This window comes from Corynebacterium sp. HMSC08F01, assembly GCF_001807545.1.
GTDB classification, from domain to species: Bacteria; Actinomycetota; Actinomycetes; order Mycobacteriales; family Mycobacteriaceae; genus Corynebacterium; species Corynebacterium coyleae.
Window position 1 is genome coordinate 25,643 of the sequence record NZ_KV789284.1, and the last position, 190,551, is coordinate 216,193.

Annotated in this window: 188 protein-coding genes and 1 pseudogene; 69 read left to right on the forward strand and 120 right to left on the reverse strand. The window is 62.5% G+C overall.

Annotated elements, in window-relative coordinates; all coding sequences use genetic code 11:
• The coding region (locus HMPREF3171_RS01430) for an AbgT family transporter (RefSeq protein ID WP_246815292.1) at window positions 1–1,504 on the forward strand (1,504 nt) is incomplete at its 5' end.
• A 30-nt stretch (window positions 1,505–1,534) separates the two neighbouring features.
• On the opposite strand, the gene HMPREF3171_RS01435 is transcribed toward HMPREF3171_RS01430, so the two are convergent.
• On the reverse strand, window positions 1,535–2,827 hold the full coding sequence (locus HMPREF3171_RS01435; RefSeq protein WP_070482536.1) for a M20 family metallopeptidase: 1,293 nt from the start codon (window positions 2,825–2,827) through the stop codon (window positions 1,535–1,537).
• A 226-nt stretch (window positions 2,828–3,053) separates the two neighbouring features.
• Between HMPREF3171_RS01435 and HMPREF3171_RS01440 the strand changes: the two genes are divergently transcribed.
• The 3 genes from HMPREF3171_RS01440 (at window position 3,054) to HMPREF3171_RS01450 (ending at window position 5,667) form a co-directional block, all read left to right on the forward strand.
• Window positions 3,054–4,595 carry an AbgT family transporter gene (locus tag HMPREF3171_RS01440; RefSeq protein ID WP_246815302.1) on the forward strand — a complete coding sequence of 514 codons (1,542 nt, stop codon included), beginning with the start codon at window positions 3,054–3,056 and terminating at the stop codon, window positions 4,593–4,595.
• 18 nt (window positions 4,596–4,613) lie between these two features.
• A complete protein-coding gene (locus HMPREF3171_RS01445; protein ID WP_070449546.1) occupies window positions 4,614–5,270 on the forward strand; it encodes a TIGR03089 family protein in 657 nt (218 codons plus the stop codon).
• A 73-nt stretch (window positions 5,271–5,343) separates the two neighbouring features.
• Window positions 5,344–5,667 carry a hypothetical protein gene (locus HMPREF3171_RS01450; RefSeq protein ID WP_070482363.1) on the forward strand — a complete coding sequence of 108 codons (324 nt, stop codon included), beginning with the start codon at window positions 5,344–5,346 and terminating at the stop codon, window positions 5,665–5,667.
• A gap of 67 nt (window positions 5,668–5,734) precedes the next feature.
• Here the strand turns inward: HMPREF3171_RS01450 and HMPREF3171_RS01455 are convergent, their stop codons facing one another.
• The 3 genes from HMPREF3171_RS01455 to HMPREF3171_RS01465 are packed head-to-tail and all read right to left on the reverse strand — an operon-like array spanning window position 5,735 to window position 7,866.
• Window positions 5,735–6,202: a YdcF family protein gene (locus HMPREF3171_RS01455; RefSeq protein ID WP_070482365.1), complete on the reverse strand. Its 468-nt coding sequence runs from the start codon at window positions 6,200–6,202 to the stop codon at window positions 5,735–5,737.
• Window positions 6,195–6,698 carry a 5-(carboxyamino)imidazole ribonucleotide mutase gene (gene purE, locus HMPREF3171_RS01460; protein WP_070482367.1) on the reverse strand — a complete coding sequence of 168 codons (504 nt, stop codon included), beginning with the start codon at window positions 6,696–6,698 and terminating at the stop codon, window positions 6,195–6,197. Before purE ends, HMPREF3171_RS01455 begins: the two co-directional genes overlap by 8 nt.
• A gap of 4 nt (window positions 6,699–6,702) precedes the next feature.
• Window positions 6,703–7,866 (reverse strand): 5-(carboxyamino)imidazole ribonucleotide synthase, encoded by a 1,164-nt coding sequence (locus tag HMPREF3171_RS01465; RefSeq protein ID WP_083291902.1) that lies wholly within the window; start codon window positions 7,864–7,866, stop codon window positions 6,703–6,705.
• Window positions 7,867–7,924: 58 nt separating this feature from the next.
• Between HMPREF3171_RS01465 and budA the strand changes: the two genes are divergently transcribed.
• The gene (gene budA, locus HMPREF3171_RS01470) at window positions 7,925–8,653 is read left to right on the forward strand and encodes an acetolactate decarboxylase (protein WP_070482369.1); all 729 of its coding nucleotides are present in this window, start codon (window positions 7,925–7,927) and stop codon (window positions 8,651–8,653) included.
• Window positions 8,654–8,696: 43 nt separating this feature from the next.
• Here budA and HMPREF3171_RS01475 read toward each other — a convergent pair whose 3' ends face one another.
• Together HMPREF3171_RS01475 and HMPREF3171_RS01480 are read right to left on the reverse strand one after the other, a co-directional pair.
• The gene (locus HMPREF3171_RS01475; RefSeq protein ID WP_070449537.1) at window positions 8,697–9,152 is read right to left on the reverse strand and encodes a hypothetical protein; all 456 of its coding nucleotides are present in this window, start codon (window positions 9,150–9,152) and stop codon (window positions 8,697–8,699) included.
• A gap of 22 nt (window positions 9,153–9,174) precedes the next feature.
• Window positions 9,175–9,906: a biotin--[acetyl-CoA-carboxylase] ligase gene (locus HMPREF3171_RS01480; RefSeq protein WP_070482371.1), complete on the reverse strand. Its 732-nt coding sequence runs from the start codon at window positions 9,904–9,906 to the stop codon at window positions 9,175–9,177.
• 194 nt (window positions 9,907–10,100) lie between these two features.
• Between HMPREF3171_RS01480 and HMPREF3171_RS01485 the strand changes: the two genes are divergently transcribed.
• The 5 genes from HMPREF3171_RS01485 (at window position 10,101) to HMPREF3171_RS01505 (ending at window position 14,254) form a co-directional block, all read left to right on the forward strand.
• Complete coding sequence (locus HMPREF3171_RS01485) at window positions 10,101–11,366, forward strand: ATP-binding protein (RefSeq protein ID WP_246815293.1); 1,266 nt, start codon at window positions 10,101–10,103, stop codon at window positions 11,364–11,366.
• Between the two features lie 150 nt (window positions 11,367–11,516).
• Window positions 11,517–13,040, forward strand: a complete 1,524-nt coding sequence (locus tag HMPREF3171_RS01490; protein WP_070482373.1) for an acyl-CoA carboxylase subunit beta — start codon at window positions 11,517–11,519, stop codon at window positions 13,038–13,040.
• Window positions 13,041–13,050: 10 nt separating this feature from the next.
• Complete coding sequence (locus HMPREF3171_RS01495) at window positions 13,051–13,236, forward strand: acyl-CoA carboxylase subunit epsilon (RefSeq protein ID WP_070482375.1); 186 nt, start codon at window positions 13,051–13,053, stop codon at window positions 13,234–13,236.
• Window positions 13,236–13,829 carry a Maf family protein gene (locus HMPREF3171_RS01500; protein WP_070482377.1) on the forward strand — a complete coding sequence of 198 codons (594 nt, stop codon included), beginning with the start codon at window positions 13,236–13,238 and terminating at the stop codon, window positions 13,827–13,829. The genes HMPREF3171_RS01495 and HMPREF3171_RS01500 overlap by 1 nt, the downstream gene beginning before the upstream one ends.
• Before the next feature lie 26 nt (window positions 13,830–13,855).
• Entirely contained in the window at window positions 13,856–14,254 is a 399-nt protein-coding gene (locus HMPREF3171_RS01505; protein ID WP_070449528.1) for a DUF3151 domain-containing protein, read from the forward strand.
• A gap of 239 nt (window positions 14,255–14,493) precedes the next feature.
• On the opposite strand, the gene HMPREF3171_RS01510 is transcribed toward HMPREF3171_RS01505, so the two are convergent.
• Window positions 14,494–15,555 carry a Cj0069 family protein gene (locus HMPREF3171_RS01510; protein WP_070422883.1) on the reverse strand — a complete coding sequence of 354 codons (1,062 nt, stop codon included), beginning with the start codon at window positions 15,553–15,555 and terminating at the stop codon, window positions 14,494–14,496.
• 302 nt (window positions 15,556–15,857) lie between these two features.
• Between HMPREF3171_RS01510 and HMPREF3171_RS01515 the strand changes: the two genes are divergently transcribed.
• Both HMPREF3171_RS01515 and HMPREF3171_RS01520 read left to right on the forward strand, forming a co-directional pair.
• Window positions 15,858–16,742, forward strand: a complete 885-nt coding sequence (locus HMPREF3171_RS01515; protein ID WP_070422836.1) for a sulfurtransferase — start codon at window positions 15,858–15,860, stop codon at window positions 16,740–16,742.
• A gap of 60 nt (window positions 16,743–16,802) precedes the next feature.
• Entirely contained in the window at window positions 16,803–18,587 is a 1,785-nt protein-coding gene (locus tag HMPREF3171_RS01520; RefSeq protein ID WP_246815294.1) for an acetyl/propionyl/methylcrotonyl-CoA carboxylase subunit alpha, read from the forward strand.
• A 138-nt stretch (window positions 18,588–18,725) separates the two neighbouring features.
• Here the strand turns inward: HMPREF3171_RS01520 and HMPREF3171_RS01525 are convergent, their stop codons facing one another.
• On the reverse strand, window positions 18,726–19,559 hold the full coding sequence (locus HMPREF3171_RS01525; protein ID WP_070482378.1) for a chymotrypsin family serine protease: 834 nt from the start codon (window positions 19,557–19,559) through the stop codon (window positions 18,726–18,728).
• A gap of 23 nt (window positions 19,560–19,582) precedes the next feature.
• Between HMPREF3171_RS01525 and HMPREF3171_RS01530 the strand changes: the two genes are divergently transcribed.
• Window positions 19,583–20,086 carry a GNAT family N-acetyltransferase gene (locus tag HMPREF3171_RS01530; RefSeq protein WP_070482544.1) on the forward strand — a complete coding sequence of 168 codons (504 nt, stop codon included), beginning with the start codon at window positions 19,583–19,585 and terminating at the stop codon, window positions 20,084–20,086.
• A 75-nt stretch (window positions 20,087–20,161) separates the two neighbouring features.
• Here the strand turns inward: HMPREF3171_RS01530 and HMPREF3171_RS11775 are convergent, their stop codons facing one another.
• A complete protein-coding gene (locus tag HMPREF3171_RS11775) occupies window positions 20,162–20,401 on the reverse strand; it encodes a hypothetical protein (protein WP_141743307.1) in 240 nt (79 codons plus the stop codon).
• A gap of 166 nt (window positions 20,402–20,567) precedes the next feature.
• Here HMPREF3171_RS11775 and HMPREF3171_RS01535 point away from each other — a divergent pair, with 166 nt between their 5' ends.
• A complete protein-coding gene (locus tag HMPREF3171_RS01535) occupies window positions 20,568–21,044 on the forward strand; it encodes a GNAT family N-acetyltransferase (protein ID WP_083291903.1) in 477 nt (158 codons plus the stop codon).
• Here the strand turns inward: HMPREF3171_RS01535 and HMPREF3171_RS11780 are convergent.
• The 9 genes from HMPREF3171_RS11780 to prpD form a co-directional block, all read right to left on the reverse strand.
• Window positions 21,041–21,847 (reverse strand): ABC transporter ATP-binding protein, encoded by an 807-nt coding sequence (locus HMPREF3171_RS11780; protein WP_070482382.1) that lies wholly within the window; start codon window positions 21,845–21,847, stop codon window positions 21,041–21,043. The two genes, HMPREF3171_RS01535 and HMPREF3171_RS11780, sit on opposite strands and share 4 nt — an antisense overlap.
• A complete protein-coding gene (locus HMPREF3171_RS11785) occupies window positions 21,848–22,903 on the reverse strand; it encodes a FecCD family ABC transporter permease (protein ID WP_246815295.1) in 1,056 nt (351 codons plus the stop codon).
• Complete coding sequence (locus HMPREF3171_RS01550; RefSeq protein WP_141743308.1) at window positions 22,900–23,961, reverse strand: FecCD family ABC transporter permease; 1,062 nt, start codon at window positions 23,959–23,961, stop codon at window positions 22,900–22,902. Before HMPREF3171_RS01550 ends, HMPREF3171_RS11785 begins: the two co-directional genes overlap by 4 nt.
• Window positions 23,962–23,986: 25 nt before the next feature.
• A complete protein-coding gene (locus tag HMPREF3171_RS01555) occupies window positions 23,987–25,012 on the reverse strand; it encodes an ABC transporter substrate-binding protein (protein WP_083291904.1) in 1,026 nt (341 codons plus the stop codon).
• A 119-nt stretch (window positions 25,013–25,131) separates the two neighbouring features.
• Complete coding sequence (locus HMPREF3171_RS01560) at window positions 25,132–26,004, reverse strand: siderophore-interacting protein (RefSeq protein ID WP_083291905.1); 873 nt, start codon at window positions 26,002–26,004, stop codon at window positions 25,132–25,134.
• Between the two features lie 118 nt (window positions 26,005–26,122).
• Entirely contained in the window at window positions 26,123–29,551 is a 3,429-nt protein-coding gene (locus tag HMPREF3171_RS01565) for a pyruvate carboxylase (RefSeq protein WP_070482383.1), read from the reverse strand.
• Window positions 29,552–29,725: 174 nt separating this feature from the next.
• The gene (locus HMPREF3171_RS01570) at window positions 29,726–30,871 is read right to left on the reverse strand and encodes a bifunctional 2-methylcitrate synthase/citrate synthase (RefSeq protein ID WP_070422833.1); all 1,146 of its coding nucleotides are present in this window, start codon (window positions 30,869–30,871) and stop codon (window positions 29,726–29,728) included.
• A gap of 42 nt (window positions 30,872–30,913) precedes the next feature.
• Window positions 30,914–31,837: a methylisocitrate lyase gene (prpB, locus tag HMPREF3171_RS01575; RefSeq protein WP_070422832.1), complete on the reverse strand. Its 924-nt coding sequence runs from the start codon at window positions 31,835–31,837 to the stop codon at window positions 30,914–30,916.
• On the reverse strand, window positions 31,837–33,348 hold the full coding sequence (prpD, locus tag HMPREF3171_RS01580; RefSeq protein ID WP_070482385.1) for a 2-methylcitrate dehydratase PrpD: 1,512 nt from the start codon (window positions 33,346–33,348) through the stop codon (window positions 31,837–31,839). The genes prpB and prpD overlap by 1 nt, the downstream gene beginning before the upstream one ends.
• Before the next feature lie 166 nt (window positions 33,349–33,514).
• Between prpD and HMPREF3171_RS01585 the strand changes: the two genes are divergently transcribed.
• Entirely contained in the window at window positions 33,515–34,792 is a 1,278-nt protein-coding gene (locus HMPREF3171_RS01585) for a helix-turn-helix domain-containing protein (protein ID WP_070482387.1), read from the forward strand.
• Here the strand turns inward: HMPREF3171_RS01585 and HMPREF3171_RS01590 are convergent.
• From HMPREF3171_RS01590 to upp, 4 genes are all read right to left on the reverse strand, one after another.
• The gene (locus HMPREF3171_RS01590) at window positions 34,770–36,176 is read right to left on the reverse strand and encodes an NAD(P)H-quinone dehydrogenase (protein ID WP_070450406.1); all 1,407 of its coding nucleotides are present in this window, start codon (window positions 36,174–36,176) and stop codon (window positions 34,770–34,772) included. The two genes, HMPREF3171_RS01585 and HMPREF3171_RS01590, sit on opposite strands and share 23 nt — an antisense overlap.
• A 48-nt stretch (window positions 36,177–36,224) precedes the next feature.
• Window positions 36,225–37,427, reverse strand: coding sequence for an amidohydrolase (locus tag HMPREF3171_RS01595; protein ID WP_246815296.1), 1,203 nt, complete (start codon window positions 37,425–37,427; stop codon window positions 36,225–36,227).
• A 62-nt stretch (window positions 37,428–37,489) separates the two neighbouring features.
• Complete coding sequence (locus HMPREF3171_RS01600) at window positions 37,490–37,978, reverse strand: helix-turn-helix domain-containing protein (protein ID WP_070482389.1); 489 nt, start codon at window positions 37,976–37,978, stop codon at window positions 37,490–37,492.
• Window positions 37,979–38,133: 155 nt separating this feature from the next.
• A complete protein-coding gene (upp, locus tag HMPREF3171_RS01605; RefSeq protein WP_070422880.1) occupies window positions 38,134–38,769 on the reverse strand; it encodes a uracil phosphoribosyltransferase in 636 nt (211 codons plus the stop codon).
• Window positions 38,770–38,843: 74 nt separating this feature from the next.
• Here upp and HMPREF3171_RS01610 point away from each other — a divergent pair, with 74 nt between their 5' ends.
• The 5 genes from HMPREF3171_RS01610 to HMPREF3171_RS01630 are packed head-to-tail and all read left to right on the forward strand — an operon-like array spanning window position 38,844 to window position 43,911.
• On the forward strand, window positions 38,844–39,125 hold the full coding sequence (locus tag HMPREF3171_RS01610; RefSeq protein ID WP_070482391.1) for a hypothetical protein: 282 nt from the start codon (window positions 38,844–38,846) through the stop codon (window positions 39,123–39,125).
• Window positions 39,122–40,216 carry a C40 family peptidase gene (locus tag HMPREF3171_RS11530; protein ID WP_246815297.1) on the forward strand — a complete coding sequence of 365 codons (1,095 nt, stop codon included), beginning with the start codon at window positions 39,122–39,124 and terminating at the stop codon, window positions 40,214–40,216. Before HMPREF3171_RS01610 ends, HMPREF3171_RS11530 begins: the two co-directional genes overlap by 4 nt.
• A gap of 34 nt (window positions 40,217–40,250) precedes the next feature.
• Window positions 40,251–41,489 (forward strand): hypothetical protein, encoded by a 1,239-nt coding sequence (locus HMPREF3171_RS01620; protein ID WP_070422825.1) that lies wholly within the window; start codon window positions 40,251–40,253, stop codon window positions 41,487–41,489.
• A gap of 25 nt (window positions 41,490–41,514) precedes the next feature.
• Window positions 41,515–42,639, forward strand: coding sequence for a trimeric intracellular cation channel family protein (locus tag HMPREF3171_RS01625; protein WP_083279474.1), 1,125 nt, complete (start codon window positions 41,515–41,517; stop codon window positions 42,637–42,639).
• Window positions 42,640–43,911: a D-alanyl-D-alanine carboxypeptidase family protein gene (locus tag HMPREF3171_RS01630; protein WP_246815298.1), complete on the forward strand. Its 1,272-nt coding sequence runs from the start codon at window positions 42,640–42,642 to the stop codon at window positions 43,909–43,911.
• Here HMPREF3171_RS01630 and HMPREF3171_RS01635 read toward each other — a convergent pair.
• Entirely contained in the window at window positions 43,871–44,965 is a 1,095-nt protein-coding gene (locus tag HMPREF3171_RS01635) for a YhjD/YihY/BrkB family envelope integrity protein (RefSeq protein WP_070450414.1), read from the reverse strand. The genes HMPREF3171_RS01630 and HMPREF3171_RS01635 overlap by 41 nt on opposite strands.
• A gap of 139 nt (window positions 44,966–45,104) precedes the next feature.
• On the opposite strand from HMPREF3171_RS01635, the gene cmtR reads away from it, so the two are divergent.
• Both cmtR and HMPREF3171_RS01645 read left to right on the forward strand, forming a co-directional pair.
• The gene (gene cmtR / locus HMPREF3171_RS01640; RefSeq protein ID WP_070482393.1) at window positions 45,105–45,464 is read left to right on the forward strand and encodes a Cd(II)/Pb(II)-sensing metalloregulatory transcriptional regulator CmtR; all 360 of its coding nucleotides are present in this window, start codon (window positions 45,105–45,107) and stop codon (window positions 45,462–45,464) included.
• Complete coding sequence (locus HMPREF3171_RS01645) at window positions 45,461–47,353, forward strand: heavy metal translocating P-type ATPase (protein WP_070482394.1); 1,893 nt, start codon at window positions 45,461–45,463, stop codon at window positions 47,351–47,353. The genes cmtR and HMPREF3171_RS01645 overlap by 4 nt, the downstream gene beginning before the upstream one ends.
• A gap of 38 nt (window positions 47,354–47,391) precedes the next feature.
• Here the strand turns inward: HMPREF3171_RS01645 and trpS are convergent, their stop codons facing one another.
• The gene (trpS, locus tag HMPREF3171_RS01650) at window positions 47,392–48,402 is read right to left on the reverse strand and encodes a tryptophan--tRNA ligase (RefSeq protein WP_070482396.1); all 1,011 of its coding nucleotides are present in this window, start codon (window positions 48,400–48,402) and stop codon (window positions 47,392–47,394) included.
• 240 nt (window positions 48,403–48,642) lie between these two features.
• On the opposite strand from trpS, the gene HMPREF3171_RS01655 reads away from it, so the two are divergent.
• Window positions 48,643–49,329 (forward strand): type 1 glutamine amidotransferase, encoded by a 687-nt coding sequence (locus HMPREF3171_RS01655; RefSeq protein ID WP_070482398.1) that lies wholly within the window; start codon window positions 48,643–48,645, stop codon window positions 49,327–49,329.
• A gap of 19 nt (window positions 49,330–49,348) precedes the next feature.
• On the opposite strand, the gene acpS is transcribed toward HMPREF3171_RS01655, so the two are convergent.
• Complete coding sequence (acpS, locus tag HMPREF3171_RS01660) at window positions 49,349–49,726, reverse strand: holo-ACP synthase AcpS (protein WP_070422877.1); 378 nt, start codon at window positions 49,724–49,726, stop codon at window positions 49,349–49,351.
• Between the two features lie 121 nt (window positions 49,727–49,847).
• On the opposite strand from acpS, the gene HMPREF3171_RS01665 reads away from it, so the two are divergent.
• From HMPREF3171_RS01665 to HMPREF3171_RS01695, 7 genes are all read left to right on the forward strand, one after another.
• Entirely contained in the window at window positions 49,848–51,500 is a 1,653-nt protein-coding gene (locus tag HMPREF3171_RS01665) for an acyl-CoA carboxylase subunit beta (protein ID WP_083291907.1), read from the forward strand.
• 45 nt (window positions 51,501–51,545) lie between these two features.
• Window positions 51,546–60,584, forward strand: a complete 9,039-nt coding sequence (locus HMPREF3171_RS01670) for a type I polyketide synthase (protein ID WP_070482400.1) — start codon at window positions 51,546–51,548, stop codon at window positions 60,582–60,584.
• Window positions 60,585–60,595: 11 nt separating this feature from the next.
• Window positions 60,596–60,823 (forward strand): hypothetical protein, encoded by a 228-nt coding sequence (locus HMPREF3171_RS01675; protein ID WP_070482402.1) that lies wholly within the window; start codon window positions 60,596–60,598, stop codon window positions 60,821–60,823.
• A gap of 14 nt (window positions 60,824–60,837) precedes the next feature.
• On the forward strand, window positions 60,838–62,637 hold the full coding sequence (locus tag HMPREF3171_RS01680) for an acetyl/propionyl/methylcrotonyl-CoA carboxylase subunit alpha (RefSeq protein WP_070482404.1): 1,800 nt from the start codon (window positions 60,838–60,840) through the stop codon (window positions 62,635–62,637).
• 97 nt (window positions 62,638–62,734) lie between these two features.
• The gene (locus tag HMPREF3171_RS01685) at window positions 62,735–63,088 is read left to right on the forward strand and encodes a GntR family transcriptional regulator (RefSeq protein ID WP_070482406.1); all 354 of its coding nucleotides are present in this window, start codon (window positions 62,735–62,737) and stop codon (window positions 63,086–63,088) included.
• Window positions 63,085–63,768 carry an ATP-binding cassette domain-containing protein gene (locus HMPREF3171_RS01690; protein WP_070482408.1) on the forward strand — a complete coding sequence of 228 codons (684 nt, stop codon included), beginning with the start codon at window positions 63,085–63,087 and terminating at the stop codon, window positions 63,766–63,768. Before HMPREF3171_RS01685 ends, HMPREF3171_RS01690 begins: the two co-directional genes overlap by 4 nt.
• Complete coding sequence (locus HMPREF3171_RS01695; RefSeq protein WP_070422814.1) at window positions 63,765–64,448, forward strand: hypothetical protein; 684 nt, start codon at window positions 63,765–63,767, stop codon at window positions 64,446–64,448. Before HMPREF3171_RS01690 ends, HMPREF3171_RS01695 begins: the two co-directional genes overlap by 4 nt.
• On the opposite strand, the gene bsaP is transcribed toward HMPREF3171_RS01695, so the two are convergent.
• The 3 genes from bsaP to HMPREF3171_RS01710 all read right to left on the reverse strand — a co-directional run bounded on the left by bsaP (window position 64,445) and on the right by HMPREF3171_RS01710 (window position 66,724).
• Window positions 64,445–64,648: a biotin synthase auxiliary protein BsaP gene (bsaP, locus tag HMPREF3171_RS01700; protein WP_070422813.1), complete on the reverse strand. Its 204-nt coding sequence runs from the start codon at window positions 64,646–64,648 to the stop codon at window positions 64,445–64,447. The genes HMPREF3171_RS01695 and bsaP overlap by 4 nt on opposite strands.
• Window positions 64,649–64,662: 14 nt before the next feature.
• Window positions 64,663–65,727 (reverse strand): biotin synthase BioB, encoded by a 1,065-nt coding sequence (gene bioB / locus HMPREF3171_RS01705; protein WP_070422812.1) that lies wholly within the window; start codon window positions 65,725–65,727, stop codon window positions 64,663–64,665.
• Window positions 65,728–65,809: 82 nt separating this feature from the next.
• Window positions 65,810–66,724, reverse strand: a complete 915-nt coding sequence (locus HMPREF3171_RS01710) for an exodeoxyribonuclease III (RefSeq protein ID WP_070482410.1) — start codon at window positions 66,722–66,724, stop codon at window positions 65,810–65,812.
• A gap of 112 nt (window positions 66,725–66,836) precedes the next feature.
• Here HMPREF3171_RS01710 and HMPREF3171_RS01715 point away from each other — a divergent pair, with 112 nt between their 5' ends.
• Window positions 66,837–69,020 (forward strand): NADP-dependent isocitrate dehydrogenase, encoded by a 2,184-nt coding sequence (locus HMPREF3171_RS01715; protein WP_070482411.1) that lies wholly within the window; start codon window positions 66,837–66,839, stop codon window positions 69,018–69,020.
• Between the two features lie 225 nt (window positions 69,021–69,245).
• Here HMPREF3171_RS01715 and HMPREF3171_RS11535 read toward each other — a convergent pair whose 3' ends face one another.
• On the reverse strand, window positions 69,246–70,181 hold the full coding sequence (locus HMPREF3171_RS11535) for a hypothetical protein (RefSeq protein ID WP_083291908.1): 936 nt from the start codon (window positions 70,179–70,181) through the stop codon (window positions 69,246–69,248).
• Window positions 70,182–70,476: 295 nt separating this feature from the next.
• Here HMPREF3171_RS11535 and HMPREF3171_RS01725 point away from each other — a divergent pair, with 295 nt between their 5' ends.
• Window positions 70,477–71,799, forward strand: coding sequence for an O-acetylhomoserine/O-acetylserine sulfhydrylase (locus HMPREF3171_RS01725; RefSeq protein WP_070482413.1), 1,323 nt, complete (start codon window positions 70,477–70,479; stop codon window positions 71,797–71,799).
• The gene (gene metX, locus HMPREF3171_RS01730) at window positions 71,800–72,936 is read left to right on the forward strand and encodes a homoserine O-acetyltransferase MetX (RefSeq protein WP_070482415.1); all 1,137 of its coding nucleotides are present in this window, start codon (window positions 71,800–71,802) and stop codon (window positions 72,934–72,936) included.
• 3 nt (window positions 72,937–72,939) lie between these two features.
• On the opposite strand, the gene HMPREF3171_RS01735 is transcribed toward metX, so the two are convergent.
• On the reverse strand, window positions 72,940–73,302 hold the full coding sequence (locus HMPREF3171_RS01735; protein ID WP_246815299.1) for a DUF3017 domain-containing protein: 363 nt from the start codon (window positions 73,300–73,302) through the stop codon (window positions 72,940–72,942).
• A gap of 4 nt (window positions 73,303–73,306) precedes the next feature.
• Window positions 73,307–74,185, reverse strand: coding sequence for a bifunctional methylenetetrahydrofolate dehydrogenase/methenyltetrahydrofolate cyclohydrolase (locus tag HMPREF3171_RS01740; RefSeq protein WP_141743309.1), 879 nt, complete (start codon window positions 74,183–74,185; stop codon window positions 73,307–73,309).
• An 18-nt stretch (window positions 74,186–74,203) separates the two neighbouring features.
• Here HMPREF3171_RS01740 and HMPREF3171_RS01745 point away from each other — a divergent pair, with 18 nt between their 5' ends.
• Window positions 74,204–74,674 (forward strand): tRNA (cytidine(34)-2'-O)-methyltransferase, encoded by a 471-nt coding sequence (locus HMPREF3171_RS01745; protein WP_070450472.1) that lies wholly within the window; start codon window positions 74,204–74,206, stop codon window positions 74,672–74,674.
• Here the strand turns inward: HMPREF3171_RS01745 and HMPREF3171_RS01750 are convergent.
• The 4 genes from HMPREF3171_RS01750 to HMPREF3171_RS01765 all read right to left on the reverse strand — a co-directional run bounded on the left by HMPREF3171_RS01750 (window position 74,621) and on the right by HMPREF3171_RS01765 (window position 80,405).
• Window positions 74,621–76,015 carry a PH domain-containing protein gene (locus HMPREF3171_RS01750; protein ID WP_141743310.1) on the reverse strand — a complete coding sequence of 465 codons (1,395 nt, stop codon included), beginning with the start codon at window positions 76,013–76,015 and terminating at the stop codon, window positions 74,621–74,623. The two genes, HMPREF3171_RS01745 and HMPREF3171_RS01750, sit on opposite strands and share 54 nt — an antisense overlap.
• Window positions 76,012–76,590, reverse strand: coding sequence for a PH domain-containing protein (locus HMPREF3171_RS01755; protein WP_342027948.1), 579 nt, complete (start codon window positions 76,588–76,590; stop codon window positions 76,012–76,014). The genes HMPREF3171_RS01750 and HMPREF3171_RS01755 overlap by 4 nt, the downstream gene beginning before the upstream one ends.
• A 62-nt stretch (window positions 76,591–76,652) precedes the next feature.
• The gene (locus tag HMPREF3171_RS01760) at window positions 76,653–79,814 is read right to left on the reverse strand and encodes an error-prone DNA polymerase (RefSeq protein ID WP_070482419.1); all 3,162 of its coding nucleotides are present in this window, start codon (window positions 79,812–79,814) and stop codon (window positions 76,653–76,655) included.
• 33 nt (window positions 79,815–79,847) lie between these two features.
• The gene (locus HMPREF3171_RS01765; protein WP_070482422.1) at window positions 79,848–80,405 is read right to left on the reverse strand and encodes a DinB family protein; all 558 of its coding nucleotides are present in this window, start codon (window positions 80,403–80,405) and stop codon (window positions 79,848–79,850) included.
• 90 nt (window positions 80,406–80,495) lie between these two features.
• Here HMPREF3171_RS01765 and HMPREF3171_RS11540 point away from each other — a divergent pair, with 90 nt between their 5' ends.
• The 6 genes from HMPREF3171_RS11540 to HMPREF3171_RS01790 all read left to right on the forward strand — a co-directional run bounded on the left by HMPREF3171_RS11540 (window position 80,496) and on the right by HMPREF3171_RS01790 (window position 85,857).
• Window positions 80,496–81,482 carry a helix-turn-helix transcriptional regulator gene (locus HMPREF3171_RS11540; protein WP_168161864.1) on the forward strand — a complete coding sequence of 329 codons (987 nt, stop codon included), beginning with the start codon at window positions 80,496–80,498 and terminating at the stop codon, window positions 81,480–81,482.
• Between the two features lie 72 nt (window positions 81,483–81,554).
• Window positions 81,555–82,448, forward strand: a complete 894-nt coding sequence (locus tag HMPREF3171_RS01770) for a MetQ/NlpA family ABC transporter substrate-binding protein (RefSeq protein WP_070422801.1) — start codon at window positions 81,555–81,557, stop codon at window positions 82,446–82,448.
• A gap of 30 nt (window positions 82,449–82,478) precedes the next feature.
• Window positions 82,479–83,369 (forward strand): MetQ/NlpA family ABC transporter substrate-binding protein, encoded by an 891-nt coding sequence (locus HMPREF3171_RS01775; protein ID WP_070482423.1) that lies wholly within the window; start codon window positions 82,479–82,481, stop codon window positions 83,367–83,369.
• The gene (locus tag HMPREF3171_RS01780; RefSeq protein ID WP_070450483.1) at window positions 83,370–84,398 is read left to right on the forward strand and encodes a methionine ABC transporter ATP-binding protein; all 1,029 of its coding nucleotides are present in this window, start codon (window positions 83,370–83,372) and stop codon (window positions 84,396–84,398) included.
• On the forward strand, window positions 84,395–85,075 hold the full coding sequence (locus HMPREF3171_RS01785) for a methionine ABC transporter permease (protein WP_070482425.1): 681 nt from the start codon (window positions 84,395–84,397) through the stop codon (window positions 85,073–85,075). Before HMPREF3171_RS01780 ends, HMPREF3171_RS01785 begins: the two co-directional genes overlap by 4 nt.
• A gap of 11 nt (window positions 85,076–85,086) precedes the next feature.
• Window positions 85,087–85,857 carry an HAD family hydrolase gene (locus HMPREF3171_RS01790; protein WP_070482427.1) on the forward strand — a complete coding sequence of 257 codons (771 nt, stop codon included), beginning with the start codon at window positions 85,087–85,089 and terminating at the stop codon, window positions 85,855–85,857.
• Window positions 85,858–85,886: 29 nt separating this feature from the next.
• On the opposite strand, the gene HMPREF3171_RS01795 is transcribed toward HMPREF3171_RS01790, so the two are convergent.
• Entirely contained in the window at window positions 85,887–86,768 is an 882-nt protein-coding gene (locus tag HMPREF3171_RS01795) for a sucrase ferredoxin (RefSeq protein WP_070482429.1), read from the reverse strand.
• 141 nt (window positions 86,769–86,909) lie between these two features.
• On the opposite strand from HMPREF3171_RS01795, the gene HMPREF3171_RS01800 reads away from it, so the two are divergent.
• Entirely contained in the window at window positions 86,910–87,497 is a 588-nt protein-coding gene (locus tag HMPREF3171_RS01800; protein ID WP_070422796.1) for an AMIN-like domain-containing (lipo)protein, read from the forward strand.
• Between the two features lie 20 nt (window positions 87,498–87,517).
• Here HMPREF3171_RS01800 and HMPREF3171_RS01805 read toward each other — a convergent pair whose 3' ends face one another.
• The gene (locus HMPREF3171_RS01805; RefSeq protein WP_070482431.1) at window positions 87,518–89,071 is read right to left on the reverse strand and encodes a Y-family DNA polymerase; all 1,554 of its coding nucleotides are present in this window, start codon (window positions 89,069–89,071) and stop codon (window positions 87,518–87,520) included.
• Window positions 89,068–89,805 carry a hypothetical protein gene (locus HMPREF3171_RS01810; RefSeq protein WP_246815300.1) on the reverse strand — a complete coding sequence of 246 codons (738 nt, stop codon included), beginning with the start codon at window positions 89,803–89,805 and terminating at the stop codon, window positions 89,068–89,070. The genes HMPREF3171_RS01805 and HMPREF3171_RS01810 overlap by 4 nt, the downstream gene beginning before the upstream one ends.
• A gap of 644 nt (window positions 89,806–90,449) precedes the next feature.
• Here HMPREF3171_RS01810 and HMPREF3171_RS01820 point away from each other — a divergent pair.
• Window positions 90,450–91,160, forward strand: coding sequence for a hypothetical protein (locus HMPREF3171_RS01820; RefSeq protein WP_070482437.1), 711 nt, complete (start codon window positions 90,450–90,452; stop codon window positions 91,158–91,160).
• 529 nt (window positions 91,161–91,689) lie between these two features.
• Complete coding sequence (locus HMPREF3171_RS01825; protein ID WP_070482438.1) at window positions 91,690–92,106, forward strand: hypothetical protein; 417 nt, start codon at window positions 91,690–91,692, stop codon at window positions 92,104–92,106.
• A 113-nt stretch (window positions 92,107–92,219) separates the two neighbouring features.
• Here the strand turns inward: HMPREF3171_RS01825 and HMPREF3171_RS01830 are convergent, their stop codons facing one another.
• On the reverse strand, window positions 92,220–93,611 hold the full coding sequence (locus HMPREF3171_RS01830) for an RNA-binding domain-containing protein (protein WP_070482441.1): 1,392 nt from the start codon (window positions 93,609–93,611) through the stop codon (window positions 92,220–92,222).
• 179 nt (window positions 93,612–93,790) lie between these two features.
• Between HMPREF3171_RS01830 and HMPREF3171_RS01835 the strand changes: the two genes are divergently transcribed.
• The gene (locus HMPREF3171_RS01835; protein WP_070482443.1) at window positions 93,791–94,303 is read left to right on the forward strand and encodes a PspC domain-containing protein; all 513 of its coding nucleotides are present in this window, start codon (window positions 93,791–93,793) and stop codon (window positions 94,301–94,303) included.
• Here the strand turns inward: HMPREF3171_RS01835 and HMPREF3171_RS01840 are convergent.
• The 5 genes from HMPREF3171_RS01840 to HMPREF3171_RS01860 are packed head-to-tail and all read right to left on the reverse strand — an operon-like array spanning window position 94,300 to window position 100,646.
• Window positions 94,300–95,520, reverse strand: coding sequence for an alkylhydroperoxidase domain protein (locus tag HMPREF3171_RS01840; RefSeq protein ID WP_070482445.1), 1,221 nt, complete (start codon window positions 95,518–95,520; stop codon window positions 94,300–94,302). The genes HMPREF3171_RS01835 and HMPREF3171_RS01840 overlap by 4 nt on opposite strands.
• The gene (locus HMPREF3171_RS01845) at window positions 95,513–97,126 is read right to left on the reverse strand and encodes a dipeptide ABC transporter ATP-binding protein (RefSeq protein ID WP_070482447.1); all 1,614 of its coding nucleotides are present in this window, start codon (window positions 97,124–97,126) and stop codon (window positions 95,513–95,515) included. The genes HMPREF3171_RS01840 and HMPREF3171_RS01845 overlap by 8 nt, the downstream gene beginning before the upstream one ends.
• Window positions 97,123–98,010: an ABC transporter permease gene (locus HMPREF3171_RS01850; protein ID WP_070482449.1), complete on the reverse strand. Its 888-nt coding sequence runs from the start codon at window positions 98,008–98,010 to the stop codon at window positions 97,123–97,125. Before HMPREF3171_RS01850 ends, HMPREF3171_RS01845 begins: the two co-directional genes overlap by 4 nt.
• On the reverse strand, window positions 98,007–98,999 hold the full coding sequence (locus HMPREF3171_RS01855; RefSeq protein WP_070482450.1) for an ABC transporter permease: 993 nt from the start codon (window positions 98,997–98,999) through the stop codon (window positions 98,007–98,009). Before HMPREF3171_RS01855 ends, HMPREF3171_RS01850 begins: the two co-directional genes overlap by 4 nt.
• Window positions 99,000–100,646, reverse strand: coding sequence for a TIGR04028 family ABC transporter substrate-binding protein (locus HMPREF3171_RS01860; protein ID WP_070482452.1), 1,647 nt, complete (start codon window positions 100,644–100,646; stop codon window positions 99,000–99,002). It lies immediately after the preceding gene.
• Window positions 100,647–100,774: 128 nt separating this feature from the next.
• Between HMPREF3171_RS01860 and HMPREF3171_RS01865 the strand changes: the two genes are divergently transcribed.
• From HMPREF3171_RS01865 to HMPREF3171_RS01870, 3 genes are all read left to right on the forward strand, one after another.
• Window positions 100,775–102,652 carry an FAD/NAD(P)-binding protein gene (locus tag HMPREF3171_RS01865; protein ID WP_371327133.1) on the forward strand — a complete coding sequence of 626 codons (1,878 nt, stop codon included), beginning with the start codon at window positions 100,775–100,777 and terminating at the stop codon, window positions 102,650–102,652.
• Window positions 102,653–102,741: 89 nt separating this feature from the next.
• Window positions 102,742–103,341: a hypothetical protein gene (locus HMPREF3171_RS11550; protein WP_224213059.1), complete on the forward strand. Its 600-nt coding sequence runs from the start codon at window positions 102,742–102,744 to the stop codon at window positions 103,339–103,341.
• Window positions 103,342–103,371: 30 nt separating this feature from the next.
• Complete coding sequence (locus HMPREF3171_RS01870; RefSeq protein ID WP_224213060.1) at window positions 103,372–103,584, forward strand: hypothetical protein; 213 nt, start codon at window positions 103,372–103,374, stop codon at window positions 103,582–103,584.
• A gap of 20 nt (window positions 103,585–103,604) precedes the next feature.
• Here the strand turns inward: HMPREF3171_RS01870 and HMPREF3171_RS01875 are convergent, their stop codons facing one another.
• Window positions 103,605–104,240, reverse strand: coding sequence for a LuxR C-terminal-related transcriptional regulator (locus HMPREF3171_RS01875; RefSeq protein ID WP_070422782.1), 636 nt, complete (start codon window positions 104,238–104,240; stop codon window positions 103,605–103,607).
• On the reverse strand, window positions 104,237–105,364 hold the full coding sequence (locus HMPREF3171_RS01880; RefSeq protein ID WP_070482456.1) for an ATP-binding protein: 1,128 nt from the start codon (window positions 105,362–105,364) through the stop codon (window positions 104,237–104,239). The genes HMPREF3171_RS01875 and HMPREF3171_RS01880 overlap by 4 nt, the downstream gene beginning before the upstream one ends.
• 113 nt (window positions 105,365–105,477) lie before the next feature.
• Here HMPREF3171_RS01880 and HMPREF3171_RS01885 point away from each other — a divergent pair, with 113 nt between their 5' ends.
• A complete protein-coding gene (locus tag HMPREF3171_RS01885) occupies window positions 105,478–106,542 on the forward strand; it encodes a PspC domain-containing protein (RefSeq protein ID WP_070482458.1) in 1,065 nt (354 codons plus the stop codon).
• 1 nt (window position 106,543) lies between these two features.
• Here HMPREF3171_RS01885 and guaA read toward each other — a convergent pair whose 3' ends face one another.
• Entirely contained in the window at window positions 106,544–108,094 is a 1,551-nt protein-coding gene (gene guaA, locus HMPREF3171_RS01890) for a glutamine-hydrolyzing GMP synthase (protein ID WP_441294361.1), read from the reverse strand.
• A 77-nt stretch (window positions 108,095–108,171) separates the two neighbouring features.
• Here guaA and HMPREF3171_RS01895 point away from each other — a divergent pair, with 77 nt between their 5' ends.
• The gene (locus tag HMPREF3171_RS01895) at window positions 108,172–109,059 is read left to right on the forward strand and encodes an EamA family transporter (RefSeq protein ID WP_070482460.1); all 888 of its coding nucleotides are present in this window, start codon (window positions 108,172–108,174) and stop codon (window positions 109,057–109,059) included.
• Here the strand turns inward: HMPREF3171_RS01895 and HMPREF3171_RS01900 are convergent.
• Genes HMPREF3171_RS01900 through guaB form a run of 3 tightly spaced genes read right to left on the reverse strand, consistent with a single transcriptional unit; the run spans window position 109,056 to window position 113,056 of the window.
• Window positions 109,056–110,342: a PAS domain-containing protein gene (locus tag HMPREF3171_RS01900; RefSeq protein ID WP_070422777.1), complete on the reverse strand. Its 1,287-nt coding sequence runs from the start codon at window positions 110,340–110,342 to the stop codon at window positions 109,056–109,058. The two genes, HMPREF3171_RS01895 and HMPREF3171_RS01900, sit on opposite strands and share 4 nt — an antisense overlap.
• Before the next feature lie 20 nt (window positions 110,343–110,362).
• Window positions 110,363–111,517: a GuaB3 family IMP dehydrogenase-related protein gene (locus tag HMPREF3171_RS12175; protein WP_070482462.1), complete on the reverse strand. Its 1,155-nt coding sequence runs from the start codon at window positions 111,515–111,517 to the stop codon at window positions 110,363–110,365.
• Window positions 111,518–111,532: 15 nt separating this feature from the next.
• A complete protein-coding gene (guaB, locus tag HMPREF3171_RS12180) occupies window positions 111,533–113,056 on the reverse strand; it encodes an IMP dehydrogenase (protein ID WP_070422775.1) in 1,524 nt (507 codons plus the stop codon).
• Between the two features lie 124 nt (window positions 113,057–113,180).
• Between guaB and HMPREF3171_RS01915 the strand changes: the two genes are divergently transcribed.
• Window positions 113,181–113,552 (forward strand): DUF5319 domain-containing protein, encoded by a 372-nt coding sequence (locus HMPREF3171_RS01915; protein ID WP_070422774.1) that lies wholly within the window; start codon window positions 113,181–113,183, stop codon window positions 113,550–113,552.
• On the opposite strand, the gene HMPREF3171_RS01920 is transcribed toward HMPREF3171_RS01915, so the two are convergent.
• Both HMPREF3171_RS01920 and HMPREF3171_RS01925 read right to left on the reverse strand, forming a co-directional pair.
• Window positions 113,553–114,449, reverse strand: a complete 897-nt coding sequence (locus HMPREF3171_RS01920) for a hypothetical protein (protein ID WP_070482464.1) — start codon at window positions 114,447–114,449, stop codon at window positions 113,553–113,555.
• Window positions 114,439–115,038, reverse strand: coding sequence for a sigma-70 family RNA polymerase sigma factor (locus tag HMPREF3171_RS01925; RefSeq protein ID WP_224213064.1), 600 nt, complete (start codon window positions 115,036–115,038; stop codon window positions 114,439–114,441). The genes HMPREF3171_RS01920 and HMPREF3171_RS01925 overlap by 11 nt, the downstream gene beginning before the upstream one ends.
• Window positions 115,039–115,272: 234 nt before the next feature.
• On the opposite strand from HMPREF3171_RS01925, the gene HMPREF3171_RS01930 reads away from it, so the two are divergent.
• On the forward strand, window positions 115,273–115,581 hold the full coding sequence (locus HMPREF3171_RS01930) for a WhiB family transcriptional regulator (RefSeq protein ID WP_070422772.1): 309 nt from the start codon (window positions 115,273–115,275) through the stop codon (window positions 115,579–115,581).
• A gap of 80 nt (window positions 115,582–115,661) precedes the next feature.
• Here the strand turns inward: HMPREF3171_RS01930 and groL are convergent, their stop codons facing one another.
• The 10 genes from groL to HMPREF3171_RS01980 all read right to left on the reverse strand — a co-directional run bounded on the left by groL (window position 115,662) and on the right by HMPREF3171_RS01980 (window position 123,149).
• Window positions 115,662–117,272, reverse strand: coding sequence for a chaperonin GroEL (groL, locus tag HMPREF3171_RS01935; RefSeq protein WP_070422771.1), 1,611 nt, complete (start codon window positions 117,270–117,272; stop codon window positions 115,662–115,664).
• Window positions 117,273–117,282: 10 nt separating this feature from the next.
• Entirely contained in the window at window positions 117,283–117,582 is a 300-nt protein-coding gene (gene groES / locus HMPREF3171_RS01940; RefSeq protein ID WP_070450554.1) for a co-chaperone GroES, read from the reverse strand.
• A gap of 143 nt (window positions 117,583–117,725) precedes the next feature.
• On the reverse strand, window positions 117,726–118,178 hold the full coding sequence (locus HMPREF3171_RS01945) for a hypothetical protein (protein ID WP_070422769.1): 453 nt from the start codon (window positions 118,176–118,178) through the stop codon (window positions 117,726–117,728).
• Between the two features lie 75 nt (window positions 118,179–118,253).
• Window positions 118,254–119,297, reverse strand: coding sequence for a tRNA (adenosine(37)-N6)-threonylcarbamoyltransferase complex transferase subunit TsaD (tsaD, locus tag HMPREF3171_RS01950; protein ID WP_070482470.1), 1,044 nt, complete (start codon window positions 119,295–119,297; stop codon window positions 118,254–118,256).
• Between the two features lie 3 nt (window positions 119,298–119,300).
• Window positions 119,301–119,765 carry a ribosomal protein S18-alanine N-acetyltransferase gene (gene rimI, locus HMPREF3171_RS01955; RefSeq protein ID WP_070482471.1) on the reverse strand — a complete coding sequence of 155 codons (465 nt, stop codon included), beginning with the start codon at window positions 119,763–119,765 and terminating at the stop codon, window positions 119,301–119,303.
• Complete coding sequence (gene tsaB, locus HMPREF3171_RS01960; RefSeq protein WP_070482473.1) at window positions 119,765–120,403, reverse strand: tRNA (adenosine(37)-N6)-threonylcarbamoyltransferase complex dimerization subunit type 1 TsaB; 639 nt, start codon at window positions 120,401–120,403, stop codon at window positions 119,765–119,767. The genes rimI and tsaB overlap by 1 nt, the downstream gene beginning before the upstream one ends.
• Window positions 120,403–120,906, reverse strand: coding sequence for a hypothetical protein (locus tag HMPREF3171_RS01965; RefSeq protein WP_070482475.1), 504 nt, complete (start codon window positions 120,904–120,906; stop codon window positions 120,403–120,405). The genes tsaB and HMPREF3171_RS01965 overlap by 1 nt, the downstream gene beginning before the upstream one ends.
• Before the next feature lie 10 nt (window positions 120,907–120,916).
• Window positions 120,917–121,384, reverse strand: a complete 468-nt coding sequence (gene tsaE, locus HMPREF3171_RS01970) for a tRNA (adenosine(37)-N6)-threonylcarbamoyltransferase complex ATPase subunit type 1 TsaE (RefSeq protein ID WP_083291911.1) — start codon at window positions 121,382–121,384, stop codon at window positions 120,917–120,919.
• On the reverse strand, window positions 121,385–122,470 hold the full coding sequence (gene alr / locus HMPREF3171_RS01975) for an alanine racemase (protein ID WP_070482566.1): 1,086 nt from the start codon (window positions 122,468–122,470) through the stop codon (window positions 121,385–121,387).
• Window positions 122,471–122,489: 19 nt separating this feature from the next.
• Window positions 122,490–123,149 carry a GAP family protein gene (locus tag HMPREF3171_RS01980; protein WP_070450563.1) on the reverse strand — a complete coding sequence of 220 codons (660 nt, stop codon included), beginning with the start codon at window positions 123,147–123,149 and terminating at the stop codon, window positions 122,490–122,492.
• A 75-nt stretch (window positions 123,150–123,224) separates the two neighbouring features.
• On the opposite strand from HMPREF3171_RS01980, the gene HMPREF3171_RS01985 reads away from it, so the two are divergent.
• Window positions 123,225–124,079: a dienelactone hydrolase family protein gene (locus HMPREF3171_RS01985; RefSeq protein ID WP_070482476.1), complete on the forward strand. Its 855-nt coding sequence runs from the start codon at window positions 123,225–123,227 to the stop codon at window positions 124,077–124,079.
• Window positions 124,080–124,113: 34 nt separating this feature from the next.
• On the opposite strand, the gene HMPREF3171_RS01990 is transcribed toward HMPREF3171_RS01985, so the two are convergent.
• The 10 genes from HMPREF3171_RS01990 to eccCb form a co-directional block, all read right to left on the reverse strand.
• Window positions 124,114–124,359, reverse strand: a complete 246-nt coding sequence (locus HMPREF3171_RS01990; RefSeq protein WP_141739346.1) for a hypothetical protein — start codon at window positions 124,357–124,359, stop codon at window positions 124,114–124,116.
• A gap of 54 nt (window positions 124,360–124,413) precedes the next feature.
• On the reverse strand, window positions 124,414–125,442 hold the full coding sequence (locus tag HMPREF3171_RS12420; RefSeq protein WP_070482478.1) for a hypothetical protein: 1,029 nt from the start codon (window positions 125,440–125,442) through the stop codon (window positions 124,414–124,416).
• Window positions 125,439–125,756, reverse strand: coding sequence for a hypothetical protein (locus HMPREF3171_RS02000; protein WP_070482479.1), 318 nt, complete (start codon window positions 125,754–125,756; stop codon window positions 125,439–125,441). The genes HMPREF3171_RS12420 and HMPREF3171_RS02000 overlap by 4 nt, the downstream gene beginning before the upstream one ends.
• Before the next feature lie 103 nt (window positions 125,757–125,859).
• Window positions 125,860–127,203, reverse strand: a complete 1,344-nt coding sequence (glmM, locus tag HMPREF3171_RS02005) for a phosphoglucosamine mutase (protein ID WP_070482481.1) — start codon at window positions 127,201–127,203, stop codon at window positions 125,860–125,862.
• Window positions 127,204–127,338: 135 nt separating this feature from the next.
• Window positions 127,339–127,878 carry a 30S ribosomal protein S9 gene (rpsI, locus tag HMPREF3171_RS02010; RefSeq protein ID WP_070422757.1) on the reverse strand — a complete coding sequence of 180 codons (540 nt, stop codon included), beginning with the start codon at window positions 127,876–127,878 and terminating at the stop codon, window positions 127,339–127,341.
• The gene (rplM, locus tag HMPREF3171_RS02015) at window positions 127,878–128,321 is read right to left on the reverse strand and encodes a 50S ribosomal protein L13 (protein ID WP_070422756.1); all 444 of its coding nucleotides are present in this window, start codon (window positions 128,319–128,321) and stop codon (window positions 127,878–127,880) included. The genes rpsI and rplM overlap by 1 nt, the downstream gene beginning before the upstream one ends.
• 291 nt (window positions 128,322–128,612) lie before the next feature.
• Window positions 128,613–128,897: a WXG100 family type VII secretion target gene (locus HMPREF3171_RS02020; RefSeq protein ID WP_070422755.1), complete on the reverse strand. Its 285-nt coding sequence runs from the start codon at window positions 128,895–128,897 to the stop codon at window positions 128,613–128,615.
• A gap of 18 nt (window positions 128,898–128,915) precedes the next feature.
• Window positions 128,916–129,227, reverse strand: coding sequence for a WXG100 family type VII secretion target (locus HMPREF3171_RS02025; protein ID WP_070422754.1), 312 nt, complete (start codon window positions 129,225–129,227; stop codon window positions 128,916–128,918).
• Window positions 129,228–129,330: 103 nt separating this feature from the next.
• Window positions 129,331–130,314: a type VII secretion-associated protein gene (locus HMPREF3171_RS02030; protein ID WP_070482483.1), complete on the reverse strand. Its 984-nt coding sequence runs from the start codon at window positions 130,312–130,314 to the stop codon at window positions 129,331–129,333.
• On the reverse strand, window positions 130,315–133,809 hold the full coding sequence (gene eccCb / locus HMPREF3171_RS02035) for a type VII secretion protein EccCb (RefSeq protein ID WP_070482485.1): 3,495 nt from the start codon (window positions 133,807–133,809) through the stop codon (window positions 130,315–130,317).
• Between the two features lie 222 nt (window positions 133,810–134,031).
• Here eccCb and eccD point away from each other — a divergent pair, with 222 nt between their 5' ends.
• The gene (gene eccD, locus HMPREF3171_RS02040) at window positions 134,032–135,324 is read left to right on the forward strand and encodes a type VII secretion integral membrane protein EccD (protein ID WP_070482488.1); all 1,293 of its coding nucleotides are present in this window, start codon (window positions 134,032–134,034) and stop codon (window positions 135,322–135,324) included.
• Window positions 135,325–135,326: 2 nt separating this feature from the next.
• On the forward strand, window positions 135,327–136,523 hold the full coding sequence (locus tag HMPREF3171_RS02045) for a S8 family serine peptidase (protein WP_083291913.1): 1,197 nt from the start codon (window positions 135,327–135,329) through the stop codon (window positions 136,521–136,523).
• Here HMPREF3171_RS02045 and eccB read toward each other — a convergent pair.
• The 20 genes from eccB to HMPREF3171_RS02145 form a co-directional block, all read right to left on the reverse strand.
• Window positions 136,462–137,739 carry a type VII secretion protein EccB gene (eccB, locus tag HMPREF3171_RS02050; RefSeq protein ID WP_246815301.1) on the reverse strand — a complete coding sequence of 426 codons (1,278 nt, stop codon included), beginning with the start codon at window positions 137,737–137,739 and terminating at the stop codon, window positions 136,462–136,464. The two genes, HMPREF3171_RS02045 and eccB, sit on opposite strands and share 62 nt — an antisense overlap.
• A gap of 71 nt (window positions 137,740–137,810) precedes the next feature.
• Entirely contained in the window at window positions 137,811–139,916 is a 2,106-nt protein-coding gene (locus HMPREF3171_RS02055) for a DUF6541 family protein (protein WP_070482492.1), read from the reverse strand.
• 33 nt (window positions 139,917–139,949) lie between these two features.
• Entirely contained in the window at window positions 139,950–140,780 is an 831-nt protein-coding gene (gene truA, locus HMPREF3171_RS02060; protein WP_070482494.1) for a tRNA pseudouridine(38-40) synthase TruA, read from the reverse strand.
• Between the two features lie 79 nt (window positions 140,781–140,859).
• Window positions 140,860–141,354, reverse strand: a complete 495-nt coding sequence (gene rplQ / locus HMPREF3171_RS02065) for a 50S ribosomal protein L17 (protein WP_070422747.1) — start codon at window positions 141,352–141,354, stop codon at window positions 140,860–140,862.
• Between the two features lie 46 nt (window positions 141,355–141,400).
• Window positions 141,401–142,414, reverse strand: a complete 1,014-nt coding sequence (locus HMPREF3171_RS02070; RefSeq protein WP_070422746.1) for a DNA-directed RNA polymerase subunit alpha — start codon at window positions 142,412–142,414, stop codon at window positions 141,401–141,403.
• A 102-nt stretch (window positions 142,415–142,516) separates the two neighbouring features.
• Window positions 142,517–143,122: a 30S ribosomal protein S4 gene (gene rpsD / locus HMPREF3171_RS02075; RefSeq protein WP_070422745.1), complete on the reverse strand. Its 606-nt coding sequence runs from the start codon at window positions 143,120–143,122 to the stop codon at window positions 142,517–142,519.
• Window positions 143,123–143,149: 27 nt separating this feature from the next.
• Window positions 143,150–143,551, reverse strand: coding sequence for a 30S ribosomal protein S11 (rpsK, locus tag HMPREF3171_RS02080; RefSeq protein ID WP_070422744.1), 402 nt, complete (start codon window positions 143,549–143,551; stop codon window positions 143,150–143,152).
• A 3-nt stretch (window positions 143,552–143,554) separates the two neighbouring features.
• A complete protein-coding gene (gene rpsM / locus HMPREF3171_RS02085; RefSeq protein WP_070422743.1) occupies window positions 143,555–143,923 on the reverse strand; it encodes a 30S ribosomal protein S13 in 369 nt (122 codons plus the stop codon).
• Between the two features lie 173 nt (window positions 143,924–144,096).
• Window positions 144,097–144,315 (reverse strand): translation initiation factor IF-1, encoded by a 219-nt coding sequence (gene infA / locus HMPREF3171_RS02090; protein ID WP_070422742.1) that lies wholly within the window; start codon window positions 144,313–144,315, stop codon window positions 144,097–144,099.
• A 172-nt stretch (window positions 144,316–144,487) separates the two neighbouring features.
• Window positions 144,488–145,285 carry a L,D-transpeptidase gene (locus HMPREF3171_RS02095; protein ID WP_070482496.1) on the reverse strand — a complete coding sequence of 266 codons (798 nt, stop codon included), beginning with the start codon at window positions 145,283–145,285 and terminating at the stop codon, window positions 144,488–144,490.
• Between the two features lie 51 nt (window positions 145,286–145,336).
• Window positions 145,337–146,128: a type I methionyl aminopeptidase gene (gene map / locus HMPREF3171_RS02100; RefSeq protein ID WP_070482499.1), complete on the reverse strand. Its 792-nt coding sequence runs from the start codon at window positions 146,126–146,128 to the stop codon at window positions 145,337–145,339.
• Between the two features lie 80 nt (window positions 146,129–146,208).
• Window positions 146,209–146,754 carry an adenylate kinase gene (locus HMPREF3171_RS02105; RefSeq protein ID WP_070422739.1) on the reverse strand — a complete coding sequence of 182 codons (546 nt, stop codon included), beginning with the start codon at window positions 146,752–146,754 and terminating at the stop codon, window positions 146,209–146,211.
• Window positions 146,754–148,082, reverse strand: coding sequence for a preprotein translocase subunit SecY (gene secY, locus HMPREF3171_RS02110; protein ID WP_070482501.1), 1,329 nt, complete (start codon window positions 148,080–148,082; stop codon window positions 146,754–146,756). The genes HMPREF3171_RS02105 and secY overlap by 1 nt, the downstream gene beginning before the upstream one ends.
• A 246-nt stretch (window positions 148,083–148,328) precedes the next feature.
• On the reverse strand, window positions 148,329–148,805 hold the full coding sequence (gene rplO / locus HMPREF3171_RS02115; RefSeq protein ID WP_070482503.1) for a 50S ribosomal protein L15: 477 nt from the start codon (window positions 148,803–148,805) through the stop codon (window positions 148,329–148,331).
• A 7-nt stretch (window positions 148,806–148,812) separates the two neighbouring features.
• The gene (rpmD, locus tag HMPREF3171_RS02120) at window positions 148,813–148,998 is read right to left on the reverse strand and encodes a 50S ribosomal protein L30 (protein WP_034997282.1); all 186 of its coding nucleotides are present in this window, start codon (window positions 148,996–148,998) and stop codon (window positions 148,813–148,815) included.
• Window positions 148,999–149,003: 5 nt separating this feature from the next.
• Entirely contained in the window at window positions 149,004–149,636 is a 633-nt protein-coding gene (rpsE, locus tag HMPREF3171_RS02125; RefSeq protein ID WP_070422736.1) for a 30S ribosomal protein S5, read from the reverse strand.
• A 40-nt stretch (window positions 149,637–149,676) separates the two neighbouring features.
• Entirely contained in the window at window positions 149,677–150,081 is a 405-nt protein-coding gene (gene rplR, locus HMPREF3171_RS02130) for a 50S ribosomal protein L18 (RefSeq protein WP_070422735.1), read from the reverse strand.
• Window positions 150,082–150,083: 2 nt separating this feature from the next.
• Window positions 150,084–150,620: a 50S ribosomal protein L6 gene (rplF, locus tag HMPREF3171_RS02135; protein ID WP_070482505.1), complete on the reverse strand. Its 537-nt coding sequence runs from the start codon at window positions 150,618–150,620 to the stop codon at window positions 150,084–150,086.
• An 18-nt stretch (window positions 150,621–150,638) separates the two neighbouring features.
• Window positions 150,639–151,037 carry a 30S ribosomal protein S8 gene (gene rpsH, locus HMPREF3171_RS02140; protein ID WP_070482507.1) on the reverse strand — a complete coding sequence of 133 codons (399 nt, stop codon included), beginning with the start codon at window positions 151,035–151,037 and terminating at the stop codon, window positions 150,639–150,641.
• Between the two features lie 324 nt (window positions 151,038–151,361).
• Complete coding sequence (locus tag HMPREF3171_RS02145; protein ID WP_101732443.1) at window positions 151,362–152,078, reverse strand: DUF2786 domain-containing protein; 717 nt, start codon at window positions 152,076–152,078, stop codon at window positions 151,362–151,364.
• Between the two features lie 192 nt (window positions 152,079–152,270).
• Between HMPREF3171_RS02145 and HMPREF3171_RS12385 the strand changes: the two genes are divergently transcribed.
• Together HMPREF3171_RS12385 and HMPREF3171_RS12390 are read left to right on the forward strand one after the other, a co-directional pair.
• Entirely contained in the window at window positions 152,271–152,648 is a 378-nt protein-coding gene (locus HMPREF3171_RS12385) for a formate dehydrogenase accessory sulfurtransferase FdhD (RefSeq protein ID WP_083291914.1), read from the forward strand.
• Window positions 152,633–153,028: a formate dehydrogenase accessory sulfurtransferase FdhD gene (locus HMPREF3171_RS12390; protein ID WP_168161863.1), complete on the forward strand. Its 396-nt coding sequence runs from the start codon at window positions 152,633–152,635 to the stop codon at window positions 153,026–153,028. The genes HMPREF3171_RS12385 and HMPREF3171_RS12390 overlap by 16 nt, the downstream gene beginning before the upstream one ends.
• On the opposite strand, the gene HMPREF3171_RS02155 is transcribed toward HMPREF3171_RS12390, so the two are convergent.
• The 6 genes from HMPREF3171_RS02155 to HMPREF3171_RS02180 form a co-directional block, all read right to left on the reverse strand.
• Entirely contained in the window at window positions 153,025–154,548 is a 1,524-nt protein-coding gene (locus HMPREF3171_RS02155) for an L-lactate MFS transporter (RefSeq protein ID WP_070482511.1), read from the reverse strand. The genes HMPREF3171_RS12390 and HMPREF3171_RS02155 overlap by 4 nt on opposite strands.
• A gap of 168 nt (window positions 154,549–154,716) precedes the next feature.
• On the reverse strand, window positions 154,717–155,304 hold the full coding sequence (rplE, locus tag HMPREF3171_RS02160; RefSeq protein WP_070422729.1) for a 50S ribosomal protein L5: 588 nt from the start codon (window positions 155,302–155,304) through the stop codon (window positions 154,717–154,719).
• The gene (gene rplX / locus HMPREF3171_RS02165; RefSeq protein ID WP_070422728.1) at window positions 155,304–155,618 is read right to left on the reverse strand and encodes a 50S ribosomal protein L24; all 315 of its coding nucleotides are present in this window, start codon (window positions 155,616–155,618) and stop codon (window positions 155,304–155,306) included. Before rplX ends, rplE begins: the two co-directional genes overlap by 1 nt.
• Window positions 155,619–155,620: 2 nt before the next feature.
• Complete coding sequence (rplN, locus tag HMPREF3171_RS02170; RefSeq protein WP_070422727.1) at window positions 155,621–155,989, reverse strand: 50S ribosomal protein L14; 369 nt, start codon at window positions 155,987–155,989, stop codon at window positions 155,621–155,623.
• Between the two features lie 326 nt (window positions 155,990–156,315).
• Window positions 156,316–156,570, reverse strand: a complete 255-nt coding sequence (locus HMPREF3171_RS02175) for a hypothetical protein (RefSeq protein WP_070482513.1) — start codon at window positions 156,568–156,570, stop codon at window positions 156,316–156,318.
• 39 nt (window positions 156,571–156,609) lie between these two features.
• Window positions 156,610–156,837 carry a hypothetical protein gene (locus HMPREF3171_RS02180; RefSeq protein ID WP_070482515.1) on the reverse strand — a complete coding sequence of 76 codons (228 nt, stop codon included), beginning with the start codon at window positions 156,835–156,837 and terminating at the stop codon, window positions 156,610–156,612.
• A gap of 197 nt (window positions 156,838–157,034) precedes the next feature.
• Here HMPREF3171_RS02180 and HMPREF3171_RS02185 point away from each other — a divergent pair, with 197 nt between their 5' ends.
• The 6 genes and pseudogenes from HMPREF3171_RS02185 to HMPREF3171_RS02210 all read left to right on the forward strand — a co-directional run bounded on the left by HMPREF3171_RS02185 (window position 157,035) and on the right by HMPREF3171_RS02210 (window position 163,070).
• Entirely contained in the window at window positions 157,035–157,826 is a 792-nt protein-coding gene (locus HMPREF3171_RS02185) for a formate/nitrite transporter family protein (protein WP_070422867.1), read from the forward strand.
• A gap of 52 nt (window positions 157,827–157,878) precedes the next feature.
• Window positions 157,879–159,717 (forward strand): GTPase, encoded by a 1,839-nt coding sequence (locus HMPREF3171_RS02190; protein ID WP_224213076.1) that lies wholly within the window; start codon window positions 157,879–157,881, stop codon window positions 159,715–159,717.
• On the forward strand, window positions 159,704–161,302 hold the full coding sequence (locus HMPREF3171_RS02195; RefSeq protein ID WP_210385592.1) for a GTPase: 1,599 nt from the start codon (window positions 159,704–159,706) through the stop codon (window positions 161,300–161,302). The genes HMPREF3171_RS02190 and HMPREF3171_RS02195 overlap by 14 nt, the downstream gene beginning before the upstream one ends.
• A 21-nt stretch (window positions 161,303–161,323) precedes the next feature.
• Window positions 161,324–162,148 (forward strand): annotated as a pseudogene (thiD, locus tag HMPREF3171_RS02200) (bifunctional hydroxymethylpyrimidine kinase/phosphomethylpyrimidine kinase); the annotation flags it as partial.
• A 5-nt stretch (window positions 162,149–162,153) separates the two neighbouring features.
• Entirely contained in the window at window positions 162,154–162,375 is a 222-nt protein-coding gene (locus HMPREF3171_RS02205; protein ID WP_070422723.1) for an antitoxin VbhA family protein, read from the forward strand.
• Window positions 162,376–162,437: 62 nt separating this feature from the next.
• Entirely contained in the window at window positions 162,438–163,070 is a 633-nt protein-coding gene (locus tag HMPREF3171_RS02210) for a Fic/DOC family protein (RefSeq protein ID WP_070482518.1), read from the forward strand.
• 3 nt (window positions 163,071–163,073) lie between these two features.
• Here HMPREF3171_RS02210 and glmS read toward each other — a convergent pair whose 3' ends face one another.
• From glmS to rpsJ, 12 genes are all read right to left on the reverse strand, one after another.
• The gene (gene glmS, locus HMPREF3171_RS02215; RefSeq protein ID WP_070450613.1) at window positions 163,074–164,939 is read right to left on the reverse strand and encodes a glutamine--fructose-6-phosphate transaminase (isomerizing); all 1,866 of its coding nucleotides are present in this window, start codon (window positions 164,937–164,939) and stop codon (window positions 163,074–163,076) included.
• 110 nt (window positions 164,940–165,049) lie between these two features.
• A complete protein-coding gene (rpsQ, locus tag HMPREF3171_RS02220; RefSeq protein WP_070422720.1) occupies window positions 165,050–165,334 on the reverse strand; it encodes a 30S ribosomal protein S17 in 285 nt (94 codons plus the stop codon).
• A 2-nt stretch (window positions 165,335–165,336) separates the two neighbouring features.
• Window positions 165,337–165,576, reverse strand: a complete 240-nt coding sequence (gene rpmC, locus HMPREF3171_RS02225) for a 50S ribosomal protein L29 (RefSeq protein ID WP_070422719.1) — start codon at window positions 165,574–165,576, stop codon at window positions 165,337–165,339.
• Entirely contained in the window at window positions 165,576–165,992 is a 417-nt protein-coding gene (gene rplP / locus HMPREF3171_RS02230; protein WP_070422718.1) for a 50S ribosomal protein L16, read from the reverse strand. The genes rpmC and rplP overlap by 1 nt, the downstream gene beginning before the upstream one ends.
• Window positions 165,993–165,995: 3 nt before the next feature.
• Window positions 165,996–166,739, reverse strand: a complete 744-nt coding sequence (gene rpsC, locus HMPREF3171_RS02235) for a 30S ribosomal protein S3 (protein ID WP_070422717.1) — start codon at window positions 166,737–166,739, stop codon at window positions 165,996–165,998.
• Complete coding sequence (gene rplV, locus HMPREF3171_RS02240) at window positions 166,739–167,098, reverse strand: 50S ribosomal protein L22 (RefSeq protein WP_070422716.1); 360 nt, start codon at window positions 167,096–167,098, stop codon at window positions 166,739–166,741. Before rplV ends, rpsC begins: the two co-directional genes overlap by 1 nt.
• Window positions 167,099–167,101: 3 nt before the next feature.
• The gene (gene rpsS / locus HMPREF3171_RS02245; RefSeq protein WP_018017481.1) at window positions 167,102–167,377 is read right to left on the reverse strand and encodes a 30S ribosomal protein S19; all 276 of its coding nucleotides are present in this window, start codon (window positions 167,375–167,377) and stop codon (window positions 167,102–167,104) included.
• Window positions 167,378–167,393: 16 nt separating this feature from the next.
• Window positions 167,394–168,227 carry a 50S ribosomal protein L2 gene (rplB, locus tag HMPREF3171_RS02250; RefSeq protein ID WP_070422715.1) on the reverse strand — a complete coding sequence of 278 codons (834 nt, stop codon included), beginning with the start codon at window positions 168,225–168,227 and terminating at the stop codon, window positions 167,394–167,396.
• A gap of 39 nt (window positions 168,228–168,266) precedes the next feature.
• On the reverse strand, window positions 168,267–168,572 hold the full coding sequence (gene rplW, locus HMPREF3171_RS02255; RefSeq protein ID WP_070422714.1) for a 50S ribosomal protein L23: 306 nt from the start codon (window positions 168,570–168,572) through the stop codon (window positions 168,267–168,269).
• Entirely contained in the window at window positions 168,573–169,235 is a 663-nt protein-coding gene (gene rplD / locus HMPREF3171_RS02260; protein ID WP_070450615.1) for a 50S ribosomal protein L4, read from the reverse strand.
• Entirely contained in the window at window positions 169,232–169,888 is a 657-nt protein-coding gene (rplC, locus tag HMPREF3171_RS02265) for a 50S ribosomal protein L3 (protein WP_070422712.1), read from the reverse strand. The genes rplD and rplC overlap by 4 nt, the downstream gene beginning before the upstream one ends.
• A 35-nt stretch (window positions 169,889–169,923) precedes the next feature.
• A complete protein-coding gene (gene rpsJ / locus HMPREF3171_RS02270; protein WP_034997227.1) occupies window positions 169,924–170,229 on the reverse strand; it encodes a 30S ribosomal protein S10 in 306 nt (101 codons plus the stop codon).
• A 520-nt stretch (window positions 170,230–170,749) separates the two neighbouring features.
• Here rpsJ and HMPREF3171_RS02275 point away from each other — a divergent pair.
• From HMPREF3171_RS02275 to HMPREF3171_RS02300, 6 genes are read left to right on the forward strand one after another with little or no spacing between them, the layout of a single operon-like run.
• The gene (locus HMPREF3171_RS02275; RefSeq protein ID WP_224213080.1) at window positions 170,750–171,313 is read left to right on the forward strand and encodes an Asp23/Gls24 family envelope stress response protein; all 564 of its coding nucleotides are present in this window, start codon (window positions 170,750–170,752) and stop codon (window positions 171,311–171,313) included.
• A gap of 2 nt (window positions 171,314–171,315) precedes the next feature.
• Window positions 171,316–171,618 (forward strand): hypothetical protein, encoded by a 303-nt coding sequence (locus HMPREF3171_RS02280; RefSeq protein WP_070482520.1) that lies wholly within the window; start codon window positions 171,316–171,318, stop codon window positions 171,616–171,618.
• Window positions 171,619–171,675: 57 nt separating this feature from the next.
• Complete coding sequence (locus tag HMPREF3171_RS02285) at window positions 171,676–171,876, forward strand: hypothetical protein (RefSeq protein WP_070422710.1); 201 nt, start codon at window positions 171,676–171,678, stop codon at window positions 171,874–171,876.
• Window positions 171,876–172,763 (forward strand): Asp23/Gls24 family envelope stress response protein, encoded by an 888-nt coding sequence (locus HMPREF3171_RS02290; protein WP_070482522.1) that lies wholly within the window; start codon window positions 171,876–171,878, stop codon window positions 172,761–172,763. The genes HMPREF3171_RS02285 and HMPREF3171_RS02290 overlap by 1 nt, the downstream gene beginning before the upstream one ends.
• Complete coding sequence (locus tag HMPREF3171_RS02295) at window positions 172,747–173,388, forward strand: Asp23/Gls24 family envelope stress response protein (protein WP_070482523.1); 642 nt, start codon at window positions 172,747–172,749, stop codon at window positions 173,386–173,388. Before HMPREF3171_RS02290 ends, HMPREF3171_RS02295 begins: the two co-directional genes overlap by 17 nt.
• Window positions 173,385–173,945, forward strand: a complete 561-nt coding sequence (locus HMPREF3171_RS02300; RefSeq protein ID WP_070422707.1) for a hypothetical protein — start codon at window positions 173,385–173,387, stop codon at window positions 173,943–173,945. The genes HMPREF3171_RS02295 and HMPREF3171_RS02300 overlap by 4 nt, the downstream gene beginning before the upstream one ends.
• 18 nt (window positions 173,946–173,963) lie before the next feature.
• On the opposite strand, the gene HMPREF3171_RS02305 is transcribed toward HMPREF3171_RS02300, so the two are convergent.
• The 5 genes from HMPREF3171_RS02305 to rpsL form a co-directional block, all read right to left on the reverse strand.
• Window positions 173,964–174,659 carry a hypothetical protein gene (locus tag HMPREF3171_RS02305; RefSeq protein ID WP_070482525.1) on the reverse strand — a complete coding sequence of 232 codons (696 nt, stop codon included), beginning with the start codon at window positions 174,657–174,659 and terminating at the stop codon, window positions 173,964–173,966.
• 104 nt (window positions 174,660–174,763) lie between these two features.
• Window positions 174,764–175,954 carry an elongation factor Tu gene (gene tuf, locus HMPREF3171_RS02310; RefSeq protein WP_070422705.1) on the reverse strand — a complete coding sequence of 397 codons (1,191 nt, stop codon included), beginning with the start codon at window positions 175,952–175,954 and terminating at the stop codon, window positions 174,764–174,766.
• Window positions 175,955–176,259: 305 nt separating this feature from the next.
• Window positions 176,260–178,380: an elongation factor G gene (gene fusA, locus HMPREF3171_RS02315; RefSeq protein ID WP_070482527.1), complete on the reverse strand. Its 2,121-nt coding sequence runs from the start codon at window positions 178,378–178,380 to the stop codon at window positions 176,260–176,262.
• A gap of 198 nt (window positions 178,381–178,578) precedes the next feature.
• The gene (gene rpsG / locus HMPREF3171_RS02320; protein WP_070422703.1) at window positions 178,579–179,046 is read right to left on the reverse strand and encodes a 30S ribosomal protein S7; all 468 of its coding nucleotides are present in this window, start codon (window positions 179,044–179,046) and stop codon (window positions 178,579–178,581) included.
• A gap of 3 nt (window positions 179,047–179,049) precedes the next feature.
• Window positions 179,050–179,421 (reverse strand): 30S ribosomal protein S12, encoded by a 372-nt coding sequence (rpsL, locus tag HMPREF3171_RS02325; RefSeq protein WP_070422702.1) that lies wholly within the window; start codon window positions 179,419–179,421, stop codon window positions 179,050–179,052.
• 211 nt (window positions 179,422–179,632) lie between these two features.
• Here rpsL and HMPREF3171_RS02330 point away from each other — a divergent pair, with 211 nt between their 5' ends.
• Window positions 179,633–180,262, forward strand: a complete 630-nt coding sequence (locus tag HMPREF3171_RS02330; protein WP_070450627.1) for a DUF1707 SHOCT-like domain-containing protein — start codon at window positions 179,633–179,635, stop codon at window positions 180,260–180,262.
• A gap of 89 nt (window positions 180,263–180,351) precedes the next feature.
• Here the strand turns inward: HMPREF3171_RS02330 and HMPREF3171_RS02335 are convergent, their stop codons facing one another.
• From HMPREF3171_RS02335 to rplJ, 5 genes are all read right to left on the reverse strand, one after another.
• Window positions 180,352–184,350 carry a DNA-directed RNA polymerase subunit beta' gene (locus HMPREF3171_RS02335; RefSeq protein WP_070450630.1) on the reverse strand — a complete coding sequence of 1,333 codons (3,999 nt, stop codon included), beginning with the start codon at window positions 184,348–184,350 and terminating at the stop codon, window positions 180,352–180,354.
• Window positions 184,351–184,436: 86 nt separating this feature from the next.
• Window positions 184,437–187,934, reverse strand: coding sequence for a DNA-directed RNA polymerase subunit beta (gene rpoB / locus HMPREF3171_RS02340; protein WP_070482529.1), 3,498 nt, complete (start codon window positions 187,932–187,934; stop codon window positions 184,437–184,439).
• Window positions 187,935–188,271: 337 nt separating this feature from the next.
• Window positions 188,272–189,186 carry a cell envelope lipid trafficking protein PgfA gene (locus tag HMPREF3171_RS02345; protein WP_070422698.1) on the reverse strand — a complete coding sequence of 305 codons (915 nt, stop codon included), beginning with the start codon at window positions 189,184–189,186 and terminating at the stop codon, window positions 188,272–188,274.
• Window positions 189,187–189,276: 90 nt separating this feature from the next.
• On the reverse strand, window positions 189,277–189,663 hold the full coding sequence (gene rplL, locus HMPREF3171_RS02350; protein WP_070422697.1) for a 50S ribosomal protein L7/L12: 387 nt from the start codon (window positions 189,661–189,663) through the stop codon (window positions 189,277–189,279).
• 52 nt (window positions 189,664–189,715) lie between these two features.
• Window positions 189,716–190,237, reverse strand: a complete 522-nt coding sequence (rplJ, locus tag HMPREF3171_RS02355; protein WP_070422696.1) for a 50S ribosomal protein L10 — start codon at window positions 190,235–190,237, stop codon at window positions 189,716–189,718.
• Between the last annotated feature and the right edge of the window lie 314 nt (window positions 190,238–190,551).

A 190,551-nucleotide genomic window follows, 5' to 3' on the forward strand; every position in this document is an offset into this window, starting at 1 on the left:
CAAACTTCCGGAGCCGTTCACGCTCTTCCTGTTGCTCTTCCTGGCCACCGCGGTCATTTCCACGGTGATGGCCTGGGCGGGCCTGCAGGTGCAGGTGCCTGGCGACGACGAGATCCGCCCCATCAAGGGCTTCTTCACCAGGGAAGGCCTTGCCTGGTTCACCGTGAACTTGGGCAAGAACTACGTTGGCTTCCCGCCGTTGGTGTACGTGCTGCCGATCATCTTGGCGGTCGGTATCGCGGAGCGCTCGGGCATGTTGTCGGCGCTGATCCGCCGGCTGTTCTCTTCCGCGAATACCTCGGTGCTGCCGTATGCGGTCGGTCTGATTGGTGTGTCCGGTTCGCTGATCGCCGACCCGGCGTTCATCGTCATCCCGCCACTTGCTGCCATGGTGTTCCAGGCTGCTGGCCGTCACCCGGTGGCGGGTCTGCTCGGTGGCTTCGCGTCCGTGGGCGCGGGGTACGCCACGTCGCTGTTGCCGGGCTCGCTCGATGCGCTGTTCGCTGGCATCACGAATTCCGTGATGGAGGCGCTACCAAGCCTCGACGCCCCTGAGGTCACCGTGGTCTCTAACTACTGGTTCAACCTTGTCTCCGCGATCGTGCTGGGACTTCTGGCCGGATTCATCATCGATAAGGTCCTCGAGCCCCGCTTAAACAAGCTCGGTGTACCGAACAAGATGGTTGCTGGCGATGACGGCATGACCCGCGACCGCGACGGCAAGAAAATCTCCGCAGAGCTCACCGACGCCGAATCCCGCGGCCTGCGCGCCACTCTGTGGGCCACCCTGCTGCTGACCGTGGTGTGCACGATCGTCGTCCTCATCCCGAACTCTCCGTGGCGCAACGAGGAAGGCAACTTCCTGCCGGACTCGCCCTTGATGCAGTCCACAGTGTTCATCGTGGTGCTCTACTTCGTAGTCATGGGCCTAGTCTTCGGCATGGTTGCGGGCACGATCAAACGCGTACCCGACGTCGCAGACATGATGGCTGGCGCCATGAAGGACATGGTGAACTTCCTCATCCTCGCGTTCATCCTGGGCCAGTTCATCGCGCTGTTTAATTGGTCTGGCATCGGCACCTTCACCGCCGTCAAGGGAGCCAACGCGCTCGAGTCCGCAGGCATCACCGGTTTCGCCGCCATCTTCGCGTTCGTCGTCCTGGCGTCGTGCCTGAACCTGCTGATCATCTCCGGCTCCGCACTATGGACCCTGATGGCGGCCGTGTTCGTGCCCATGTTCGCCCTGATCGGTTTCGATCCGGCCTTCATCCAGGCAGCGTTCCGTGTCGGCGATTCCGCCACCCAGATCATCACCCCGCTGAACCCGTACATCATCGTGATCCTGACGCAGCTGCGCCGCTACGAACCGAAGGCTGGCGTGGGCACGCTCATGTCGCGCCTGATCATGTTCACGGTTCCGTTCTGGATCTTCTGGATGGCCATGCTGTTCATTTGGTACACCTTCGACCTGCCGCTCGGCCCGGGTGCTGCCATCTTCCTGTAGCGCGCCATTCAGGCGTCAGTTACGCGTCATCTAGGCCTCATCTAGCAGCGCCTCCACGGAGATCGCCCCACCCGCCGCTTCGAACTCCTCGCGAGCGCGCTGCAACAGCACCGGGTCATTGAGTACGTCAGCGATGACTTGGCCGAGCCCCACCGCGGAGTCGATCACACCGTCCATTGCGGCCGGGGTGATCGCCGCATCGGCGAACTTAGTGGTGTGCAGCGCAGTGCCCTCCGGCGCGATCTTGACCAACGGGTGGATGCCGGGCACGAGCTGCGAGACGTTGCCAAAATCTGTCGACGCCGCCTGCGAGTCCGGCAAGATCCCACCCGGCAACACTTCCCTACCCCGCGCCTGCTGGGTCGCTCCCCAGCACGCCGCCAAGGTTTCGTTGTTGCGGACAGGAAGCGACATGGGGTGGTTATCCCACTGCACATCCACGCCGGTGCCGGTCATGAGGGCGGCGCCGGTAAGGATGTCGTCGATACGCTTGCTCAAATCCATGAGTGTTTCGGTGTACAGCGAACGCACGTAGAGGCTCAGCGTGGCCGTCTCCGGAATGATCGATGCCCTCGCACCACCGTCCGAGATGATTGCGTGTAGACGATCCGACGGCGGCATCTGCTGGCGCAACAACCCCATGGCTTGGTACGCAAGCGTCGCAGCATCTAGCGCATTGCGCCCCATGTACGGCTGCATCGACGCGTGCGCGGCAACGCCGGTAAACGTTGCGGTAAGCGAGCGGCGCCCCGTCCACGCGTGCGACACCAGGTCGTAGCAGAACGGGTGGATCATCACCGCACAATCCACGCCGTCGAGCATGCCGCCGCGGATCATGTACTCCTTGCCGGTGTGGCCCTCCTCCGCCGGGGTGCCAAGAAACACGATGCGGCCCGAACCCGAACCGACCGCGCCGAGGAAACCACCCACCCCGGATGCAGCGATCACGTTGTGGCCACACGCATGCCCGATACCCGGCAGCGCGTCGTATTCAGACATCACCGCCACCGTCGGATGTGTGCTCGGGTCAAAGTCGTCGCTTTGCCACTCCGCGCGCAGCGCCGTTTCCACGCCATGCGCCCCTTGCTTGACGACGAACCCCTGCCCCTCAAGCACCTTCGCAATCACAGCCTGCGCGTGGAATTCCTGAAACGCCTCCTCCGGGTTCGCGTGCAGGTCACGCATGATGTGTTCCAGGTCGGCCCGGACGGCTTCGACGTTGCGTTCAACCTTCCCCCACACCGCGTCACGGTCCGGATAGCCCGGCTCAATCGGGAACTGCGGCGACGCAGCGGCGATCTCATCTCGCACCACTGCGTCCATGCGCTGCAGGAAGGCAGGGTTCGGTGGGGTTGGACTGGTCGGGCGGTTTGGATGCGTTTCGCTCACGGTCCGCTCACTCTCCGTCGATCGGATTACGTTTCTACAAAACCCTAGCGCAGAATTAATGTGACTGGTACAACATATACACATGAGTACGCGAAAAGCCACAGAGAGCGCCGAGCTCGAGTGCTCTGCCGACAGCAGCCCACCACAGAAGAAAACCGCAATGGATCGCCTCCTCGGCACCATCGAGTCGGTAGGCAACAAACTTCCGGAGCCGTTCACGCTCTTCCTCATCCTGTTCCTCATCACCGCGGTGATCTCCACCGTGATGGCGTATTTCGGGGCCGAAGTCGCAGTGCCCGGCGAGGACGAAAGTGTGAAGATCAAGGGCTTCTTCACCGGTGAAGGCCTGGCCTGGTTCACCACTACCCTCGGCCAGAACTACCTCGGCTTCCCTCCACTGGTCACGGTCCTGCCAATCATGCTCGCCGTGGGCGTTTCCGAGCGCTCCGGCATGCTCTCCGCGCTCATCCGCAAGCTCTTCGGCTCCGCTAACCGCTCGGTTCTGCCGTACGCGGTTGGCATCATTGGCGTGACCGGCTCGATCATGGCGGACGCCGCGTTCGTGGTCATCCCGCCGCTGGCCGCGATGGTGTTCAAGGCCGCTGGCCGCCACCCGGTCGCAGGCCTGCTCGGTGGCTTCGCCGCCGTCGGCGCTGGCTACTCCACCGCACTGGTGCCGACGTCGCTGGACGCCCTGTTCGCCGGCATCACCAACGCCGTGATGGAAACCCTGCCGAGCATGGACGCCACCGAGGTCAACCCGGTGTCCAACTACTACTTCAACATCGCCGCCTCCATCATCCTGGGCCTAGCGTGTGGCTTCATCATCGACAGGATCCTCGAGCCCCGCATGCACAAACTCGACGTCCCCCAGGAGATGGTCGAGGGCGACGACGGCATGAACCGCGACGCCGACGGCAACGAGATCTCCGTCGAACTGACCAAGCCGGAACGCCGCGGCCTGATGTGGGCGGGCGTCGCCACGCTTATCGTCACGGCAATCATCCTGTTCGCAGTACTCATCCCGGATTCCCCGTGGCGCAACGAAGAAGGTGGCTTCCTGCCGAAGTCCCCGCTGCTGCAGTCGATCGTGTTCATCGTCTTCACCTACTTCATGGTCCTCGGCATCGTCTACGGCAAGGTCGCCGGCACGGTGAAGAACATCAAGGACATCGTGGACATGATGACCAAGGCGATGGGCGACATGCTCGGCTTCCTGGTTCTCGCGTTCATCCTCGGCCAGTTCATTTCCCTGTTTAGCTGGTCCGGCATCGGCACCTTCTCCGCCGTCAAGGGCGCAGAGATGCTCGAGGCGGCTGGCATCACCGGCTTCGCGGCCATCCTCGCGTTCATCATCCTGGCGTCGTGCCTGAACCTGTTGGTTATTTCCGGCTCCGCGATGTGGACCCTGATGGCGGCCGTGTTCGTCCCAATGTTCGCCCTGATCGGCTTCGAGCCAGCCTTCACGCAGGCCGCGTTCCGTGTCGGCGATTCCGCCACCCAGATCATCACCCCGCTGAACCCGTACATCATCGTGATCCTGACGTTGCTTCGTCGATACGAGCCCAATGCTGGCCTGGGCACGCTGATGTCGCGCCTGATCGTGTTCGTGGTTCCGTTCTGGGTGTCCTGGGCTGCCCTGCTGTTCATCTGGTACATCTTCGACCTGCCACTCGGCCCCGGCGCTGCCATCTTCTTGTAGTGCCTACACTGGGCGAGCATGAGCATGCTTGCCCCACTTCTCGCCGCAGATCCCGCATCCCCGCGCTTCACTATTTACGACGATGCGCGGGGATTACGCATGGATTTCTCCGCCCAAACGCTGGACAACTGGGCCAGCAAAGTAGCCAACATGCTCGACGAGGAATTCGACCTCCCCCTCGACGCGAGCATCGTCATCGACCTGCCCGTCTCCTGGCAGGCTGCGGTGATTGCGGTTGGCACGTTCAACTCTTCGCGCGCTCCGCTCATCGACGACCACCCCACCGCCCCCGATATCGTCTTCACCACCCCGGAACGCGCCGAAAACTGGACCGACGCCACCGAGTGCGTCCTTGTCTCCGACGACCCGTTCGGCCGCGGCGTCGAGGAAGCCGGCGGCACCATTCCGCCCGGCACCGTGGACTTCGGCCCCACCGTGCGCTTCTACGGCGACGACTACTTCGGCAACAGCCCAGACCTGTCCACCTTCGCCCAGCCAGGCGTTGAGGCCGAACGCTACCTCGCCCCAGATTGGCGTGGCACCGATGACTTCACGATGTCGGTGATGGTACCGCTGGCCGCTGGTGGATCCGTGGTCGTCGTCACGGGTTCGGTATCCGATGAACGGCTCCAGGAGATCTCCGCCGCTGAGAACGTCACGCGCCGTATCCAGTAGTCATGACTGTTACCCCTGCACTCCTGGGCTAAGCTGTGCCGGACACTACCCGCATTGATGAAGGGAATCCGGCATGTCCCGCACGCTGATCCGCCGCGCTGGTGCGCTGGCTCTCGCCCCCGCACTGACCGTCAGCCTCGCCACCGCAACTGTCGCCCCGGCCCAGGCTGAGACCACGGCTCAGACCGAAACCGAGAACACAAACACCACTCCGAAAGACAAGAAGATGGCCACCGGCCCGGGTAGCTCCGAGTACACCCAGGACGAAGTGGATAACGCAGGGCGCTTCGTCGCGCTGCTGGTCGGTGCGGCTGCGATCATCGCCACCCTCGGCGCAGCAGGCCTGTACTTCGCCGCCCCGCACTTCGGCATCAACCTGCCGGGCCTCCCCCGCTAGTCCCGGCGCCGCCGTGCTGGCCGACGCCGCCGTGCTGGCCGACGCCGCCCGGCACGTGTTGCATGGCTCAGCGGCCGAAGAGGCGGCGGGCGAGTCGTCGCCAAGCAACGCGCGCGATGGAGTGCGGCACGGCAAACACTTCGCGCGCGTAGTTTTTCTTCCGCGAGGTTTCAGGCGTCGTCGCAGCGACCATGCGCACCGGGATGCCCAGGTGCCGCGCCCACACGCGGGTACGGGGGACGTGGAAACCGCTGGTCACTACGGTGAGGTACGACGCGTCGGGGAACAGCGCGCGGGAACGTTCCAGGTTTTCGTTCGTGGACCGCGCATGCGGCTCGAGCACCACCGCCTGAGCAGGCACACCGTGGGCGGTGAGCCAGGCGGCCATGATGTCGGCCTCCCCGTCGCCGGACACCACGATCGGCGCCGGATTCGCACGCCACACCTCGAGCGCCTTGTGCAAGCGGTGCTCGAGCATGCGAGAAGGGCGCCCGTCCACAATCCGGGCGCCTAACACAACGATTGGGTTACTCACACATCAGGCGCTGACGCAACGCCTCGTCCTTGCGTTCCACTTCGGCTGCCATGCGTGCCTGGTAGTCCACCATCTTGCGCTGCACAGCCGGGTCGGCGGCACCCAGGATGCGGGCGGCGAGCAGGCCGGCGTTCTTTGCACCACCGATGGAGACCGTTGCCACCGGGACACCTCCCGGCATCTGCACGATGGACAGCAGCGAATCCATGCCGTCAAGCGTGTCCAGCGCGCGCGGAATACCGATGACCGGCAGCGGGGTGGCCGCGGCGACCATGCCCGGCAGGTGCGCGGCACCGCCAGCGCAGGCGATGATCACCTGAAGGTCACGGGTATGTGCCTCCTTGGCGTAGGCGAGCATCTTGTCCGGGGTGCGGTGCGCGGAGACCACGCCGACCTCGAACGGGATGCCAAACTCGGCGAGTACCTCGGCGGCCGGGGCGACGGTGTCCCAGTCCGAGTCCGAGCCCATGATGATGCCAACTTGCGGCTGTGCCATCTGCTTAGTCCTTCCAGGTTGCGTGGATGATGTAGTGCGCGGCGTCCTCGGCAATCGCGAGTGCCTCCTCGACGGTATCGGCGCACACGTTGACGTGGCCCATCTTGCGGCCCGGACGGTGGTCCTTGCCGTAGAGGTGCACCTTGGCCTGCGGGTACTTGCGCATCACCGCGACGACGCGCTCGGCCATCGGAGTGTCCGGATCCTCGTCGCCGCCAAGTGTGTTCACCATGACGGTCGCCGGCGCAAGCGTGTCCACGGCACCGAGCGGCCAGTCCAACACAGCACGGATGTGCTGCTCAAACTGGGAGGTCAGGCAGCCGTCCTGGGTCCAGTGGCCAGTGTTGTGCGGGCGCATGGCCAACTCGTTGACGGCCACCTCCGGGCCGTTCGGCCCCTCATACTCGAACAGTTCCACCGCCAGCACGCCGGTCACACCCAAGCCTTCGGCGACACGCACGGCGAGGTCTTCGCAATGCTTGGCCTGCTCGTCCGACATGTTCGGTGCGGGCGCGATGGCCACGCGGCAAATGCCGTCGTCCTGGCGCGATTCCACCACCGGCCACGCACGCACATCGCCGGAACGGTTGCGCGCCACCATGGCGGACAACTCACGCGTGAAGGCGACCTTCTTCTCTGCCATCAGCGGCAGGTCGCGGCTCAAAAGCTGCTCCACGAGTTCCGCGCATTCGCTTCTCGACGACGGGAACCACACCCCATGCCCGTCATACCCACCCCGCGTCGCCTTCAGACACACCTGACCGTCGGTCTCGTCCCAGAACGCCTCCGCGTCCGCAGCCGACGTGATCGCTGCGAACGGCGGCACCGGCAGGCCCGCCTCAGCGAGGCGGCGGCGCTGCTCGAGTTTGTCCTGGGCGTAGATGAGGGCTTCGGGGCGCGGTTCGACGGCGACGCCGTCGTCGATAAGCAATTGCGCGTACTCGTTCGGCACATGCTCGTGATCAAACGTGACCGCGTCCGCGCCCTCGACGATCGCGCGCAGATCCTCAAGGTTGGTGTAGTCGCCGATGCGGACATCGCCGAAGACTTGCGCCGCCGACTTGTCCTTACTCGACGCGAGCACGCGAGTGTCCACGCCGAGCTCGATAGCTTCTGTTTGCATCATTCGTGCCAATTGGCCGTCGCCAAGCACGGCGACAACAGGCATCCCATACGCGTTACTCACGCCCCACACTGTAGTCGGCCAACCGACTAGCATCGCAGCCATGTCTGAAACCATCGCCCGCCACACCATTTTCCAAAACTCTCTGATGACCGCACTTCTCGACGGCATCTACGACGGCGAGCTCACCATCAGCGACATCCTGAGCAAAGGCAACTTCGGCCTCGGCACCTTCGACGCCCTCGACGGCGAGATGCTCATCCTCGACGGCGTATGCCACCAACTCACCTCCGACGGCAAAGCCCGCGTCGCTGACCTCGACCAACGCACCCCATTTACCGTGGTGACCAACTTCGTACCCCGCCTACGTTTCGACGCACCCGCCGGCATGGTCCGCGCCGAACTCGCCAAATTTATCGACGACGCCGAACCCAGCCACAACTTCTTCACCGCCGTCAAAATCACCGGCCGATTCAAAGAAGTCCGCGTGCGTACCGTCACCAAACAAGAAAAGCCCTATCCCCCAATGTCCGAGGCGGTCTCCGACGACGCCGAACACATCTTCACCGACGTCGAAGGCGTCATCGGCGGATTCCGCACCCCCATGTACGCCAAAGGCATCGGCGTCCCCGGCTGCCACGTGCACTTCATCGACAACGAGCATTCGCGCGGCGGCCACGTCCTCGACTACACCGTCGACGACGCCGTCATCGAACTGTGCCCCGGCACCGACATGGAACTGCACCTACCCATCACCGCCGAATTCCTCGGCGGGCACCTCTCACCTGAGGACCTCGACGAGCAGCTCCACACCACGGAAGTCAAGGACTAGCTGCGGGGGCTGCGGCGCGGGTGCGCGGGCTCAGTGCGTCCGCCTAGCCGCGCAGCTGCGACTGCAGCACCTTCTCCACCGCGCGCGTCTTGCCCACCCGGTCAAACCGCACCGGCTGGGCGTAGCCGTACAGCGCGATCCACAAGCCCCCGCGCTCCCGCCGCACCGAATGGATCTGGCGCAACGGGATCGAATCCACCGCGCCACGCCGCCCCCGCGCCAGGACGCGCTTGTCGGTGACCACGAAGCGCCTGCGTCGCGACGACACCAACGGCAACACAAACCGCCACAGGGCCAGCATCGCCCAGATCAGCACCACAATGTTGCGCATCCCCGGATCGATGTGCGGGGTCACGTCCATCCAGCCGATCGCCATCCAGGCGATACCCGTGAGCGCCACTAACTCCAGCAACGGGAACGTCAACGAAGAAAGCGGCGCACACACGTCGGCGAGGACCACCTCGTCCTCGCCGACGCGAAACACCGCTTTGTTAGCCATGACCGGCTAGGTTACTGCACGCCTACTGGGTCGGGCGGAGGTGGTGGACATCGCCGACGGAGAACGGGGTGTCGTCGATAAGCACCTCGCCCTCATCATTAATGCCCGTGACCAGGCCGCGCACCGTCTCCTCCCCCTCGCGTAACTCCAGGCGAACCTGCTGGCCGATGGTCGAACAGACCTTGCGGTAATCCTCCAACAACTGCGGGTCGCGCTCCTGCCACTGCTTCAAACGACGACCCATCGCGGCGAGGATGTCGGCGGTGAACTCGTCGAAATCCACATCAATGCCCTCAAGGTTCAAGGCGGTGGCGGTCTCCACAGGCAGATCCTCCGGACGCATAGCGACGTTAATGCCGATGCCCACAATCACCCGCGGCATATCCAACGCCGAGAGGATGCCAGCGATCTTCTTGCCGCCAATCTGCACATCATTGGGCCACTTCAACTGCGCCTGCGGCACCACATCCGTCACCGCCACCCCCGGCGCGATAGACAGCAACCCGAACGGCGGCGGGGTATCGGTCACGTCGATGACCATGCTCATGGCCAACTGCGAGCCCTTCGGCGACACCCAATGGCGGCCCAAGCGGCCCTTGCCAGCGGTTTGCTCGTCTGCGATGAGCACCGTGCCCGGCGCGGAACCGTCCTTGAGCAGGTCCGCGTTCGTCGACCCGGTGGACTCGACCCACCGCACGTCAGTCCAGTATCCGGCCACCTTGTCCTGAATTGCCTGCACGTCCTTGACACTCATGTGCACGAGCGTAGTAGCCGGCGGGGTGATGTGGTGGGCGGCGTGGTGGAGGCCCTCCGCTCCCCTCCCCTATCTTCTCGAAACGTCGGTTAGCGCGCTTCGCCGAAGAGGCACCTCATTTCTGAAAATCGGGTAGTAAGAGTCCTGAAAATCCGGTAGTAGTCCTTCTGAAAAACGGGTAGTAGGAACTATTCATGCTGTACACTACCCGTATGTCATATCTTCGGCGCACGCTTGATGACGAGCTTGATCTCCTTATGCCTCACCTGCCCGCAATCGCAATTGACGGACCAAAAGGTGTGGGCAAGACCGACACTGCAAGGCGCCGAGCCGACGCTGCTTGGTATCTCGACGATCCCGATATGAGGAACGTTGCCGAGGCAGATTTCTCGCTCTCCTCCGCACCAGATGGAACTCTTCTACTAGATGAGTGGCAGCATCTTCCCCAGATCTGGGATTCTGTCCGCCGTCAAGTAGATCAGGGCGCTGGGCCCGGGCGCTTCCTCCTCACCGGCTCTGCTACCCCAGTTGACCCGAAGGGCTCACACTCTGGGGCCGGACGCATCGTCTCATTGAGAATGCGACCAATGGCAGTTCATGAACGCGGCGTCGCCAACCCCACATGCAGCTTCGCCGGGATCTTGGCCGGAAACACCGATGTATCTGGTTCTTCTGACTGTAGGCTCGACGACTACGCACGCCTCATCACCGGAAGCGGATTCCCCGCCATCGCTTCCGCGAATCCGCTCATCCAGGTCACACTGCTGGATTCCTACATTGAGCGAATCATCGATCGTGATATTCCCGATGCAGGATACGAGGTGAGACGGCCGGAATCGCTTCGAAGCTGGTTGCGCGCATACGCTGCTGCAACAGCCACTACCACCGCTTACTCCAGGCTGCTTGATGCGACCACCGGCGGTCAGACTGAACAACCAAATCAGAAGACCACACTCGCATATCGTGAGCACCTTGCAAAGATTTGGCTGCTTGATCCAGTTCCTGGTTGGGTTCCAGAAAACAATGAGTTCAAACGCCTGCAGCAAGGCCCAAAGCATCACTTGGCTGACCCTGCACTCGCTGCCAGGCTTCTTGGAATATCCCCATCTGGCCTCTTGAGTAACCGTGCTGCGCACATGTTCGGGCCGCTTTTCGAGTCTCTGTGTGCGCTCACCCTGCGTGTACTGGCCCAAGCAAACAGGGCCAAGGTCTACCACCTCAGGTCGAACGCGGGAGAGCGAGAAGTCGACTTCATCATTGAGGGCGCTGAGCGGGAGGTGCTCGGGGTGGAAGTCAAGCTGAAGCCTCATATCGATGACGCCGACGTCCGACACCTCCTATGGTTGCGCGACCGCATTCCAGACCGTGTTACCAACCTCATGGTCCTTACCACGGGGAAACAGGCTTATGTACGACCTGACGGTGTGATCGTTATGCCTCTCGCGCTTCTCAGCAATTAGTGTTCCCGTTTCCTCACCCTCGCCCTCGCAAGCCCCCGGAAGCACACCCCAACCCGGCACCCCGGTTACACCTACGCTGCGAAACGTCTGGCGACGCGCCGTCGATAGGCAATGTGGCAGGAACAATCTCGGAATCTAGACTGGGGCGTTATGAGTTCATCTAAACCCGACATGACCACGACGGCTGGCCGCATTCAGGATCTGCGCAATCGCCTGGATGAGGCGCAGGCACCGGTCGGTCAGGACGCGATCGATGCTGTCCACGAGGCTGGCGGCACCACTGCTCGTGAGCGCGTGCTTTCGCTTCTCGACGACGGCACGTTCGTGGAGACCGACGCCCTGGCCAAGCACCGCGTCGAGGCATACAAGATGGACAAGTCCAAGCCTTCCACCGACGGTGTGATTACGGGCTACGGGCTGATCGACGGCCGTCGTGTCTGCGTCTTCTCCCAAGACCCGACGATTTTCGACGGCCAGGTCGGTGAGGTGTACTGCGAGAAGATCCTCAAGATCTACGACTTGGCAACCAAGACCGGCGTGCCGCTGATCGGTATTTATGACTCGACTGGCCCGCGTTGGAAGGAAGGCATTGTCACCGCGCATATGCAGGCACAGATCCTGCGTGCGGCAACCCGTGCGTCGGGTTTGATTCCGCAGATCGCGGTCGTGGCCGGGGATGTCGCCTCGCTCGCTGCCACCACGGTCCCGATGGCGGACATCACCGTCATGGCCGAGGGCGCGTCCCTGCACGTGACCACGGCGGACATCGTGAGCAAGGTCTCCGGCGCCGAAACGACTTCCGATGAGCTTGGCGGCACCGCCGTCCACGCCGCGGAGACTGGCCTGGCGCAGCTCGTCGCCGCGACCGATACGGAAGCGGTGGACCTGGCCCGTACCGTGGTCAGCTACCTGCCGCTGAATAACAAGGCCGCTTCCCCGCTGGGTGCCGACAACGCCGAGGCCCCTGCGACGGAGGCCGACCTCGACACATTCATGCCTGACGACGACAACCAGCCCTACGACGTCACCGACATCCTGGCTTCGGTCACCGACGGCGACGTTCTGGAACTCTCCGCTGGCTTCGCAAGTTCCGTGGTCACCGGTTTTGCGCACGTGGGCGGGCGCGCGGTTGGTGTCGTCGCAACGCAGCCGAGTGTTTTGGCTGGCTGCCTGACCCGCGACGCCGCACGCAAGGCCGCACGCTTCATCCGCACCTGCGACGCGTTTAACCTGCCGATCGTGCAGTTCGTGGACTCCCCCGGCTTCCTCCCGTCGGTCGAGGAGGAGCGCTCCGGGTCCGCCGCAGCCGCCGCCGCACTCGCCTACGCGTTTGCAGAGGCCCAGGTGGGCACGATCACCGTGGTCACCCGCAAGGCGTTCGGTCCGTCGTACGCGCTGCTCGGCTCGAAGGGCCTGGGCGCGGACCTGGTGTTCGCTTGGCCGACCGCACAGATCGCACTGGCAGACGCCACCACCGCCGCCGAGGCGATCGGCACCGACGAGGAGCAGTACGCCGCGGACAACCTCAACCCGTACGTGGCCACTGAGCGCGGAATGGTCGACGCCGTCATCGAACCGTCCACCACCCGCGCCCGCGTCCTCGAGGGTCTGCGCCTGCTCGAGCGCAAGGTGACCTACCCGGCACAGAAGAAGCACGGCAACATCCCGCTGTAAGGAGGCTGACGTGGATATTCAGGTAGTTAAAGGCAACCCCACCGAGGCGGAACTGCAGGCGCTGACCGAGGTGCTGCTGCAGCTCCAGCGCGAACGCAAGCAGTCCGGGGTGCAGCCTGACGCCAGCATATGGGGTGCGTCCCACCCGGCGACTGCGTTTAACCCGCACGCGTTCGATTCGGCGGCGTATTACTAATGCGGTTGGTGTTGGCGTCGCAGTCCCCGTCGCGACGCATGCTACTCGAACAAGGTGGCGTCACCCCCGTGCTGCGTCCCGCGCACATCGATGAGGATGCGGTGATCGCCTCGCTCGGCGACGTCCCACCCGCCACCACCGTGGCCACCCTCGCCCGCGCAAAAGCCGAGACCGCAATTACGGAGTTCCCCGACGACGTTGTTGTTGGCTGCGACAGCATGCTGCTTCTCGACGACACCTTGCTCGGCAAACCCCACACCGTCGACGAAACAATCCGCCGGTGGAAAGCACAGCGCGGCAAGGAAGCACACCTGCTCACCGGGCATGCGGTGTGGTTCGGCGGCGAATGGGTCGTGGATACCGTCACCACCGCCATCCGCTTCGGTGACGTATCCGATGCCGACATCGAGGCCTACGCCCGCTCCGGCCAGCCGCTTCAGTGCGCCGGCGCGTTCACGCTCGAGGCACTCGGCTCCTGGTTTATCGACTCCATCGACGGCGACCCCACCAGCGTCATCGGCCTGTCCATGCCACTTTTGCGCCGCTGCCTGTACCGCTTCGGGCTGGACGCCTCCGACTTCTGGACCGCGTAGCGCACGTTGTGGGTAGCCTGGCCATCATGGAAATCAACGACATGCTTGCACCGAAGCCCATCGAACTTCCCGCCGATCCGGCCACCGGCAAGGACCTCCTTGCCGACGACACCGCGCTCGCCCACCCCGACTCCCCCGCCGTCTGGGCCACCCGCGCCGAGCGTGAACTCGAATCCGGCGACAAACTCATCGCTTACGCCTACGCCCGCACCGGCTACCACCGCTCCCTGGACCGCCTGCGCGCCAACGGATGGAAGGGCTGGGGTCCGGTCCCGGCGTCCCACGAGCCGAACCGCGGTGTGCTCAAAGCCATCGCGATGCTCGCGCTGACCTCCAAGGCGATTGGCGACGACGCCGAGTACGACCGCTGCCGCCAAATGCTTTCCGACGCCGACCCGGCCAGCGTGAAGGAGCTGCTGGGGTAGGCGTCAAAAGCAGATCGTCTAGCTCCCTGAGAGGGGGTACTAGACGATCACGACTCCCCGGATGCATTTCCCCAGGTGATATTGAAAACGGATATCAATAAAATGCGGATCGTCTAGCAGCTCCGAAATGCAACTAGACGATTCGCATTCCCGGTCGGCGAAAACCGGGTCACGACAGACAAGAAGCCCCGGCACGGGATTTTCGGGCCGGGGCGTTGGTGTCGTCGAAAAGTCAGCGCTTACGCGTGCTTCGCCTCCACGCGCTTGATGGCCTCCTCGGCCACCATCTCCTGGATGCCCATGTCGAGCTCCGAGGTGAAGCCGACGCAGGAGCAGTTGATCTCGCCGAGGACGTAGGTGTCCTCCCCGGTCTCGTCGTCATCGGCAAGCATGAAGTCCGCGGTCCAGATCAGCGGAATGTTGTCGCCACCGAGGTTCTCGGCGATGACCGGGCGGGCCTCGGCGAACATGTCGACGAGCTCCTGCCACTCCTCCGGCTTCTGGTAGGTGTACTTCGCGCCGGAGAACAAGGTTGCGGAGAACGCGTCGCCGCCCTCAGCCGGCTTCTTGTGCACAACGAACACCGGGTGCGGGCCGACCAGCAGAATGCGGATCTCACCCTCGACGATGCGCGGCATGAAGCGCATGTCCACGAGCATGCCGTTGTCGCCTTCGATGTACTGGTCACAGAAGTCCATGAACTCGCCGAGCTCGCGCTCCTCAGTGTGGTTGTCCACAGCCTCGGTGCACTTGAGCTTGGTGTCCAGCGGCAGGGCGGTGCCCGGTTCGACGGAGTCGGCCAGGGCTTCGTCGGCAAGGCGCACGCGCCAGATGCCGGAGCCAGTGGAGCCGCGGTTCTGCTTGAGCACGCGCTCGCCGTAGGACAGGGAGGTCGGGAAGGTGTTGTGGAAGTCCTCAACCTCGTAGTACGCGGCGGTATCTTCCGGCACAAGGTCGGTCTTGTTCAGCTTCACCAGGGCATCCTTCGCACCGTAGGAGATCATCTCCTGCGGGGTGGACATGCCGACCAGGCCGGCCTCGGACAGGCGGGTAAGCAGGTCAAAGTAGCCCTTTTCGCCGCCCGGGATGTTGCCCGGGTTCACACGCGAGATGTAGCCGTCGAAGTTCTCGGAGACGTACGTGAACAGGTCGTCGGCCCACTCCGGACGGAAGTAGACAACCTCTGCGTGCCAGCCCTTTTCCTTGATGGCGTTGACAATGGGCATGGTGTCCTTGCGGTGGCCGTCAATGTACTTGTCGGAGCCGCCCTCAACCTCGAAGACAACAATCGCCTTGTGCACGGTGATCCCTTTCATGATGTTGTCCCGCAGCGTGTGAATGCGGTCAGCGCATGCATCGGCGGGGTAGGTAAAAACTCGCGAAACATCTCAGCCGTAGCCGTCGTGTTCCGTCTCTGACTCTATCGGCTTAAAGCGACCCACACAGGGCGGCAGAATTGATAGTGTGCAAGTTCACACCTGTTGTGGCGAGGCGAGGTTTCTCGCCGATTCCGGCCGGGATTTGCTGGTACTACCTGTATCCTTGTCGGTGATTGTTCACTCGCCTATTCCGGCGGGGGCCGCAGAGACGAAAGGCAGCTGACGTGGGTATCGAACTCGACGACAATCCCCAGTTCAAGGACTACGCACATCCTGAGAAGTTTGTCACCGCCGCGTGGCTTTCGGCGCGGCTCGGCGTGGATGGTCTGAAGGTTGTCGAAAGTGATGAGGATGCGTTCCTCTACGACATCGGCCACATTCCGGGCGCGGTGCGCATTGACTGGAAGAGCGATCTTAACGACGAGCTCAACCGCGACTTCATCGACGGCGAAGCCTTTGCCAAACTCATGCGGTCCCGCGGCATCAGCCGCGACGACACGGTGGTGGTCTACGGCGACCACGCCAACTGGTGGGCTGCCTACACCGCCTGGGTGTTCGAGCTGTTCGGCCACCCCGACGTGCGCTTGCTCGATGGCGGACGCGACGCGTGGATGGGTGAGGAGCGCGACACGTCCTTCGTCGTTCCCTCCTACCCCGAGTCTGACTACCCCGTGGTGGAGCGCAAGGACACCGCAGTTCGCACCTTCGCCTCCGAGCTGCTGGATAATCCGCCGGAGCAGCTTATCGACGCCCGCCCAGCCCCCGCTTACCGCGGCGACGGCACCGCCCCTGTGCAACCCCAAGTACCGACGCTGCGCCAGGGCCACATTCCGGGCGCGTTTAGCGTCCCGTGGGGCCGTTCCGTGCACCCGAACGCGCGCTTCCGCCCGTTGGAGGACATCCGCGAGATCTACAAGGATTTCGATCCGAAGAAGCGCACAGTGGTGTACTGCCAGTTGGGCGAAAGCGCGTCGCACACCTGGTACGTCCTGAACAATATTCTCGGTTTCGAGGACGTTGCGCTGTACGACGGTTCCTGGGCCGAGTGGGGCAACATGGTCCGCGTCCCCGTGGCTAAAGGGGATTCCCGTGGTGGGGCTGTAACATAGAACGACATTTGTCCGATTTTCTGACGGTTCGTATTTCCGATTGAAGGACGGGATTGCTTCGTGTCCACCACCGCACCGAATACTGATCTGCCCCGCAGCCTGAGCAAGGTGCTCGTCGCTAATCGCGGCGAGATTGCCGTGCGCGTCATCCGCGCGTGCCAGGACGAAGGTGTTGCGTCGGTCGCGGTGTATGCAGACCCTGATGTCGATGCGCCGTTCGTCGCTCTTGCCGACGAAGCCTTCGCCCTCGGCGGCACCACCGCCGCCGAGTCTTACCTGGACATGGACAAGGTCATCGACGCCGCGCAGAAGTCCGGCGCCGACGCTATCCACCCGGGCTACGGCTTCCTCTCGGAGAACGCCGAGTTCGCGCAGAAGGTCATCGACGCTGGCCTGACCTGGATCGGCCCGTCGCCGGAGGCCATCGCGGCACTCGGTGACAAGGTCACCGCCCGCCACATCGCTGAAGCCGCCGACGCCCCCATGGCGCCCGGCACTAAGGACCCCGTGGCCAACGCTGACGAGGTCGTTGCGTTTGCCGACGAGCACGGCCTGCCCGTTGCCATCAAGGCAGCTTTCGGCGGTGGCGGTCGCGGCATGAAGGTCGCCTACACCCGCGAAGAGATTCCGGAACTGTTTGAGTCCGCCACCCGCGAAGCCACCGCAGCGTTCGGTCGTGGCGAGTGCTTCGTGGAGCGCTACCTGGACAAGGCCCGCCACGTTGAGGCACAGGTGTTGGCTGATCAGCACGGCAACGTTGTGGTCGTCGGTACGCGTGATTGCTCGCTGCAGCGTCGCTTCCAAAAACTTGTCGAAGAAGCCCCAGCGCCCTTCCTCACCGACGAGCAGCGCGAGCGCATCCACTCCTCCGCCAAGGCCATCTGCCGCGAAGCAGGTTACTACGGCGCGGGCACCGTGGAGTACCTCGTTGGCTCTGACGGGCTGATCTCGTTTTTGGAGGTCAACACCCGCCTGCAGGTCGAACACCCCGTCACCGAGGTCACCGCCGGCATCGACCTCGTGCGTGAGCAGTTCCGTATCGCCCGCGGCGAGGAACTGCAGCTGACCGAAGACCCGGCTCCGCGTGGCCACGCTATTGAGTTCCGCATCAACGGCGAAGACGCCGCCGCAAACTTCATGCCGGCACCGGGCACCGTCGTTGCATACGCTGAGCCCACCGGCCCCGGAGTGCGTGTCGATTCCGGCGTGCGCGCAGGCTCCGTCATCGGCGGCCAGTTCGACTCCATGCTGGCGAAACTGATCGTCTACGGCGCCACCCGCCAAGAGGCCATCCAGCGTGCCCGCCGCGCACTCGGCGAATACGTGGTCACCGGCTTCCCCACCGTCATCCCCTTCCACCAGGCCATCCTGGACAACCCGGCATTCGTCGGCACCGAAGACGGCTTCGACGTGTACACCCGCTGGATCGAGGAAGAGTGGGACGGCGAACTGCCCGCGTCCAGCGCCGATGCATCTATCGACGACGCCGATACCGACCTGCCAGCCCGCCACACCTTCGCCGTTGAGGTCGATGGCCGCCGCATCGAAGTTGCCCTGCCCGAGGAGCTCGTCGCCGCAGGCCCAGCCAAGCGCAAGCCGAAGAAGCGCCGCGCAGGCAAGGCTGCTGTCTCCGGTGACGCCGTCGCCTCCCCCATGCAGGGTTCCGTGATCAAGGTCAACGTCTCCGAAGGCGACGAGGTTGCTGAAGGCGATGTCCTGCTGGTCCTCGAGGCCATGAAGATGGAGAACCCAGTCAAGGCACACAAGGCCGGCACCGTCACGGGCCTCGCCGCCGAAGCTGGCGGCCAGGTGACCAAGGGCGCCGTGCTCATGGAGCTGAAGTAGCTGGTTGCTTCGGTGGCGCTTGTCCCACCCATTGCCCTGACAGATTTTGCAGAATCTGTCAGGGCTTTTCTTTGCGACGCTGCGACCAGGCGTTTTATGCACCTTCAAAGGCCGCCTGACACATTCCGCCACAATCCGTCAGCGCAGACCTACGGAAACGGCAAACTGCTCCAACACAGGCCCAAAAAACGGCATGAGCAGGCCCACAACAACGGCGACAGCCACAACAATCGCAGCGATGGCTTCTGGGGAAGTGCTCGAACCTGTAGGAGCCACATCGGTCGCGGGTGCCTCGGGGATGCCGGTGCCGTGGACAACTGGGGCGCTGATCGGCTTGGTGGCGCTGATGAGCTCGATCTCCTGCGCCTCCGATACGCCAGGCCCGTTCACTGGTTTCGAAGCTCTGTTGAGCGAGGACGATTCGCCCTTCCCGTTCGACACCGTGCTCACGCCTGAGTAGACCGCCACCAGTCCCCTGCCGGGTGCCCACACGGGTGCGCCGGAGTCACCTTTCACGCCAAGTTCGCTGTCGAAGTAGACGTTGTTGCCCAGCCGGTCAACGAAGGTGCCGCACCGCTTCTCCCCTGCGCTGAGCAGGCAGACCTCGTCGTTGGGGTGCAGGTCCTCGAGGTCCACCACGGCGTCGGTGGTGATGGTGTTCGCACCCAGTTGGACACCGTCGTCCCAACGGATGATCCCCCAGTCGTTGCCGGTCGCAGACCTACCGAATGCAGTGGAGGGGTAGAACGTTCCGCTTGCCTGGCCCACAGCAGCGCGGCTGCCGTGTTCGCCACAGTGCCCGGCGGTGTAACTGATCCGTTGGTCGGGGTCGTTGAACCCGATGGTGCACATGCCCTTATCGACGACGACCACACGAGCTCCCTGCTCCACCACCGGAACCGCAGCGTTTGCGATTGGGGTGAGGGCAAGGGCGGTTGCGGTGGTCGTCGAGAGGCATATGCGGCGGAGCATGGAAAAAGATTAACGTGGTGGGCATGGATTACACACCTGAGTTCGAACTACGTGAAGCAACTGAATCCGACCGCACGTACCTGCGCCGCCTGAACTTTCTCACCGACGTGTTCGGGGATGAGCACGGCGAGATCGGACCAGATGAACGTGCAGGCTCCGACAATTACGTCGGCCAATGGGACCCAGAAACCGAAGGCGGCATCCTTGCATTCGACCAGTTCCGTGTGCCAGCGGGCGGTGTCTGGCTGCGCTACTGGCCCACGCCCGAACTGGGTTGGGCCAACCTCGGGAAGGATATTCCGGAGATCGCAATTGCGGTGGAGCGACGCTACGCCGGCCACCGACTCGCCGTCCGACTCCTTGCAGCTGCAGTTGAGTTGGCAGCAAAGCAAGGCGCGTCGAAGGTAGCGCTGTGGGTGGACCCGAACAACGACCGCGCACGCCACCGCTACGAGTCTTTCGGATTCAAAAACGTCGACGGCCACGACAATGTCATGGCCGTCGACGTCGATGACTTCACCGCTTAGGCCACGTTTCGCCTAGGCGGCGCGCCTGCTGGGGGACCACCTCCACCGATAGAGCTCAAAATTTGAGCCCCATTCCTAAGCCTCCAGCAGCCTTTCCCCACGATCAAGCCAGTTAAGCGCAAAGGACTTAATGGCGTCGTGCCACTCAACCTCGTACTGCCGCGACGGCAAGAACGTGCCCACCTCGCGGTATCCGCCAACGGTTTTCACCTCCACGCGGCTGCCAGGCCGGCCACAGTGGGCGGCGGTGTAGCCCGCCCAGAATCCCTTACGAGGCGTCCACGTAGCCCAGCGTGCACTCGGAGACCCCGCCAAAGCGCACCACGTCGCCTTGGGTGACCGTAATGGTTGGGCGGCGGCACTCAGGCGGCGCGGCGGCCAGACAGACGGCACCAGCGGCGGCTGTGGCGGCTCTGGCGCTGTGGGCGCATGCGGGAAAGGTTACCGTGCGTGACTTAAGTGCATGAGTACGGTGGCACCCATGGAGTTCACCTTCCACCGCGCCACAGAATCGGACCGCACCTACTTGCGCCGTCTGAACTTCCTCGCGGACATCTACGGTGACGAATCCAAGGAGGTGCGCCCGGAGCAGTTACCGGACGTGGAACGCTACGTCGACGAGTGGGACCCGCAACGCGACGGCGGGGTCATCGCCTTCGACCAATTCCGCATTCCCGCAGGCGGAGTGTGGTTGCGGTATTGGACGTCGCCTGACCAGGGCTATGCGAACCTCTCGCCCGGCACTCCAGAAATCGCCATCGCCATTGAGAACCGATATGCGGGCCACCGCTTGGGCGAAGCCTTGCTCCGTGAGGTCGTAGACCTCGCCCGGGAGCAGGGTGCTACACAAGTGGCGCTCTTTGTCGCAGAAGACAACCCCCGCGCCCGCCACCGCTATGAAGCGTTCGGCTTCAGCGATGTCGCGGTACCCGGGGGTGTGATGGTCTACCAGCTCTAATCTGCCCTCTCTGCGACGCGCCCTTCCCACCGCGGGATCATGAGGGGGCTGCCGGATTCCGGATCTTGGATGATACTGGCCTCGACGCCGAAAACGTCACGAACCAACTCCTCGGTGATCACGTCGGCGGGCGCGCCGGTGGCCACGACTTCCCCGTCTTTCATCGCGATGATGTTATCCGCGTAGCGCGCCGCTTGGTTGAGATCGTGCAGCACCGCCACCAGGGTGAGGTGGTCGCGCTTGTTCAGCTCGCGGCACAGTTCAAGAAGTTCGATCTGGTAGCGCACATCCAGAAACGTGGTCGGCTCGTCGAGGAGCAGGATCGGAGTCTCCTGCGCAAGAGCGACAGCCATCCAAACACGTTGGCGCTGCCCGCCGGAAAGCTCGTCGACGAAGCGACCGCTGAGCTCGCGCACGTTGGTCGCGTCCATTGCCCCTCCCACGGCACGCTCGTCTTCTGGCGACCAAGGTTTGAAAAGACCCTGGTGGGGATACCGTCCGCGTGAGACGAGATCGATGACACGGATGCCCTCCGGTGCGACCGGCCCCTGGGGAAGCAGGCCGACTTGCTTAGCAACGTGTTTGGTGGGCTGTTCGTGCAGAGACTTGCCGTCGAGAAGCGTCGCCCCTGAAACCGGCGTAATGAGCCGCGTAAGGGACTTCAGCAGCGTCGATTTGCCGCACCCGTTCGGCCCCACAATGACTGTGAACATGCGATCCGGAATCTCGACTGTGACATCGTCGCAGATGATCGCTTCGTCGGAGTACGCCAACTTCGCGTGTTCGGTGCGCAGACGTGCCATTTACTTCCGTCCTTCCTGAATCAGCAGCCAGAGGAAATAGATACCGCCGATGGAGACGGTGACAATGCCTACTGGCAGTGGCGAAGTGGGGTGAATGCGCTGTGCGACAGTGTCTGCGAGCACGAGCAGCAACGCGCCGGTCGCGGCAGTAGGCATCAGCGCCAGCCCGTCGGCGCGCACAAGTCGGCGCGCGATCTGCGGGGCGGCGAGCGCGATGAATGAGATCGGTCCAACGGTGGCGGTGGCTAGTGCGGTCAAGCCAATCCCGGTGATGATCGCGGCGACTTGCACTGCACGCACGTTTTGCCCAAGAGCGGTGGCGAACGGGATGCCGATCTGTGTAAGGCGCATCGGGCGAGCCAACAACGCCGTCACCGCAATGAACACCACCGTGCCCGATGCTGCGAACCCGAGGGTTTTCCAGCTGGTGCCAGCAAGGTTGCCCGCACCCCACAAGCTCGCCATGATCGCGTCCTCGACCGTCGCCGTGAGCAGCAGCCATGTGTTCACCGCGGCCAGCATCGCACTGACACCGATCCCGACGATGATGAGCCGCACTCCCCGAGCATGGCCGTCTTTCGACGCTAGGAAAAACACCGTTACAGCCGTGAGCAAGCCGCCCGCGAGCGCACCGAGCAGGGTGGCCGTGGAACCGCCGCGGAGCACCAGCATAGCGATGAGAGCCCCGGTATAGGAGCCGGTTTGAAAACCGATCACATCCGGCGAACCGAGCGGATTATTGGTGAGGTTTTGAAACAACGCGCCCGACAGAGCGAGCGCAGCACCGAGCACCAGCGCCATCAGCACGCGCGGAGCACGCCACTCCACCACGACCATGTGGGTGAAGTCGTCCCCGCGGCCCAGCACAGCATCGAATACTTGGCCCGCGGTCATCGATGCAGAACCGGTGAAAAGCGCGAAGACGCCGCAAGCAGCCGCCAGCGCGACGAGAACGGCGGTGACTACCACTGCACGCACATCGGTGACGAAGATCGGGCGCTCGCGCGGGCCGATCCCTACCATCGGTCGGCCGAAATCCAGGCGTTGCGTCGTCACAGTTCTGTCACCCGGAACTGGCGCACCATGTAGATAAGGAGGGGCGCGCCGATGAAGGGCGTGACCACCCCTACAGGCATCTCGCCCTGCACAATCACGCGGCCGACCACGTCAGCGAAACCCATGATGGCGGGTGCCAAAATGATCGAGTACGCCATGATCCATCCCTGGTGCGGGCCCACGATCATCCGGCTTAGGTGCGGGGCCAACAACCCGAGGAAAGAAATTGGTCCTGCCACCGCAGTGCCGCCGCCAGCGAGGAGCGCAATAGCGATCAGTGCGACGAGACGAACGCGGTTCGGGTTCGCTCCCATCGCCACGGCAGCGGCCTCGCCCAGCGCGAGCACATCAAGCGACTTCGATAGTGCGAGCGCGAGCACGAGCCCGATCAGAATGAAGGGCACGATCGCGAGCGTATTGTCCAGAGCCTGGTTGGCCGTGGTGCCAGCGGACCAGCCGCGCATCTTCTTCAGAACGTCGGAGTTGGTGAGCAGAACCGCTGAAGTGAACCCGCCGAGGACGGCACCGAGTGCGACGCCGGACAGTGTCATCCGGATCGGGTTGCCTCGCATCGGCCCAGCATTTCCGATGAGGAATACAGCGAACGATGTAACGGTCGCACCTGTGAATGCCAACCACATGTATTGGTTGATGTCGGTGAGACCGAAGTAGGCGATGCCTACCACCACCGCCAGAGAAGCGCCGGCATTGACGCCGAGGATTCCGGGGTCTGTCAGGGGGTTTCTGGTCACTGCCTGCATCAAGCCGCCCGCGACACCGAACGCGGCCCCTGCCACCAAAATCAGCACGGTGCGCGGCACCCGCGACTGCCACACCACCTGCGACACCGGGTCGGCCGGATCGGGCGAACGGAGGAAATGCCACAGCTCGCTGAGCGTAATCTCGCGCGCACCGACGGTAAGGCTGAGCACGAGCGAGACCGCGAGCAACGCGATGAGCACCCATGCGCCGACAACTCGGTACGCGAGCGGGTGGGGCTGTGGCGGTGCTAGCTGGGCTTCCGTTTCGGTGGGCGCAGGCGCTGTGGTGATCGTCATGGTTCGCGGTGGGCGGGTCGAGGGCTTAGGAGACCTTGTTGAAGCCCTGGACCTTTGTGGCGAGTCCGTCCAACCAGTCGGCGTAGTGGCGCGAGGTCAGCGCACCCTTTGAGTTCCAGGCGTAGAGCTGACCAGCCTGGACCGACGGCAGCGAGTCCCACATTTCGGCGGTGAAGGGGTCAGCTTCGTCGTAGTCCTCGACGAGCATGACATCGGTGGGGTATTTCGAGGCTTCCTCCCAGGCGATCCACGCCCACGGGCTGCCCTCGTGACCCTCGGTCGGGCCAGCGAGGGTCGCGCCGAGCGACTTCAGCAGATCCGCATGGGGGCCGTTCGCGCTGGTGTAGAGCATCTCCTTGGTGGGGCTCGACAGCATGAAGCTCAAGTCTTCGCCAGCAATGGCATCGGAGAAGTTCTGCTTCGCAGCCGCGTAGTCTTGGTCTGCCTTAGTGATGTGCGAGGCGGTGACATCGGCGCCGAGGAACTCGGCGAGCTCGCGGACGTTGGCGATGCCCTCGTCCACGGTGTCGCCGCCGGGCAGCGGCACGAACTGGGCGACGCGAGTGAGTTGGGAGTTCACATCCTCTTTGAACCATTGCCAACCGTCTGCTGTGCCGAAGCCAATGATCGCGTCCGGTTTGAGCTGTGCGAGTTTCTCCAAGTCAATCTCGCCGTCGGTGCCGATCTGCTCAATCCCGGTGGTGTCCGCCCCACCCATCACGGTCGGGTCGTCGCACTGGTAACCGAAGATGGCGTTCGGCTTGATGCCGTACTCATCGAGGGTGGAGTAGGCGTAGCAGTCCATGACGATGTTCTTGGGCTGCTCGGCGAACTCGATTTTCAGGCCGTCAATGCTCGGGTGGTTAAACACCAGCGCACCGGATGCCTGGGCATTGCTCGAAGCGGACGCGGAGGAGGATGTCGCGGCGTCCGAGGCAGACACGGTGGAAGTTGCAGTGGAAGTTGAGGCGGAGTTGGAAGGAGATGAGCTGCAGCCTGTGAGAGCGAGGCCAACAGCAAAGGTGAGCACTGCACCGAGTTTCGCGCGCATGCGGGATCCCTTTCAGTCGAAATGTGGCCTGAGCAGAAAACCAGGCGAGCACTTAGCAAAGGCAAACCTAACAGATGGTCTGGGTTAGGTAAAGCAGCCCTTACCATCTCGCGAGGAAGTTACCCCCGCGCCTGTCCTCGAATCCAGAACGCGCTGAATGTGACATTTTTGGGATCAATCCCCCACTCTTGCACGGCGAATCGTCGCACCCCCGCTGCGAGGTCTCGTTCGCCGCAACACCAGACACTCTCCGGGCGCTCGTGAGAGCGAAGCTCGGAGACAACTGCCTCCAGCAACCTGTCCTGCTGGGCGGTGACCAGGGCCAGTGACCTCACGCGGGATTGCCAGCGCTCAACCAGCCCAGGCTCGAATTCGTCGTTCGTGGTGGCGGCGAACACGACATCTGCCGCAGCCAGCTCAGCAGGGTGGAATTGCTCGAGGAATTCAAGAATTGCTGCGACTGAAGGCGCTGCAGTGGGGTCGGCGACCAGCAGCTGCGATGTGCCTGGCTTTGGCTCGCGCCGGAACCACAGCCCGTTCGCGGGGTAGATTCCGCAGGTGTCCCCAGGCGCGACGCGCAGCGCCCAACGCAACGCGGGCCCGATGTCGGTGTCCGAGGCATCCGAAACACCGTGTGTGACCAATAGGAAGCTCAGGGTGCCAGCAGCTCGGTCGAGACTTCGAACTGTGTACCACCGAAGGTCGGGTCGCACGGCATCCGGAAGCGCGGCAAGTTGGGCTCGTAGATTGCTTACCCGAGTTGTCGTTAATGGGACATAGTCCTTGCCAGGCCCCGGCATGAGGAGGCCGAAGAACTCGTCTGGGCCTACCAATTGGTGGTCGCGCAATTCAGGCGCAACCACGGAGATCTCAAGGAGGTCGGGGGCAACCCGTTCAACATTGGCGACGGTGACTGTGAGTGCATCGCTTTTCTCGCGCTGAGGCCAGTCCGTGAGCTGAATGTCCGAAAAGTTGTTAGAACCGAAAACCATGAAAGGTAGTTTAGGCTTACCTACATCATTGTGCCGAGACGCCCAGCCGCCAAAACGCCGAAAGCGCCGGCACTCCGGGTGGAGGTCGGCGCTTTGGACGTCGTCAGGCGAAAAGCTCTTAAGCGATAACCACCACGAGGTCGCCGCCTTCCACCTTGGTCGGCTTGGTCAGCGCGATGCGCTCGATCACGCCCGACTTCGGTGCGGAGATCGCGGCCTCCATCTTCATAGCCTCGATGGTTGCGACCGGGTCGCCTTCCTTGACCTCGTCGCCTTCCTTCACCGTGACGGTGACGGCACCAGCGAACGGTGCGGCAACGTGGCCCGGGTTGGACGCGTCGGCCTTCTCCACCTCAGCAACGGTGGACTCGACGTTCTCGTCGCGGACGGCAACCGGCCGGACCTGGCCGTTGACGGTCAGGATGACCTGGCGCATGCCCTTCTCATCCGGCTCGCCGACAGCGTCGAGGCTGACCACCAGCGGCGGACGGTTTTCGTCGATCTCGCCGTAGTAGATCATGGTCTCCACGCCCTCTTCAAGGCCGTAGAAGAAGGTCTTGTCACCCAACTGGTCGGTGATGCCGTAGGTGCGCAGGTGCTCCTGGTACTCGGCGTACTGCTTCGGGAATAGCAGCTGATCCAGCGCCGCACGACGCACACTGTGGTCGTCGGACTGCAGATCCGGCTCGAGCTCTGCCGGCACCTGGACGGTGTGGTCGACCTCGGAGCGGTTCTCCAGTGCCTTGTCGCGCAGCAGCGGCCAGCCACCCGGAGGGGTACCCAGCTCGCCCTGCAGGAAGCCGATGACAGATTCCGGAATGTCGTACTTGCGCGGGTTCTCTGCGAACTCCTGCGGGCTGACACCCTGGCCGACGAGCTGCAGGGCCAGGTCGCCAACCACCTTGGAGGACGGGGTGACCTTCGTCGGGCGACCGAGGATCTCGTTCACGCCTGCGTAGTAGTCCTCGATGAGCTCGAAGCGATCCTCCAGACCAAGGGCCTTCGCCTGGGTGCGCAGGTTGGAGAGCTGACCGCCCGGAATCTCGTGCTTGTACACACGGCCGGTCGGGCCCGGAATGCCGGACTCGAACGGTGCGTACACCTGGCGCACGGCTTCCCAGTACGGCTCCATATCGAAGACGGCCTGCAGGTCGATGCCGGTGTCGCGCTCGGTGTTCTCAAACGCTGCGACGAGGGCGGACATCGACGGCTGGGAGGTGGTGCCTGCCAGCGGAGCGGATGCAACGTCGACGATGTCGGCACCGGCGTTGGCAGCCGCAAGGTAGGTCGAGAGCTGACCGCCCGCAGTGTCGTGGGTGTGGACGTGCACCGGCAGGTCGAAGCGCTCACGCAGCGCCTTCACCAGCTTGGCGGCTGCTGCCGGACGCATCAGGCCAGCCATGTCCTTAATCGCCAGGACGTGGGCGCCAGCCTCGACGATCTCCTCGGCGAGCTTCAGGTAGTAGTCCAGCGTGTACAGATCCTCATTCGGATCCATCAGGTTGCCGGAGTACGCCATCGCAACCTCGGCGACGGTGGTGTTGGTTTCCAGCACTGCGTCGATCGCCGGGCGCATCTGGGAGACGTCATTCAGCGCGTCGAAGATTCGGAAGATGTCAATACCGGACGAGGCTGCTTCCTGGACGAACGCCTTGGTCACGTTGTCCGGGTACGGGGTGTAGCCAACAGTGTTGCGGCCACGCAGCAGCATCTGAATGTTGACGTTCGGCATCGCCTCGCGCAGCTCGTCGAGACGCATCCACGGCGACTCGTGGAGGAAGCGCATGCCCACATCGAAGGTAGCGCCGCCCCATGCCTCAACGGAGGTCAACTCCGGGGTCAGGTGACCCACATGCTTCGCGGCAGCCACAAGGGTGTTGGTGCGAATACGGGTTGCCAAAAGTGACTGGTGAGCGTCACGGAACGTGGTCTCGGTGACACCCAGAGCGGTCTGCTTGCGGATCTTCTCAGCCCACTTTGTCGGGCCGAGCTCAAGCAGGTCGTCGCGGGAACCACGCGGCAGATCGCCGTACTTGGATTCCGGCAGCTTCTTCGACGGCTGAATGTTCGTCGGGCGAGCACCGTTTGGCTGGTTCACCGTAACGGATGCCAGGTAATCGAGGATCTTGCCGGCATCGTCAGCCGCGGCCGGAGCCTCGAGCAGGTGCGGGTGGTCCGCGATGAAGCCGGTGTTGATGCGCTCGTTGCGGAACTCGTCCTCGCTGAGCAGGGCGCGCAGGAAGCCGATGTTCGTGGACAGGCCCGTAATGGAGAACTCGTTCAGGGCGCGCAGGGCACGGTCGACGGCGACCTGGAAGTTGCGGCCACGGCAGGTCATCTTGACCAGCAGGGAGTCGAAGTTCGGGGTGATGGTGGTACCGACGGCCACGGAGCCGTCGAGACGCACACCTGCACCACCCGGGGAGCGGTAGCCGGTGACCACGCCGGAGTCCGGTCGGAAGCCGTTGGCCGGGTCCTCGGTGGTGATGCGACACTGCAGGGCCGCGCCGTTGACCTCGATGAGGTCCTGGGTGAGGTGGATGTCCTCCAGCTTCGCGCCGGCGGCGATGTACATCTGGTTCTTTACGATGTCGATGCCGGTGACTTCCTCAGTCACCGTGTGTTCCACCTGCACGCGCGGGTTCATCTCGATGAAGACGTGGTTGCCGGACTCGTCGACAAGAAACTCGACCGTACCTGCGCCCTCGTAGTTGATTTCCTTACAGAACGCCACAGCGTCGGCACAGATCTTCTGGCGCTGCTCTTCCGTGATGTGCTGCGCCGGAGCGATCTCAACAACCTTCTGGTGGCGGCGCTGCACGGAGCAGTCACGCTCAAACAGGTGCACCACGTTGCCGTAAGAGTCAGCCATGATCTGCACCTCAATGTGCTGCGGGCGGATCACGGCGCGCTCGATGTAGACGTTCGGGTCACCGAAGGCTGCCTCAGCCTCGCGGGATGCCTCAGCTGCGAGACGCTCAACGTCTTCGATCTTCTCAATGAAGCGCATGCCGCGTCCGCCGCCACCGGCGACAGCCTTCACAAACACCGGGAACTCGAAGTCCTTGGCAAATTCTGCCAGCTGTTTCGGGTCGGACGACGGCTCAGAGTCCTTCAGCACCGGCAGGCCGGCACGCTCAGCAGCCTGGACAGCGGCGGACTTGTCGCCCGTCAGGTCCAGCGTCTCCGGGGTCGGGCCGATGAACTTAATGCCGTTGTCGCGGCAGGCACGAGCCAGGTCAGCACGCTCGGAGAGGAAGCCGTAGCCCGGGTAGACGGCATCTGCGCCAGTTTGCTTCGCGGCACGGATGATTTCGTCGATGTTCAGGTACGCCTTGACCGGCTGGCCGGCCTCGCCGATCTGGACTGCCTCGTCCGCGAACGGACGGTGGAACGAGTTACGGTCCTCGCGGGGGTAGACCGCGACGGTCTTCGCGCCAGTTTCAAAGGCTGCACGGAAGGCACGAACGGCGATCTCACCGCGGTTAGCTACCAGGATTTTCTTGAATGCTGGCAGGTCATTAAGCGGGAGGTTATCCGGGTTCATTTGGTTCCTTTCCTCAAGGAAAGATCGAAGTCATACTGCAACGGGTAGTTTAGTACAGGTCACACTTTTCTTGGGTCGTTTTCGCCAACGAATGTGACACGTTTGCACCCTAACGCGGGGGTGCAAAAACGCGGGCGCCGCGTTGCGACGACCCGCGTTTCGGGGGTGATCCGCTTACGCCTTGACGTGGCGCTCCTCCGGGCCGTTGTAGGCCGAGAGCGGACGGATCAGGGAGTTGTTCTCAAACTGCTCGATGATGTGAGCGGTCCAGCCGGTAATGCGGGACATCACAAACAGCGGGGTGAAGAACTCGATGTCGAAGCCCAGGATGTAGTAGGCCGGGCCCGACGGGAAGTCCAGGTTCGGACGGATCTTGATCGAGGTGTTGTCGTGCATGGTCTTGGCCATGATGTCGTACATCTCGACCCACTTCTGAGCGTCCTTCTCCGGATGCTCGGCAGCGAGCTTCTTGAAGGCGGCTTCCATCGTCGGCACGCGCGAGTCGCCCTTCTTGTACACGCGGTGGCCGAAGCCCATGACGAGCTCCTTGTTCTTGAGCTTGTCCAGGCACCACTGCTCTGCCTTGGCCGGGTCGCCGATTTCGGTCATGTGGTGCATGACGAACTCGTTGGCGCCACCGTGCAGCGGGCCCTTCAGGGCACCGATTGCGCCGGTGATTGCGGACCAGCCGTCGGACATGGTCGAGGCAATCGTGCGGGCCGTGAAGGTGGAGGCGTTGAAGGAGTGCTCGGCGTAGAGGATCATCGTCTTCTCAAACGCCTCGATGTCGGACGGGATGTTGGCCGGGGACTTCTCATCGTCACCGAAAACCATCCAGAGGAAGTTTTCGGAGAAGCCCTTCTCCTTGCTCGGGGCGATGTACTCCTTGCCCTGGCGGCGACGGATGTCGGTTGCGACGATCGTCGGCAGCTTGGCCAGCAGCTTGCGGCCGATGCCACGCAGGTGATCGGAATCCGGGGTGAACTTCTCCGGATCCTCTGCACCCAGGTAGGACACTGCGGTGCGCAGCACGTCCATCGGGTGGCAGTCCTTCGGCATGAAGTTGATGATCTGGATCAGTTCTTCATCGATGTCGCGGTTTTCCATGCAGCCACCGCGGAACTCTGCAAACTGCTCCTCGGTCGGCAGTTCACCGTTCCACAGCAGGTATGCCACTTCCTCGAAGGTGCAATGCTCTGCCAGTTCCTGGACCGGGTAGCCGCGGTACAGCAGCGAGTTGGTCTCCGGGTTGACCTTGGACACTGCGGTGTAGTCAGCGACAACGCCGTTGAGGCCCTTACGAATTTCCTGCTCAGTCATGATGATTCACTCCTTCTTGGTGGTGGTGTTGGTGGTGGCGGTCTACTGCTCAAAGGTGGAGCTGTAGGTGTCTTTCGAGTAGGTGAAGACGGATTGGTCGAACTGGTTGTATTCGTCGTAACGCACCAGTTCGTAGAGGCGCGCGCGGTGCTGCATCTTGTCCAGCCACGGCACCTGGGTGCCGGTTTCTGCGATGTCGCGCAGCATTGCTTCGGTCTGGCCCATGGCGATACGGAAGGTGGTCACCGGCCAGATCACGGCGTTGTAGCCGAGGTTTTCCAGCTGCTGGGCGCTGAGCAGGTCGGTCTTGCCAAACTCGGTCATGTTGGCCAGAAGCGGCGTGTCCACGGCGGCGCGGAACTTGGCAAAGTCTTCCTCCGAGTACAGCGCTTCGGTGAAGATGAGGTCCGCACCTGCGTCGGCGTATGCCTTCGCACGCTCGATGGCCTCGTCGATGCCTTCGATGCCGGCGGCGTCGGTGCGGGCACAGATGACAAAGTCGTCGTCCTGGCGCTCGCGCACCGCTGCGGTGATGCGGCGGATCATCAGGTCACGCGGCACAACTTCCTTGCCGTCGAGGTGGCCGCAGCGCTTCGGGTTGACCTGGTCTTCCAGGTGGAGGCCAGCCAGGCCTGCCGCTTCAAACTCGGCGACGGTGCGGGCTGCGGACATCGGCTCGCCGAAGCCGGTGTCGGCGTCGATGAGCACCGGCAGGTTGGTGGCGCGGGCGATCTGGCCGCCGCGGTTTGCAACCTCGGAAAGCGTGGTCAGGCCGATGTCCGGCAGGCCCAGGTCGTTGGCTACCACGGCGCCGGAGACGTACACGCCGGAGAAGGATCCGATGTCCTCGATCAGGCGCGCGGTCAGCGGGTTGAAGGCGCCGGGCAGGGTGGTGATTTTTTCGTCGACAAGCGATGCTCGCAGTGCTTTGCGACGCTCGTTCGGGGTTGTGTCAGGCTTGAACATTAGAAGATGCCTCCCGGGATCTCCTCTGCAGCGGCGCGGGTTGCGTCGTTGACGCGGATGTTAAGTTCGGTCAGGTCAGTGAGGTTTTCCAGATCCTGCACGGCGGCGAGGAAGCGGTCCTGCTCGTCCTTATCGACGATGCCCTCAGCCAGGGTGCGGAACTTCTGGATGTAGTTCTCACGCTCGAACGGACGAGCACCGTACGGGTGGGCGTCGGCGACAGCCATCTCATCCTCGATGACAGTGCCGTCGTTGAAGGTGATGACAGCCTTGGCGCCGAATGCCTTCTCGTCCGGATCCTGCGAGTGGTAGCGACGGGTCCACTCCGGGTCCTCCACCGTGGACACCTTGTGCCACAGCTCGACGGTCTCCGGACGGTTTGCGCGCTCCGGGGTGTAGGAGTCGACGTGGTGCCAGCCGCCGTCCTCAAGGGCGACAGCGAACATGTACATGATCGAGTGGTCCAGAGTCTCGCGGGATGCCTTCGGATCCATCTTCTGCGGGTCGTTCGCGCCGGTGCCGATGACGTAGTGGGTGTGGTGCGAGGTGTGCAGCACGATGGACTCGATCTCGGCGGTGGTCTTGCCTGCGTCTGCGATGGTCTGCTTCATGCGACGAGCCAGGTCAATCGGAGCCTGTGCCTGGTACTCGGCGGAGTGTTCCTTGGTGTAGGTGTCCAGGATCGCGCGCTTCGGCTCGCCGTCTGCCGGCAGCGGGACGGTGTAGGTGCGCTCCGGGGAGTGCAGCATCCATGCAATGAAGCCGTCTTCGCCTTCCCAGATCGGGGCCGGTGCGCCCTCGCCGCGCATGGCGCGGTCCACCGCTTCGATGGCCATCTTGCCGGCGAACGCCGGGGCGGATGCCTTCCAGGAGGAGATCAGGCCCTTGCGGGACTGGCGGGGTGCGGTGGTGGTGTGCAGCGCCTGGCCGATTGCCTGGTAGATGGTGTCCACGTCCAGGTTGAGCATGGTGCCGATGCCAGCTGCGGCCGAGGGGCCAAGGTGTGCAACGTGGTCGATCTTCCACTCGTGCAGGCAGATGCCCTTGACCAGGTTGACCTGGATTTCGTAGCCGGTGGCGATGCCGCGGATCAGCGCCTTACCGTCGAGGCCCTTGTGCTGTGCAACAGCAAGGATCGGCGGGATGTTGTCGCCCGGGTGGGAGTATTCGGCTGCCAGGAAGGTGTCGTGGAAGTCGAGCTCGCGCACGGCGGTGCCGTTTGCGAAAGCGACCCATTCTGCGGAGTAGGTGCCGTCTTCGCCGAAGACGAGTGCACCCTTGTTGTCTGCCGGGTGTGCCTTGGCCATTGCGCGGGCGACGGCGACCGGGCGGCGGTTATAGGAGGCAACAGCGACAGAAGCGTTGTCGATGATGCGGTTGATGATCATTTCGCGGGTATCTTCCGGCACCTCAACCGGGTCGGCCGCGACCTTGGCAATCTTGTAGGCCAGATGCTCTTCAATCGGGAAGTCTTCTGCGGACTTATGGGTGCGTACCTCGTGTTGGATCATTCTTCGGCTCCTTCTGGCAATCGAGATGATGACGAACCTCATATTAGGAGCGAAAGTGTGTTGCGCATCATAGTGGAAGGTGCGTATTCTTGCGTCCTGAAACTGACAGACTTGCAAAGTGTTGCAAATCCCCAGGCCAAGCGGCTGAGAAGGAGCAAAATCAACGATGGCAAAACTGTACGCGGGGGGTCAGATCCGCACACTGCGCACCGCTCGCAACCTCACTCAAGCCGATGCGGCGATCCTCGTCGGCATCTCGCCGAGCTATCTCAACCAGTTGGAAAACGATCAGCGCCCACTCACCGCAAGCGTGTTGTTGCAGTTAACGTCCGCCTTCGGGGTGGATGCTTCCTTCTTCTCCGGCGACGCCGAACGCGAAACCGCAGCCGCCCTTTCGGAACTGCTCCCCGGCATCGCGCAGCACGAGCTGGAGGAATTCGCCCGCCACTTCCCTACCCTTGCGGAGCGTGTCCGAACCATCCCCGAGCGCCTCAACGAGCAAGCCCCCAACCCCTACGAGTACGCACGCAGCTTTTTCCAGGAACACAGCAACTACTTCCACTCCCTGGATTCAGCGGCCGAAACGCTTGCGGAGCATCTTGGTGGCCGCCAGTTGCGCCTGACCCGTCTTGCGTCGGTCCTCGACCGCGACTTCGGCTACACCGTGCGCTTCAACCAGCCTGTGGAGTCGGGTCGCTCCGACATCGACACCACCACCCGCGAGATCCGCCTGCGCTCCGGCTTGAGCGAAGCGCAACAGTGCTTCGAGCTGTCCTACCGCTACAGCAATCTCGCCCACGGCGACGTGATGTCAGAGCTCATTGCGCGTATCGACGACACCCCGGCCCGCAACGTCACCACCCACGGCTTAGCCCAGTACTTCGCGGCTGCCGTCACCATGCCGTACACGGAGATCCTGCAGGCTGCCCACGAGACGCGCTACGACATCGATGTCATCTCGGCCCGCTTCGGCACCGGATTCGAATCCACCTGCCAACGCCTCGGCACACTGCAGCGCCCCGGCGCGCAGGCTGTGCCGTTTGTATTTATGCGCACCGACCGCGCAGGAAATGTGTCCAAGCGCCAGGCCACCACGTCGTTCCGCTTCGCCGTCTCCGGCGATACCTGCCCGCTATGGGTGGTGCACCGTGCGTTTGAAACCCCAAACCGTGTGACCAGGCAGGTCTCCACCACCCCGGACGGGCGCACACAGATGTGGGTTGCGCGCATGGTGCAGGGTCCCGCCGTGGGCTTTGGTCAGCCCCGGCGCGAGCACGCCGTAGCGCTTGGCTGCGACGCCGCATACGCACCCCAACTGGTGTACGCCGACGGCCTTGATCTGGCCCCGGCGTCAGCTACCCCGATTGGTCCGGGGTGCGCGACGTGTCCGCGCACCCGCTGCCCCCAACGTGCGTTTCCGGCTAGTCCAGATCCGACTTTGTAATCAGGCGGCGCGCCGCCTCGGTAATCGAACCTGACAGCGACGGGTACACCGCCATCGAGTTAGCCAGCTGGGTGACGGTGAGGCTGTTGGTTACCGCGATGGTCAGCGACAAGATCAGCTCGGATGCAGTCGGCGCGACGATCACACCGCCGATGACCTGGCCGGAGCCCTTGCGGGCGAAAATCTTCACAAACCCGTACTGCAGGGAACGCATCTTGGCGCGCGGGTTCGTCGACAAGGGCAGCTTGTAGATGTCTGCCTCAACCTTGCCGTCGCGGATCTCCTGCTCGGTGACACCCACGGCAGCGATCTCCGGACGGGTGAACACGGCGTTGCCAACCGTCTTCAGGCGGATCGGGCTGACACCGTCGCCCATCGCGTGGTCAACGGCAGTGCGGCCCTGCTGCGCCGCAACCGACGCCAGCGGCATGAGGTCCGTGCAGTCGCCCGCAGCGTAAATGCCGGCGACGTTAGTGCGCGAGACGCGGTCCACATGAATGTGGCCGGACGGGGTGGTCTCCACCTTTGCGGCCTCAAGGTTCAAATCTGCCGTATTCGGAACAGAACCGATGGACATCATCACGTGCGAACCCTCAATGGCGCGGCCATCAGTGGTGTGCACGACCACAGCGTCACCCGTGTTTTCCACACGCTCCACACGCGCGTCCTTCTCCAACTGCACGCCGCGATCCGCCAGGACCTTCTCCAAGACATCGGCGGCGTCGGCGTCGTCGTGAGGCAAAATGCGATCGCGGGAAGCAACCATGGTCACCTTCACGCCCAGCTCCGCAAACGCAGAGACAAACTCCGCACCAGTCACGCCAGAACCAACCACAATGAGGTGGGTCGGCAGCTCCTGCAGGTCATACATCTGACGCCAGTTCAGGATGCGCTCGCCGTCCGGCTCCGCCCCCTTGAGCACACGCGGGCTCGCACCCGTGCACACAAGCACCATGTCGCAGCTGACGTGCTCAGTCTCACCAGACTCGGTGACAATCTCAATGTCATGCGTAGTGTGACCGACCTGCTTATCAGAGAAGCGCGCACGCCCCTTGACCAGGCGCACACCCTTGCGCTCAAGCTGCTCGCGGATGTCACTGGACTGCTCCGCCGCCAACTGCTTCACACGCTCATTCAGCGCCAGCAGCGACAGCTTCGCGTCACCCAACGTGTGGTTGAGCCCCATATCGTCCGCGCGGCGCAAGTCCGTCTTAATGTTCGCGCCCGCAATGAAGCTTTTCGACGGCACAACGTCCTTACGGATCGCCGAGCCGCCAGCCCCAGAATCTTCCACCAACGTGATGTCTGCGCCGCGTTTCGACGCGAGCAGCGCGGCCTCGTATCCGCCGGGGCCTCCACCCATGATGACAATCTTCTTGGACAAAACGGCTCTCCTCAAAGTTTCAGACTTGACGTGACAGGTTAAACAACGTCACAGTCTACCCGGAGCCGGAGAAACCTCACCCACCCGGAAGTACTGCTCCACAATCGCACCGAACAAACGAACCCCAACCCCAATCGCCCGCTCATCAACATTCAGGTTCCCCTGGTGCAGATCCTGTGGCTCACCCTCACCGTTCCACGCACCCAAGCGCATCATCGCGCCGGGTACGTGCTCGAGGTACCACGAAAAGTCCTCCCCACCGCTGGATTGCGGGGCGGAGACAACACTGTGCGGGTCCACGGACCGGGCGGCTTGGACGGCCAGGGCGGTGGCGGCGTCGTCGTTAAGCACGGGCGGCACACCGCGGATGTAATCCAGGTGGTACGTGCAACCGGTCGGCGCAACGACAAGGTCGATCAGGTCCGTAATCAAGTCCTCGATCTCACGCCACGTCGTAATATCCGCCGTGCGCAACGTGCCTTCCAAAACACCCACTTTCGGAATCGCATTCGCCGCATCACCCGCATTGACGTGGCCAAACACCAACACAGTGCCTGTGCGCGGATCCACCCGGCGCGACAATAACGCCGGCAACTGAGTAATCAGCGCACCGATTGCGTACACCACATCGGCGGTCAACTGCGGGCGCGACGTATGTCCGCCGGGGCCCTGGACCTCGATACGAATCACGTCAGACGCCGAGGTGATCGCACCGGTGCGCACGCCGATCTCCCCAACACGGATATGCGGCTCGGCATGCACCGCATAAATCGCGGAAACATTTTCCAACCCGCCCCACTTGACCACGTCCAGCGCGCCGCCACCCATAACTTCTTCCGCAGGCTGGAAGATCACGCGAACACCCTGCTCAAGCTCGATCGTGGACAACGCACACGCAAGGCCCAGAGCAACCGTCGTATGCACATCATGGCCACACGAGTGCGACACGCCCGGGTTCACCGACGCGAACGGCAAACCGGTTTGCTCCGGCACACGCAGCGCATCGATGTCTGCGCGAAATGCCAAGCGCTTGCCTTCGGTAGGACCAAGGTCCACATACAACCCGGTGCCCGGGAAGCGCACCGGCTTCAGACCATGTTCCTCCAGTACGTTGACCAAAAACTCGGTAGTTTCCACTTCCTCGTTGGATAGCTCCGGGTGTGAGTGAATGTGCCGACGCCACCCCACGACCTTGTCCTGGTTTTGATCAAACCAAGCCGCCACGGCTGTAGCGATTCCGGCGTTACTCACGCGTCCTCCCTTAAGGTCGTCCTGTACAGCGGGTACAAGCAAGTGCATATGTTGCACAGAGTCTACGCCGGGGTCGTCGCCACGCTAGAAGCGCACTGCTTTTTCGGTACTGCGTTTTCAGTGCAGTGCTGAATCTGTTCAGCAACGCTAAACACTGGTGTTCCCCTCGGTGCGCCGGGTTGAAGATAGGCGGTGGAAAACCGGGCAGTGTCGTACGGACTGCGGGGCCACTGGAACATGATCGCCTCCACTTTGGCGTCAGGGCCTTGGAGCACGTAGGCATCGTCGACATCGTCAAGACTGCCCGGCAACAGCATCGCAGGTGGCACGTGCAGCGCACGAGCGATGCGGTAGAGAGTGCTTAAGGTTGGGTCGGCAGCCCGCTCGTTGTAGTCGTTGCGCTCAATATTGGACACAAGCGAGCGCGACACTCCAGCGAGTTCCGCAAGGCGCGTTTGGCTCAACCCCCGCATGATGCGCAGCGCGCGAATACGTTCTCCCAAGCCCAGCGCGTAGCTGGCCCAGTGCGAGTCCGGTAGCAATTCCCCCATGACAGCTCTCCCCCTGGCTGTGTCGTTGTGCTGTTGTGCTGTTGTGCCGTTGTGCTCACAATGTAGCGCAGCGCAAGTGTGCACGCCACGGTTATTTTCGGTTCCGTGGCGCGTAGACCTTGCGCTGCGCTTGTACTGTGCGCGCGTTATGCGCGTTAGAGGTCGATGTTGCGCGGACCGTAGAGACGATCACCGGCATCGCCCAAGCCAGGCACGATGTAGGCGTCCTCGTTCAGCGACGGATCGATCGTCGCAGTAACCAGGCGGACAGGCCCGCCGTGAGCCTTGAGCGCATCCACGCCCGGCTGTGCACTGACCATGCAGATGCAGGTGATGTCGTCCGCACCGCGGCCAACAAGCAGATCGATGGCGTGGATGAGCGAGCCGCCGGTTGCCAGCATCGGGTCCACCAGGAACACCGGCTGTCCAGACAGATCGTCGGGCAGTGCTTCGAGGTACGGCACCGGTTCGTGGGTCTTCTCGTCGCGAGCCAAGCCGATGAAGCCCACCTGGGCGTCCGGGATCATCGACAGTGCTGGATCGATCATGCCCAGACCGGCTCGGATGATCGGAACGATGATCGGCGGGGTGGCCAGCCGCGTGCCTTGAGCGACCGCAACTGGGGTTTCGGTGTCGAACTGCTCGACTTTCAAATCACGCGCCGCCTCGTAGATCAGCATTGCGCCGAGGTCGGCCAACGCCGCACGAAAAGCTGCGTTGTCGCTGCGCTTGTCGCGCATAATGGTCAGCCGCGAAGCAGCCAGCGGGTGGTTAATAACCGTGATGTCCATGCCGCCCATGCTAATTCACCAAAGTTTTTTCTCCTACGAGGGAACCGGCGTGGGGTTTTCGCCGTCCAATGTGCATGACTGTCTTTCAATTTGATTCCGCATCCGTGTTTTCCATGACCGATTCTCTACGCAACGACGCAGCCTCGCTGCGCGCCCTCAACCATGTGCCAGTGCCCGATGTGTGGCCATTGAGCGAATTCCACAACGCAGTGTCCACCGCTATCGAGCAAGCGAACAGCGACGCCAATTTGCTTCGCGACGAAGCCCGGCGCATCGCCGCAACCATGGACCTCACCGTTGATGCTGCGTGCGCCGTCGATACCGCCACCTGCCACAAGTTTGGAGCGACACTATGAACCCCACCCTTAGCACCATGCTCGACGCGCTTTCCTCGCTAGGCGGGCCGCCGTCAGTGACAAACAACCGCCACCTGAACTTCTCGTTAGATATCGGTACTGCTGCGGCACAGATTTTGTCCATGGCAGACATCATCGATTTTCCGACCCTTCCGGGCTATCGCATGCCGGACTTCAAGGACTTCGGCCCGCTCGCACAGGTTGCTAACGCGAGCGGAGAAACCAGGCTGCAGGCTGCATCCGACCTGGCGGCCTACCGTGCAGATATCAGTGACGCAGTCCTGCGCGGGTCAGTCCGCGCTTCGGCCGCGGTCGCCGAGCTTGTCTCTATTGCAATCGGTCTCATGCGCAACGCCGCGGCAGCGCCCGCGCTTGCGGCGACACCAATCGGCCCAATTGGTGCAGCGGCGTTTGTCGCGGCTCAAGTCTGTCAGGCGCTCGATGCTGCGATGGCGGCTTTGCAGAGCTTGGAGAAGGACCTGGGCGCCCTTGCGACGAAACTGGGGGCGTCGACCGCTGCGGCGGCCGCCCGTGTCATGCCGGGTCCGGGCGCGCTCGGTGAGGCAGCGAACGCAGAGTTGCAGCGCCTATCGGCCTCGGTGCCATCATCCCCGCGCCAGCTTGTGGCCGCGGCGCTGCCGACTGCACCGAAACCCGCAGCCACGGTCCCCGCACCTGCTCCGCCTGAGGTCACGCCAATGTCTGCTCCTCCACCGGAGCCCACGCCAGCGCCAGCACAGGGTGGCTCCCCTGTCGGCGCAGCCGCAGTGGCCGCAGCGAAAAGCCAACTGGGCACGCCATATGTCTGGGGAGGGTCGAGCCCTGGTGGCTTCGACTGCTCCGGGCTGACATCTTGGGCATACAGCCAGGCGGGGATGGACATCCCGCGCGTTGCGGCCGACCAGACGGTTGGCAGGCAGGTGTCCTACGAGGAACTGCAGCCGGGCGATCTTGTGCTCTGGTCGGGCCACGCCGCAATGTACGCAGGCGACGGCATGATGATTGAGGCCGGCGACCCGGTACAGATGAACCCGGTGCGCACCGAGAACATCGGAATGCCGTTCTACGGGTTCTGGCGGCCAACCGGTTAATCTGCTGGCTGTGAGTTGAGTAGACTCTCACCCCATGAGTACCCGCGCGATCCTTCCCGTGAAACTGTCCCTGACCGAGGGCGATTTTTACACCCTGTGGGCCCCAACCTGGAAAGAGAAGGGCACGCAGTGGCAGGCCTTTCTTGGCGACGACCAATCGGTCCTCGCCTTCAACTCCCCCGAGGAGCTTCTGGCCTACCTCAACACCAACCCGTCGCATGACCTGAGTGACCACCCAAAGTGGGAGGCGTTTAACACTCAGGGCGACGACCGCGTCGTGCCGGGTGACAAGCAGTACTACGACATCATTGGCGCCCCGAACTTCCTAGCGGGCCGTCCGAGCCACGAGAACGTCTCGTCGCTGGCACGCGTCTTCCAGGTGTCGCGTTCGCTGGCCGAGGTGGCCAGCGCTGAGCATGCGCAGATCTTCTTCGCCTCCCACTCCATTTTGGGCAACGTCAACCGTGGCGCGGACCACTACGCGGGCGAGAACGGCATGTCTGAATGGTCGGGTGTGGGCCGCGTTGTGCTGACCAATTGGAAGCAGGTTGTGGAGTCGCTGGATGAGGTGGTGCGTGTCGTCGATACGCAAGATCTCGATGCGAACGAGGTTGCCGCAGCAACCACCGCTATTGCTGAAGCACAGGAAGCACGCGCAGCGGCTGAGGAGCAGCGCCGCGCCGACGAGCAGGCACAGGCCGCCGCGCAGGACCCGTACGATTCCTCCGTTTGGGGCCTTGCTGGCATCGACCCGGTGAAGGTTTCCATCCAGGGCCAGAGCGTGTACACGCTGCGCACGTACCTGAACGGCGCGCCGGTGTTCTTGGGTAAGTACGGCGAGATCATCACCTTCCCGTCCACGAAGCACCTCGGCCGCTGGATTTTGGAAAACGACGACCACGACCTCGCAGGCGTGTCCACTTGGCAGGACATCCTCAACGCGGCAAACGCTGGTGATCTCAAGGTGGAGGTTCACCCGGACAACTCCTACTCGTTTAACGGCATCGCCGCCGACATTGCCAAGGGCACCGACGCGGTAGACACCAAGCAGATGGCCAAGGCCTACGAACTGCTCGCGGACGCCGCCGACTGGGCGAAGGACGATTCGCTGAACTCCCTGCTGCTGGCCAACCCGCGCATGCAGGATTACCTGGCGTACATGCTTGGCTCCACCCGCGCCGCCGGTTACGTTCCGTCCGCACCGTTCACCGATAAGGCAGAAGCGTGGACCGAGATGGAAAACCAGCTGATCAAGCGCTTCTCCAAGTTCTAAGACCTGAGGTTTAGAATGGTCGGCTATGGCAGTGGACCAGGTCGACCCCCTCATCAACGCCATCTATCACTGGATGGACATCTCCGGCGTGCTCCTCATGGGTGTCATTGGCGGCACCCTGGCACGCCAACTCGGCTACGACATCGTGGGGTTTTTCTTCATCGCGATGCTTTCCGCACTCGGCGGAGGCATGTTGCGCGACGTGCTGATCAACGAGGGCACCGTCGCAGCAATGAGCCAGCCTGAGTACCTGATCCTTGCGTTTACCGGCGCGTTGATCGCCAGGTTCACCTACTTCAAGGGCCGCGCATGGGAATTTTTGCAATCGCATGGCGACGCGTTGGTCTCCGCATTGTGGGCGTCCACGGGTGCGTCGAAAGCAATCCAGTACGGGCTTCCGGTTGTGCCCACCATCATGATGGGTGTCTTCACCGCGACCGGCGGCGGCATGATCCGCGACGTGGTCACCGGCCAAGAACCGTCAGTGTTTGGCGGTAACCAACCCACCGTGCTGCCGGCAGTGGCGTGTGCAGTGATCACGCTGATCGGCAACGCCACTGGCTACCTCGCCTGGGGCATGATTCTCGGACCTGTTGCCAGTTTCGCCCTGTTCCTGTTCGGCTACTACGGCAACTGGCGCATTTCCACCGACTCGGAGTTCGCTCCGGTAAATACCACTGTGAACGCGACGGCGACGCAGGTAGCCACGCTTGCGCGCAAGGCTGAGAACAAATCACGCGCGGTGGCCCGCGAGTTGGAGCCAACCCGTGTGCGCTCCTGGCGCCACCGCCAGATGGAGAAGGCGTTGCAGCGTCGCATCGATGCGGAGATCCGCAAGGGCAAGCGCCCGGCGCAGGCGATGAGCGATGCGGATGATTTCCTCACCGAGTTCACCACCCAGTTCCCCGCTATTGATGCGGAGATGCTCGCAGAAGCCACGGGAATTGACACCCCTGTTGAAGACGAGGGGCTCCTCGACGGCATCGGCATGGATCTCTCCGGCGATTCCTACGATGACCAGGTAGAACCAGATCCGGAGGAAACTGAGGCGATGCATGCTGACATGCTCGATATCATTCTTTCCGATGAGAAACTTACCGACGAGCTCATCGACCGCCTCGTCACCCGCTACAAACAGAAGGGGTCCTAAATGATCAAGCGCACGTTGGCAGCAGTTCCGGTGGTGTGTTTGAGCATGGGGCTGTGCTTGACAGCGAACGCGCAAGACGCCGAAACCCCCGCCCCAACCGATGCCATCGAGCCGGCCGCCCCCACCACCGGCTACTACGACGACACCGGCAACTGGGTCCCACCCAAGCGGGACAAAGCACCCGATACCGATAACTGCCCGCAGGCAACCTGGCCGCCGGAGCCTGTCTCCACCTCAGAACGGGCCACAAGCACGCCGGACGCGTTGCCGGTGACCTACGACGGGCCGTGTGGGGTCAGCGTCGCCGACGGTTACGAGGTTCCGCAGGACGTGCTCGCATCCGCGTGGCTGGTGGCTGACCTGGATTCCGGCGACGTGGTGGCGATGAAGGATCCGCACGGACGATACCGTCCGGCATCGATCATCAAAGTGCTGTTGGCATTGGCGGCGATCGACGAACTGCCGCTAGACCAGAAAGTGCCGGTATCCGCCGAGTCCGCGGGCCAGGAAGGCTCCGCCGCAGGCATCGGCGAGGGCGGCGACTACACCGTCAACGACCTGCTCCACGGTCTGCTGTTGGCCTCTGGCAACGATTGCGCCCACGCGCTCGCCCAGGCGCTCGGCGGCAACGAGATGACGCTTTTGAAGATCAACGAAATGGCCAAAACCCTCGGCATGACCGATACCCGTGCCACCTCGTATTCCGGCCTGGACAGCGCCGGCATGTCCACCTCCGCGTGGGATATGGGCCTGGCGTACAAAGCGGCGTTTGCGAACCCCACGTTCGCGGACATCGTCGCCACCGAGTCCTACAAGTTCCCCGGATTCGACGACTTACCAGCCTTTGAGCTGTGGAATGACAACAAGCTCTACCTCAACGACCCCGACGGCATCGGTGGAAAAACCGGCTACACCGACGACGCCAACCACACCTTCGTCGGTGCGGTCAACCACGATGGCCGCCGCCTCGTCGCCGTCGTCCTCGACACCACTGCCCACGAACACCGCGCCTGGGAACAGGCGCAGATGCTGCTGCATGCGGCGTATGGGGTGGACGGTGTCGTCGCAAAGCTAGCGCCCCCAGAGACCAACACCCCTGAAACGACGAAGGCCGCCCCCTCCCCCACGCCCGAAGAGAACTCCGGTGTGGAAGAGGAGACGGCCTGGAACCGTTGGTGGTCCTACCTTGTCGTTGCGGGCGTTGTGGCCCTTGCGTTGCTTGCCGCTGTGGTTAGTCTCGCGTCAGCACGGAAGCGAGGCCAACGCCGATAGCGCCAAGCGCGGCGCCGACGCCAAGCGCCTTGCCGGTAGACGCCGACTTATCGGTGTTACGCACCGCACCTGCACGGATGTTGATCACGGCCGGCTCCGGAACCTCCGCCGGGGCTGCGTCCAGGGACTCCTGCGTCGTCGCAGTCCATGCTGCAACGTAGAGCACCACGCGCCAGATCAGGTACAGCACGACCATGAGGGTGATGATCGGGCCGAAGATCGCACCCGCCGGGTTACCGGTGGCGGAAGAGATCACCAGGCCTGCGAACTGCTGCAAGATGGCGAAGATGACCGCGCCGAGCAGCGCACCCTTCAGACCTGATTTCACCGGCACCTTCGTGCGCGGCATGTACATGTTCACCCACAGCATGACCAGGAAGCTGGCCAGCACACTGACCAGGAATCCAACGACCCACACCACGAGGCGCGCGCCCGGGAAATCACCGATGCCGAGGCGCTCCATTGCGGTGCTGGTCCAGCCGGACACGCCAACCGCGGTCACGCCTGCAGCCACCACGAACAGGACAATGAGCACGATCAGGCCCAGCAGGTCCGCCAACTTCTTGGTGACAAAGTTGCCGCCTTCGTTCGCATCCACCTTCCACATTGCGGACACGCCCACGCGCAGGTTGTTCATCCACCCCAGGCCGGACCACAGAGTGGTTAGCAAACCGATACCGGCTACGGCACCGCGCTGATCGATAGCAGCATTGACCAGTTCATTGAGCATGTCGCCCAGATCGCCGTCGACCGAGGAGGTGATTTGGTTTTCGATCTCCTGGATCAAATCCGGCCGAGCGCTCAGGAAGAAACCGAGGCCGGCGAAGATCAGCATGAGCAGCGGAAACAGCGACAGCACCGAGAAGTACGTAATGCCACCGGCAAGCTGGTTACCGCCTTCTGAACCGAAGCGCTCGTTCATCCGCAGCACGTGAGCCGCAGCGGGCGCCTTCTCCTCTACTTTCGCCTCTAGGCCTTCTTGCTGTTGCTTCGAGGCGCGCTCGATTCCTTGTTCGTCGGTGTACGCCTTACGCGGCGATGTCGAGGTTGCCATCGACGGACGTCCCTTCTAAACGGATGTGCTTTACCGAACACATCGTAGAGGAGCCTGCGAAACGGCGTAGCGGGGGCGGAGGCAGTAGCAGACTCCTCACGCCTTGCGCCAGTTCAGTAACCACTGTACAGTTCAGCACATGCTGACCATTGCTTCACGCCTCGACGTCATGAACCGGCTCGGCCGGGCCATGGCGGATCCGACGCGTTCCAGAATCCTGATGACACTACTCGACGGCCCGAGCTACCCGGCCGTGCTTTCGCGTGACCTGGACCTGACCCGCTCGAACGTCTCGAACCACCTGACCTGCTTGCGCGACTGCGGCATCGTCGTCGCCGAGCCGGAAGGCCGCAAGACACGCTACGAAATCGCCGATCCGCATCTCGCAGCAGCGCTCGACGCGCTGGTCAACGCGACGCTGGCTGTCGACGAAAACGCCCCATGCATCGACTCTGAGTGCTCGGTCCCCGGCTGCGGCGAGAAGGGAGCGGACGCATGAGCTCGGCGTGTGGATGCGAACACGAACCCACCACAGAGATCGAAGAACTCGATCGGCCATGGTGGAAGGACCCCGAGTTGCTGCTACCGATCTTCTCCGGCGTAGCCCTCGGCATAGGCCTGGCGCTGGACTGGTCCGGGCTAGAGACACCCGCGACAGTACTGTTCTGGGTCGGCCTGCTGCTAGGGGCGTATACGTTCGCGCCCGGCGCAATACGGAACCTTGTCACGAAGCGCAAGCTCGGCATTGGCTTGCTGATGACGATCAGCGCGGTCGGCGCGGTGATCCTCGGTTACGTCGGAGAGGCCGCGGCGCTAGCGTTCCTGTACTCGATCGCCGAGGCACTGGAAGACAAGGCGATGGACCGGGCTCAGGGCGGACTGCGGGCACTGTTGAAGTTGGTACCGCAGACCGCGACGGTGCTGCGCGACGGCACGGCGGTCGAGGTCGCAGCGAAGGACCTCGTGGTTGGCGAGCTAATGCTCGTGCGCCCCGGGGAACGAATCGCCACGGACGGCATCATTCGTTCCGGACGATCCAGCCTTGACACCTCAGCGATCACCGGAGAATCCATTCCGGAGGAGGTCGCACCCGGCGACGAGGTACCCGCGGGAGCAATCAACTCCGCCGGTGTGCTGGAGATCGAGACGACCGCAGCTGGAACGGACAACTCGCTGACCACCCTCGTCGACCTGGTCGAGCAGGCACAGGCGGAAAAGGGCGACCGCGCCCGGATCGCCGACCGGATCGCCCAACCCCTAGTGCCCGGGGTGATGATCCTGGCGGTGCTGGTCGGTGTGATTGGCTCGCTGCTGGGCGACCCCGAGACGTGGATCACCCGTGCGTTGGTGGTTCTGGTCGCAGCCTCGCCGTGCGCGCTGGCAATCTCCGTGCCGCTGACGGTCGTGGCCGCGATCGGCGCGGCCAGTCAGTTCGGAGTGGTCATCAAGTCCGGCGCGGCGTTCGAGCGGCTCGGCGGCATCCGTCACCTGGCGGTGGACAAGACCGGAACCCTTACCCGCAACCAGCCCGAGGTTACCGGCGTGGTCCCGGCGGACGGATTCGATCGGGCGCAGGTGCTTGCTTTCGCGGCGGCAGTTGAACAGCAATCGACGCACCCCCTCGCCGCGGCGATCGCGGCAGCGGCGCCCGAAGCGCCCACCGCCTCGGACATCAGCGAGGAAGCCGGGCATGGCATCGGCGGCACCGTCGAAGGCCGACGAGTGCTGGTGGGCAGCCCCCGGTGGATCGACGCCGGGCCATTGAAGGCAGACGTTGAGCGCATGGAGTCCGAGGGCCAGACCTGCGTCCTGGTCACCGTCGATGACACCCTCGCCGGGGCGATCGGTGTCCGCGACGAGCTGCGTCCCGAGGTTCCCGAAGCCGTGCAGACCCTGCACGCCAACGACGTGGAAGTGAGCATGCTCACCGGCGACAACACTCGCACCGCCCGGGCGCTGGCTGAAATCGCCGGAATCGACGACGTGCGCGCCGAGCTGCGACCGGAGGACAAGGCAAACATCGTCGCCGAACTCTCCTCCAAGACGCCGACGGCGATGATCGGCGACGGCATCAACGACGCGCCGGCACTGGCAGGCGCGACGGTGGGCATTGCGATGGGAGCGACCGGCTCTGACGCCGCGATCGAGTCCGCTGACGTCGCCTTCACCGGCCACGACCTCCGGCTGATCCCGCAGGCTCTGCAGCACGCCCGCCGAGGCAGCAGGATCATCAACCAAAACATCGTGCTGTCTCTGGCCATCATCATCGTGTTGATGCCGCTGGCGATCACCGGCGTGCTGGGCCTAGCCGCCGTGGTGTTGGTTCACGAGGTCGCCGAAGTCATCGTGATCTTGAACGGCCTGCGGGCCGCACGAGCGAAGCGCTGAGGCTACGCCGGAAACGGACCTGGCTCCGCCGCTAGCCCTTAGCGCTTCGGCGCTAAGAACCCAACCTTCTCGTACACGTCCTTCAGCAGCGGCGATGCCACCTCGCGGGCGCGCTCGGCACCGCGGGCGAGGATGGCTTCGAGTTCGGCACGGTCCGACATGAGTTCGTCGTAACGCGCACGCAGCGGAGTGGTGAACGCCTCGAGCGCATCCGCCGTATCCACCTTCAGCGCGCCGTAGCCCTGGCCTTCGTAGCCGGCGACGAGATCGTCGATCGACTTGCCTGTCAACGCCGACTGAATCACCAGCAGATTGGACACGCCCGGCTTGTTTTCCTTGTCGTAGGCAATCACGCCATCGTTGTCAGTCACGGCGGAGCGGATGCGCTTGGCGGAGGTCTTCGGCTCGTCCAGAAGATTCACAATGCCCTTCGGGTTCGCACCCGACTTGGACATCTTCGACGTCGGATCCTGCAGGTCGTAGATCTTCGCCGCACCCTCCACGATCATGCCCTCCGGCACCGTGAACGTCTTGCCGTAGCGGGAGTTAAACCGCTCCGCCAGCGTACGCGTGAGCTCCAAGTGCTGACGCTGATCCTCACCCACCGGCACCAACTGCGGCGAGTACAGCAAAATATCCGCAGCCATCAGCACTGGGTAGGTAAACAGACCAACCGACGTGCGGTCCTGGCCCTGCTTGGCCGACTTGTCCTTGAACTGCGTCATGCGGCTGGCCTCACCAAAACCAGTCAGGCACTGCAGCACCCAAGTCAGCTCGGCGTGCTCCGGCACGTGCGACTGCACAAACAGGGTGGAACGCTCCGGGTCAATACCCAGCGCAATCAACTGCGCACAGCCCGCAAGCGTGCGGTGACGCAGCTCTTCCGGGTCCTGGTCCACCGTGATCGCGTGCAGATCCGGGATGAAGTAGAACGCCTCGTAGCCGTCCTGCAGGTCAATCCACTGTTTCAGGGCACCCAGGTAGTTTCCCAGGTGGTAAGAGTCGGCGGTGGGCTGGATTCCGGAAAGCACGCGTTGCATGCACCACATATTAACCCGATGCGCATTCGAGGGAACCGGGGGTTGTTTACTCGCTACGATGAAGCCCACGAAAGGAGCAGCGATGACTGTGAGTAACCGCCCTGAGACAGCTCAGGATGTTAAGGGAGAACGTCCGCCCCGTGGCCAGATTGCTTTCGCAAAGCTGATCCTCAAGAGAGAGTGCGAGGGCAAAGGCAAGATCCGTGTCACTGATGAAATGCGTCGCGTCGCTTCTTTTGACCTCTGACCATGCGCATCACTGTTCTCCAGCCCGACCCGATCAGCCCGCTCCAGCGCCTCGGCTCATGGCTCGAACGCGTCGGCGCTGAGCTCGATGTCGTCGATCTCAACCAAACGCCACCGCGTATCGACGACACCACCTCCGCCCTCATCCTCCTCGGCGGTCGCACCAACGCCCTGGACACCGAGGCCGCACCTTGGCTGCCCGCCGTCCACGACCTCCTTCGCGCAGCTCATTCGTCAGGCATGCCGGTTCTGGGTATCTGCCTTGGCCACCAGATCATCGCCGACTGCTTCGGAGGCGAAGTTTCCGTCGGCTTAGCCAGTCAGGACGAAGAGGGCGCCGCACGGGTGTCGCTGACCGAAGCTGGTCTTGCCGATCCTCTTTTCGGCGCCCTCGACCCCGAATTGGTTGTGGTCGAATCCCACCACGATGCAGTGGTGTCGCTCCCGCCCGGCGCGCAACTGCTCGCCTCGAGTGCCCGCTGCCCCATCCAGGCGATGCGTCTCGGTTCCATCGTCTCGGTGCAGTTCCACCCCGAATGCTCCCCCGATGTTGCAGGTCAGTGGGCCGCGCGCAGCGGTTATGACGCTGCCGCCGTCACCCAGGAGCTTTCGCTTCGCGACGACCACCTCACCCACACCGGCCGCACCCTTGCAGCCGGCTTCGTCCGTGCCGCCCAGGCGTGGCGGTAAGCCTTCCGGCCAAGCGCCGCTAGTCCACGATCACAGTGGCAATCGCATAGTCGCCGTCGTGGCTCAGGGAGACGCTTTGGACGTGGGGGCCTAACCGTGCGACCTCACCGTGCAACTGGACCACAGGTCGCCCGAATGCGTCGTTGACTACTTCTATCTCGGCGAAGTTGAGCTCGTCCGGGGTGATAAGCGGGGGCTGGCCGATGATCGTTTGGGACCAGGCTTTGATGTAAGCCTCCTTTACCGCCCAGCGTCCGGCGAGCGATGCAGCACGATTCGGTTTCGTGTTGCACGTGCGTATCTCGCGGTCGGTGAACACAGAACCGAAGGTAGAACCTGGGAATTCCATTTGTTGGGCGAACGAGGAAACGTCCACGAGGTCGATGCCGATATGCATGGTCAAAGCCTAATTTCTTGAATGTCCATCGGGGGTTGGTGTTCGTAACAGAACCTGCTGTGTGGCTGGGAATTTACCTACCGACTAGTAACTTACGGATTCGTAGGTTTAGAATGCCAGCATGCCAAATACGTTTACAGGTGTACATCAGACTGAAAAGGCAGCGGTTCCGGCGCCAAGCCCGGCACCGGCGACCACAGCCCAAAAACACGATGACCTCGTGCAACGACGCACCGAAGCGGCCGAGCCGATGGGATCAAAACCACTGGAGAAGGTCCGCGCAGCAGGCAGACTGACCGCACGTGAGCGCTTGGACTACCTCCTGGACGAGGGCTCGTTTGTGGAGTTCGACCAGCACGCCCGCCACCGCACCCATGACTTCGGGATGCAGGCGAAGCGGCCGGCAACGGATGGCATTGTCACCGGATTCGGCACGATCGACGGACGCGAGGTCTGCATCTTTTCCCAGGACGGCACCGTCTTCGGTGGCGCGTTGGGTGAGGTCTACGGCGAGAAGATGACCAAGATTCAGCGTCTTGCCGTCACCACCGGTCGTCCACTGATCGGCCTCTACGAAGGTGCAGGCGCCCGCATCCAGGACGGCGCGGTATCGCTGGACTGGATCGCGCGGACCTTCCTGCACAACATCGAAGCCTCCGGCGTGGTCCCGCAGATCTCCGTGATCATGGGCGCTTGCGCCGGCGGTAACGCCTACTCCCCCGCGCTGACCGACTTTGTGGTCATGGTGGATGAGACCTCGAAGATGTTCGTCACCGGCCCGGATGTGATCAAGACGGTCACGGGTGAGGAGATCTCGCAGGAGGAGCTCGGCGGCGCCTGGATCCACATGCAGCAGGGCGGCAACTGCCACTACGTTGCGGAATCCGACGAGGATGCGCTCGACTGGGTGGCTGACTTGCTCGAGTACTTGCCGTCGAACAACCGCCAGAAGTCGGCGCCGCGCCCGGCAACCCCAACCGATGCAGAGGCAGACGCCACCGATGCTGCCGCGCTGGATTCACTGATCCCAGACTCGCCGAACACCCCTTATGAGGTCCGCGACGTGATTGCGCATATCGCGGACGACGGCGAGTTCCTGGAGGTCATGGAGCAGCGCGCTGAAAACGTCGTCACTGCGTTTGGTCGGATTGAGGACCAGCCGGTGGGCTTCGTCGCTAATCAGCCCATGGTGCTCGCAGGTTGCTTGGACATTGACTCGGCGGAAAAGGCCGCGCGCTTCATCCGCACCTGCGACAGCTTCAACATCCCAATTGTCATGCTGGTGGACGTTCCCGGCTTCTTGCCCGGCGCGAACCAGGAACACAGCGGCATTCTGCGCCGCGGCGCGAAGCTGCTGTACGCCTACGGCGAGGCAACCGTGCCGAAGGTGACCGTGACCATGCGCAAGGCGTACGGCGGCGCGTACTGCGTGATGGGCTCGAAGGGCCTCGGCGCCGATGTGAACTTGGCGTGGCCGACCGCGCAGATCGCGGTGATGGGTGCGTCTGGCGCAGTCGGCTTTATCAACCGCAAAGACATTGCTAACGCCCGCGACTCCGGTGTGAGCGACGAGGAGCTCCGCGAACTGATTGCGAAGTACGAGCGCGACTACGAAGACGAGATGCTCAACCCGTACAAGGCCGCTGAGCGCGGTCTGATCGATTCGGTCATCCTCCCAAGCGAAACCCCTGCGGTTCTCGCAGCGCAACTGCGTTTCTTCCGTGACAAGACCGTGGCGCGTCCGATGCGCAAGCACGGCAATATCCCGCTCTAATCCCGCTCCGATTCAAGGACCACAAAGGACCATAAGGACACTGTTATGAATTCCACCTCTTTTTCTTCCCTGAAGCGTCCCGCAATCCTGTTCCCGGGGCAGGGTTCTTCCTGGCAGCAGGCACTCGCTGATGCTGCTGCGACTCCTGTGGCACGCAGCCGCATGGAGCAATTGCTTAACGACGCCCAGTCTCTCACCGCCGCCGTCGCCCGCCCGTTGGCCTCTGTGGTGCCGGGGGTTGTGCAGCGTATCCGCGAGGCGATGGATGCAGATGCTGCGCACGAGGCAATCGACGCCCTGCCCGCAGTCAGCGCGCCGGCGATTTTGCTATCGCAGATTGTTGCTGCTGAAGACCTCGAGCAGCTCGGCCTGGACACCGCCGACGCACTGTTCGCCGGTCACTCGCAGGGCATCCTGGGCGCTGCCGCACTGGATCGCGCCAACGGCCCGCAGGCTGCGGAGAAGGCGCTTGCGTTCGCGTTCATCATGGGTGCCGCCGCGACCAACGTGTACGGTGCCGCCGACTCGCGCAGCCGGATGCTTTCGGTTCGGGGCTTAACGCCTGAGCAGGTCGGTGAGTTTGTCGTCGATACGCAAGCTGCTCCGATCAGCGTGATCAATGGGCACCGCCACGTGGTGCTGTCCGGCAGCCCGGAGGCGCTCGCGCAGGCACGCAAGGACATCGAAGCGGCTGCGAGCAGATACAACGCCAAGTTGGAAGTGGAGTACGGCGGCTCCGAAATCACGCCGGTGTTCGATTCGCTTGATGTTGCGTACCCCTTCCATGTGGAGACCAACGCCCCTGGTGTGGATCTGGCGCAGCAGTGGGCGGACGCGTGCGGGATCACGTTTGAAACCACCACCCCGCGTGAACTGGCGCAGTCAATTTTGGTGGACCGATTCGACTTCACCGAAGTCGTGCGCGACCTGATTGCCCAGGGTGCGAGCCACATTTTCACGTTTGATTCGGCGACGGCAACCATTGTGACCAACCTGGCCAACGGTTCCGGCGTCGCTGTGCTCGATGCGTCCACTGCCGCGAAACGCGACGACCTCGCACGCCCGGGTGCTGAGCTGCCGCAGGGCGTGGACTATTCGGACTACGCGCCGCGAGTGATTGCGCTGCCGGACGGCAAGACGTACACGCAGACGAAGTTCTCGTCGCTGACTGGCCTGTCCCCAATCATCCTGGGTGGCATGACGCCGACGTCCGCAGACGGCGAGATCGTCGCCGCTGCTGCCAACGCCGGCTACTGGGCAGAACTTGCCGGTGGCGGCATGTACTCCGAGGAGGAGTTTGGCAAGCACACCGCCAACCTCAAGGCGTTTTTGCAGCCCGGTCGCACCGCACAGTTCAACACCATGTTCTTCGACCGCTTCCTGTGGAACCTGCAGTTCGGCCAAACGCGCATGGTGCCAAAGGCCCGCGCGGCCGGCGCCCCGTTTAACGGCGTGTGCATCTCCGCAGGCATCCCGGAAGTGGAAGAAGCCACGGAACTGTTCGCGCAGCTTCACCAGGATGGCTTCCCCTACATTGCGCTCAAGCCTGGTACGACGCAGCAGATCCGCAACGCGCTTGCCATCGCGGCAGCGAACCCGGACGACCAGGTCATCTTGATGGTGGAAGACGGCCACGCTGGCGGCCACCACTCCTGGGTTGACCTGGAGGACATGCTGCTGGAGACCTACCCGGAGATCCGTGCGCACGACAACGCGGTGCTCACCGTCGGCGGTGGCGTGTACTCGCCGGAGCGTGCCGCGGAACTGATCACGGGCCGTTGGTCCGAGAAGTTCGGGCTGCCTGCGATGCCGGTGGATGGTGTGTTCGTCGGCACCGTGGCTATGGCCACGAAGGAGGCGAAGGCCACGGATTCGGTCAAGCAGCTGCTCGTGGATACGCCGGGCCTGCCCCCGGAGAACAACGGCGGTTGGGTCGGCCGCGGTCGCGGCGTGGCCGGTGTGGCGTCGTCGCAATCGCACCTGCTGGCAGACTTGCACGACCTGGACAACTCCTTTGCCAAGGCGGCGCGGTTTATCGCCTCGTTGGATATTGAGGAGTACCCAGCGCACCGCGAAGAGATCATCGAGGCGCTGTCGAAGACGGCGAAGCCTTACTTCGGCGACGTGGAGACGATGACGTACGCCGAGTGGGTCGAGCGCTTCGTCGAGCTCGCCGATCCGTTCATCGACCAGACCTGGAACGCGCGCTTTGTCGCGTTGCTGCAGCGCATCGAGGCACGCCTGAACGAGGCCGACCACGGCGAGATCCCGACCCTCTTCCCCGACGATGTCGAGATCTCCCCGCGCGATGGTCTTCAGACCTTGCTGCAGCACTACCCGCAGGCATGCGAGGTTGTGGTTTCCCCGCGCGATGCGGCGTGGTGGATCGGCCTGCACTACGCCTACCCGAAGCCGATGCCGTGGGTGCCGGCACTTGATGCGGATCTGAAGTCCTGGTTCGGCAAGGACACCTTGTGGCAGGCACAGGATGAGCGCTACACCGCTGACCAGGTGCGCATCATCCCTGGCCCGGTTGCGGTTGCTGGCATTACGCGTAAGAACGAGCCGGTTGCGCAGTTGCTGGCACGCTTCGAGGATGCCGCGACGCAGATGCTTATCGACGACGGCGTCACCGCCGAATCCCGCTTCGCCCGACGCAGCGACGCCGCCGACGAGGCCGCGTACCTGCGCTCCTGCCCGACCTTGGTGTGGCACGGCCACCTGATGGCAAACCCGGCATACGCGCTGGACGAGGACGCCTTCGACGTGGAGGCAACCACCAACGCGGCTGGTGAGTGTGAGTGGACGATCCGGATCCACGCTGATTCCGCATGGGATCACCTGCCGGAAGATAAGCGCCCGTTCTACGTGCGTGAGGTGAACATCCCGGTCGAGATCCCTGCCGGCGCAGGCACGGGTGCCTCCCCGGTTGTGGACGGCGATCGTCTTTCCGACAGCGTCTTCGAGCTGCTGTCTGGCCTGGCGGGTGTCGGTTCGGTCAGCGAGGCCGGCGACACGATTACTGAGATTCCGCAGATCGAGGAACCGACCGAGGACGCACCGTTTGGTGTGGCGCGCTCGTCGTTTACGCTGCCTGCTTCCCTGCTGGCGTCGCACTCCGCAGTTACGGGTGGCGCTGTGGCCGACAACGCTGTGGTTGGTACGCCGGACGTGCTGGTTGGCCCCTGCTGGCCGGCGATCTACGCCGCGCTGGGCTCCGGCAGGCTGGCTGATGGCACGCCGGTCATCGAGGGTCTGCTCAACGCGGTCCACCTGGATCACGTCATTGACCTGTGTGTCCCGCTGTCCGAGCTTGCCGATGGCAGGCGCATCGACGTGACCTCCAAGTGCACTTCTATTGCCGAGTCCACCTCTGGCCGCATTGTCACCGTCGAGTTGGAGCTGCGCTCTGGCGACGAGGTTGTGGCAACCCAGATGCAGCGCTTTGCCATCCGTGGTCGCGCCACCGGCACCGCGACGCCAGTCCCGGCGCCGGCGTACGGCGGCGGCGCGGCAAGCGATCAGGTGGAGCCGACCCCACGTTCGTTCGTGGACCGCACCGTGGTTCGCGCACCGTCGGACATGACCCCGTTTGCGCTGGTCTCCGGCGACTACAACCCGATTCACACCTCCGCCAACGCTGCCGCCCTGGTCAACCTGGATGCACCGCTGGTGCACGGCATGTGGCTGTCTGCCACCGCGCAGCACCTCGCTGCTGGCCACGGCCAGGTCATCGGCTGGACCTACTCCATGTACGGCATGGTGCAGCTCGATGACGAGGTAGAGATCACCGTCGAGCGTGTCGGCCGCGTCGGCATCCAGCAGGCCCTTGAGGTGACCTGCCGCATCGCGGGTGACGTTGTCTCCCGTGGTCAGGCGCTTCTGGCCCAGCCACGCACCGCCTACGTCTACCCTGGTCAGGGCATCCAGACCCAGGGCATGGGCAACGGCGACCGAGCTGCTTCCGCTGCCGCGCGCGAAGTGTGGCGCCGCGCAGACCGCCACACGCGCGAGACCCACGGGTTCTCCATCCAGCGCATTGTGGAAGACAACCCGTCGCGGTTGGTGATCCGCGGTGTGGAGTTCAAGCACCCGGACGGTGTGCTGCACCTGACCCAGTTCACCCAGGTTGCCATGGCGGTTGTCGCCTACGCCCAGACCCAGCGCCTGAACGAGGCCAACGCGTTGGCCTCTGGCGCGTACTTTGCGGGCCACTCGCTTGGTGAATACACCGCGCTTGCAGCTCTGGGCAACATCTTTGATCTGGAAGCGGTCATCGACATCGTGTACTCGCGCGGCTCCGCCATGGGCTCCCTGGTGCCACGCGATGCGGAGGGTAACTCCGACTACGGCATGGGTGCGCTGCGCCCGAACATGATCGGTGTCGGCCCGGAAGAGGTCGAGGCCTACGTCGCTGGTGTTGCGCAGGATTCCGGCGAGTTCTTGGAGATTGTCAACTACAACATCAAGGGCCAGCAGTACTCCGTAGCGGGCACGAAGCGCGGCCTTGCTGCTCTGGAGCGCAAGGCCAACTCGGTCACGCCGCGCGCCTACGTCACGGTTCCGGGCGTGGACGTTCCGTTCCACTCGCGCGTGCTGCGCGAGGGTGTGGCGGACTTCGCCGAGAAGCTCGACGAGCACATGCCGGCGATCATCGACGTGGACACGCTGGTGGATCGCTACATCCCGAACCTGGTGGCCAAGCCGTTCGCGCTGACGCAGCAGTTCATCGACGCCGTCACCGACGAGGTCCCCTCCGAGCGCCTCAAGGGCATGACGCCGGAGAACACCGAACGCAACACGCTCGCACGCACGTTGCTTATCGAGTTGCTGGCGTGGCAGTTCGCCTCGCCTGTGCGCTGGATTGAAACGCAGGACTACCTGCTTGGTCGCGTCGACCAGGTCATCGAGGTCGGCCTTGCGTCCTCGCCGACGCTGACCAACCTGGCTAAGCGCGAGATGGATGTCATTGGCATCCACGTGCCGGTCTTCAACGTTGAGGCAAGCCAGGACATTGTCATGCTCAACGACGTGGTGTCCGCGCCGGAGCCTGTGCTTGTCGACGACACCCCGGCCGAAACAGACGCCGAACCGGCCCCAGAATCCGCCCCGCAACCGGCCGCCGAGGCTGCACCCGCGGCCCCCGCCGCACCGGCAGAGCCAGTACCGGCTGCACCGGCTGCACCTGCTGCATCCGGCGCACCCGCGTCCGACCTTCCCTTCACCGCGGCCGATGCGATCACCGTCCTGTTCGCGCTGCAGAACAAGATCCGCCCCGAGCAGATCAACGATTCGGACACTATTGAGGAGCTCACCGGTGGGGTGTCGTCGCGACGCAACCAGCTGCTCATGGACATGTCCGCCGAACTCGGCGTGCCCGCCATCGACGGCGCAGCGGAAGCCGACGTGGCCACGCTAAACACGCGCGTGAACACCGCCGCGCCTGGCTACACCCCGTTCGGCGCTGTCTTGAGCGAGGCCGTGGGCACCCGCCTGCGCCAGCTCTTCGGCGGCGCAGGCCTGAAGCCGGCGTTTGTCGGCGAGCACCTCGCAGCCGCGTGGGGCCTGCCAGCAACCTGGACCGCGCACGTCGAAGCCGAGATCCTGCTGGGCAGCCGCACCGAGGAATCGGTGCGCGGCGGCTCGCTGAACAGCCTGCCGTCGGCCACAACCAAGGCGGAGATCACCGCACTGATCGACCAGGCGGTACAAAACGTCGCAGCACGCTACGGCGTTGCAGTCTCCCAGGCCACCAGCGGCGGCGCATCCGGCGGCGGCGTGGTGGACTCGGCCGCGCTCGACGCCTACAAGGACGAAGTCACCGACACCCTGGTGGCTACCGCCCGCACGCTGCTGAACAAGCTCGGCATCGAAAACGAGGTCGCCGAGATCCCTGCACCGGACACCACGATCGTGGAAACGATCGAGGCAGAACTCGGCTCCGGCTGGGTCAAGCAGGTCACCACGGTCTTCGACGAGCGCAAGGCAGTGCTTTTCGACGACCGCTGGGCCCAAGCCCGCGAAGACCTCGCCCGCGTCGCCCTCGGCGAGCTCGACCTCGCACCACAGCGCTTCGCTGGCACCGGTTCCACCGTGGCCAAGCAGGCCGAGTGGTACGCCAAGCGCGTGGAGGGTGATCGTCGCAACGTACTCGGCGAGATCGCCGCTGCCGCAAACGCCGCAGCGAACGAGCCGTACGCAAACGACGTCGCCCTGGTCACCGGTGCCGCGCCGGGTTCCATCGCCACCGCAGTGGTGGAGGGCCTGCTCGCAGGCGGTGCGACGGTCATCATGACGGCATCCAACGTCAGCCAGGCGCGTAAGGAATTCGCTCGCACGCTTTTCGCCAAGCACGCCTCCGTGGGTGCACGCCTGTGGCTGGTGCCGACGAACCTGTCGTCCTACCGCGACATCGATGCGCTCATCGAGTGGATCGGCTCGGTGCAGAAGGAAACCGTTGGCAAGGACGTCAAGATCATCAAACCGGCACTCACGCCGACGCTTGCTTTCCCGTTCGCAGCGCCGCCGGTGTCCGGCTCGCTTGCAGAGGTCGGCGGCAACGCCGAAACGCAGGCCCGCCTGCTGCTGTGGTCGGTGGAGCGCACCATCGCCGGCCTGTCTGACCTGGCGCAGCGCGGCGATCACTTCCCTGCCGAGCGCGCACACATCGTCCTGCCGGGCTCGCCGAACCGCGGCACCTTCGGTGGCGACGGCGCCTACGGCGAAGTCAAGGCCGCCTTCGACGCGATCGTAAACAAGTGGTCCGCGGAAACCGGCTGGCCAGAGGGCGTGACTCTGGCGCAGGCCCGCATCGGTTGGGTTGCCGGCACGCACCTGATGGGCGGCAACGACGGGCTCGTTCCGGCAGCACAGGCTGCGGGTATCCACGTGTGGAGCCCGGAGGAGATCTCCACGCAGCTACTTGGCCTGGTCACCGAGGAATCCCGCGAGCAGGCGAAGCAGTCCCCGCTGGATCTCGACCTCACAGGTGGGCTCGAGGACGCAGGCGTGTCCATCGCCGATCTGGCGCGTAATGCACGTGTTGATGTGGCGGGCACGGAGTCGTCGACAAGCAATGGCGCCACGGTGCGCGCACTGCCGAACGTCGCCACCCCACGCCAGCCCGCACCTGCGGCTGTGGGCGATGTGACCTGCGCACTTGATGACATGGTGGTTGTCGTCGGCATCGGCGAGGTATCCAGCTGGGGCTCCGGCCGCACCCGCCGCGAAGCCGAATACGGCATCACCCGCACCGGCGAGGTCGACCTCACCGCAGCCGGTGTCCTCGAACTGGCGTGGATGATGGGCCTGATCACCTGGTCCGAGGATCCGAACCCGGCCTGGTACGACGAAGACGGCGCAGAGGTCGCCGAGGAGGACATCTACGAGCGCTTCCGCGACGATGTCATCGCACGCAGCGGTATCCGCACCCTGACGGACAAGTACTTCCTCACCGACCAAGGCTCCATCGACCTCGAGCAGGTCTACCTCGACCGCGACATCACGTTCACCGTGGCCACGGAAGAGGAAGCCCTCGCATACGTGGAGGCCGACGGTGAGAAGACCACCATCCGCCAGATCGACGGCGAATGGAGCGTGACCCGCCACGCCGGTGCCCTGGCACACGTGCCGAAGAAGGCCACCCTGACACGCACCGTCGCTGGCCAGATGCCGGACGGCTTCGACCCGACCAAGTGGGGAATCCCCGCACAGATGGCCGACGGCATGGACCGCATGGCCGCCTGGAACCTGGTCACCGCCGTCGACGCGTTCATCAACGCCGGCTTCACCCCGGCGGAGCTCATGCAGAAGGTCCACCCGTCCTTCATCGCCACCACCCAAGGCACCGGTATTGGCGGCATGGAATCGCTGCACAAGGTGTTCGTCTCCCGCTTCATCGGCGAGGAACGCCAGACCGACATCCTGCAGGAAGCACTGCCCAACGTGGTGGCTGCCCACACCATGCAGGCACTTGTCGGCGGCTACGGCTCCATGATCCACCCGGTCGGCGCCTGCGCCACCGCCGCCGTCAGCATCGAAGAAGCGGTGGACAAGATCGCGCTGGGCAAGGCTGATTTCGTAGTCGCCGGCGGTATCGACGACGTCCAGGTCGAATCCCTCCAGGGCTTCGGCGACATGAACGCCACCGCCGAAACCGCCAAGATGACGGCACAAGGGATCGACGGCCGCTTTATCTCGCGCGCCAACGACCGCCGACGCGGTGGCTTCCTCGAAGCCGAAGGCGGCGGCACGGTCCTGCTCGCCCGCGGCACCCTCGCTGCCGAACTCGGCCTGCCGGTGCTGGCAGTGGTCGCGTACGCCTCCAGCTTCGGCGACGGCGCGCACACCTCCATCCCGGCACCAGGCCTCGGCGTGCTCGCTGCAGCCTGCGGCGGAACCGACTCGCGCCTGGCCCGCTCCCTGTCCTCGCTGGGGCTGACCCCTGACGACGTCACCGTCCTGTCCAAGCACGACACCTCCACCAACGCCAACGACCCGAACGAGTCCGAACTGCACTCGGTGCTGTGGCCGGCCGTTGGCCGCGACCCGGACGCGCCGATGTACGTCATCTCGCAAAAGACCCTCACCGGCCACTCCAAGGCAGGTGCAGCACTGCTGCAGACCGGCGGACTCCTCGACGTGCTGGCCACCGGCGACCTCCCGCCGAACGCCTCCCTGGACTGCGTCGACCCGCTCATCGAGCCGAAGGCAACCAACCTGGTGTGGCTGCGCTCCCCGCTCGCCCTCGGTGCCGGCAACGTGAAGGCCGCGGCGCTGACCTCGCTCGGTTTCGGCCACGTCGGCGCGCTCGTCGTGCTGGGCCACCCGGGTGTGTTCGAAGCCGCACTGACACGCGACGGCCGCGACGCCGACGCCTGGCGTGAGCGCGCAACCGAACGCCTCGCCCAGGGCGCAAGCCGACTCGAAGCCGGAATGATCGGCCGCGCCGACCTCTTCACCCAGGTGGAGAACCGCCGCTTCGCCGGTATCGACGACCACGCCGACGAGATCGCACTCCTGCTCAACCCCGATGCCCGTCTCAACGCCGACGGCACGTACCCGACCGCGACCCCGACCGTTTAAGGAGAGACACCATGACACCACTGTTTCGTACCGACGACACGTCGCTGTCCCACGACGAACTGGCAGCACTGACCACCGTCCTCGCCGAGGCCCATTCCTGGCAGGCCGTTGCCGGCACACCTGGCGTTGCTGGCGCGGCAGGCGGCACCGGCACTGCCTACGAAGACAACGTGTTCGGCGATGCGTTCGGCCAGCCGTACGGCACCCAGCAAACCATCGGCAACGTCACCTACTTCTAGAAAGGACCGCACACATGCATGACTTTCCGTTCCGCAAGGTCCTCGTCGCCAACCGCGGCGAGATCGCGGTCCGCATCATCCGCGCAGCCCGCGACGCCGGCCTTGCCTCCGTGGCGATCTACGCCGACCCCGACAAAGACGCGCCGTACACCGAAATGGCGGACGAGGCGATTGGGATCGGTGGCGAGACGTCGTCGCAAAGCTATCTGGATATCGACAAAGTGCTCAAGGCCTGCCGCGACAGCGGCGCAGACGCCGTCCACCCCGGCTACGGCTTCTTGGCAGAGAACGCCGAATTTGCCCGGCGCGTCATCGACGAGGGCCTGACCTGGATCGGCCCGCCGCCAAGGGCGATCGACGCGCTTGGCGACAAGGTCACCGCCCGGCGCATCGCTGAGGAGGTCGACGCACCGCTCGTGCCGGGCACGAAAGACCCGGTGGACAGCGCCGACGATGTGGTCGCTTTCGCCGACACCCACGGTCTGCCCGTGGCTATCAAGGCGGCGTACGGCGGTGGCGGCCGCGGCATGAAGGTCGCCCGCACCCGCGGCGAGATCCGCGAACTGTTCGAGTCCGCCACCCGCGAAGCCAAGGCAGCGTTCGGCCGCGGTGAGTGCTTCGTGGAGCGCTACCTCGACCGCGCCCGCCACGTGGAGGCGCAGGTGCTGGCGGATACTCACGGCAACGTCATCGTCGCCGGTACCCGTGACTGCTCCGTGCAGCGCAGGTTCCAAAAGCTCATCGAGGAAGCCCCCGCCCCGTACCTCACCGATGAGCAGCGCGAACGCATCCACTCTTCCGCCAAAGCGATTGCAAAGCGGGCAGGTTACGTCGGTGTTGGCACCGTCGAATACCTCGTCGGCTCCGACGGGCTGATCTCCTTCCTCGAGGTCAACACCCGCCTCCAGGTTGAGCACCCCGTCACCGAAGAAACCACCGGCGTGGACCTCGTCATCGAGCAGTTCCGCATCGCCGCCGGCGAGCCACTGCGTTTCGACGCCGACCTGGAACCCACCGGCCACGCCATCGAATTCCGCATCACCGCAGAAGACGCCGGCACCAACTTCATGCCCATGCCCGGCACCGCCACCACCTACATCGAACCGGCAGGCCCCGGCGTTCGCGTCGACTCCGGCATCCGCGCCGGCTCCACCATCGGCGGCCAGTTCGACTCGATGTTGGCCAAACTCATCGTCCGCGGCGAAACACGCGACCAGGCCATCGCCCGCGCCAAGCGCGCCCTCGCCGAATTCCGGGTCGAAGGCATGCCGACCATCATCCCCTTCCACCAGCGCATGCTTAACGACGACGCCTTCACCGGCGACGCCACCCAATTCGCCGTTTACACCCGCTGGATCGAAGAGGAATGGGACCCGGACGTCGCGCCCTACGAGTCCGACGGCGCTGGCGAAGACGGTGAGCAGGACGAAGCGCGCCGCCGCACCGTCTCCGTCGGGGTCAACGGCCGATCGATCGAGATCACGCTGCCGGAGCCGTTGCTTCTCGGCGCAGTGGCGCAGCGCCGCCGCGACCGCAAGCGCCGCTCCCGTAATGGCGGATCCGGCGGCAAGGGGTCCGGCAAGGGCGCTGCCAGCGCAGACACCCTGACCGCTCCGATGCAGGGCACCGTGGTCAAGTCCGAGGTCGCCGAGGGCGCCCGGGTGGAAGCCGGCGACATCGTGGTCATCCTCGAGGCCATGAAGATGGAAAATCCGGTCAAGGCCCACAAGAGCGGTGTGGTGAAAAACCTCGCCGTGGAGGCCGGCAGCCACGTGGATAAGGGCGCGGCACTGCTCGACATCACCGACGAGTAGCCGCTAGCCTGCGGTTTCCGCGACATACCCGAATCTCACCCGGCGCGTCAAAATTGGGGGTTGACGCGCCGGGCTTTCCGGTTCTATGGTTACCCACATGAGTGGTAAACCCATATACCTACAGATAGCAGATGAGTTACGTGACCTCATCGGGGCAGGCACCCTCGCTCCCGGCGACCGGGTGCCGTCTACCAACGAGCTCTCCGCCTACCACTCTGTCAATCCCACCACCTCCGCCAAAGCACTCACCGAACTGTTCAACGAGGGTCTGCTGGAGAAACGCCGCGGGCTCGGCATGTTCGTCCTGGAGAGTGCACGTGAGCAGGTGCTACGTACTCGTCGCGAAGCATTTGCCCGCGATTTTGTCCAACCGTTTGTCCACGAGGCCAACCAAATCGGCATCACCACCGAGGAGCTGACCGCAATGATCGAAAAGGAGCGTGCTCAATGAACCCCGGCTTCTACGCGCTGGTCGGCCCGAACGCCGCCGGCAAAACCCACTACCTCCACACGCTCATGAGCCCTCACACCGCGTTCGTTCCGGCTGGTGCGGATGCCAAGTTTGCAGGCACGACCGTGGACGATCACTTACGTGCAGTCGCAGCGATCTACCCGCACGTGAGGCTCGACTTTCCCAACGCCCGCATCAAAGATCTCTCCGTTGGGCAGCGCCGCCTACTCACCATTGAGGTGGCCCTAGCCATTGGCAAAGACCTGTTACTTCTCGACGAACCGTTTGATGGCATCGACACCACCACCCGCAAACAGGTCCGCCAGAGACTGATCGACTACATCGCGGAGAACCCGCAGCGCAGCGTGGTGATGGCATCGCATCGCCCCGAGGACTTCGTGGGTCTCGCCACCCATGTCATCCAGGTGTTTGATCGGGTGGTTTCGCGCCCAGTCCCACTCGACGACGCCCGCCTATGCTTTCCAACGGTCACCGGCCCCACCGCCGAGATCAAAGACCTTACCGCCCGCTTCCCCGTCGCTGAGACAGCGAGCCTCGGACCGATGACACGCGCGACGTTCGCCGAACCTATCGGCGTGGCCGATGTCCACTTGCCCATCGAGTACCCGGACGATGCCGAACTCATTGACCTCCTCGCGACGGAAAGGCCCGAACGATGAAACTCTTCCTCAGCCCCTTCAAACCAGCGATGTATTTGGGCATCTTTCTCGTCCTCTGCATTGCCGTACCCTTTGGACGATTGGAGTTTGGCGACGGCGGCCTTTGGACCATGGCGGGCGCTGCCACACTGTGGATACTCTTCGCAATCGGAGGATCGAACTGGCCAGCAATGAACCAGCTAGGCGCGAGCTTCAACCGATGGATGAATTCGGCAACGCTAACGGCTCTCGTGGCAGCGGTCATACTCACGCCACTTACCGCCGCGTCGGCGGTGTACCACCAAGCACATAGCCCGTACTACAAGCGGTACGACCCGTTCATTGTTACGAACGGACAACCGATGCCCTGGATCAACGGCAGCGGCGAACCGTATTTCGTTGAAGGCGCCGCGCAGGACCTGACATCCGTCGTGGCAACTGTGCTACTCCACTTCGTCATCTTCCTCACCATGGCGCTGACCGGTGTAGCAATCGGCCTTGCGCGGGGCACCGCCATGCAGTGGTTCATGCTCGGCAGCATGTTCGTGGGTGGTTTCACCGGGCTTCTAGTGGGTATCTACAAGGCGGATGTGAACCCCTCCGACCCCTACCTCTACGCCATCTTCGTAGCGGCGGCGGGGCCAGTAGTTTTAGCAGCCAGCGCAATTGTGTTCGCTAGAACCCGCCGTTTCGTGCACTAACGCTCCAACCACTCGGAGCGCAGCAGCCCATGGCGGGAGCAAGCTGCCTCCCACGCCATCGGGCTGATTTTTACCACCATGCGCCGCTGGCACAGCGGGCAGATGCGCGGCGCGTCGTAAGGCCTTGCCGGGTCGAGCGGCCAGGCGATCTCGCCGGAGAGGACTGCGTCGGCAAGTTCCGTTGAATCCGGGATTTTCATCAGGGCCCGGCTGACTACAGCGACTTGATGGTGTCGTAGAGCACGCCGTGGCCGGAGTTCTGCTTCTGCCCCACCGGGGTGATGTTCAGGCTCAAGCCTGGCTTCGCCCCGCCTTCCATCACCCGGTCGACGGCGTCGCGGTCCTTCTCCATCGGACGGCCGAAGGTGGTCAGGTAGTTGCCGCCGATAATTGCATTCGCGCCGCCCATGAGGCCGGCTTCGGTGCCGTCGTCGCCAAGCGCGAGCTCCGTGCCACCCGCGAAACGGAGCTGGGTGGACGGCATGGCCAGGCGGAACGCGGCGACGGCACGCAGCGCCTCACCTTGCGGCACCAAGGGGCGGTCGGCGAACGGGGTGCCTGGGCGCGGGTCGAGGAAGTTCATCGGCACTTCATGCGGCTGGATTTCGGCCAGCTGGGTGGCGAACTCGGCGCGCTGCTCGATGGTTTCGCCGAGCCCGATGATGCCGCCGCAGCAGGTTTCCATGCCCTCTGCCAGCACGTTCTCCAGCGTGTCCTTGCGCTCCTGCCAGGTGTGGGTGGTGACCACGTTGGGGAAGAACGACTCGGCGGTTTCGAAGTTGTGGTTGTAGCGCGACACACCCATCTTGGCCAGTTGGCGGGCCTGGTCGCGGGTGAGGATGCCAAGTGATGCGGAGATGGAAATGTCCACCTCTTCCTGGATCGCAGTGACGGCCTCGGCGACCTGGTCGAGCAGCTGCTGGGTCGGGCCCTTCACGGCGGCGACGATGCAGAACTCGGAAGCGCCCATCTTCTCGGACTGCTTGGCGGCCTCGACAAGTTCGGCGATGTCCAGCGTCACGGCGCGCACAGGTGATTCGAACAGGCCGGACTGGGAGCAGAAGTGGCAGTCCTCGGGGCAGCCACCGGTCTTCAGGGAGATGATGCCTTCCAACGAGACATCGACACCGCAATGTTTGATGCGCACCTGGTGGGCGAGGTCGAGCAGTTCCGGCAGGCGCTCGTCCTCAATGTTGAGGATCTGGACGAGTTCCTCCTTGTTTAGACCTTCGCCGTTTTCCAGGGCTTTTTCACGGGCGATGTCAAGGATGTCGGTCATCTGTGGGCTCCGTTCGCGTCGTTCACGTGATGGTTGCGCAACAGTTTAGCGCGCAATTGAACGGCGTTCAGGAAAACCCAGATTAGCGATACTCAACCACAAGCGGCGAGTGGTCCGACCAGCGCTCTTCCACCGTCGGCGCCTTCTCCACCCAGGTGCGCTGCGCGCGTTCCAGCATGTTCGCGGTGGCAGCCTGGACGTCGATGCGCCAACCCGCGTCGTTGTTAAACGCCTGGCCGCGGAACGTCCACCAGGTGTACGGCGCGTCCTCCGGGTGCAGCCTGCGCGCGACATCGAACCACTTCGGAGCACCATTTGCTTGACGACGACCCCCCGACCGGTACTCCACCGCCCCAGCCCATTCCACCGCAGCCTTGTCCTCTACATCCTGGGCCTCCGCGTCCGGGAAGCTACCAAACACCGCGTCCATGAACGCGCGCTCGTGCGGCAAGAAACCGGACTTCTTCCGGTTCGCCTTCCAATTCTTCAGGTCTTCGCGGCGGTGGCAGATGTTCCAATCCCCGCCGATCACCATGTCCGGGTATTCGCCCGCCCACTGTTCCAGCAGCGGCTCGAACTGATCCAGGAAACGATACTTCTCGTCCTGCTTGGCCGTCTCGGCTGCTCCTGAGGGGAGGTAGAGGGATGCGACACGGGTGTCGTCGTCAAGCGATGCTGCAATAAAGCGACCCGCATCCTCAAACTCAGGAATCCCGACCTCCACATCACGCAGCGGCGTGCGCGACAGGATGCCCACACCCGCACGACCCTTCGCACCAGGTGTTTCGGCCGGTGCCACCTCCAAGTGCCACCCATTTTCCAGCGCCGGGGCAAGCGCAGCACGCGTCTGATCAGCAGTGGCGCGCACCTCCTGCATCAGCACCACATCAGCCGGATTCTCGTTCAACCAGGCCAACATGCCCGGATTGTTCTCGTTGCGGACCTTCGTGGCGGCACGGATGCCGTTGACGTTGACGGATGCAATGGTAAGGCTCATGGGCCAAGACCTTACCTATCCCGAACCTCTCCCGGCCCTATCGCCAGACAGGGCTGCGCTGGGACGGTACTCTGGTGGGTTGAAGTCAGGAACCTTACAACAAAGGAGCATTATGGCGAAGATCATTTGGACTCGTACCGACGAAGCACCGCTGCTGGCGACGTACTCCCTCAAGCCAATCGTGGAGGCATTCGCTTCCCGTGCAGGCATCGAGGTCGACACCGCAGACATCTCGCTGGCAGGCCGCATCCTCGCACAGTTCCCAGATCGCCTCGGCGACAAGAAGGTCGACGACGCACTCGCACAGCTCGGTGAGCTGGCAAAGACCCCGGAAGCCAACATCATCAAGCTTCCGAACATTTCCGCTTCCCTCGTCCAGCTGAAGAAGGCCATCGCCGAACTGCAGGCCGCAGGCTTCGACATCCCGGACTACGAGGACGCGCAGGACAAGTACGACGCAGTCAAGGGCTCCGCTGTGAACCCGGTCCTGCGTGAGGGCAACTCCGACCGCCGCGCCCCGGAGGCCGTGAAGAACTACACCAAGAAGCACCCGCACTCCATGGGCGCTTGGTCGAAGGACTCCAAGACCAACGTTGCCACCATGGACGCAGGAGACTTCCGCCACAACGAGAAGTCCGTCATCATGCCGGCCGAGGACACCCTGGCCATCAAGCTCGTCACCGCAGACGGCGAGCAGGTGCTCAAGGACGGCCTGAAGGTTGAAAAGGGCGAGGTCATCGACGGCACCTTCATGTCCGCGAAGGCTCTGGATGAGTTCCTGCTCGAGTCCGTGAAGAAGGCCAAGGAAGAGGGCGTGCTCTTCTCCGCGCACCTCAAGGCCACCATGATGAAGGTCTCCGACCCGATCATCTTCGGCCACGTCGTGCGCGCATTCTTCAAGGATGTCTACGACAAGTACGGCGCCGAGCTTCTCGACGCCGGCCTCAACGGCGAAAACGGCCTCGGCGCAATCTACGAGGGCCTTGCTGATCTGCCGAACGGCGAAGAGATCCGCGCAGCCTTCGACCAGGCCCTGCAGGACGGCCCGGCACTGGCACAGGTGAACTCCGCAAAGGGCATCACCAACCTCCACGTCCCGTCCGACGTGATCATCGACGCCTCCATGCCGGCCATGATCCGCACCTCCGGCCACATGTGGAACGCCGACGACCAGGAGCAGGACACCCTGGCCGTCATCCCGGATTCCTCCTACGCCGGCGTGTACCAGACGGTTATCGACGACTGCCGCGAAAACGGCGCATACGACCCGACCACCATGGGCACCGTCCCGAACGTCGGCCTCATGGCGAAGAAGGCTGAGGAGTACGGCTCCCACGACAAGACCTTCAAGATCCCGGCCGACGGCAAGGTCCAGGTAGTCAACGCTGCTGGCGACGTGCTGATCGAGCACGACGTCGAAGCTGGCGACATCTGGCGCGCATGCCAGACCAAGGACGCCCCGATCCAAGACTGGGTCAAGCTGGCCGTCAACCGCGCACGCCTGTCCGGCATGAAGACCATCTTCTGGCTGGACGAGGAGCGCGCACACGACCGCAACCTCATCGAACTGGTGAAGAAGTACCTGAAGGATCACGACACCGAGGGCCTGGACATCTCCATCGCCTCCCCGGTCGAGGCCACCAAGATCTCCGTCGAGCGCATCCGCCGCGGCGAGGACACCATCTCCGTGACCGGCAACGTGCTGCGTGACTACAACACGGACCTGTTCCCGATCCTCGAACTGGGTACCTCCGCGAAGATGCTCTCCGTCGTCCCGCTGATGGCTGGCGGCGGCCTGTTCGAGACCGGTGCCGGCGGCTCCGCCCCGAAGCACGTCCAGCAGGTTGAGGAAGAAAACCACCTGCGTTGGGACTCCCTCGGTGAGTACCTCGCACTGGCCGAGTCCTTCCGCCACGAGAAGAACACCAACGGCAACGAGAAGGCGGGCGTCCTTGCCGCCGCTCTGGACAAGGCAACCGAGAAGCTGCTGGATGAAGGCAAGTCCCCGTCCCGCAAGGTCAACGAAATCGACGACCGCGGCTCCCACTTCTGGCTCTCCCTGTACTGGGCAGAGGCACTGGCAGCCCAGACCGACGACGCCGAACTGGCTGAGGTCTTCGGCCCGATTGCGAAGGACCTGCGCGACAACGCCGAGACGATTGACTCTGAGCTGCTGAACGCCCAGGGCAACGCTGCCGACCTCGGCGGCTACTACTGGCCGGACGACGCCAAGACCTCCGCGGTCATGCGTCCGTCCGCAACTTTTAACAAGATCATCGACGCACTGGAGAAGTAAGCGCTCGGTTTGATCGGCCCCGGTCACTGTTTCCACACAGTGGCCGGGGCTTTTGCCGTTTGCGGATATGCCTCGGTGCTTTCCCCCTAGGTGGTAACCCAAGGATGGTAATCAGCCGAGTACCTGGACCGCGGTGCTCATTCCTACTCGGCTGATTACCATCCTCCGGTTACCATCCTCGGTGAAGAATGGGCCGGGGCAGGTGCGGCGTCGAGAAGCAGCGGCTCACGCGAGGGCTGCTCGACGGCCAGCGATGGTGGCGAGAACCTCTCGAACGAACTTCTCAGGATGCCGGCGTAGGAAATCCGGCGAGTAGCGGAGGAAAACATAACCCCTGTTGGCGATCATTTTCTGGCGCTCGAACTCTTCCTGTCGCGCGCGTTCAGCATTGGGGCCCTGGTACTTCACATTGCCGTCGATTTCGATGAGTAACCAGCCATCGATGCAAAGATCTGCGAAGCGCCCAGCCACTTCGTACTGCGTAAACAACGGGCCGATCCCCGCCTGGATCAGCAGGGCGCGCGCGAAAGACTCGTAGGGCGACCCGGAGTCCGGAACACAGTGTCGGATGCATTCCCGGACCACGGCAACGCCCTTCAACCTGCCAAGTTGCCCCGCCTCTCGTTCAAGGAGTTCAAGCGTAAACCCACTGCGCCGAAGGTAGTCCGCTGCGACGAGTCCCTCGACGAAGCCGTGGTGACGGGCGATGTCAGCGAACGTTCGAAAACCGTTGGTCACCCGGTGGCCGTCGCGCAACGAGATTTCGTTGCTACGCAGCACCATGCGCCGAAACAAAAGCCCCTCTACGTTTCGACGGGTGGGCGAGCTCCCCCTGGAAGGCAGACACAGTTCGACAGGCTCCTCCGTCGTACTGATCACCCAGATGCCATGCATGCGCGCGGCCGATCTCCCGACCAACACCGCTTCCCGGCTCATCATCGCAGCAGCTTCGACGCGTAGCCATTGGCGTTCGTGGAACTTCAGCTCTCTCCAACTCTTCTCCGGATACACAATGCTTGTGTCGAGTACCCGATGCGGCCCTCGGAGTTTGTCGAGTTGCTTGTGGGAGAGAACCCGCTTGTCCACAATCCCCCGCCGCAGCTCTTCCTTCCGTTCATCCCACCGTTGCAAGTGTGCCTTGTTTTCTCTGTCAATCCCCATACCAGTTCTGACGGTGAAAACCCGGCACCGGTTCCCTCCCGCGGCCGAAAACCTACCCGGCGTTGCGCAGTGCGGTGGCCAGCCCGTTCATGGTGACCTGGATCGTCTTGGAGACGAGGAAGGCCTCGTCGCCGGCGCTCGGCGAGCACACGGCCGAGTGCCCGGCCTAAGAGTCGGATGTCTTCACGGACGTGATCGCGGGCTGGGTATTTGCACTATTTTTATTCAGCCTTTCAACTCGGAAAATAGACCGCTTGGTACACAACTACAGACCAAGCGGGCTACATTGCGACGCATGGGAAACTACGACAACTCCAACGCACAAGAATGGTCCTTTGGTACGCGCTCGATCCATGCTGGCCAGCAGGTCGACCAGGACTACGGCGCGCGTAACCAGCCGATTTACATGACCACCAGCTACGTGTTCGACGATGCCCAGCACGCGGCGAACCGCTTTAACCTCTCGGATGCAGGCCCGATTTACACCCGCCTGACCAACCCGACGCAGCAGGCACTAGAGGATCGCCTGGCGTCGCTGGAGGGCGGCGTGGCTGCCACGGCGTTCGCGTCCGGCATGGCTGCGGAGACCGCTGCGATTCTTACTCTGGCGCAGGCGGGCGACCACGTTGTTACTTCCCCGCGCCTCTACGGCGGCACTGAAACGCTGTTCCAGCACACGTTGCCGAAGTTGGGCATTGAGTTCACCTTCGTGGAAAACCCGGACGACCCGGCAAGCTGGCAGGCTGCCGTCCAGCCGAACACGCGGGCGTTTTATGGCGAGACGTTCGGCAACCCGATCGCGGACGTGCTGGACATCCCGGCCATTGCAGAGGTGGCCCATAACAATCAGGTGCCGTTGATCGTCGATAACACGATGGCGACTGCCGCTCTGGTCAAGCCGCTGGAGTTGGGTGCGGACATCGTGGTCGTGTCCACGACGAAGTTCTATACCGGCAACGGTGCTGCGATTGGCGGCGCGATTATCGACGGCGGCAAGTTCGACTGGACCGTCCAGCGCGACGGCAAGGACGTCTTCCCACTGTTTACCACCCCGGATCCGGCGTACCACGGCCTGAAGTACGCGGACCTGGGCGCCCCGGCGTTCGCGCTGCGTGCCCGCGCCGGTTTGCTGCGCGACACGGGTGCGGCGATTTCGCCGTTCAACGCGTGGGTTGCGCTGCAGGGTATTGATACGTTGGCGCTTCGCGTGGAAAAGCACAATGCGAACGCGCTGAAGGTGGCGGAGTTCCTCGCGGGCCATGACAAGGTGGCCAAGGTCAACTACGCAGGCCTGGACGATTCGCCGTACAAGGCGACGAAGGACAAGTTGGGTCTGAAGTACACCGGTTCGGTGCTGTCGTTCGACATCGCGGGCGATCAGGATGACAAGACGAACGCGTGGAAGTTCATCGACGCGCTGAAGCTGCACTCCAACCTGGCCAACATCGGCGACGTGCGCTCGCTGGTGGTGCACCCGGCGTCGACAACGCACTCCCAGTCGGACGCTGCCGGCCTCGCTCGCGCTGGTATTACGCAGGCCACGGTGCGTTTGTCTGTCGGCATCGAGGATGTCGAGGACATTATCGCGGACCTCGAGCGCGGTTTCACGGCGGTCTAAATGCTGGCTTCCGAAGGGCAGCTCGCCACGGTCGCCATCGGCGATGTTGTCACTGAAGCCGGCGAGGTGATCGCGGATACGCGCATTGCTTATCGACGATGGGGCGCACTGCAAGGCGACCCCAACGGCGTCAACAACGTGATCCTCGTCGAACACGCATTGACCGGCGACAGTGACGCCGCCGACTGGTGGTCCGAAGCCATCGGCCCAGGCAAGGCGCTAGACACCGACGAGTGGTGCGTGATCTGCACGAACGCACTCGGGTCGTGTTACGGCTCCACCGGCCCCGCGAGCGAGCACCCGGACGGCGGCGTGTGGGGATCGCGCTTCCCCGCCATCACGATCCGCGACATGGTGCACGCCGAGCACGCCTTCCTTGACCGTCTCGGCATTGGGCGCGTCCACGCGGTCATCGGTGGATCCATGGGCGGTGCACGCACTCTGGAGTGGACGCTGCTCTACCCCGAGCAGGCCGATTACGCGCTGGTGCTGGCGGTGTCTGCCCGGGCAAGCGCCTGGCAAATCGGTATCCAAACCGCGCAGATCACCTCGATCACCCAGGACCCAGCCTGGCAGGGTGGCGACTACCACGGCACCGGCCAGTCGCCGGATGCCGGGCTCGCCGCCGCGCGCAGGATCGCCCACCTGACCTACCGTGGCGAGCTGGAAATCGACGAGCGCTTCGGCACCTCCGCCCAAACCGGCGAAAACCCACTCGGACCATTCCGCCAAGACGACCAGCGCTTCGCCGTCCAGTCCTATCTGGAGCACCAGGGCAAGAAACTCACCGAGCGTTTCGATGCCGCCTGCTACGTCACCCTCACCGAAGCCCTCAACCGCCACGACATCGGCCGGGGCCGCGGCGGGCTGAACAAGGCGTTGGCATCCTCAACCGTGCCGACGATGATCGTCGGCGTCGACACCGACATTTTGTACCCCTACCACCAGCAGGAACACATCTCCCGAAACTTGGGCAACCTGCTAGCCATGTCGAAGTTGTCCTCCCCCGTCGGCCACGACGCCTTCCTCGTGGAGGCACGTCAGATGGACCGGATTCTGCGCAACTTCATCAAACTCACCCACGAAATCCCGCCCGCCCGCGAGATCGCGTCACGCTACGGCGACTACGCGATCTAGGGGTTAAGACCCCAGCGCGTCCACCGACCAGGACAGCCACATCATGGTGGCGCCAAGGGCAGTGGTGAACATGGCGTCGAAACGCTTGGAGCGCACCGCGACCAGACCAATAACCTTGGAGTCGCAGGTCAAGCGCACCAGCGTGAGCCACAGCAGCGCCGCGCCAAGGGTGAACGTGGCGCGACGCCAGTGCTCGGTGGCGGCGAAGATGCCGGAAATGACGAACCCGACAACAAACAGGGCAACCCCGACGCGCTGCAGCCAAAGTGGCAGGCGTGACGGGGCGTTGCCGCGGTCGTGAGGGTTATCCAGCGTCAACCCCGGTGGTAGCGAGGTGCCGGGGAGCTGGAAGCGGGTGCTTCCCACGTTGTTACGCGTCCTGGTTTGCTTGCTGGTTCACGCCGGCTTGGCGCTCGGCGCTTTCGACGATGTTGCGCACCAGGAACGTGCGCGTCATCGGGCCGACACCGCCCGGGTTCGGGGAGACCCAACCGGCCTTCTCCCACACGTCGGGGTGCAGGTCGCCGACGGTTTTGCCGTCGACGCGGGAGACGCCGACGTCGAGAAGCGCCGCGCCTTCCTTGATCATGTCGGCGGTGATCATGTGTGGCTTGCCAGCGGCAGCGATGATCACGTCCGCGCGGCGAGTCTCCGCAGCGAGATCCTTGGTGCCGGTGTGGCACAGCACGGTGGTGGCGTTGACATCGCGAGAGGTCAGCATCAGGGAAATCGGGCGCCCCACGGTCACGCCGCGGCCGATGACGCACACGATCGCGCCGTTGAGGTCCACGCCGAAGCGCTCGAGCAGCTTGATGGAGCCGTTCGGGGTGCACGGCAGTGGCGCCGGCTCGTTGAGGACGAGTTTGCCCAGGTTGACCGGGTGGAGGCCGTCGGCGTCCTTGTCCGGGTCGATCAACTCCAGGATCCGGTTCTCATCCAGGTGCTTCGGCAGCGGCAACTGGACGATGTAGCCGGTGACGGAATCGTCGCGGTTGAGCTCGTCGATAACCGCCTCGAGCTCCTCTTGGGTGGTCTCCGAAGGCAGATGCTTCTGAATCGAGGCGATGCCGAGCTCTTCGCAGTCCTTGTGCTTCATACGCACGTAGTTCTGGCTAGCGGGATCTTCGCCAACAAGCACCGTCGCCAAGCCCGGGGTCACCCCCTGTTCCTTCAGTCGCGCCACGCGCTCGCGCAGGTCCGCGAAAATCTCCTCGCGGTAGAGTTTTCCGTCCAGTTTGATCGCAGTCACGGCCCCAATCCTAGACTCTTGTGCGTGCTCCACATCATCTATGACAATCCGGCCATTGGCGGCAACGCTGGCGCGGCGATCCGCCTTGCGGCAAATACCGGCGCGCAGCTGCATTTCGTCGAGCCGCTCGGCTTCAATTTTGACGACAAACACCTCAAACGCGCAGGCCTGGACTACCACGATCTTGCAGACGTGGTCATCCACCCCAACATCGACGCCTGCTTCGACGCGTTGGAAGGCTCACGCATTTTCGCGTTCACCGCGCACACCGACCACCACTACCACGAGGTGCAATACCAGGACGGCGACGCGTTGCTGTTCGGCAACGAGGCCAACGGCATCCCGGAGGAGCACCTCGCCCACCCGCGGATTACGTGTCAGGTGCGGATTCCGATGCTGCCGTCGCGGCGCAGTATGAACCTGACGAACTCGGCGTCAGTCGCCATCTACGAGGCCTGGCGCCAGCTCGGGTTCCCCGGCGCTTTGTGACAGCGGCGGCAACTCGCGGGCGCGCAGCTTATCGACGAGCCCACGCGCCTGGTCCTCCTCCAAATCCCGACACGTCACGCTGAAGGCGCCGGGCACCAGGTCCAGGTCAATGCTGGCCAGGCCAAGTTTTCGCTGCAGCGGATCCTGGTTGAAGGTCAGTTCCTGAATGTGTGGAACGTCCACCATCTGGAACCAGCGCCCGATCCGCCCTGCCGTTGTCGTGACCGCGTCGGCGCGGACCTTGACCGTTTGACGTTTCCAGTCGAACGGCGAGATCCACCGGGCGCTGCGCGGGGAGCGGAAATCTACGTTGTCCAGATCGGTCAGTTCAGCGCCGGTTAGCGGACCGACTGCATCGATCACGGCCATCGCCTGTTCCCACGTCCCCACTGGCAGAATCTTCGACGTGCCGGTTTGCTTGTTACGTTCCGAGCCATAACCCGCCGCCACGACAGAGACCGTCCACCATCCGAACGGGCGCCAGAACATTGGCTGGCGCAACTGCACCGCGTGGATACGCGAGCGAGGCATTGCTTGCCGACGACGATTCGCCAACCCATACGTCAAGTGGAACACCTCCCCGTCCTTCGTCGCGTTGAAGCGCCACGACTGGTCGATCGTGCGCCAAATGCGCGGCATGAAACCCACCACAACCGGGATGATCGCCGCGGCGGTCACATCCGTCCACAGTGGAATCGTCGACCACGCCAGTGTGAATACGGTCGACATTTGCAATGTGGTGCCGATCAGCGAGCGGCGAATCGGGATCGGCGGCACCAACATGTTCGGTGCGTATTCGGCCCCGGCAGCGGCGGCGCTCTCAAGCGAACGCTTTACTGGCCCGTCAATGCGGGCCAGGATCTGCGCGCGGACCTCTTCTGCTTCCTCGCGCGGAAGGTATGTGATGTCCAAACCTGAACTGGCGCTGCCTGCGGCCTCGATACGCACGGAGGCAAGCCCGAACAGTCGCGGTGCAAAGGATTCGACTACGTCAACTGCCTGAACACGGTCGTAGCGCGCGGTGCGGATTTGGTTGGTCAGCACACCGCGGCGGGTCTCCACTTCTTCGTCGCCTACCTTAAATCCGCTGCGGCGCCACCACACCTGGGACACCGCGAAAATCACCACGAGCGCAGCCACAAGACCTGCGACCGCCCATGCGATGTCGGTGGGGCCGACGTTTTCGCGCTGCATCCACCGATAAATCGGCATGGTGAAGTTGAACAGGGCGAGTGTCGCTAGGGCCAGCATGAACGTCCACACACGCAACAGTGGCGTGAGCCTATGGACGTGGCGGTAGCCCTCCATGCCGGGAATCGTCGATACGCGTCCGCTTGTCACAGCCCACTCATCCGCTCACGAGCCTTCAGCGCAAGGCGATCCCGCAACGCATCTGCATCCGCCGCAAGCAGTCCCGGCAGATCCGAGTTGGACGAATTCGACGCCGTATGCACCGTCAGCTCCTTCAGCCCCAGGGCACGTGTGATCGGCCCCGACTGCACATCCACGAACTGAATGCGCCCGTACGGAATCACCGTGATCGTGTGGAACATCTTGCCGGTGCTCAGCACCAGTTCGTCCTCGGTCTCCAGCCAGCCCATGTTGCGGACCTGGTACGGGATAAGGAAGAAGCGCCAGATGAAGATCACCGTGAAAATCCCCAGCGGGATCAGGAATCCCCAGCCCCACTCGCGGTAGGCCAAATACAGGCCACCGCACACACCGATGGTCCACAGGGCATTCGACACCAGCATCGGCCACATCAACTTCGGCGACACTTTGTGCATCTCCTCGACCGAGGACGGCAAAGGCTGCACCGGGCTATGCACGCCGGTAGTGGGCTGGCCTGCAGTGTTCGGGCCTGCAGTGTTTGGTCCGGGGTGATGTTCAGGGCTTCCGCTGAGCGCTTCAGACATGGCGATCACGCTACCAGCAGCCCCAGACACGGCCTTGCTCATGACAGGGCTCATCGAAGCATTCATCGGAAGTCCCTCGATCCCCGGGAGAGCAGCTCCCCTACCTCCAACGGTTCGAACCGGTCCGCCACCACGGACACTGCCCCGGAAGCATTTTGCACAATCCCGCGTACGACGAGCGCTTTCGCAGTGCGGGCAAGGACGCGTTGCTTCTTCCACAACCCGACTGAGATAACCACGTTGACCAGCCCGGTTTCATCCTCCATTCCCAAAAATGTCACACCACCTGCAGTGACCGGATGTTGGCGGTGCGTCACCACTCCGGCGATGCGCACGCGAGTGCCGTCCTCCACGCCATGCAGCAGTTGTGAAACCGGAACAACGCCTCGCTCCTCCAGCGATTCGCGCACCATCTCCACCGGCATGAGCCCCGGGGTCACCCCTGTGGCTGCGATGTCAGCCACCATGAGTTCGAACGAGTTCATGCCAGGCAGCGCCGGCGCCGAGATCGCCGATAATCCGGGCAGCATGCCGTGGCGTTCCGTGGCAGCGATACCCGCTTGCCACAATGCTTGTCGACGAGACACCTCAAAGCAGTCCAACGCCCCCGCCCGCGCGAGCGCCTCGACGTGGTCGACGCTCAGGTCAGCCCGGCGCGATAGATCCGCAATATCGGTAAACGGTGCCGCCGCTTCGATCCGGTCAGCGGCATCCGCACCTAAGCCACGGACGAGCCCGAGCCCCATCCGGATCGTTGAAGAATCAATGCAGCGCGCCTCGCGCCCCGACGCGTTGACCGACACTGGCAGTACCTCTACCCCGTGCCGGCGCGCATCCTGTACCAGCGATTGTGGTGAGTAGAACCCCATCGGTTGCGCCCGCAGCAACCCCACGCAGAACTGCGCCGGGTAGTGGCATTTAAACCAGGCGGAGAAGTACACCAAAGAGGCGAACGACTGGGAGTGCGATTCCGGGAACCCGTATGCGGCGAACGCCACGATCTTCTGCCACAGCCGTTCTGCGACTTCTTCGCTGATTTGGTTGGTGGCCCAGCAGCCTTCGAAAAACCTCGCGCGCAACGCGGCCATCTTGGCCGGTGAGCGTTTCGATCCCATCGCGCGCCGAAGCGCATCCGCCTCACGTCCGGAAAAACCAGCCGCGTCGACGCAGATCTGCATAAGTTGCTCTTGGAACAGCGGGATCCCCAGTGTTTTGCCAAGGGATCGCTCGAGCACCGGATGGTCGTACACGACCGGCTCTAGCCCGTCGCGACGCCGCAGGTACGGATGCACCGAACCACCCTGGATTGGACCAGGGCGGATCAAGGCCACCTGCACGACCAGGTCGAAAAACCTGCGCGGCTTCAACCTAGGCAGCGTGCCCATCTGTGCGCGCGATTCAACCTGGAACACGCCGACGGAATCGGCGCGGCAAAGCATGTCGTACACGGCGTCGTCGTCAAGCGAAAGCTCCCACAAATGCACCTTGCGGCCTGTGGTTTCCTCCACGAGATCCACCATGTGGTGCAGCGCTTCGAGCATGCCGAGCCCCAGCAGGTCGAACTTGACCAGACCAGCGGAGGCACAGTCATCTTTATCCCATTGCACCACCGAGCGATCTGCCATGCGCGCCCATTCGACGGGGACGACGTCGGCGATGGGACGGTCACAAATCACCATGCCACCAGAGTGAATGCCCAGGTGACGCGGCTGCCCCTTGAACTGCGCTGCAAGTTGCTCCACAGCCTCGGGCGGATCTGAAAGCCCCTTCGACCAACTATCCGCAGCGCCCTGTGCGTATCCGAGCGCACGCGCGGCATCACGGACCGCCCCTTTCGTGCGGTACGTAATCACGTTAGCTACCTGCGCCGCATTGTCGCGCCCATATGTGTCGTAGACGTACTGAATGACCTCCTCTCGCCGGCCTGACTCAATGTCTAGGTCAATATCTGGTGGTCCGTCACGGTCGGGAGATAGGAAACGCTCGAACAGGAGGCCTGCCTCGATCGGCTCGACATTCGTGATCCCGAGGGCGAAACACACCGCCGAGTTCGCCGCCGAACCACGTCCTTGGCACAAAATGTTCTGCTTCGCGCAGAAATCCACGAGGTCGTAAATGATCAGGAAGTAGCCGGGAAAGTTCAGCTCTTCAATCACGCTCAGTTCGTAGCGGATCTGCTTCATCGCCTGGTTGCGCACATCCGCACTTCGCGTCGCGTACCGGAACTGCGCGCTCGCCAACGTCAGATCCCGCAGATGATCCATCTCGCCTCGCCCGCTTGGCGTTGGGTAGCGCGGCAGTTCAGGCGCGACAAGATTCAGCGTGAACGCGCACTGCTTTGCCAACTCAACGCTGTAATCCAGCATGTGTTTGCATCCCGGCAGCATCCGTTCGAGCTGCTCGCCAGAGCGCAGCCAGTTCGCCCCCATCGGATGCAAGTCCCCGTGTGCTTGTGCAAGTGCTTCTCTGCGAGCCAACGCACGCTTCGCCGCAGCCAACCTCGCCTGCTCACGCGTGGCTGCCGCCGGTATCGCGGTGACGATGGCGGGGAGGTGATCAAAACGATCGAGCATTGCGTGCCGGTCAGCGTCTTCAGGAGTCATCGAAACTTCATATTCTCGCACCACATTGTCCTGGCCAAATGTTTCGACCAGGTGGTCGATTTCCCCTACCCACTGCCAGCCGGCGAGCACGACGCAGGTGCCGCCCAGCTGGTCGCCGATGAGCTCCAGCGGCGGATAGGCCACCTTGTCCTTTTCCCGGGTGGCCATGTGCGCGTCCGCCATCAGGTGGGAGAGTCGCTTGTACCCGTCCGGCCCGCGGGCGATCACGGGCAGGACGGTGTCACCCAACGTCAGCTCCGCCCCGAAGACGGTGTCCAGCCCGGCCGCGGCGGCCGCCTCCGCGAACTTCACCGCGCCGTAGAATCCGTCCCGGTCCAGCAGCCCCACCGCGCTCAGTCCCAGCTCAACGGCCCGGGCCACCAAGTCCTCCGGTTCGCTCGCCCCGCCGAGGAAGCTATACGAGCTGACGGTGTGCAGCTCGGCGAACGGTGTCGTCGATAGGCATTGTTTTTGCGGCGGGGGCGCTGGCTCCGCCTTGCCGTACGCGGCGCCTGCGGGCGTGCCGGTGTGACCGACCGGCACCGGCTCCGGGCCGGGGCGGCCGGAGAGGATGCGTTCGAGCCGCGACCACGACAGTGGCGCTCCCCCGTTGAACCTCATAGCGGGAACGCTACCACCGTTCGAAACTGTGTGCTAGTTACTCCAAGGGGTGATGTATTCGTTCGGTTCCCACCCCTCGATCGCCGCAAGCAACTCTGCAGCCTGCGCACCGTCAATCTGCTCCCGAATGATGTCCGCATGCCCGGCATGGCGGGCGAACTCCTCCACCGCATGCACATAGATGTAGCGCAACTTAGCTACCTGCGGCTCATCCATGCCGAACCACGGGAACGGCCCCACCGGCAGTTCCGCCTCAAGGTCACCGCCGCGACACATCTCCATATAGTCAGCTCGCACGCTATCGAAGCGTTCCAAGATGCGATCCAGCGTCTCTTCGGCAGTCGGCGTAAAGCTGGCTGCAAAGTCGGCCTGTGAGTGTTCATACCCGGCAACACCGGCACCGGAAAGCGACCTCACCATGACAAACGTGACGTGTTTGAGCAGTCCGCTAATGCTCAGCGCACTGCGGAGTGGAGTGCGCCTCGCAGCATCGTCGTCAAGCCCAAACGCGCTAGCCCGCAGCGCATCTAACTGCACGTCAAGATAGTTACAAAGCGTGTCTAGCTCATTGTCTTTGCGCGGAAAATACATCGATATTCCTTCCTGTTGATCACTTTCCAACCGGAACCCTAAGCCCCGTTGAGGACAGCTTTTGTCCGCAGTATGGAGAAGAATGACTGCATGGCAAATACGACGCAGCGCGTGCTCCAGCTTTTGGGACTATTGCAAGCGCGAACCACGTGGCAAGCAAGCGCCCTCGCCTCTGAGCTCGGCGTCACAGAGCGCACAGTGCGCCGCGATATCGCGCGGTTGCGCGATATGGGCTACCCGGTCAATTCCAGCAGCGGGATCGAGGGAGGCTACCAATTGGGCACTGGTCGCCATTTACCGCCCCTACTCCTCGACGACACCGAGGCCGTCGCGCTCGTCGCGAGTCTGCGCATGATGGCCCTGAACGGCACCGACAACGCTGGAACCGCCGCACTTCGTGCCTTGGCCAAAATTGATCACATCTTGCCGCCCCACCTGCGAGCCCTAGCATCAGCGGTTGATAACGCAACTACGGCGCTCCCCCATGAGCGCCCGACCGTCGAACTACAACTACTCACCCAACTCGCCACTTCACAGCGGGACCACACGCTCGTACGTTTCACCTACAGCAAGCCCAACGGCACATCATCCACGAGGGAAGTTGAACCAGCCCGGCTCATGACCCAAGGCGAGCTCTGGTACCTCCAAGCATTTGACAAAAGCAGAGACGACTGGCGCACTTTTCGCCTCGACCGAATAAGCAACGCACAGACAACATGCTGGGGTTTCACCCCGAAGATTCCACCACCCCCGGACTTCAGCAGCGATATCGCAAAACGCTATCCCTGCGTCATCCGTGTGGAGCTGGAAAGCTCACCCGATCTGGTGGCCGAACGGATCCCCCCCTCCCTATCGCACCGACCTAGAGGTAACCAAAAATGGATGTACTTTCGTCACCGGCGCACCAGATTGGGACGATCTTGCATGGCACCTTCTTTGGGTATGCCGCGACCTGGACTGCACGATGAAGTTGGACGCGAACGCAGAGTCAGACCACCTTCGAACGGCGTTGCACAACATCGGACAAGCTGCACTTTTATTGGCCCAGGCATAGAAGCGCAAACTGCTTTGTTCTAAAAAATAGACTAAGCGGTACATAGGGTGCTAGATTCTCACCCGTCAAACTTTCCCAATAAACAAGGAGACATCATGCGTATCAAGCGCACCCTCGCAACCGTTGCTGCTGCAGCGCTCGCCACCACCGGCCTGGTCGCTTGCTCCAACGAGTCCAACGACGCCACCGAGACCACCGCCGCAAACGGCGAGAACGTCACCGTCAAGATCGGTACCACCGAGGCCGACCAGGAGGCCTGGACTGTATTCAAGCAGCTCGCAGCTGACAACGGCATCGAGCTCGACATCGTGCAGTTCTCCGACTACTCCCCGGTCAACGAGGCGCTCGCACAGGGAGAGCTGGACGTGAACAAGTTCCAGCACATTAAGTACCTCGCCGAGTACAACGCTGCTTCCGGCAACGACCTCAAGGTTGTCGGCTCCACCGAGATCGTCCCGCTCGCACTGTTCTGGAAGGACCACGACTCGCTCGACGGCATTGAGGGCCAGTCCGTCGCCATCCCGAACGACCCGTCCAACCAGGGCCGCGCCATCAACGTGCTGGTCCAGGCCGGTCTGCTTACCCTCAACGACAACGTCGCTGACCCGCTGACCCCGACCCCGGCCGAGATCAACAAGGACGAGTCCAAGGTCACCGTCACCCCGGTTGACGCGTCCCAGACCCCGAACGCTTACAACGAGGGCAAGCCGGCCATCATCAACAACACCTGGCTGGACCGCGCAGGCATCGAGCCGAGCCTGGCCGTGTTCGAGGACGACCCGGAGTCCAAGGAAGCAGAGCCGTACATCAACGTGTTCGCCGCTCGTTCCGAGGACATTTCCGACGAGACCCTGAACAAGCTGGTTGAACTGTGGCAGACCCCGGAGGTTGCTGAAGCTACCGCCAAGGATTCCAAGGGCACCTCGGTTCCGGTTTACCGCGACCAGAAGGAACTCAACGACATCCTTGACCGTCTGCAGAACAAGTAAGCACAAGAAGTAATAAGGAGCGCGTAGTTCATGCGTACCAAGCGTTTTCTCGCAGCGGCGGCAGCCTCTGTCATCGCCGCAACCTCTTTGGTGGCGTGCTCGTCGGAAACGGAGTCGTCGACAAGCAGTGCTGATGGCGACGCTGTGACCGTCAAGATCGGCACCACCGACGCAGACCAGAAGGCCTGGAGTGTCTTCGCGGACGAAGCCCAGAAGGCCGGCATCGAGCTCGATATCGTGCGTTTCTCTGAGTACCCACAGGTCAACCCGGCGCAGACCGAGGGACAGATCGAGATTTCGAAGTTCCAGACCATCAACTACCAGGCCCAGTACAACGCCACCGCCGGCAAGGACCTGCGCATCATTGGTTCTGGCGAGATCAACGTGCTTGGCCTGTACTGGAAGGACCACGACTCGCTCGACGGCATCGAGGGCACCGAAATCGCTGTCCCGAACGACCCGTCCAACCAGGGTCGCGCGATCAACGTGCTGGTTCAGGCTGGTCTGCTGAAGCTGCGCGAAGGCGCGCCGAAGCTCACCCCGACCCCGGCGGACATCGATAAGGATGCCTCCAAGGTCAAGGTTGTCGCTGTGGATGCGTCCCAGACGCCGAACGCCTACAACGAAGGCCGCCCGGCTGTGATCAACAACAACTGGCTGGCACGCGCAGGTATCGACCCGGCTTCCTCGGTCGCGGCCGACGATCCGAACTCCGAGCTTGCGGAGCCGTACATCAACGTATTCACTGTCTCAGGCGATGACCTGGACAACGAGACGTACGCCAAGTTGGTCGACGTCTGGCAGTCGCCGGAGGTCACCGCAGCGCTTGACGAGGATTCCAACGGCACCGCCGTGCAGGTCCAGCGCAGCAAGGAGGAGCTCAACGAGATCCTCGACCGACTTGTGGAGGAGTACAAGTAAATGACAACAACCGGCACCCGGATTGAGTTCCGGAACGTATCCAAGGTTTTCAAAACCAAAGAGCGCGAGGTCAAGGCCGTCGATGACGTCACCTTGACCGTCGAGCCAGGCGAAATCCTCGGAGTGATCGGCTACTCGGGTGCCGGCAAGTCCACGCTTGTCCGCCTCATTAACGGCCTTGACATGCCAACCTCGGGCGAATTGCTTCTCGACGACACCAACGTCGCCGGTATGCCCGAGCGCAAACTCCGGGAGATCCGCCGCAACGTCGGCATGATCTTCCAGCAGTTCAATCTCTTTTCCTCCCGTACCGCAGCGGGCAACATCGAATACCCGCTGAAACTGGCCGGTGTGGACAAGAAGGAACGTAAGCGTCGCGTCGCTGAACTGCTCGACTTCGTCGGTCTGTCTGACCGTGGCGAAAACTACCCGGAGCAGCTCTCCGGCGGCCAGAAGCAGCGCGTCGGCATCGCGCGAGCACTTGCGACCAACCCGTCGCTGTTGCTTGCCGACGAAGCCACGTCCGCTCTCGACCCCGAAACCACCCACGAGGTGCTCGGAGTGCTGCGTCGCGTCAACGAAGAACTCGGTATCACCATCGTGGTGATCACCCACGAAATGGATGTCATCCGAGCCATCGCCGACAAGGTTGCCGTAATGGAGAACGGCCGTGTTGTGGAGTACGGCGGTGTCTACGACGTCTTCGCCAACCCGCAGACCCCCGTCGCGCAGCGTTTCGCAGCGACGAGCCTGCGCAACACCCCCGATGATGTTGAGCGCGCCGAACTGCTGACCAAGCCTGGCCGCTTGTTCACCGTGGATCTTTCCGAGGACTCCGGGTTCTTCGGCGCCGCCGAGACCGCCCGCACGCGCGGTGTTGTCATCGAGCCAGTCCACGCTGGCATCACCACCCTGCAGGAACGTTCCTTTGGCAAGATGACCGTCCGCCTCAACGGCGACGACGCCGCCATCAACGAATTCCTGGCCACACTGCAGCGCAGCACCGAGATTGAGGAGATCACCCGATGACCGAATACCTGCTCGCTGAACCGAACTGGGACAACCTCGGCCCCACCTTCCTCGACGCCATCGGCGACACCCTGTGGATGGTCGCCATCACCATGATTGTTGGTGGCTTCTTCGGCCTGGTGTTGGGCATGTTGCTCTACACCACCCGCCCGGGCGGCATCCTGCGCAACAACGTGGTCTACACCCTGATCAACGTTGCGGTGAACTTCTTCAGGCCAATCCCGTTCATCATCATGATCGCGATGCTGTACCCACTGACCCTGGAGGTCGTGGGCACTACCATCGGCCGCGCTGCCGCAACGTTCGTGATGTGTTTCTCTGCCACGTTCACCGTGGCGCGCATTGTGGAGCAAAATCTCGTCGCCATCGACCCCGGTGTTATCGAGGCCGCCCGCTCCATGGGTGCCGGCCCCTGGAAGATCATCACCTCGGTGATCCTGCCGGAGGCACTCGGCCCGTTGATCCTGGGCTACACCTTCATCTTCATCGCGGTCATCGATATGTCCGCAATGGCCGGCTACATCGGCGGTGGCGGCGTTGGTGACTTTGCCATTGTCTACGGTTACCGCGCCTTCGAACCGCAAGTCACCTGGGCTGCAGTCCTGGTCATCGTGGTCATCGTCCAGCTCGCTCAGTTCCTGGGCAACTGGCTGTCCAAGAAGGTCATGCGCCGGTAGATTGAAGTGCCATGAAGGTAGCGGCGTTCGACTTCGATGGCACACTCCACCACCCTCCCCACGGTTTTGACCAGGAGGACATCGCCGCGATAGATGCCTGGCGTAACGCCGGGCATCTTGCCATTTCAGCCACTGGGCGCTCCCGCACAGCACTCGCCCACGGCATGGCCGACAGCACGCTAGCGTTCGACTACCAGGTGCTTTCCAACGGAGCATCAGCTACCGACGGCGCCAACCGCCACCTGATCTTCAGCCACGAACTCGACGGAGCCGTCTTGCGCGCCGCCGTGGAACAGTTCGGGGAGCGCGAGGGACTGGCTATTTTCGGCACCACCATCGGACGTGTCGACGGCGTGTTTGCCAACAACACCGGCCGTACCCACGACTTCACGGCTCACTTCACGCCGATGAGGATTCGCGACATCCCGGACCACCAGTTCGCTGTCATTCCGTTCTGGATTCCTGACAACGACGCGCTGCGCGCCGAAGTCATCGCCTGGGCCACCAAACTCGGCGACGTAGAAGTTGCCCAAAACCAGGACTACATCGATCTGATGGCACCAGGCCGCTCCAAGGGTTCAGGCATCCTCGAGCTGTTCGAGGTACTCGGCATCAACCGCGACGACGTGGAGCTCTACACGTTCGGCGATTCCTGGAACGACCTGACCATGCATACCCTCGCCGATCACTCGCACAGTTTCCACCACTCCCCCGCCGACGTGAAAGCAGCCACCGACCGGGTCATCGGGTCAGTGGCTGAGGTGCTCGACGAGTACATCTAGGGCATGGTTTCGCCCCCGCCCGGCACCACCTAACGCTCTTTCACGCTCACCGCGCCCCAGGCGGAGCCTTCCTTGGGGGCCTTGCCGCAGGAATCGACAATCCCGCTGACCGGACGCTTTTCCAGTTCGACGACGTACTCCCCACCGGCGGTGGTGACGTTGACGGTGGCAGTGGTGTCGTCGATACGCACAGGCGCAACGTCGAACTCCCCGTAACGAGGCTCAGCGACCTCGCTGGCAACAGCAATCTCGGCCACCTGTTCCACCGGACTGAGCGTGCCGCGCCCGCGATTGCCGGGTACGAAGTATTCGCCCCGCTTCGCGGCTGTGAGCATCGCGTCGGTGGCTTCCACGTTCATGCGGCCGAAACTATACGCCCACGGCATGAGCAGCATGGTTGCGGCAAAACGGTGTCCCTTGATGTGGGAGACCTCCCACGCAACGTCGTTGCCCGGGCCGAATGGGTAGCGCTCGTGCAGCGCGTTGACCAGCGGGCGCCCCTTTACGGCACAGCAGACATCGCGCTTGGCGTGGGTACAGATCAGCAGCAGCGGACGTTCCCGTCGCTTCCCACCGTTTTTGCCAGGCCCCGACAGGTCGAGATCCAGGATTGCTTCCGGACCGTCGACGTGGAGGACCTCGGTGATACCTTCGTCGGCAAAGACGAGGTAGAGGTGGTGGTCCTTAATGTGTCGGCCTTCGCGCGTTGGGTGGCGGATGAGCAGCAAGGACGCGTCGTATTCGTCGAGGTGCTTCGCAATGCGGGGAGTGATTTCTTCGCCGAGCGCGGCGTCACCGAGCACGTCGCGCGGCCACGGGTCAGGCCACTCAAAGATGACGTAGGTAGCGCCGGGCTTGGCGGTGCCGGGCAGCGGTTCAACCTCAACATCTGAGCAAGGCAATTGTCGCATGTCACCACCATAGCCAAGCTTGGCCTAACTTATTAGATGACCCATTTGAACAACATTCACTTCTGTAACAGTTAGATAACCTTTTGGGTATTTCGCTCTGAGGCTTTTGTTCTGATTCCTCCTGCTGGTTACGGTGGCTTAATGCAAAAAAATTCCGGTTCCTTCCGCGCTGCGGTCGTGGGCGCTTGCGTAGCGACGATCGCTGCCTGCACCGCCTGCACCACACCCAGCTTCGGGGCCGGCGAAACGGTGGCCAGCAGCTTGTCCGCCAGCTCTCCGCGTCTGAAACCGTTGGGCAACGCTGACCCGTCTCCGAAGACGCAGCGCCCGTCGGCACCGTCACAGCTTGTGGTCACCGCGGTCCGTGTTGGCGCACATGAGGGATTCGACCGCGTCGTGGTGGATCTTGGGGGCGACGGGGATCCGGGTTGGTTTGTGGATTACACCTCCACCCCGATGCAGGAGACCACCGGCCAGCCGTTGAAGGTTGCGGGTAACGCGTTTTTGAACATCAACGTCGACGGCACCGTTTATCCGTTTGAGATGGGTAAGGATTCCGATGTTGAGGTGAAGATGGCGGGCGATACTGGCAACGTCATCGACGTGATCAGCGCTGGCACCTATGAGGGCCGTAGCCAGGTCGTGGTGGGTCTGCGCTCTGCTTTGCCGTATTCGGTGCAGGTGTTGGAGGACCCGAAGCGCGTGGTCGTCGACATCGTCCAGAACTAATCGCACCGCTCACCCCACCGTTAGTACACCGCCTCGACGCGCCAGCTGCGTCTGCTCCACACAAGGAGCCACCCTGTCACCGCGCCGTCTGGCCCGCCTTCGCGCCCGACCACCTGCATGCGCGCAAGCCGTCCTGTGGCCCCTTCGGTTTGGGCCCACCATCCTTCGTCCACGGGCCACGGCCCGGCCCAGCCGGTAACCAGAAACCGGCGATCGCCCCAGGCCAGGGCGTACGGCGTGGTTGAGAGCAGCACTTCGGCGGTGACGATGACGGGGGTTGCGGTGTCGTCGATAAGCGCGATGCGCGAGGCGGGGTGCTCGATGCCGCCACCGAGGCGCGCAGGCAGCGGTGCTGGGATTGCTCCGGGCCAGGACAGCTTGTCGACGACCGGCCCCGCCTCCCCGTACGGCACCATCTGCACCCGTTCTGCCACGCCACGGCCGCCGACGAGCCGGGGTTGGAGCACCGCGTCGATGCCGAGTTGGGATTGCACGCGTTCCACGACGCGGCGGGCGGTGTCGGTGGAGGCGCCGTCGGCCCACAGTTCGCCGACGGGTTCTGGGGCGGCGAGTTCGAGCGGTTCCAGGATGAGACTTGTAATTTCACCGGCACCGCCGCCGGTCAGCCAGCCGTCGAGTTGCCAGCGCACCCGGTCGGCGGTCGCGGCCTCGGTGAGTGCCTCGCGGGTGCGCCAGACGCGTTCGACGCGGGTGCCGTCGCCAAGTTCGGCCGTCACTTTCAGCCGCAGGCAGTTCCGCCCCGTTTCTTTCAGCCGTTCGTGCAGGCTAGCGGCCAGTGCACGGGCGGCGAACGCGGCAGCATCAACTCGGTCGATCGGGTCCTCCGGAGTGATCGCCACCGCGAGGTCCTCCACGGGAATTTCGGGCGCGACGCGGCGGTCCGGCGTGGCTGCGGCGATCCGGTAGATGAGCATCCCGGACTGGCCGAATCGCGTGGTGACAGCCGCCGGAGGCAGCGCCGCCAACTGCCCGAGCGTGGAAATCCCCAACTGCCCCAACGCCCGCACCGTGTCCATGTCCGCGCCGAGCGCTTCTTCGGCGACGAGCACACCGAGTGGCTGGTCTGCCAGGAACGTCGCCGATTGCCCCTGCGCCACCACGTCAGATGAGCGCGAGGCGATCACTGCGGTGGCGATCTCGTCGGCGGCACCGGCAAGGGCGTCGATGCCGCGGCGCGAGGCGGCGTCGATAAGCATCTCGAGCGCACGGTCCTCACTGCCGTGGAACTTGCCCGCGGCCTCAAGGTCCGCAACGACAAGGCCTGGGCGCAGCACTTCTACGCTCGCCGCGACATCGTCGAGACCCGCTGCAAGTGCTGCGAACATCCGGCCGTCGCGGTCGGCGTTGTCCTCCACCACCGTCAGCTCCGGCGCTGCCGCCTGTGCGTTTCGCACCCGCATCCCACGCCGGATGCCCACTTGGCGGGCTGCCTGCGAGCACGCCTTCACCCTGTGGTGCGCAGCAATCGCAATGGGTTCTGCCAACTCGTCGCCGGACTCCAACTTCGCAGCCTGCACGGGCCAGTCCGGAAACCACAACGCTGCAACCCTCATGTGACCAGCCGCAGCTTTCGCCTATCGACGCCCCGCTCACCACCAGCACCCAACGTCACCCGTGCACTCGCCGGACGGTATCCCTTGCCTTCTGCGCGGACATCGAAATCGATCCCGGTAATGCGCCCTGTACCTCTTCCGATGCCGTGGAATTGTGCGAGCGTGCCCGTCAGCGTGAGCGCCGGCGACGGCACCGCAATGTTGACGCACACAAGCGCCGCTTGCCCTTTCCGGATCCTGGCCAGCAGTGGCCGGGCGCGCACCGGAGACAATTCCAGCGCACTGCGAGTGCGCAGCACCACCAGGTCAAGCCCTTCGGCGAGCACGCCCGCCACCGAGAGGTCGTCAATACCCGGCTCCGGCACCGCGACGACCCGCTCAAGCGCATCTGCACCGATGGCGGCGTACGACAGCTCCGGCCACCCCACCACGCCTGCGCGCCCACCGGCTTCCACCACCTGGCCGATGAGCTCCACGATCAGCGCGGGTGTGTCACTGACGTGCGTGACCGTCCTTCGCGCCAAGCCACCATTCGGCAACACAGTCGAAAGACCACCGTCGACCGTGAGCACCTCAGTATCAGCAGCAACCTCCTGAGGGACCTCCCCGCCGAGCGCAGCCATGCGCGCACGCAGCTCTGCGATCTGCTCAGCACGCGTCTCCTGAGCAGGCGCTTCACCCGCTTCATGCAGGTGCGCTGCTGCAGATGACGCTCGAATAGGTGTTCCACTCACGTCAGTTAGTATGCACCTATGCCACGACACGGGCAACGTCCCTGGTCGAACATGTTTTCTACACCATCTTCATGAGAACCTGACTTATGGGGCCATACGAATAATCCATGATCTCCCCGTTCATGATGCGGCAACGAACGCCAACAGACCCTGGAGCACAAAGAAAGCTCTCGTCACAACGTTCCGAGCCCCCTTGAACTCCGTCATCGCGTACGCCCCATCGGCCTTCCGCTTGAACAGAGGCCGCGCTTCATACCGAGCCGAAAGAACACACTGCCACACCACTACACGGGACTTGACCACGAACCGTGGTGACACGTGCACGTTCAGGGGCAAATCTGGTTGCGTTGAACATGGGACTCTCTATGGGACCGTCCACTGCTGACGATTAAAAAGAAGGCGAGCTGGCAAACTAATTTTGCCAGATAGCTGACATAACAACGGTTACGTTAATAGGGCGTAAAGCACTCCAGATGGTGGCAATACTTAAATTTAGCGTGATACAGAACACATTCCTTGCGGTGTCTGTGTATACTCCATATGTGAGTCGCCCATCAGGGTGACCTCCCCGGAACCAAGCGGCGCGAAGAGTGGGCCAACTGATAAGGCTCAGCTACACGCCCCAAGCAACACAAGGAGAAACCATGAAAATCACCGGCAAAAAAGCCTTGCTGTCCGCGGGGACAGCTGTAGGGATCGTTTTTAGCCTCTACAGCCCCATTGCTCAGGCAAGTACGATTGCAGAAACAGGCCAAACAAACGCTGTCAGTCAGGTAGCTGGGAACGTCGATAAGATCGCCAACTACCCCGACATTGAAGGTGAGGCCCTCGATGTCGTGCGCAATGCTGCGCTCGACGCGTCTGTCAAGACGGCTGTCCTAAAAGATGGACAAACCCTCGCAAACGAACCACATGTGGCAAAGCGTCTGGATGATGGAAGCGCATTTGTATCCATCCGAATCGACGGAGCGTCGAACGGTAGCGTGCTTGGAGTCTTTCTCACTCCTGAAAACACCCTGAAGTCCACGTACCAAATCACACTGGAGGAAGAGTCTCCAAACTCAGGTTGGGTCACGACCTATGCCGATGGCGAGCAGGAACTGCATGAATATGTTGTTTCTCAGGATACCTCGGCCCCTGATGGTCAAACCTCGCCAATGGGCATGGATTGGGGCGGGCTGAACGATTGCCTCAGCAACGCTGGAATTGCATCATGGGCAATTGCGGCACTGAGCGTTGTGTGTGGCACAGCTTGCGCGGCGACGCTGGGGACTGGTTGCGTGGCTTGCCTAGTCGCAGCTTCCGGCGCTACAGGCGGCACAATCGGGTACTGCGCAGGCCAGAATTGGAGTTAATTATGAGATCGAGTGAAAATCAGTCGCGTGGGTTCGTTGCACTCGCGATCGGCGCGGTAGCACCTCTTCTTGGAGTAACAACCCCTGTAACAGGAGCTGCCATTGCTGGTTGGGGTATCGCTGCTGTAGCCTTTCCTGTCTCCGCTTTCTTCTTCCATCGAGCGAAGGATGACGACAAAGTGCGCGAGTAAAGTTCCAATTTCATCGCATTACTTCGTGAAAGTCCTGTACCGCACTGATGCGGTACAGGACTTTGCTTTGCGAAGAAGATCCAGAACCTCCTGTTTGAACTTTAAATCATCTCAAAGCCTATTCGTTTATGTCTGCGTCAACTTAACGAGAAACTCGCCTCAGATCCCCTCGCCAAGCACCCCACGACGGGCACGGCGATCGCCTCACCATCCGTCGCCATGAGCCAGAGTTTTGGCAAGCAAGCGAATGTGCTGTGATGCGAGAGGTTCAAACGTGCAATGCAGAAGAGTTGAGAGGCATAAGAAGGCGGTGGAGCACCCTGGTAACGTCGCCCTTCATGATCCCGATCAGCGCCAACGAGGTCCGTAGCCGCGTCACCCCGATCCCCACACCCGCCGTCGTGCGTGTGGTGGGTTCGCTGGCTGTGGGCGGTTCCGTCGGCGTGATGATGTCCGAAGCACCACTAGGCATCAAGGCGATCACAGCACTGGTCTGCGTCGTTGTTGCTATCGCGGTGACGTGGCTGCACCCCTACCGGAAGCAGATTGCGGCGTTTGCGGAGGAGAAAAATGTCAGCAGGGTGCCGTCGATAAGCATGGTTGTGCCGCTCATGGTGTGGTGGCTGGTGCTCATGATGGGCCCGCTGGTGCACTGGTCCGCGGTGGCGGGGCTGCTGGTTGGCATCCTTGCGGCAGTGGCGGCGTGGTTGCTGTACCCGCACGTGGACGGCACGCGGCGCCTCGCGTACGCATAGAACTACTAGAAAGAATCTACTCGAAAGGCTTTCTAGTAGACGAGTTTTCGCAGCTCAACCTAGAAACATTCCCTTTCGAGTAGCTTTCTAGTAGCTTTCTAGTAGCTTTCGAGCTACCGCAAAGGCCCTTCCAAAAGCCATACCGCCCGAGGGTCCCGCGGACCTTTACCGCGCCATTGAATAAGGCCCTCCTCCCGCAGCGCTTTCAACGCGCGGCGGGCAGGCGGGTTCGAAATCCCCAAAGCATCTGCAACCTCCCCCGTAGACATTGGCCTGCCTTTCGCTTGCATGACTGACAGGACGCTGCCGGCGTGAGGCGGGAGGGAGTCCGCGGTCTTCGGATCAAGCCGTTGAACCGCCTTCAACGTGAGCAGAACACTTCCGCTCGTCTGCTGGTAAATCGGGTCAGCAAAACCCACTCGCCGCATACCTGCGAACATACGACGGATACCCTCGCCGAGTTCTTGACCAATCCGAAGCTCTGCCGTCACCCGCGCAATGAGAGGATTGCGCGCAAATCGAGCAATAGATTCTGGTCGTGTGGGGTCCGCCAAACCGGGAAAGCGCCCCGGACTCGAAACTTCGATGCGAGATGGATAGATCTCGAACCGCACATGGTCACCAGCCATGCTGTATGACCGGTGAATAACAGCATTTACTAATCCCTCAAGCCAAACGTCGTTCGGGATGAGATTTTCATCCTCGAACAACCCCGAAGCACCCAGGCGCCGGACTTGCGGCAGCATCCCCTCAATCGCCCGCTGAGCAGCCCCAATTTGTTGCGGCAACGGCCCCTCAAACCGGTCGTCGGCCAAAAGCTGTTGCTGATGCCCCGCGAGCCGCTCATCCTCACCGAACCGCAGAACACGGACATGCGCATTAGGGAAGAACTCTTGCGGGTCTTTACCGAAGAGCAAGAGTGCTGCTGTGCGGGGCCTACCTTCGCGGTCGATGAGATTTCTTGCTTTGAGAGCGTCTTCAGCGGAAGAAGAACCAATAACGTTGGCATATTCACCAACGGCCTCCATATCGAGATCACCCATACCGACACGGGGCAGCACCGTCGCGTCGAACTGTTGCTCACCCTTGGTGTAACGCAGTTCGAGAATGCCGTCTGCATTCAGCAACCGAGATTCGTCGCCGACACGCAGGAAGCAGTCCCCCGACCGCAAATAATGCACATGCTCACTCGGGTCTACATGAAACAGGTAAACCTGCGCACCGTCGCCGACATCGAACGGCTCGATTCGAACGCGCACGGTTGGATCCGTGTGGTCGAGCGATGTTTGTCTCAGATCATTGTCCTGCTTAGGCGTCGGTGCCCCATCAAACTCCCGGTCAGTAATTCCGACAGCAATAATGCCGCCCTCCGCATTTGCCATGCCGACGATGGTCTTGGCGAGATCCTTCGGCTTGATACGGAAAGACTTTCGCTCGAACCATTGATCTTCCGGCAGACGCAGAAGGAGGCTCGGGTCATCTCGGTAGTTTCTCTCTGGACGCACAGAAGGAATTCTACTCGAAAGGCTTTCTAGTAGACGAGTTTTCGCAGCTCAACCTAGAAACATTCCCTTTCGAGTAGCTTTCTAGTAGCTTTCGAGCTACCGCAAAGGCCCTCGCGCAGGCTCCGCCATTCTCGAAACCCCTGCTGCGAAGTCCGCCGTAGATACGGATAATGGCACGCATGGCTCAAACCTCATCGACATCGCTCAAGCACATGTGGGAAACCCGCCCGCGGCGCATCACGAAAGACCAAGGTGGTCGGGCCGTATTCGGCGGTGTGTGCACCGGTTTCGGTGCCCGCTACGGCTACGACCCGGTGGCGGTGCGTATCGCGTTTGTGCTCACCGGGTTTATTTTCGGCGGTGGCATCTTCGCCTATCTGTTGTGCTGGTTGCTCATGCCGCGTCTTGGGGAGGACATGAGCCCGGGCCGGGCAATCTTTACCCGCAAGGATCAGCGCAGCCCCATCGAGCAGAAGGAGTGCCGCACCGGCTGGCTGCTTCTGCTCGGGCTGATCATTTTCATCCCGGCGGCGGATGACGCGGGCGACAGCCGCGTGACCTACGGCGTGTTCGTCATGTTGCTGTTCATTTGGTTGTTCGCCTACGCCGAAAACCCGACGCCACCCGAGCAATGGCGTGCCGACGACCTCGTGTGGCGCGATCAGAAACGCCGCCGCAGGTTTAAGCGCTAGCGGTAGCGCTTCGGCACATCCGGCGCGCCGAGCGTGAGCATGAGGCGGTTGGCCCAGTTGAAGAAGGCTGACGAGTTGATCACGTCGATGATCGCCAGATCATCCAACCCGACCTCGCGCAATACCTCGACGTGCTCGGCACCGAATTCAAACGGGGTGCGGGTCAGCGCAACCGCAGCCTGGCGGATCGCGTCCCATTCGTCAGAGCCAAGGTCCGCCTCCACGCCTTCGTCCAGGAGACGGTCGATCGCCTCCGCGTCGCCGCCTTCCTCCTTCGAACGTGCCTGGTGCACGGATGCGCAGTACTCGCAGCCGTTCAAACGGGACGCGACGGTAGCGGCAAGTTCGCGCTCGGCACGGCCCAGGCCACCTTCGGTGTTGTAGAAGATGTCCAGGTCGGTCAGGGTGCGCGCTTTGAGCGCCTGCGGGTCGCGGGCGAGCAGACGGAAGTACTCCATGCCGATGCGTTCCGGCTTGATCAGGGCGTCGCGTTGCTCGTCGGTGAACTCGGAATCTTCAAGTGGTGCCACCCACGGCTTCCACCCCAGGGAGTGGTTGACAAACTTCTCGGGTGCGACGACCTCGGGTTGCAGGGTCACCGCAGCGGGCGTCCAGCCGGGATCGGCGACGCCGGCGGTGCGCTCAACAGCAGCATCCGCAACAGCAGCACCCGAACCACCCGCAGCCGCTCCCCCAGCCAGCACCTGCACACCGTGCACGACGCGCAGCTGGAACGCCACAAAGGAGATGAGTTGGCCGAGCGAGACGATCGCGTCCTCGGTGTAGCCAGCGGTCTGCAGGTGCCCGATCGCCGCCGGCGAAGCATCCTTCGGATGGAAGGTCAGCAGGTGGGCGAAGTCGAAGGCGGCGGCGAGCTGCCCCTCGCCGAAGGTGACAAAGTCCCCGCCCGCGTAGGGGCCGGCGGATACACCTGCGCGCACCGCGTCTTCGACCACGGCAACGAGCGCCTCGTCTTCGTCGGCAAGCAAGTCCGCGTAGAACTCCGCGGCGCGCTGTGCACCGGAAATGCCGGAGACGAAAGCGGCGACGGCGTAGCGGGTGGATACCGGCAGGGCCTCGATCAGCGCCGGGTTGGTGGGCTCAAACAGGGCCTCGAAGCTGCGCTGGGCGTTTTCAACCGCTTCGGGTCGGCGGCGGCGCAGGTCGGCAAGGTCGGCCGGGGTTTCTGCGAGCAGGTCGATAATGTCGTTAGACAACAAACTCTCCTAACTGTCGGGCACGGAAGACGGTGCCGGGGATGGCGTCGATAAGTTCACGAGTGACATCGTCGTGCGGGTGTGAGAACACCTCGTCGGTGGGGCCATATTCCACTTGTTGGCCGCGACTGAACACGCTCACCGTATCCGAAATCTGGCGCACCACCGCCAGATCGTGGGAGATGAACACGTAGGTCAGCCCCAGTTCGCGCTGCAGGTTTTCCAGCAGTTCCAGGATCTGTGCCTGCACGGTCACATCGAGCGCGGAAACGGCCTCGTCGAGCACCACGAGTTCCGGCTCAACGATCAGCGCGCGGGCGATAGCGACGCGTTGGCGCTGCCCGCCGGACAGTTGCGCCGGGGTGCGCGTGGCGAACCGCTCCGGATCAAGCGCCACGCGCTCCAAGTACTCGTTGGCGCGCGCAAGGCTTTCGCGTTTCGACGCCCCCGCGAGGTTGCGCAGCGGCTCCGCCACAATCTCGCCGCCCCGCATCTTCGGATCCAGCGAGGAAAACGGGTTTTGGTACACCATCTGGATGCGGTTGCGGAACTGCCGCTTCTGCTTCGGGCTCAGCGTGGTCAGCTCCTCACCGTCGAGGGTGATGCTGCCCTCAGCAGGCTGGTTAAACATGGCGATCGTGCGGCCTGTGGTGGTTTTGCCGGAGCCCGACCCGCCTACCAGCGCGTGCGTGGAGCCGCGCGCGACCTCGAAGGAGATATCGGATACGGCGGTGAAATCGCCGTAGCGCACGGCAAGGTTGTCTACGCGCAGGAGGGTGTCGGTGGTGACAGGGGGTCGTCGATACGCATTTGCCACGGACAGCGACGGCACGTTTGCCAGCAGGCGTTTGGAGTAGTCCTGTGTGGGGTTGGTCAGCACCGTGCTCACAGGACCGTGCTCGACGACGCGTCCGCGCTCCATGATCACCACGTCATCGGCGCGATCGCCCGCCACGGCAAGGTCGTGGGTGATGAAAATGACGCCCAGGCCCAACTCGGCACGCATCTCGTCGAGCAGGTCAAGGATGGTTTTTTGCACGGTCACGTCGAGTGCGGACGTGGGCTCGTCCGCAATGAGCACCTCGGGCTCGAGTGCTACCGCAGCAGCGATGAGCACGCGCTGCTTCATGCCGCCGGACAACTCGTGCGGGTACTGGTTGTAGCGCTTTTCAGGATCATCGATGCCGACGCGCTCAAGCAGGGCAATTGCTTGACGACGACGCGACGCCGCGTCCCCCACCCTATGAATCTCCAACCCATCCTCCACGGATGCGCCGATGGTTTTCAGCGGGTTGAGCGAGTTGTTCGGATCCTGCGGGACCAGACCAATCTTTGCGCCGCGCAGCTGACGCCACTCGGCGGCGCTCAGGCTGGCAAGGTCTTGGCCCTTGAACCGGATGGAACCCGCGCGCACGTTGCCGGTGGGACCCAACAAGTCGAGCGCCGCCATGGCGGAAGTGGTCTTGCCGGAGCCGGACTCGCCGACGATCGCAGTCATCTTGCCGGCATCGACAGCAAACGCGATGTTTTCCACGGTCGGCTCGGCATCGCCGTACGCGACGGTGAGGCCTTCGACCTCAAGCAGCGGTGTGGTTTCGGTACTCACTTCGCATCACCTTCTGTCTGGATGACCTGGGAGATGTGGTTGGTGGACATCACGGTGGCCACAATGGCCAGACCCGGCAGCAGGATCAGCCACCAGGCGGTGGACATGAAGTCGCGGCCTTCCGCGATCAGCAGGCCCCACTCCGGCACTGGTGGCGGTGCGCCGTAACCCAGGAAGCCGAGGATGGACAACTGCAGGATTGCGGTGCCGAACTGCAGCGCAGCCAGCGCCAACACTGGGGTCAGCGAGTTGGGCAGCACGTGGCGGAACAACACCTGGGTCTGGGTTGCGCCAGAGCCGTAGGCAGCCTCGACGAAGTCTGCACCGGCAATCTGGATCACCTGCGAACGAGCCAGACGAGCGAACGTGGCCACCGATGTCATACCGACCGCAAACGCCGCCTGCAGCGAACCGAAACCGGTGACGATGATGATGGACAGCGACAGCAAAATGCCCGGGATGGCCAGCAGCACGTCCACGAACCGCATAAGCACGGTCTCTACCCAGCCACGCTGCGTACCTGCAACAAGGCCAATCAAGGTGCCCAGGACCAGGCCGACCACCACGGCGATCAGTGCGCCGAGCAGCGACTGGCGTGCGCCGTAAACCACGCGGGAGTACACGTCGCGGCCCACGGCGTCGGTACCGAAGATGTGCTCGCCATTCGGCGCGAGCAGCGCCACATCCACGCCCTTGTATGGGTCGTAGGTGGCAAACACACCCGGCAGCAGCGCCCACAGGGCAGCGATGACCAGGACGATCAGCGACAGGAACGTCGCCGGCGAGCGCCACCGGCGGTTCTTGCGCGACTTCGCCCGCACGCCAGCGCGCGTATTCGCCCGCGCAACAGGATTCGTTGCTGCTTGTGTTGTTTGTGTTGTCATCGGGCGCCCTCCTTCACGGCAGCCTGAGCGGTGCTCTTCTTAGCCTTGTTGCTCTGTGGCCCCGCATCGCGCAGGCGCACATCAAGCACCGGGTAGAGCAGGTCGACGATGAGGTTGATCAGCACGTACGCGGTCGCGGCGATGAGCACCACACCGAGCAGGACCGGCATGTCGCGGCTAGATACCGCGTTGACGGTCAGCGACCCCAACCCGGCGCGGCCGAAGACGGTTTCGGTCACCACTGCTCCGCCGACAAGTTCGCCGAACAGCAGGCCGGCCATGGTGATGGCGGGCAGCAACGAGTTGCGCAGCACGTCGCGCCAGAAGATGCGGGCCTCGCTGGCACCGCGGGCGCGGATGACTTGGACGAATGGTTGGGCACGGACTTCGTCGATAGACCGGATGAGCACCTGCATCAGCGGTGCTGCCATGGGCACGGCCAGGGTGAGCGACGGCAGGATGAGCCCCTCGAGCGGGGTCGGGTCGACCACGTTGACCCAGCCGAGTTGGAAGGAGAAGAACTGCAGTAGCAGGATCGCGATCCAGAAACCTGGCAGCGACACCATGAACGACGGCAGTGCGCGGAAGAAGCTTCGCAGCGCGCCACCGCCGGGCAGGGTGGCCACGTAGGCGGTCAGCAGCGCGACGATGATGGCAAGACCGATCGAGGTCGCGGCCAGCGCAAACGTGTGTGGTGCGGCGTCGACGATGAGGTCGAACACCGGCGTGCCCGAGGCAACCGAAAACCCCAGGTTGCCGGTAAACAGCCCGGCAAGGGTGGCCAGGTACTGCTCGACGAGCGGTTTATCCACGCCCATCTGCTCGCGGATCTCCTCGATCTCTGCCTGGGACAGCCCAAGCGCGGGGTCCGCATAGCGCGCAGCCACGCCGTCCGACGGCAGGGCGGAAAGCAGGAAGAACGCAAGCGTGTAGGCAAGCAGCAGCACGAGCAGCGCCTGCCCAACGCGTTTCAGCACAGTGGTACTCATTTAGTTGTCCTCCCCATCACGGTCGAAGTACACCGAGTAGAAACTCGGGCGGGCCACCGATTCGGTAACAAAGCCCTTCACGTGTGGCGCAAGTGCGTACACCTGCGGCTCCTCAAACAACGGCAGCACGTAGGCCTGTTCTGTGAGGTAGTCCTGCACCGCCTTCGACGCGGCCGCACGGCCCGCATCGTCCGGTGTGGAAACCACCTTTTGCAGCAACTCCTCGAGCTTGGCATCCACTGGGGTGCCATCTCCTGCGTTGTTCAGCAGCGAGTCGCGGCGGTTCACCGACAAGTGCGACTCAATCACGTCATAATCCGCACGCCCCACCATCGTGTGCATCAACTGCACGCGGTTGATGTCCTTCTGCGCTGCGTTTTGCGTGGCACGATCCCCGGCCACCATGTTCAGCTCAATACCCAGGTCACGCAGGTCCGACTGCACCATCGTGACAATCTCCTTCGAGCGCGGCTGCGGCAGCGCGTGGTTGACCGACAGGCTCAACCGCTGCCCGTCTTTCACGCGGATGCCGTCGGGGCCGGGGGTCCAGCCGGCGTCGTCGAGAAGCGCACGCGCACGATCCGGATCAAACGTGTACGCGTCGGGCTGCTCCGCGTAGCCAAGTGCCGTCGAGGTCATCGACGACGTGGCCAGCGGGTAGGAATCCGACAGCAGAATGCGGATGATCTCTTCACGGTTGATGCCGTGGATAATCGCCTGCCGTACGCGGATGTCCTGCAGCAACGGGTGGTTAAACCGCATGGCCAATTGGTTGTTCATGCCGTTGGTGGCAGAGGCAACCACCTGCACACCCTGGTCTTTCAGGTGCCGCTCCACTGGCGGAGAGATCGTGCGCGCGGCGTCCGCTTGGCCGGACAGCAACGCGCCGGAGCGGACGGCTTCTTCGGCGGCGAGGGTGTAGTGGATGCCGTCAATGCGCGCCCGGCCCTGGTGCTCGAGCGACGGTGGCGCCCAGTTGTAATCCTCGCGCGTTTTCAGCACGAGGTCAGTGCCCAGCGTTTCACTATCCACGACAAAGGGGCCCGAACCGATCACATTCGCCGCCCCGCCTGGGCCGAAGTCCTCGTTGCGCAGCTGCAGGGAGGAATCCGCCAGCAGGCCCGCGTTGTACGAGGACGTAGCCTGCGCGAAGCCCGGAGAAGGTGCGGTGAAGTGGAAGCGAACCGTGTCCTCGTCGACGACTTCGCCGTAGTCGTAGTTGGAGATCTGCTCCGAGACGTTGAGCAGGCGATCCTTGTCGCCCTGGCCGTAGAGGTCGAAGTTGTCCACGATGTTCTGCGCCGTCATCGGTGTGCCGTCGGAGTAGGTCACATCCGTGCGGATATCGAAGGTGAACACGGTGGCGTCCTCGTTGATCTCCGGCAGGTCGGTGGCAATCCACGGCTGGAGTTCGAGCGTTTCAGGGTCTTGGTAGAGCAACCTGTCTGTTAGCTGATTGATCACACCGCCGTTGGGGTAAAACCCGGCAGCCGGCGGGTAGAGGCTGTTAAACCAGTTGGATTCCAGGTAGGTGAGCACATTGTCACCCTCTGCGTGAGATTCAGCGCCACCCCCTGCGGTGCAGCCGCTCAGCAGGGCAACTGCACCTACAAGTACAACTGGGGCCGCGACCGTTTTCTTCGGCACGTTATCGTCCTCTTTTCCCTTGTGGTTTTCGGCACCATACCACTTTTAGACAATTCGGTTCTTTCTTAATAGACTGCGCAGTCTATACACGTTATAAAGATTCATCGAAATCGTGGAGGTACATCGCTGTGGAAGCAGACATCGCCATCGTCGGAGCAGGACCGCGAGGCATCTCCATCACCGAGCGCATCGCAGCCTTCCTCAACGACCGTGGCGCTACACCACTGACGTTGCACATCATCGACGACGCCCAGCTCGGTGCCGGCCGCATCTGGGACACCGAACAAACCCGCACACTGTGCATGAACACCCTGGCTGGCGCGGTAACCCTGTTCACTGAGCCCGGCGCGACCGTCACCGCACCTGTGCTCGAAGGCCCCACCATGTTTGAGTGGATCCAGGCGCTTCGCGGCGAATTCGCGCATCCGCTTATCAGCGACCACCCGCCGGCCGTCCCCAGCACCTTCGACGCTGAAATCCGTGTGACGCGACCTGAATCTAATCCTTCGCGTGCGTTGTATGGCGAGTACTTGCGCTGGGTGTGGCAGGTTGCGCTGGCCGAGCTGCCGGACTCTGTCACCGTGGTTGAGCACCAGTCCCGCGCGATGTCGCTGTACAGCGACGGAGGCCGCGACGCGATCTTGCTTGCAGATGGCACGCTGATCCACGCCGACGCCACCGTGGTCGCCTCCGGCTGGGTGTTGCCCGCCCCGACCCCGGCACAGCAGGCCTTTGCCAAATCTGGCCTGACCTACATCCCGCCCGGCAACCCGGTTGAGCAGGAGGTGGACCGCATCGGCGAGGGCGAGCGCCTGCTCGTGCGCGGTATGGGCATGGGCTTTTTCGACCTCATGGCGCTGACCACCATCAACCGCGGCGGCCGCTTCTTCGAAGACGACACGGCCCGCTCCGGTTTGCGTTACGACGCCACCGGCGAGGAACCCCACTTCGTTGTCACCTCCGGTCGCGGCTACCCCTACCTGCCCAAGTCCGAGTACAACTCGCTTCCGCCAAAGGCCGATCTGTCGCGTCTGCGCGCCGCCATCGACGCCAACCCCGCCGAACCCGGCACAGGCACTTTGTCGTTCGGCCGCACCCTGTGGCCAGCGCTCGCCCGCGATGCCTTCGCCGAGTACTACCGCACCCTCGCGCGCGTGCGCCCCGAGGCGCTGAAGGTGCCGCTCGAGGAGATCATCACGCGTATCGACGACACCGACCTGGCCGTCCACGCCTCCCCCGAGGACATCCTGCCGGTCGCCCGCGCCCTGGCCGAAGCACTCGAGGGCACGAGCACCGAGCCGTTCGACATGGCCGCCTGGGTCGACCCACTGGCCGGCACGGAAGATCTCAGCCTGGACGAACTCCAGCAGGTCGTTCCCGACGCCATGGCGCGCGACATCGCCGAGGCCGTCGCCGCCTGGGACTCCCCGCTCAAGGCCGGGCTGTGGGCGATTTCCGCTGGCCGTAAACCCAGCGCCATCGCCACCGAGAACGGCAAGGGCGCCCCCGAGGTGGCCCGCTCGCAGTACATGGCGTTCGGTCAGATGGTCGGCTCCGGCCCGCCGCTGTTCCGCACCCGCGAACTGCTTGCACTTGCAGACGCCGGCCTGGTGACGTTCCTGGGCCCGCAGCCGGTCGTCGATACGCAAGAAGGCGCATTCACCGCCGCAAGCCACGGGCGCACCACCACCGCGACTGCACTCGCCGACGCGTTCCTGCCTGGCCCGGACATCCGCAACACCAAGGACCCGCTGGTGCGCTCGCTTGTCGACGCCAACCGCGTCCGCCCCTTCGCCCACACCGCCTCACCCGAAACCGACGCGGACACCCGCCGCGCCGTCCACCCCGGCGGCGCCCTGGATCCCCGCCTGCACATCGTGGGCATCCCCACCGGTAAGCAGTGGGCGGACACGACGATCTCGCCGATGCCGGGCACGAACCCGCTCATGCTGCAAGAAACCGACAAGACCGCCCTGTCGCTGCTCACCCAGGCGCGCGTGCTCTAGGCCTGTTCTAGGCCGGCACTAGATTAAGCGAACGTGTTATCGTCTACCTACATTCATTCGTTTTCGAGAATTCAGAAAGAGGTTTTTCCTTGAAGTTTGGAACTAAGCTTGCTACTTCTATCGCTCTAGCTTCTGTGCTCGTACCAATGCCAGTCGCTACGTCCGCAGAGATTTCTCAGAACGAGGTTCAGCAGCCAACTAGCACCGGGGCGGGAAATGATGTCCTTGAGGAAAGGATTGCTAAGGCACAAGAGGAGCGACAAGCGCTTCTCGTAATCAATGACGCTGATGAGAGCGGATATTCCGCTGAAGTAGTAAACGGTAACGTTCGCAAAGAAGCGGACACAGTATTTGTAGAAAGCCCGAAGGGCGAAGAAGAAGCTCTGCCCACTTCAAAGACTCTCACTACTGGAGAGAAAGTAAACATCGAATACTCGGTTGAAGGTGACCAGATCACTGCAAAGTATTCAACGAACGTTGATCCAGAGTTAGTCGATGCCGCCCTCATTCAACCTCGGTCTACTGCTGGGTGTGTGGGGGCCATCCTCGTAGGGATCGGAGGGACTACAGCATCTGCAGTCGGAGTCGCCACTGCGCCGCTCACAGGTCCTATTGGCCCTATGATGGCTGCAGCTACCATGGCAACCGCATCTGGTTCTATCGTAACCGCTGCTGATCAGTGCGGATAAATATAAGTACCACGAACAGTAAGGAACGAAATGAGCCTTGGACGCAGAATGCTGATCATTGCGTTGAGTACGAACATTGCCATGCTTTGTTTAGTGAGTGCTGTTCTCCAGATAGTTCTGCCGAACGATGCACCGCAGTGGCTCATCTTTGGAAATATTGTTGTCTTCGTAGCGTGTGTCTACTACACATACAAAGCAGTGACGGTGTGGCCGGATGAAGAAAAGGCAGCCACAATTAGTTGATTGCCAAATTTCCTGGAGCGCTACCCTAAGTCGCGCGCAACCGCCCACCGGGTTAACTGGTGGCGGTTCGACGTCTGCGTCTTGCGCAGGATGTTGGAGGCGTGCGTCTCCACCGTCTTCACCGAAATGAACAGCCGCTCGGCGATCTCCTTGTAGGTGTAACCACGCGCAAGCAGCCGCAACACCTCCAATTCGCGCCGAGTGAGCGAATCGACTGCCGGGTCGTCCTCCTCCACGACCGGCCCGGACGCAAACGCGTCGAGCACAAACCCGGCAAGCCGCGGCGAGAAGTACGCGTCCCCGCCACGCACCCGTTCAATCGCCTCCGCAAGCTCCTCACCTGCGATGTTCTTGGTCACGTACCCGCGCGCCCCGGCACGGATCAGCGCAATAACATCCTCAGCAGCGTCGGAGACGCTCAGCGCCAAATACGAAGGTCCCGGCGCGCGCTTGAGCACAGCCAACCCGCCGCCGTCGGGCATGTGCACGTCCAGCAACACCACATCCGGGCGCTCCTTTTCGATCCCGCGCACCGCCTCCGCAACCGTGCCCGCCTCCCCAACGATGTCCAGCTGACCGTCGCCTGCGGCAGCCAGTTCGGCCTTCACTCCGGCCCGAAACACCGAGTGGTCGTCTACTAAAAACACGCGCGTCATAGGTCTAACGCTAGTTCGATCTCGGAGCCATTGCCTATCGACGACACCACGTTAACCTCTCCCCCAACCCGCTCAACCCGGCCCACGATGGAATCGCGCAGCCCGTGCCGGTCCGCCGGCACCGCATCCGGGTCGAAGCCGGCACCCCGATCGCGCACAAACACTTCGAGCCTGCCCGCGAGGTGCTCCGCGTAGACGTCGATCGTGTCCACCCCCGCATGCTTTGCGGCGTTGACCATCGCTTCTCGGGCGGCAAGCACGACTGCTTCGGTGCGCTCATCGAAAGGAATGTCCTCGCCCACCGTGACCGGTTGAATCACGACCCCATAGGCGTCCTCCACCTCGCCCGCAGCTTTCTGCAACGCGGCGAAGGTGGTGGTGTGGTTGGACACGGTGTCGTCGAAAAGCCATGCCCGAAGTTCGCGCTCCTGACCACGGGCAAGGCGCACCACCTCGTCCGGATCATCCGCCTGGCGCTGGATCAGCGCCAGAGTCTGCAGCACCGAATCGTGCAGGCGCGAGGCGATCTCCGCGCGCTGATCCGCCACCGCCTTCGCCTCACGCTCCGCGACAAGCGAGTTGGTCAGCTTGGCAATCAGCGGCACCACAAGCACCCCCACACCCAACACCGTCACCAGCACGGAAACAACCACGCCTGCAACCCCGGCGCTCTCCCCAAGCAATGCCACAGCGAGCACCCCGCTCATGATCAGCAGCGCGCCTAAAGTCAACGCGGCGATGTTGCCCCACGAATCCGTACCGCGGTCGTACGCCTGCAACGCAATGACCGCACCGACGATGAGCACGCCGATGATGAACACCACCGTGGAACCCGCGCCGGAGGAAATCTGCAGCGACGTCAACGCACCAGCGAAACCTGCAAGCACCAGGAAGATGTCGAGCGCACTCGGGCGCTGCCGCGGCGCGGCACCTTCAGCAACCGGGGTAAACACCCACAGACCTGCGTACAGCAGCACGCCGAAGCCACCGGCGAAGCTCGCCGCAACCAAAAACAGACGCACCCATTTCACGTCCACCCCGAGCAGGTCAGCCGCCCCGGACGCCACGCCAGCAATGACGCGGCGGGAACGATCACGGGTCAACCGGGGATACAACGCAGACATGTCCCCTATCGTTGCACGGCAACCCCCTCAGGCACATCGGGGTAAACCCTGAGATGAAAAATCAGGGTCGTTCCCGATACCGCGCTTGGCGTTGCCTCGCAACAATAGAAGCCATGGAAACCAACACACTCAAGCGCATGTGGGAGACCCGCCCGCCCCGCATCCCACAAGACCAGGGCGGCAAGGCCGTCGTCGGTGGTGTCTGCGAAGGCATCGGCGCCCGCTACCAAATCGACCCAACGCTCATCCGCGTCCTGTTCGTCGTATTGTCAATCGCCTTCGGCGGTGGCCTGTTCCTTTACCTGTTGTGCTGGATCAACATGCCCCGCTTCGGGCTGACCCGCACCCCAGCAACTTCGATCGCCACCCCGAAAGAGCAGCTGACCAAGGTAGAGCAGAAAGAGCGCGACACCGGCTGGCTGCTGCTTCTCGGTCTTGTCATCTTCTTCCCGTCCGTTGCTGTTGCCAGCGACCTGCGCGGTGTTTTGGTTACCTTCGCGCTCTTCGCGCTCGGCTGGTACCTTGCCTACCAGCGCCAGCCGGAGGCACCGGAGGGACTCGTGGTGGGCTTGGAGTCGCAGACGAGCAAAGGCCCTGTCGTAGACACCTCCCACCTGACCGTGCCGGAGGGCTACGAACACCCCGGGCAGAAACCACCGGCATGGGACCCACTCGGCGCGGCACCTGGGCTGTGGCACCTGCCGGACCCAGTCGAGCCAGCTCCGGAGCGTGCGCAACCAAAGAAGCGCTACTGGCTGTGGATCCCCGTTACGCTGGTGCTGACAACGGCAACATTCTGGACAATGTCCGTGGTTAGCCAACTTCGCATCGGCTCAATCGGCAACTACGGCGTTGCAAATGTCTCCGCCTACTCCGCGGAGGCTATACCGGAATTTAAACACAACATCGGCGAAGCTCGGATCGACCTTACCAAGCTCGAGCCACTGAGCGAGCCGAAGACAATCAACATCAGCAACGGCGTCGGCAAGATCGACCTCAAGCTTCCCAATCACATCCCCGTCGACGTCAACTGCAAGGTCAACATCGGCGAAGCCGCATGCCCCGAAGAACGGCAAAACGCGGACACAGACAGCGCACTACTGACGATTAACGTGTCGCAGCGCGTCGGATCCGTGTCCGCGTACTACGCCCGCGAGGACGCGGGCGAAGGAAACTGACTTACTCCCACTCGATGGTGGCCGGCGGCTTGGATGTCACGTCCAGCACCACGCGGTTGACGTCGGCCACCTCGTTGGTGATGCGGGTAGAGATCACCTCAAGCGTCTCGTACGGGATGCGCACCCAGTCCGCGGTCATCGCGTCCTCGGAAGCCACCGGGCGAAGCACGATCGGGTGGCCGTAAGTGCGGCCATCGCCCTGCACACCAACCGAACGCACATCGGCCAACAGCACGACCGGGCACTGCCAGATCTGGTCATCCAGGCCAGCCTTGGTCAGCTCCTCACGAGCAATCGCATCAGCAGCGCGCAGGGTTTCCAGGCGCTCCTCGGTGACCTCACCGATGATGCGGATACCCAGGCCCGGACCCGGGAACGGCTGGCGGTTCACAATCACCTCAGGCAGGCCAAGCTCGCGGCCAACCGCGCGCACCTCGTCCTTAAACAGCAGACGCAGTGGCTCGACGAGTTCGAACTCCACGTCGTCCGGCAGGCCGCCCACGTTGTGGTGGCTCTTGATGTTCGCAGTACCGGTGCCGCCGCCGGACTCCACCACGTCCGGGTACAAGGTGCCCTGCACCAGGTAGTCCACCTTGTGATCCGACAGCACATCAGCCACGGCGCGCTCGAAGGAACGGATGAACTCCGCACCGATCGCCTTACGCTTGGCCTCCGGCTCGGTCACGCCGGCAAGCTTGTCCAGGAAGGCCTTGCGCTCATCCACAGTGACCAGCTTCGCGCCGGTCGCGGCGACGAAGTCCTTCTCCACCTGCTCGCGCTCACCCTGACGTAGCAGACCGTGATCCACGAACACACAGGTCAAACGGTCACCGATGGCACGCTGTACAAGCGCTGCCGCCACGGCGGAATCCACGCCACCAGACAGGCCGCAGATGGCGTAGCCGTCGCCGACTTGGTTACGGACATCGTCGATAAGCTGCTGCGCAATATTCGATGCCGTCCAGTTCTGCTCCAGACCAGCAATCTCCGTGAGGAAGCGAGTCAGCACCTCCTGGCCGTGCGGCGAGTGCATCACCTCCGGGTGGTACTGCACACCGGCAAACTTGCGCTCGACGTTCTCAAACGCAGCAACCGGCGCACCCGGGGTCGAGGCAGTGACCTCAAAGCCCTCCGGCGCCTGCGTCACAGAATCGCCGTGGGACATCCACACCGGGTGCTCATCCAGGCCAGCGTGCAGCACGCCACCCTTGACAGCCATCGCCGTGCGGCCGTACTCGCGGGCACCGGTCTCCTCGACCTTGCCACCAAGCGCCTGCGTCATCACCTGGAAGCCATAGCAAATACCAAAGATCGGCAGCCCCAGCTCAAAGATCTCCGGATCGAGCTGCGGGGCACCCTCCGCGTACACCGACGACGGCCCACCGGAGAGCACCAACGCCTGCGGGTTCTTCTCACGAACCTCCGCAGCCGTAATAGTCGACGGCACAACCTCCGAGAACACATGCGCCTCGCGCACACGGCGGGCGATCAACTGCGCGTATTGCGCACCAAAATCAACGACAAGAACAGGGCGTTTCTGAGCGGTAGTCACGGCCCAAATACTAGCTGATGGCATATAAATCCGAATATATTGTCCATTCTTCGACGTTTCGCCCCAGAATGATCTGCATGACATTGCGTGCCCCCTCCCCGGTTGAACCCAATGCCGACCGCACCGCCGTGTTGTGCATCCTTGGGTCCTGCCTGTTTCTGCAGCTTGGCGCAGCTCTTGCCACGCAGCTTTTCCCCCATGCCGGAACCTGGGCGACGAGTTCATTCCGACTACTCATCGCCTCCGTCATCCTGCTTGCAATCTCACGGCCAGCGTTTTGGCGCTGGACTCCCGAACAATGGGGTGCAGCGATCGTGCTCGGAGTGTCGCTAGGCTGCATGAACGGCTTCTACTACGCCGGTATTGCAACTGTGCCACTCGCATCCGCGGTAACCATCCAATTCCTCGGCCCGCTGCTGCTCGCCGCGGTGTTGTCCCGTTCGGTACGCGACGGCATCTCCGTCGGGCTTGCGCTTACAGGTATGGCGCTGCTTGGCGTTGATTCGCTCTCCGGTGAGCCGCTCGACCGCCTCGGCGTGTTCTACATCCTGATCGCAGGCGCTGCCTGGGCGGTGTACATCCTTGCCAACAAGCGCACTGGCCGCCTCATCGCCGGCCAAGGTGGGCTCGCGGTTGCCCTTGCAGTTGGTGGTTTGGTGACGTTGCCCTTCGGTTTCGAAGGCGCACTCGTTATCGTTTCCGATACCAATCTGCTGCTCCTCGCAATTGGTACCGCAATCTTGGCGTCGCTGCTCCCAACATCACTGGAACTGATTGCTATGCGACGACTCCGCCCCCAGGTATTTTCCATCCTCATCTCGTTCGAGCCTGCATTTGCAGCACTCGTCGGATGGCTTGTGCTCAGCCAGGGCCCCTCCCCGCTGAAGCTTGCGGCGATTGCCTTGGTTATCGGTGCTTCCGTCAACCAGACACTCGCCGGCAAGCGACTCCGACGTCAGGTTTAACGGACCGCAGCGCTGAGGCTGTCCAGAGCCTCGCGCACCTTCTCCGTCGAAGGTGCCTGTGCGAGGCGCTCAGCTGAGCGGTGCAGCTGGTTAATCGAGGCATCAGCAGCAGCCATTGCCTTGTTCACCTGCTCCACCAGCGGTGCGACCTCTTCGCCCATGTCGTTGGTGTTCTCAGACCAACGACGAATCATCTCGAGCGGAATCTTGGTCAGCTCCGTGATGGAGTTAACCTTCAGCTCCACGCGGCGACGGAACGACGAGTGCAAGAACACGGCGTCATCCATGTGCTTGACGTCAGCCTCGAGTGCGTCGACGAGAAGCTGCATCGACTCCTGCACGTTAGCCTCCGTGGAGAACTGTGCGGTCTGTGCGGTGTGCAGACGAGCCAGAGCAATAGCCATACGTGCGTTGGACGTCTTGGCGTAGAGCTCCTGAGCGGTCTCCTCGAGGGTCCTCGCGTTCTCGTCGATAATGCCACGCATCGTCGCCCACACCTGCAGCGGTGCGAGCAGCAGCGTACGCGATGCACCCTCGGTGACCACGTTTTCCATCTCGGCCTTCACGTTGTTGGTCACTGCGTTTTCCTCGACCAGCGTCGCACTGGCCTTGCGCAGCTCCTCAGCAGCGTCCTTAATGGCGGTCTGCACCGTCATGAACTCGTCGAGTTCACGGTAGAGCGTCACGGCAGCCTCGTAGATGTCACCGGAGCCTTCCGGAAGCGTAAAGCCTGCATCCTCACGTGCCTGGACCTCAGCAGGAAGGACTTCGCGCAGGAATGCGTCGTAGTCCGGCAGCAGCTCCGTAACCTTCTCCGCGCCCATCACTGCACGCTCGCGGCGGCCAACACCGTTGGCCTTCGCCTCGTGCTCAACGATGTTTGCTTCTTGGTAAATACCAGCGGCTGCTTCGAAGTTCTCCGTCATCGGACGGGTACGCACCGAGAGGTAACCGCCGTTTGGCAGCGGCGTAACAGTGGCAAACACGTCGTACGCGGAGCCGCTCTTCGCCTTATTACGCACATACGCGGCGAAAGGACGGCCCTCCTCGATGGTGTCCCACATGAGTTTGAACGCCGCACCAGGCATCTCCTCATGACGGATGAGGTTGTGCGGCTTACCGATCATCTCTTCGGCGGAGTACTGCGCGTACTTGATGAACACATCGTTCACATGCGTCATCACACCTTTGGCGTCAGTCACCGAAAAGAAGATGTCGTTCACATCAACTTCGTGGAATGGGCCCTCAGGGGCGTCGCGAAGAATCGTTACACGGCTAGACATAGGTCGATTTCATCCAGTTCTTAGTTACGGATTGCCAAATCGGCTTTCTGGAAAGCTTTGATCCCAGTATAGCCACATTTCGCCATAATTCTTTTCAGTCCACCAATGAGATTCATCGCACCCCACGGATCGCTCGATGGACCGAAGAGCACGACCTCCAGTGGCGCCGAAGAAGTGAAGTCAGGTTCCTTCCGCACGCTACCTCGCGGAAAACGTGGGTGAGCTGTCTGAGCTTCCCAATACACGCCACCGGCAGCAGCCTCAGTTGCCTTCGTCAATGGGTTGCCAAGCATGACAGCATCTGCACCACAAGCGATGGCTGCAGCAATCTCGCCTGCCCCCCAAATAGTGGTATCCGCAAGAATGTGGACATAACGTCCACCAGTCTCATCGAGGTAATCCCGACGTGCTGCCGCGACATCTGCGATAGCGGTAGCCATCGGGACATTCACCACCGTGTCGGCATCGCCCGAACCGACAATGACACCAGCAACGCCAGCGCGCATCAGGTGGGTCGCGGTCGTGTAGTCATACACACCACCGGCAATGACCGGCACGTCGAGCGAACCGACGAACTCTTTCAAGTTCAACGGTTCCCCACCTTTTTGCACGTGCTCTGCAGACACGATCGACCCCTGAATGAAGAGGATTTCTGCACCTGCGGCGATAACTACAGGCGCCAATTCGCGCACGTTCTGCGGGCTCACGCGCACCGCAACAGTCACGCCAGAGTCACGCACCTGGGCGATACGTTCCGAAAGCAAGTCGTGATCAAGTTCTGCGGCGTGCAACTCCTGCAAGGTGCGCACGGCACGCTCACCTGCCTCGACAAACTCCTGGTACTTCTCGGCCGTATCGACGTTAAAGGGGTCCTCGCATGATTCCACCACCTTCTTCACCGCAGCCTCCAGATCAGCGTGTCGGCCCCACAGGCCTTCCGCGTCAATCACACCGAGGCCACCCTGCTTGCCCATCTCGATAACAAACTCAGGGCTTGCCAACGCGTCCGTCGGATGGGACGCAAGCGGGATATCGAACGTGTAGGCATCAATATGCCAGGAGGTGTCCACATCCTGCGAGGAGCGGGTGCGTCGTTTCGGAACGATCGACAAATCACTCAAGCCGTAAGCCTTGCGGGCTTCGCGCCCAATGCCGATTTCCACGTAGTCACGCATGTTGTGCTGGTTCTCCTACTGGCGGTAGTTCGGTGCCTCGACGGTCTGCGTGATGTCGTGCGGGTGGGACTCACGCAGGCCCGCGGTGGTGATCTGGACGAACTGCTTGGTCTGCAGCTCCTCGATAGTGGATGCGCCTGTGTAGCCCATCGCGGCGCGCAGACCGCCAACGATCTGGTGGGTGATGGAATCCAGGTCACCGCGGAACGGCACGCGCCCCTCAATGCCTTCCGGCACGAGCTTGTCCTCGCTTGCCACATCCGCCTGGAAGTAACGGTCCTTGGAGAAGGAACGCTTCTCACCAGTCAGTCCACGGCCCTGCATTGCACCCATGGAGCCCATGCCGCGGTAACGCTTGTACTGCTTGCCGCCGACAACAACAATGTCGCCTGGCGCTTCCGCCGTGCCCGCCAACATGGAGCCGAGCATGACGGTGGATGCGCCGGCAGCCAATGCCTTAGCCACGTCGCCAGAGAACTGCATGCCACCGTCGGCAATGATCGGCACACCTGCAGCCTTCGCCGGCACGGCCGCCTCGAGGATGGAGGTAATCTGCGGTGCACCAACACCTGCAACCACGCGGGTGGTGCAGATAGAGCCCGGACCGATACCGACCTTGATGGCGTCTGCGCCAGCGTCGATCATGGCCTTCGCAGCGCTACGGGTAGCCAAGTTGCCACCGACAACGTCGACGCGGTCGCCGAATTCCTTCTTCACACGAGAGACCATCTCAAGTACACGGTTGTTGTGTGCGTGCGCGGAGTCGACAACGAGCGCGTCTACGCCCGCCTCAACGAGCAGACCAGCGCGCTCAAATGCGTCCTCACCGGTACCGACGCCAGCAGCGACAAGTAGACGGCCGTTCTCATCCTTCGAGGCGTTCGGGTACTGCTCGCTCTTGACAAAGTCCTTCACCGTGATCAGACCGGCAAGCTTGCCTTCGGAGGTCACAATCGGAAGTTTCTCCACCTTGTTGGCGGATAGCAGATCGAGCGCTTCCTTCTTGTCCACACCCTCCTGCGCTACAACCAGCGGCATCGGGGTCATGACCTCTGCAACCTTGCGCTGAGCATCCGGCTCGAAGCGCATGTCGCGGTTGGTGATGATGCCAACAAGACGGTCAGAACCGTCAACTACAGGAAGGCCCGAGATGCGGAAACGGGCGCACAGTGCATCGACGTCGGCGATGGTCATATCGGGGGTGGCGGTAACAGGGTTAGTCACCATGCCGGATTCCGAGCGCTTGACCACATCGACGTGCTCCGCCTGGTCCTGAGCGCTCAAGTTACGGTGCAGCACACCGATACCGCCCTGGCGCGCCATCGCGATCGCCATACGGGATTCGGTCACTGTGTCCATCGCCGCCGAAATAATCGGCATGCCGAGACGGATATTGCGGGTGAACTGGGCTTCGGTGCTCACCTCAGATGGAACAATGTGGGACTCCGCCGGAAGCAGCAGCACGTCATCAAACGTCAGCCCCCTCAGCGCCACCTTGTTCGGATCGTCGCCACCCGTCCATACTCGTGCCTCAGACATCGACATGTTCTCCTCTCCCGCGCGATTGTTTTCAGCAATGATATAACGCCGCGCAAGCTCTGGGGCTATGCGGGGATGACGCCCTGATTGGCCTAGCAAGCGGCCACTTAATAGGCTGGGCACCGTGAATTACGACGACATGATGCCGCTGGACCCGTTCGCGGACGACCCAAACGATCCGGCGTCGTTCATCGAAGACGATGAGATCGTGGAGCCCCTCTCCCCTGAGGAGCGCGTCGCCGTCATCCAGGACCTTGCACACGTACGCGACGCACAACGCATGCTAAAGCCGCGCGGAATTTTGGGCATCCATTTCCTGTGCGAGGACTGCGACCAAATGCACTACTACGACTGGGAGATCATGGAGCAAAACATGATCGCCACCCTCAACGGGGAACTTCCCCCGGTGCATGAGCCCAGCGCGCAACCGAACGTCACTGCGTACGTTCCGTGGGATTACGCGATGGGCTACCTCGATGGTCTCGAGGCACGCTAGCTAGAAATTTTCCGACGAGCCCGCCCCGCCCGGCACTACCGGCGCGGGCGTTGCTGCGTACCGCGATGCAGAATCGACTGGGTTCGACGGGACATTATCGCGGACCGTCGGCCGTGCTGGCGGCTGATCTCCTGGGATCGGAGTTTGCTCGCGCGAATCGGACGGCTCCACCACCGTCGGTCGCGGTTGCTCCTGCGGCTGGCGCGGCGGCAAGCTCCCGTTCGAAGGCGCCACGGCATCCGACCCCGGCGCCGGTGCCCCAGCCGTCGGCTGCGCATTTTCCGGAGCAGGCACAGGGTTCTGCTCCGGCGCCGGCGCAGGCTGCTGCACGCTCGGCGGAACTTCAACTTCATGGACCTCCACCACAGTCGTGGTTTCAGTAACCGTGCGTGGCGCTGGCTGCACTACGTCTTCACCGTTGCGCGCCTCACGCATCTTGATACCTGCCATAAGCCCCCTAGCCTGCTCAAGCAGGCTTCGGGCGGCCTCCATATCCCCGCTTTGGTTCGCTGCCTCCAGCTCGTCGAGCGTGGTTGCCAACTCCACCATCGTGGTTTCGTTCGCCGAGCTCTGCGTGCCATACACCGCAGCGCCAGTGCCGACGATAGCCACAGACGCAGCTGCAGCACCGACCACACCTGCGACCCATGGGTTGGCGATCCGGCGGCGCGCGCGGGCGTCGTCAAGCGATGCAACCGGCGCAACCGGGGCTGCAACCGGGATCACCGTAGGAGCCGCTGGCATCGGGCGATCGACGTCCTGCTTTAGTCCAAGCAGCGCCGCAGCCAGTGGGTCACTGCCGTCACTGGGGTCTACACCACTCGAAAGCGCATCAAGAAACGCATCGTCGCGAACGTACTCTTCTCCAAAGTCGCCGCCACCAAAATCACGCGTCATGGCCTGAATGGTCTCCTTCCAACTGCTCACGCAACTTGGACAGCGCCCTATGCTGCGCGACACGCACCGCACCTGGAGTACTGCCCACTACCTCTGCCGTTTCTTCCGCCGAGAGGCCCACAAACACTCTCAGAATCACAATGTCGCGAGCCTTATCACTTAATGAATCGAGTAATGCGCGAACTTCGTTACTTCCGTCTGCAACAACGGCTGCATCCTCCGGCGTGAACGCAACAACCTCCTGGTCAGGGACATCTTCAGTAGGCGTTGTCTTGTCACGCACCAGGCTGCGGTGCGCATCGGCGACCTTGTTAAACGCAATGCCGTACACAAACGCCATGAACGGCCGCCCGGTATCCACGTAGCGGTCAATGGACGTCGCTACCGCCAAGCAGATCTCCTGAGCGACGTCCTCCGCAGTCGGCATGCGCCCGCCTCCAATGCGCGCCCTGGCGTAGCGCAGCACCCGTGGATGGACGATGGCAATCACACGCTGGAGAGCACGCGCATCCCCTTCGGCGGCACGTGGAACGAGGGTGACAAGTTCATCTTCCTCGTCACCCGCTGTCGCGCCGGTATTGCCAATCACAAGCAAACACTATAAACACTCATTCCCCCGCCATATGAGTTACCGACGCGTATCCAAGAATTCACCAACCTTTAACTCTTGCCATTTTCCCTGCGAATTGCGCTTTTATTCACAAGAGCCTCCGAGAAACGCCCGTGCCGTAACCGCGCGGCAACCCTTTGTTCACCCACCGCCGGAACACTGCACTGCTGGTTGTGTACATCACGTTTTCCACGGCAAAGGAGATCTCACACCATGACGTTGCCACAGCAACTCCCCGGCCCCAATGCAGACTTTTGGGATTGGCAGCTTCACGGCGCCTGCCGAGGCGAAGCCTCGGAAATCTTCTACCACCCCGAGGGTGAGCGGGGCCGCGCCCGCACGCAGCGTGAGAATCGAGCGAAGGCTATTTGCTTCAACTGCCCGGTGCTTACCCAGTGCCGCGAGCATGCCCTGCGCGTGGCCGAGCCCTATGGCATCTGGGGCGGCATGAGTGAATCTGAGCGCTCCACTGCCCTGCGCCGCGGCCTTGGCAGCGTGAAGTACGTCGCCGCCGTCAAGTAAGCGCACGACCGAAGAATCACGCCAAAAGAAAAACAGTGCCCTACCGAAGTGGGGCACTGTTTTAGCGTATCGACGACACCCTAGTGGGCGTGTGCGTGACCTTCCTCGCCTTCTTCGGCCGGCTTGGTCACCACGGATACCTCCGTGGTCAGCACCATGCGAGCCACGGATGCGGCGTTGACCACAGCGTTGTGGGTCACCTTCACCGGGTCGATGATGCCCTGGTCGATGAGGTTGCCGTACTCGAGCGTGGCGGCGTTGAAGCCCTCGCCGTTGTTCATCTCGGCAACCTTGGACACGACGACAGCGCCGTCGAGGCCCGCGTTGTCAGCGATCCAGAATGCCGGCTTGGACAGTGCACGTGCCACTGCCAGCACACCGGTCTTCTGCTCGCCTTCGAAGCCTTCAGCAAACTCCTCAAGCTGCTTGGCAATCTGCACCAGTGCGGAGCCGCCGCCGGCGATGATGCCTTCCTCTGCTGCCGCGCGGGCAGCGTTGATGGCGTCCTCGACGCGGAGCTTGCGCTCGTTCTGTTCGGTCTCGGTCGCTGCACCGACGCGCAGCACCGCGACACCACCGGAAAGCTTGGCCAAGCGCTCCTCGGCCTTTTCCTTGTCCCAGGTGGAATCCGTGGTTTCGATCTCGCGGCGGATCTGCTCGCGGCGCTCCTCGACAGCCTCTGCCGTGCCGGCACCGTCGACGATGACCGTGTCGTCCTTCGTCGTGGTTACGCGGCGTGCGGAGCCAAGGTGGTCCAGGGTGGCGTCCTTGAGGTTGATGCCAACCTCTGGGTCGATGACGGTCGCGTCGGTGACAACAGCAAGGTCATCCATGAACGCCTTGCGGCGCTCGCCGAAGTACGGCGACTTCACAGCAACGACCTTGATCACCTTGCGGATCGCGTTGACAACGAGCGCCTGCAGCGCCTCGCCTTCGATGTCCTCGGCCACGACGAACAGCGGCACCGACTCCGATGCAACCTGCTCAAGCAGCGGGAGGAAATCCGGCAGAGAGGAGATCTTGCCGCGTACGAGCAGCACGCGGGCGTCCTCAAGCACGGCCTGGCCGGCATCCGGATCGGTCATGAAGTACGGGGAGAGGAAGCCCTTGTCAAAGGAAATACCCTCAGTCAGATCCACGTAGGAATCGATGGACTGAGACTCCTCGACGGTAAGCACACCGTCCTTGCCCACCTTCTCCATGGCACCTGCGACCATCTCACCAACCTCAGGGTCGCGAGAGGACACGGTGGCCACGTTGGCGATCTCAGCAGACGACTTCACGTCGGTCGCGCGAGCCTTGAGCTCCTCGACGACCTTGTCGGCTGCCGCCTTGATGCCCTTATTCAGCTCGATCGGGTTCGCACCAGCAGCCACGTTGCGCAGCCCTTCGGCGACGAGCGCCTGGGCGAGCAGCGTTGCGGTGGTGGTGCCGTCACCTGCAATGTCGTTGGTCTTGACTGCGACGGACTTCACCAGCTGCGCACCGAGGTTCTCAAACGGATCCTCAAGGTCAATGTCGCGGGCGATGGTCACGCCGTCGTTGGTGACGGTCGGGCCGCCCCAGGACTTTGCAAGCACAACGTTGCGGCCACGGGGACCGAGGGTGACCTTCACCGCGTCGGCGAGCGTGTTCACGCCGCGCTGGATGCCCTCGCGAGCTTCCTGATCAAATGCGATGAGTTTTGCCATAGCGTTTTACTTACTTCTCGACGACGGCCAGCAGGTCACGAGCGGACAGCAGGAGGAACTCCTCGCCGCCGTACTTCAGCTCGGTGCCGCCGTACTTGGAGAAGATAACCGTGTCGCCTTCCTTCACGTCCACGGTGATGCGGTTGCCGTTGTCGTCGAGACGACCCGGGCCAACTGCGATGACGACGGCTTCCTGCGGCTTTTCCGCAGCGGAATCCGGAATAACCAGGCCGGAGGCGGTGGTGGTTTCAGCCTCAGCGATCTGGACGAGGACCTTGTCCTCCAGCGGCTTGATGTTGACGTTTGCCATGATCAAAAACCTTTCATTGGTGAATGATTTAAGAGTTCAGGTCTCACGAGGCGCAGCCGTCGTCGCGGGTGAACAACTGTGCTTCACACAACCTGCTTTGGCACTCTACCCGTGAGAGTGCCAGCCAACAACACTGGTGGCGTTTAGCGGTTTTTCACCGCGTTACGCCACAGCTCGAACTCTTCGGGATTGTCGTTGCGGAAGTTTTCCACCGCACGGATCGCGTTGACAACCTCTTCGACCGTGCCTTCGCTGATGCTGCCGCCCCCGCGCGCCGCGAAGATCACTGGCCCGCAGATCGACCGGGTGGGATCCGTAAGAAACTCCGGGGTGTCCGTCTCTGCAGTGTTACGCGCAAGGGACGCAACAGGGTTCGGCTCCGCTCCGACAATTCCAGCGTCAACCCGGTAAATCGCGTGGAACCGGTTGCCGTCGCGGTCAAACGCCACTTCCACAACTCCATCGGTTCCGCCACCGAGCATCTCGCGCGCAGAGTCCTCATCGAACACGATGCGACGGTACGTCAGATCTGGGTTGACGAGCAGCCCGAAACGTTCGCGTTCGGCCTGCTCTTGGCTAAATTGCTCGGTGGTCACGGAGGATTTCCTTTCACGGGATACAGTTCAGGTGCTCAATGTAGCCCCTCCCTGGTGACCTCGCTCGGCGAGCGATTACACGAGCGGAACCTCTACCTCGAGCGACGTGTCCGTGCCTACGCCCAAATCAGACGGCGTGGCCCCTTCGTGGATGAGCTGACCCGCAAGCGCTGCGATCATCACACCGTTGTCGGTGCAGAGTTTGAACCGTGGCACACGCAGTTCGATGCCGTGGTCGTCGCAACGCTGCTGCGCGAGTTCACGCAGACGACTGTTGGCCGCCACACCCCCGCCGAGCAGCAGGGTGTTCGCGCCGGTGTCCTCGCAGGCCATGATCGCCTTGGCGGTAAGCACGTCGCAGACTGCCTCCTGGAAGGACGCGCACACGTCCTCCAGCGAGATCACGCGGCCCTCACGCTCGGCGGCCTCAACGTGGCGCGCGACCGCGGTCTTCAGCCCAGAAAACGAGAAGTTGTAACGGTGTTCGCCACGCAGATCCTCCGCACGCGACAGCGCCCGCGGAAAACGCACCGCATTCGGATCCCCCTGCGCAGCTAACTTGTCGACGACCGGGCCACCCGGGTAGCCCAACCCCAGAAGCCGGGCCACCTTGTCGTAGGCCTCACCAGCAGCGTCGTCGAGTGTGGTGCCGAGTTCCTTCATCGGCTTGCCCACCGCGTCAACCTCGAGCAGCTGCGTGTGCCCGCCAGAGACCAACAGCGCAATCGAGTGCGGCAAGCTTTCCCCCTCGAGGTTGGCCACAGCGACGTGGCCGCCAAGGTGGTTCACGCCGTAAAAGGGCACGCCCCAGGCGGCGGCGTATGCCTTCGCGGCGGAAGCGCCAACCAGCAGTGCACCCGCAAGACCGGGCCCGATCGTGGCTGCTACGGCATCTGGCTTGTCGATGCCAGCGTCCGCCAGCGCCTTTTCCATCACCTGCGGCATCGCCTCAAGGTGTGCACGGGAGGCGATCTCCGGCACCACACCACCAAAGCGGGCGTGCTGTTCCATCGAGGACGCGACGACGTCGGCAAGGATTTCCATCGTGCCGTCGTCATGAAGGTTGATGATGCCTACGCCAGTCTCGTCGCAGGAGGACTCGATACCGAGGACAATCATTGCTTACACCCTTTCGCTCTTGCGCGGGCGCGTCATGGTGTACGCGTCCATGCCGGAGGCCTGATAGTAGTTCTTCCGCACGCCGGCGGTGAAAAACTCGAAACGTTTATACAGCGCGATCGCGGGCTCGTTATCCACCCGCACCTCAAGATAGACCGGACCATCCATGAGGTCAGCGGTGTGCATCATCTGGTCCATCAACGCCCGGCCCAGGCCGCGGCCCTGCTGTTCGGGGTCCACCCCGATGGTGTGGATTTCAAACTCTGGGTCGTCGCGCGGGCCCAGCATTGCAAGCCCCGCGTAACCAAGCATCCGGTCTGCTTCAAACGCGCCGAGGTAAAACGTGTGGGGCGCAGCAATCTCTGAACGAAATGCTGCCTCCGACCACGGGTTATCCCCGGCGAACAGGACAGCCTCTATCGCTGCCGCCGCGGCCGCATCGCCGACTGTCAGTTCACGGAACTCCATCACGGCAGCGCGGGCGACTTCGGAGCTTGCTTCGGTGGCACCGCATCCGGCCGACGCAAATACAGCGGGACGAGAGGCTCCGGGGTGGCGCTCAGATCCGCCACGGCAACCAACCCAGCCGGGGTCGGCGCATGGTACGCAATAGTGCCTGCTACGACCGTGACCTGCTCTGCAAGGTTGTCGGGCACGCTCAGCACGTCCACCTGCTCCACTGGCAGATCCGCCGGCTTACATACCTCGGGGCCTGCAACACGGGCACCGTCGTTGTACCGGGCCCAGTACACCTCGCGGCGGCGGGCGTCGGTCACCACAAGCACATCGCCTTGGCGGTCTACCGCTACCGCATCGTGGGTGCATACCCCCTGCACCGGAATGCCAAGCGCCTGGCCAAGCGCAGAGGCGGTGGCCATCCCGACACGCAAACCGGTAAACGGGCCCGGCCCGCAACCGACAACGATGGCGTCGAGGTCGGCGAAGGTGAGCGAGGCTTCGTCGAGAAGCACCTGCACTGTCGGCACAAGCTGCTCGTTGTGCGCACGCGTAGCAACGGTTGCCTCAGCAAGCGTTTTCGCCGCCTCGGTATCCACGACACCTGCGACCAAATCCGTAGTCGCCGTGTCGAGGGCGAGCACCAGCATTACTGGCCCATCCCCAGAGCCCACTGGCCCTTCGTGTTGTAGAACGGCATTGCGGTGTTCAGCGGGAAAGTCTCCGACTGCGGAACAGTGCAGATGTCGACCTTCTTCAACTCAACCGGGTCGATCAGGGCAGTCTCACCCTCCGCTGGGATCAGCAGCACGTAACCCATCTCGCCGTTGAGGTCCACATCCTCATCCGTCAGCGCGAAGGCTTCCTTCTTCGCCTTCACCAGCTCCTCCGGCTCGCCTGGGCACAGCGTGGTGTACCCCATGTACTCGTTTGCGTCGTACACCCTGGACGGGTCAACGAGCTGCGCGGCAACCATGTCGCCGCCCGGACGAGTCTGCGCCAGCGCACGCGTCAGCGAGTTCGTCGGCTTCACCTCATCCACAGCGTTCGAGCCACGGGACTGCGGAATGAAGATGATCCCGATCAGGATCACCAACCACAGCACCGCCGCGAGAATGATCCAACCACGGGCTTTGCTACTCGTTTTCAGCATGGGTGTAAGCCTACATCCCCTCCACGACACGCCAGGAAACTATCCTGCCCTCAGTCTCCGCGAGAGTCTCCCGATCCAACTGCACGAGAATGTGGCGCGCCCCCAACTGCTCCATCAAACCGCCGCCCCATTCTGCGACCACCACGGCATCTTCCAACTCGGTATCCAGGTCGAGCGCATCAAGCTCACCCAGCGGATCGTCGCCGAGACGGTAGGCATCCACATGCACCAACGTGGGCCCGCCCACAGTGGAAGCGTGTTGGCGCGCGATGACAAACGTCGGGCTGGTCACGCGTCCCTTCACCTGCATGCCACGCGCAATACCTTGTGTGAACGTGGTCTTGCCGGCGCCGAGCGGGCCATCCAGGATCACTAGATCCCCCGCCTCAAGTGCTGCGCCGAGCTCCTCACCAAGCTGTTGCGTATCGACGACCCCCTCACACACCCGCTTTCCTTCACACGCAAACGTGTCCTTCACTTACTCCTCCCCTACATAGGTGCGAAGCGTTCGGCCCTCCGGCGCGCACACAACCTCATAGTTGATCGTGCCGGCGGCCTTAGCCAGATCAGTTGCGCTGCGACCACCCGCACCGAAGATGATTGCCTCGTCGCCTGCCTGGACGTTGTCCTCGTTTGCGCCGAGCCACACCACAATCTGGTCCATGCTCACACGCCCAACCTGGGTGTAGGTCTGGCCATTGATGGCGATCTCCAACGCACCCTGCCAGCTACGGTGCACGCCGTCTGCATAACCGGCCGGAATCACTGCGGTGTAGCCGTCCTCGGGTGCTTCCCAGGTGCGTGCGTAACTGGTTACTTCGCCCTGCTTCATCGGCTTAACCGCGATGACCTGTCCCACCCACGTCATCGCCGGTTTCAGGTCGTGGTCAAGCCCCGCCACTGGTTCGAGCCCGTACAGGCTCACGCCGGGGCGCACCATGTCAAAGTGCAAATCTTTGCGCGTCCAAGTCGCTGGCGAGTTCGCCATGTGGTTTCGCTCCACACGCAATCCGGCCGCACGCGCCGCCTCGATCGCCTTGCGGAAGTTCTCCGCCTGGAAATCCGTGTAGGGGTCGACCGGGTTGTCGGCGCACGCCAGGTGCGTCATCAAACCAGCAACCTCAATCTTGCCGGCCTGCTCCGCCTCAAACGCCATCTTGAACGCCGCTTCCCACTCCGGTTCGTCGATACCGGAGCGGTGCATGCCCGTATCCACCATGAGGTAGACGGTGCGGTGCGTGGGTTCGTCGATAAGCAACTGCAAATGGGCAACACTCGGCGCGCCAAGATCGATGCCCTCCGGCAACTCCTCGTGGATACTCCACAACCAGGCGAGCACAGGCTTCTGTGTGACCTCACGGACACGACGAGCCTCAGCCAACGTGGCCACGCCGAACGCATCTGCGCCATTGCGATCCATCACCGGAACGCACTTTTCGACGCCATGGTTATAGGCGTCCGCCTTCACCACACACATGAGTTTCGCCTCGTCTGCCTGCTCTTTCAGACGGCGAGTGTTGTGCGCAATCGCACCTAGATCAATCGTTGTACGGAGCGGAAACATACGCCCCATTGTGCACCACCTACAGCAGGTGCACGACACCCAGCACAGTCAGCATTACTGCCACAGCCCACGTCGCGGCTGCCGTCACCTGCTGCGGGTGGCTGCGCGCCCACGCAAACCCCCTGCCTGCGAGACTTTCAGGACGAGCGCGCACCAACCCGACCAGCAGCGCACACAGCGTTGGCAGCGACAACGCCACCGAGGCGTACAGCGGAATCGCCGCGTAACGCACCTGCGCGTCAATACCCGAGGCGGACAGCAGCGCAAGCCCGCCGAAAAACGGTCCCGAGGTTGCGGACTGCACCAGCCCCAAGACAAAACCCGTCAGCACCGTCAGCGGACCGGGCGTGTTCAGGTGCTGCATGATCTTCTGCGTCAGCGCCTGGTTGTCACCGCCACGCATGGCAAGCACCGCCGTCAGCAAACCCGTTGCGATCAGCAACACACCGAAGACAGGGCCGTTGACAAAACGTTCAACGGCGGAGCCCAACCCGTCGAAAATGACAAGCATCAGCAGCGCAAGCCCGGCCACCCCCAGCCAGTCACCGGCAATCAGCAACGATGTCGTCTTGGCGTAGCGGCCGTTTCCCCGTGGCACCGCAATACCTACTGCAACGATGACCCCGATGAGCAGAAGGTTCACCGAATCGACGAATGCGAGCTGTAACGCGCCGAGCATCCTGCCTCCTGAGTAACCCCGCCTGCAACGATGGACTCACCCTAGTCCAGACAAGGATGCAGTAGGATCGTCGGCGTGTCTGCGAAGCTAAAGAAACTCTCTGACCTGTCCAAGCGTGGCCCCCACCGCGTCCTTGAAGGCGACTTGGGCTACACGGGCCTGCCCGGCAAGGTGTACACCCCTGCCGAGGGTAAGAACCTGCCCGCTGTCGCGTTCGGCCACGACTGGACGAAAGACGTCGACGACTACCACGGCACACTGCGCCACCTGGCCAGCTGGGGCATCGCAGTCGCAGCACCCAACACTGAAACCGGGTTTAGACCAGATCACCGTGGCTTTGCTGCAGACCTGGAGACGAGCCTGCAGATCCTCGCCGGCGTGCGACTAGGCAACGGCAACATCTCTGTCTCCCCAGGCAAACTCGGCATCGTCGGCCACGGCATGGGTGGTGGCGCCGCAGTGCTTGCAGCGGTAGACAACCCGAAGGTGAAGGCTGTTGCGACGGTGTACCCGGCAAACGTCGCACCGTCCGCGGTGGAAGCAGCCCGTGCGCTCTTCGCCCCCGGCATGGTCATCGGCCCCGGCGAGGACGGCGATTCCTTGTTCGACCCGGGCAACCCCGCAAAGCTTGCCTACAACTGGGCAGGCGACGTGGTCTACCGCGCACCGAAGAAGGGCGATCAGCAGTCCTTCTCCGAAGACGGCATGATCAAGCGCATCCTCGGCCTGGGTAAGTCCGACCGCGCACTGCAAGAAACCGTGCGCGGCTTGCTCGTGGGCTACTTGCTTCACGTGCTAAACGACGAGAAGGCCTACGCCGGCTACGCGGAAGCCGACGCCGAAGGCTCTGGCGTGGTCTCCCTTTCTGGCGAGAAGCTCGCCAAGGCCGCGGGGCTGGCCCGCGACAACGCCGGTTTCTCCCTGTTCTAGGGCGGCGCGCTTCCGCGAGGTTCTCACTCAGGGGCTAGGCCTCTTCGCCCACGCCGGGCTGCTCCGGCGGAGTCCCCCGGGCCTGGCTTTGCAGCACCGCATGCACCTGCGCCCTTCTTGCGCGACGCGCCGCAGACACACGCGAGCGTTCCAAGGTGTAATCCCCACGCGGCGCGACCGGCTTCGGCCGTTCCATCGTCTCGCGCGCTCTGGCGTAGTGCTTCGCAGTTTGTTCCATCTTGTTCTGGTGCTCGCGCATCATGGCCTCAAAATCAGCCATGCGTTTTTGCGTCCTACGTTGGAACTGGAGCACAAACAACTCGTAATCCATTGGTTACCACTCCCCCGTTTTCTTCATTGCCCACGGATCCTGCCCGCCCTGAGCGCCTGATTGTGCCCCGTCTGCGCCACCTACGGAAGCAGCTGTTGTATCGACGTGCTGTGCCTTCTTCGGTGGTGGTGGCGGCTCTTGCACCTGCGACAGTTCTGGCGGTGGGGCGATAACCCCATCCTTAGTCGGTGTCGGTGCAGGTGCAGGCGGTGGTGGTGGCGGTGGCGCTGGTGCCGGTGCTGGAGCAGGTTTCGGTGCTGGTTTCGCCGGTGGTTCAGGCTCCGGCTTCGGTGCTTCCTCCGGCGGGCATTCCACCTCGCCCTGTGCCAGGTCGAGCTCAAGGCCCAGTTTCAGCCCCACATCGACCGAGATATTCACGCCGGCGGCCACAGTGCCGACCGAGGAGCTTGCAACCGTGTCGCATGGTTTCTCCACCGCAGGCTCTGGCTGGGTTTGCGCCGCCTCACCGGTGCACTCGGCAATGCTGTCGAGGCACTCCCGGATCACCCCATTTCGGTCCGTGGTCGTTGCTGTTGCACACCGCAGCGCTTCGATGATCACCTCGACGGCGATCTCCACAATCTGAGTGATCCCGCAACGCTGCGCGATTTCGAACACACGGCGCGCAGGTTCCAAGATCGCACGAATCGCCATATCAGCTGAGCGCACGATCGCTTCTATCGCCGAAGAGCACTCTCCGATACGCTGGCCTACCTGCTTGACGTGTTCAAAGTGGTCGGTCTCGCGGGCTTCATTTCGGCACTCCCGATCCCGGATGCCCACCTCTTCAAACCATCCGCTGTTATCTGCCGTGCACGTGCGCGCTGGCGTATCCGGACGCTCACAACTCAACGCCAATTGCAGGCCGATCTGTGCGAACACCGAAAGGTCGAGCCCGTTGATACAGGAGGACTCGGACATCAACTCACCGGCAAGGCCTCGCACGGCATTGCGCTGGTGTTCTGGCACCTCAGGTGCAACCTCGACCGCTTCGACGAGGGTGCGGACATCATCTTGCACTGTCGGCATCATGGCTGCTCCACCCCCTCAAGTACCTCGGCTGCGAGTGCATCGGCGGCCACGATGTCGTCGGTAAGCGCGAGCACCTGCTCCCAGTTCTCGCTACGGACCTCTAAAAACCGCTTCGACGCACTGTGAAGCGCTTCAAGTGCCTCAGCAACACGCTGGCCTTGCTCCGCGAAGCCATCGCCGAAAGCAGACGGGTCCACCGTGATGCGCCTCGCGTCGAGGTCGTGCGCCGCAGCACGGTACGCGTTAATCGCGGCACCGTACTGCGTTCGAACATTGTCAACGTCAACGTCGACAGCACTGACATGTCGTGTCATTTCCCACCCCTGAAAAGATTCCAGTCCAACTATTTCTACTTAGTTAGACTCCCCCAACGCCCCGGCGGTTCCCTGCCGGGGCAAAAAACTTCTTACTCAGAAGTTACACGGCTGCGACGACCGCCGCGAGCTGTCCGGCAACCTTTCGTGCCTGTTCTTCCTCAGCTGCTTCCACCATCACGCGGAACAGCTCCTCGGTACCCGACGGACGCAGCAAGACACGGCCGGTATCGCCCAGCTCCGCTTCGGCTTCGCGGATCGCGGCGGTAACGGATTCGTCGTCAAGAATGCGCGACTTGTCTGAGACCGGAACGTTGATCAGCGTCTGCGGCAGCACGGTCATCACACTCGCCAACTCAGCGAGCGACTTCCCGGTTTCAGCCATGCGTGCCATGAGCATCAGACCGGACAGCACGCCATCGCCGGTGGTCGCATGCTCCGGAACCACAATGTGGCCGGACTGCTCGCCACCCAAGGAGAAGTCGCCACGGTTGAGCTCTTCGAGGACATAACGGTCGCCCACTTTGGTCTCCCGCATCTCGATGCCCTCGCGCTTCATTGCCTGCTTCAGCCCCAGGTTGCTCATCACCGTGGCCACCAGCGTGTTGGAACGCAGCGAGTTGTTATCGCGCATCGCGGTTGCCAGTACAGCCATGATCTGGTCGCCGTCGACAACATTGCCCTCGGCGTCCACAGCCAAGCAACGATCCGCGTCACCATCGTGCGCCAAACCAAGGTCCGCGCCGTGCTCAACCACTGCGCGCTGAATCTGCTCCATATGCGTGGATCCTGCGCCGTCGTTGATGTTGTAGGCGTCGGGCTTGTTAAAGATCGCGGTCACGTCAGCTCCCGCTGCCGCATACGCCTTCGGGGCTACCTCGAACGCTGCACCGTTCGCGCAGTCCACCACAACCTTGATGCCCGACAGGTCGGTGCTCACCGCATCAGCCAGATGCGCCAGGTAGCGGCTCTGCGCATCTGGGGCCTCCTCGATCACACGGCCGATGCTGGTGCCGGTCGGACCGGTTTCCTCCAGCTCGTCCATGGCGCGCTCAATCTCGTCTTCAATATCGTCCGGCAGCTTGTGACCACCAGCGGAGAAGAACTTGATCCCGTTATCCGGCATCGGGTTGTGGGAGGCGGAAATCATTACACCGATGTCTGCGCCGTAGTCGTCCGTAAGAAACGCCAGGCCAGGCGTCGGAATCACACCGACACGCAGCACGTCCACGCCCTTCGACGCCATGCCGGCTGCCATCGCTGCCGCCAGCATCTCGCCGGAGACGCGCGGGTCGCGCCCAATGAGCGCTACTGGGCGACGCTTCCCGGAGCGACGATCCTTCGTCAGCACCGTTGCCGCAGCCGCGCCGAGCTTCAACGCCAACGGCGCCGTCAACGCCTCGTTGGCCAAGCCGCGAACACCATCAGTTCCAAACAATCGAGTCATGCCCACAATTATGCATGCTTGCTGCAATTGCTTATCGACGAACCCTTACAACCGGTCCGCTCACCAACAATGACAGAAGAAACGGCAAACGCCGCCACCCGAAACCGGGCGACGGCGTGTGGAGTAAGCCAGCGATTAACGCTTGGAGTACTGCGGTGCGCGACGGGCCTTGTGCAGACCAGCCTTCTTGCGCTCCACGGCACGAGCGTCACGGGTGAGCAGGCCGGCCTTCTTCAGGGTCGGGCGCTCAGCCGGGTTGTAGATGTTCAGTGCGCGGGCAATAGCCAGACGCAGAGCACCGGACTGGCCGGTCGGGCCACCACCGGAGATGTTGGCCTTGATGTCGAACTGGCCCTCGCGCTCGAGCAGCGTCAGCGGGGTCAGGATGTCCTGCTGGTGCAGCTTGTTCGGGAAGTACTCCTCGAACTCACGGCCGTTGACTGTGATCTTGCCTTCGCCCTCGACGACGGTCACGCGAGCGATTGCGCGCTTACGACGACCAACAGTCTGGATCGGGCCCTCGTGCAGCGGTGCGACCTCAACGGTCTCCTCAGCAGCGTCAGCCTCCGGCGCAATTGCGTCACCGATGGTGTAGTTGAACTCCTCGGTTGCTGCGGTTGCGGCATCGATGTCGGTGTCGGCAGCGAGGTTGTCGTAGTTGTTCGGCTCGGTCATTACTGTGCCACCTGCTTAAACTCGTAGGTTTCCGGCTTCTGAGCAGCGTACGGGTGCTCGGAGCCGACGAAGACGTGCAGCTTCTTGATGGACTGGCGGGAGAGCTTGTTGTGCGGCATCATGCCCTTCACAGCTTCCTCGATCACGCGGTCCGGACGCTCGTCCAGTGCGCGGCCCAGGGTCATGGACTTCAGACCACCCGGGTAGCCGGAGTGGCGGTAACGCATCTCGCGATCGCGCTTGTTGGAGGAGATGTGGATCTTGTCGGCGTTGATCACGATGACGTGATCGCCGGTGTCAACGTTCGGTGCGAACTGCGGCTTGTGCTTACCGCGCAGCAGGTCTGCTGCGGTGGAAGCAAGCTTGCCCAGCACCACGTCGGTTGCGTCGATGACGTACCAGTTACGGGTCACGTCACCGCTCTTCGGGTGGTAAGTAGACATGCATGACTCCTTAAAGTCTGTCTAGATTGCTGCCGGCCATACTTCGCATGTTCCTCGACGGTTCCGGCGGCCGGTGGAGACCCGAAACGCGCGTCAGGCGGGACACACAGGGGTTAAACACTACGGCAATCTTGCCGCAAAACAAAAACGCCGCCGCAGGTGTTCCCCATAGTCACCTGCGACGGCGTTTCCCCCGAGTCCCCCTTTTTCTTTTGTGGATGCGCCGGAGACGGGTCTGCCGCGCCCTATCCCCCGATGGTCGGCGTTGTCGCCCCGACGCAAGTCTGTTGATTAGCCCCAGCTGTTCGCTGCAGCGTTGTTGACGGCCAACATGGTGGAGTTGCCATCCTCAACGGTCTGCGCGATCTGGGTGAGGATCTGGTTGAGGTCCTCTGCTGCCTGGTCCCACTTGGCTTGGTGTGCCTGGTAGGCGGTGGCGGCGGTACCTTCCCAGGTCTGGACCATGGGCTGGAGCATCTGCTTCAGTTCGGCCAGGTCGCCGTTGATGCGGGATGCGGATGCGCGCATATCTTCGGATGCGCCGGCGATCTGAGCGAAGTCGTATTTGATCTGCATGGTGGTTCCCCCTTGTGGTTAGAGTGCGAGTCCGCCAGCGAGCTGACGGAGGCTGTCGGTGTTGGTTGCGTCGGTGGACTCGTAGTGCTTCGCGTTGTCGCGAATGTTCGCGGAGATCGCGGTCAACGCCTCCGACAAACGCTTTTGAGCGTCGTCGTAGCGCATCATCAGGTCGTCGAAACTGCGCTGCGCGTTGCCCACCCAGTAGTTGCGAGTGGATTCGACTACCTGTTGGATGCGATCGATTTCACGGTTGACGTTTGCGTTGGTGTCGTCGGTACGGTCTGCGGCGGCGCGCATAACCTCCGCTTCAGTGGCGAACAGCTCCATGGTTTCCCCCTTGTGTGTTTAGGTTGGATGAACGGTGTGTGTTTGCCGTTCATATATCTGACTGACATTTGGTGCTTTCGGTTCCATCGAATTCAAAAGTTTTTCATGTCCGCATGTCAGCCCCCTTAAATTCAGCGGTTTCCATGGCCATTCGACACGTTGCGCGTTGCACTGTGGTGGGTTCATGGCGCGTGTGGCAGCCCACGAAAAGCTGGGTGGTGCCGTGCGGCCAGGTCTTCCAGAGCGCCTGCGATCCATCCGCGGCGCGCTCCAGGTAGGTCACCGAGGTGCCGTCCGTGTCCACAAGTTCTGTTTGCGGGTCCGCCTCAACATCGGCGAGGAGTTGCTCGGCCATAGTCTTGGCCGGTAATTGGTACAGCCTCTCGACGGCGATGTGGAGGCGGAAATTCGGATCATCGCCGGTTGCGCGCCACGTGCCATCGTCGGCCTCAAGCGCGAACCCGGCAGGCAGTTCCACTTGAAGGCCGTCTTGTTCAAGCAGGACGGTCTGCGGTGCTTCTTCGCGTATCGACGACTCCACCGCCACAGACGGCGTTGCCCCCGCCGCAGCTTCAGTAGCCGTCGGTGTCGCAATTGAACTGTCCGTGTTCGCTGCACTGCTGGCGCTGCCGGCACTGCCAACGCTGCCTTTCCAGACAACGTTGAAGATGACCACCGCACACACGACTGCGACCACCGCGACGACTGCGGCGATGATCCAGACGCCGATGTTTGACGAGCGGTTGTCCGCAATTGCCGCGAACGTGTCTGTCGGCGGGTCCCGTGGCGGATCCCACGGCGCAGGTGGCGCGGAGGGTGCGTTGAGCGAACGTGGCACGTCTGCCGGATCGGGACCAAGGAGTTCGGTGGTTAAGTCAATGTCGTAGTCCGCCAGGGCGTACTCGAGCTCGCGTAGGCGCGTGTCGTCTGCGGTGATGTGCACGTGTGCCCCGTCTGGGTTCGGCCCCAGCACAGTGCGGATCGTGTTCGCGATTTCACGGCTGCTTGGCGCGTCGAAGCGGTGGACGTCGGCTGCACCGGTGAACACGGTCGACGCATCGGTCGCGGTAATGCGCAGGTCTGTCATTTAGTCCTCCATATTCAGCATCGGCAGTTGGATCATGCCCTTCGGCTCGCCCTGTACGAGCGTTGCGCGCCCTGGTGGCTGCGGTGCCGGTCGGACGCCGAAGAGTGCGCCTTCGTCCTTGGTGCCGTCCAGAATCAGCACGTCTGGGTGAAGGTCTTTCACAGCGGCGAGGAACGGGCCAAACATGGCACGCCCAACACCGCCGAACTTGCGTGCCACCACGATGTGCAAGCCGATGTCACGCGCGTGGGGCAACAAGTCGATGATTGGGCGCAGTGGTTCGTCGCCGACCAGGTCGAGATCGTCGATAAGCAAGTAGAGCTCTGGGCCTGCCCACCAGGACCTGTCTGCCAGTTGGGCGGGCGTGACGTCGCTGCCCGGCAGTCGCGAGGTCAGCGTGGTGGCCAGCGAGCGCACCGCATCGGTGAGCGCACTCGAGGAAGCTGCGTACGCCGCGACCATGTCGCTGTCCGCATGAGCCAGGTGTGCCCGGCGCGGGTCGCAGATCACCATGCGGGCTTGTTCGCGTGGCATCGCTGAAATAGCCGCAATCGTGCTGGCGATGAAGGCGGATTTGCCCGCGCCGCCTGCACCGATGGCCAGGATGTGGCCGGTGGAGTACAGCGGTGCAAGGTCCGCTCCGCCAATGCCGAGTGGGATGCGGGTGCCGTCGATAAGCGGTTGCGCGTCGACTCTTGCTGGCAGCACGCGCAGGCGTGGCACCGGCGTCTGGCTCGCCGCCTGGGCTGCGATGTGTGCGATGTCTTCGGCGCTGGTCAGCGCGACATGCATGACTTTGCCGTCCGGGGTGAGCGCACGTCCCGGCACGGCGGCGAGACGTTCTTGGGCCTTGCGGTCGATCAGCGAATCCATCGGCTCGGTCAGGCGCATCTCGATGCGGGTGCCGATGAGGTCGCGCACATTCGCACGCACTGCGTTCCACCGCTGTGTGGTAACCAGCAGGTGCACGCGTGCAGCAGGGCCTTCGGAGGCGATCCGTGCCAAAGGATCGCGCAGGTCCTCAAGTTTGGAATCGTTGGCCAGCAACGCATGCCAACCATCGACAACGAGCAGTGTCGCGCGCGAGGCAGGCACATCCAGAAGTCCGGTGACCTCGTCGATAACACGACGCGTGCGTTCTTCATCCTTCACGTTCGCCACACCCGCCACGTGAGGCAGGGACTCGATGTCGCTGTAGTCGCCGCCGCCAGCGTTGATGATGTAAATCGCCACCTCATCGGTTGTGCGACACAGCGCTTGCTTGGCGACGATCGACCGCACCGCCATCGACTTCCCCGTCTGCGGCGCACCAGCAATGGCAACATGCCCACCGGCACGGGAAAAGTCCACGGCGAAGGGGACTTGGAGTTGGCGATAGGGCTCGTCGACGAGGGCGATGGTGTCGTCGACAAGCGAAGAAAGCGCGAGCGTATCCGGCAACGGTGGCAGCCACACCTGGTGGGCGCGCATGCTCCGGGTTGCGGCGACGTCGCGGGCTTTCTCCACAACGGCGTCGAACAGCGTTGTCGAATAGTCGGTATCGGTAACAGTTTGCGGGGCGATTTCTATCTCGTCGCCGGTAAACAACCGCACTGTCGGCGCGTCCGCTGGGTGCGACAACACCTGGCGGGTCAGCGGACCGGACACGTAAGACCCCCTGAAGCGGGTGAGTTCCATACCTGACTTGAGGTAACCCGAGCCCGGCTCACTGGGCAGTTCATAGGCATCCGGCACGCCGAGGACTTGGCGCGACTCCCCTGCGGAAAACGTCTTCAACCCGATGCGATACGACAAGTGGGAATCGAGCCCGCGCAGCTTTCCTTCCTCGAGCCGCTGCGAGGCGAGCAACAAGTGCACACCAAGTGAGCGGCCCAGGCGCCCCACCGCGACGAAAAGGTCCGCGAAGTGCGGGTGTTGCGAGAGCAGTTCTGAAAACTCGTCGACGATGATCACCAGCGACGGCAGTGTGTGCCCGGCGCGGGTGTAGTCGGTGATGTTGGCAAAGTTGCCTGCGGCACGCAGCAGTTCCTGGCGGCGGTTCAACTCGCCGGAGATGGCATCAAACATGCGCTCGACCAGCACGGCCTCGTCTTCAAGGTTGGTAATCACAGCACTGGTGTGAGGCAGGTCCTCGCAGCCGAGGAAGGTTGCGCCGCCCTTGAAGTCCACAAGCACCAAGTTGAGCTCGTCCGGCGAGTGCGTTGCGGCAAGCGCAACAACGATTTCCTTAAGCAGTTCGGACTTACCACTACCGGTAGCTCCGATGCAGAGCCCGTGTGGGCCCATGCCACCGAGCGCTGATTCTTTGAAGTCCAGGTACACCGGCTGCCCATCGGGGGTCGCGCCGATGGGCACGACAAGCTTGTTGCGCATCCCCGGCCACATGGTGGTGGCATCGAGTGCGTCCAGGTCCGTAATCCCCAGCATGGCAAGCAGATCGCCAGTGTCCTCACTTGCGCCTTCTGGGCGTCGGTAGAACCCGAGGTGGCGAGCGATGAACTCGGCCTGCGCGTCAGTGAACGAGTCCGGAAGGCCGAGTTGCTCCATGCCCTGTTCGGTGACCGCAGCGAGCGTATCGGTGCACACGAGGTGGAAGGCATCCGGGTCCACAAAGTAGTGCTCGTCCGGGTGGACGACAATCACACAGTCGGCGTCGGGGGCGTGGAGGTGCTCCACGGTGGCGTCGATAAGCACCACGCGAAAACGTGCATGTTCCGCGCGAGCGTGCGGCAGCCACTTCGCCCACGCGAATGGCGCGTCGATGCTGACCAACTCGGGCCCATGAAAAAACGCGAGTTGGCACACGATGGAACGCGCCACCTCATGCGCGCCGGGACCAGCCAGGGTGACCGCGGGAAATGCATCGAGCTGCACAACAATCGGCATGCCAGGCACGGTGCTTACGGCAGCGACAGTGCGACGAAGACTCACCGCGCACACCGGGTCAAGGTCCTCTGGGCTTCCCGGATCCTCTACATCGACAGGCGTGCACAGCGCACCGCTGCCAGTCCCCAACCGGACGGTCAACGCCAGCGGTGACGCCGCAGTGCGCTCCCAAACCCGCTCCACCGGTGTCGCAGCAACAAGATCTGCCGGAGCCGGGTGCAACCCTGTCGCGTGCGCGCGCTGTTGCGCTGCGTTCGCGCGCGCCTTCCGGGTCAACGCATCCAGGTGGCGCAGGTACACCCGGCGCGTTTCGTTGATATCTCCCTGCCGATCTTGCGGATTGATCATGCCCAACAGTCCGAAAAGCATCATCAGCGGGAAGATCAACATCATTGGGCTCACAGTGCGTCCAGATGTCATCATCAGCGCCATCACCGCACCAACGGCAACCACCATCACAATTGGCAGCAAGATTTTGATCACCGGCTGCGTCTGCGGCTTTTGCGCTGTTGGGACTGGCTCTGCACGCAGTTGTCCTGTTGGCAGTGCCGGCACGTCAGGTGTGCCCGCAGTTGGTGCGAGCACAGCATCGTGGTCTAACCCGAGCATTCGTGGATCCCCCCCTTTTCACCCCATGTGGCCACAGTTCCCCCGAACTGTGTTGGGCATAGTGTTGAGCGCAGTGTAGACCATTTGCGCGCCAAAGGGGTACGAAAAGCTGGACTGCAGCGTAACGGTGCGCCATACTGGCCCAAGTTGCGTGGCAAATGGGGGCCACGCGTTGAGACTTCCGGGGGAAGAGTTTTGGTTGCTACTTCGGCGCACCACATTGTGCGCGTAACCGTACGTGTTTCTGTTGCGGCGTTTCACCGCGATATCGATGTCACACTGCCGACATCCTCAACGTTTGCAGAGGTGCTGCCCGAATTGGCGCGTCTTGTGGAACTGCCGCAGATCCACCGCCCGTGGGAAATCTCCACAGCAGGCGGGCGCCCACTCGATATGCATACGCCGTTGTACGCGCTCAAGCTTCACGACGGCGCCGTGATCGCCCTGCGCCCCAAAGAACCCATCGCCCCTCCCGTGGTACGCGACGCCGCCGACGCCCTCGCGCACGCAGGCCGCAATGCCCGCAGCGTGCGCGGCCTCGACGCCGCCGCAACCCTCGTAGGGTTAGCGTGCATTGCGTTGCTGCTCAGCATGTTTACCCCACCTCCCGCGACCTTCGCCGTCACCGGGTTATGCGCGCTCACCCTCGCTGCTGTTGCGAAATCGCACGCCGTGTTTGCTGCAGCGCCGTTGTGCCTCGGCTGGGCCGCCGCCACATGGGTCATCGGTGGCACAGAACCGAATCTACACAGCACAGACGTTGCTCTTGGCGCACTCGCAGGCGTCGTCACAGCCTTCATCACCGTCGGCATTGGAGTGGCTCTGCGCCTTGCGGGCCCTGCATTGGTGGCGTTTGCTGTCACGGTTGGGGTGCTCAGCGGCATTGGCACGTTAGGCACCTGGCTGCCCGCCGCAAACTCGCCTGCTGCGTTATCCGTCCTCACCGGCCTGTTTACGGTTGCCGCCACACCCGGCATCGCCACCCGTGCTGCAGGCCTTGCCGTGGCGCACGTGCCCACCGCCGGCGAAGAATTCGATCGCGCCGACGAATACCAACCAGACGTCGACGCACGCAGCCGAGTCGCCACCACCATCGCCAGCGCAGTCACCGCCGGAATTGCCACAGTGAGCATCCCTGCGCTCCTCCAGATCGGCAGCAGCGGCGGTGCATGGAACTTCGTGTTCTGCACCTGCATCGCCGGCGCACTCGTCGTCTACGCATCGCGCCACCACTGGGCTGCAACCCGCATTGCGCTGATGGCGATAGCACTCGCGGCAGTCATTGCTTCCGCCATCAGCGTTGTGCGTATCGACGACCCGCATCCCGCCCTCATCACCATCGCCGTCCTCACCGCACTGGCAGCTACAACCACCGTGCTGTGGGCCCGGCGCGTACCCGACCTAGAACCGACAACCGTTGTCTGGTTCGAACGTGCCGAAATCGCCGCCCTCATCGCCGTCATCCCACTCGCGGTACACCTCACCGGGGTCTTCGACCTGATTCGAGGGCTGTAACAATGCGCACACGTTCCCTGCCTGCTTCCGCACTGTTGCCACTGTTGCTCGCCATGCCTGTACTCTGCGCACCTGCAGCACTCGCGCCGGGCTCGCTTACCTACGCCTCCGCCCAAGACATCGCCTGCGCCGTGCCTTCGGCAGCACAACCACCAGGTGAGACACCTGCGGAGCTCCACGAGCTCCGTCGCTTCGCCACCGGAGCCGGCGTGCGCGTCGCCGTCATCGACACTGGCGTCGCTCCACACCCGGAACTTAATCACCTGCGCCCCGGAGCCGACTTTGTCGGCGACAACGCGCTTGCGGACTGCGACAGCCACGGCACCGTCGTCGCCGGCGTCATCGCTGGGCGCACGCTCGGCATCGCACCAGATGCGGAGATCCTGGCGGTGCGTCAAACGTCAGCCCATTACCGCGGTGGCCGCGGCCAATCTGTCGCGGGGGACCTTGAGACGCTCGCTTCTGCAATCAACAACGCGCTCGACGAAGGTGCGCGCGTGCTCAACGTCTCTGTCGTGTCCTGTGTGGACCCGGGGCTTGCCTCACGCATTGATCTCAATGGACTGCGCGGCGCGTTGCACCGTGCCGAGGCCGACGGCGCAGTCGTCGTCGCCGCATCCGGCAACACCAGCGCCGATTGTGAACCAGGCTTTAGCGTGATCCCGGCTCTGTTTCCCACGGTGCTTGCTGTGGGGGCTCGCGAGGACACCCACACGCTCGCGTCATACTCCATGCCAGCGGAAATCTCCGCAGCCGGTCTTGTCCCACACGCGCTCGCATCCAGCGGCAACGGCTGGGCCGACGGCACGCTCACCCGTGACGGGTCACGCCCGTACGTTGGAACCAGCTTCGCCGCACCGGTAGTCAGTGGTGCGGCCGCGTTGCTCATGCAGCGCTACCCCGGCATCACGCCAGACCACGTGCGCACGCTCATCACCGCCGCAGCACAACACGGCGGCGGCGCCATCACCCCGCACAACGTGATCAGCCAACTCACCCCGGACGACATCGCGCCACGGGACACCGTCACCGTGGCCCCAACAGAGCGCACCGCCTCCTTGGCCGCGAAACGGTTCAGCAGTGTCGGCCTCGGCGCAGTTGTGTTCGCTCTACTGGGCGCCCTTGCGCTGTGCGCTGCTAGTACGTGGCGGTCAAAGCCGCAGCCCGGGTCAGCTCCTCGCCCTCCGGCAAGAGGCTGACAATCTCCCAAGGCACGCGCTCGACATGCACCGCACCCACCGTGGCAAGTGTTTCCGCATCGGGTGCACGGTGGCGCAACCCGTTGCTCGCCACGACGTGGAAGCCATGGCCGGAATCCACACCGATCGAGCCATCCGCAAGCCCCGCAAAGTGTGTCGCCACCGACGCCCCAGACAGCGCAATCGCCGAAGCATCACCGGATCGCACTGCGCCGTACCGTGCTGCACCAGCGTGTTCTGTACCGTCGTGTTTTATACCGGACTGCACCGCGCCACCACGGTCCTGGTCCACGCATACCGTCTGCTGCACCGGGTCAACCCACTGCGGGCGACGCTCTGGAATCGTCAGCCCTAAGTCCCCGTCCTGATACGTGGCTAACTGTTCGCGGCCGATGCTGCGTTGCTTTGCGCCAGCATCCAACAGCACTGCCTGCTGCACCTCACTGAGCGGCTCGATTCTCCCGTTGAACAGCGCCCACGCACCGCTCTCAGCGACCAATACTTCTGGCAGCCGGTCGGGCGTAGGTACTGATACCGGTGGCAATTCCTTCAGCGCCGTCATCACCTGCAACGGTGGCTCCCACATCGGAGTGGTGTGCCCGACCCCCAACGCACGGCGCACGATACGCCCCTGCGGGGACGCCGCATCAGGCAGCAACTGTCTGCCCTCACCAGTCACCAACCATTGGCGGGTGCCGTCGGTGGCCAGCACGGTATCGTCGCCAAGCAAAGGCTCCGGACGCTGCCCCGCAACCACCGTCACACGGCCCGGCACCGCACACACCGACCATGCAGCATCAACCGCACCCTCCGGCGCAAACATCGCCGGCGCAGCCACAATACCCACCTGAACGCCACGTGGCATCGCCGCCAAATGCTCATCACCCACCCGCGACGGATCAGCCGCCGCACCAGCAATCAAGCGTGCAGAAGAAAGATTGGTCACCGGATGAACAGTGTCATCAACACGCACATACAGCGTGCCGTCCGACGCCCGCAGAATCGGGGCATCCCCCGGATCTGCATTCGGACGCATCCACGCAAACAACCCCATCACCCCGGCAATCATCACCACCGCAGCAACACCAAACACCGTGGCGCGATGGCGCGCCGACAACGGGTCATGGATCATCCGGATATCCCCGAACAACAACCCATGCTCCATACGACGGCGCATGAACTGGTGGCCCGAAACCTGGGCACGTGTAGTAGGCAAAAGTTTCGCCATAATTCCCCCTCCCCCGAGTAAGTACTCAACAGGCTACAGCCTTAGCACCCCGCGCGCATCTACCCGGCGGCTACACCGGCATCTTCAAGCTCGAATAGCTCATCCGAGCCGTGGTCCTGTCCGTCTTTGCGCATCGCCCGCAACTGGGCGGTGGAGAACTCGCTGTTGACCGCAAACACCGACGTCGTGCCCTTGCGATACACCGGCGTCACCCCGTTTGACGCCCAGAACGCCCGCAGCATCGGATACTGCGGTTTCTGGTCCGCCCAAAACGACCCCGGGCTGAGCACAAAGAACCGTACGTTCAAGTCCTTCAGCGCCTGCTCCACCACTTCGCCGTTGTCTTCTCCGATGAAGTCCGCGTGCTGGAAAATTGTGTCGTGCGCTGAGCCAATCCCGCCGGTCGGCCATAGGTAATGGCGGGAAACCGACGGCAACCCGTTGTAGGCATACATCCACGAATATCCATCCGCAGGATCACCCATGATCGTGCCTTCCCACGCTGCGTCCTGGGTCGCCAACCAGTCAAACACCTGGAGGTCCTCCGCGCTTACCATCCGTCCGCTTTGGCGCGGGGTAGCAAACGCGTCCTGTGCACCAGCCTCAGTGTGGTTGCGTACCTGTGGCACCGCCGCCGACCCGGCGATCACCGCCACCGCGATCGACGCCAGCACCGTGGCTCGCTGCCCCGTACCGGTTCGTGCTGCGAGTGGAGCGAAGGTGACAAGGCGGATAATCACAGCAATGCCGATGGCGGCCGCTGCCCACACGCACATCACCACCGGCATGATCAGCCGGTGCCCCGTGCTGTAGTGCAGGTTGCCCACCATGGCCAGTACATCGCCCCACGCGTTATCGAATGGTGTGAGCGCATTTGCGGTCACCGCAAGCGAAACCACATACAACAGCACAGGCCACACCTGGCCACGCCACAGCACCAACGCCAGCGCGCCTGCACCGGCGAGCCACAGCATCACCGTCGGGTCGAAGTCCGGGAAAAACTGAGAGACGTGCCGGGTGTCCATCCGAAACGCACTCCCCCACGCGCCGCCGCGGCCCAGTTTCTCCTGCGGCGCCCACGAGGCAACCTCACTCGCCTGGTCCGACCCCGCCAGCACTTGGGGCAAAAACACGAGCGTTGCCGCGGCTGCTGGGAGTGCCATCCACACCGTATCGCTGCGACGCGAGCGCACCGGGCGAACCAGCAGCGACGTCGCCCACGCAAAGATGACGCCGAGCACCACCACGGTCACCGCAGCCGGGTGTGTGCACAACACGCCAAGGAACCCGATCGCAGCAGGCAGCGCACCCGCATGCCGTGCCGGAACTTCAAGGAACTGCCAAACCACGATGCCGGTCAGGGTCATCGCAAACAGGTACGGCCACATCCCCACGTAGTCGGGCACCCACAGCAACTGCGGGGCCGCGTACGCCATGATCGCGGCAAACGCGGCGGCAATCTGCGCGGTGAGCCCAGTCGAGCGCATAAACGCGAACACCAGACACACCATGGTCAGCGGCAGTGCCACCGCTGGCAGCACCGTCGACGCGATGTTGACCGCCCGAATCGGCTCAAGACCAGCAGCCTCCGTAAAGAGAGCAACACCCGCGTGGAATCCCGACGGGTAGAACAGCCGCGCGTGCGTTTCGAAGTTCTGCAGCTCGCCCATGCGTGTCGACGACGCCACGCCCGTCTCCATCACAAACCGCACCGCATTCGCATGCCACTGCGAATCCCACCCCTGGACGATATTGTCCGCACCGTTGGGCATCTGAGCCAACCACGACAGCCGGTCCGTAACTGCCATCCACGCCGCGACCACTACCCCGACAAACGGAATGCCCCAGTGCGTCCACTCCACCTTGCCGGGAAAAAGCGCACGGCGCCACGGCACATCACCACCGCGGCGGGCCTTGCGTGCAAACGCATAGCGCCACCCGCCAGCCACCGCGAGGGCAAGCACCATGCTCACCCCGAACGTCCACAGGTTAAACGGCGCGCTAGTCACGCCCCACATCCACGACGACACTCCGATAACACCGAAGGTCACCGGCAGCGCCGTGGTCACCGCTGCAGGAACTCGGAGGCCTGCAACCCACGCCACCAGGAATCCGGGAAGCAGGAAAAACACAACTGCAAACCATGCTGCGGCTGCTGTGGTCATCGCACCTCCCAGATTGTCAGTAACCCAAGCATGCTACATCTCGCGACGCGCGCGGGTAGCTTCGGCGCGGGCAGCTAACTCAGAATCAGCGGGATACTCGACGCCGACCAACGTCAGGCCACGAGCGGGAGCGAGTGGGACTTCGGGCGCGCGTTCGTCGCGAAGCAAGAGCTCCTTTGGCCAGTCACTCCCCCGGCGGCCCTCCCCGACGGTTAAACACGTCGCGGTCAGCGCGCGAACCATATTCCAGCAAAACGCATCCGCAACAATGCGCGCTTCGTACACGGTGTCCTCGACCTGCGACCACTCGAAAGAATGCACGTCGCGGATCGTGGTGGCATGCTCCTTCGGGCGGCAAAACGCCGCAAAGTTGTTCAAACCCACAAGCGCATCGGCACACGCCTGTGTCGTCTCAAGGTTGATAGGTTTTGGCCACACCGCCGTATCGCGCGCCCGTGTTGGCAACGCACCTGCCGGATGCGTAGTCACCCGATATACGTAGGTGCGAGCCAACGCCGAGAAACGCGCGTCAAACCCCTCTGGCGCTTCCACGACATTAAATACGCGGGCGTCTTCCGGGAGCAGTTTTGCTAATCGACGAACCAACCGTCCCGGGTCCCCCTCAATCGAACGCTGATCAAGGCTGCTGCGAGGAATATCCACATGGGCGGTCTGTCCCGAGGCATGGACTCCTGCGTCGGTGCGTCCAGCGACGGTAAGGGAGACGCCACTACGCAGCACCAGGCTCAACGCCTCTTCGATGGTCTGTTGGACTGTGCGGATGCCGCTTTTCTGGCGCGCCCAACCGTGAAAATCGGTGCCATCGTAGGCGATATCCAAACGCAGCCGCATCGTCTCATCCATGGCGATCAATCTTATCTGGGCAATACAAAACGCCCAGCTACACGGGGTAGCTGGGCGTTACGCGAGGAAGGAAGTGAGTTTACTTCTCTTCCTCAGCAGCGGTCTCCTCTGCCGGAGCCTCGGTGGTCTCCTCTGCCGGAGCCTCCTCAGCCTTGGCCTCCTCAGCCTGGCGGGATGCAGCTGCGCGTGCAGCGCGGGTTGCCTCGGTGGTAACGGTCTCCTCGAGCACCAGGGAAATCTGGGTCATCGGAGCGTTGTCACCGGAGCGGTTCGGGAGCTTGATGGAGCGGGTGTAGCCGCCCTCACGGTTCTCGAACTTCGGCGCGAGCTCGTTGAACAGGTAGTTAACAACCTGCTTGTTCGGCAGCTCAGCGAGGACTGCGCGGCGGTCAGCCACAGTGCCCTTCTTCGCCTTGGTGATCAGCTTCTCAGCGTACGGACGCACGGCGCGTGCCTTAGCGTCCGTCGTCTTGATAGCGCCGTTCTCGAAGAGGGACTGCGCCAGGTTGGCCAGAATGTGCTTCTGGTGCGAGGCGGACCCTCCGAGGCGGGCACCCTTCTTGGGGGTAGGCATATTCGAACTCCTCGTATGCGGTTAGTTGAGCGCGTGCTCTGTTGTGTTACTCGGTCTCGTCCGCGCCGTCGTCCACGAAATCGCCAGTTTCGGCGTCGTAGCCTTCGAGCTGGGTCGGGTCGAAATCTTCCGGAGCGTCCTTCAAGGTCAGGCCCAGGTTAGCGAGCTTGATCTTGACCTCGTTGATCGACTTCTGGCCGAAGTTGCGGATGTCCAGCAGGTCGGTCTCGCTGTACTCAGCAAGCTCGCCCACGGTGTGGATCTCCTGACGCTTCAGGCAGTTGTAGGAACGAACAGAGAAGTTCAGATCCTCGATCGGCGTGGAGTACGCAGCGATGTACTCGGACTCCTGAGCCGACGGGCCGATCTCGATGCCCTCTGCAGCGGTGTTGAGCTCACGAGCCAGGCCGAAGAGCTCCACCAGGGTGGAACCAGCCGACGCGAGCGCGTCACGTGCGGTCATCGAGTTCTTCGTCTCAACGTCGATGATGAGCTTGTCAAAGTCGGTGCGCTGCTCAACACGAGTTGCCTCAACCTTGTAAGCAACACGGGTCACCGGCGAGTAAATCTGGTCGACCGGGATACGGCCGGCCTCTCCACCGGAGTTCGGCATAGCCGGGACGTAGCCACGGCCGCGCTCGACAACAAGCTCCATCTCCAGGCGTGCCTGCTCGTTAAGGGAGGCGATGTGCAGATCCGGGTTGTGGATCTCCACGCCTGCCGGTGGCTCGATGTCACCTGCGGTGACGTCGCCCGGCCCCTCGACTGCAAGCTGCATGACTACCGGCTCGTCAAAGTCGGAAGACAGCACGAGGTCTTTGATGTTGAGGATGATCTCGGAGACATTCTCCTTGACACCGTTGATCGTGGTGAACTCGTGGAGCACACCGTCGATCTTGATGGACGTCACGGCTGCGCCCGGGATGGACGACAGCAGCGTGCGACGCAGGGAGTTGCCCAGGGTGTAACCGAAACCAGGCTCGAGCGGCTCGATGACGAACTTCGAGCGGTTGGTATCGATGTACTCCTCGGTCAATTCAGGACGCTGAGAGATGAGCATGAACTTCTCCTTTGGCTCCCGCTATATGAAGCCGGTAGGGACTGATATGGAAGATTCCGTGCACCGTGGACGGCGCGCGGGGTGAAGCAAACGTGTGAAAGTTTACTTCGAGTAAAGCTCGACGATGAGCTGCTCCTGCAGCGGCACCTCGATCTGAGCGCGCTCGGGCAACTGGTGCACGAGGATGCGCAGGGTGTCCGGAACGACCTGCAGCCAAGCCGGAACGACAGCGTCCAGGAGGTTGTCCTGAGCCTCTTCGAACCACAGCATGTTGCGGGACTTCTCACGGACGTCGATGATGTCGTACTGCGTTACCGCGAACGACGGAACGTCGATGCTCTTGCCGTTGACCGTGAAGTGGCCGTGGGACACGAGCTGACGTGCCTGACGGCGGGTCTTAGCCAGACCAGCACGGTAGACAACGTTGTCCAGACGGGACTCCAGCAGGATGAGCAGGTTGTCGCCGGTCTTGCCCGGACGACGGTTCGCTTCTTCGTAGTAGCGACGGAACTGCTTCTCCATCACGCCGTAGGTGAAGCGAGCCTTCTGCTTCTCCTGCAGCTGGAGCAGGTACTCGGATTCCTTGATACGAGCGCGGCCAGCCTGCCCCGGAGGGTACGGGCGACGCTCGAAGGACATGTCGCCGCCGACGAGGTCGACGCGGAGGCGACGGGACTTACGGGTAGCAGGGCCGGTGTAACGAGCCATGTCTCTTTACCTCTTTTCCTTTCAGCCTTAAACGCGACGACGCTTCGGCGGACGGCAGCCGTTGAACGGCTGAGGCGTCACGTCGGAGATCGAAGACACCTCCAGGCCGGCAGCCTGGAGCGAACGGATAGCGGTCTCGCGGCCGGAGCCCGGACCCTTGACGAAAACGTCGACCTTCTTCATGCCGTGGTCCATTGCCTTGCGGGCAGCGTTCTCTGCAGCCATCTGCGCAGCGAACGGCGTGGACTTACGGGAGCCCTTGAAGCCAACGTGGCCGGAGGACGCCCAGGAGATGACGTTGCCCTGCGGGTCCGTGATGGACACGATGGTGTTGTTGAAGGTGGACTTGATGTATGCGTGGCCTGCGGCCACGTTCTTCTTGACGATGCGACGTCCGCGACGTGCACCGGAACGAGTCTGAGTAGCCATAGGTTACTTCTTCTTTCCTGCGATGGTCTTCTTCGGGCCCTTGCGGGTACGCGCATTGGTCTTGGTGCGCTGGCCGCGGACAGGCAGGCCACGACGGTGGCGCATGCCCTGGTAGGAGCCGATTTCGATCTTGCGGCGGATGTCTGCCTGAACCTCGCGGCGCAGGTCGCCCTCGACGGTGTAGGAGGACTCAATCGCGTCACGCAGAGCGGAGAGCTGGTCATCGCTCAGATCGTCCGTGCGCAGGTCCGGAGAAATGCCCGTCTTCTCGAGCAGTTCCTTGGATCGGGTTGCACCGATGCCATAGATGTAGGTGAGAGCGATCTCCATGCGCTTATTGCGCGGGAGATCAACACCAGCTAGACGTGCCATGAGGTACGTACCTTTCGGGTTGTTACGGTGGTTTTCTCCCCACCCGTCCACGTCAACCAACGCTTTATCCGGACCGTGCCGGAGGATGGGTTGGGATTACACGCGGCTCCAGCCACCGTGGCCGGAGGTAAACGACCCACTATGAGCAGGTCTGGGTGAGGAGGCTGAAATGCTTACTTGTAGCGGTAAGTGATACGCCCGCGTTCCAGGTCGTAGGGAGAGAGCTCCACCACGACACGGTCCTCAGGGAGGATGCGGATGTAGTGCTGGCGCATCTTGCCACTGATGTGGGCGAGAACCTCGTGCCCATTGTCGAGTTCGACACGGAACATGGCGTTCTTCAGGGGCTCGACGATGCGGCCCTCAACCTCGATTGCGCCTTCTTTTGCCATACACTCCACTTCCTACACTGCCCGCAAATGTGCAGGCAGAAACGTTTTCTTACCGTGACAGTCGGTACCTGCCAACACTTCGTGGCAGCACCGCTGGACTACTTTATCCGCTCACCTGCGAAAACGCAAAAGGCCCCAGCATTTCGCCGGGGCCAATATGCAACAAAGATGTCTAGTAGACGTAGACCTTGTCACCGATCTGCAGATCACTGAAGTAGCGCTGTGCATCACCGCGGTACATGCGGATGCAGCCGTGGGACAGGATGCTCGGGTCCCCTTCGTGGAACGCGATGCCGTTGTAGGTGAAGTACGTGGCGTACGGCATCGGTGCGTTGCCGAACTCCCAGGAGATCTCGTCCTTGACCTTACGGTTGACGTAGAAGGTACCGCGCGGCGTCTCGTAGCCCGGTCGGCCCGGACCAATCAGGCCCGACTGGTAGTACATGACACCGTTGTTCTGCAGCCAGGAACGGCGACCATCAATGTCAATGCAGGCCTTGGCATCGGCCGGGCACGGACCGTAGTCAAAGCCAGCACGCGGGTTCGGAGCCGGCGCCGGAGCAGGAGCTGGTGCCGGAGCGGGAGCCGGCTTCGGTGCAGGCTTCGGCTTCGGAGTCTTCTCGGCGATGAGTCCGGGGAAGAAAACCTCCACGATCTCGTCGATACGCTGCTTCGCCTTCGCCGGCAGATCCGGGCTGATATTCGCCAACCCGTCTGCCTGCAAGCGCAGGTTGTTGCGAAGATCCCAAGCTGCATCCCGTGCAGACTTATCCAGGTTTGCAAACGCGGTGTTTGCCGACGAGGACAGCGCATCAAGGCTGGAGGTTGCAACCGGATTCGGGGCCGGAGCAGGCGCTGCCTGCGCAGTCACAGGTGCAGCAAGCGTAGCGACGACACCGAGACCGGCAGCGAACGTAATTGCGCGTCGCTTCAACGGCGACTGCTTTGCATGGCGAGGACGGTAAGACATGCCGGAAGTATAACCGTATAGCCATGAATTACTCATCGACGCGCCAGCCGTTTATACGCGCGGAGTAAGAATTCGTGGTCCCTGAGCGGTCGCCGCCACGGTGTGTTCCCAGTGTGCTGCCGGCGAGCCATCGAGGGTGGTAACCGTCCATTCGTCGTCAAGTACGCGCGTGTCGTAGCCACCACCCAGGATCAACATCGGCTCGATCGCCAACACCGAACCTTCCTGAATCACAGGACCCCGATTCGGCTTGCCCTCATTGGCCAGGTACGGGTCTTCGTGCATCGTGCGGCCAATTCCGTGCCCGCCGTAGCCATCCACAATGCCGAGCTCAACGCCGAAACGCTCCTCGGCGGCGTAGGTTGCCAACTCCAACGCGTGAGACACGTCAGTGAGTTTGTTGCCCGGAACCATGGCTTTCAGGCCTTCTGCGAGCACCCACTCGGTTGCGCGGTTGAGCGCGTCCACATCCGGCGCAAGTTCACCGATACCGAACGACCAGGCACTGTCCCCTACCCAACCGTTGAACGTCGCGCCGCAGTCGATGGAAACCAGGTCCCCTTCTTTGAGCACCACGTCAGCGGATGGAATGCCATGGACCACCACATCGTTGACCGACGCACAAATCGAGCCAGTAAAACCGTGGTATCCGAGGAAGGTCGGCACCGCGCCATGGTCGCGAATGACGGTTTCCGCCACCTTGTCAAGGTCAAGCGTGCTGACACCCGGCTTTGCCGCAGCACGGACCTCCTGCAGCGCGACACCGACAATGCGGCCGGCTGCCTCCATCGCATCGAGTTCGTCGGGGGTTTTGGCGGCAATCTTGCGTTTGCGGAATGCCATAGCGGGGTGCTCCTTTGTGGTGGTCGTCGATAAGCAAAAGCGAAAGGCCGGTGCGAACACCGGCCGTGAGCGTATTCGGGCTACTTGCCCAGCTGAGCCATGGCGCGCTGGTTGATCTCGTCGACGTCGCCCACAGCGTCGATAGAAATGATCTCCTCACCGTAGTGATCGATCAGCGGTGCGGTCTCATCGCGGTACACGGCGAGACGGGTGCGGATGGTCTCCTCGTTGTCGTCTGCACGACCACGGGCGAGCATGCGCTCCACGACAACGTCCTCATCAACAACGAAGTTGAGCACGCCGTCGAGCTTCTCGCCCTTCTTCGCCAGTAGGTCGGTCAGGATCTCAGCCTGCTCCACCGTGCGCGGGAAGCCGTCCAGCAGGAAGCCGTCCTTCGCGTCGTCCTGGTTCAGGCGATCCTCAACCATGCGTGCGGTGACATCGGTCGGCACAAGCTTGCCGGCGTCGATGTAGCTCTTTGCCTCAACACCGAGCGGGGTGCCCTCGCCAATGTTGGCGCGGAACAGATCACCGGTGGAGATGTGCGGAACACCGAGCTTTTCGGAAAGGATAGCGGCTTGGGTGCCCTTGCCGGCACCGGGAGGGCCAAGGAGAACGAGACGCATTATCGCAGAAGTCCTTCGTAGTTGGATTGCAGAAGCTGGGATTCAATTTGCTTAACCGTGGTCAGGGCCACGGAAACCATAATCAGGATGGCTGTACCGCCAAACGCGCTCATACCCATCCGGCCGGAGCCGGTGATACCGGCGTCCATTGCCAGGTTCGGCAGCACTGCGATCAGCGCGAGGTAAATCGCGCCGACGAACAGCAGGCGGTTCATGACGAACGCGAGGTATTCAGCAGTCGGACGGCCCGGACGGATACCCGGGATAAAGCCACCGTACTTCTTCATGTTCTCTGCCTGATCGACCGGGTCATACTGGATCGACACATAGAAGTAGGAGAAGAAGATGATCATCACGACGTAGGTGAGGATGTACTGCCACGAACCCGGGTTCTGCAGCCATGCCATCACGTGGTTCATCCACCAGTTGTCCGGCGGAGTCGGGTTATTCATGGTCACGATCTGTGTGATCAGAACCGGCACGTACATCAGCGACGAGGCGAAGATGACCGGGATAACGCCAGCCTGGTTGACCTTCAGCGGCAAGTAGGTGGAAGAACCACCGTACTGGCGACGGCCCACCATGCGCTTGGCGTACTGCACCGGGATACGACGCTGGCCCTGCTCGATGAACACGATGCCGACGACCAGCGCAATAAGCGCGAGGATGACGAGGATCAGCGTCAAGGCACCGGAGTTCTGGAGGATGAACGCACCCTCGGACGGGATCTGGGTTGCGATACCCGCGAAGATGAGCAGGGACATACCGTTGCCCACGCCCTTTTCAGTGATGATCTCGCCGAGCCACATGATGAGCACCGCACCGGAGGTCATCACAAGGATCATCATGATCAAGGTCCAGACATTGCGGTCTTCCACCAGCACCGGCATTCCCTGGCCGAGCAGCTGCTCGCGGTCTGCCAGCGCGACGATACCTGCGGACTGCAGCAACGCCAGCGCGACCGTAAGGTAGCGCGTGTACTGCGTCATCTTCGCCTGGCCGGACTGGCCTTCCTTCTTCAGCTCCTCGAACTTCGGGATCACGACAGTGAGCAGCTGCACGATAATCGACGCCGTAATGTACGGCATGATGCCGATCGCGAAGATCGACAACTGCAGCAGTGCACCACCGGAGAACAGGCCAATGATGGAGAACATCGTGGCACGGTCACCCTGGGCAACCTCTTCGAGTCGCTGGTTGATCAACGCGTAATCAACGCCCGGGGACGGGATCTGGGCACCTACGCGGTACAGAATCATCAGCGCAAGGGTGATCAAGATCTTCTTGCGAAGGTCAGGATCCTTAAACGCCTGAGCAATTGCGGACACATAGCCTCCTGGCTTCCACCTGAACCGCGGCGGAAGGTAGTGGATAGTGCAGCGCCGACTCGTGCATGAAGGCACACAAAACGGGCCGTCGCCGTGTTTGACCCCACTACCCTAGCAGCTGTGCTTAAAAAGTTGATACTCACGGTCGACTTTACCGCTACAGCACAGCGAAAACCCCCACACCGGACAGTGATTGTCCAGTATGGGGGTTATCTCAAGCCCGGAAAGCGTTACGCTTTCGGCTCTTTACGCGTCCTTCGGAGCGCGCTTGGAGAACTCGACGACGGTGGCGGAGCCGCCAGCAGCCTTGAGCTTCTCCTCAGCGGACTTGGAGAACTTGTTTGCGGTGACGTTGAGTGCGACGTTGATGTCGCCCTCTGCCAGCACCTTCACCGGCTGCTTCGGGCGAACGAGGCCCTTAGCGACGATGTCGGCAACTGCAATGTCGCCACCCTGCGGGAATGCTTCCGCGAGGTCCGCGACGTTGACCACCTGGTACTCGACGCGGTTCGGGTTCTTGAAGCCCTTGAGCTTCGGCAGACGCATGTGCAGCGGCATCTGGCCACCCTCGAAAGCAGCGGAAACCTGCTTACGAGCCTTGGCGCCCTTGGTACCGCGGCCAGCGGTCTTGCCCTTGGAGGCCTCACCGCGACCAACGCGGGTCTTGGCCTTGTTGGCGCCCTCTGCCGGGCGCAGATCATGGAGCTTGATGATGTCAGCCATGTTTTATCTACTCCCCTGCAACTTCTTCGACGGTGACGAGGTGACGCACCTTGAGGATCTGGCCGCGGGTAGCAGCGTTGTCCTTCTTCACCACGGACTGACCGATCTTGCGCAGACCGAGAGCCTCGAGGTTCTTGCGGGTCACCGGCTTCTCACCGATCTTGCCGTGGTGCAACGTAATCTTCAGTGCCATTGTTCTTAGGCCTCCTGTCCTGCGCGAGCGCGCAGCATACGTGCCGGGGCAACGTCCTCGACAGCCTTACCGCGCTTCGCTGCGACCTCTTCCGGACGCACGAGCTGCTTCAGGCCGGCAACGGTGGCCTGAACCACGTTGAGGGCGTTGTCGGAACCGAGGGACTTAGCCAGGATATCCTGGACACCAGCGGCCTCGAGCACCGGGCGGACTGCACCACCGGCGATCACACCGGTACCCGGAGCAGCCGGGCGGAGCATGACGATACCGGCGGCTTCTTCAGCCTGAACCGGGTGAGGAATGGTGCCACCGATCATCGGGACGCGGAAGAAGTTCTTGCGAGCCTCTTCTGCACCCTTCTGAATTGCGGCAGGAACTTCCTTCGCCTTGCCGTAGCCAACGCCGACCATGCCTTCACCGTCGCCGACGACGACGAGAGCGGTGAAGGACATGTTGCGGCCACCCTTAACGGTCTTGGCAACACGGTTGATGGTGATGACGCGCTCGATGTACTTATCGCGCTCGTCGTTCTGGTTGCGACGGTCGTCGCGACGGCCACGGCCGCCGCGGTTACCGCGGTCGTTGTTGTTCTGGTTGTCGGCGGAGCGCCCGCCGTCACGCCGTTCACGTTCGGCCATTACGCGATCCTTCCGTTGATGGTGATGTTTGCCGTGATCATTAGAACTTCAGACCACCTTCACGAGCAGCTTCAGCCAGGGCCGCAACGCGGCCGTGGTACTTGTAGCCACCACGGTCGAAGACGATCTGCTCGATGCCTGCTGCCTTGGCACGCTCAGCGACGAGCTGGCCAACCTTTGCGGCCTTCTCCTTCTTGTCGCCCTCCAGGTTGCGCACGTCTGCCTCGATGGACGACGCAGAAACCAGGGTGTGGCCTGCGAGGTCGTCGATGACCTGGACGTGGATGTGGCGAGACGAGCGGTGCACAACGAGACGCGGGGTCTCCGGGGTGCCACGCAGGGTCTTGCGGATGCGGTAGTGGCGACGTGCGCGGGCCTCGCGGCGGCGGGACGAGATGTCCTTGCCCACCGGGGTGCGCTTGGTGTTCTCTGCAGTATTGCTCATGATTACTTACCCGTCTTTCCGACCTTGCGGCGGACCTGCTCGCCGGCGTAGCGGATGCCCTTACCCTTGTACGGGTCATCCTTACGCAGACGGCGGATGTTTGCCGCAATCTGGCCAACCTGCTGCTTGTCAGTGCCTTCGATGGCGAACTTGGTGTTGCCATCGACGGAGAACGTGACGCCTTCCGGCGCCTCAATCAGGATCGGGTGCGAGTAGCCGAGGGAGAACTCAAGGTCCTTGCCCTTCTGCTGCACGCGGTAACCGACGCCGAAGATCTCCATGTTGATCTTGTAGCCCTCAGTCACGCCGATGATCAGGTTGTTGATCAGCGAGCGGGTCAGGCCGTGCAGCGAACGGCTGTCACGGTGATCGTCCGGACGGGACACCACGACTTCGTCGTCTTCGACGGAAGCGGTGATCGGCTCCGGCATCTCGAGGTCCATGGTGGCCTTCGGGCCCTTGACCTCAACACGCTGGCCGTCGATCTTCACCTCGACGTTGTTCGGGATTGCGATGGGTGCATTACCTACACGCGACATAGTCTTTTCAACCTCCCCTTACCAGACGTAAGCGAGGACTTCCCCGCCTACACCCTTCTCTTGAGCCTGGCGGTCGGTCAGCAGGCCGTGGGACGTGGAGATGATTGCCACGCCCAGGCCACCGAGCACCTGAGGCAGGTCGTTGGACTTGGCGTACACGCGCAGGCCCGGCTTGGACACGCGGCGCAGACCAGCGATGGAAGACTCGCGGGTCGGGCCGTACTTGAGGTTGAGCGTCAGCGATTTGCCAACCTTCTCGTCCTCAACTTTGTAATCTTCGATGTAGCCTTCCTGCTTCAAGATCTCAGCAATAGCTGCCTTGAGCTTGGAGGACGGCATAGACACGGTGTCGTGCTGCGCAGTTGTTGCGTTGCGCACGCGCGACAGCATGTCCGCAATCGGATCTGTCATGGTCATTGTGGTGACCGTTTCCTTTCTCGTTGCGGTTCCCTAAACCCACCTGACCCTTTTCAAGGTCGCGTTTTCCGCATGGTCTATCGGGGGCTACTCAACGCTGCCCACACTCAGTAGCGTGGGCCGCTCGCCGCCTCCCTTGCACGCGGTCCGCATCTTGGCGAGGGGCCTGCAACAAAGTTGGATGTTCAAATGTTTCTCTCGGCTTGGCACGCCGAAATCTCGGCGCACAAGTCCGATCGACCAAGTTACCTGCTTGTTCGCTCAGAACCAAATTGCTTAACGACGACACCTAGCCCCCGTCAGCATCTCCCGACACCGAATGCATCAGAACGGCAGCGCCGCCCTGGACTTCACCCGTGTTTGGCCGAGGTCTGAATTCTCTCCCGCGGCGTGTCCGCTGAGGTACGCACCTGGGTCGAACGAGCGGTTGGTTTGGTGCGCGGAGAGCACAAAGCCCTGCTCTTCGGCAAATTTGGAGCGGGCTTGCTCGGCCTTTGCGGCGTCGTCGACAAGCACAAGCGCATATTCGCTATCCACACGTGCTGCGCCCTCTTCTGCTTTCATCAGACGTTTGCCGATGCTTGTCGCGAACCCCTGCATAAACGACCGACGCATCACGACCACCGATTCACCGAAGTTTGTGGCGCGGATCTTTTGTGATTCTGCAAGCATCACCGGCAACAGCAGCGCGTAGAGCATGTCCACCCGGTCGAGGTGCCGCTGTAGGCCAAAAAGGTCTGCGTCCTTGACGCGCGTGGAGTTATACACCCGCTGCGTAAACCCCGTACAGTGCAACGACCTCGCGATGGAGTGCAGCAGCGTTGCCTGCATATCGGTGTAGGCGCCGCGGAACGTGTAGGCGCGGTGGCCTACGTTGTCGCCAGCATCGGGACTTGCAAGATCGCGCTCGTCGTAGCCGTACTGTGCCATCAGCTCGAATGCTCGGGCATAGAACGCGTCACCCTCCGGTGTCCCTTCCCTGTCGTTGGCTTGATTGAGTAGTTTTTGTACTCGTTGTTTGATCTTTTCTTCGGTACGCATCTGACGCACCCACCCCTTCCCCATTGCTGTTTGGATGTGTGCCTGTAGTTATAACGAACTCGCACGACATGTCCGTTTCAGCTTGTGGAATTTGCAATTTCCGCCCTGTGGATAACTTCTCTTTGCGCAGGTTGTAGCGCTGCGACGACACCCCTCCGTCCCGCTTGCACCCTAAGCGCTAGCATCGTTGCAATGAGCAGGACCAAGCGCAGTTTCGCCGTCACAAAGATTTCCGCTAGCGGCACCCGCGACACGCGCGCGGGCCAAGTGGAAGTGGAAGAACCACTCGAGGTGCGCGCCGGTGGCCGAGAGGTCGCTCAGTTGTTTCGCACCCCGGGCCACGACATCGAACTCGCCCACGGTGTGCTCCTGACGCAGGGCCTCATTACCACCCCTAAAGACGTCATTACCGCCCGCTATTGCGAAGGTGCCATCGGCGGCGAAAACACCTACAACCTGCTCGATATCGAGCTTCCTACCCTGCTGCACCGCAGTTCATCGACCCAATCCCATCCCAGTCCTGTGGTATTTCCGCCGAGCAGCGCGTACGGGAGTTGGCGGTCCGCCTGAACGTGCGCAGCGAGTTCGCCCCTATTGATCAGGATGCGATCTTCGCCTTGCCAGAACGTCTCAACCAGGCGCGTCGTCGCGACCTGCCCACCGCGCTCGCTGGCGAGACCGCGCGTCAAGATATCGACGCCGTCAACGCGGTACAGAAGATCGCTGGGCGCTTGCTTCTCGACGACACCCTGCCCGCCCACAACCTCACCCTCGCAGTGGATACGCGCGTGACGTTTGAAATGATGCGTGCTGCAGCAGCGGCCGGCTTCAGCATTGTCGCCACCACACGCGACGTCACGTCGATGGCGGTGGAATTGGCCCGCGAAACAAATACAGCGCTCGTCGGCGCAATTACCGACGAGCGCTTCAGCGTGTACTCGGGCGCTTAGCCAATGAACATGCCAGCAGCCTTCGCGGCAGTGGCCCACAGACCGTAGATAAGCAGTCCAGCGATGATTGCCGCCAGAATGATCGCGACAATCTTGTGGGCCTGGCCCGCGGAAGCCCCACGCGCCTGACCGGCACCAGCACCTTCAAGCGCGGAGGCGCGATCTGCCTCGATCTTCGCCTGAACGGTGTCTTGGTCTTCGAACCACTTCGACGCCACCGGGCGTACAAGGATGTTGGCGATCAGGCCAACAGCAAGCAGGCAGCACATGACGTACAGCGACAGGCGGTAAAGGTCCGGGCCTTCGCCGCCGTTGGCTGCCTGGCGCTCCACGACCATGTTGATGATCAGCGGGCCAGCTACACCTGCAGCCGACCATGCGGTAAGCAGACGGCCGTGAATAGCGCCGACCTGGTAAACACCGAATAGGTCGCGCAGGTAGGCCGGGATACTGGCAAAGCCACCCCCGTAGAAGGACAGCAACACCAGCGCGCAGATCACAAACAGCGCGATGTTGGCGTGGCCGAACCTGGCGAAGATGAAGTAGAAAGCCAACCCGATACCCAGGTACACCATGTAGATGTTCTTGCGGCCAATGACGTCAGAAACCGACGACCAGACGAAACGGCCAGCCATGTTCGCCAGCGACAGCAAGCCAACAAAGCCTGCGGCGGCCGCCGCGGTCAGTGCCGGGAAGTAGTCCTGAATCATCGGTGCCGCATTCTCCAGCACGCCGATACCCGCGGTGATGTTGCAGAACAGGATCACCCACAGGCACCAGAACTGCGGGGTTCGAATCGCGTTGTTGGCGCTAACATTTGCACCGACGATGGCAACCTTGGAAGGTTTGCGCCCCTGCTTCGCTTCGCCCGACGGGGTCCAATCCGGGTGCGGCATGCGGATGCAGTATGCGCCCATAGCGATGACGACGAGGTACACAACGCCAAGGGTGACAAAGGTGGGCTGGATGCCCGCGGCGCGGTTGGCGATGTCCGCACCGCCGCCGTAGAACTCCATGAGGCGGTTCGACGCCGGCGAGGCAATCAGTGCGCCGCCGCCAAAGCCCATGATCGCAAGGCCCGTAGCCAGACCGGGGCGATCCGGGAACCACTTCATCAGCGTGGACACCGGCGAGATGTATCCGATGCCCAAACCGATGCCGCCGATAAAGCCGTAGCCGAAGTACACCAGCCACAAGTTTCCGGTGGTGACACCCAGGGTGGCAACGAGGAAGCCTGTCACCCACAGCACGCCGGAAACTGCCATGGACGCGCGTGGGCCGACTCGCTCGACCCAGGAACCGAACAGCGCGGACGAGATGCCGAGCATGCCGATTGCCAACGAGAAGATCCAGCCCACAGCAACTTCGCCGACACCGAAGTGCTCCATCATTGGCTTCTTGAACACGGAGAACCCGTAGACCTGGCCGATAGAGAGGTGGATGGCGAGTGCCGCAGGGACAATTAGCCAGCGATTGAATTCCTTAGGCGCGATAATTGCGCTTCGGGAGAAGTAACTCATGGGGGTTCCCCTATTATGGATGCCAAACAATGTATTTAATACAGCGGACATCATAACCACCCATAGCCAGCTTCACGCAAGCTTTCTTTCATGCTTTTCCAATACGACAAAACCCCTGCGACCGCGGTATAAAAACCGGGTGCAGGGGTGTCGTCGTCAAGTGAACGCTTATGCGCGCTTCATCTTGCCGTCCTTGTCAGCGAACGGGAAGCCGAGGTGCGTCAGCAGTGCGCGACCCTCGTCGTCGCTACCAGCGGTGGTCACGAGCGTGATGTCCATGCCGCGAACGCGATCGATCTTGTCGATGTCGATTTCGTAGAACATGGTCTGCTCGGACAGGCCGAAGGTGTAGTTACCGTTGCCGTCGAACTGCTTGTCGTTCAGGCCACGGAAGTCGCGAATACGCGGGAGAGCAACCGTCAGCATACGGTCGAGGAACTCCCACATACGGTCGCCGCGCAGGGTGACCTTTGCGCCGATCGGCATGCCCTCACGGAGCTTGAAGTTAGCGATGGACTTCTTCGCGCGACGCAGCTGCGGCTTCTGGCCGGTGATCGCGGTGAGGTCCTCGAGTGCGCCGTTGATCACCTTGGAGTCGCGGGCAGCGTCGCCCACACCCATGTTCACAACAATCTTGGTCAGGCCCGGGATCTGCATGACGTTGTCGTAGTTGAACTGCTCGTTCAGCTTGGTGCGGATCTCGTCCTGGTAGCGGGACTTCAGGCGCGGGGTGTAGTTCTGAATGTTCTCAGCCATTAGATGTCCTTCCCGTTCGACTTAGCCACGCGGACCTTCTTGCCGTTCTCGTCGAAGCGGTAGCCCACGCGGGTCGGCTTGCCGTCGGAGTCCAGGATCATCACGTTGGACACGTGGATCGGAGCTTCCTGGCTGACGATGCCGCCGGACTCGGCGCCGCGCTCGTTGTAGGAGTTTGCGACGTGCTTCTTGATGCGGTTAACACCCTCGACGAGGACCTTGTCGCGCTGCGGGTACGCCTCAATGACGCGACCCTGAGCACCCTTGTCCTTGCCGGCGATAACCTGCACCATATCGCCCTTCTTGATCTTCATACTTAGATCACCTCCGGTGCGAGAGACACAATCTTCATGAAGCGCTTGTCGCGGAGCTCACGAGCAACCGGGCCGAAGATGCGGGTACCGCGCGGCTCGGTGTCGTTCTTGATGACGACAGCAGCGTTCTCGTCGAACGAGATGTAGGAGCCGTCCGGACGACGGGTCTCCTTTTTCGCGCGGACGATGACAGCCTTAACGACCTCGCCTTCCTTGACGTTGCCGCCCGGGGCAGCTTCCTTCACGGTGGCGACGATCGTGTCGCCGATGCCGGCGAAGCGTCGAACGGAACCGCCGAGGACACGGATGCACAGCAGTTCGCGTGCACCCGTGTTGTCGGCGACCTTCAGACGCGATTCTTTCTGAATCACAGTTGGTCTCCTGACCTGGGTCAATGTGCGCCAGATTTCCGTCCTGAACGCACGTGGTCAATGTTCTTGCGGCCTATTGCTTATCGACGAACCTCGCGCGCTCGTCCCTCGCACACGAGGAGAGCGCAGTCTGGTCGAAGGGTCTCGGACGCTTCACTCGGAAACGCGTGTCACGCCCGACCAGCAGTAGACAACTGGAGTATTTAACCATGAGCAGCGCCGATCGCCCAAATTGCCGCTAAATCGTGTCGCCTGAAGATACAAAAATCGCCCCACCCCGAAACTTAGGGGTGAGACGATGAGTGTGCCGCAGCGTTAGCGCAATGTTAAGCGACGCTGGCAGCAACAGCGCCGAGGCCGAGCACACCAGTGAGCGACAGGATGGTGATGATCCAGCCCACGGAGGACAGGGCAGCTGGAACCAGCAGCAGGTTCGGGGCCAGCGGGCCACCGAGAGCGCGCATCTCATTGATGACCTGGTTGAGCGGCTCCGGGTAGGTAGCAGCCTCAGCGACAGGAGCACCAGCACCGATTGCAACAGATGCCGCAAGAGCAACAGCGGCGAGACGACGGAACTTCATGTTCGTTTCCTTTCAGGAGAGGTGTGTACGTGTCGCGGCTTACTTAGCAGCAGTGACGATGGACTGAATGATCGAGATGACAACGTTCAGCGAAGAAAGCGCTGCCGGCAGCAGAATGATGTTCTGGGCTTCCCAGCCACCGACCTTGTAAATCTCGTACAGAACACGGTTCAGCGGTTCCGGAGCAGGCTGAGCGGTAGCAGCCGGAGCAGCAACAGCAACGGTGGTTGCGACGGCCGCCGCAGCAACAAGACGACGAAGCTTCATGTGAGTCTCCAATTTTCTTAATGAACGGTAGGCATCGGCCGCAGCTTGAACGACCTTGCCCACCGAACATTACCGTGACGTTTTACAGTTTTTGGCAGAATTCTCATTTTCTTTCACGATTTTCCAAAGCTTTCCAATCGCCGAATAGGTATTACCACATTTCCGTTTAAGGTAGCACCTCTTGTACATTGGAGGGCGTGAGTTTCTACGAAGCCGCCCCCGAGGCAATCAAGAATAAGGTCGATCTGTTCTCGACAGAACCTGCCCGATTTGCCACGCGTTCCGTACTCGCGGGCGTGTACCTGGGCATCATGACGGCATTCGCCGCATCCACGGCACAACTACTCGACGGCTACGCCCCCGGCTGGGGCAAATACGCCTTCGGCGCCATCTTCGCGTCAACGCTGTACATCATCATCGTCTTGCAAGGCGAACTCGCCACAGGTGACATGATGTTCATGACCTATGGCGCCATCCATAGGCTCAACACCATCACCCGCGGGTTCCTCCTCGTCTTCTTTGTCACCGTGTTCAACCTCATTGGTGCAGTGGCGATTTCATGGCTGATTTCCCGGACCACCATGGGCCAGATGGTCGAGGTGGACGGATTCCTCCACGATTTGCTCGTCGCCAAGCTGCAAAAATCCAGTTCCACCCTGTTCGTTGAAGCGATCCTGGCAAACGTCGTGGTCAACATCGCCTTCATGCTGGCCACCCAGGCCGGCAAGGACTTCAGCGCGAAGCTGTGGGGGGTCATCCTGATCATCCCGTCGTTTGCCACCATGAGCTACGAGCACTCCATCGCGAACTTCATCCTCACCAGCCTGGGCGGGTTTACGCTCGGCCCTGAAACCATCGAAGGCTTCACCAACTGGAACGTCATCCGCAACTGGGTGGTCGTCTGGCTGGGCAACTTCGTCGGCGGCGGGTTCATCATGGGCGGCCTCTACGGATGGCTGAACCTGACCAAGACCGGTTACAAGGACTAACCAACAAGGACTAACTCCCCTCACCCTGGGTGTCTCTGCCAAAATGAGACGGGTGAGTACCCAGACACCTGACGTCCTCGAAGCTGTTCGCAGTGTTCGCGATGCCCTCGCGGACACTGCCCTACCTATTGATGCAGCCCCAGAGGCCCGCGCAATTGTCAACCAGCTCGACGACTATGTCCTGCCCCGCCTCGCCAACCTGGACGCGCCGCTGCTCGCCGTGATCGGCGGCTCCACCGGCTCTGGTAAGTCCACGCTTGTCAATGCATTGCTGCGCGAGCGGGTCTCCAACCCAGGCGTCATCCGCCCCACCACCCGGCAGCCAGTGCTAGTGGCAAACCCAGCAGATGCTGATTGGTTTAACTCCCCACAGGTACTGCCAGGCCTGACGCGCTCGCACGGCGCGGGCAACGAGCAATCGACGACACTTCGAGTCGTGGATACGCAAAGCGTGCCCGAGGGCCTTGCGCTTCTCGACGCCCCCGATTTCGACTCCATCGACGACAAAAACCGCGCCCTGGCAAGTCAGCTCCTTGCGGCTGCGGATCTGTGGGTGTTCGTCACCACCCCGGCGCGCTACGCCGATCAACTTGTGTGGAACTTCCTCCACGACGCCGCTGGCCGCGGCATCGAAGTTGTGGTGGTACTCAACCGCCTGGACGAGAAGGCAGCCGAAACCGTGCCGGACGATCTGCGCCGCATGATGAATGAGGCTGGCTTGCACGACGCAACAGTCTTTACTGTGCCGTTCGTCGCGGACCTTGGCGCGGAGAAGTCTGGAGAGTCCGGGGAGTTTCTCGCCGAAGACCTTGTCGCTTCACTGCGCGATTACCTGACCACACTCGCCGAGGACACCGTCGCCCGGCGCGACGTGGCTGGCAAGACTGTGGCCGGCGCGGTTCAGACTGCGCTTGATCGAGTGGATACCTTGGTCGGCCGCCGTGAGCGTCAGGAGGCGTTTGCCAACCAGCTCGACGCATCGATCCACGAGTTTTACACCACCGCCAACCGTCAGGTCATCGACGCGACTTCCGACGGACAGTTGCTGCGCTCCGAGGTCATGGACCGCTGGCAGGACGTCATCGGTACCTCTGACGTGTTCCGTGGCTTCGAGCGCTGGTTCAGCAGCGCAATAGATAAGGTGGGCAGTTTCTTCACCGGTCAGCCCGCTCCCCTGCGTGAGGTGGAGACCGAGATCGAGTCCGGTCTGCACGCAGTCATCGTCGATGCTGCCGAATCCGCAGCATCGCGCGCCTGGGCGCATACCGGCGCGGTCGCTCCTGAGCTGCGCACCGACGCCGATCCGGCTCTCGCACGCGCCAGCGCCGACATTTCCGAACAGGCGGCGAAACTGGTGCGAGACTGGCAGCAAGAACTCGTCGGACACATCCAGGACACTGCTGGCGATAAGCGTCAGCGCGCCCGTCTCATGTCCTTTGGGCTCAACGTGGTCACCGTGGCACTCATGCTTACAGTGTTCGCCTCCACCGCAGGTTTGACTGGCGGCGAGGTGGCCATCGCGGGCGGTTCTGCGGTACTTGGCCAGAAACTTTTGGAGACCATCTTCGGCGAAGACACGGTGCGCCGCATGGTCACTCAGGCCCGCAACGACCTCAACGAGCGCCTTGGTGGACTCTTTGCTGCCGAGCGCGACCGCTACCACGTGTTCACCGACCCGTTGCTCGAAGGCGCAACGGCCGAGCAGATCCGCGATGCCTCCCAGCAGGCTCGCCGGGCGGTGGATGCGAAGCTGCTGGGGGTCGTCGACAAGCAAGTGCCCGCGCGTATCGACGACACCCCCAACGACGACCTGAACAACAGCGCCCTGCGTGGCCTGTTTGACCAGCTTCGCGGCAACTTCCGAAAGGGGTCCGACAATGGCGCTGTTTAGCAAAAAGATTGGGCTGAGCAAACGGCTGAGCGCGCTCGAGGACGCTGCCGAAATTGGTGCACCGTACCTGTCCGGCGAGCAACGCGAACGCCTAGAACGCGTGGCCAAGGCTGGCGCCGAGCGTCGCGCCCTGTCCGCTGAGCACACCGTCGTGGGCTTTTTCGGCGCGACCGGCTCCGGCAAGACGTCGCTGTTCAACGCCGTTGTCGGCGAGGACCTGGGCAAGGCAGCGGCGCGCCGCCCAACCACGTCCTCTCCCCTGGCCGCGATCTGGCAGCCGGAAGGCTCTGAGGAACTCCTGGACTGGCTCGGCGTGGAAGACCGCCGCGAGCGCCAAGGCGAGTTTGCCAAAAATGCTGGCCCGCTGATCCTGCTGGATCTTCCCGACTTCGACTCGGTAGAGGCCTCCAACCGCGTCATCGCCGAACGCCTCGCCGGCCAGGTCGACGTGCTCGTGTGGGTGTCCGACCCCGAGAAGTACGCCGACAGTGTCATCCATGACCAGTTCATCCGCCCGCACGCGAACCACTCCGCGGTCACACTGGCAGTGCTGAACAAAGCCGACCTTTTGGCGGAGCGCGACGTGGACACCGTAGCTGGCTCTTATGCGGGCCTGCTTCTCGACGACGGCCTGACCAACGTCCATGTCATCCCCACCTCCACCCTGACCGGCGCTGGTATCGAAGACCTGCGCGGCGCGATCGCGCGCGTGGCAAAGGCCCACAATGCGCAGACTGCCCGCATCGAGGCCGACATCGCCTCCGTTGCCGCCCCATACGCTGGAACGAAGGGTGCCGGTGGTGTGGACAAGCACGCCAAGCGTGACCTCGACACCGCACTGACCAAGGCCGCGGGTGCAGAACGCATCGCGGGCATCACCGCTGCCGCCTACCGCAAACGCCTGCGCCAACGCACCGGCTGGCTGCTCACTTCCTGGATCACCCGCTTCAAACCCGACCCGCTTCGTCGCTTAGGGCTGCGCGAGGATGCCGACGAACTGGGCGTGCACCGCACCTCCATGCCGGAACTCGACGCCGCCTCGAAAGCCGTGGCCAACTCCGGCCTGCGCAACTACGCCACCGCCGTCGGCGCTGGCCTGCCCCACGAGTGGGCTGCTGCCGTGGCGGATCGTTCCGAGGAGATCTCCACCGGCCTTCCCGCCGAACTGGATCGCGCTGTGGCCCGTGCGAAACTGCCCGCGGAGCCGTCCAAGGGGTGGGCAGTGCTGACCATCTTCCAGTGGTTTGCGCTGCTCGCCGCCCTGGTTGGTGTGCTGTGGTACCTGCTGGTCGCCTTCGTCCCGGGCGTGCTCACACCGCTGCTGGGCACCGACCTGGTGCCGGATGTAGAAGGCTGGCCGATTCCTACCCTGCTGATCATGGCTGGCTTACTCACCGGTGTAATCATCGGATTGATATCCGCGGCCTTCGGCGGCATGTTGGGATCCGGGGTGAAACGCCGAACGCGCTACGCCATCCAAAAAGAGGTGGCCGCGGCCTCCGAAACCGCCGTGTCCCAGCCGCTGTTGGCTATCCGCGAAGACTATTCCCGTTTTGCCGAGCGCATCGCCCTCGCCGCTGGGTAGTTCCGGGTAGCGTCAGTGCCTATGGCACGCATCCCAAGAGTTCTCTCCATTGCCGGCACCGACCCCACAGGCGGTGCCGGCATTCAAGCTGATCTGAAGTCCATCGCGGCCGCAGGTGGCTACGGTATGTGCGTGGTCACCGCGCTGGTCGCCCAGAACACACAAGGTGTGCGCGAGATCCACACCCCACCCCAGTCATTCCTGCGCGCGCAGTTGGATTCCGTGTTCGACGACGTCACAGTCGACGCCGTCAAGATCGGGATGCTGGGCGATGCGGACACCACCCGCACGGTCTCCGAATTCCTCGCCCAGCACTCCGTCCCCGTCGTTGTTGTCGATCCCGTCATGGTCGCCACCTCCGGCGATCGCCTCCTCACCGAGGATGCCGAAGACGCCCTGCGCACCCTCGTTCGTGAGCACGCCACCGTGGTCACCCCGAACATCCCCGAGCTCGCAGTGCTTTGCGACGACACCCCCGCCACCACATTCGACGAAGCGGTTTCCCAGGGTCGTCGATACGCAGCAGATGCGAACGTGTCCGTCCTGGTCAAAGGCGGGCACCTCACCGGCGACCACGCCTCCAACGCGCTGATCACCCCCGACGGCGAGATCCACATCGCGGATGTGCCCCGCGTGCGCACAAAAAACACCCACGGCACCGGCTGTTCTCTCTCCGCAGCCCTTGCAACCCGGCTTGTTCTCGACGACGCCCCCGCCGCCGTCGAGTGGGCTTCCGCCTGGCTCCACGAAGCCATCGCCCACGCCGACGACCTCGAGGTGGGCCAGGGTCACGGGCCGGTGCACCACTTCCACCAGCTCTACCGCCTCGCCGAACCGCTAGAATCACCTGCATGACTGACCCGCGCAACGAAGATCAGAAGGTCGCCGCCGTGAACGCCTCCATGATCATGGCGGGCCAACCCATGTCCGCCGAGGACGAGGCGCTTCTGCGACGCCAGCTGCGAGGAGATATCTCAGCCGACGAGGCCGTGCTACAGGTGCTCGAAAGGGAGGGCCTGGGAAACACGCCTCGCGCACGTGAACTGCGGCAACGCATCACCGGGGCTGCCTAAACACCGTGGCACGACGAAGCAACGAGGTCCCGGAAAACCTATTCGGGCTAACGGACCCAGTTTTGCTGGACCGCATCGCTGGCAACCTCGCACTTCAACGACTCGGCGAGCTCGAAAACGGCCCACTGCTCACCGAATTCACACGTGAATCCCTACAGTCCACACACCACTACCTCATGCAGGACATTTACCCCTGGGCGGGCCAGATCCGCACCGAGGAAGTCGGTGCGATGGGCATGGCGATGTGTCGAGCGCGATACGTTGAGGCTGAACTCGACCGAGTGATGGGTCGGATCGCGAAACTGCCGGTCTCCTGCGATGACAAGTCTGCTGCGGTAAACACCGTCGCGGACCATTGGAGCGAATTGACAATCGTGCACCCGTTCCGGGACGGTAATTCGCGGACCCAACGCTTCTTCTTCGATCAAATGCTGCGTGCTTCCGGTTGGGCAGTCGACTGGACACGCATCGACGCCGCAGAAGCCCACGCCGCCCGCTACGTCGGCGCAGCGACGGCTGACCCCTCATTTCTGGCAGAGGTCCTCACCCCGGGAGTATTCGCGCCTGATGCGTTGCCTGACAACACGGGTACGCTCAGCGCGACACAGGGGCAGCGGGCTGGTGCTGCGGAGATCTTCCACCAGATGATGGCGTACCGCAGCGCCAATCCCGGGGCGCCCTGGCGCGGTCGGTAACTTCTACTCCACCGTGACAGACTTGGCCAGATTACGCGGCTGGTCCACGTTCAGGCCACGTGCTTCTGCGACGGCGCAGGCGAAGATCTGCAACGGGATCGTCGCCAAGAGCGGCTGCAGCAGACCCGGAGACTCCGGGATGCGGATGATGTGGTTGGCAAACTGCTCCACATCCGTGTCGCCCTCTTCCGCGATCACGATGGTCACGGCACCACGGGCGCGCACCTCTTGGATGTTGGAGACGACCTTGGCGTGCAGGTTGTGGCGCGACTTCTTCGACGGCACGATGACGAACACCGGCTGGCCTTCCTCGACCAGCGCGATCGGACCGTGCTTCAACTCGCCTGCAGCGAAGCCCTCGGAGTGCAAATAAGCAACCTCCTTGAGCTTCAGCGCGCCCTCGAGTGCGACCGGGAAGCCGACGTGGCGGCCAAGGAAGAGCACGGACTTTGCATCCGCCATATCCTGGCCCAACTGCTTGACCTGGTTTTCGTTCTCCAGCACGCGCTGGATCTTCTCCGGCATCAGCTCCAGCTCGCCGATGATCTGACGGATCTCATCGGCGTACTTGTTGCCACGCACCTGCGCCAGGTACAGCGCCAGCAGGTACGCCGCGACAATCTGGGAGATGAACGCCTTCGTCGACGCCACAGCGATCTCCGGGCCTGCGTAGGTGTACAGCGACGCATCCGCCTCACGCGGGATCGAGGAGCCCACGGTGTTGCAGATAGCGACGACCTTCGCGCCCTGCTCACGTGCGTGACGGACAGCCATCAGCGTGTCCATGGTCTCTCCGGACTGGGAAACGGCAACGACGAGAGTCTGCTCGTTGACAATCGGGTCGCGGTAGCGGAACTCGTGGGCGAGCTCCACTTCCGTCGGGATACGGCACCAGTGTTCGATGGCGTAACGCGCCACCTGGCCCGCGTACGACGCAGTACCGCAAGCGACGATGATGATTTTGTTGATGGAGCGCAGCACGGATTCGTCGATACGCAACTCGTCCAACATCAACTTGCCATCTTCGTCGAAGCGACCGTAAAGCGTGTCGCGGACGGCACCCGGCTGATCATGGATCTCCTTCTCCATGAAGGAGTTGTAGCCACCCTTCTCCGCAGCGGTGACATCCCACTCAACCTTGAACGGCTTCGCCTCGGCGGGGGTGCCGTCGAAGTCAATCACGTCGTAGCCATCAGCCGTCAACGTCACAATCTGGCCGTTGTCCATCTCCACCGCGTCACGGGTGAACTCAATGAAGCCAGCGACGTCGGAGCTCAGGAAGTTCTCGCCCTCGCCTACACCGATCACCAGCGGGGAGTTCCAACGCGCCGCAACAATGCGGTCTGGATGGTCCGGGTGGATGGCGAGCAGGGTGAACGCGCCCTCCAGACGGTTCGCTGCCAACTGCATCGCACGGGTCAGATCCCCGTCCGCTTCCGTGTTGTAGATATCCAGCAGCAGCGTGCCAGCAACCTCAGTATCGGTTTCAGACTTGAAGGTGTAGCCCTTCTCTGCGAGCTCAGCCTTCAAATGCGAAAAGTTTTCGATGATGCCGTTGTGCACCACTGCCATACGGCCATCTCCCACCACATGCGGGTGAGCATTCGCATCCGTCGGACCGCCGTGGGTCGCCCACCGGGTATGCCCGATGCCCAGGTTCGATGCTGCGATGGGGTTGTTAGCAATCTCCGCTTCGAGATCCGCTACCTTGCCGGCCTTCTTCCGGCATTCGATCGACTGGTCGTTCACCACCGCAACACCTGCGGAGTCGTACCCGCGGTATTCGAGGCGGCGAAGACCATCGATGATTACGTCTTTCGCGTCACGCGTTGTCGCGTTTGCGCCTACATATCCAACGATTCCACACATGCGGGAAATCGTACCCCTGTATAAGGGCGCAGAAAAAGTTGAAAACGCAAAAACCGCCCCGGGTTGGTAGCCAACCCGGGGCGGTGGAGTCGTCGAGAAGCGACTAGCTTTTAGCGAGCCTTCTCGATGATGTCGACGAGACGGAAGTGCTTGTCCTTCGACAGCGGACGCGTCTCCTCGATGTGGACGAGATCGCCAACACCAGCGGTGTTGTTCTCGTCGTGAGCCTTGACGCGCTTCGTGGTACGCACGATCTTGCCGTAGAGGGCGTGGGACTTGCGGTCCTCAACCTCGACGACGATCGTCTTGTCCATCTTGTCGGACACGACGTAGCCACGGCGGCGCTTCTGCACGGCCTTGTCCTTGGTGTTCTCAGTCACGTTTGCCTCACTCATGGTTATGCCTCAGCTCCCGTGGACTCCGGGACGACGGACAGACCAAGCTCACGCTCGCGCAGCACCGTGTAGATGCGAGCGATGTCGCGCTTCACGGTGGAGATGCGGCGGTTGTTGGTCAGCTGGCCGGTTGCAAGCTGGAAGCGCAGGTTGAACAGCTCTTCCTTCGCCTCGTTGAGGCGGCCCTTCAGCTCGTCGTCGTTGAGCTCGCGGAACTCAGATGCGGGGGTACCGTTAGCCATTAGAACTGGTCCTCCTTCTTGATGACGCGGACCTTGCACGGCAGCTTCGCGCCTGCACGGCGCAGCGCCTCAATGGCAGTTTCCTCGTTGGGGTAGGACATTTCGAACAGGATGCGGCCAGGCTTGACGTTGGCCACCCACTTCTCCACCGGGCCCTTACCGGAACCCATACGCACGCCGAGCGGCTTCTGGGTCAGCGGACGATCCGGGAAGATGTTGATCCAGACCTTGCCACCACGCTTGACGTGGCGGTTGATAGCAATACGGGCAGACTCGATCTGGCGGTTCGTGATGTACGCCGGCTCGAGGGCCTGCAGGCCGTAGTCGCCGAAGTTGATCTGGTTGCCACCCTTGGACACGCCAGAACGGGTCGGGCGGTGCTGGCGGCGGTATTTCACGCGCTTAGGGATGAGCATGAATTAGCCCTCCTTCTTCTGCTCTGCCGCCCGGCGACGCTGGCCGCCGCGGCGCGGGCGACGGTCGCCACGTCCACGACGATCGTTGCTCGGTGCATTGAGCTCAGACTCGCGGACGCCACCGACGACGTCGCCCTTGTAGATCCACACCTTGACGCCAATGACGCCGAAGGTGGTGTGTGCTTCTGCAGTGCCGTAGTCGATCTCCGCGCGCAGCGTGTGCAGCGGAACGCGACCCTCGTGGTAGCGCTCGACACGGGACATTTCCGCGCCGCCGAGACGGCCGGACGTCATAACCTTGATGCCCTTGACCTGCGGGTTACGCATAGCGGACTGGATGGCCTTACGCATGGCGCGACGGAACGCGACACGGTTGACCAGCTGCTCGGCGATGGACTGAGCAACCAGGGTGGCGTCTGCATCGACGTTCTTCACCTCGAGGATGTTCAGTGCAACCATCTTGCCGGTCAGCTTCTCCAGCTCACGGCGAATACGGTCAGCCTCAGCGCCGCGACGGCCGATGACAATGCCCGGACGTGCGGTGTGGATGTCCACACGGACGCGGTCGCGGGTGCGCTCGATGACAACATCGGAGATGCCAGCGCGCTCGAGGTTCTTCTCGAGCCACTCGCGGACCTTGATGTCCTCAGCGACGTACTCGGCGTAGTTCTTGTCGGCGTACCAGTGGGACTTCCAGTCGGAAGTGATACCCAGGCGCAGGCCGTGTGGGTGAATCTTCTGGCCCATTACTTGGCCCCTTCCTTGGACTCGACAACAACGGTGATGTGAGAGGTGCGCTTCCGGATCTGGAATGCGCGACCCTGTGCACGCGGCTGGAAACGACGCATGGTCGGGCCCTCGTTTGCGTAGCACTCGGCAATGACGAGCGTGCGCGGATCCAGGCCGAAGTTGTTCTCCGCGTTGGCTGCTGCGGAAGCAACAACCTTTGCAACGTCCTTGGACGCACCCTGCGGGGCGTACTTCAGGATGGCGAGTGCCTCAGCAACCGACTTGTTGCGGATGAGAGCAAGCACGCGGCGTGCCTTCATCGGAGAGACGCGAACGAACTTGGCAGTCGCGGATGCAGTGGTGATGGTGTCAGCCATTGCTTATCGACGTCCCTTCTGTTCCTTGACGTGACCCTTAAAGGTCTTGGTCGGTGCAAACTCGCCGAGCTTGTGGCCAACCATGGACTCGTCCACGAACACCGGCACGTGCTTACGACCGTCGTGGACGGCGAAAGTGTGACCGATGAAATCGGGGAGAATGGTCGAACGGCGCGACCAGGTCTTGATGACCTGCTTGGTGCCTGCCTCGTTCTGAGCATCCACCTTGTTGAGGAGGTGCTCGTCGACGAACGGGCCCTTCTTAAGGCTACGTGGCATGTCTGTTTACCTCCTCTTAGCGCTTCTTCGAGCGACGACGTCGCACGATCATGTTGTTGGAATAGCGGTTCGGGTTGCGGGTGCGGCCTTCCTTCTGGCCCCACGGCGAGACCGGGTGACGACCACCGGAGGTCTTGCCCTCGCCACCACCGTGCGGGTGGTCGACCGGGTTCATAACCACACCACGCACGGTCGGGCGCCAGCCCTTCCAGCGCATACGACCAGCCTTGCCCCAACGGATGTTGATCTGGTCAGCGTTGCCGACCTCACCAACAGTTGCACGGCAGCGGATGTCCACGCGGCGGATTTCGGAAGACGGCATACGCAAAACTGCGTAGTTGCCTTCCTTACCCAGCAGCTGGATGGACGCGCCAGCGGAACGAGCCAGCTTTGCGCCTGCGCCCGGCTTGAGCTCCACAGCGTGGATGGTCGTACCGGTCGGGATGTTGCGCAGCGGCAGGTTGTTGCCAACCTTGATGTCCGCGTTCGGACCAGCCTCGACGATGGTGCCCTGCTTCAGGCCCTTCGGGGCGATGATGTAGCGCTTCTCACCGTCGTAGTAGTGCAGCAGTGCGATGTTCGCGGTGCGGTTCGGGTCGTACTCGATGTGAGCAACCTTTGCCAGCACGCCGTCCTTGTCGGAGCGGCGGAAGTCGATCACACGGTAGCGACGCTTGTGGCCGCCGCCGCGATGACGAGTGGTGATGTGGCCGTGGGTGTTACGGCCACCCTTCTTCGGGAGCGGGCGCAGCAGCGTCTTTTCCGGGGTCGAACGAGTGATCTCGTCGAACGCGGACACGGAGCTGGCACGGCGACCCGGAGTTGTCGGCTTGTACTTACGAATAGCCATAGTGGTTCCTTTTCTATCGTCTCTTCAGCGAGCCGCGGGTTACGCGGTCGCACCGCCGAAGATGTCGATGGAGTCGCTGCCCTCGCGGAGAGTGACGTAGGCGCGCTTGGTGTCCTTACGCTTACCGAAACCGGTGCGGGAGCGCTTGCGCTTGCCCTCACGGTTGACGGTGTTCACCGAAGCGACGTCGACGCCGAAAATCTCTTCCACGGCAATCTTGATCTGGGTCTTGTTCGCGGACGGGGACACGTAGAAGGTGTACGTGTTCTGCTCCATCAGGCCGTAGCTCTTCTCAGAGAGCACCGGGGCGATGATGATGTCGCGCGGGTTAGCGATCTTTGCCATTTACTTCTCCTCCTCCGCAGCGGCGGCAACAGCTGCGCCGCGGTTGATGAAGGTGTGGAGTGCCTCGACGGAGAACACAACGTCATCAGCGTTGAGGACGTCGTAGGTGTTCAGCTGAGCCGGCTCAATGATCTGGACGCCCGGCAGGTTCCTTGCGGAGAGACGGGAATTCTGATCATCACGGCCGATCACCAGCAGGACCGACTTGCGGTCGGTGAGGCGCTCGATGAATGCACGAGCGGACTTCGTCGACGGGGTCTGGCCCGGGACGAGATCCTCCACGATGTGGATGCGCTCGTTCTGCGCACGGTTGGTCAAAGCGCCGGCGAGGGCAGCCTTGATCATCTTCTTTGGGGTGCGCTGTGCGTAGGAACGCGGCTGCGGACCATGCACAATGCCACCACCGGTGTAGTGCGGAGCACGGATCGAACCCTGACGGGCGCGACCGGTGCCCTTCTGGCGGAACGGCTTCTTGCCGCCGCCGGAAACCATGCCGCGGGTCTTCGTTGCGTGGGTGCCCTGGCGCTTAGCAGCAAGCTGTGCATTCACAACCTGGTGCATGAGTGCCACGGATACCTCGCGGTCGAAGTACTCGGCCGGCAGGTCGACGGAACCCTTGGTAGCTCCGTCTGCGGTGTGGACGTCAAGCGTCAGCTTCGTCATGCGTGAGCACCGCCCTTCACTGCGGTCTTGACGGTAACAACGGAACCCTTTGCGCCAGGGATGGCGCCCTTGATCAGGATGAGGTTGTTGTCGCCGTCGATGCGTTGAATCTTCAGGTTCTGGGTGGTAACGCGGTTACCGCCCATGCGGCCAGCCATACGGGTGCCCTTGAACACGCGACCCGGGGTCGCGCAGGCGCCGATGGAACCCACACGACGGTGGGCAGCCTGGTTACCGTGGGAAGCACCCTGGCCGGCAAAGCCGTGGCGCTTCATGGCACCGGCGTAGCCGTGGCCCTTGGTGGTGCCTGCGACGTCGACGAAGGTGTCGCCTTCGAAGATCGTTGCATTGAACTCCTGGCCGAGCTCGTAGCCCGAGGTGTCGTCCATGCGGATCTCAGCAACGTAGCGACGCGGGTTGACGCCAGCCTTCTTGAAGTGGCCAGCCTGCGGCTTCTTAGCCTTACGGGGATCGATGTCGCCGTAAGCGATCTGGATGGCGGAGTAGCCATCGGTCTCAGGGGTACGGATCTGGGTGACAACGCACGGCCCAGCCTCGACGACGGTAACCGGGATAACGCGGTTCTCCTCGTCGAAGATCTGGGTCATGCCGAGCTTCTTGCCCAGAATGCCCTTGATCTGGTTGTCAGACATGTGTTAGTTCTCCACTACTTACGTTGGGGATTGCTCTACTGGATGTTCACGTCGACGCTGGCCGGCAGATCAATGCGCATAAGCGCGTCTACCGTCTTCGGCGTCGGGTCGAGAATGTCGATGAGGCGCTTGTGAGTGCGCATCTCGAAGTGCTCGCGAGAATCCTTGTACTTGTGGGGAGAACGAATCACGGCGTACACGTTCTTCTGGGTTGGCAACGGCACCGGGCCGACGACGCGGGCACCCGTACGGGTGACCGTCTCGACGATCTTCTTCGCGGATGCGTCGATCGCCTCGTGATCGTAGGCCTTCAGCCTGATGCGGATCTTCTGTCCCGCCACGCTTACCTCTTCCTCGCATCCCCACGTTCGTCCTTCTCTCTCCCGCTCGTTTCGAACGGAGTGAGAAACGGGCCGAAGCGGTGGGGTTTGTAGCTTCTAGTTTCTCTATAACGTTGTCCGGGCTGGGCCCTTGGCTCAACGCCAGTGTCTTTTCTGACTGTCATGACACATCCGGAAGTTGAGACCTGCGCAATAAACGCGCCGACGCTCAGTGCTTCCGCCAAGGCACGTTGTTGGCCGACACGTCATCGTCGACAAGCAATATGCCCGGGTATCAGACACGGAAGGGTGCGTGACCCTCGCGTACTGCCGCTGTTTATTTGCCATGGCCCCTTCACCGGTCTTCCGACTGGAAGGTGTCATGTTTGCCGAGCCACCGGCCGACTTCCGTCAACCCATGTCAAGGCAACCTGCGTATTAAAACACAAGGTTGCCACCAACGCAAGCCCGCTTGACGACGACAACCTGTGTACCCTTGTTCCCATACCGTGCGCGTCATCTATATAGGCGCACTCGGAACATGAACATCACAGTTGAAAGGACCGTCATGGCCGACCAGAACGCAAACAACGCTGCAAACAACACTGCAAAGAACACCCCAGCAACCACCTCGACCGCAACCGAGACCGAGAAGCAGCGCCCGCGCAACGAAAACCTCGAAACCGAGCACGGCAGCACTGTTATCGACGACAACGTTGTTGGCAAGATCGCCGGCATCGCAGCACGCGAAGTCTCCGGCGTCCACAACCTCGGCGGCGGCGCAGCCCGCATGTGGGGCGCAGTCCGCGAGTCCCTGACCTCCTCCACCAACGTCCAGCAGGGCGTCAACGTGGCAGTCGAGGACGGCCACGCATCCGTCGCAGTTGCCATCATCGCCGAGTACGGTGTCGCCATCCACGAGCTGGCAAACGCCATTCGCGAAAACATCACCGTCGCCATCACCCGCATGACCGGCCTGATCGTCGACCGCGTCGATGTCACCGTCCACGACGTCAACCTGCCGGAGCAGGAGACCGCAGGTGAGAACTACGACGACGGCAACTACCAGGCAGTCAACCAGTCTGTAAACCAGCAGATCCAGTAATCATGGCCAACACCCCCGTTACCCAAGAGGTTGCGGAGGGCGTCCGCGACGCCACACTCGCCGTCAACGGAGTAGCAAAACTCTACGGCGGCCGACTCGGCGAAATCGCAACCTACTTGCCGCACCAACGCATCGAAGGCATCCGATCTGCCTCACGCAACGGCAAAGCAGGCCTCGAAGTCCACTTCACCTTCGACGTCGCCTCAGGACGCAACGTCCACGAGGTCGCCGAAGACGTACGCGCCGCAGCGCTGAGCGCTTCGGCCGCCGAGTTCGTGGACGTCATCGCCGGCGATGCGCAATAGCAGCAACACGGGCTACGCCCCCGCACCTCACACAACAACCCGAAACGTGGTTTAACAATGAATCTCTTTGCCAACAAGGCACTGACCGGCGTCATCATCGGCGTCATCGTTGCCTTCTTCGTCACATTCGGTGGCTGGGCCGGCCTACTCTGGCTGCTGCTGTTTACCATCCTCGGCGGCGTAGTAGGCGCCCAACTCGACGGCCGCCTCGACCTAGCCAGCATCATCGGCAACGGAACCGGCCGGAGCAATAGCTAATGGACACTTCCTTCTACCACGTCAGCGAACGCACCATCGAGCGCGTGGCGGAAGTGGCGGCCTCAACAGTGCCGGGATCCCGCAACATCGACGCGAAATTGGCGGGCCTGGCGGGCCGCAGCCTTCCGCGCATCGAGGCACACATCGACCGCACGACGGGCCTTGTCGCCATCGATGCCGAGATTGCCACGTCCTATCCCGCGCCCGTCGCGGCGATTACGGACGCTGTGCGCGCCACCATCATCGCCCACATCCGCACCCTCACAGGGATGGATGTCTCCCGCGTCAACGTCACCGTTGCCAACGTCGAATCGATCGACGATGGTTCCCGTGTGACCTGGGACGATGTTGCGACCCACGATGCTTTCATCATCCCAGAGCCCATCCAGGTTTCTCCTACCGAGATCACGCACCCCGTTACCAGCGAGCGCGAGGAACTGGCGCCGATCGAAGCGCGATCGCTTGTCGACGACATGCGTGCCGTCACCACACCAACTCCCCCAAGCGTACGAACACCGAAGCAGCCCCAACCGGTCACCGTTTCTGGCGTTGACGTGCCCGAGCCACTCGAGCCGTTCGCCCCAGAGACGCCCATGCCCGTGGCTCTGCGCGCCCCGTCGCTGCCAGCGTTGCAGCCCCTCGCCCCGATCGCTGTCAAGGCGTTCGGGCACATGCGGCCGGTTGAGGTGCCGTGGCAGCGACCGTTGCGCGATATCACCGTAGATAGGCAGCCGCTCAAGCCGGTGGCAATTCAGCCCAGTGCGCGCCCAACAAGCCCGCGCGGCCCGGCTCCGAAGCCCGTGGTCATCCCCCAGGCCCCACAGCCGAAGCCACTTCAGCAGATCACGATAGAACCGGTGGTGAAGTACTATGACCGAACCAACTAGCGCCCGCCCAGTCGGGCCACACCCCGGCGACGAACCGCTAGGCACCCCTGCATCGCGCTGGATCGCAGTCCTCATCAGCCTGCTCCTCATCGCTTTAGCGGGTGTCGGCGCGCGTGACCTCTGGTACTACACCTACGAGTCGGAATCACCCGAGCAGTCCTGGTTTGGTCGCGCGTTTGAGTTCCTCGGCTCGTTCACCACAGAGATCCCCGCCGTCATCATTGCGTGCCTGCTGGCCTTGGTCGGCCTTGTGCTCATCGTGGTTGCGCTCAAACCCCGCCCGCACCGGTTTGTCCGAGTGAACTCCCCGGTGTCTATCTGGACCCGTCCCGTCGATGTGGCACGAAAGTCCACCAACACGGTTCACAGCGACCTCGGTGGCGAGCAAGTACGCTCCAAGGCGACCCGCAAGTCGGTCAAGGTACAGGTTGTCGACGACGGCTCCGGCCCCGCAATGCAAGAACGCATCACGCGATCGCTCAACAGCGAGCTCAAGAGCCTCGCCGCGCCTCCTGCGGTGTCCGTGAAGGTGTTGCCTAAGGAAACGCCTCAGGCACAAGTCACCACCACGGCGCAGTCGACGCCCGAAGTGTCCGACGTCCGTCCCCCGGAGGTGCACCGATGACCAAAACATTGAGCTTCTTCAACCGTCTGGTCACGTTCCTGCTCGGCCTGTTGATGGTCGTTGTGGCCCTATTCCCCATTGCGGAGTACTGGGAAATCCCGTACCTGAGCGATTTCCTCCGCGACATCGACCGCAGCCGCGTGACGTACCTCGCCTACGAGGACTGGTATACCAAGGCGCTTATCGCCGCCGCTATTGTCCTGGCCGTGTTGGGATTGTGGATCTTGCTTGCAAATCTACGCTCCCGCGCGTTCTCCAACGGCAACATCGTGCCAGCCGATGCCGCGCACGGTGACACGGTAATCAACGTTCAGCGCGTCGCCGAGGCAGCCTGCAACACCATCCAGCGTCTCGACGAAGTCCAACGCGCCGACAGCCGCGTCGCTATGGTCGGCCAACGCCCGACCGTCACGTTCACCGTCACCGCGAACCCGAACTACCCGTTGGAAAGCGCCATCCGCGCTATCGAGGCCGCAGACGACGATTTCCGGCTCGCAAGCCACACCATGGACATCGATACCGTATGGAAGCTGCAATTCGATAGGATCTCCGCCTAAACGCGGCTTCGCGGCTGTCTAGGCTTCCTCCTGAACTTCCAGCGGCAACACCGCGGTAACTCGCCCCAGCACCACCGGCTCCCCGCCGCAGGCTGGGGCGATTGTCATGTCCGCCCCCGCCTCGCATTGAAGAATGCGTGCCCAGGCGAAGGTATCCACGTCAACATCACGACGCGCCTGTACCCAACGACGGATCCGGCTGCCGACCACAGCCCTTGCTCCATCTTCCAGCGCCACCAACCACCGGTTCCCTCCGACGCTATCTTGCAGCAATCCCGCCAGCGAACGACTCTCTCCCGGTGCAAAAAGCTTCAAATGACGGACAATCCCCAGCCGATGTTCCACCCCCTCCACATCAGTTAACACGAGCGGTAACCCCGGACCGGTACGTCGCATCGACGCATACCGCCACACCGACGGCATTCGCCCTGGGTGCGCCGCGCTTCGCACCACCACATTTCCGTCCACCAAGGTAACCTGAAGGTGCGGTTCGACGGTGGTGAAGGTAATGGGGGCGGAGGTGTCGTCGACAAGCGAAGGATGCTCCTGAGAGACCTGCTGAAGAACTGCGAGCGCCTCTGCGTCAGTTGAGTCCCACCCCAGCCCACGATTGCCCAATACCCCAAATAATTGGCCGAGGCTCAAATCTGGTTGCCCCTCCCAAACCTCTTGAAGCGCGGCCAGAGTCTTCGGGATACGTGTTGGGTCCTGCACACCTCAGACCATAAACCCCCCTCAGGGCATGCAAAAGGCCGCCCCTCCCAAACGGGAGAGGCGGCCTTGGCGTTTATCCGACGGTTACGTCAGATCGACTCGAATTAGTCGAGGATCTTGGTAACGCGGCCAGCGCCGACGGTGCGGGAGCCCTCGCGGATAGCGAAGCGCAGACCCTCGTCCATAGCGACCGGCTGGATGAGCTCGACGGTCATGTCGACGTTGTCGCCCGGCATAACCATCTCGGTGCCCTCCGGCAGCTTCACAACACCGGTAACGTCGGTGGTGCGGAAGTAGAACTGCGGACGGTAGTTGTCGAAGAACGGGGTGTGACGGCCGCCCTCGTCCTTGGACAGCACGTAGACGGAGCCCTCGAACTTGGTGTGCGGGGTGTAAGCGCCCGGCTTGATGATGACCTGGCCGCGCTCGACGTCCTCGCGCTTCAGACCACGCAGCAGCAGTGCAGCGTTGTCGCCAGCCTCAGCGGTGTCGAGAAGCTTGTTGAACATCTCGATGGAGGTGACGGTGGTCTTCTGGGACTTCTCGCGGATACCGATGATCTCGACCTCGTCGTTGAGGTTGAGGACGCCACGCTCCACACGACCGGTAACCACGGTGCCGCGGCCGGAAATGGTGAAGATGTCCTCGATCGGCATCAGGAACGGCTTGTCGGTCTCGCGCTCCGGATCCGGGATGGAGTCATCGCAAGCCTGCATGAGGTCGACGATGGACTGAACCCACTTCTCATCGCCCTCGAGAGCCTTGAGAGCGGAGATGTGGACGATCGGTGCTTCCTCGTCGTAGTCCTGCTCAGCCAGCAGCTCGCGAACCTCCATCTCGACGAGCTCGATGATCTCTTCGTCGTCGACCATGTCACACTTGTTCAGTGCAACGAGGATGTACGGAACGCCAACCTGGCGAGCGAGCAGAACGTGCTCACGGGTCTGCGGCATCGGGCCGTCGGTAGCAGCAACCACGAGGATTGCGCCGTCCATCTGAGCAGCGCCGGTAATCATGTTCTTGATGTAGTCGGCGTGGCCCGGGGCGTCGACGTGTGCGTAGTGACGCTTCGGGGTGTTGTACTCCACGTGGGAGATGTTGATGGTAATGCCGCGCTCGCGCTCCTCCGGAGCCTTATCGATCATCGCGTAGTCGAAGGCCTTGTTCTCCTCCGGGTACTGGTCTGCCAGTACCTTGGTGATCGCAGCGGTGGTGGTGGTCTTGCCGTGGTCGACGTGACCAATGGTGCCGATGTTCACGTGCGGCTTAGTGCGCTCGAACTTTTCCTTTGCCACTGATTGTCCTCCTGGACTTCATGGTGGCTACGACCTTCGCAGCCACGTGGTTTGCTTACGCCCAACCGCTACAGCCCAAAACGGATATAGCGACGGGAGCCATTTCACAATGTGCCAGTTACAAGATCCTAGGTTCAAAAAGGCCGTTTTTCAAACTGGCCGATCCGATTCCCCGGACCAACCTAGAGGGTAACGGCCGGCTCAGACAACGCCCGTTGTTGCGTTGCCTCAGCGCGACCGCTACCCCGCTAGGGGTTCTCCCTTATACGCCAGCTGCTGGCACGCAGCTGGCGGGAGAGGGCGGCTTAGTTGCCGTTGCGCTTCTCGATGATCTCCTGCGCGACGCTCTGCGGAACCTCAGCGTAGGAGTCGAACACCATGGTGAAGTTTGCACGGCCAGCGGTCGAGGATCGCAGGTCGCCGATGTAGCCGAACATCTCGGACAGCGGCACCTTCGCACGGACGACCTTTGCGCCGGAGCGATCTTCCATGGCGTAGACCTGGCCACGGCGGGAGCTGATGTCACCGTTAACGGTGCCCATGTACTCCTCCGGGGTCACGACCTCAACAGCCATGACCGGCTCAAGCAGAACCGGCTTCGCCTTAGCAACAGCTTCCTTGAGGACCTGGGAGCCAGCGATCTTAAACGCCATTTCCGAAGAGTCGACGTCGTGGTAAGCGCCGTCCTCGAGGGTGGCCTTGATGTTCACCAGCGGGTAGCCAGCGAGGTAGCCGTACTGCATTGCGTCCTGGATACCAGCGTCGACGGACGGGATGTATTCCTTCGGCACACGACCACCGGTGACGGCGTTCTCGAACTTGTAGGTTGCGGACTCGCCCTCTTCCAGGGTCTCCGGATCCGGGTTGTACGGCTCGATGGTGACGATGACCTTTGCGAACTGGCCCGAACCACCGGTCTGCTTCTTGTGGGTGAAGTCGAGGGACTCGACCTTCTTGCGAATGGTCTCGCGGTAAGCAACCTGCGGGGAACCGATGTTTGCCTCAACCTTGAACTCGCGCTTCATGCGGTCCACCAGCACGTCGAGGTGGAGCTCGCCCATGCCGCCGATGACGGTCTGGCCGGTCTCTTCGTCGAGCTGGACGGTGAAGGTCGGGTCCTCTTCAGCAAGCTTCTGAATAGCGGTACCGAGCTTCTCCTGGTCAGCCTTGGTCTTCGGCTCGATGGCCACCTGGATAACCGGGTCCGGGAAGTCCATGGACTCGAGGATGATCGGGTGATCCGGGTTGCACAGCGTGTCGCCGGTCGTGGTTTCCTTCAGCCCGATGAACGCGTAGATGTTGCCGGCGTCTGCGTGCTCGACCGGGTTCTCCTTGTTCGCGTGCATCTGGAAGAGCTTGCCCACGCGCTCCTTCTTGGACTTCGTGGAGTTGAGCATCTGCTCGCCCGGAATAGCCTGGCCGGAGTAGACGCGCACGTAGGTGAGCTTGCCGAAGAACGGGTGCACGGCGATCTTGAAGGCCAGTGCGGAGAACGGCTCTTCGACGGACGGCTTACGGAAGAGTTCCTCGGAGCCGTCGACGGAGGTGCCACGCACCTCGCCGATGTCCAGCGGGCTCGGCAGGTAGTCAACAACAGCGTCGAGGATCGGCTCGATGCCCTTGTTGCGGTATGCGGTACCGCAGAACACCGGGTAGATCTCGGAGTTCACGGTGAGCTTGCGGATGGCGCCCTTGATTTCCTCGATGGTGAGTTCTTCGCCACCGAAGTACTTCTCCATGAGCTCTTCGTCGGACTCAGCAACGGTCTCGAGAAGCTTCTCGCGGTACTCTTCTGCGAGCTCCTTGAGGTCCTCCGGGATCTCGGTGATCTGAGGCGGCGTGCCGGTCTCGACCTTGCCCGGCCACTGCAGAGCCTTCATCTCGAGCAGATCGACGACGCCGTCGAAGTCGTCCTCAGCGCCGATCGGAATCTGCATTACCAACGGCTTAGCGCCGAGGCGGTCGACAATGGTGCCGACGGTGTAGAAGAAGTCTGCACCCAGCTTGTCCATCTTGTTGACGAAGCAGATACGCGGTACGTCGTACTTCGCAGCCTGACGCCACACCTGCTCGGACTGCGGCTCAACACCTTCCTTGCCGTCGAACACTGCGACAGCGCCATCGAGAACACGGAGGGAACGCTCGACCTCAACGGTGAAGTCCACGTGACCCGGGGTGTCGATGATGTTGATCTGGTTATTGTTCCAGAAGCAGGTCACGGCAGCGGACGTAATGGTGATGCCGCGCTCTTTCTCCTGGTCCATCCAGTCGGTGGTTGCGCCACCGTCGTGGGTCTCGCCGACCTTGCGGTTCAGACCCGTGTAGAACAGGATGCGCTCGGTGGTGGTGGTCTTACCGGCGTCAATGTGGGCCATGATGCCGATGTTGCGGACCTTGTTCAGGTCCTTAAGCACTTCTTGTGCCACGTTTGTTACCCCAACTTAATGTCGTCGACGCTGTGAAGCGTCTATGTCGGTTAGTTGTCGTTAGTCAATTCTGCCATTTTGTTGCTCAAATGGCAGCGCGAGCTTGTGCTTATCGACGAAAACCCCGAAAACGCGGGCCCCACGAGGGGACACATATGCAGTTTCGGGGTCTGCCGACGATCATCTCGCTTCCAGCTCTTACCAGCGGTAGTGGGCGAAGGCGCGGTTGGCCTCTGCCATCTTGTGGACATCCTCGCGACGCTTCACGGATGCGCCGAGACCGTTGGAAGCATCCAGGATCTCGTTGGCGAGACGCTCGATCATCGAGTTCTCACGACGCTGGCGGGTAAAGGTGACCAGCCAACGCAGGGCGAGAGTGGTGGAGCGCTCCGGCTTGACGTCAACCGGGACCTGGTAGGTTGCGCCACCAACACGGCGGGAGCGAACCTCGAGGTCCGGGCGAACGTTGCCGATAGCCTTTTCCAGGGTGCCCACCGGATCGGTGCCGGTCTTCTCGCGGCAGATCTCGAGTGCGCCGTAGACGATGCGCTCGGCGGTGGACTTCTTGCCGTCCTGCAGGATCTTGTTCACAAGCTGGGTGACCAGCTCGGACTCGTATACCGGATCCTTAACGATGGGACGCTTCGGTGCTTGCTGCTTACGCATTGATTACTGTCCCTTCTTCGCGCCGTAGCGGGAACGTGCCTGCTTACGGTCCTTCACTGCCTGGGTATCGAGGGCGCCACGAACGATCTTGTAGCGCACACCCGGGAGGTCCTTCACACGGCCGCCGCGCACGAGCACCATGGAGTGCTCCTGCAGGTTGTGGCCCTCGCCCGGAATGTAAGCGGAAACCTCGACACCGGAGGTCAGGCGCACACGGGCGACCTTACGCAGTGCAGAGTTCGGCTTCTTCGGGGTGGTGGTGTACACGCGGGTGCACACGCCGCGGCGCTGCGGAGAGCCCTTCAGCGCAGCAGTAGCCACCTTCGCGCTCTTGGAGTGGCGGCCCTTGCGGACCAGCTGCTGAATAGTAGGCATTCAAGCCCTTTCTGTTCGCGCGTCCCGCTCACACATGGCCATACATGCAAAAATAGGGGCTCTTCTTCCGGGGCCCTGCCGTTTGCATGAACTACCTAGTGAACGAGTCGCATGGAGTTCGTTTAACTTCGCACCGATTCACACGGGCGAAACCTCAGATAATTTACAACACGCCAAGGCATGACGGCAAATCCGTGCTAGCTTTCGTGGCATGAGCGATGCGAACCTCCCCCGTAAGCGACTGAGCAGCGCGGAACGCGACCGTGCCGCCGCCTTCCTTCACGATGCATTCGTCGATGGACAGCTCTCCGTCAACGAGTTCGACGAGCGCTCTCGCATGCTCTACGAGGCAACCTTTGTCGATGAGCTTCCTGCGCTTATCGACGATCTCTCCCCCGTCACCGCCCAACCCCATCCTCCGGCCCAGCGCCCTTCAGGAGTGAGGAACTACGTCACCGGCGAATCCGGCGGCTCCGGCTTCAGCCTTGCAGTCATGGGAGGCAGCGAGCGAGGCGGCGACTGGTTGGTAGCTCCGACGCACACCTCCTTCACCGTGATGGGCGGAAGCTCAATCGATCTGCGCGAGGCGAGGTTGAGTTCTCACGAGACCGAGATCAACGCATTCGCCATCATGGGTGGCATCGAGATCATCGTGCCAGACGATGTCCGAGTCGTCGATGCAGGAATTGGAATCATGGGTGGTTTCGGGGTGGAAACCCACTCGTCGTGCAGGTTTTCTCTCGCTGAGATTCCCGCCGATGCTCCGGTCATCCATGTCCGCGGGCTCGCACTCATGGGTGGCGTAGGAATCGTGCGCGCAGCCCGCGGTGCTCGCATTTAGTATCAGCACAACAAAAAGCCCGGCCTCCCCTCAGCGGGGAGGCCGGGCTTTGAAGCAGACCTAGCTAAGCCAGAATGCTGGGGCTGCCTTTAGAGCTCCTCGTAGCCGAACTCTTCCATCGGCACCGAAGCGCCGGTGAATTCGCCGTAGCCTTCGTCGCCGTAGATGGAATCGCCGAAGGTCGGGATGGCGTACGCCGCGGAGCGTGCCGCCTCGGTCGGCTTGACCTGGATGTTGCGGTAACGGGAAATACCGGTACCAGCCGGGATCAACTTACCGATGATCACGTTCTCCTTCAGGCCGATGAGCTTGTCGGAACGCTTGTTAATCGCAGCGTCCGTGAGCACACGGGTGGTCTCCTGGAAGGAAGCAGCCGACAGCCAGGACTCGGTAGCCAGCGACGCCTTGGTGATGCCCATGATCTCGGAGCGCATCTCGGCCGGCTCGCCACCGTCTGCCACAGCAGCGGCGTTGACCTGGCGTGCCTCCGACAGGTCCACGAGCGTGCCCGGGAGGAACTCGGTGGTACCCGAGTCGATCACGGTGCCGCGACGCAGCATCTGGCGGATGATGATCTCGATGTGCTTGTCGTGAATGGACACACCCTGGGTGCGGTACACGGCCTGGACCTCGTCGATAAGGTGCTTCTCCACACCGCGACGGCCGAGAACCTCGAGCACGTCGTGCGGGTCAGCAGCACCGCGAAGCAGGCGCTCGCCCACCTCGACGTGGTCACCCTCGCGCAGGCCACGCTCGATCATGGCGTCCGGGTTGGACTCCATCGGGCGGCGAACCTGGGCCAGGCCCTGGCGCTTGGACAGCTTCTCGTAGACCACCACGTCGGAACCGTCATCCGGGTGGATGGTCAGGGTCCAGAAGTTGCCCTCGTCCTCGAGCGAGATCGTGCCGGCCACGGAAGCGATCGGGGCGCGGTTCTTCGGAACGCGGGCCTCGAAGAGCTCCTGGACACGCGGCAGACCACCGGTAATGTCGCCACCGACACCACCCTGGTGGAAGGTACGCATGGTCAGCTGAGTACCCGGCTCACCAATGGACTGTGCAGCCACGATGCCGACGGCTTCGCCGATGTCGACGAGGTGACCGGAGGCCATGGACTTGCCGTAGCACTTCGCGCAGACACCGGTCGGGGTCTGGCAGGTCAGCACGGAGCGAACCTTGACCTCGGTGATGCCGGCGGCCACGAGGTCGTCGATACGCTGCTCGCTCAACTCGGTACCAGCCTCGGCGATGACCTTGCCATCAGCGTCGGTGGCATCCGCAGCCAGAACGCGGCCGGAGACAGAGGTCTCGACCAGGTCGTGGCGGTGGAAAACGCCAGCGTTTTCCACGGCAACAGGAACCTTGACGCCCTGACGGGTGCCACAGTCCTCCTCGCGGACGATGACGTCCTGCGCCACGTCCACCAGACGACGGGTGAGGTAGCCCGAGTCAGCGGTACGCAGAGCGGTATCGGCAAGACCCTTACGGGAACCGTGGGAGTTGTTGAAGTACTCCATCACGGACAGGCCTTCGCGGAAAGAGGTCTTGATCGGGCGCGTGATGTACTCACCACGCGAGTTCACGACCATGCCCTTCATGCCGGCCAGGGTCCAGATCTGACGCATGTTACCTGCAGCACCGGACTTCACGATCATCGGAATCGGGTTGTCGTCCGGGTACAGGTCCTCCACGGCCTGACCAACCTTGTTGGTGGCATCCTGCCACAGCTCGACCAGACGGTCGTAACGGTTTTCCTCCGTAAGCGCACCCTTCTCCCAGAACTTGCGCTCGATGGCCTCGGCTTCCTTCTCGTACTGCTCGAGGACTTCGTTCTTGTTCGGGAGAATCAGCACGTCGGACATGGAGATGGTGACGCCGGAACGGGTGGACCAGTAGAAGCCAGCGTCCTTCATCTTGTCCAGCACCTGAGCGACGGTGATCATCGGGTACTGCTCAACCATGGACTGGATGATGTCGCCGAGCAGCACCTTGCCGCCGCCACCGCCCTTACGGACCATGGCGCCTTCCTGGTACGGGAAGTTAAACGGCATGAGCTCGTTGAACATGATGCGACCAAGGGTGGTCTCCATCATCCACGGCTGACCCTTCGTCCAACCATCCGGGAACTGCTCTGCCTCGATCTCCTCCGTCGGACGCAGGTGATCGATGCGCACCTTGATCGGTGCCTGCAGGCCAAGCACGCCCAGGTCGTAAGCCATGATGGCCTCACGGTAGGACGAGTAGACGCCGCGCTCCGGGCCGTTTTCGTCGGCAGGTGCATATGCGCCCTCGCCGCCGATCTCCTGCGGGCCCTTGAGCATGGTCAGGAAGTACAGGCCGGTCACCATGTCCAGGCGCGGCATTGCCAGCGGCTTGCCGGATGCCGGGGACAGGATGTTGTTGGAGGACAGCATCAGGATGCGGGCCTCAGCCTGCGCCTCTGCGGACAGCGGCAGGTGGACTGCCATCTGGTCACCGTCGAAGTCGGCGTTGAATGCTTCACAGGCCAGCGGGTGCAGCTGAATTGCCTTACCCTCGACCAGCTTCGGCTCGAACGCCTGGATACCCAGACGGTGCAGGGTCGGTGCACGGTTGAGCAGCACTGGGTGTTCGGAAATCGCCTCTTCGAGCACGTCCCACACCTCAGGGCGCTGACGCTCCACCATGCGCTTGGCGGACTTGATGTTCTGCGCGTAGTCATTATCGACGAGGCGCTTCATCACGAACGGCTTAAACAGCTCAAGCGCCATACGCTTCGGCAGACCACACTCGTGCAGCTTCAGCTGCGGGCCGACGATAATCACGGAACGGCCGGAGTAGTCCACACGCTTACCCAGCAGGTTCTGGCGGAAGCGGCCCTGCTTGCCCTTGAGCAGGTCAGACAGGGACTTCAGCGGACGGGTGCCCGGGCCGGTGACCGGACGGCCACGACGACCGTTGTCGAACAGCGCGTCGACGGACTCCTGCAGCATGCGCTTCTCGTTGTTCACGATGATCTCTGGTGCGCCCAGGTCGATCATGCGCTTCAAACGGTTGTTGCGGTTGATCACGCGGCGGTACAGGTCGTTCAGGTCGGAGGTAGCAAAACGGCCACCGTCGAGCTGGACCATCGGACGCAGTTCCGGAGGGATCACCGGGATGGCGTCGAGGATCATGCCTGCAGGGTCGTTGCCCGAGCGCTGGAACGCAGCGACAACGCGCAGACGCTTCAGGGCGCGGACCTTCTTCTGGCCCTTGCCCTCGGCGATGATGCCGCGCAGCTCCTCGGCCTCGGCGTCGAGGTCGAAGTTGCGGATCAGGGTCTGGATTGCCTCGGCGCCCATGCCGCCGGTGAAGTAATCCTCGTAACGGTCGACGAGTTCCTCGTAGAGGTTTTCGTCGATAATCATCTGCTTCGGAGCGAGCTTCTGGAAGGTGGTCCAGATCTCGTCGAGGCGCTCAACCTCGCGCTCGCCAGCCTCGCGCAGGTGCTGCATTTCCTTATCGGCAGCGTTCTGCACCTTCTTGCGGGCAGCAGCAGTCGCACCGGAAGCCTCGAGCTCAGCGAGGTCCTCCTCCAACTTCTGCGCACGGTCGGCGATCTCGGAGTTGGTGTCGTCCTCGACATCCTTCTTCTCCATCAACATCTCCGCCTCGAGGGTGGACATGTCGTTGTGGCGAGCCTCGTCATCAACAGAGGTGATGATGTTCGCCGCGAAGTAAATGATGCGCTCAAGGTCCTTCGGCGCCAGGTCGAGCAGGTAGCCCAGACGCGACGGCACACCCTTGAAGTACCAGATGTGCGTCACCGGAGCAGCCAGCTCAATGTGGCCCATGCGCTCACGGCGCACCTTGGACTTGGTCACCTCGACGCCGCAGCGCTCACAGATGATGCCCTTGTAGCGGACACGCTTGTACTTACCGCAGGCACACTCCCAGTCGCGGGTCGGACCGAAGATGCGCTCGCAGAACAGGCCGTCCTTTTCCGGCTTGAGCGTGCGGTAGTTAATGGTTTCAGGCTTCTTCACCTCGCCGTGGGACCAACGGCGAATGTCGTCGGCGGTGGCCAGGCCGATGCGAAGCTCATCGAAGAGGTTTACGTCAAACACGTAAAAATTCCTTTTCTTTTAAGTGGTTGGCTATTGCGTTCGTTTGATCGTCGACAAGCAATTGCTTTACGACGACCACCTGGCGCCTAAGCGGTATCCGCCGCTGCACCCTCATCGCGGGACAGGTTAATGCCGAGCGAGGAGCCAGCCTGATCAAACTCGTCGTCATCGCCGTCGAGCTCCATCGGCGTGCCATCAGTAGAGAGAACCTCCACGTTCAAGCACAGGGACTGCAACTCCTTGAGCAACACCTTGAAAGACTCCGGAATACCCGGATCCGGGATGTTGTCGCCCTTGACAATCGCCTCGTAAACCTTCACACGGCCGACCACGTCATCCGACTTAATGGTCAGCAGCTCCTGCAGCGTGTAGGCAGCGCCGTAAGCCTGCATTGCCCACACCTCCATCTCGCCGAAACGCTGGCCACCGAACTGAGCCTTACCGCCCAGCGGCTGCTGCGTAATCATCGAGTACGGACCAGTGGAACGAGCGTGAATCTTCTCGTCCACCAGGTGGTGCAGCTTCAGCATGTACATGTAACCGACCGAAATCGGGTACTTGTACGGCTCACCGGAACGGCCGTCGAACAGGACAGTCTTGCCGTCGCCGTCCACCATGACGTCACCGTCGCGGTTCGGCTTGGAGTTAGCAAGCAGGCCAGCGATCTCGTCGTTGGTCGCACCGTCGAACACCGGGGTTGCGGTCAGCGACTCCGGCGGGACGTCATACAGGTGCTCCGGCAGGGTCTCCAGCAACTTGGCGTTCGCCGGATCGTCCGGGTTCACCGTCCAGCCGGCCTTCGCCAGCCAGCCCAAGTGAACCTCGAGCACCTGGCCGATGTTCATACGACGCGGCACACCGTGGGTGTTCAGAATGATGTCCACCGGGGTGCCGTCAGCCATGAACGGCATGTCTTCCTGAGGCAGGATCTTGCCCACGACACCCTTGTTGCCGTGGCGGCCAGCCATCTTGTCGCCGTCCTGGATCTTGCGCTTCTGAGCCACGTACACGCGGATCATCTCGTTCACGCCCGGGGACAGATCGTCGTCGTCCTCACGGGAGAAGCGACGCACAGCAATGACCTTGCCCTGCTCACCGTGGGGCACCTTCAGGGAGGTGTCGCGGACCTCGCGGGCCTTCTCGCCGAAGATGGCGCGCAGCAGGCGCTCCTCCGGGGTCAGCTCAGTCTCGCCCTTCGGGGTGACCTTACCGACGAGGATGTCGCCGTCACGCACGTCAGCACCGATACGGATGATGCCGCGCTCGTCCAGATCCTTCAGCACATCCTCGGACACGTTCGGGATCTCACGAGTGATCTCCTCGGCACCGAGCTTGGTGTCGCGGGCATCAATCTCGTGCTCCTCGATGTGCACGGAGGTGAGGATGTCCTCCTCCACCACGCGCTGGTTGAGGATGATGGCGTCCTCGTAGTTGTGGCCTTCCCACGGCATGAACGCAACCAGCAGGTTACGGCCGAGAGCCATCTCGCCGTCCTTGGTGCCCGGGCCGTCAGCGATAACCTGACCGGCCTCAACGCGGTCGCCCGCGCTCACGATCGGGGTCTGGTTGTAGCAGGTGCCCTGGTTCGTACGCTCGAAGGTGCGCAGCATGTAGGTGTCGCGGCCACCCTCATCATCCATGACGGTGATGTAGTCGCCCGTGACGTTCTCAATCACGCCGGCCTTCTTGGAAATGACGGTATCGCCAGCGTCGTACGCAGCACGCTGCTCCATACCGGTAGCCACGTATGCGGACTCGGCGCGCAGCAGCGGCACAGCCTGCTTCTGCATGTTCGCACCCATGAGGGCACGGTTCGCATCGTCGTGCTCGAGGAACGGAATCATCGCCGTAGCCACGGACACCATCTGACGCGGGGAAATATCCAGGTAGTCAACGCCCTTCGGGCCGACGACGCCGATGTCGCCTTCCTTCAGGCGGACCTCGATACGCTCACCGGTGAGGTTGCCGTCCTTATCCATCGGGGTGGCCGCCTGCGCAATGGCGTAGCGGTCCTCCTCGTCGGCGGTGAGGTAATCAATCTGATCGGTCAGCTTGCCGTCTTCGACCTTCTGGTACGGCGTCTCAATGAAACCGAACGGGTTGACGCGCGCGTACGAGGACAGCGCACCAATCAGACCAATGTTCGGGCCTTCCGGGGTCTCAATCGGGCACATACGGCCGTAGTGCGACGGGTGCACGTCTCGCACCTCGATGCCGGCGCGCTCACGCGACAGACCACCCGGACCAAGCGCAGACAGACGACGCTTGTGGGTCAGGCCAGACAGAGAGTTGTTCTGGTCCATGAACTGCGACAGCTGCGAGGTACCGAAGAACTCGCGGATCGCAGCGGAGACCGGACGCACGTTAATCAGCGACGTCGGGGTAATCGACTCCGCATCCTGGGTGGTCATGCGTTCACGCACGACGCGCTCCATACGGGACAGGCCAACGCGGACCTGGTTCTGGATCAGCTCACCCACGGTGCGCAGACGACGATTACCGAAGTGGTCGATGTCGTCGGTGTTGATCGGGATGATCTCACCGGACGGGGAGGTCATCTCCGACTCACCTGCGTGCAGACGCACCAAGTACTCGAGGGTGGTAGCAATGTCCTCTTCGGTCAGCGTCATCAAACCGTCGTGATCGCCGCCGAGACCAAGCTTGCGGTTGACCTTGTAACGGCCCACGCGAGCCAGGTCGTAACGCTTCGCCTTGAAGAACGAGTTCTCCAGCAGGGACTGCGCAAGGTCACGCGTCGGCTGCTCGCCCGGACGCTGCTTGCGGTAAATCTCCAGCAGAGCCTCGTCGGTGTTGTTCACACCGTCGTTTTCCAGGGTGGACATCATGATCTCGGAGAAGCCGAAGCGCTCCGTGATCTGTTCCGTGGTCCAACCCAGAGCCTTCAGCAGGACGGTAACCGGCTGGCGACGCTTACGGTCAATACGCACACCAACGGTGTCACGCTTGTCCACGTCGAACTCGAGCCAAGCGCCGCGAGACGGGATAACCTTCACGGAGTGCAGCGGGCGCTCCGTGGACTTATCAATCGACTCGTCGAAGTACACGCCCGGGGAGCGCACCAGCTGGGAGACAACGACACGCTCGGTGCCGTTGACAATGAAGGTGCCCTTGTCGGTCATCAGCGGGAAATCGCCAATGAACACGGTCTGGGACTTAATCTCCTGCGTGTCGTTGTTAATGAACTCCGCGGTCACATAGAGCGGCGCGGAGTAGTTGATGTCCTTGTCCTTGCACTCGTCGATCGTGTACTTCACGTCTTCGAAGCGCGGCTCGGACAACGTCAGGCTCATGTTGCCCGAGTAGTCCTCGATCGGGGAGATCTCCTCAAGAATGTCCTCAAGGCCCGAGGTGACGCGTGCATCGTCGCCACGGCTCGCCTGCTCATTCTCACGCCACTCCGACGTACCGACGAGCCACGCGAACGATTCGAGCTGCACATCGAGCAAGCCCGGGACGGTAATGGGCTCGTTAATCTTCGCGAACGAATAACGTTCCGGAGCCCCCGGGATTTCAGCCATATTCATGGTCTGGTCTGAGACTGCCAAGTTGGGTCCTTCCAGCACCTCTGGCGGATGCTCACCGGCCCGCGTCTGGCTTCGCGGTCCAGCGGCATTTCCGCAGGATAAGTTAGCATTTGGTCTGCTTCGGAAGACCCGCCCCCAGAGACAACAAAATCACCTTGTCAAATAGGAAATTCTCATCCGTATGCACAAGGCTTCAATGACGTACTGGAGACGGCTTCCAGCGCAACGAGCAAGCTTATACAAAAGCTAACAAATTGTAAAGGTCCCTATCGGGCACTCAACCCCCCCCCGCGTTACAACCCTCACGCACCCGTGCCGTCTGGTGCCGTTGTCCAAGTTGCTGGAGGGCAGCCTACCACCCCACCCGCGCGACTCGTCAATTGCGACGCGCCGAAACAACCGAACCAATCAGCCCCACCAGGGCCAACACCGCACCGACACCGGTGACAATCCACCACAACAACGGATTGGCCGCCTTCGGCTGCGCCTGACCAACCCGCTGCACAAGTTCCGTGACCTGCGCCTCGTCCATACGTCCGTCATAGGTCAGCACGTTCTGCACGCCGTTACCCTCGGCGTCGGCATAGTAGTCGTCGACACGCTCGTTGATGCCCACAACAACGCCCGTTTGCTCGTCGACAAGCAACTCGCGCTCCGCCGCATGAGTAAAGAACGTACGTTCACCGTCGATCGTGAGCGTGTTACGCGGATCGGCGTAGCGCTGCGCGATATTCGTCGGCGCGACCGTCTGCTGGTAGCGGTTGACGGTGCGTCCGCCGATCTCTTGCGTATCGACGAACCGCGCCACCGCCGAACCACGCAACACCGGATCAAACACGTCCACGTCCGACGCAGGCGCGGGCGACGGGAATTTCAGCCACACACCATTCACCGCCACCTGAGCAGCAGGCATCGCAAAAATTACCTGCGCCTGCGCCGGCGACAACGCCTCACCCGACACCCGATCCAACTCATACGACCACGTCGTCGCAGACACCAAATTCTCAAAATCCCCCGGAGCCTCACCCGCTCGCACCGAATCCCCCACACGAATAGCCGCCCGCTCATCCCCCGAAGGCTCCATCACCTCCAAATGCAACTGACGCGTCACCGGCGCCGACTCCCCCGCACGCATGCCATCCGGATCCGTAATCGTCCACGTCGCATCCCCCAACGCCAACGGCAACCGCTCCCCTGACAACAACACCCGCGGCGCCAACATCCCAGCAACCACCAGCGCAATACCCACACCAGCAACCAACGCGGCCAAGGAACGGGAAAAACGCAGCATGGTCCGAAATCTTAGCGCAGGACAAGCGAAACCCCCGCCAGCCGGTAAACGTACCGGTGGGCGGGGGTGTCGTCGAAAAGCGAAAGGCTCTTACTTGAGGGTGACCTTTGCGCCAGCCTCCTCGAGCTTAGCCTTAGCAGCCTCAGCGTCGTCCTTGGAAGCGCCTTCCAGGATGGCCTTCGGGGTGCCCTCAACCATTTCCTTAGCGTCCTTCAGGCCCAGGCCCGGAACGAGCTCGCGGACAGCCTTAATGACACCGATCTTCTTGTCGCCAGCGTCCTCGAGAACAACGTCGAACTCGTCCTTCTCCTCAGCAGCCGGAGCATCGCCAGCAGCGCCCGGAGCAGCAGCAACTGCAACCGGAGCAGCAGCGGTCACGTCGAAGACCTCCTCGAATTCCTTCAGGAACTCGGAAAGTTCGATGAGGGTCATTTCCTTGAACTGCTCAATGAGCTCGTCCTTGGTGAGCTTAGCCATGATGGCTTCCTTTCTTTAGATGGGCGTCTGCAGCCCAGATGTAAAAGTTTGCTTACGCGGCTTCCTGCTTGTCCTGCAGCGCAGCGACAAGACGAGCCGTCTTGGAGGCCGGAGCCTGGAACAGGCCGGCAGCCTTTGCCAGAGAACCCTCGAACGCACCAGCGAGCTTCGCAAGGGTGGTCTCGCGGTTGTCCATCTCAGCCAGAGCGTCGATCTGGGAAGCGTCCAGGACGTTACCGTCCATGAAGCCGCCCTTGATCACGAACGCGTCGTGGTCCTTGTTGAACTTCTTCATCACCTTCGCAGCATCAACAGCCGCGTCGCCCTTGATGAACGCAACAGCGGTCGGGCCGGTGAGAAGATCGTCGAGACCCTCAATGCCCTGCTCATTAGCAGCGATCTTGATGAGAGTGTTCTTGGCGACGTGGTACTCGACATCAAAGCCCATATCGCCGCGCAGCTGCTGGAGCTGGCCGACGGTCAGGCCACGGTACTCAGTCAGCACGATGGAGTCCGCCTCAGCGAACTTCTCCTTCAGAGCTGCAAGTTCCGCAACATTCTTCGGGTTTGCCATGACACACGCCTCCTTCCGATACTTCATGTCCTTCAATCCGCCCGGAGCACCAATGAAAAATGCCCCGTGCAGAAGGCACGGGGCAGACGCAAGTCCAGCCTCGTTTCTCCTGCGTGGGTCGATCCCTGGAATGGGATACCTTCGACTCCCTTACGGAAGTGACCGACGGTCTTCGGTGAAACTTGAGCGCGACCCTTACGGATCGCTCAAACTTCGGTTGGGTATCTTAGCGGGTTTCGCCGCGAGGTCAAATTGCCTGTGGATAAGCCATTGCTTTTCGACTGCTTTTCGACGACCCCACGCCCAGTTATCCA

Excerpts from the sequence above, each read along its gene's own strand:
- truA (WP_070482494.1), bottom strand. The coding sequence starts at position 140,780 with ATGGATGAGACGATGCGGCTGCGTTTGGATATCGCCTACGATGGCACC.
- rpsC (WP_070422717.1), bottom strand. The coding sequence starts at position 166,739 with ATGGGCCAGAAGATTCACCCACACGGCCTGCGCCTGGGTATCACTTCC.
- groES (WP_070450554.1), bottom strand. The coding sequence starts at position 117,582 with ATGGCAAACGTCAACATCAAGCCGCTGGAGGACAAGGTCCTCGTCCAG.
- HMPREF3171_RS01880 (WP_070482456.1), bottom strand. The coding sequence starts at position 105,364 with ATGTCTGCGTTGTATCCCCGGTTGACCCGTGATCGTTCCCGCCGCGTC.
- HMPREF3171_RS01600 (WP_070482389.1), bottom strand. The coding sequence starts at position 37,978 with ATGGGGGAATTGCTACCGGACTCGCACTGGGCCAGCTACGCGCTGGGC.
- HMPREF3171_RS01480 (WP_070482371.1), bottom strand. The coding sequence starts at position 9,906 with ATGAGTGTCAAGGACGTGCAGGCAATTCAGGACAAGGTGGCCGGATAC.
- HMPREF3171_RS01900 (WP_070422777.1), bottom strand. The coding sequence starts at position 110,342 with ATGTCTAGCCGTGTAACGATTCTTCGCGACGCCCCTGAGGGCCCATTC.
- groL (WP_070422771.1), bottom strand. The coding sequence starts at position 117,272 with ATGGCAAAACTCATCGCATTTGATCAGGAAGCTCGCGAGGGCATCCAG.
- HMPREF3171_RS02275 (WP_224213080.1), top strand. The coding sequence starts at position 170,750 with ATGAACATCACAGTTGAAAGGACCGTCATGGCCGACCAGAACGCAAAC.
- HMPREF3171_RS01490 (WP_070482373.1), top strand. The coding sequence starts at position 11,517 with ATGAGTTCATCTAAACCCGACATGACCACGACGGCTGGCCGCATTCAG.
- HMPREF3171_RS01450 (WP_070482363.1), top strand. The coding sequence starts at position 5,344 with ATGTCCCGCACGCTGATCCGCCGCGCTGGTGCGCTGGCTCTCGCCCCC.
- glmS (WP_070450613.1), bottom strand. The coding sequence starts at position 164,939 with ATGTGTGGAATCGTTGGATATGTAGGCGCAAACGCGACAACGCGTGAC.
- HMPREF3171_RS02145 (WP_101732443.1), bottom strand. The coding sequence starts at position 152,078 with ATGCGTACCGAAGAAAAGATCAAACAACGAGTACAAAAACTACTCAAT.
- HMPREF3171_RS01850 (WP_070482449.1), bottom strand. The coding sequence starts at position 98,010 with ATGACAACACAAACAACACAAGCAGCAACGAATCCTGTTGCGCGGGCG.
- HMPREF3171_RS01500 (WP_070482377.1), top strand. The coding sequence starts at position 13,236 with ATGCGGTTGGTGTTGGCGTCGCAGTCCCCGTCGCGACGCATGCTACTC.
- HMPREF3171_RS11780 (WP_070482382.1), bottom strand. The coding sequence starts at position 21,847 with ATGGCACGTCTGCGCACCGAACACGCGAAGTTGGCGTACTCCGACGAA.
- rplO (WP_070482503.1), bottom strand. The coding sequence starts at position 148,805 with ATGGCTGACATCATCAAGCTCCATGATCTGCGCCCGGCAGAGGGCGCC.
- HMPREF3171_RS01875 (WP_070422782.1), bottom strand. The coding sequence starts at position 104,240 with ATGACGCGCGTGTTTTTAGTAGACGACCACTCGGTGTTTCGGGCCGGA.
- HMPREF3171_RS02330 (WP_070450627.1), top strand. The coding sequence starts at position 179,633 with ATGAGCGATGCGAACCTCCCCCGTAAGCGACTGAGCAGCGCGGAACGC.
- HMPREF3171_RS01555 (WP_083291904.1), bottom strand. The coding sequence starts at position 25,012 with ATGCGCGCGAAACTCGGTGCAGTGCTCACCTTTGCTGTTGGCCTCGCT.
- HMPREF3171_RS01560 (WP_083291905.1), bottom strand. The coding sequence starts at position 26,004 with ATGGTTTTCGGTTCTAACAACTTTTCGGACATTCAGCTCACGGACTGG.
- HMPREF3171_RS12385 (WP_083291914.1), top strand. The coding sequence starts at position 152,271 with ATGAGCAGGACCAAGCGCAGTTTCGCCGTCACAAAGATTTCCGCTAGC.
- rplR (WP_070422735.1), bottom strand. The coding sequence starts at position 150,081 with ATGAGCAATACTGCAGAGAACACCAAGCGCACCCCGGTGGGCAAGGAC.
- alr (WP_070482566.1), bottom strand. The coding sequence starts at position 122,470 with ATGTTTCCGCTCCGTACAACGATTGATCTAGGTGCGATTGCGCACAAC.
- rpsK (WP_070422744.1), bottom strand. The coding sequence starts at position 143,551 with ATGGCTACTCAGACTCGTTCCGGTGCACGTCGCGGACGTCGCATCGTC.
- HMPREF3171_RS02300 (WP_070422707.1), top strand. The coding sequence starts at position 173,385 with ATGACCAAAACATTGAGCTTCTTCAACCGTCTGGTCACGTTCCTGCTC.
- HMPREF3171_RS01610 (WP_070482391.1), top strand. The coding sequence starts at position 38,844 with ATGACTGTCTTTCAATTTGATTCCGCATCCGTGTTTTCCATGACCGAT.
- HMPREF3171_RS01695 (WP_070422814.1), top strand. The coding sequence starts at position 63,765 with ATGAAACTCTTCCTCAGCCCCTTCAAACCAGCGATGTATTTGGGCATC.
- tsaB (WP_070482473.1), bottom strand. The coding sequence starts at position 120,403 with ATGCTGGTGCTCGCCCTCGACACGGCGACTACGGATTTGGTCGCAGGT.
- cmtR (WP_070482393.1), top strand. The coding sequence starts at position 45,105 with ATGCTGACCATTGCTTCACGCCTCGACGTCATGAACCGGCTCGGCCGG.
- rplX (WP_070422728.1), bottom strand. The coding sequence starts at position 155,618 with ATGAAGATCAAGAAGGGCGATATGGTGCAGGTTATCGCCGGCAAGGAC.
- HMPREF3171_RS02195 (WP_210385592.1), top strand. The coding sequence starts at position 159,704 with ATGGCGCTGTTTAGCAAAAAGATTGGGCTGAGCAAACGGCTGAGCGCG.
- HMPREF3171_RS02105 (WP_070422739.1), bottom strand. The coding sequence starts at position 146,754 with ATGCGTCTCGTTCTCCTTGGCCCTCCCGGTGCCGGCAAGGGCACCCAA.
- HMPREF3171_RS02345 (WP_070422698.1), bottom strand. The coding sequence starts at position 189,186 with ATGCTGCGTTTTTCCCGTTCCTTGGCCGCGTTGGTTGCTGGTGTGGGT.
- rpsI (WP_070422757.1), bottom strand. The coding sequence starts at position 127,878 with ATGACCGAGCCGAACAACTACGACAACCTCGCTGCCGACACCGACATC.
- HMPREF3171_RS01770 (WP_070422801.1), top strand. The coding sequence starts at position 81,555 with ATGCGTATCAAGCGCACCCTCGCAACCGTTGCTGCTGCAGCGCTCGCC.
- HMPREF3171_RS02295 (WP_070482523.1), top strand. The coding sequence starts at position 172,747 with ATGACCGAACCAACTAGCGCCCGCCCAGTCGGGCCACACCCCGGCGAC.
- HMPREF3171_RS01825 (WP_070482438.1), top strand. The coding sequence starts at position 91,690 with ATGATCCCGATCAGCGCCAACGAGGTCCGTAGCCGCGTCACCCCGATC.
- HMPREF3171_RS11540 (WP_168161864.1), top strand. The coding sequence starts at position 80,496 with ATGGCAAATACGACGCAGCGCGTGCTCCAGCTTTTGGGACTATTGCAA.
- HMPREF3171_RS02030 (WP_070482483.1), bottom strand. The coding sequence starts at position 130,314 with ATGACAGACCTGCGCATTACCGCGACCGATGCGTCGACCGTGTTCACC.
- HMPREF3171_RS01835 (WP_070482443.1), top strand. The coding sequence starts at position 93,791 with ATGGCTCAAACCTCATCGACATCGCTCAAGCACATGTGGGAAACCCGC.
- HMPREF3171_RS01760 (WP_070482419.1), bottom strand. The coding sequence starts at position 79,814 with ATGAGGTTCAACGGGGGAGCGCCACTGTCGTGGTCGCGGCTCGAACGC.
- HMPREF3171_RS01680 (WP_070482404.1), top strand. The coding sequence starts at position 60,838 with ATGCATGACTTTCCGTTCCGCAAGGTCCTCGTCGCCAACCGCGGCGAG.
- HMPREF3171_RS01635 (WP_070450414.1), bottom strand. The coding sequence starts at position 44,965 with ATGGCAACCTCGACATCGCCGCGTAAGGCGTACACCGACGAACAAGGA.
- rplB (WP_070422715.1), bottom strand. The coding sequence starts at position 168,227 with ATGGCTATTCGTAAGTACAAGCCGACAACTCCGGGTCGCCGTGCCAGC.
- HMPREF3171_RS02280 (WP_070482520.1), top strand. The coding sequence starts at position 171,316 with ATGGCCAACACCCCCGTTACCCAAGAGGTTGCGGAGGGCGTCCGCGAC.
- purE (WP_070482367.1), bottom strand. The coding sequence starts at position 6,698 with ATGGCACAGCCGCAAGTTGGCATCATCATGGGCTCGGACTCGGACTGG.
- HMPREF3171_RS01465 (WP_083291902.1), bottom strand. The coding sequence starts at position 7,866 with ATGCCTGTTGTCGCCGTGCTTGGCGACGGCCAATTGGCACGAATGATG.
- rpsG (WP_070422703.1), bottom strand. The coding sequence starts at position 179,046 with ATGCGTAAGCAGCAAGCACCGAAGCGTCCCATCGTTAAGGATCCGGTA.
- rpsH (WP_070482507.1), bottom strand. The coding sequence starts at position 151,037 with ATGACCATGACAGATCCGATTGCGGACATGCTGTCGCGCGTGCGCAAC.
- rpsQ (WP_070422720.1), bottom strand. The coding sequence starts at position 165,334 with ATGAGTGAGGCAAACGTGACTGAGAACACCAAGGACAAGGCCGTGCAG.
- HMPREF3171_RS01715 (WP_070482411.1), top strand. The coding sequence starts at position 66,837 with ATGGCGAAGATCATTTGGACTCGTACCGACGAAGCACCGCTGCTGGCG.
- bioB (WP_070422812.1), bottom strand. The coding sequence starts at position 65,727 with ATGACCGACATCCTTGACATCGCCCGTGAAAAAGCCCTGGAAAACGGC.
- HMPREF3171_RS01525 (WP_070482378.1), bottom strand. The coding sequence starts at position 19,559 with ATGCTCCGCCGCATATGCCTCTCGACGACCACCGCAACCGCCCTTGCC.
- rplW (WP_070422714.1), bottom strand. The coding sequence starts at position 168,572 with ATGGCAAAGATCGCTAACCCGCGCGACATCATCATCGCCCCGGTGCTC.
- HMPREF3171_RS01505 (WP_070449528.1), top strand. The coding sequence starts at position 13,856 with ATGGAAATCAACGACATGCTTGCACCGAAGCCCATCGAACTTCCCGCC.
- HMPREF3171_RS01620 (WP_070422825.1), top strand. The coding sequence starts at position 40,251 with ATGAGTACCCGCGCGATCCTTCCCGTGAAACTGTCCCTGACCGAGGGC.
- HMPREF3171_RS01685 (WP_070482406.1), top strand. The coding sequence starts at position 62,735 with ATGAGTGGTAAACCCATATACCTACAGATAGCAGATGAGTTACGTGAC.
- rpmC (WP_070422719.1), bottom strand. The coding sequence starts at position 165,576 with ATGGCTAACGGTACCCCCGCATCTGAGTTCCGCGAGCTCAACGACGAC.
- prpD (WP_070482385.1), bottom strand. The coding sequence starts at position 33,348 with ATGATCCAACACGAGGTACGCACCCATAAGTCCGCAGAAGACTTCCCG.
- HMPREF3171_RS02055 (WP_070482492.1), bottom strand. The coding sequence starts at position 139,916 with ATGACCACAGCAGCCGCAGCATGGTTTGCAGTTGTGTTTTTCCTGCTT.
- HMPREF3171_RS01755 (WP_342027948.1), bottom strand. The coding sequence starts at position 76,590 with ATGTCTGAAGCGCTCAGCGGAAGCCCTGAACATCACCCCGGACCAAAC.
- rplE (WP_070422729.1), bottom strand. The coding sequence starts at position 155,304 with ATGGCTGAGAACATTCAGAACTACACCCCGCGCCTGAAGTCCCGCTAC.
- HMPREF3171_RS01980 (WP_070450563.1), bottom strand. The coding sequence starts at position 123,149 with ATGCTCGGCGCGTTACAGCTCGCATTCGTCGATTCGGTGAACCTTCTG.
- HMPREF3171_RS01725 (WP_070482413.1), top strand. The coding sequence starts at position 70,477 with ATGGGAAACTACGACAACTCCAACGCACAAGAATGGTCCTTTGGTACG.
- HMPREF3171_RS01855 (WP_070482450.1), bottom strand. The coding sequence starts at position 98,999 with ATGAGTACCACTGTGCTGAAACGCGTTGGGCAGGCGCTGCTCGTGCTG.
- HMPREF3171_RS02095 (WP_070482496.1), bottom strand. The coding sequence starts at position 145,285 with ATGTCTTACCGTCCTCGCCATGCAAAGCAGTCGCCGTTGAAGCGACGC.
- rpsM (WP_070422743.1), bottom strand. The coding sequence starts at position 143,923 with ATGGCACGTCTAGCTGGTGTTGATCTCCCGCGCAATAAGCGCATGGAG.
- HMPREF3171_RS01895 (WP_070482460.1), top strand. The coding sequence starts at position 108,172 with ATGACATTGCGTGCCCCCTCCCCGGTTGAACCCAATGCCGACCGCACC.
- acpS (WP_070422877.1), bottom strand. The coding sequence starts at position 49,726 with ATGCATATCGGCATCGACCTCGTGGACGTTTCCTCGTTCGCCCAACAA.
- HMPREF3171_RS02020 (WP_070422755.1), bottom strand. The coding sequence starts at position 128,897 with ATGCAGATCAAATACGACTTCGCTCAGATCGCCGGCGCATCCGAAGAT.
- HMPREF3171_RS01790 (WP_070482427.1), top strand. The coding sequence starts at position 85,087 with ATGAAGGTAGCGGCGTTCGACTTCGATGGCACACTCCACCACCCTCCC.
- HMPREF3171_RS01870 (WP_224213060.1), top strand. The coding sequence starts at position 103,372 with ATGAGCCTTGGACGCAGAATGCTGATCATTGCGTTGAGTACGAACATT.
- HMPREF3171_RS01710 (WP_070482410.1), bottom strand. The coding sequence starts at position 66,724 with ATGAGCCTTACCATTGCATCCGTCAACGTCAACGGCATCCGTGCCGCC.
- HMPREF3171_RS01675 (WP_070482402.1), top strand. The coding sequence starts at position 60,596 with ATGACACCACTGTTTCGTACCGACGACACGTCGCTGTCCCACGACGAA.
- HMPREF3171_RS01445 (WP_070449546.1), top strand. The coding sequence starts at position 4,614 with ATGAGCATGCTTGCCCCACTTCTCGCCGCAGATCCCGCATCCCCGCGC.
- HMPREF3171_RS01585 (WP_070482387.1), top strand. The coding sequence starts at position 33,515 with ATGGCAAAACTGTACGCGGGGGGTCAGATCCGCACACTGCGCACCGCT.
- rplJ (WP_070422696.1), bottom strand. The coding sequence starts at position 190,237 with ATGGCAAACCCGAAGAATGTTGCGGAACTTGCAGCTCTGAAGGAGAAG.
- HMPREF3171_RS02045 (WP_083291913.1), top strand. The coding sequence starts at position 135,327 with ATGCGCACACGTTCCCTGCCTGCTTCCGCACTGTTGCCACTGTTGCTC.
- HMPREF3171_RS02000 (WP_070482479.1), bottom strand. The coding sequence starts at position 125,756 with ATGACACGACATGTCAGTGCTGTCGACGTTGACGTTGACAATGTTCGA.
- HMPREF3171_RS02290 (WP_070482522.1), top strand. The coding sequence starts at position 171,876 with ATGGACACTTCCTTCTACCACGTCAGCGAACGCACCATCGAGCGCGTG.
- rpmD (WP_034997282.1), bottom strand. The coding sequence starts at position 148,998 with ATGGCACTGAAGATTACGTTGCACCACGGCAAGATCGGTGAGAAGCCG.
- rplP (WP_070422718.1), bottom strand. The coding sequence starts at position 165,992 with ATGCTCATCCCTAAGCGCGTGAAATACCGCCGCCAGCACCGCCCGACC.
- rplF (WP_070482505.1), bottom strand. The coding sequence starts at position 150,620 with ATGTCGCGTGTAGGTAATGCACCCATCGCAATCCCGAACAACGTCGAG.
- upp (WP_070422880.1), bottom strand. The coding sequence starts at position 38,769 with ATGGACATCACGGTTATTAACCACCCGCTGGCTGCTTCGCGGCTGACC.
- HMPREF3171_RS01485 (WP_246815293.1), top strand. The coding sequence starts at position 10,101 with ATGCTGTACACTACCCGTATGTCATATCTTCGGCGCACGCTTGATGAC.
- HMPREF3171_RS11530 (WP_246815297.1), top strand. The coding sequence starts at position 39,122 with ATGAACCCCACCCTTAGCACCATGCTCGACGCGCTTTCCTCGCTAGGC.
- HMPREF3171_RS01530 (WP_070482544.1), top strand. The coding sequence starts at position 19,583 with ATGGATTACACACCTGAGTTCGAACTACGTGAAGCAACTGAATCCGAC.
- HMPREF3171_RS02025 (WP_070422754.1), bottom strand. The coding sequence starts at position 129,227 with ATGGAGCTGTTCGCCACTGAAGCGGAGGTTATGCGCGCCGCCGCAGAC.
- rpsD (WP_070422745.1), bottom strand. The coding sequence starts at position 143,122 with ATGGCTCGTTACACCGGCCCTGCTACCCGTAAGTCCCGTCGCCTCCGC.
- rpsS (WP_018017481.1), bottom strand. The coding sequence starts at position 167,377 with ATGCCACGTAGCCTTAAGAAGGGCCCGTTCGTCGACGAGCACCTCCTC.
- budA (WP_070482369.1), top strand. The coding sequence starts at position 7,925 with ATGTCTGAAACCATCGCCCGCCACACCATTTTCCAAAACTCTCTGATG.
- rpsL (WP_070422702.1), bottom strand. The coding sequence starts at position 179,421 with ATGCCTACTATTCAGCAGCTGGTCCGCAAGGGCCGCCACTCCAAGAGC.
- HMPREF3171_RS01670 (WP_070482400.1), top strand. The coding sequence starts at position 51,546 with ATGAATTCCACCTCTTTTTCTTCCCTGAAGCGTCCCGCAATCCTGTTC.
- HMPREF3171_RS01800 (WP_070422796.1), top strand. The coding sequence starts at position 86,910 with ATGCAAAAAAATTCCGGTTCCTTCCGCGCTGCGGTCGTGGGCGCTTGC.
- HMPREF3171_RS01550 (WP_141743308.1), bottom strand. The coding sequence starts at position 23,961 with ATGACGATCACCACAGCGCCTGCGCCCACCGAAACGGAAGCCCAGCTA.
- HMPREF3171_RS02155 (WP_070482511.1), bottom strand. The coding sequence starts at position 154,548 with ATGAGTTACTTCTCCCGAAGCGCAATTATCGCGCCTAAGGAATTCAAT.
- HMPREF3171_RS02070 (WP_070422746.1), bottom strand. The coding sequence starts at position 142,414 with ATGCTCATCTCTCAGCGTCCTGAATTGACCGAGGAGTACATCGATACC.
- bsaP (WP_070422813.1), bottom strand. The coding sequence starts at position 64,648 with ATGAAAATCCCGGATTCAACGGAACTTGCCGACGCAGTCCTCTCCGGC.
- rpsE (WP_070422736.1), bottom strand. The coding sequence starts at position 149,636 with ATGGCCGAACGTGAACGGCGTGACGGCGGGCGCTCCGCCGACAACCAG.
- HMPREF3171_RS12420 (WP_070482478.1), bottom strand. The coding sequence starts at position 125,442 with ATGATGCCGACAGTGCAAGATGATGTCCGCACCCTCGTCGAAGCGGTC.
- HMPREF3171_RS01630 (WP_246815298.1), top strand. The coding sequence starts at position 42,640 with ATGATCAAGCGCACGTTGGCAGCAGTTCCGGTGGTGTGTTTGAGCATG.
- guaB (WP_070422775.1), bottom strand. The coding sequence starts at position 113,056 with ATGTCTGAGGCACGAGTATGGACGGGTGGCGACGATCCGAACAAGGTG.
- HMPREF3171_RS01625 (WP_083279474.1), top strand. The coding sequence starts at position 41,515 with ATGGCAGTGGACCAGGTCGACCCCCTCATCAACGCCATCTATCACTGG.
- tsaD (WP_070482470.1), bottom strand. The coding sequence starts at position 119,297 with ATGATTGTCCTCGGTATCGAGTCCTCCTGCGACGAGACTGGCGTAGGC.
- HMPREF3171_RS01780 (WP_070450483.1), top strand. The coding sequence starts at position 83,370 with ATGACAACAACCGGCACCCGGATTGAGTTCCGGAACGTATCCAAGGTT.
- HMPREF3171_RS01785 (WP_070482425.1), top strand. The coding sequence starts at position 84,395 with ATGACCGAATACCTGCTCGCTGAACCGAACTGGGACAACCTCGGCCCC.
- HMPREF3171_RS01775 (WP_070482423.1), top strand. The coding sequence starts at position 82,479 with ATGCGTACCAAGCGTTTTCTCGCAGCGGCGGCAGCCTCTGTCATCGCC.
- HMPREF3171_RS01930 (WP_070422772.1), top strand. The coding sequence starts at position 115,273 with ATGACGTTGCCACAGCAACTCCCCGGCCCCAATGCAGACTTTTGGGAT.
- HMPREF3171_RS02285 (WP_070422710.1), top strand. The coding sequence starts at position 171,676 with ATGAATCTCTTTGCCAACAAGGCACTGACCGGCGTCATCATCGGCGTC.
- HMPREF3171_RS01965 (WP_070482475.1), bottom strand. The coding sequence starts at position 120,906 with ATGCTGAAAACGAGTAGCAAAGCCCGTGGTTGGATCATTCTCGCGGCG.
- HMPREF3171_RS01690 (WP_070482408.1), top strand. The coding sequence starts at position 63,085 with ATGAACCCCGGCTTCTACGCGCTGGTCGGCCCGAACGCCGCCGGCAAA.
- HMPREF3171_RS01990 (WP_141739346.1), bottom strand. The coding sequence starts at position 124,359 with ATGGCTGATTTTGAGGCCATGATGCGCGAGCACCAGAACAAGATGGAA.
- HMPREF3171_RS01645 (WP_070482394.1), top strand. The coding sequence starts at position 45,461 with ATGAGCTCGGCGTGTGGATGCGAACACGAACCCACCACAGAGATCGAA.
- eccCb (WP_070482485.1), bottom strand. The coding sequence starts at position 133,809 with ATGCTCGGGTTAGACCACGATGCTGTGCTCGCACCAACTGCGGGCACA.
- HMPREF3171_RS02180 (WP_070482515.1), bottom strand. The coding sequence starts at position 156,837 with ATGAAGCTTCGTCGTCTTGTTGCTGCGGCGGCCGTCGCAACCACCGTT.
- infA (WP_070422742.1), bottom strand. The coding sequence starts at position 144,315 with ATGGCAAAAGAAGGCGCAATCGAGGTTGAGGGCCGCATCGTCGAGCCC.
- map (WP_070482499.1), bottom strand. The coding sequence starts at position 146,128 with ATGGCATTCCGCAAACGCAAGATTGCCGCCAAAACCCCCGACGAACTC.
- prpB (WP_070422832.1), bottom strand. The coding sequence starts at position 31,837 with ATGTTCAAGCCTGACACAACCCCGAACGAGCGTCGCAAAGCACTGCGA.
- rplL (WP_070422697.1), bottom strand. The coding sequence starts at position 189,663 with ATGGCTAAGCTCACCAAGGACGAGCTCATTGAGCAGTTCAAGGAAATG.
- rplD (WP_070450615.1), bottom strand. The coding sequence starts at position 169,235 with ATGACGAAGCTGACGCTTGACGTCCACACCGCAGACGGAGCTACCAAG.
- HMPREF3171_RS01885 (WP_070482458.1), top strand. The coding sequence starts at position 105,478 with ATGGAAACCAACACACTCAAGCGCATGTGGGAGACCCGCCCGCCCCGC.
- HMPREF3171_RS01820 (WP_070482437.1), top strand. The coding sequence starts at position 90,450 with ATGAAAATCACCGGCAAAAAAGCCTTGCTGTCCGCGGGGACAGCTGTA.
- HMPREF3171_RS01805 (WP_070482431.1), bottom strand. The coding sequence starts at position 89,071 with ATGAGGGTTGCAGCGTTGTGGTTTCCGGACTGGCCCGTGCAGGCTGCG.
- rplQ (WP_070422747.1), bottom strand. The coding sequence starts at position 141,354 with ATGCCTACCCCCAAGAAGGGTGCCCGCCTCGGAGGGTCCGCCTCGCAC.
- HMPREF3171_RS02175 (WP_070482513.1), bottom strand. The coding sequence starts at position 156,570 with ATGAAGTTCCGTCGTCTCGCCGCTGTTGCTCTTGCGGCATCTGTTGCA.
- metX (WP_070482415.1), top strand. The coding sequence starts at position 71,800 with ATGCTGGCTTCCGAAGGGCAGCTCGCCACGGTCGCCATCGGCGATGTT.
- HMPREF3171_RS01765 (WP_070482422.1), bottom strand. The coding sequence starts at position 80,405 with ATGTATTTTCCGCGCAAAGACAATGAGCTAGACACGCTTTGTAACTAT.
- HMPREF3171_RS01535 (WP_083291903.1), top strand. The coding sequence starts at position 20,568 with ATGGAGTTCACCTTCCACCGCGCCACAGAATCGGACCGCACCTACTTG.
- HMPREF3171_RS01920 (WP_070482464.1), bottom strand. The coding sequence starts at position 114,449 with ATGACGCGTGATTTTGGTGGCGGCGACTTTGGAGAAGAGTACGTTCGC.
- HMPREF3171_RS01655 (WP_070482398.1), top strand. The coding sequence starts at position 48,643 with ATGCGCATCACTGTTCTCCAGCCCGACCCGATCAGCCCGCTCCAGCGC.
- glmM (WP_070482481.1), bottom strand. The coding sequence starts at position 127,203 with ATGACTCGATTGTTTGGAACTGATGGTGTTCGCGGCTTGGCCAACGAG.
- HMPREF3171_RS12175 (WP_070482462.1), bottom strand. The coding sequence starts at position 111,517 with ATGCGTGACTACGTGGAAATCGGCATTGGGCGCGAAGCCCGCAAGGCT.
- rplC (WP_070422712.1), bottom strand. The coding sequence starts at position 169,888 with ATGTCTGACAACCAGATCAAGGGCATTCTGGGCAAGAAGCTCGGCATG.
- HMPREF3171_RS01435 (WP_070482536.1), bottom strand. The coding sequence starts at position 2,827 with ATGGACGCAGTGGTGCGAGATGAGATCGCCGCTGCGTCGCCGCAGTTC.
- HMPREF3171_RS01795 (WP_070482429.1), bottom strand. The coding sequence starts at position 86,768 with ATGCGACAATTGCCTTGCTCAGATGTTGAGGTTGAACCGCTGCCCGGC.
- HMPREF3171_RS01665 (WP_083291907.1), top strand. The coding sequence starts at position 49,848 with ATGCCAAATACGTTTACAGGTGTACATCAGACTGAAAAGGCAGCGGTT.
- HMPREF3171_RS01475 (WP_070449537.1), bottom strand. The coding sequence starts at position 9,152 with ATGGCTAACAAAGCGGTGTTTCGCGTCGGCGAGGACGAGGTGGTCCTC.
- HMPREF3171_RS11535 (WP_083291908.1), bottom strand. The coding sequence starts at position 70,181 with ATGGGGATTGACAGAGAAAACAAGGCACACTTGCAACGGTGGGATGAA.
- rplV (WP_070422716.1), bottom strand. The coding sequence starts at position 167,098 with ATGGCTGACACCATCACCACTGCATCCGCGACTGCCAAGTTCGTTCGC.
- trpS (WP_070482396.1), bottom strand. The coding sequence starts at position 48,402 with ATGTGGTGCATGCAACGCGTGCTTTCCGGAATCCAGCCCACCGCCGAC.
- HMPREF3171_RS01565 (WP_070482383.1), bottom strand. The coding sequence starts at position 29,551 with ATGAACCCGGATAACCTCCCGCTTAATGACCTGCCAGCATTCAAGAAA.
- rimI (WP_070482471.1), bottom strand. The coding sequence starts at position 119,765 with ATGGAGTTCCGTGAACTGACAGTCGGCGATGCGGCCGCGGCGGCAGCG.
- HMPREF3171_RS01570 (WP_070422833.1), bottom strand. The coding sequence starts at position 30,871 with ATGACTGAGCAGGAAATTCGTAAGGGCCTCAACGGCGTTGTCGCTGAC.
- HMPREF3171_RS01440 (WP_246815302.1), top strand. The coding sequence starts at position 3,054 with ATGGATCGCCTCCTCGGCACCATCGAGTCGGTAGGCAACAAACTTCCG.
- rplM (WP_070422756.1), bottom strand. The coding sequence starts at position 128,321 with ATGTCTACTTACCACCCGAAGAGCGGTGACGTGACCCGTAACTGGTAC.
- HMPREF3171_RS02205 (WP_070422723.1), top strand. The coding sequence starts at position 162,154 with ATGACTGACCCGCGCAACGAAGATCAGAAGGTCGCCGCCGTGAACGCC.